The organism is Paenibacillus sp. FSL R5-0914, from assembly GCF_038004525.1.
Taxonomy (GTDB): domain Bacteria; phylum Bacillota; class Bacilli; order Paenibacillales; family Paenibacillaceae; genus Paenibacillus_AQ.
Genome location: NZ_JBBORH010000002.1, coordinates 288,200 through 518,885, shown reverse-complemented (window position 1 = coordinate 518,885; position 230,686 = coordinate 288,200). Strand labels below are relative to the sequence as shown.

Below are 230,686 nucleotides of genomic sequence, written 5' to 3'. Positions count from 1 at the left end.
GTTTGGCATAATGCTGCCAGCGCTTCACGTTCTGCGCCAAGCACTGCAGCCATTGCACCTTGTCCTCCTGGAACAGCTTCTTCCATGAAACGGCCTCTCAAGCGTACAAGTGTTACAGCATCTTCATATGACAACACACCCGCAGCTACTAGTGCACTGTATTCACCAAGGCTATGACCAGCAACATAATCCGGCTTCAAACCTTGTTCACGTAGAGCTTCAAGATAGGCTACGCTTGCTGTAAGAAGCGCTGGTTGCGTGTTTACCGTTTGCTTCAACTCACTGTCCGGCCCTTCAAAAATCAGCTTACTTAGTGGAAATCCGAGAACTTCATCCCCTTTCTCGAACACTGCACGGCTGTTTGGAAGAGCATCATAAACATCCTTGCCCATTCCAACTGCTTGTGCTCCCTGACCGGGAAAGACGAATGCAATTTTACTCATAAGTATGAACTCCTTCCCGTATAACGGTCTTAGCTTATTACCAGATCAACACAGATGCGCCCCAAGTCAAGCCTCCGCCGAATCCAACCATCAGGACGGTGTCGCCTTCTTTCATACGTCCTTCTTCCGCCGCTTCAACAAGCGCAAGTGGAATGGAGGCAGCCGAAGTATTGGCATATTTATCAACATTGATTACACATTTCTCTGGTGGCAAATCAAGACGCTGCATAGCGGATTGAATGATACGAATATTCGCTTGGTGAGGTACGAACAAATCGATATCTTCCTTACCCAGACCAGCTTTAGTAAGCACACGTTCTGTAGCTGAGCCCATTACACGAACAGCAAATTTAAAGACTTCACGGCCATTCATATAAATGAAATGCTTCTTATCTTCAACGGTTTGCTGAGAGGCAGGCAAGCGCGAACCGCCGGCTTCTAGCTTAAGCAAGTTCCCTCCAGAGCCTTCTGCACCCAGATCAAAGGATTGGAAACCACGACCTTCCGGAACCTCACCAATGATAACTGCACCTGCTCCATCACCAAACAAGACACAAGTATTGCGATCTGTATAATCTGTGATGCGGGATAAAGTATCCGCACCTATAATAAGTGCATTGTTGTACATTCCGTTCTGAATAAAGCCAACCGCAGTAGCTAAGCTGTATACAAAACCAGAGCAGGCTGCTGACAAGTCAAAAGCCGCAGCACCTTTAGCACCCAGCTTATCCTGTAAAATACAGGCTGTAGAAGGGAAAGCACTATCAGGTGTTACTGTTGCAATAATAATAAGATCCAAATCTTCGGCTTTCATTCCAGCGGAATCAAGTGCCTTGAGTGCTGCTTCATACGCTAGATCAGAAGTTGCCTCGTGAGGCGCAGCAATATGTCTCTCGCGGATGCCTGTCCGACTGACGATCCACTCATCGTTAGTCTCCACTATTTTTTCCAGATCGCTATTTGTCAATATTTTCTCAGGTACATATTTCCCAGTTCCTATAATTCCAACCGGTCGCAACTGTCTCATGTCGTCACTCACTTCCCGCTAATTTCCTTGGATATACTTGGCACAAGATCGGCTTGTAGAGCAATCCGCGCTTGTCTTACTGCATTCTTAACTGCATTTCCGTCAGAAGATCCGTGGCCCTTAACTACCAATCCGCTAAGACCGAGTAGTGGTGCACCACCGTGCTCTTTGTAATCCATTTTACCCTTTAAAGCTCTAAGCTCCGGCATCAGCATAGCCGCGCCAAGCTTAGTCTTCAGGGAACGACTAAATTGCTCCTTGAGCAAAGAGAACAAAGCACCCGCCGTACCCTCAAGAGACTTTAGCAAAATATTACCGGCAAATCCATCGCAGACAAGCACATCGCAATTCCCTGTCAGTACGTCACGTGCCTCAACATTACCGATAAAATGAATGCCTGGCAAGTTCTCAAGCAGCGGATAAGCTTCTTTCGTCAGTTCGTTACCCTTTCCAGGCTCCGTCCCTACATTCAGAAGTCCCACACGCGGCTTAGCAATACCATGAACCTTGCTCCGGTAAATGCTGCCCATCAGCGCATATTGTACCAGATGTTCAGGCTTCGCATCCATGTTAGCACCAAGATCAAGAGCCAGTACGCCAACATCGTCAAGCGTTGGAATCATAGGCGCCAGTGCAGGACGTTCAATTCCCTGCATCCGGCCAACTACGAGGAGTCCTGTGGTCATTAGCGCACCCGTGTTACCCGACGAAATCATAGCATCTGCTTCACCTTCACGCACCATTCGTCCAGCTACAACCATGGATGAATCTTTTTTACGACGAACTGCCTTAACCGGCTCTTCATCAGAACCAATGACGTCTCCTGCATGACGTATTGTCAGATTAGATGGCTTGTCTTTGAGTAGTGGCTCTAATCTGGCTTCGTCACCAACGAGCACAATCTGCGTATCTTTCCATTCCGCGGCCGCGGACAACGCCCCCTCGACATTACATTCAGGAGCGTTGTCCCCGCCCATGGCATCAATGGCGATCAGCACTATGGTTACCCCCTTCACTGTGTTCATCATTTGCGGACCGATACACTATAAAATGGCCCTGAAACACTAGTTCTTCTCCGACATAGGTGAATACGTCCACCTCTGCTTTGCCACCCCTACCGGCGAGTGACCGCACCTGTGCTTTGGCAATACACTTCTCACCTAGCTGAACTGTGCGTACAAAACGTATATCGGCTGAAGCGGTCAGAGCAATTTCATCGTTGATAACGGCAACCGCAAGCGAGTTCGCTTGAGCAAACACATAGTGACCACGAGCGATCCCATTTCTAGAGAACACATGGTCTTCGCGAATCTCAAATATCGAAATCCCACTCTTGTCCAATTGTAAATCCACAATATCTCCGATGACTTCATCCGCAGGCAAAGAGCGCACCTGATCATAGGAGTGCTCTGCCATTTGCTTCATTCGTTCACGCAGTTCCGGTATCCCCAGCTCCATTCGGTCTAACCGAATCGTCTGAATGCTAACTTTTAGCTGACGAGTCAACTCCCGATCCGTTACAAAAGGATTACCTGCGATTATATGTAGCAGCTGTTGCTGACGTTCTTTCTTGGACATCCGCTCGATTGCGGCTCACCTCCTGGCACGTGCCAAGCATAAACGCTTTCGGCGTCCTTATGGACGATAAGCGTTTAAGCGAGAAATATAAGACATCAAGTATAGGTGCATAACTTATACTTTCTTATATTTTAAAGAAAGCATTCGGCCGCTTGAATGGCCGCTGTTATATTAGGTCAAATAACCTTAAACATTATTAGAACCAGGTACTAATATGTAGTATAAAGCATGCCGCACCAAAAATAAAGCATTGACTTCTGGGCGGCTTATGTTTGGATAAGCACAAACGCCTCAGCGTCCCTAATAGACGGTAAGCGTTTGTGCAAAAAATATAAGGATAATGTATAGCGTAAAACTTATATATTCTTATATTCCAAAAAAAATAGTACTTCACCGATAGTGAAGTACTATTTATTCCGAAACTATTGTTTGATGATTTCTCTTGCTTTGTAAGTTCCGCAAACTTTACATACGTGGTGAGCCAATTTCAACTCTCCGCATTGTTCGCATTTCACCATGCCCGGCACAACCAACTTAAAGTGGGTGCGACGTTTGTCACGGCGTGTTTTAGACGTTCTACGTTGTGGTACTGCCATGTGTTCCACCTCCTTGTGATATTTCTGTCAGCCTGCTCCTCAGAGCAGAATGTGTTTTGTTGTAATGTTTCATTTGAAAAAGTCTTTCAACCCAGCGAGTCGAGGATCGATCACTGTGTTGTCGCAACTGCAGGTGCCTTCGTTCAAGTTCTGTCCGCATTTCTGACAAAGACCAAGACAGTCTGCCTTGCACAATACCGAATCCGGTAAGTGCAGTACGAAATTTTCTTCCACATAAGGAATAAGATCCACAACCTCATCCTTGACGTAAATGAGTTCCTCATCTTCGTCATCATCTGGAAGAACTGGCTGCTTAAGCCACTTGAAAGTCTCAGCAAAAGGAATGTTCAAATCACTTTTGACCTCCGTGAGACAACGTGAACATAACATGTCCACATCTCCACTCAGTTTTCCCACCACGTTCACACAATCGGTTCCCGCGGGCAGCGCTTTAAGGTCCACTGAGAGCGGAGCAACAGCTAGAATATCCTTGCGCCCTTTGACTACCTCGCTGACATCCACAACATCGTGAATATGTAACGGTTCGTCGGCATTCGCTAATTTGCGAAAGTGAATCTGCATAACTTATCACTCCCAAACAAACAAAATTTATTATACCTAGTATTATATACCTTTGTCAACCATTTTCCCTTTATATTGTTTCAGGAATTGGAGAGAATTATGATATAACTATTAGTGTAAATCAAAATGACAGCATATGCGAACTGAGTTTCTAAATATTAATCTTACTAATCTCTACTTATATTTTAAATAATGGTTACATACGGAGGGAAGCAGCAGTGACAACAGTTGGAATAATAGCAGAATACAATCCATTACATAACGGACATGTCCATCACTTCACCGAAGCCAAAAGACTATCTGGCGCTGAGCGCGCCATTGTCGTCATGAGCGGTCCCTTTACTCAGCGCGGCGAGCCGGCGGCGGTAAGCAAGCAAGCCCGGACAGAGATGGCGCTACGAATGGGCGCCGACCTCGTCATTGAGCTGCCGGTGGCCTATGCTGTACAGCCGGCAGAATGGTTCGCCTTCGGAGCAGTTTCACTGCTGGAAGCGACCGGAGTCGTGGACAGCTTGTGCTTCGGCTCCGAAGCCGGCAATTTGGGTTCGCTGCTTCCTCTGGCCAAGTATCTGGCAGAGGAAAGCAGCGAACTTCAGAGCGAGATCCGCCGCCGCATGGCGCTCGGAGCGAGCTTCCCCGCCGCGTACAGCGCAGCGGCGGCGGTGGCCTTTGAAGGGACACTCCATGAAGAGGAGAGTCCCGGCGATGCTGGCGAGCTGCTGCGCCAGCCGAATAACAGCCTTGGCTTGCATTATCTCATCGCCTTGCAGCGGCTGAATAGTAAGATAAAACCGCTAACCGTTCCGCGAACAGCAGCCGGATTCCACGATCCTTTGCAAGTTGGCTCATCGATCGCAAGCGCCACTGCTATTCGCAAGCTGCTGCAAGAAGGCGGCTCTCCAGCAGCATACATGCCGGAATATAGCGTGTCCATATTAGAAAGAGAGCATGAAGCAGGTAGGGGTCCTCTGGAATTGGAGCATTTCCGAGGTCCCCTCCGTCACCTACTCTCTACACGTACCGCTGCCGAGCTACGAACCATCCAAGACATGAATGAAGGCTTGGAGAATAGAATCCTTCGACTTATGCCCGATCTTGAGCAATTCTCTGTCTCGGGTTTGCTTCAAGCCCTTAAGAGCAAGCGTTATACGCACACACGACTGCAACGTCTACTACTACACATTTTGCTAAATCATACAAAGGAAGAAATGACCCCTTCTGTACTAGCGGAGGGGCCCGGATATATTCGAATCCTTGGTTTTAGAGAAAGCGGACGAGCTCTCCTTAAAGAGATGAAACAAAAAGCAACCTTACCCATCGTCATGCGGCCGTCACTGTGCTCCCATCCACAACTTGAACGAGACCTTCAAGCCGCGTCTGCTTTCGCAGGAGCTTTTCGAGAACCTCACAGAACCGATATCTATCGCGATTATTTGGAACCTCCGGTCATGGTTTGACCGGTAGTTCCTCCATATACTTCAGTGCTTCATCCAGTGTCGATACGGGTACCAACTTCATAGATGTGCCGATTTTATCAGCTTTCGTTTTGGCTTCGTCGTAATTCTTAACAGGAACGAAAAAAATCTCCGCCCCTTCTCGATCCGCTGCAACAATCTTATGCTTCACTCCACCGATAGCACCTACCACACCCTCAGCGTCGATCGTACCCGTTCCTGCAACCCTATGACCTTTGGTTAAATCACCAGGCGTAAGCCGGTTGTAAATCTCCATAGTGAACATCAGACCTGCAGAAGGACCGCCAACATTCGTATCCACAAAGCTGACCGCTTTGCCTTGTTCTTTAGGTTTTACCTTTTGAACTGCGGCTATAGTGACTCCAAAACCAGGTCGAACTGCAGTACCTTCTTTATCTTTGATCTCGACAAGTGTCACTTGTTCCTTTACTTCCTTACCGTTTCTTTGTAAAACAACAGCGACCTGATCACCGATTTTTTTTGTTGAAAGTAAAGCTGAAAGTGCTTCCGGATCGGGTATCTTCTGGCCTTCTACACTTATGATTCTGTCACCCGGCTGGAATTGTCCTTTATTACTGGCAACCGGAACTGAAAAAACATACAAATAATCCACAATATCCTCATACGGAATTCCTGCAGCATGATAGGCCGCCTGAACGGAGTAAGATTGCGAGCTGTTCATATAAAAAACCTGCTCCGCAGCATACTCATCTTCAGACTTATCTCCTAACCGTGTTTCTTTCCGCACAACCTCTGAATTGGAGTTAAAAACAGAGGCGACCAGCAACGCCACATTAGCGTAACTAGCAGATACTGTAGTCATCATGAAGGTTCCTTCTTCAGCTGGATCAGCATTTTCCACTTTAATCATAGGGGCAACTTCAGATGCACTACCCGGTTGATATACAATGTACGGGGTGTTCATAAATACAAATACATACACGATAACTACAAACGTAAAGAGGTAAGCTGTGGCACGGAATCCCGGCCGATGCTTCAACTGCTTCACTACTCTTCCCTTCTTTCCCACGGCACATTTAGGATATGAATGTTTGAACTTCATTACCGCTTCGACTAGTGGTTTGGCATGATGGTTGTCTACTCTGCATAAATTGATAACACATCCGCTATGCCTTAAGTTATGAAGAGGTGATTCTAGAAATGAACAATATTAAAATACGCCGGCTAGCTAGTCGCTCCACACCTTTTTTATCTGGGGTGATCGCAATCCTGTTAGCCATTGCCATCATCATCTCACCAGAAAGCTCTTTCGAGGCTTCTCTCCAAGGGTTAAAGCTCTGGTGGACACTCGTATTCCCTGCACTTCTACCCTTCTTGATGCTGTCTGAGATGCTAACCGCTTCGGGCTTCGTGCATGGTTTCGGAGTTCTCCTGGAACCATTGATGAAAAAGGTCTTTCGACTGCCTGGCGCGAGTGGTTGGACTTTGGCGCTTGGAATCACCGCTGGATTCCCCGGCGGGGCTGGAGGTGTAATGCAGCTTCATAAGCAGGGCAGCATTTCGGACAAGGAAGCCGCTCGTCTTGCTTCACTTACGCATTTCGCCAGTCCAGTAACCCTGCTCATTGTGATTGGTGTAGCTTTCCTACATAGTCCTACAGCAGGTTACTTTCTACTTGCTATCCACTGGGTTTCAGGACTTTTGGCCAGTTATACAGACGCTCTTTTAAATGGCCGGCTAGACAATCTGCAGCCTTCTTTAAAAGAAAGCACGAATATCAAACGACCTTCTTTATATAGTCGTGTCCAACTTGCAGCCACTGAAGCCAGATCAAGAGATGGCCGAAGCTTCGGTAGACTTCTTGGGGAGTCAGTAGCTACAGCGGTACAAAATTTGATGGTTGTGGGCGGTTACATGATTATGTTCGCCGTGGTCATCAATATCATTACTACGGTACTTCCTGCATTGCCAGCCGCTCTGCCAGCGAGCTTGCTCGAGATTCATTTAGGAGCCGACGCTATAAGCAAAGGACTCTCGAGCATCGGAGCCGGAGCATCAGGTGTACTAGGCTTGGCCTTACTCTCTGCTGCACTAGGCTGGAGCGGGCTCTGCGCGCAGCTACAGGTGCTGACGTTGCTTAAACAAGCAAATGTCCGATTCCTCCCCTATGCTGTCGTTCGCCTGATGCATGGCGTTTATGCTTTTTTATTAACACTGCTACTATGGAAACCACTTTTAGTAATAAGTGAGGCTACTTTGCCTGCGCTCGCTGATTCACAATCCATACCAAACAGAACCATTAATGTAACTGCCATATTGAGCTCTTTTCCACAGTTGCTTAGTTTGCAATCGCTTCTGCTAATCATCCTCCTGGCATTATCCGCAACGATCTATCTCGTTAGCGCTTTTCGCCATCGGCTCGATTAAATTTAAGCTTCATCGCCTGTTCCACCTCAGGCGTCACGAAGTCAGACACATTCCCACCAAAATGGGCAATTTCTTTTACAACGCTGGAGCTTAAATAGGAATATTTCGGATTAGTCATCATAAAGATCGTTTCCGCATCCGGATCCAGACTATGGTTGATGGATGCGTTTTGCAGTTCATATTCAAAGTCAGTTACGGTACGAATACCACGTACAATGACTTGAGCATCTTTTTGACGAACATAATTGACTAATAGATCCCTAAAGCTGTCGATTTCCACATTGGGAATATCAGCTGTCGCCTGTCTTAAAAGCTCTGTCCGCTCTTCTACAGTAAACAGCGGGTTCTTACTCAAATTATTAAGCACCGTTACGATTAAACGGTCGAATTGCTTGGATGCGCGCCGAATAATATCCATATGTCCCATAGTCACGGGATCAAAGGTGCCTGGATAGATGGCAACACGTTCTTTTCTAATTTGCTGACTCATTCTCTACCTCCTCACCAGTCTCGCTTTCCACAGAAGGATTAGCTTCATACTGATAAATAGAAATTGTCGTTTCTCCGTATACGGCCTGACGCAGCCTATAAAATCCTGGGATATCCTCAGGATAGGCATAACTTGATTCATGCTCCAGAACAATGATTGCGTCCTCTTGCAGCATTCCTTTTTCTACCATAGATAGCATCAGCTCATCTCCGTGCTTCAATCGGTAGGGAGGATCTAGAAAGACTAAATCAAAAACACGTCCCCGCTTCTCCAATGCACTGAGTGCTCTTCCTGCTTCATTTCGGTACACTTGCGCACTCGTTTCAAGATTAGTCGCTTTCAAATTGGCACGAATGGTGTCAATACTTTTGGGATCCATATCTACAAATACGGCGCTTTCCATCCCTCTGCTTAAAGCTTCGATACCCAAACCACCTGTACCTGCGAACAAGTCCAGTACCGCTCCACCTTCAAAATATGGACCGATCATACTGAATACAGCTTCCTTCACCTTATCGGTTGTAGGTCTTGTTCCACTTCCCGGCACACTTTTTAGTGGTCTTCCTTTTGCACTTCCCGATACCACTCTCACCGTCAATCACCCGCTCTATGTCTCTGTTTGTTATACCCAAAAGGGCATAAGTCCACGCCTATCGTAACACATTTGCGCAATGAAATAAAAAATTTGTCTAGATATGAAAAATGGAAAGATCAAGACTATTCCGATAAATAAGTCTTCCTTATGTATAAGACTGGGCTTCCAGGGACATCATGTAATTATCGACACCACAAATGTCGTAGACAACCGCGGAGCAGGCTTACGTTTCCCCATAAGCTCTTCGTCCGGTTTCTCCTCTCCCATGAAAGGGGCCCTAGAGATAGGGCCCCGAATTTATGTTTAAAGACATTAAAAGTTATTATTATATATGTAATAATCAATACAAAATTACTAGTTTCGGACAATGAGAAAGAAGAACTCACACAGTGGCTTGCGAATGCTGCCGCCTTAGGAATACCCAAATTTCTGCAATTTCCTCTTGGCTTAAAGATCACGGTCATAGGGAAATATGGGCTCTCGTGCTCATCCTTTCGGAGATCTGCGACGTGCCATATTTTCAGCAGCGTATTCAACTCCCTCTGATAAAATTAAAGCTCATTCATATTGAATTGGATATGGAAAACGACCTACGGTTATATGAGCGTGGCAAGATAGATGAGGATGAAACATCCGCGCATTTCATTCAACTGTATCATCACTACCTAATTCATCATCGATTTGCTGTTGTCTTTTTTTGTTTATATTCCGTAACACTAGGTGTGTAAGAAAATAAACAATTATAAAAGATACAAAGATTAAAATAATGCTCCAAACATTTCTTTCTCCCGCCAAAACTATAAGCAACGAAACACAAATTCCGCCTGAAATAATGCTGTTTATGAGCAGCTTTTTGTTTGTGTGTCTTTGGGAATCCCAAATATCAACACCAACAGACAAGTGCCGGATCGTTATATATATTCCACTACCAATCAAACAGAAAAACTCGACTGCAAATTGCTCAAACGGAGCATTCATTATGAATTGTTGAATCAGTACTGAAATCAGCAAACAATATACTAATATTTGATAAGCATCACTTTGAATCTTTCTTCTTTGAGATACAACTCGTTCATCATTCATTTTACTTTTTTTCATTATTATCCCTCCCTATAACCAGAATTATAATATATTTATTACATAATGCAATTTATATATTGCATTTAAATGTGAATAAAAAGCAAACTCACACAATAAATTCGCTAAAGAGTATATACATCACAAAAGGACCACCTTTCGGCAGCCCTTTGTTAGACAGTCACGGTAGGGGTTACATGATAGAAATAAAAGCTTCCCACCGTTACGACAATGATTAATAGTACAATAATGGAAGAAATCCCGATCAGCATTTTTTATGTACTTCAATACGAGAGTAGAATCCTAACGACTTTTGCTTAGCATCGCATAAATTGAAATAGTACCATAAAGAAAGTCTGCTTCCAGCACGCATGCCAGAAGCAGACTTTTTTATATCTTTAGAATATGCATGCGCTCGTAATAATAACTAACAAGATGAACAACACTAAGATTGCGCCTGTATTAGTAAAAGCACCACCAACATGACCAAATTCTGCACCCATGAGAAGACCTCCTCCGTATTTTAGAATACATCATAAGATATGTAATCATCTTCTTAGAAGATTGGGCGAACGGTTAAAAAAAAGACCCCACTGGCAACCAGTGAGGTTAAATGCTCTGCAATTAATCAGAAACTAAAATACCGTCAAAGCTTTCTGGACCTACACGTACTGTTCCAAGAAGACTAGAAGAAACAAATGCTGTATAAGTGAGTTGAGGTGTGATTGCAGGTAAGAAGTCTGCTGCCGAGAAGGTTATCACTTGCGGTGCCAGTATACTAAGGCCAAAAGTTGAAGTAGCAGAATACACTTTCGGATCCGTAGGCAAAGTTCCTCTTACAATCGTAACTGTAATACCCACCAATGACAGCGGTAGAGTAACAGATATCGTCCCTTTTAGCAGCACACGCGGGTTCGTAGTCACTCCTGCAGTTATCAAACCAATTTGTCCAAACAACTGTGGCGTGTTAATTGCTGTAATCGGGATAGCTATCGAATTGGCGAGACTGGCATTTTGTGATGTTCTAGCGTCAAGATAGGTTCCCATAGTTACACCTCCTTTTTCTTTTCATACCATAATATATTAGTCATCTTGATAGAATGCGTAGTCATTTTACCAGTGAGAAAGGATTGATTTTAAAAAAATGAATACGACAGAATCATTTATCGTCTGTTTTAGTTCCATCCCTTTTGTTAAAAGCAAGCTCGAATAACCCCGTCGCCGAAAGTCCTGCTAGCCCTCCAGCCCATAGCCGCAGGATCAGATTCATATCAGTGAACGGATAGGCCACTGCTCCAACCAGCAAGCCAATAGCTAATCCAACAACCGGTACAATATTCCGCGGAAGTTGCACGCTATTCTTCACAAGTTGTACAAGCGCCATTACAAAAACAGCCAGCACGGAAGCAAAGGCAAGCACACTGTTGAGAGCATCATTATACATGGTGTTTAATCCTCCTTATTTCATTTTCCACTACCAGGAGCAAGTAAGCCTGCACGGTTCAGCACTGTTATTATGCGATAGAAGTCATAACTGCCACCTGACGGTGTATCCAGCAGCCCTGCAGCACTCGCGGCTTTTACTGCCGCTTCAGCCCATGGGGGTACATTCATCACTGCTCGGCCTTCGATTAAAGTCACACGATCTGAAAGCTTAGTAATCGACTGGCCTTGTTCCTGCATACCTGTTTTTAGCGTATCCTTGCTATCCGTAAGGCTCACAATAAGAGCACGCAATTCCTTTATTTCCATTTCCAGACTAGCCAGCCTTTGTTTATCCTCTGCCGACATTTCGTCATCACCTTCCTTGGCTTCATCATCATATTTATACAGATTGTAGGTATTCATGATTTGGATTAGCTTTGCTGCATAGTTTGGGTCGGTAGCATAACCAGCGGCAGCAATCTCTTGTGCAGCTACCTTGCCACTAGCACCAAGCACCTTGCTGTAAAGATTACGATTCCACGAAACACCATTCACAATCAACGCGGAATGATCCGCAACAGATTCTCCCCAGTTGTTATAGGCCCGAAAAAGAGCTTCTACTTTAACAGCTTTACCATTAACATATTCAGTAGTTTGCACAGTAATACTACCGGCTGGTCCGCTACCTTTAATCCCAAACAAATTGTTGGCCTTAACAGTCAATCCGCTGCTACCAAAGCCCGATTCCAGCGCCGCTTGAGCTATCGTTAGCGATGCCGGAACCTTGCTGATCTGCATGTCCTTCACAGCAAAATTTGCGATCTTCGCAATAAACTCAGTCTCCGTCATTTCATCACTTCCTCTCCTTTTATTAAATGCTGAGCATAATGAAATGCTTGTGCATATCCCTACTAATAGAGCGTCATTGCTAGATTCCATTCAAAATAAACGTCAAAACACGCGCCCAAAGAGCGCGTGTTAGTATTTGATAATACAGATGTGACATAAGTAGCTGAAAAGAATTAAATGAAGCATGCAACTAACATAGGGCTATTGGTCCTGCTCACATGAGCAATTTACTTCTCGTAGATTCATAATATGTAATTATAAGTAAAATTGTCTTGAAGTTTCATTAAAACTAGCGTAACATATAGTATTAATTGACTATATAGGAGGGTCTAATAGACTATGCCTTCATATTACTTTAGAGAACTATGGACACCCTTACGCTGGGTAGGTATTAAATTTTTCCGTGATGACGAAGGTTTTCTTTGGATTAAATGGTGGGCCAAACCCAGAAAAAGACTGCGTTAACCGTTAAGCAAGCAAATATACATAAGAAGTTTCATACAATGTGCATATGTATTTCTTGATAACAATCTAAAGGGGCATCAACCGCTAAACATTAGCAGCTGATGCCCCTTTTCCTAGTTTCCTACCTTAGCCCCAAAAGAGCGCGCTAACAGTACAGCCTGATCTATATCCATACGAACACCTTGCAGATCCAAACTTTTCAAATCAATTCCTTCAACTATAGCATCCCGTAGGTCAGCCCCCTTAAGCTTGCATTGAGACAGCTGTACACGGCTCAGATCAGCCCCTCGAAGATCACTTTTTTGCAAATTACAACCCATGAGATCGGCCTCAGTAAATCGAATCCCACGCAGATCCTGTCTGCTAAGATTGGTATGTCTCAGGTTCGTGTAAGACCAGTCCCCGCCGATAAGTGTGATCCCGTCCAAATAAGCATTTGAGAAATCAGATCCTACCATTTTACAATCTTCAAATTTCGATACGAACAGATTCGCACCCGTGAACTTACAGTTAGTAAAAGCCGAGCCTTTATGATGTGATGCATTGAGCATGGCTCCAGTAAAATCGCAATCTATAAATCGGCAGCCGATGGAAGTCATCTCTTCCATAGAGCTTCCCTTGAAGGAACACTGCTCAAATGTACAGTTATTTAGTTCCCCGTCCTGTAGACTTCCTTGGTCAAAATTGTGTTTTTGGAACGTTTCATTAAGGTATTGGTACATGTTAAGTCTCATCACCTTCATTAGGATTAAATAAATTTATTCTTATTAAAAATAGCACTTTAGTAGATTGTTCTCAACAATCTCTTTCGATATAATTGCAAATAAACGATATGGAGGGAAATTATGGATGTGTCCAGCAGGAAAGAACCATTTCGCTATGTAATGAACCAGCCGCTTGAATGCTGGATTGAAGTTCCAATAAGTAGTAGCGGTCCGGGTGCCGGAAAGCTAACAGAAGCTGTGTTGCTCGATCTTAGCCGATCTGGCTGCAAAGTGCGTACCCCCCTGAATCTTCGATTCACGGCGGGCGATACAAAGCTAGTTATTCATCTTCAATTAAACGAAGAAAAGCTTCAACTCGTGGGCAGCGTCCGCTGGGGCTGGATGTTCGGACTCGGCCAATACCAATATGGAGTTAAACTTAAATTGAACGAGGACGAAGAAGAACAGCTACATAGAGAACTCGATATATGGACAGCCTCTCTAAATGTAGAGGGCCTGTAGAATTCTACATAACAGATGCCCTTCTCATGGAAAGGCGTCTTTTTTTTGCATAAAAACGAAGACAAAGCTAATCGCTCTGCCTCCGTTCTAAAAATCGTTATTTCAGGTGTACCTAGGACTCCACTCTTTTTTTAACGAGCTTAACAATAGCAAATACTAGAATCGCAATAATCACAGCTTCGAACAGGGTAGGAAGTAAGCCAAGAACATACTGAGAGATCTCAATATCATTTAATTTAGCGGCCTCATCCGTCACTTCAAATCGAAAAGCTCTTTCCAAAGTGATATTTTCATGATCGAACATCGATGTTTCTAATGAAGAAATTATATACTGTATTACAAAAAAAACGGCTATCCCAATCCATACTCTTCCTTTCACTCTCACACTCATTGCAACGGTCATGGAGAACATCACGAGCAACATAGAGTAGGCGGAAGCCCAAAAGACTATTAGTACTGTATATGCGGAGATCAGCCAAAATTTTTCCGGTAAAAACAAAGTTGAATACATCATAATATCTACTGCTAAATGAATATAAGCAACTAGAAATAAACCGAGTAACGACCCTAAAAACAGCATTACCGGTGAGAGAACGGTATGCAGGACTGGTACTGGCACAAGCCTCCGATTGAATAATCTCAGGTTCTGACCGAAGGTGCGCAGACTAAAAAAGAGAAGCACTACACCTGCTACGGCATAGGAAGTGATGTTCATCATGAACATATCTTGATCTGATTGAACAGTAAATCCTATCACAAACTGCACAAGAATGGTGATTACAAAAACAGCAAGAAACTTATCCCTATCTCGTCTAAAATCATACTTCACTAGCTTTAGCATTCTGCGTACACCTCTCTGAACAGTTCGTCTATGCTTTTACCTTGGCGCAGCCGGATATCTTCTACCGCCGTATGCATCACAATTTCTCCCTCTTTTATAAAAATCACATCATCAAAGATCCGCTCGATATCCGATACTAAATGAGTAGAAAGGAGAATGGTGCTGTCCTCTTCATAAAACTCTACTAACGCGTTAAGAATTTTAGTTCTAGCTACTGGATCTACACCACCGATTGGCTCATCCAGTAAATACAGGCTAGCTCGACGTGATAAAGCAAGTGTAAGCTGTAGACGCTCATTCATCCCTTTTGACAAATCCTTCACCTTATCTTGAGCACTTAGCTTCATAAACTCCAACATTCGAGAAGCCTTAGTCTGATCAAAATCCGGATAGAAATCACTTTGGAACTTTAGAGCATCCTTAACATTCATCCAGGATTCTGTAAGCGGCTTATCGGGCATAAATGACACTACTGCTTTACTATCTATGCCTACAGCCCCTCCAATAATGGATACACGACCGGAAGTAGGCTGTGTCAGCCCGGCGATGATTTTCATAAGTGTACTTTTACCGCTGCCGTTACTGCCCAGCAGTCCCGTGATTTTACCCGCACTCAGATTAAAGGATACTCCGCGGAGGGCGTGCTTGGATCTATATTTTTTTGTAACGTCATGAACCTCAAGTATATTTTCCAACTTGCTTATCCCCCTATTCTCCATCCTTGTTTCGGATACTCTCTGCTACTGCCGCTAAAATATCTTCACCTTGAAAACCAAGGTCCTGCATGCCACGAATGAAACGATCCAGTACATCCTTTGCCATTTCTTTTTTGATGGTCAAAATAGTACCTTCATTACTAGTGACGTATCTTCCCATTCCACGTCGGGTCTCCACGATTTCTTCACGCTCCAGTTCCTGAAAGGTTCTTTGTACTGTATTCGGATTAATCTGCAGTTCATTGGCAAGCTCTCGTACCGAGAGAATTTTATCTCCTGGTTTTAACTTACCTGTGACGATTTCTCCTTTGATATAATTCATGATCTGAATATAAATCGGCAGGTTGTTATCGAATTCGATTGTCATGATTAAGCAACATCCCTTCGTCTAAAGACGGAGAAGCCTATGAGTAGAAAGACAGCTGTGTATAAAACTAGCATTACTATGGAAAAGGTCAGCGTCATTCCAGGCATAGGTGCTCCTCCACCTTCATAAGCAGCTAAATTTAGGTTGGGGAATAATACATATTTATAAAATTCACGAAAAATAACCAATTTGTCTATCATCAGCATAAACATTGTAGCACCAATTGTAACACCCGTAGATGTTGTCAAAATACCGATCATTAAAGCAAGTGTTGTATATACAACTGTACTAACTGAGTTATACATTAAACTGGTTAACATCTCACGAATACCAGCCTCACCACCACTCAAGCCAAACCATAAAGCTCCTGATGCAAAAACCGCCAACATGCCGACAACTGCCACTGAGAACGCGTAAATCAACACAACAGCATATTTGGACGCAAGTATTGCTGTACGACTTCTCGCACGGATTAGAAGGAATTTGATGGTGCCCTGACTATATTCTTTTGAGACAATACCCGCTGTTCCGATGATTGCGAGAATGGTAATCACTTGCCCAATCCCTTGTGAAAGCAGCATCATTGCTGAAAAGTCATAAGCTGATCCAAACATATCAGGTGAGGCAGAATGAACAATATAACCTAATAGCAGGGATAATAGAATTAATATCAGGTAAGGTACAAAAAACGTACGTTTCTTCGAGAGCTTGAGCCATTCATTAACAACCAAATTATTAAAGCTACGCAATTCGGTTCCCTCCTGTCCATTTCAAGAAATCTTCCTCTAAGCTTTGTTTATTCTCTGCAATCCGGTAAATACCTACCCCTTTATTACTAAAAGTCGACACTAGTTCCGGCACTTTACTGTCATGCAGATTTATTGTCACCTCAGAACGAGCACTATCCATAGACAATAACTCTGCGTATTCTAGCCCTTCCAAGATGTTAATTGCTGATTCTACTGAGCCTACACGAATGGTTAGTTTCACATCTGAAGCTGTCTCCTGCTCCCCACCAATCGCTGTAACGGTCACCAATTTTCCGTTCTGAATCACGATGGCCCGGTGACAAATTTGTTCAATTTCAGTTAGTAAGTGACTGGATATTAGAATAGAAATCCCTTCAACCTCAGCAATCCTACGCATATAATCACGCATTTCTCGTATGCCTGCTGGGTCAAGGCCGTTCGTAGGTTCATCTAGAATCAATAACTTTGGTCGGTTCAGTAATGCCTGAGCAATCCCAAGACGTTGACGCATACCCAGCGAATAGGCCTTCACTTTCTTATTCATCGCTTCCTGAAGTCCTACCAATTCAACAACCTCATCAATTCTGCCAGCCTCAATATTATCTGTCATTCTCTGGTATTGCTTTAGATTATCAAGCCCTGTCATATACGGATAGAACTCTGGATTTTCAATAATCGCTCCAATATGTCCAATAGCTTTATTAAAATCACTCTTAACACTGTGACCTTGAACGATCACATCGCCTTCACTCATCCGTATAAGACCCGTCATCATCCGGATCGTTGTTGTCTTCCCTGCACCATTGGGTCCCAATAGCCCAACAATTTCTCCCTTACGGATATCAAATGTCAGCTTATCCACAATGGATTTCCCTTTAATGATCTTGCTTACCCCATTCATTTGCAGCACGATTGAATCCTGCATGCGTTCATCACTTCCCTGCTTCATGGTAATCCTCCCTGCCATCTTTTTATTATTGATGAGTTTGTTTTAATGTGTCGGTGTTATAGTTGAATAGTACACTAATGCATTGTTTATGTAAAGCCCGAATAATTGAATGACGTAAAATAAGGGCTTTCTATTAGACTATCTGCCAAACCAAAAAATGAAATGAACATAGATTAGATTACAAAGGAGGAATGACAAATGAAAAAAGAAGTTCATGTATCACAGACTTATCCACGCTTAACTGTTTACGATGAAGAAAACTTTAGGGGTAACAGTAGAATCTATACTGGCAACCTAGGCATTCGTAATACGGACAACATCCTCGATGGTATTGAGAGTCTTCGTTTCTTCTCTACCAGCAGCAACGCAACACTGGTACTGTTCACAAGAACTAGGTTTAGAGGGAACTTCCGCGTACTCCGTGGTAACCGCAGCATCCGTGATTTGGACGATTTCATTTCCGGCAATGATGTGGAATCCATTATTTCAACCAATCAGAGATTAACTCTCGAACAGATTCGCAATATCCGCAGCAGCGGCACTTTGCCTGCGGGATATCGCCTGATATAACATTTCCATTCAACAAGAAAGGAGCAATCTGGTGCTAGAGCCCAGGTTACTCCTTTTTCCCAAGTGATCTTCTAAGGTCAAATAGTTATTAGATTTACCTGCTAAGTCAATCCAACAAGGAGAGATGAAATATGGTAACCATAAAAGCAGCGTCCGTAATCTATCCCAGATTAAGAGTATATAGTGAGGAGAACTTTCGTGGGCTCCGCAGAACCTATCGCGGCAACCTAGGCATTGCAGATATTGATGCAGTCCTTACTGGAATAGAAAGCTTACGATTTTTCTCCACGAATCCGAACGCTACGCTTGTGTTGTTCGATCGTTCTCGCTTCCGTGACAATTTCGTAATTCTGCGTGGTAACCGCAGCATTCGCGAACTAGATGACTTTCTCCGTAGAGGAGATGTCGAATCGCTCATTTCAAGCAATCAGCGTCTGACTCCGGCGCAGGTTCGCGCCATACAGCGTACTGGTAGCTTGCCTTCAGGATATCGTTTGATCTAATCACCTGAGGACGCAGTTTAAGCTATAAGCTTAAGGTGCGTCCTCATTTATTTTCCGCTATAATGACTCCATACATATTAATAGAAAGAAGGTATCTTTATGGAACCAATCGTTTCTACCCGATGGCTGCTTGCTCGGTTATACGAACCTGAACTGGTTATAGTCGATTGCCGTTTTTTACTCATCGATCCGGAAGCTGGACGTAAAGCCTATACAGAAGATCATATTCCCGGCGCAATCTATTTTCATCTAGAAGAACAACTCTCCGCTCCAGTAAGCGCACACGGTGGACGCCACCCACTGCCTGAGATCTCGAAGCTAACCACCGTTCTTAGCAAGGTTGGTATTAACAGAGATAGTATTGTCGTTGCTTATGATGATCAAGGTGGTGCCTACGCTTCCCGTCTGTGGTGGATGCTTAAATATTTGGGACATGAACGTGTGTTTGTAATGGATGAAGGCTACTCTGCTTGGAAAAAAGCATCCTTCCCCGTCAGTGATCATCAAGCGGTTAGGATTCCTAGCCAGTATGAAGCAGATGTTCAGAAGAAGATGCTTGCTAGCATGGAAGATGTGCAAAATGTAGTTAACGACGGTCGCGCACTATTGATTGATTCCCGCGAGTCCCGTCGCTATGAAGGGCTGGAAGAACCGATTGATCCGAAGGCAGGTCATATTCCTGGGGCGATCAATAAGTTCTGGAAAGAAGTGCTGGATGAGCAAGGACGCTGGAAATCAACTGAGGTGCTAAAAGAGCATTATGAAGGAATTGATCCTGAGCAAGAAATTATCGTGTACTGTGGTTCAGGTGTAAGTGCCTGCCCGAATGTGCTCGCGCTCGGAAAAGCTGGGTATAGGAATGTGAAATTGTATGCGGGTAGTTGGAGTGATTGGATTTCTTATGAGGAGAATCCGGTGGCGATAGGAGAAGAATAGAATAAAGAACCTGCGGCGCGGATTCTTATGATTCCCTGGAAATCAGAGGCCTGATTTACCCGACTGGAAAAATATCGTATTCGATTTTTCGTGTATATTTGGCTCGTTCATGGTTCGGTGGCACATGTATGCGATTTTTCGCATACATTTGGCTCGTTCAACTTGCCGGCGGCACATTGTGTTCGGTTTTTCGCATACACATGCCTCCTTCAACTTGCCGACGGCACATTGTATTCGATTTTTTCACGTTTCTTTGGCTCGTTCAGCTTGCCGGCGGCACATTGTATTCACTTTTCCGCATACATTTGGCTCGTTTACCTACCGTCGGCACATTGTGTTCGGTTTTTCGCATACATTGGCTCGTTCAGCTTGCCGGTGGCACATTGTATTCGATTTTTCGCATAAATTTGCTCAATTACGTTACCGACGGCACATTGTATTCGATTTTTCGCATATATTTGGTTCGTTCAGCTTGCCGGTGGCACAATGTATTCACTTTTTCGCATACATTTGGCTCATTTATGTTACCTTTGGCACTTAGTGTTCGGTTTTTCGCATACATTTGGCTCATTTACGTAACCGGCGGCACATTGTATTCACTTTTTCGCATACATTTGGCTCGTTTACCTACCGTCGGCACATTGTGTTCGGTTTTTCGCATACATTTGGCTCGTTCAACTTGCCGGCGGCACATTGTATTCGGTTTTTCGCATACACATGCCTCCTTCAACTTGCCGACGGCACATTGTATTCGATTTTTCGCATACATTTGGCTCGTTTACCTACCGTCGGCACATTGTGTTCGGTTTTTCGCATACATTTGGCTCGTTCAGCTTGCCGGTGGCAAATTGTATTCGATTTTCCGCATACATTTGGCTCGTTTACCTACCGTCGGCACATTGTGTTCGGTTTTTCGCATACATTTGGCTCGTTCTACTTGCAGGCGGCACATTGTATTCGGTTTTTCGCATACATTTGACTCGTTCAACTTGCCGGAGGCACATTGTATTCGATTTTTCATTCACATTCTCACGACGGACTTCATCTTCAAACCAAATCTGGACTTTGTAGCGTACCAATATATTCATAGTAAATGATCCGCTGAGATGAACCTCTTGCCACCGGGCGAAATTTTCCTTTATCCACCAGCTGACGGCAGTATTTAATGATCGTCATCGTGTGCAATTCCAGTTCTCTCGCGGCATCAGCCGGGCGAAGGACTCGATGGTGCCGGATGGCTGCCCGCATCAGATCGCGCTCGATTCTGGAATAGGCTCTCTCAACGGTTGTCTTTGCAGACTTTTCTGCTAACAAATAAGAAAAGAGAATGTTCCGCAGCGCGGAGAGAATGAAGGATGGATTTTCTTTTAGCTCATCCAGCGAGATATAGAGCACCGTGCAGTCTTGAGACTGTAGAAAAAGCCCGCGGTTCAAGTCCATCCGGTATTTGCTACGATCCGTTCCATGTGAGCCATAGTCCATGATCTCAAATGCAATACGCGAGGCTCCAATCTCCCACAAAATATCCACAAAATAGGATCTGCCGCGCCAGTCCTTAACTTCATATTCTGGGTGTAATCCGTGAAAATGTCCGGCTAGAGGCCACCACACCCGCTCGACAAACAAGCGGTTTCCGTAACCATGACCGCGTTTAAGTGCATCGAGCCGCTCTCCCTTCCTTTGTTTAAGATGATTACATAACCATTCATTATGCTCCCTCTCGAAACCCATTACCTATCCCCTCGCTCTGCAACGAAATATGTTTTTAATCATACAAAACCCCGCCTCTATTCCAAAAGGAAAGGAGACGGGGCATTCTTTGCCTCGTTTGGTTTTATCTATACATAGTGTGCCACATTATCATTAGAATGCACAATAGGAAATCGGCAGGATCATTCAAAATAAATAAGCCCAGTAAAATCCCCCAAAAATTCTATCACCCTCTATTCCATTTATTTTTATATTTATATCCTCTTTTCTTTTAATATTTTCCCTATTAATACATTTTCATATGGCATATTTTATCTTTTCAATTTTGGGTTTACTTTCCATTTTAATCAACTGCCCGCCCGGGGTAATATCGCTGAAGAAGGCCGGATATACGAATATATAAAGGTATGGATTGGGTTTTGTATGGGGATTACGATCGTTCTTGAGGAAGATTAAAGTTAAAAGCGCGTGCTTGATATCTGGTTAAACGATTATATGAAAGAGAAGCAACTGTCAGCATACCGGAGTATCCGGCCGCACTTCTGCGAAACGGTCCGCTGAGGACTCCCGTTCCATTCTGAGTAGTGCTCACCCTATCTGAGGACGGTTGGTCCGCGTTGGGTTCGACCAGGATTTTCTGTATAATGGTAAACGTTACGTCGGATGTGATGTTAAACGCACGAAATGACAAGTAAACAAAGTCCATCCGGCGTTTGAAACCACGAACCGGAAAGGATGAAGTAAATTGAGTTATACGGAACTGCTGGAACGGAAGAGCGAAATCTTGAAGAAAACGGTCGAGAACTGGGTTTTGAAAGAAAATCGCGACGGACTGAACCTTCAAGAGGCTCATATTTACCAGAATATACTCAAGGAATTTCATCAGAACGAACATGAATTGAATGGGGTACGAGACGAGAAAGCAGTTAAGCGTCAGGACAACTGATCCACGGAAAAAGAAGACACTGTAACAGCTCGCAAACATGCGTCGCAAACGGCTTGATCTCAGAAGACGTACGCGTAAGAATATGAGAGGCTGCCCGGGAAGTTTGGGCAGCTTTTTACGTACAATCATTTCGCTGCCCGCCTCCGAAGCAAACGCTCTAAAATCCAGACGTTCGGATAATCCAGCAACCTGAGGATATCGCTCTATGACGTTAACCTTTTCTGTGCCAAGTATAAATTAGAGTACAGAGCTAGCTCCTGTGCGTCACGACTGCCAGTATGTGCTGGCGGTGCTGGAGGTGGCCCGTATACCTCACACTGGAGTTTCTCAGATGTATTCGATATCAACGTTTTATATTTGTAAATATTTTCATGATAGATGGAAGACCAATACAGAAGTTTGTACTGTTAAGGTAACAGTTCAGCACATAATTTTCTATCCTATTAGGTATTAACGCCTGATGAAACTATCAACCTTCTGGACAATCCTTCCTCTAGTTGTATATAGTGTATAACGAAAGTGGCACTTAGTGAGCAAGGTACCAGGAGGAGAAATACAAAATGGCAAATATATTAGTAGTAGAAGATGAACGAGCGATTAATGATTTAATTACAATGAATCTCAAGCTGGTTGGACATACATATAGCAAGGCATACCGTGGACCGGAGGTTTTCGAAATTCTGGAGCGTGAAAAGACTGATTTGATTCTGCTGGATGTTATGCTTCCGGAATTGGATGGTTTTGAGGTGATGCAGCGGATTGCACATTTGCAGGTTCCAGTGATTTTGATCACCGCCAAGAATTCTTTGGCTGACCGCATTAAAGGCTTCGAGCTGGGCGCGGATGATTATATCATTAAACCCTTTGAAATTCTTGAATTACTGGCAAGAATCAATGTAGTCCTGCGCAGGGGTGAAAAAGGCTCTTCCAGCTTCATTTGCGATAATGTTGAGGTGCGTTACCTGGAACGGCAAGTTTTAGTAGATCAGACACCGGTTGATTTGACCGTTAGAGAATTCGAGCTGCTTGAGGTGTTAATTCGTAACCGGAATATTGCATTGTCGAGGGAAAAGCTGCTGGAATTGGCGTGGGGCTATGATTTTGAGGGCGACACCCGCACCGTGGATGTTCACATCCGGCAGCTACGTAAAAAGCTGGGCTGGGAAGAACGGATCAAAACCATTTTCAAGCTAGGCTACCGCCTGGAAGTTCAGAGCTAATCATGAGATTCTGGCATAAGATTCTGCTGTCGGTACTTGCTCTCTTTATTGCTGCTCTGGATGTAAGTGTCATTATGGTGATGAAAAAAAGCTGGCAGCTAAACATGGACAGTGAAATGCAGAGAGCATCCAGTGAGCAATTGTTAATCGCCAACAATATTTATGAGAACCTTAATTCTATTCAAGCACGTGGAACGGCATTGACCCCTATTCTACTGGCCAGCGTCTCTGAGTCCTATGGAGATTACTACCGTAAGCAGGGAATCTATTTACAGCTATGGGAGAACGACCGAATGATTTACCCTCCCCAAAAAGGACAATTCGGGAAATCTAATTTAGGAAAAGGCGATCAGCCTGTATCCTCAGACGAACGCTCTATTCAGCTCTCCACTCAGCTTCCTGCTCCTTACCAGCATTTGCTGCTTGTCTATCAGCGTGATATCAGTGAGCTCTTCAACAAGCAACAGGAACTGAACCGCTTTTTTGTAATGATTAACTGGATCGTGGGACCCGTTCTGCTGTTACTTCTTTATCTTCTAATCCGGCATCTAAGCAAGCCGCTAAAGCTCCTGTCAGAGACCAGCAAAACGATCGCCGAAGGCGACTATACGAAACGGGTGCAGCTGCGCAGCAAAGATGAATTTGGCGAACTGGCCTTGAACTTCAACCGGATGGCGGAGGCCGTGGAACAGAGGGTTACCGAACTCTCGGACATGGCTGAAGAGAAACAAAGGATGGTGGATAATTTGGCCCACGAGTTGCGCACGCCTTTGACCAGCATGCAGGGGTTCGCCGAGTTTCTGACCACGGCCAATATTGGACAGGAAGAACAGCAAACTGCAGGTGGCTATATTCTTAGTGAAACCCTTCGTCTCAAGAATCTGGCCTTTAAGCTGCTGGATTTGTCTGTCCTCCGGCATCAGCCGTTGGCACTTCAGCAGGTGGATATTTCGGAACTATTTCAAGCTATCCAACAGACGGAGCACCCAAAATTGACAGATGCTAGCATAAGATTTCATGTCCAACATACGATTTCAAATGTCTGGGGAGATCCCGATTTACTAGCTTCATTATTGGTAAATCTGGTTGAGAATGCGATTCATGCCTCCAAGCAAGGCAGCGAAATCCACATGCTGGCCTATGAGCTGGATGGAGAAGCCGTGCTAGAAATCCGTGATACGGGAACCGGAATCACCGCAGAGATGGCTAAACGTGTGTTTGAACCTTTCTATCGGGGAGACCAGGCTCGTTCACGTGAATATGGCGGCGCTGGCCTAGGATTATCCTTATGTCGGCAAATTGCTGAAGCGCATAAGGCCAGACTGTCCTTAAACTCTGTCCTCGGCGAGGGAACTAGCATCAGACTCTTTTTACAACTCTATAACAACTGCCCTCCTACTCTATAACATCTTTGGATTAAGGTTAGGAAGATTCATCATCATCCGATCCCAATGGAGGTTAAGTTAAATGAAGAACAACAAGATTTCCGCTACACTCGCTGTACTCTTGTTCTCTGGTAGTGTGCTGGCGGTGAGCGCAATGATTGTCCCAGGATTTGTGAACACCACCGCCGCCAAGAGCATTTCTGAAGTACAAGACTCGGGCAATCTAACCTTGAACAGCAGCAAGGCACCCGTACTAAAAGTAGAAGCAGAAGCTCCTGTATCTACTGTGAACAGAGATCTAGAGCAGCTGATGACCCAAGAAGAAATGCAGCAAATTTATGATTTTGCGGACAAGCCCAATAACGAAATTATCACCATCGGAAGGGAGATGACCGAGGATGAAATAAACCGGAGGCTGATATTGGAAGACCAGTATGTGTATGACGGCCTTCGTCCCAAGCAGCTGTTCCCGTTAAAATCGGGACAAGCGGAGTTTTATTTTGACTTGGAGAAAAACACGCTCAAGTATCCGAATCGGACATTGACTGACGAGGAACTGTTACAATATATTGACTGGTTCTACCGGGAGGCCTATGCCTTGTCCAAGCGGAATATTGTAACCCCTCCAGAAACAGGGAATTTGAGCCAGACCGACGCCGTTGCCATGGCCGCTTCAAGTGTGCGAAAAATATTCGGAGCTGACGTCTCCAAGCTTGAAGTAAAAGCAAGCCAAGGAGAATCCATGCTATCAAAGAAAAAGACCTGGATGGTAATATTCACCCCTTATAAAACCAACACCTTAAGAGGACAAGGTAAGGAATTTTGGCAATATACCGTAATTATTGATCCCTCCACCCGCACGGTAGTAGATACGACCGCAGCTAATTTTTCACTCACAAGAACCCCAATCAATGCTGAAGCTGCCATCGCTATCCAAAAGGATGCAACCTGGATTAACGAGGCTACAAAAATAGTTACAGACAGACAAGGAGAAACCCGGAGAATCGCCACGGCTTCCCTTACAGACACTGACGTAAATAATAAGCGCGGTATGGTAGCGGTCAAAATGTTGCTCGAAGACGGCAGCAGTTATACTGCAGAGTTACGCTACCCAGATCAGACTCTTCGGTGCCTCATCTATGAAGAAGCAGAAGCTGCTAAATAGGGATACTAAGGATGAACAAAGGGGAAATTGTATTTCAAATCGGTATAACCAGTTCTTGAAAAAGTTAAGGAGGCTACTGAGTAAGAGTAAGAATTGCGCGGCATTTGGATAAGTGGTTTGTGGACTGAACTAGGTGATGAGTAAGATCCCTGTTCAGTCCTTTTTGGTTTTTTCTGCAAACAATCTGCAAACAAAAACTCGAAGATGATAGTTGTAGTGTACCTAGAAGCATACACGCTTTAATAATCTCTATCCTTTGTCCAAATTGCATTTAATAGAATATTTTGGTAGATTGAATCCAGGAACTTGTTAACCGACTGATCAGCGCAAATATTGTTCAAAACTAAGCGTATTTCTACCGAGGGGAGATCAGATTTCTATGAATATAGCCGTCAAATTGATGCAAAAATTCAAAGACCGCGATACCCAGAATAAGCTGAAAGTTTATCAGGACAAAGTGGAGCTCATCAGAAAACGGAATTTGGAAGCATGGGACGATGGGCAGCTTCTAGCGGAATCCCTCCGGCTACAAAAAGAAGCAAAATCAGGTACACCTTTGGATGAGCTGCTTATCGCTGCTTATGCGTTAGTATGCGAGGTAGCGAAGAGAAAGCTTGGATTAAATCCTTACGATGTCCAGATCATGGCTGCCATTGCTCTGCACGAGAGATTCTTGATCGAGCAGCATACAGGTGAAGGAAAAACACTTTCTGCTGTTATGCCTGCATATCTAAATGCACTGACTGGCAAAGGCATTCATGTGCTGACTTTTAACGATTATTTAGCCAAACGGGATGCGGAATGGATGGGCCCGATCTATCGTTTTCTCGGATTAACGGTAAACTCGGTTCAAGCGGGCATGAGCCTGTCCGAGAAACAGGAAGCATACGCCAAGGATATAACCTATGTTACGGCAAAAGAAGCGGGATTCGATTACTTGCGCGACACAATTGCACTAAACGAAGCGGATACCGTGCATCGTCCTTTCCACTACGTCATCGTCGACGAAGCGGATTCGCTGCTTCTCGACGAAGCTCGGGTGCCGCTAGTCATCAGCGGTGATTCTCCCTCTTCCAGGAGCGACGGCTTTCGTTTCGCAGAAGTAGCTCGGCAGCTCAAGCGAGATGAGCATTACGACTTCGACGAGTTCCAGCGGAACGTTTACTTAAATGAAACAGGCGCTGCGCAAGCGGAATCGCTGCTGGGATGCGGCAATTTGTACGATAGCCATAACAGTCACTTGCTGACATCATTAAATTGCGCGTTGCATGCAGAATCGTTATTAAAGAAAGACGTCGATTACATCGTCCGGGACGGAAAAATCGAGCTGATCGAAGAATATACCGGCCGAGTGGCGGAGAACCGGTATTTGCCGGACGGGCTTCAAGCCGCGCTTACGGCAAAAGAAGGGCTGTACTCCATAGCCGGCGGGAAAATTCTCGGGACGATCACCATTCAACACTTCATCAGCCTGTATCCGCAGATTTGCGGAATGACGGCTACCGCTCATGCATCCGCAATGGACTTCGAAGATATTTATGCGCTGCAGGTGCTGCAAATTCCGCCGAACCGGCCAAACATCCGGATCGACCATCTGCACCGGATTTATACCCATAAAGAAGCCAAACTTATGGCACTCGTACAAGAAATCTCATCCGTCCATAGGACGGGACGTCCAATTCTCATTGGTACGTCAAGCGTCGAAGAGTCTGCCATACTGGCAGAGGCACTAGCGGTTGCTGGCGTACCTTGCCATGTTCTAAATGCGAAAAACGATGCGGAAGAGGCAAACATCATCGCCAAAGCGGGAGAAACCGGTGCAGTGACGGTGTCTACAAATATGGCGGGACGCGGGGTCGACATCCGGCTCGGCGGCGTCGACCCCGCGCAAGCGGAGGTAATCGCCAAGCTAGGCGGGTTGTACGTAATTGCCACCCATGTGAACGAAAGCGTGCGGATCGACGATCAGTTGCGCGGGCGTTCCGGACGCCAAGGCGACCCGGGAGCTTCCGTTTTTTATGTAAGCTTGGAGGACGAGTTACTGCTTCGCTTCGGCATCCATAAAGCTGTTCGCGCTCCCAGGCAGGATGAGGCTCTTGAAGAGTCGGGGCTCAGCAGCAAGATCACAAGTATTCAGCGGATTGTTATGGGCCAAAACTTCGATATCCACAAGGAACTGAACTGTTATTCGGATATGGTGGAGGATCAGAGGCGAATTCTATACGCGGAGCGGCTGCGAATTTTGAAAGGCGAGCAGCCGCTGAGCCCAGCGGAGCAGCGGGTACGGCTTTTTTATATCGACGAATTCTGGGCTGACCATCTTGCATACGTTTCTTACCTTCGTGAAGGCATTCACTTAGAGAGCCTTGCCAGCCGCAATCCAATCGATGAATTTCATGCGCAAATCACTGAAGCCTACGAGCAAATTCCTTCTAAAATAAATGTCGCGTCACAAAATATGCTTGAAAAGCTCGGAGGTTCAAATGATCCGGCAGAGTGGGAAAAGTTCGGTCTGAAAAGCCCTGCTTCCACCCGGACTTATATTATTAACGATCAATACCTACAGAGTAAGCGAACCTCATGGACCGGAACGACCGTATTTGCTTATTGGCTTCGCACGGTTGCGAGGCCGATATTCAAACTGTCAAAATATTGATGCAACGATGGGGCGGTTAGCCCCTACTCCTCTAGCTCATCCAGCTTCGCTTCCAATTCAGCCAGCTTGCGATTCGCTTGATCCAATATCTCCTGTTGTTCTGCGGTTTTTGCTCGTTTTATTTCTTTTTTGATGGCCATAATCTGCTGTTCCAAATAGAGAATTTCAGCTTCATTTCCTGCGTTGTTCCACATCTGTGAATAAGTCATTGTCGGTCTCCTTTTTTCTAATTAAGAAAAGCTTTCCATAAAGTTCAATCGAACTTTAGGAGAGCTTCTTTTTTTATCTACACAAGGGTTTCAAGTTCTCACTTCTAGTAAAATTCTACTCTTGTGATGCTTCCTGTATTAAAGGCATCCCAGCTTCAACTAAACGTTTGTTTCGAATGAAGAAAACGGACAGTATTACAGTTAACACCCCTGTTCCAACAAGGAGCCATTCAATCTCAATTACATCCGCGAGCGGACCGAATATCAGCATTCCGATTGGCATCATGGAAGTCGATATCATACCAAAGACTCCGAATATGCGTCCCAAGTAATCCGGATCTACCTTCTCTTGTAGCATTACGGTTGTCGGTGTATTAAAGACGGGCATAGCTACGCCGAAAATAGCCATCATAACCAAGTAGATCCAAAAAACAGGTACAATACCCAAAGCGAACGTACATACACCCATAATTAAGCTAGCAAAAGTCATCGTATATACTTTGTTTCGAAAGCCGCCCCATGAAGCAATAATTGCTCCGCCAGCCATCATACCGATAGAAAAAGCAATTTCAATGGCTGTTAATCGCCAATAATCATCTCCGAAGCTGCGTGTCACTTGTAGCGGTGTTAAAAATGCAGCCGGTGCCATCAATACGAAGAAAAAGGCGAAAAAAACGAAAAAAGTTTTGAGAAAGCTGTGGGTTTTAATATAGCTTAAACCCTGTTTAAAATCGTCCAAATAGCTTGTCGTTTGTTTATCAGTCGCTTTTTTATGCAACGGTATTTTCAAAAAGAAAGATAATGTAAAGATCGCTATCGCCGCTGTGATAACATCGATAAAGAAAATGACCTCAATTGTTGCCAATGAAAGCAATGACGCGCTAACGATAGGTGCAACAAACATCATTAGTGCTTGAAGACTTCCGTTAATCCCATTTACTTTCGTCAGCTTATCCTCTGGTACAATTTGAGGTAATATTGCCCCAACCGCAGGTGATTGAACCCCAGCTCCGAGCGCACGAACTGCAGCAATGGCGAACAACAACCATATCTCATCATAACCAAGCAAAAATGTAATGGCTAAAATCAGTGTAACAAAGGCAATCATGGCATCTGCTATCATAATAAGATATTTCCGGTTGAAACGGTCCGCCCATACACCTGCAAACGGTGATAATAAAAAGGTAGGAATGAATCCACAAATAATAAATAATGTCATCATCATACCTGATTTTGTTGTAAGCGTAACGTACCACATAATAGCATATTGAACTAAAGCAGAACCGAATAACGAAAATGTTTGACTACTTAGAAAGATAATTATATCCCGTTTCCAATGTTTTTTGTTTTGTGCTTCGTTTGGTATCACTATAACTTACTCCCCCATTTTTAAAAAGTATCATTCATTCCCCATTCGCCTATTAAAATTAATTACCAAATCCGGTACTTCTAATTCTATGTACAAAAATTTTATATAAATCACATTTCTAGAATAGCACAGAAATATTCACCCCACCATTCAGCCAGCATCTTAAAATTAGCCTGTGCACACAAAGAGCCGGTATCCCCCTCTTTCGAGAAGCCACCGGCTCTTTTTTACGTCTATTTCATTCTCCGTTTATACACTCGCATAGCGGAAGCCCAGAAAAACGCAAGTATCGCTAAACTCCATAATACCGCCACAAGCGTAGTTTTATCTGCCGTTCCTCCGAGTAAAAGAGAACGAATACTCTCGATAAGCGGTGTCATGGGCTGATATTCTGCGAATACGCGTATAGCCGAAGGCATGCTGTCGGTCGGCGCAAAGGCAGAACTAACGAATAAAAGTAACATCAAAATGTAAGAAAATACTCCTGCTCCTTCAAATGATTTAGCAAGCAAGCCGAAGGTGACGGCAATCCAAGTAAACGCAAGTACGCTAAGCAACAAAATACCAATGGCTAATACCCAGCCGAGCACATCCGCTTTCGGCCGAAATCCCATTCCGAAGGCAACAAGGAAGATGGCAAGCAAGGAAATGACGTTAAAAACTAATGAAGCAACCACATGACCGCCTAGAATAGAGGCTTTTGCGATCGGCATGGAGTGGAAACGCTCGAATATGCCTTTCGTGAGATCGTTATTGATACGAAGAGAAGAATAAGCCACGCCACTAGCAATGCAAAAGAGCAATATTCCGGGCACAATATAATTGATATAGCTTACATCACCGGTGTTCATCGCTCCGCCAAAGATGTAAACAAAGAGCAGCATGATCATGATCGGCATGGCGATGACGGTAATAATCGTGTCGATGCTACGTGTGGAATGGCGAATGACACGCCCACTCATGACGGCGGTATCGCCTAGAAAATGAATGAATTTCATCGGGAGTCCTCCTTTTTGCTAGTGACGATCGCGAGAAAAACATCCTCAAGCGAGGGCAGTTTCTGCGCAAACTCGGCAATTTCTATGTCAGCTTCCGCTGCTTTCGTTAGCAGACGCATCATCTGTCTCGTACTTCCGTCTGTAATGACGGAGAGCGTGAGATTGTTTGAATCTGCAGTCGCGTTAAATTCCTTTAACAGATCTTGTGCTTGATTTAGCGTTGTTTCATTGTCGAATCGAAGCTCGATATGACCCTTAGGCAATCTATTTTTTAGCTCCGCGGGACTGCCGCTTGCCACGATATGACCTTCGTGTAAGATCGCAATTTGATCAGCTAGATGGTCAGCTTCCTCTAAATACTGCGTAGTTAAAAAAACAGTGACACCTGATCTCGCTAAATCCTTGATCATATCCCACATAGCAAGACGCGCTTGCGGGTCAAGTCCGGTGGTCGGCTCATCAAGAAAAATGACCGAAGGGTTACCCAGTAAGCTCATGGCCAAATCCAAGCGCCGACACATCCCTCCGGAATACGTGGAGATTCGGCGATCGGCGGCATCGAGCAAGTCAAAACGACGTAATAACTCCTCGGCTTGTTTGTCAGGATCGGGCAAATGGCGGAGTTTGGCCATCATTCGCAGATTCTCGCGTCCGGTCAGGATATAGTCTGCGGTGACGCTTTGTCCTGTCAGGCTGATTTCCTTACGTACTTGCTCTGGTTGCTTAGTTACATCTTCTCCATTAATCTTTGCACTTCCGTTGTCGGGCTGGAGCAGGGTGGCAAGAATTTTGATCATAGTAGTTTTACCCGCGCCGTTGGACCCTAGAAGAGCAAAAGTTGAACCCTTCTGAACAGTAAAGTCCACCCCCCGCAACACTTCCACGTTTTTATAGGATTTTTTGAGGCCTATTACTTCAATCGCCCAATTGTTCGATATCATCCTAATCCCCCCTATCTTCCAAGTTTTTTGTGAATGGACTCGTTCATTTTGGCTCGCATTTTCCCTGTCCAAGTCTGAGCGGAAACGTCCTCGAGCAGCCCGTCACAGAACGCCATTACGTCATTCCCTACGATCTCCAGAACATCTCGACCTTCAGCAGCTCCCATCTCAAACATGTCAAGCATTTCGGGAAACAGGTTGATGACACTAGAATCGTTAGTTGAGAAGTTCAGCATGTAGCGCGATGCGATATTGTAAACTTCTCGGTAATCGTTCGGAAGCGCTTTTGAACGTTTTACGCACTCTTTATAAGCCTTTTTTTGTTCACGTAAATCTTTAAATTTATCGAGCATGTTCTTATACACGGCTATCCTCCTTCAGTTGGGTAAGTCTTGACGAAACATATCCCCATTTCTCCCAAAACATGGATAGTTCCCGTAATCCCTCTTCATTTAAACTATAAAATTTCCTTGGTGGTCCTATTTCGGACGGTTTTTTCTCGATATCGACGAGTTTATTTTTTTCTAACCGTATCAAGATGGTGTAGACCGTTCCTTCAACAACATCTTCGAAACCGAGCGCATTTAGCGTTTTTACGATTTCATACCCATAGGTTTCTTTCCGGCTGATGATTTCAAGTACACAGCCTTCCAAAACTCCTTTCAGCATTTCTGTTAGGTTATCCATTTAAATCCTCCAATGCTACTCTGTATTGCTTAGTACCACTATATAGTAACACCGAGTAGTGGAATTGTAAATAGGGGGAAAAGCGGATTGCTGAAAATAAATACGACAGTAGTAGGGACTGGATTTGGTATGAGTGGAAAGCATTTGCTTTAAGTCAGTAACAATAAAGAAAGCCCGCGCTGGGCACGGGCTTTCTTTATTGTTACGAGGTTCTTCGACATCGACATAACTATTTATACGGGTCAGCAATTTCTTCCCATTGACCGGTGAAGACATCCACTTTTATCGTCAACTCCCTGCTGCCTTGCCTAACATTACTGAACAAATAACCATCTCCAATAAAGCCGGAAATCCAATCCTCATCTATTGGCTCGAAGCCTTCTGTATCAAAGATTGGCTGAAGTAACTTATACAGCTCCTTCTTGTATTCTGTACCGTTAGATATGTCCCACAGATCAATCGCTTCTCGATTCACAAGGCTTCTCACTGGACTGCCAGAAGTTGTATCATGAACCGTTCCGGTAAGAGGATTAATTTTATAGCTAAGGCCTTCCCCTACGCCATTCGGTGGATCCATAAAATTAATCGTGTATTGATCGCCTTTTTTACCAAAAGTCCAGCCGCTAGCTGTAAGCTTTTTTTCCAGCAAGGACTTAATATCCTGTTCACTGAGCGGAGGAGAAATAAACGAGCCATAGTACATCTGTACACTCTCAATGGTCAATTCCTTGCCGTAAACGACAATAACTTCAAGCGGAAACTCAGAGATGGATGCTGCACCTGCCAAACGAGCTACAATACGGTCCCCATCAAGCTCATACGAAACTACGGCGCCAAATCCAATCTTCTCGCCCCAAGCCCCCTCAGTGTAATCATACACTTTAGTCAAATGCTTTCCGTCTAGTTCAGCGGATACGTAAGTGTGGTTATTCCGGTGTGTAATGGAGGATTTCACCCTCCGATTTAGCGTCTTGACCGGGTCCTCTACCACAAGCTCTTCCAGAGTGACAGGCTGGAGCACATGAATCTCACTCATTGAGAGCCCTGTTCCAGTGCCGGTAGTAATACGAATAAAGATTTCTTTAGTACCATCCCCGTTAAGATCAGCTTCTTCAATGGAAGGAGGCCGCGTTTCATCTTCACCGGCATTCCACAAAAACGTTCTGTTAACCTCACCGCGCACATCTACCGTGACTTCATGCAAAAGTGCATGCTCAGCCGTGGGCTTTGCAGTTACAGTAATTCCGTTCTTCTCCGCTAATAGGGTTCCTTTGGGATCGATTGCAGTTGAATCTTTAGTCTGAGAAGCTGACGGGATAACAACACTCTTCTCCGGGGCTGACGTAGAACTCAGCTTTGCCCCAGTCAAGGTACAGCCACTTAAGACCATAATTACTGTTAACCCCAACACCGTGTTTTGTGCTGTGATTTTTTTATGCCTGGTGATCATGGTTATCCTTCTTTTCATTTCCTTCTTGCTGCTTGAAATGCCGGCTGCACCAGCCACTCGGATTGGATCGGTCAATGTTTCTAATAGTTTAAGAAGAGTCCGTGCGTAGTCTTTGTGGTGCCCCGATGCAAGATGCTTTAAAGCCAGCGCATCACAGGCGACCTCTTGATCCCGTTTCATTTGGCTAACGGCATACCAAAGCAACGGATTGAACCAATGCAGGGCCAGCAGCAGTCCTGTCAGCAGATTCAGCGAAATATCACGACGTTTCACATGCGCCAGCTCATGCAGAAATATATGACGCAGTTCGTTTGCCTCCAGCGTGTGCAACATGGATGTCGGCAGCAGCAGCTTGGGGCGCATAACACCAAGCAGTGTGGGCACGGCAGTCTGCTTCGTCTCAACCAGCTTCACTGGGCGCCTTACCTTCATCTCTCGTTGACACGTTTCGAACAACCACAGGATATCTGCGGAACGGATCTCCGGTTCCCGTCGAACCCGTGCCGTGAATCGCAGCTGCTCACGAACCGACAGACTTATCATTACCACTGCTCCGCTAAGCCAGATCAGAACCAGCAAATGCATCGGCGTCCAGCCTGTATTGGATGTCTCAAATGGATCGTAGATTCCCTGAGTCACCGGTGTCATACTATCTGGTCTCTCGGCTTGCTTTGAAGTTCCTGTTCCTGTTATTTCAGCGACCTTGGTCGAGTCCACCTCTTGAATGTTCATCCCGGACACAGGACCTACATCCGGCTGCGCAGAAGGAATATAGAAAGTCTGAGCTGATTCTGTTTCCAGCGGAAACAAATTAAAAATGCTGAACGCACTTTCCGGTGTCCAAGGGACGGCTAACCTTACGATCAGCGGTATCCACAGAAGATACGTCCAGGTCGGTTTCAATCGATTCTTGAACAAGAAACGGGTTGCCAGGATCAGCAAAGCCAGCACGCTCGCCATAGCGGATAGTGACAATATCTTAACGAACAGATTGTATGCAGCTTCCAGCAAGCGACTCAGTCCTTTCGCTCATCCAAAATTCTCTTCAATTCTTCAATATCTTCTCGGGACAGCTTCTCATTCTGTAAAAAGTTGACTAACATCGGGCGCAGCGTTCCACCGTAGATCCGCTTCAGAAAAGATTGTGTCTCCGATTGGACGCATTCCTCTTCCCGCACCAGTGGGTAATATGAATACACTCTTCCTGTCTGGTTGTAACCGATAGCCCCTTTCTCCGTCAGACGCTTAATCAGCGTCCGCACCGTTTTTGGGTTCCAGTCCCGGTTGCCCTCCAGAGCTTCAACAATCTCTCCTGCCGTGCGCGGGGCTCCAGTCCACAGCACCTTCATTACTTCCCACTCGGCATCCGAAATTTTTGGAATTTCCGTAGACATAATCCTATCCGCCTTTCTTTCCATTGTGTGACTACACTTGTAATCCAATGTAAAAAATATACAAGTAAGTCTCGTTTATGTCAACCTTAAGTAACAATACGAATCACTATTAACAATGAATGCAGATGTGGGGTTAGTGCAGAACACTATATTTGGGGAAATAATTGTGAATATCCTCTTTTTATACTTTAAATTAAGGTTGGCCCCTTCACTGACCCGGAGTATGGACAATGTACAAGAAGAATTATGATTACGTACATTAAAAATATTAATACAACTCTCCAAAGAGGTGGAACGTGTGCCTATTAAAAATGGTAATCAATACATCGAACGAATCGACCGGCAAAATATCAATATTTGGTACAAAGGGACGCGTATCGAAGGACCATTATCCAAACATCCTGCATTTCAAGGCCTCATACAAACACAAGCCGAAATGTACAACATGCAGTGTGACGAACGTTATTTAGCGCAGATGACCTACCCTTCGCCTGATACTGGAGAGCTTGTTGGTCTATCTTTTCTCCCACCCAAAAGTGTTGAAGATTTAGAAAGTCGAAGAAAAATGATTGAACTCTGGTCAAACAGACATCACGGTTTTTTAGGACGCTCCCCAGATTATATGAATACGGCAATCATGTCTCTGTTTACTGCTGCTGATATCCTCGAGGACCTTCATCCGAAATATGCCGAGAACCTCAGGAAATACTATGCCTACTGCCGAGATCATGACATTACTTTATCCCATGCATTCATTCAGCCACAAGCAAGTAAAATATCCGGTCAGGTTGATGCCACAGAGGATTCTATCGCTGCTAAAGTCGTAGAAATCAAGGACGAAGGGATGGTTGTGACCGGTGCTTTTATGATGGCAACACAAGGGGCTACATGCGATGAAATGCTAGTATTCCCTACGCCTTCACCATCCCTTGTAGATGATGATAATCCCTTCGCATTTGCCTTTGCAGTACCTAATGATCTGCCTGGGATGACTTTTTTTTGCCGTGAAAGTTACTCAGCCCCATCTACTTACGACCATCCCTTAAGTTCTAGATATGAAGAAATGGATACGCTTGTTATATTTGACCGCGTACTCATCCCTCATGATCGAATATTTTATTACGGAGATGAGATCTACTGTGCCCGATTGTTCGGTGAGAGTCACTTTCATACCCATATGGGTCACCAAATCATCACCCGCTATATTGCTAAGACTGAGTTCTTTCTCGGTGTGCTAGAATCTTTGGCAGAAGAACAAAATGTTGAGCTCGAGCCCTTCACCATTCTGCCGATTTCAAGAATACTGACGTTTCTAGAAACATTCAAAGCGTTAAGACTCGCTTCTGAAGTAGGAGCATCCCACGATAAATTTGGATTTCTTGTTCCTGATAAAGGCCCCCTTCTAGCTTCAACCATTCACTTTTCAGAGTTTTATCCGAAGATGGTTGAAATGGTTCAAAATCTCAGTTCAAGCGGGCTTATCATGATCATCTCTGAATCGGACTTCAGTTCAAGTGCCGGTTCATACCTCCATCAGTATTTGAAGGGTAATGTCTCGGATGCTTGGTACCGAAATGCCTTATTCCGGGTCGCATGGGAACTGGGAGCGGGTGCATTCGGTGGCCGCCAAACCCAATTTGAGCGGTTATTTTTTGGGAATTCAGAAACAATGGCCTGGCGTATGTACAATAGCTATGATAATCACGAATACTTCCGTCAAATCATTCACGAATTTATTTCACCAGAAGACCCCCTCCCTAATTCAACAACAGATGTAGTTTCTAATTGAGCTTTCTTTTTGTATATTTTTCATGTTGAATTGAACTTTTCAAATTGCTCCCACGGCCAGGTAACACGAAGCATTATAACCCTGGCTGGAGCGTTAAGACTTAGATATTGCACCTAATTATACGAGATAAGTGCAGTTACTCCTTTGTTAATAACCAAAAAAGAAGAGCCAGAGCACTCACAATTGCACCTAACAAACTCACTCCGTTCCAGCCAAAGTAAACATAGATACTGGTAGATGCGATCGACCCAGTGGCGCTGCCAATGGAATAAAAAATCATGTAACCGGCAGTAAGCCGACTGCGTGCCTCAGGTCGCAAAGTAAGGATCATGCTCTGATTGGTGACATGTACGGCTTGTACTGCAAGATCAAGAAGGATAATACCAACGATTAATGCAATAAGCGAATGTTGAACATAACTTATTGGCAACCATGATATGAGCAAAAGAATCAAGGCTACACCTGTGGTCTTCTGACCTAAACCTCGATCGGCGAGGCGACCTGCTCGCGCTGCTGCTAACGCGCCTGCAACACCTGCGAGACCAAACGCTCCAATCGCTGTATGTGAAAGAGAAAACGGTGGGGCGCTGAGAGGTAGTACTAGAGATGTCCATAATATACTGAAAGCGGTAAAAATCATCATGCCTAGTGCAGCACGGATTCTAAGAGTTCGTTCCTGAGCAAACAACGTGAACATTGAACGAATCAACTGTAGGTAAGATAATGATTCTCTTTTGTGCTCATAATGTGGCAACACCCGAAACAATACACACGCCATGATTAGTGTTAATACCGCGGAAACAAGGTAGACTGAACGCCAACCTGCTAAATCCATTAATACGCCAGCGAAAGTTCGCGCCAGTAGAATACCAATTACAATTCCACTTGTCACAACACCAACGACACGCCCACGTTCGGCTGGAGCAGCCAAAGTTGCCGCGAATGCAACGAGCGTCTGTGTCACTACGGCAAGAAACCCAACCGCTGCTATACCTACGAATAACACTATACTGCTGGTGGCAGTACCAACGACAATTAAAGCCAAAACGGATAGGAGCATCTGTCCAGCGATCAGCCAACGCCGATTTAATAGATCGCCCAGAGGCACTAGTAATAACAGTCCAAGTGCATAAAAAATTTGAGTGATTGTAATAACAAGTCCAACGAATGAATGAGAAATACCAAACTCGTTCGAAATAGCGTCCAGTAAAGGTTGCGCATAATATATGTTAGCAACAACTATTCCGCAGGCGACGGAAAATAAAAGTGCCACATTACGAGATATTATTGATACAGGCACTGGTTCCGACGCTCTAAACCCTCCTTGTACTTTTTCAGCTTTTTTGACTGTTTGATCCGCTATAATAGCTTTCGATTCCTCAACAGATCCCCCCAAAAATAACGCCTCCTGATTAACTTTTATCAAATTCATAAATTACATACCGATCAGTACGTAAATACGTTTGACAAATATAACTCTAAAAAAAGATAACTGTCAAGAGATTAACTTATAGAACAAGCAAAAATTAGAATCCAACTATTTATACGTTCATTTCTTATTGACATAATAATATTCAAACCATAAAATAATATCATACCGTTCGATATGAAAAGAGGGAGTTACTATGGCTCGACCACGTGAATTTGATGAGGAAAAAGCATTGGATGCAGCTATGCAAGTATTTTGGGAAAAAGGGTTCGAGGCTACCTCTTTAAGCGACCTGACATCAAGAATGGGTATTCAGCGGCCTAGCATCTACTCTACCTTCGGAGATAAAAAAGGACTATTTGAAGCTGCGTTGCGGAAATATACGAGTTCTCATGCTGCCTATGTTCGTAACAAGCTTCAAAACAATTCTTCTGTTAAAGAGGCATTCCGTGACTTTTTCGAAAATATAGTGGCAAAAGAATATGGACAACATCCGAACTGGGGATGCTTTTGCATTAATTCGATGGTTGAACTTTCACCCCACGATGAGAAATTTGAGCTCCTGACAAGAGAACACCAGATGTATCTCTCGGTAATATTTCAAGAAACGATTGATCGGGGTTTGCGCTCAGGTGAGCTTGATCCCGCTATTAACGCAAAAAGTTTAGCGCAGACACTAGTCATAGCATTAATTGGACTTACTGTGATCATGAAATCCCGTCCTGAAAGATCATTTGTAGATAATTCTGTAAAAGAAATACTTACATTGTTACGATAGAATCAAAAATTAGGTATGCAGCTTTTGTAATTTCGAAACTTTAATATGTTTAATAACTCTTCACTAATCCTGTTTTCCTGTCGATAATTTATAGTAGATGGAAAAGTATGGAGGAGCATATGAACACTAATCGCAGAACTGAACCTTTTCGATATACCCTTAAAGAACCTGTAACCCTTGATCTTCATATTCTTAGTATTAACGGAATCCAGGTTCCTTCTAAGCCTGTAAGAGCTGTACTGTTCAACATCAGTCGAACAGGCTGCCACTTATCGTTACCCCTCAACATCAATCCAGAAAATAACCTAGTACGGATTGGTATGGAAATGAATCTTACGGATGAATCTATTTACTTAGAAGGAATTCTAAAATGGAATAGAGAACAGCAGGACTGTTTCCATTACGGTATTCAATTAGACATTCCTGAAGCAGACATTGAGTGTCTTCCGAGGGTGCTACGCAGGCTCGCTGGAGAAGGTAAAATATTGGTTCGTTGAGATGTTAACAAAAGAATAGTACTCCATTAATAAAAAACAAACCCGCGTGTAGACGCGGGTTTGTTACAGTTTTTGCTGCTGTTATTGAAAATCAAGATAATTCCTAACACTTCTACCTTTGTTCTTGAGGTATATCTCGTTCAGGGGTTACTGGTATAACTTGCTCTTTCTCCAGCACCTCTTTTAAATCATCCTGAATTCTTCGATCCCAATGAGGAACACCGGAGCGATATGCCGCCCTACCTGTTAGGTGGGCGGATAAAGGTGCAGTTATAAATACAAAGACAATTCCTAGTAATAGCTTTGCACTAATATGATTCTGAAAAAATGCAAAATATAGAAATGCCCCAACTAAGACACATAACACACCGAGAGTGGCACTCTTCGCGGCAGCATGTGATCTTAGATAAACATCAGGTAGCCGTATCAAACCAATAGCACTAACGGCGCTAAGCAATGCCCCTATAAGAATTAACAAGGCAAACAGCAACTCACCTGTAGTCTTGATCATTTCCATTTTCTAGCACCACTCCCTTTTCGATATATCTGGCAAAGGCTGTCGTTCCAATAAAGGAAAGAATTCCAATCAATAAAATAATTTCTATAAAAGCCTGCGTTTGGAGAAAGACAGATAACACGGCCACCATTGCTAGCAGATTAATTCCAATCGTATCTAGTGCAGCGACTCGGTCAGGTAAAGAAGGTCCTTTCACCAAACGCCAAGCACATACGCCTATAGCTAAAGCCATGATCGTAATGGATAGCATAAGAATAAAATGAATCATTAGCGGGTCACCTCCAGTATCGCTCGCTCAAAGGTATCACGGATATTTGCTCTGAACTGTGCAGGGTCATCAACATCCATAGCGTGAATATACAATGTCCGATTATCATCCGACACTTCAAGTACCACCGATCCAGGAGTGAGGCAGAGCATCGTGATTAACGTTGCCACTTCCCAATCTGATTTCAGCTCTGTAGTATATTTGAGGATAGCTGGACGTATATTAAGCTCCGGTCTTAGAACGGCTTTTACCACTACATAACTAGAAACGACCAGCTCCCGCAGCAGCAACAGGATTAGCTTAAGGATCGCCCACACTTTTCCAAGATATAATCTGGGCCAAAAGCGTCGCATTCCGAGCAGAATGAGTATACCGAGCAGGAAACCAATGACGAAACGTGGCCCAGTCCAATCATTGTGCAGAAACATCCACAGGAATGCTATCATGAAATTCAATAATAGTTGAAAAGCCATAGTATCTACTCCTTCATGACAGCGTTAATGTATAATGCTGGATCGGCCAGTACGGCTCCGGCTTGGCTGACATATCCGTTTACCGTCTCAGCACCTACACCCATCAGAATTACAATCGCGAACAGAACAGCTGCCGGTGCCATCATAGCTTTATAATGAAGCGGTTTGACTTGTTCTTCCCTTTTCTCGCCACCCCAGAATACCTGCTGGAATACCTTGATCAAGGAATATAACACTATGAAGCTTGATGCAAGTGCAATTAGAGCCAGAGCCACATGATTCTGTCCAAATCCGCTACGCACCATCATCACTTTTCCAGCGAAACCACTAAGTGGTGGAACACCAACCAACGCCAAAGTCAGTACGAAGAACATCCAGCCGGTCCACGGATAGCGTCGAATTAAACCACCCATTTCTTTTAAGCGGTCGGTGCCCGATGCTGAGATAATCATCCCGCCCAGGAAAAATAATAATGCTTTGGCAACCATGTCATGCATTAAATAAAACACTACACCATTTAACGAATCCTGAGTCGCGACAGAAATCCCAAAAGCAATAAATCCAACACTGATGATGATATTATAATTAAAAATCCGCCCCAGATCGTTGTAAGCCAGTGCACCGATTGCACCAAGGATCATCGTCGCTCCCGCCATCCAGGCAATCAGTGAATGGGTGAGTCCCGGTTCTTGAATAAAAATCAATGTAAAGGTACGTGTAATGGCATACAATCCCACTTTCGTTAACAATGCTCCAAACAGTGCTCTAACAGCCACAGGTGGCGCACTATAAGAATCCGGAAGCCAGAAAAAGAGCAACAAACCTGCCTTTATCGAAAATACGATCAGCAGCAGGACCGCAATGACGTTCATTACACCGCCTTGTCCCGCCTCTGCTACACGCATAGATAGATGTGCCATATTCAGTGTTCCTGTCGCGGCATATAAATAAGCAAGCGTTGCTACAAACAAGGAAGAGGAAATCACGTTAACTAATACATATTTTAACGTCTCTCTCAGTTGACCTTTGGAGCCACCAAGTACAATTAAAGCGTACGAGGCAACTAACAGGACCTCAAAGCAGACGAACAAATTAAACAAATCTCCGGTGAGAAAGGAGCCAAATACCCCAGTTAATAGAAAATGGAAAAACGGATAGTAATAAAACCTTTCTCTTTCTTCCCCAATGCTGGCGAAGGAAAAAAATAGACATGCCGCACCAACAATAGCACCGACTAGCACAAGTAAGGCCGCAAACATATCGGCAACAAACACAATGCCATAAGGTGGAAGCCATCCACCCATATATAGGGTCTGGATGCCCTTTGTACTTACCTGGTACACAATGATTCCAGAAACCAAGATATTTAAAAACACACTGACGGCACTGATAATACGTTGCAGATCCACTCGTTCTTTTAGAAAAATCAGTATAACTGCCGTAAAGGCCGGAATCAGCAGAGGCAGCACTAGCAAGTTGTTCATTGTTGTCTCTCCTCCTTGGTTCCTTCCACATCATCCGTGCCCGTCGAACGGTAAGTCCGGTATGCCAAAACAATGAAGAATGCTGTTACTCCAAAACTAATTACAATAGAGGTCAAAATGAGCGCCTGCGGTAACGGATCTACATACGCCTCCGCTTTTTCACCTAGCAAAGGTGGAGCACCTGTCTTGAGACCCGACATTGTCAGTAGCAGTAAATGAACACCATGGGTAATTAAATTAGTACCCAGCAGGATGCGTAGCAAGCTTTTGGAAAGGACTAGATAAACACCTACGGTAAACAATACGCCGATCGCCAAGGCAACAACAAGCTCCATTAGCTATCCCTCCCGATCGTAAGTATGATATTCATAGTGACACCAATAACAGCTAGATAAACACCAAGATCAAAGAACATTGCAGTGGTTAATTCTGTTTTGCCCATAAGCGGCAATTGGAAATACCCAAAATTTTGGCTCAGGAAGGGTACGTCGAATATAAATGAGCCAACCCCGGTAAGAAAAGCAATCGAAATCCCGATCGCAATTAACTTACGATAATTAATAGGCAGCACTTTCTCAACCATATCCATCCCAAAAGTAATAGCAAGTAGCACCAAACCTGCAGAAGCCATCAAAGCCCCAATAAATCCGCCTCCCGGATTATTATGACCGGCAAAAAACAAAAACAACGAAAATATCAGAATGATAACGAATGCTACTTTAGCTACCGCTTGCAGTAACACATCATCACTTCGGGAATAACGAGGCTTATTATAGGGAACAACCCTCTTCAGTTGGTCTGCTGTACCCTCTCCATCCAACTGCAGCTTGATCATGGAATAAATAGCAAGTGAGGCAAGGCCTAGTACTGTTATTTCAAACATGGTATCAAAGCCGCGGAAATCAACGAGCAGAACATTGACAATATTTTTACCGCCACCCAAAGTATAGCTATTCTCCACATAATATTTCGAGATGGATTCGAACGGACTACTGCCTAGAGCAGCAAGTGCAACCAATGTCATCGTTACGCCCATCCCGATGGAAATAGTTAGTTTCAGGAAATGCGCACGAGGTTTGAGCTTCTCTTTTTCCAGCCTAGGCAAATGCCTGAAACATAATAGGAACAATGTAACAGATACCACTTCAACAATCATTTGCGTAAGCGCCAGATCAGGAGCTCTGAACAGAACAAAGAGCAAAGTAACCATATAACCAACCATTCCTGTTAACAAAATGGCTGTTATTCTGGAACGCACAAACGGAATAGCTAAAGCACCTAGAAGCAAAACCATTACAGCAATAACCTCAAACAAAGAAAAAGGAGTATACTCAGTCGTACCAAGTGTAATTCCATCTGAATACCAGACGACACCGCAAATCGTTACGATCAAGAAGGAAAAAATATACATTAAATAATGTCTCATGGAACCAGTCATATAAGAACTAGTCACCCATCTAGACAATTTCTCAACCAGCCGGATTACTCCGTCATAGACTTGATTTAAAGTGTAGCCACTGCCCCATTCTTTATCGACCAGACTTAAGCGGCCATAGATTCGGTATACAGTAATACCAAGAATCACAACACCAAGTGTCATCCATACTTCTGGTGTAAAGCCGTGCCAGAAATGGATATTCACAACAAAAGGTTCCCCGGTCTGCAAGATAGGGTGAATAGCATTCATTGCAGGGATAATAAGTGTATTAGATAATATATTCGGGAAAAAACCGATAAATATAGACAGCACTGCTAGCAGGCACGGGGCAAGCAGAAGTCCAAATGGGGCTTCATGCGGTTTTTTGTCCAGCTTCTCAGGCTGATATTTTCCGAAAAAGGTGTGGAATACCAAAATCATACTGTATGCAAAAGTAAACACGCTGGCAATCCAGGCCAAAACCGGGAAGAGCGTAAACAACGAGGGAATAGAGAATATATCCAAGTTTCGGATATTCAGGACAGCTGTAAAAAACATCTCTTTACTTAAAAATCCTGAAAATGGCGGCAAACCAGCCATGGAGAAACTGCCGATCATCGCTACCGTAAAGGTAACCGGCATAATGGAAATCAGTCCGCCCAGCTTTCGCAGATCGCGGGTACCTGTCTCATGGTCAACTATACCGACCATCATAAACAAAGAGCCTTTAAAGATGGCATGGTTAATAAGGTGAAAGATAGCCGCTGTTGTTGCAGCAGTGTAAAAGACTGAATCTTCCCCTGCATAAAATGCCGCTGCCGATCCCATTCCTAGCAATCCCATAATCAGTCCAAGTTGACTAATCGTTGAATAGGCTAATAGAGCCTTCAGGTCCGTCTGCTTCATCGCCTGGATAGAGCCATAAATCAAGGTGATCAAACCGACGCCTGACACAACCCAGAACCACTCATATTGCCCCGCAAAAATAGGGCTGAAACGGGCGACAAGATACAATCCAGCTTTAACCATCGTTGCTGAGTGAAGATATGCGCTGACGGGTGTCGGTGCCTCCATGGCATCCGGCAGCCAGATATGGAACGGGAACTGAGCTGATTTGGTGAAGGCGCCTAAGAGAATTAGTAGCATCGCCGGAATAAATAAAGCATGCCCGCTAATATCGCCAACCTCACTCCAAATTTCCCTGATACTAAAAGTGCCTGTCATTACATAAAGCATTAAAAAGCCGGCAAACATCGCTAAACCACCAAATACGGTAATCAACATAGATTTGAGAGCACCATACCGCGATTTTTGCCGCCGATGCCAGAAAGCAATCAACAGAAATGACGAGACACTTGTTAATTCCCAAAAACCGTATAACACCATCAAGTTATCCGAGAGCACAACGCCAAGCATCGCTCCCATAAACAACATTAAATAAATATAAAAAGGGGTCAACGCTTCTTTTCGCTTGTCTAGATAATAAATCGAATAGATAATTACAAGACTACCCATTCCAGTGATTAACAAAGCGAACAGTAAACTTAATCCATCCAGATGGAAAACCAAATCAATGCCTAGGGAAGGAATCCATGAAACGGTTTCATATCCCAAATCCCCTCCTTTAATAACAGGAATCCGGGTTAAAAAATATACAAACAAAGCGAGTGAACCGGGGAAAACAAGCCATCCTCTATGAAGGTTGGATGCTCTCTTGGTCAAAAGTGCGATTACTAAGGCCATTAGAAACGGAACAAGTATGATTACATGCAGCAAAGGCAGTCCTCCTTTTCCACTTGAGCTTATCAAGTTGTGAACTTTAGTACTTACTTTTTTACCAAAAGCCAAAGATCATATGATTGGAAGGGCCCTTAATAATAGGCCCTCATCAAGATAAGGGCACGCCGATTATAAAGAATCGGTCAATGTGCCATCACAAATATGCAAATATCTAGTCTTTCCATCCTCTTGCTCAATTCTGAATAAACCGTTCTCAAATTCTGTGTGTAATTCGTGAAAGAACTTTCCTTTAAGCGAATACTCTCCCTTAGGTTCATCACTGAGCTGATACTCATCCCCGATTTTGACCAGGTAGGCGATTACACCTTCCTCATGGGTTTCTTCCAGCCCGGCGCGCATCCGTTGAACGGCGACTACATGCAGATCCATCATTTTCATTTTACCAATGAGTTCATTGATGAAATTGCGTTTGGTAAGCTCCTGCCATCGAGTCTGAGCAGATTGTCCAATGACGATCTGTGTAACCTCATTCTTTTCAGCTACTTCTACAATAATATCAGTTGTTTTTCGGCCTTCACGTTTCCGAATGATAAATTCTGCGCCAGCTTCATCGGCAAGACGTTTCCAAACCGTCATATACATTTCTTTGCTCTGATTATATTCATCATTGTCCGAACTATCGACATTTAATACAAACAATGGGGCCCCTATTATTTCAGATAGTTGCACACCACGCCGGATTAAACGCTCCCCATGCGGACCATAATGAACACAAACCATAATCTTTTCATTGTGTATGACCTTCACCCTCCTGTAACATGGCCAAGAAATACAAAAGGAGCCTACTGGCGTTAGGCCCCTTGCGTAAATCTAAAACCGATAAGTTATACTTAATTATATCTATTCCTATGTTTTTTGTAAAGTTTAATGGTTATCATGGAACATATTTCTACGTAATGCTTGTACTATGCCCATCTTTTGAAGTTATCATACAATGAAAACTCTAAATATCCCTTTACAGGAATATTCACTTAATGGTATATTTTAAAAGCAAACAGGAAATACAAGGAAGTAGGCCTGTTGAGTCGCTCCATCATGGCCCGTCATATGAAATCCGAATCAAATCAATGAATCGAAGTGATGATTGTTTATGAATACTTACGTAATGAGTGCTTTAGCAGAGCCTAATCGTATGCAGATCGTTGAACTATTACGCGAGAAACCCCTAACCGTTGGAGAGATCGCAGAAAGTCTTCAGTTGCGTCAGCCTCAAGCGTCCAAGCATTTGCGTGTTCTCAGTGAAGCAGGCCTTATTGAAGTTCAAGCTGTTGCTAATCGGCGCATTTGCAAACTCCGCCCTGACCCTTTTAAGGAATTAGACACTTGGTTAGAATCCTACCGTCATATGTGGGAGGAACGCTACGATCGACTGGATGATTATTTGCAGAAGCTACAAAGCAAGGAATTAGATAATGAAAAGTAAACGAGGAGGATTTATCCAATGACAAATTCTAACCAAACCAACCAACTAGTATCCAAAATTGAAGGCAGCACTCTAATATTAGAGCGTATTTTTAAAGCTCCACGTGAGCTAGTTTTTAAAGCTTTTTCTGAGGCTGAGCATTTGAAGCATTGGTGGGGGCCAAAAGGTTGGACACTTCCCGTATGCCATGTCGATTTCCGTCCAGGAGGTACTTGGCATTATTGCATGAAGTGCGAGGATAAGAGTCAGGGAGATTTCTACGGTATGGAGTCTTGGGGTAAGGCGATTTATGGGGAAATTTCGATTCCAGAGCAAATTATTTACGCGGACGGGTTCTCAGATGCCGAAGGTAATATTTCAAAAGATCTGCCCGAGACACTAGTCCAACTAGATTTTATCGAGCTGGATGGTCAAACGAAGCTGGTTAACACCGGTAAATACGCTTCTCCAGAAGCGTTACAACAAGTGATTGATATGGGGATGCTACCGGGTATTTCACAAACCTTTGATAATTTGGACGTACATCTTGAGAATATACTGAAGAGTAAATAAAGTAGATATGCTCGAACCGCAAGACTAAATTATGGTTATCTAACCTATATGTAAAAAAATAGGACGATGCAAGGATACTCTATCCTGCTCGTCCTTTTATTCATTTTGCGGGAAATAAGAACCTGAGGCTACTCGGAAAATATTGCAGAAAAAACGTGTCATTATGCGTGCCTAATGGATCTGTCTCAAACATCACCCGCTGATCAGCTCCATCTATCTTCTCTTTTAAAATATCAAAAGCACGTTTACTATTAGGCACCATGTCCTTCTGTGCATTAGTCTTCTGGATACCTTCCTGTTCACCTACATACATATAGACTTTGCATTCCCTATCTAACTTTGAAGTCTCCATATAATGTATAAAATCTTCAAACCACACAGACGCGGATATGAAAATAAAATTATCAAAAACAGACTCCGTCTTGTACATCGCATACAGACTTATTAACCCACCTAGTGATACACCGCCTAATGCCAATTTGCCCGGCTCATGAGAGATGCGAAAGGAACGAATTATATGCGGGACCAGTTTCTTATATACGTAATCCAAATATTCATCACCCTTGCCCCCAAAGGACCAATCCTTAAAAAGAGCAGGCATTTCCCAAGGTGTATATTCATCATTGCGTCGCTGAGAATCAATCCCGATAAAAATAACCGGTTCTGTAATCCCCGCCTCCACATCCCTTTCTATATCAGCAATCGACTCTTTGAACAAGAAATCGCCATCCTGTAAGAAAACCGCCGGGAAGCTTCGCTCAGTAAACAAATGATATGCTTTAGGGAGATACACGATAATTTGTCGCCCCATATGTTCAAAAGTAGTAAGTTCTCCTAACATCATCCTGCATCATATCCCCTTCCTTAACAATTCAACATACGGAACGCTCTGCTCATGATGGTCGGTACTACTGACGCGTGGTTTTCATCTGGCGCTATGTAATGCTCAACCTGCAAATCAGGCAAAGAATACTCACACAATTTTGAAAATAATCCTTTAGCATCATCGACCATAAACGCCTCTTCACTGCCCACTGTGATCAATAGCTTTCTTTTCTCGGATCTTATCGTTTGACCCTTCTTATAAAACGCCTCCGCATACGCCAAGATTTCATGATCATTCCACCAAATCGAGGGGCTAGAGGCCAAATAATACTGGAATAGTTCGGCACGAGTGAACAGCGTCCAGAGGACAAACAACCCGCTTAATGAGTGACCAAACAAAACTTGCTTATGCTGATCGATATTATATTTTTCAGAGACCAGGGGCATTAACTCTAACTCTAAAAAAGATAGGAACTTTTCAGCACCACCATGTGGTCCTATGTCAGCATTTTTCAATCGATCCGGATATACATACTGCTTCGCAGGAGGCGTGAAATCATAAAATCTTCTTTTGGAGACCTCATCATCCGAACCATAATGCCCAATGCCAATCACGATGGCTGGTGCAATCAAAGTTTTCGGCGCATTTCTTGACTGCAATTTCACGACATCCCGGCCCAATTGAAAATATGAATTACCATCGAGAATGTAATAGACGGGAAATCCATTCTCAAGGGCCTCTTCTCTCGGAATTGAGACCTTTATATCATACGTGTAGCCCATATACTGAGATTCTAGCTTCCATGATTCTGTGCGTTCGAGTTCAACTTGTGTTGACATATGTGCTGCTCACTCTCCCCTACACTCTTGACTTGGCTAATAAATATAAGAAATAGGGAATGCCAATAATGGAAACGACTATTCCCACAGGCAACTCTGCTGGCTGAAATAATGTTTTGGCAAAATAATCCGAGATCACCAGCAAAAACATCCCAACCACTGCACTGGATAACATAATATAGCGGTGATTAATTCCTACTAATCTTCTGGCGATGTGAGGAGCCATCAATCCTATAAAACCTATAGAACCGGATACAGATACACAGACACTTACAATCCCCACACTGCATAACAGAAAGATCAGCTTTTCTTTTTCTACGGAGATCCCCAAGCTTTTTGTGCTGGAATCCTCCAATTGAAAATAATTGAGCAAATAGCTTTTTCGATACATCACAAATCCTAAAATCAGCACCCAAGGTGTGATCATTATGATATAAGTCCAATTCGCGCTGTAAATACTTCCGACACTCCATACCGCAGCCATTTCATAATCACTTGCATTCATTTTTAGAGAAAGATACAACGACAACGCCCCAAAACCACTGCTTATCGCGATCCCTGTCAATATCAAACGTTGCATATCAAGTGCACCATTCCGCCAAGAGAAAATAAAGATAACCACAACTGCGGCAAGCCCCCCCACAAAACCAAAGAGAGGCATGGCTAGTATCGAAAACCAGCTTTCTTTAAAAAAAGTAACCCCTGACATCTGAAAGAAAAACATAAATGCAACGATGGCAGCTCCGGCACCGGCATTAATCCCAAGGATACCTGGATCAGCCAGCCCGTTTCGGGTAATGCCTTGAATGACCGTTCCAGCCATCCCCAGACCTATGCCTACTAATGACGCAATAATGATCCGTGGTAGTCGAAATTGAAAAATAACCAGGTCAAATTTAGGATTGGGATCTATTCGCAGCAGCGTTTTTATCACATCCATGACAGACATATCAAAAGCGCCATTCGTTAGATGAAAATACCCCGCCACAAGTGTTAGCAGGATAAAAGCTAGTAGCGTCAATATATAGCGACTAAACTGTATTCTGCCTCTATCCACGTTGCTCTCCCCCTTTAACCCGAATTAAATAAAGGAAGAACGGGATTCCAATAAAGGCTGTCACAACGCCAATTGGCGTCTCAAACGGAAAGTTAATATACCGGCTTAAGACATCACTAAATGCTAAAAAAACAGCCCCAATGACTGCTGAGCAAGGAATGATGAAACGATAGTCGATACCAACGATAAAACGTGTAATATGAGGAATGATTAGACCTACAAAGGCAATCTTACCTACTAAGGCCACTGCTGTCCCGGTCAGACATACAACAGATAAAATACTGATGATTTTCACCCATTTTGTCCGTTGACCCAAGCTAATTGCCGTTTCATCTCCTAGGGAGGCAACCATTACAGATTTAGAAATACTAACTGCCAAGAGCAGACCAACGATTATAAAAGGAATGGACAATATTAGCATATCTGGATTTACAGTATGTATTTTCGAGCTATACCAAACGCTAACATTTTGTGAGACTTGAAAAAACATCGCTACTGCTGAGGCAATACTACTTAAAAATGTACCAATTACAGTACCAATAATAGCTAGTCTGACTGGAGATAAGCCGTTTTTGACCAATGAGCCAAATCCGAAAACCAAACCCGCTCCGATAGCGGAACCCACCATGGATAAAAGAATCATATGCACATTCGATAATCCAGGATAAAACACCATAGCCAACGTAATAACAAATGCCGATCCGTCATTTACTCCCATAATCGATGGTGACGCAAGATAATTCCGTGTAACACCTTGCATTAACGCCCCTGAAACAGCTAGGGCCGCTCCAACTAATAAAGCGGCGATTACACGCGGTAATCTAGATGTCATAATAATGTTGTGGTCCACATTATTTGCATCGAAGTGTGTAATCGCCTGCCATATTGTCAATATTCCAATATCTTTAACACCATATAAGACGGATACAACTATTGCTAATACGATGAATAATGGAGAAGTTGATAGGATCAATATAACTTTCCAATTTTTTGTATTCATCTTATTCATCGCACCTTCGGTTTTACTTTAAGAGATTTTCAATTGCAGCATCCAGGAATCTTACTTTAGACCAAGCTGTACCACCTTGCGCCAACGGATCAATTGCATTTACAAAGACATGATTGTTTTTGACTGCATTTACGCTTTTGAAGATCGGATTCTTAAGTAAATCATCAAGTGCCGTTGCATTATCCGTATTCTCGCTGGTCTCAAACTGTAAGAAAATATAGTCCGGATTAATTTCCGCTAAAGCTTCTAGTGAAAGCTCAGCTTGAGCTTTAGTAGTTGTTATTACTTCGGGAATGGTAGCACCTAAATCTTCGTAAATAACCGGATTCAGGTAAACACCCGCTGGATACACACACATACTACCCTCACGAATACGAATAACTAGAATTGATTTATCTTTCAACTTTTCTCCAACGTCAGCCTTTGCACTAGCAGCTTTTGATTCATAATCGCTAATAATCTTTTCTGCTTCTGAGGTCTTTCCGGATAATTGACCTAGTAAAAGCAGATTATCTTTCCAATTCGTTGAGATATGTGAATAAGGAATCATCGTTTGAATTTTATTAAGCGCACCCGACACATCTTCACCAAACTTGGAAGACCCTAAAATAACATCTGGATCTAGCTGCAAGATCGCCTCATTACTTGGAGCAAATTTATCCCCCACTAAAGATGCACCAGCTAATTCCGTTGACAGATAACCTGGAATGGCATTTGCTATAGCAAGTACGCCTACAGGCTTCACTCCTAGGATTGCAGCATCTTCCATAGATTCAAGACTTGCAGCTACGATATTGTGAATCTCTGCAGGTACTACATAATCCTTGCCTAGATATGTAATGGTTTGTTCAGTGGCTACCGCCTCCTGAGCCGTATTTCCTTTGTTGTTTGCATTTCCCTCTGCTGCTACGGCGGAATTATTTGCACTTTTTGAAGCTGCGTTATCCTTTTCATTGTTACCGCAAGCCGCCAAACTCAAAGCTAAAACCGCTGATACCCCTGCTAATAAAACTTTTTTCTGATTCATTATCTATCTCCCCATCTATATTTTTTTATCATTCCTTAAAATAAAGTAATGATAATGAGAATCGTTATCATATTAAATCATATGAGAATAATTATCAATAGATTTCTTTAAATATATGAAATTTTGTAAATTGTCAGATCATTATAAAGGGAGAAATTTCCGCAGATGACGTAATTGTTAAAAAAGGAAATGGAGCTGGCGGTGCATCCGTGTCACATGTACTGCATCTAATGCAGGTTGGTCTTCAAGAGGCGTACGCTCTGGCAGAGCTTGTCGAGCTAGATGCACTCTCTGTCGTAGTTCGGAATAAGTTTCGTAAACAATTGGGTCTGCCAATGGCCTAGACTCTACCGTCCTATTAAGAACACCGAAGGCGTTTATGCTTGCTATAATAGAATTTTTAAAACTTCTAGATTGCGGAGAAATGTGAAATGAACTCAAGGGATGGGCCTATATTCAACTGTTGGCCATGGGGAGCCCTGTTTTTAATTAAGCACACGCCTCTTTAGGATGACGGACCGAGCGGACCTTAAATCCTTAGAATACATGTTTTAGTCGAGCTTACGGACAACTGTATGCGAAAAACCGAATACAATGTGCCGACGCTAACGTAATAAGCCAAATGTATGCGAAAAACCGAATACAATGTGCCGAAGCTAACGTAAATAAGCCAACTGTATGCGAAAAATCGAATACAATGTGCCGAAGGTAACGTAAATAAGCCAAATGTATGCGAAAAACCGAATACAATGTGTCGAAGGTAACGTAATAAGCCAAATGTATGCGAAAAACCGAATACAATGTGCAGAAGCTAACGTAAATAAGCCAACTGTATGCGAAAAACCGAATACAATGTGTCGAAGGTAACGTAAACGAGCCAAATGTATGCGAAAAACCGAATACAATGTGCCGAAGGTAACGTAAACGAGCCAAATGTATGCAAAAAACCGAATACAATGTGCCGAAGGTAACGTAAACGAGCCAAATGTATGCGAAAAATCGAATATAATGTGCCGGCAGTAACGTAAAGGAGCCAGCGCCGATACACATGCTGAAGAACCCGCACTAAATGCGGGTTCTTCAGCGCTTTAAATATAAGTTCATCTTTTTTCATCAGCGGATATTTCACGGCATATATTTCTCAGCAATGCTGGTGACATATCCGTCTTTTTTAGTAATCACACACGGGGGCACAAAATCAGTATATTGCTTGAAATATTCAATAAACTCCTGCTTGCTTACTTCTTTTAGACCACCCGCATTAGCATCAACTATAGAATATCTCGTATCCTCTGCAACCTCTAATGGATCGGTATACGTATATTTGTTGAGGATATAAAATCCATTGGGCATATCCTCATCTGGATTAATATTCAACCCTTTAAAGCGAGCGGAATCCTCCATTGTTAGCCATTCAATGTTATCAAAATCAAAGGTATGATTCTCCAGGCTAAGATTAAAAACATAGCCCATTAATATACTCTCGGGTGTGATCGCAAAATCATCAGCTGTAGCCTCATTGTCCACCACAAGCTGATCCAGCTTAACATGCTGACCCATTCCAATATCATTGCTTATATAATTCATGGCGACCTGCAAAGGATCAAGTAGTGCTGGCTCCTCACCCTGATCCGCTAATGTCTGCAGACGGGCATAATATTCAGCTATCGTAACATCGGTTTGAGGTGTATTGTAATATTCATTTCCATTCGAATCCTTCCAGCGTTCTACGATCCAAATTCCTGTATCTCCTTGAATAACAGGTTGGGATAACAACAGTTGGCTTGTTTCGCCTGTCGTTAAGGGGAATTTCACTAGAATATGATTCCCGCTATAAGTTTCATGCGGAAGCTGATGGTTTGCTTCAAGAAACACACGCACTGCCATTTCCTGACCGGCTGGTGTGGATAGGCCATTCTCTCCACTCCTGATTACGCCCAAATATTGTGGTGTTGAGTTCATAATGGAAAAAATAAGTATCGGTTTTCCCATGCTTCCTTCTTCGGTGATAAATCCATCAACCACATTTTCCGTCATCGTCAGCTTAGTTGAATCATCCGGTTTCAAGCGATATTCTAAACTCCAAATTTCCAAGGGTGTTGCAAACAGATCGTCGAATGACGCTATTTTTTCAAGCTTAGTAATTTTACTATCAACCATCTTAACATTTGTACTATTCTCATAGCTCGTAATGTTCTGCTCCATAAATTGCTCGGCATAATCCTTTACGGTTAATGGATCATTTTTCGGATTACTTATGAGTCCGACACACAGCGCAGCCACAACTATGATTGCGACTAAAACAACCCAAAAGGCTGGTTTTTTGTAGTTTAAAATATTTTTTATCCGCCCTTTCGTGTTGCTCTCTCCAAAGGCAAGCGGTGAACCGCCCATAAATCGTCTTCCAGTAGATACGGATAAGAGTGAGGTCGAGTATTCCTTTTTGATTCCACTGCCCATCTGTCTTATGACGCTTTCGTCACAGGACTGCTCCGTATCATCATTCATCAAATAAAAAGCAAGCCAAACCACTGGATTAAACCAATGTATACACAGAACAGCGAACGCGAGAGGTTTTATGATGTGGTCGCATCTGTGTATGTGCACTTGCTCGTGTTTGATGATATAAGCTTTTTCATGATCGGAAAGACCGTTTGGAAGGTATATTCTAGGCTTAAGGAAGCCGAATACAAAAGGTGTGGAGATGCCGTTATGTTCATATACATTTTCGAAAAGAGGGGTTGCGGCTCTTAAGTTTCGTGAAAGTCGAACAGTGGCAACAATGCTGTAGATGAGCAGCAGCCCAATCCCGATCAACCATATATATTGGCCTATGTTAATCCACGCGTCTGAAGGATTTGAAGGGATTATACCACTTGGTGCAGCAGGTGTAGAGGGGATAGGTACAGGTGATATATTATTTACAGCTTGCTCGGATGTGTTGATTACATTTTGGATTTGAGGCGTTTGTGTGTATAGCTTATTTAGAGGTGAGTTCTGTACTTCAGATGGGATAAAACTAAATATACTCTCAATCGAGAACGGACACAGGAGTCGGATCAAAACCACTGACCATAAGGCATAGGAGAATATTTTGGGAACTTTTCTTAAGAACAGCCGTGCCACGATGATAAACACAATCACATAACTTCCCGTAATGTTCATGTTTAAAATATGTTCAAACAGCTGATCCACCGTTACTCCTCCTTATGCTCATGGATTAGTCTTAAAACATCATCAATTTCGCTGTCACTTAATTTCCGGCTCTTTGTAAAAGCAGCCAAAAATTTGGGTAACGAACCGCCGAAGGTTTCCTTCACAAACGCCTTGCTCTGCTCCGCATAAAAGTCATCTTTTTTGATAAGAGAACCTACCACACCATTATCATTTTTAAAAATCTCTTTAGCTTCAAGTCTTTTTAACATCGTATACGTGGTTGATTTCTTCCAGTTGAGCTCGGATTCACATAACTTCACCAGATTCCCTGACGAAATCGGTTCATGATCCCATATTAATTCCGCAAATCTACCTTCCATTTCGGTCAGTCTGAGATCCTTCAACCTTGCGCCTCCCGTTGGTCTACAATTCCTAGACCTTCTATTTGAATTAGAGTTTACAACTTGTAGACCATTTTGTCTACAAAAATTTCCAGTACAAAAAAAGAGACTATGTCTTTGCAAACATCGCCTCATTGTTATCTTTATTAAGGATAAAACACAGATAAGTCACGAAACAATAGTCCGCTCTCTTCTAGTCTGTTAAGCTCCTCTTCTACATCAGTTACAATATGGCTTTCTCGCTCATGAGCTGTATTGATTAACCACGGTCGCCCCTGTCTTAAAAAACAAAGATCATCGGGCACTCTAGTCTGCATCCATGAGTACAAGCTCGTAGAATAGGATAGTAGGATATCGACCGCATCCGGTGAACATCTAAAATAATAAACATCTGCATAATGCCCCATAAGCCGAGTCCCCGGCCAATAATCATCTTTGACGATCTCTTTGAGAAAAGGCTGTAACCGTTCCAATAGTTCATATCCTTCTGGCTCTAACTCCATCTGATCCCGTTTGACCAAAATAAATTCATCACACACTTCCATAGCTACCTGTATCAGCATCTTATAGGCCTGACCCGTTGGGTCCTGCAAAATAGTATTTATAATAATGTCCGCCCCTTACTTATTTGTATTATTTAAATACTCCTGATGCATCCTTCCCCAGCCACACATGCTATCCAAAACAGTAATTAGTGATTTGCCATGTTCTGAAATACTATATTCCACCCTCAATGGAAGCTCATGAAAAATCACACGATCGATAAGTTGATCCTCTTCAAGCTCCCGTAGTTGCTTAGTTAATGTCCCTTGAGAGACATCTGGAATAATCCGTCGAAGTTCGCCAAATCGTTTGGTACCATCTATCAATAAAATAAATAAAATGAGCGGCTTCCACTTTCCACCGATCTTATCAAGCGTTGTAAGCACTCCGGCCAATCTCGGCTCCAGTAAATCCATGTGATCATCTCTTTCGAAAGTTATTCTATTTCACAGCTAGTATGAACAATCGTACCTAGTACGAAAAAAGTGCGTACTGTGCAGAATTTCTTTTATACCTAATAATAAAAAACAGAACTTAAAAGTCCATTTAACTATGAACGGAGTAGATAAAAATGTCCAGTATTTCATTAAAAAACCAGCGAATCGTCATTATCGGAGGAAGCTCCGGAATAGGGCTCGCGACTGCCAAACAAGCGGTTGAACAAGGCGCATATGTCATAATCGCTGGGCGTTCACAAGATAAATTAGAAAAAGCTCAACAAATTCTAGGGTCCGAATCTACCGAAACTCATTCGCTTGATAATCAAAATGAAGAAGACTTAAAGTCTTTTTTTGAAAAAATCGGCAACTTCGATCATTTGTTCACTCCCGGCGCCTCTTATGTTAGAGGACCGATTACTTCAAGCTTAGAGATTGCTCATAGCTGCTTTAATGCAAAGTTCTGGCCTCAATATAATGCTGTGAAATGCGCGATCCCATATATAAGTCCAACTGGCTCTATTGTTCTGATGTCTGGCGCATTCGGCCAACGCCCCCTTGCAGACGGTGCCTCCTATGCAGCTTGTAACGGCGCGATTGAGAGTCTAGGAAAAGCATTGGCTGTTGAATTGGCTCCGATTCGAGTAAATGTCATCTCCCCAGGCACCATTCATACCAACTTTAATTGGGTTGGAGCAGAACAAGAGACTAGAGACAAGTCTTACGATGAATATACGAATATGAATATCCTTGGCAGGGTAGGACATGCCGACGAAGCAGCACATACAACCATTTATTTGATGACTAATAACTATACTACGGGAAGCACCCTATTTCCTGATGGGGGTTATATTTTGCGTTAAAAAATAGCTGACTCAATAAGTAGGAAATGCTACTTAGGGGTCAGCTCCTTTTAGTTTAAAGAATTAGGTGAGAAATTTCTTGATTATTAGCCAGGGGATTACCCTCATTTGAATATGAATTTCTATGACTACTTCGTATTAAAGGTTATACGAATTACATCCTCCTGAGTCTCCTTAATTTTATATATACCAATTTTTTCAGCGGAGCTCACTAGCGCTGTGATATACTCAGGAGATGAATTTATTTTTCGAGCAGAGGCCTTCAGGTTAATGGAGAACTCATCCCCGTTCTCGTCAACATCAAGAGATTTCACATAAACTTTAAATACCTTTACATAATGCTCATAGTTAACCAAATGTTCTTCAGTAACATCTTGAAATGAAACATTTACTTTCAAGGATTCCGGTTTCAGAAAGCTCACCTTACCTGCTATATCTACCTGCCCCACTTCAGGATTCAACACTTGATATTCAACTCCGTCAAGGATTGTATAACCCATCCCATTATCCATAGTGGCAATTAAATTAAGACGCACATTAAGAGCTTCCGGTCCGAGTAATGTCAGATAGTCACTTACTTCAAGCTTGATCTTTTGTACAGCCTCTTTCCCGGCGAACATAATCAATGGACTATGTACACGTCTATTCCATGACTTCTCTTCATGTGTACCCAAAGGGTCCATCTGAAAGAATAGGTCCTTACCTGATACAAATCCCTTCGACTTTAATACATTCACAAGCGGATCAATTGGCATTCCTTCGGTTACACCCATGTCGAGCCAAATCTTCAATGCAGGCTTCCCGGACTCTTTCGCCAACTCATCCAATATACGCCCATTACTTACCCAAGTGGCAGGGGATAAAGCCGCTATCGCTGAAAAAGTCTCCGGATGTTGATATCCCATCCATAACGCCTGAATACCACCGAAAGACGATCCCATGATCATTCGGTGATCCCGATCGGGAATGGTCCGATAAGCACCATCGACATAGGGGATAACCGTTTTAATAAAATATTGGGTAAATTCCTCTGCACTCGTTCCATCAGTAGGAATAGACTTCTCCGGAAAAGGGACATACTCCTTTCCACGTTCTGAACCATCACTTGAAGCGATTCCTATCACAATAACCTTCTCCATTGTTCCATCAGCAACGAGCTGATCAATGATCTCCTCCACTCTCCATTCTTTGCCTAAAGAGCTGGTATTTGTATTGAAAACATTCTGCCCGTCATGCATGTACACTACTGAATAACGTTCATCGTCGGTTTCATACCCTGCAGGCAAATAAACAAATATTCTCCGCTCACCTAGTTTATCTATGTGCACAGTACCTTTTGCCACAACCCCAATGTTTGGGCTATCCGATGCCTGAGAAGTATTGCTTATCGTTGGATTGGGAAATGGTGATGTAGCAACTTTTTCATTTACATTTCCGTTATTAGAACATCCCGAAAGCGCTAACAAAATTAATACAGCAAGTCCCCAAAAGCTCCATTTAAATATACCACTTGAATGCATAGAACCCCCCCTGAACTATGGTTCAAATTTCAAAAGTGAACTTCAAACTAGGAATAGTATACTTTTTCCACTTTATATAATGTATGCTCGATAGTTGGGCAGAGATCGGCATCTACTTTATAAAATTTAACTCGAAAGTATAAACTTTTCAGAAAGTTCTTTATATTATTTTTTTGCCTAAAGGCAGGAAGAAACTCTGAATTTCTCTCCACATCACCAAAACCTTGAATCCATTGCTCTACATAAGTCTGACTAAGTATTTTTCTATTTAAAACACTAATTATGGGTCTTACCATTCTCTCATCTTCCCCATCGGAGTAAATTCGATCTGTTATGATCATCTTTTCATAAACCAAATGGAGAATCGTTATGAGGTCATTGTTATCCAGTTCGGAACATTGAGCTAAATCGTCTAAAGCATCTGCTGCATGGGCTATGGCATGAGCCCAGCCCTTTTCTTCATCATACCCGCGGTAATCTCGCTCTTCTTGTACATTGTAAAATACTTTCTCTTTTATCAGATGAATTTGCTCTCTTGAGAGAAATGGTGATTCTCTATGTCTTTCTAAGACGAGTGGTATGACTAGCATTGAGAAAGATCGAGTAAAGACAGCATCTGTATTTGTTTCACCAAGCTTAAAATGCAAATGGTTATGATCCAAAATAACTGGAAGAAGTTGTTCTAGTTCATTTGCAGTTAGAGAATTACCAGGAATCCAGTGTGATAAGATTGTATAAATCAGATCATCACGCAGCTCGGCATCCACAGAACCGATGTTATGTATCATTTCTTGTATCAACTGGAATGTATCGGGAGGTGCTTGGTAGCCATTTTCTTTTATTACTATCAACTTTTCTTTTAAATTCATTTTACACACTCCTACTAGAATTTTTCCGTATACAGCGTAATAACGCGACAATTAACAGAGATATTAGTTTGGAAAATGTCACACTATCCTTTCGGGTTGTCGGCATTTATCATGGTACTATATATAGTATTAAGGGCAAACTTTTATGGTTAAGCGACACCCTTTCTACATTCTAGAATAGCCTATTCAATAACCAACCAAAGGTGGTACGAAAATGAACCAGAAACTAGAAACAACAGATTCTAAGCGTCGTGTTCTCCCCTTTAAAGGGGTCCTCAATTTCCGAGATATGGGCGGATACACCACCGCAGATGGCCGTAGAGTCAAATACGGTTTGTTTTTTCGATCAGCCGAATTAACAGGAATGACCGATCAAGATATAAAGCTCTTTAAATCACTTGGAATTAAGACCATATTTGATTATCGGGGAATAGAAGAAATTCGTTTAAAACCAGATCCAGTCATTCCAGGAGTTAATAACATTTGTGTACCTGCGCTAAAGCAAGAGGTGCCTGGAGACATGAGAGATGTGGTTCGTTCTGGATTCCTTGAACATTTTACGACAGACTTCTTGGTTAATATGTATTTGGATATGGCCTTTAATAACCCTTCCTTTAAGCGACTTATGGCAACCATTATGCTTCCAGATGAATTCAGTATCCTGCATCATTGTGCCGGCGGAAGAGACCGCACTGGCGTAGGATCAGCATTCATCTTCCTAGCACTTGGGGTTCCAAGAGAGACGATTATAGAAGACTATTTGCTCTCCAATCAGACACTTGGTCCTTTGAATGAGCAAATAAAAAAGCAAGCCTCACAGCATCTGTCACCGAAGGAAGTCGATACTGTTATGGCTGCGCTTATATTACGCAGAGAATTCATGGAAGCCATTTTCTCTGCCATTGACGCGCGTTATAAAAGTGTAGAGATTTTCCTCGAACAGGAATTCGGCATGACTGCTGATAAGCGCAAGCAGCTACAAGCCTACTGTTTAGAAGCTTAACAACTTATTGAGCTATGGACTAATTCATTAAGATAGCGATAAAAGTATAAGAAGCGTAGCTCTTTAAGAGCTACGCTTCTTTCCATTTAATACTGACGTTCTTCCTCGTAGGATACAAACAACATTCTACGCTGTACATCCATCAACGACTTAATCACCCAAGTTGCGATCACGGCAACGACGAGTCCCGCTACAACATAAGAAATGTATTGCTGAGATAATGTCCAGTCGATATTAAATAAAGCAAACACACTATTCTCCAAAATGTTCAAATCCATCGTTTGCAGGAAAATCTGATGAAGCACGGGTAGTGTAATCAGACCTAACGCAGCTGCTACCACAGTTATCGTTAGTGAAAAGAAGATAATACTGGATACGAATCGTCCCATAATCAGCATGATGTTACGTGCAAACTTTGCACCATCAAAACCTAACTTCATTCGTTGCAGGAAGCCTGCTCCCTCTTGCTTCATATCTGTTCTACGCTCTTCACTCGGTCTAGGGATATCCAGCAGTGATCTTACTAGGTCTTGCTCAAATTTCACAATGTAATCTAACCCTTTAGCTACTGCGAAAAACAAGGGTATACCGATGAAAACTGGTGTTAAAGCAATCGATAATGCTAATCCTGTCACCATAAACACGAAATATACAATCGTAATCGGCAAAGAGATTATAAAATACAATATACTCCGATAGGTCTTGGGACTTGATCGACGTTTTCCGGGTTTAGATTGTGATTTCGATTCTACGGGAATCTGCATGGAATCTACCGCTCCGATCGGCATTGTATACAACTTATCGTTCATTTCTTATGTCCTTCCTCTCACGTTATCAATTAATCTTATTATACGTGAGAAAGAGAAGGCTCAAAACAGTCTTAGGACCGGAGTCTTACCAGACTAAAGGCTAGGATGGGTTTAGACTGGAAATAGCCACAAGCCCTAGTTTATCCCCCCTTCTCTACCATTCGAAGCAACTCATCTACAACAACTTTCGGCTGATAACTATGAATATAGTGAGAACTGCCCTGTACGATGATTTGCTTGCCAGAGGTGGACCAAGCGGGAAACTCCGCTTGACTGTCCTTCCATGATCGTTCTTCATCCAGCTTGCCAAAATAGTCAGCCGTCAAAACGGTAATGGGGATATGGAGTGGCTTCCCACCAGTCATGACGACTTCGGCATTCTCTCGACTTAGTTCTAACTCATTCACCATGTTCCTGTTTCCAATCTTGAGTAAGGTACCTTTACGATTTAGTGCCTTTAGCCCCTCAGGCAAAAGCTTATCACCATTACTTTGGTCAGATACCCATGCCGCGAATCCATCGAAATGATATAACATCCGCAGAATACCTGTCGTTCGGAGTCCCTTATATATCCAAGGAATAACGGTTAGCTCCGGGCTTTTTTTATAATATTCTGGACTTCCACCATCAATAAACACAATCCCCTTCACTTCCTCCGGGAAGCGCTGTGCGTACCGAATCGTTTCTAGAGCGCCGAGTGAGTGACCGACAAATAAATAAGGTGGCTTCTGTTTGGAGACTTTAAGGAGCTCATGAATTTCGTCTGTAATCGTATCGATATCTCGTGGTCTGTCCGTCGCATCGCTGAAGCCGTAACCGAAGCGATCATACACTGCAATTTTTACGTGCTGCTTTAGTCCTTCATACAAAGGATAAAAATCAGCATACGGATTTACCGATCCCCATCCAGAAGCGAAGACTACTGTAATATTGCCTTCGCCTTCCGTATAAAGGTGCATCTTGTTGCCCTCTACCTCATACAGTTTTCCAACGGGTCTATAAGCTTTTCTGTCTTGTGTTGAACCATACCATTGATACAAGGCTCCAATTCCTATTAGCACCACCAGTAAGAGGAGAATACCTAACACCATTTTACGAAACCGCCTCCACATGTTCTTCACCTCCCCTTCAGCTATTCCACAAAAAAAGTACGTAAGTTCTACGCACTCCATTGTTCAAACTATTCTACAAGCCCAGCTTATTCCCCTTCTCGAGCCGCACGATCTGCTGTTCTCCGCTATCTGCCAGCTCTCTAAACTGGTTAATGGTTTCACGCATTTTAGGAAGAGCTTCCTGCTTATACGTACTGATCGAATCTAAAGCGGATAGCACATCTGTAAATGCCTGTTTTAATGTATCTACTGAAATGCTAGATTCTAGGGATTGCTTATGGATCGCCGCCCCCTGATCTTTCAACATTTTTGAGGTGCCGCTTATTAGCGTGTTGGTTGTTTGATTTAGGAGTTCAATCTTTTTCAAAACAATTCGTTGATTATAGAGTGCACTGGCCACCGTAACGGAGATTTTCAGGGCAGAAACCGTAACATTTCTAGCTCTGTCCACCCCTCTAATTAGCTCTTTATTATTTCGTATAACCACTTCAATCGCCATAATTCCCTGCTGATTTACTACCAGCATCTGTTGCAGATCCATCACACGCTGCCGCAGAGGAAACAACACCTCCTCCGTTATGAACTTTACTCTTTCTTCAGACTCATTACGTAGCTTGGCTGCATCTAGCTGAGCCTCAATCTCCTGATCCATCAGCATTCCTAGCTGAATTTCTTTCTGCAGTTTTTTAGTGAGCTCTCTAAGCGATTGCTGCTCAAACTCTAATGTAGTGTTATCATTTTTCAATACGGTTTTGCCTTTATCTAAAGAAATGATAATATCTGAGATTACAGCATCTGCTTTTTGATACTTCGCAAAATAACTCCGCAATGGGTTAAAGAACTTCCCTAGAAGACCACTTTTGGCAAAATCCACTGCGCTTGGGTCTAAATCTTTCAACTGGAGGTTTAGTTCCGTTAATCCTTTAGCTACTTGCCCGCCTTCATCCCCCGTTTTTGATAAATTCCCTACAGAAACTTGCAAAAGAGAGTTCTTGTCTGAAGACGATCTCATGGTGCTCATCCCGAAGCTGTCTATGGATTGCAGCACTTCTTTTCGCTTATCCAAAGATTCTAAATCCAGCTCCAAAATCGTCGAGACATTGGTTATCGCCATTTCCTTCAGTTGTGTTACTTCCTGTGGCTCAGGTTTAACCTGTTCTTCAATCGCTGATTTCAATTTTTCCGGACTTACCACTTCCATCGTAAAAGACATAGAACCCCTCCTAAAAGTTGTAACTTACATTTGGACATTGAGCAGGTTTCCGATTTTATAGACTACGTCATCTGTATCCGCGTTGATGTTAGCCGCTTCATTAATACTTGAAATGCTCTCCAGTGCTTTAATATTTGCGTTGTAGCCAATGGTGTAAATCGGAATTTTGTAGGTTTCAATTAAGCCCCTGATATCATTCAGTGAATGTCCTTCATTCGTCTCTCCATCACTTAATACAAAGATTAAAGGTTTGATTTCCGGGTTTATCTTCATTTCGTCTTGAAGCATTTTGAGTGCCACCACAATTCCATCAAAAGTCGCTGTCCCCCCATTCGCCTGAAGACTATCTATTGCCCCAACAAACATCGACTGCTGATTCGTGTCATATTTGCCAATTGGAAGATTTATCGTAACGTTATCGGAGTAGGAAACAAAACCAATACTATTATCTTTGCCTAAGTATTTCTGTCCTGTTAATAATGATTGCTTTAAACGATTTAAAGGCTCACCGTTCATGCTACCTGAGACATCAGCTACAAATACTGCCGCAATGGGTTTATTGCCGTTTTTCTTCTCCTTCCACAGCTTTTGAGCCGAGGATAAAAGACTGCCATCCACTGGATTAACCTCCGAATGATAGTCATTCAGTCCATTAAAACCTTTTTCCTCACCCAAACGCTGATACTTATCCTGTTCAACAAACTCCGCGAATTTCTTAATAATGTCCAGCTTCTCTTGTGGAAGATCACCTAATGCGTAAAGAGGGCTGTCATGCCTTACACCAAAAGGAGTAAATACATAACTACCCTTTAGTTCGGGGGCATTTGCGTATATTTGGTACTCTAATACAAAAGCATCCAGCTTCCCCGTTTTAGCCGCATCACGCATTTGTAAAGTAGTCGATGCGATAAAAGGTACATTCGCTTGGAATTTCTCAAAGCCCTGAACCGCTTGCTCTCCAAGCAAATCAGAGCTGTCAAACGTCCCAAGTGCAGTCACAAGAAAATTCAAACCTGTTGAGCTGGCAAAAGGATCTGTGTAACCCATAGATAATTCATTATTCGCTATCGCATCAGTAATCGTCTTAACGTTTAAAGAACCATACTTTTCTACTAACTCATCATATTTCGTTTTATTCGTGACAATACCAGCTACATTACCAATAAGACGATTGGTTATAAGCTGCGTATTCATTCCGTTCGCTTTTACCATCTCACCCCATAACTCATTGGATGGTGTAAACGCATCTGGTATATATTTACCAGACCTTATGTAATCCGTCGCTGTTCCTGAAGCAATATTGCGAATTTTTACTGAAACAGGTAATCCGTTCACTTCTATATTGGAACTATTAAAGTCTGTCGCCACTTCATTAAGCCATCCATCATTACCCGTTCCTGATTTCTCTGTGGATGAAAAGATTTCGACAAAGCTATCCGTTGTATTGGTTACTGATATAGGGAATTTAGAAATATCCGGTAAGGAATCACCAATCGCTACAGGATCAAGGTCGATTTGTCCTTTAACTTGCTCCGCGATATTTACGTTAATTTTTTTATAAAGTTTTTCCAGCCGCTTTCCTGCATCTTCTGACGAAACCTCAGTAGTGGTTTTACCTAAATTAGATGTTAAGGTGATCCCAAAGTACACAAGAGCAAAAACTACAACTGTTATAATCCCAAGGACTAAAAATGTTCTCCCTTTCCTAGCCATTCGCATCTTCCTTTCATTGCTTATAGAATTTCGTCTGTTTGATCAATTCATCGATCTCCTTCATACAAGGCATATCTTCAACATCTTTATAATTCGTACTGTCTAAAAGCGATATTTCGAGAAGTAATTGATCTAACTTCAGCAAAATCTCTTCGTTTGCACCGAGATAACCTGATACATAAGCCAAGTATTCATTGTATAGCGCTGTTTTTTTCTGCACCAATTTATCCGAGAACTGCGCAGGTCTCTGCTGACTGGCAAAAAGGGAGAATTCCGAAGTGTCAAAAACACTTAACTTATTAAGTATCCCTCGGATATTCAGATAGAAAAGCTTCTCTACTTCATAACTGACCGCACCAAACTTCTTGTAGCTTAGCTCCGATTGCTCAAATCTCTGACCCAGGACAACCATTAACGTGTTTTTCTTCTTTTCCATCCGAATGACCTGATCCAAAGCCAGTGTAATGTCCTTCTTCAGCATCTTTACATTTTTGTATTGCGTGAGCGCTGCTATATAATCCTCATGCGTCTTTATCTCTTTTACAGGTGGAACCACCGAAGCTTTAAACAGCAAATTATAACTTCCATAAAGGACAACAAGAAGACTGATCACTACTAATGTCACGCCAAAGGAAGTCTCTAGAACGCTTACTCCCCCAATTTCGACCCCTAATAACCCTGGTGACAAAACGATAATATTCAGTAACACCACGCCAACTATAAGTCCTAATAGCTTTACGGATCTCGCACCGTTCAACATAAACACCTCCCTAACCGATCCGGTAACTTTTTCCATCATTTGCTTTATTTTATCAGAAACTAACTCACCATACTCCTTTTATTTACAAAAAAACTAATTTTCCGCAGATGATCTCTGCCCCTCATTGATTCACTTCTATGTATATGGAAATATTTCTGTGATTACATCCCTAATCACAAAAAAACCTTAACAGGCCCAAGCCCATTAAGGTTAAGTAAACTCATTTATACCCAAGCGTCATTCGAATAGCCTCGTTGCTCCCAGTATCCTGTATGCTCTCCCTCGATCAGTTCAATCCGGTTCAGCCACTTCACTGACTTGTAAGCGAACATTTTGGGGACAATTAGCCGAACCGGTCCACCGAGATCGCTCGGAATCGGTTTCCCATCATGCATCACTGCGACCATAACATCGTCCATATCCGCCTGCTCCAGCGTAAGGGTATCTGTATATACTCCATCCCCTGAGTAGAACTTCACTGTCTTTGCAGTGGACTTCACACCAGCCAGTTGTAGTAGATCCTTCAGCTTGATGCCCTCCCAGGTATTCTTATAGACGGACCAACCTGTCACGCAGTGAAAATCACTCACTTGAACCGTCCGTTGCAATTGAACGAATTGCTCCCAATTCCATGTAAAGCTCTGATCAACAAGACCATCCAACTTAAAGGACCAATTATCGTTCGTGAACTCAGGAATAGGGGTTACAGTATAAACACGGAATTGACCCTGCGACCCACCTCCAAGAGGCGGTGACGATGCCGCCAGTGGCTGCGGTGCTGGCAACAGCTGATTGCGGTCATTCTCGATTAATTTATCGATCGTTTCGCTGCCACCGATGTTTCCAATCGAGCTGCCTAACCATTTTACAAATGAGGGTCCGATCGTAAGGGCAAGCCCTACACCGATCGTCCCTCGAATGAAAGCTCTACGTGTATAGACTGGCTGCGGAGTATTCTGAGATGTTGTAATAGCACTCCCCTCGCTCTTGATGGTCCGACGATTCGGCTCCTTCAACCACTTCACACGAGTCAATGAGTGATAGATAATGTAAGGCAGTCCAATCCAAGTCAGGACATCATGAACGACCAATGCAAGATTAGATACTTGCGGTCCTACCGTACGAAACTGCCATAACAATACACCAGAAACGAACCACCCAAGCAACAGGAACAGCACAACAAGTACATTGAACCGCTGCCAAGGTTTTTCCTTTAGCTGTTTCCAATGTTTACTGGCCAGCAGAAGATAATAGATCACTGGAAGGATAGATGCAATTCCTACCACAATATGCAAGCCTTTAATCCATACCCTGCCTTCACCGAGGAAACCTCGCCAGAAACCGCCTACTAGCACAAGCCCAGTCAAGGCCAATATCACGACGATCCAGCCGTTCCAGGTGTGAAGTGCACGCAGCTTTTTCCCGTATCCCTTACGTAGCCGACCAAGCAAATCACTCATAGCTTAGCCTCCTCCTCATATGAATGATCCCGCATCCGATTAAATTTAGTCCAATAAGGTTAGAAAGGACTTTGATGCAGCAGAGAGTGGAACCCCTCGAAGAGTCGCTATCCCGATGTTACGCTCTGGAAATGGCGGATCTAAAGGGATTTCTACAAGCTCCCCACTTTTTAATTCTTCCCTTACATAATCACGAATAACAAAAGCTAGACCAAAGCCACGCAAAGCGAACTGAACAAGAAGATCTACACTGCCTAGTTCAAACTCTGGTGTTATCGTCACATGATTGGAGGCAAGAAACCCATCTATATATTTTCTAGTGCTGCCTCCTGGCTCCAGAAACAACAATGGGTACTGCTTGATGTTTGAAAGCGGCATCGTATTATCCGCTAAATGACGGAAGCCCTTGCCTCCTACAAGACAATCTTGGAGCCGTGTACTCTTACGAAATTCAATCTGCTTGTCAGATGCCGGTAAGCTTACGATGCCGAAATCAATTTTGCCTTCTTTTAAAAGCGTGAGCGTTTCCGGTGTTGTTCGATTCGTAATATGAATACGTACGTTAGGATATTGTTCATGATATTGCTCGAGATAAGATAACAAGTAATATTTGCAGAGGGTATCACTTGCACCGATATGAATCTCCCCACTATTTAAATTGTTCATTTCAGCAATCGCTCGCTCACCCATCTCGACATTCTGAAAGGCTTGCTCAATGAATCGCAGCAGTACTTTTCCTTCTGTTGTTAGATCCACCCCTCTAGAGGTACGGAAAAATAAGGGGCCGCCCATCTTTTCTTCCAATTGCTTAATCGTGTGACTCACCGCGGGTTGTGTGATATTCAGCCGTTCTGCTGCCGCAGTTAAGCTGCCTGTTTGTGCTACCCAATAAAAAGAGCGATACCATTCCAAGTTGATGTCCATTCCCAAGTCATTACCTCACCTTATAATAGATATTACATATATCAATTTTTCTAATGTTATATCTAGCATTATACTTAGAGCTGTAGCCAATCACAAGCTTGGGAGGTAATCACTTGACCGTAATCGCAATTGTAGGAGCTAACTGGGGAGATGAAGGCAAAGGAAAAATGACAGATGTACTAGCCGCTCAATCATCCTATGTAGTTCGTTTTCAAGGTGGAAGTAATGCTGGGCATACTATCATTAACCAGTATGGAAAATTTTCGCTTCATATGCTGCCTTCTGGTGTATTTTACCCTTCAGTTACAAACATTATTGGACCAGGAACAGCTCTTGATACAGAAGTATTAGTAAAGGAATTACAAGCATTAGCAGATAGAGGGGTTCCACAGCCGAAGTTGTACGTGTCTGAGCGTGCTCAAATCGTACTTTCGATCCATCGTTTGTTTGATGAGCTGGAAGAGGAACGACTTGGGTCACAAGGGTTCGGTTCAACCAAACGAGGAATAGCGCCATTCTACGCGGATAAATATGCGAAGCTCGGGATACAAGTTGCAGATTTGTTTGATCCCGCCCGACTTGAGAAACGTCTCGAACAATTACTTGCTTCAAAAAATGTATTGCTGGAGCATTTATATAAGAAAGCCCCTTTCCAAGTCTCGGAATTAATGACTCAGTTACAAAAGGAAGCTGCGCAATTGGCACCATATGTTGCCAATACAACAGAAATACTACAAGAAGCTTATGCAAAGGGAGAAACGATTCTACTTGAAGGGCAATTAGGCGCTCTGCGCGATCCTGATCACGGTATATATCCTTACTCTACCTCTTCATCGACACTTGCCGGATACGCACCTGTCGGCGCGGGTCTACCTGCGGCTGCCATCACGAATGTTATCGCTGTAACGAAGGCATATTCAAGCTGTGTTGGTGCCGGACCTTTTGTATCTGAATTAGAAGGCCCTGTAGCGGATGAACTTCGCACACGAGGTGGCGATGCTGGGGAATTTGGAGCAACAACGGGTCGTCCTAGACGTATGGGTTGGTTTGATGCAGTAGCTACACGCTATGGTTGCCTGATGCAAGGTGCAACGGAGGTTGTGCTGACCAATCTGGATGTTCTTGGTTATTTAAATGAGATTCCGGTTTGCGTTGCCTATGAACTTGAAAATGGGGAAATCACCGACAAGTTTCCAGCAACAAATAAGTTAAACACAGCAAAACCGATAATAACGTATTTATCTGGCTGGAACTGCGATATTTCCCATATCACAAACTTCGACGAGCTGCCAGAGCAAGCTAAAAGTTACGTAGACTTTATTGAAACGTCTATTGGAATACGTATTTCTACTGTTTCTGTGGGACCTAGACGTGATCAGGTCATTCATCGTACGCTGAAATAATTTCATATCAAGCATAGTGTGAAATTTATACTTTCTTATATTTCAAAATAAGGATGCCTAGTTGTACCTACATGCAAAATGCATATAGCTGCAACTAGGCATCCTTGCGTTACTCTTTTACACCAACACTGCATCCACTTTCGTCTGAGGCGCCTTGTCACAACGCTTACAAACCTTAACGACTGATCCGTCCGTTTTTCTTTTTGGATAAAGCAGTTTGATCCGTGTGCTCTGACAGACCGGACAAGTACCCCGACCCCTGGATGGTAAACTCCACAGTGCATGTCCACGTTTTGACTTTGCCATGAATAAACCCCTCATTTCGGTCAATAAATAGTCAACATTTCATTCTGAAAGTGCTTCTTTCAAAAGATATGCTTCAGAGACAGGCTCTATGACTAAATCAATGATGAGGCGTTCGAATATATGAAAAGGACGCCCGGTGATGAACCTGAAGGCGTCCTTTGATTTAAAATGAAGTTATAGTTCCCTTACATTAATTTGTGTAAATCATAGAGACAACACCATTTGTAAAGGTTACGTAATTATAATTTCTATATTGCCAAGTCTCAACTGTAATTCCACTGCCGGATAGACTTGATTTATCAATTGGAGTGCCCCAGCTTAATTCTACTTGCTGCTTCGTCATCCCTGTCGAAATTGTACCCGCCTTGATTTTGGCCCAAATCGCATTAGACCATTTATAGATTTTGGTAGGATCAGACGTAAAGAAATACTCTTTGTTTGCCAGATCGCGAGTGACCTGATTGTATTCCATATCATAAGAATTCACAATTTTACCTGATGCCAATTGAAAAGAAATCGAAAACTCATTATCGTCGTTCACAAGAATATCAACAATCGTTGCTTTTTGGAATTTATAGTCGGAATCATACTGGTTGAACCAATAAGTCTTTCCGATTAGCTTGGCGAGGTCACCTTGAGATTCTCTTTTGGCTATTTTTAACGTATTTTTTGTGTACGCAAATAACTCAGCTTTACCGAAATTGATGTTCAAAGACTCATAATGAGCACCAAAGTCCAATACTGCTCCCAATGCTGTTTTTAAGAGGGTAGCAGGGAATACTGCTCCTCCATCCACGGTTTGCACTTTACCACTCATTTTCACCTTATTCCCATTCACCATAGCAATATCGCTGCCCAGTTGAAGCTGAATAGGCAAATCCCCTACACGAATACTAAAAGTCTTAGTGGCTGTATTCGTCTGAATAGTTGCACCTAAACTCTTAAAGGTAGTTTGTACAGGCAAATACATCGTGCCATTGATTAATACACCTGTTTCGATGTCCTTATCAGCACTGATAGATAACTTTAACGTTTTGGAATTAGCTCCTGAACGTACGGTTACATTTGTTTCGCCAACGGCTAATGCTTTTATTGAACCATCAGGCAGCTTTTGCAATAAGTAAGGCTTCTCAATAACCATATCTGCTTGAGACAGTGGAACACGTTCGGATGAGCCATCTGGACCTTTTGCAAAAATCTGCACTGGAACCTTGTCACCAACGGTCATCTCCGTATAGTCCATCTTAAAGATTAGATCATCGTTGTTTTGAGTCGTAGTCTCTGCTTGTACACTTGTATCTGCTGCCTTCGCTGTATGAATTGGACCAAACATAGATACTGCCAGCGCTGCAGTGATGCCCCATTTAATCATTTTCATTTCCAAAATCCCCCTCTAGTAAATAAACCAATATTACTTTATCACAATTCCACTATTTTTGTAGATAAAAATGGAAGGTTGTTAAGCTTATATTTTTATAATGTGTAAATATTATGAAAAATAAAGGAAATTACATGGATCTACAAGAAGTTACAGAGTACGTATAACAGAGTCTTTGTAATCGTATTAGGCGGTAGCAACTGAAGAACAATTAAAACTTAAACTAGGAGTGCTATATTCATGGAAATAGTATCGAACCGATTAATTTTAAGAGATTATACAAGCAGTGATTCTTCTTTTTATGAAGAACTAGAACAAAATCCCCTATCCTACAAATATGAGAACACTGCACCTGATGCAAAACAAATTAAAGATGACTTCCTTTCGATCTTGTCTCAAGCAACAAGTGATCCACGGCAATATTATGATCTTGCAATATGTACAAAGCTGGATATGAAGCCCATCGGTAATGTCAGCATAAAGTTAAACTGGGAAGAAATCAGAGAATGGGAAATCGGTTGGGTCCTACTCCCGGACTATTGGAAAATGGGATATGCAACTGAATCCGTGAAGTCCCTGATAGGTTATGCCTTTAGCTCTCTTAATGCACATAGGGTTGTTGCTTATGCCAACGCCGAGAATGTGCAATCTGAGAAAGTAATGATTAGAGCAGGAATGTTAAAAGATGGGGTTCTTAGGGAGACTAGATTCTGTAATCAGCAATGGTGCAACGAGATCGTCTATTCCTCTTTAGAGCAGGAGTGGGCTAATATTTGATGGTTTAAAACTGATTAGGGAAAAACTCCCTATAAAAAGTCGATATCCGCTAATAATGAATGAAATTAGGGAATTCCTCCCTATAAATCAGGCTAATTCTTTTGATTCTCATCAAATCAGACGAATTTAGGGGAGGTTTTCCCTAATTATAAGTCTGGCAACCAATATTCTCAGAATTAGAGGGAGAAATTCCCTAATTGTTCTATTGAAACTTCACTTGGAACTTCACTCGGATCATCATTTGGAACGTCATTTACAGGATAACAAGAAGAGCCGCTCCCAAGTAGTACAAAAACTACTTTTGGAACGGCCTCTTTTCTTTACACTATCAACTCACGTATAACTTCAACCTCATCCCTGCTCATTTCAACGAATCCAAGGGATGTATATAAGTTCGAAGCACGTTCGTTCTCTATTCGATGTCCAATAACGATTTTGTCGCAGTGATATTCCGCTTTTATAGTGCGAATCAAGGCATCCATTCCGGTTCTACCGAATCCTCTATTCTGATATTTCTGATCAATCATAAAAGCCATAATCCAATAACTTCCGTCCTCAGGATCTACGGCATATACTGAGAATCCTACCAATTCTTCATCTGCGTATAAAGCCAGCGGAGTCATTCCGCAATAAGCCGATTCTGCTAACCAATAGACTACTGGTACAGGAAAAACCGTCTTTTGCTCATTGGACACCTCTAATTGCGTACAGGCATACCAGTTATTCTCAGTGATTGTCTTCAGCGCAATATGTGGATGAAAGCCATTCCGAATACGATCACAGATTGCTTCTAATTTAGCTTTAAGCTGTAGTGCCCATTCCGGACAAATAGAAACGTCCAAATTCTCTAAACTTCGAAGCAACCTAGCGAATCCATATAAGTCAGAGAATCTTTGGAATTCTGGCAATAGCTTGATATATTCATCGTCCAGCCGCTTTATTGATCTATATCCATTAATAAAAAGATCGATGTTCTTCTTGCTCTCATCATCATTCTGTTTGGATAGATCTCTTAATGCTGATGTGATATCCATCGCAAACCAGTGATACATAGAGTCATCAAAGTCGATCGCACTATATCGAGACGTCTCTTTCATATAAAAGATATTGTCTGTCTCAAAATCAAAATGGATCAGCCCCGTATGCCCTACGCCAAAAGAGAGCTCACTTAGCCACGCCTCAATTCGTTCATATTCCTTAAGCGCTTTATGCTCCTCGGGGTGTCTTCTTAATACGGATAAAATAAATTGAAGCGAATCGACCCAGCTTTTACGTGCGGGTGTGCTCGGAGCATAAGTCTCAGATAAATTATGCAATCTCGCGAGCGTTTGACCCCAATGTTGGAACTGCAGCTCCGACATCTCTTCAAGTGGAACGTACTCCCCTTGGGCTTGTTCAAAAACAACCCCGTGATATTTACCATTTCCAGTTGAAAGGGTCTCAATCCACTTCCCTTGCTTGGAGCGTACTGGCTCTACGGTCTCATAGCCCTGTTCCAATAAGTACATCATAAAATCTAGTTCAGCCTGAATATTCTCTGCGGTATTATCCTCTTCATGAGTAAACCTTAAATAATAGTGCTTATTATTCCATTGAAACATATAAATAAAATTGCTACTTGCTCTCACAAGCTTCAAAGTTCCAGGCTCATGATTCCAATACTTGATCATCTCTTTGGCGGGTAGATCGTTCTCTGTTCCCCGTACCAAGTTCATTAAATTCATCATTTCCGATAGTGCCTCCCGTAGTCATTGAGAGGTGTTCTTCCCTTACGAATACTGACCTCTCTCGGACTTCATTGTGGTGTTGTTGGTAATCAAACATCATCACTCCTTATAAACGGATTAGGGACCCCAGAAAGATTCGATCTTTACTCTCGTCCCCTTTAACATTATCGGTAAATTATTCTATTTAATCAAGAGATTTAGATAAAGCCTTCATTACTAGATGAAAGGGATGGGACTCCGTACTCCCAGATCTGTAATGCCGCACCGATCATTCCACAGAAATTGCCACGATAGGCTGCTTCAATGCGGACGCCTTCCAGCATTGATGGCATCGTTCTCGTAGCCACTTCTCTTCTTATTCCTTCGAATAATAGCTCGCCTGCTTCAGCCACTCCACCACCAATAACAATAACCTTTGGGTTAAAAATATGAATAAAAGAAGCGAAAGCAGCTCCAAGCGCAGCAATTGTTTCTTCCATTACTTCTGTAGCTAGACGGTCTCCTTCCCTCCATCTCGCGATCACGTCTCGTGATTCTAAGTTATCAAGTGGCTCATTGTTTAAAGTTAGTTTTTCCCGCATTCGACGAGCAATGCTTGTGCCTGACGCATAATGTTCTAAGCAGCCTTTCCCACCACAAACGCATGTCGGCCCTTTGAAATCTACAGACATATGCCCTAACTCTCCAGCCCCACCCCAAGAACCATGAACAAGGCGACCTTCTACAATAATTGCTCCGCCTACACCCGTTCCAAGTGCAAGACAGATAAAATCTTCTACACCTATACAAGAACCTAAATATTTCTCTGTTAATGCCAGTACATTCACGTCATTATCTACGATTACTGGAAGCTGGAACTGAGTCTGAAGCAACGCTTTCAAATCTGTCCCAGCATAGCCAGGAATAAGCTCAGAGGCTGAGCGAATACTCCCCGCCTCCCAATCGATTTGTCCTGCCGTTCCTACACCAATCCCTTTAAACTGCATGCCTGCATGCATCGCTGTAACCTCATTCATTAGCTTTTGAATAGCCTGAATAGCTCGGTCCACGGTCTTCGTTAACCCAGCCTTTGTGCTCAGACTTACAGTATGTACTACGTTCCCCTGTGGTGTAACGAGTCCAGCATTAATTTTCGTTCCCCCGATATCCACTCCGACAGCATATTCCATTAGAGGATCATAATCTTCTAACACGGACTCGCCTCCTTAAGTCTCAGCAATCGCTCACGGCTTTGACATAGCGTGATGTGATTAATTGTGGCCTTGTAATCGCACTTCCTACCACGACATAAGATGCCCCAGCCCTCTTAGCTCTCGCCGCATCTTCCGGAGTCCATATACGTCCCTCCGCAACTACAGGAATATTCACGAACTCGCATAATTGCTGTAGCAAGACAAGATCTGGTCCTTCTTGTTGTGTGCTGTATGGTGTATAGCCCGAAAGTGTTGTACCAATAAAATCTACACCTAATTCTTCCGCTGCCAGTCCTTCCTCCAAAGTCGATATATCTGCCATTACAAGCACACCCATTTGATGGGCATATGCGATTAAAGGCTTAACCGACGCTAAGCGACCTTCCCGATTCGTAACATCTAATGCAACAATATCCGCTTTAGCGGACACGATTGCTTTCACCTCATCCAGAGTTGGCGTAATAAATATGGCTGATCCGGGAATATCCCGTTTAATAAGTCCAATAACCGGTACATTTACTTCTTCTTTAATCGCTAGAATATCTGGAACCCCATTCGTCCGAATTCCAATTGCCCCTGATTGAACCGCCGCTCTTGCCATTTTTGCCATTGTATCTCCACCATGAAGCGGCTCATGCTCAAGTGCCTGACATGACACGATCAGACCTTTCATCGGAAAGATATCGCTCATTTGAGTCATCATAAACCCTATCCCTTCGCTTCAAGAATATACTCTAATATTCTATTGTTGAGAGCTTCCACCCGATCCTGATCCGAAGCCTTGATGGGTAAAAGTGGCATTCTCGGTTGGCCCGTTTCAAATCCACGCAAACTCAGAATTGCTTTGCATGCACCATATAATGATGGAAAGGATAATAATTCTACAATGAGATCATTGATAATGAACTGCCATTTCTGCGCCTCAGCCATATCGCCTTGCCCATAACATTGTTCTACTTTTAAAAATAGCTCGGGCATAACCCCGTAGGTTCCACCAATCCCACCATCTGCCCCAATGCTGCGGCCAGCTAAGTACTGCTCATCTGGTCCATTCAATACAAGAAAATCATTTCCACCTGCTGCCTTAAACTGCTGAAGCTCAAATGTACTTTCTGCTGAAATCTTCACGCCAATCACTTTATCCTGCGCGGCCATCTTCACTAACAAGCTTTTCGATAATTGAAAGCCTGTCGTTTGCGGGATGTGGTAGATAATAAATGGAAGTGAAGTACTATCAATAATCGCCTGCCAATGACTTTCAACACTGTTTGGAGACAAACGATAATAGATAGCTGGAACAGCCGATACCGCATGTGCGCCAACTAATTCAGCATGTACTGCTAGCTCAACACTGTCTCTTGTAGATGGAGCACCTACATGAGCAATGATCGTAAGCTCATCTCCTACTTCCGCTATAACTGCTTCGAGCATTTGTTTACGCTCTTCTACCGATTGCAGCATGCCTTCGCCTGAGCTGCCGCCAACATAAAGTCCTTTCACACCTGTAGAAGCATAATGACGAGCTAATTTGCGTGCCGCTTCTTTATCTATATTCCCCTCGGCATCATAACTGGAGTACAAAGCGATAATAATGCCTTTAAAAGCTTCAAGATCATATGATGTCATAGATAATAGCCTCCATCGTTTAAATCACTATTGTTAATTTACGTTGTTATGAGAATTGTTAACCCTTAACAGCACCCATGGTAATCCCTTGTGTGAATGCCTTTTGAAACATTAGGAAAATCGCAATCATAGGAATAGAAGCTAACGCAGCACCTGCCATAAGCAGTCCATAGTTCGTTGTGAATTCGCCTCGAAGTGTCGCAACCCCAAGTGGTAAGGTCATCATCGAAGTAGATCGTGTCATGATTAGCTGGCTGAAATAATCGTTCCATGAAGTAATAAAGGTGAATATAGCCAGTGCACCAACTGCTGGTTTCAATAACGGTAAAATGATCGTTCCGAACAATCGAATTTCCGAGCTGCCGTCAATTTTTGCCGCTTCAATCAACTCTCCCGGAATCGTCTGCGCGAACTGTTTCATCAAAAAGACTCCAAATGGCCAGCCAATCGCCGGTAAAATAAGCCCTTTATACGTATTGACCCAACCAAAGTCTGCTAACATCGTAAACAGCGGAACGAGAATAACTTGCTTAGGCAATGCCATAGCGGCAACAAACATCGTGAAGATAATTCCTCGTCCTGGAAATGATTTCTTTGCGAGAACATATCCGGCACAGGAGGAGACAATACAGATCGCAGCCATTTCTGCAAAAGCAATAATAAAGCTATTAAACATCCAGCGTTCTACTGGATTCTTAAATAATTCTGTCCAGTTCTGTAACGTCGGCTTTAACGGAAACCACTCCGGTGGGATGGTCGTTGCCACAGTTTGAAGTTTAAAGGCCCCCGACACTACCCAGTAAAAGGGAAATACAAAAAATAATGTAGCCAAAATCAATAGGATTGTAGCGATTATTTTTGGAATCGTTAATTCTTTTTTCCATGCGCTTACTTTCTTAGACTGGATAATAGGTGCTTTCAGTTCTAATGGATTCGTAGAATTCATGATGTCCCCTCCTTAATACTCAACATCGCTGCCAAAGTATTTGAATTGAATGATTGAAATGATCCCAATTACAATTGCGAGTATGACGCCCATTGCAGAGGCATATCCGAAATGACCTAGCATAAAGGCTTGTTCATATACACCATACATAACAGTTGAAGTGCTATATACAGGTCCACCTGAGGTAAGGAGTTGAATCAGTGCAAAACACTGAAAGGTATTAATCGTGGTAATCACGATAATATATAAGTTCGTTGGCATCAGCATCGGCCATAATATTTTCCGGAAAATTTGCCAAGGGGTTGCTCGATCTATCTCTGCGGCTTCAATATAAGAAGTAGGAATGTTACCAATGGAGGCCACATACAAGATGATCGGTTGCCCTACAGAAGTCGTTATTAAGACCACGATAATTGCAAGTAATGCGGTTCTTGTATCCCCAAGCCATGAAACAGGCTCCATTCCAAATAAACCCGTCAAATAATTCAGAATTCCGTAGTTGGGATGGTAAATCCAGCCCCAAACGACTGTAATACTTACGACCGAAGATACGGCTGGCAAGTAGAACACACCTCGGAAAAACGATCTAGCAAACTCTTTTTTCTTATAAATATTCATGGAGACAAACAGTGAAAAGATAATCACGATCGGTACGGTGATCACTACAAGTAATAAAGTATTTCCCATGGACTTCATGAAATTATCATCTTTAAATAATGAAATATAATTATCGAGACCAATAAAACTAAAATCTCTCAGCGAGTAATCAAAGAAACTAATATAAACCCCTTTTATCATTGGGTAGGCTACAAACAGAAGAAAAAATCCAAACGCTGGTAATAAGAAGAGATAACTCATCATCCAGTCACGTATCACATAACCTTTAATTTTGCGTACCGTTGTCCCCACAACCTTCTCCCCATTTCTCTGATGAAAAATAATGATATTTATAGGTGCGTAGCTTTAAAATTTTCATTTTTTTAAAAAGAATAGAGTGCTTCCCGCACTCTATTCTTTTGAACACCATTCACTATTTATTTCATAGCTGCTTTTGCTTTAGTAATAGCTTCGTTCGCCTTTGTAGCAAAACTATCCAAAGCTTCCTTGCCGGTTGCGCCTCCAGTTAAAGCACGTTGTAATTCAGGGAACCAGAACGTACGAATATCTGCATATCCATCAGCAATCGTTGGTGCATCTGTCGTAAATTTACGTGCATATTCAGCGTATTTATACTCTGGATCGTCATAAAGACCAGTAATCGAATTACGAACCGAGAGTCCGCCTGTTTGAATCAAGTTTTTCTTACCCCATACAGGATCATTAGCAATAAAATCAATCAGCTTTTTGGAAGCTGCAATCTTAGCTTCATCCCCATTGTTAAATACAGCCATACCGCCCAGATATGGTTCAAGCTTTGGTTCCGAACCATCTAGTGTAGGGAATGGAAGGAGAATATCTTCGAACTGAACCATTTTTTTGGATACGTTCTGTGCTTTTAGTACAGCGGAATAGTTAAGTGTAAAGGCCAATTTCCCTTGCAGGAACAAATCGTTCACGTCAGCAGCCGCAAGTGAAGCTGCACCAGAGACACTGAGTTTATCTTTCGTAGCTTGGACAATCCAATCTAACGCTTTAGCTGCATTATCAGTATTGATAGCGACTGCTGAGTTATCTTCGTTTAAGAATCGGGATACACCTAAGTTAGCAAGATAAGCGCGAGTGCCTTGGTCTCCAGCTTGGCTCTTCGCGAAGAATCCTGTAGGAATAACGTCCGGTGCCTTTTCTTTTACAGCTTCCAATGCCTTTTTATATTCTTCAAACGTCCAAGTTCTATCTTCCTTATCCAAAGGTAGTAAATCTAGAGCGCCAATCTTTTCAAAAATAGACTTATTAACAGCCATCATAAAAGGCGCTGTGTTGATCGGGTACATAAAGATGTTGTCGCCTACACTTGACTGCTTCCAAAAAGCTTCTGAAATATCATTCTTCACTTCATCAGTCACCATGTCGTTAAGCGGTGCAAGCAAATCCTTTTTACCCCAATCGATAATCCGTCCAGGTGCATCATAGATCACATCCGGTGCGGTATTCGAAGCAATTGCGACATTCAGTTTTTCAGGGCCGCCTTCAAAGGTGATCATCTCAAGGTTTACTTTAATTTCAGGATTCTTCTCATTAAAAGCTGCAATGATTTCCTTCTCATACTTGCCTACTTCACCATCTAAAGCTTGAAAGCTCGGAAAATTCCACCAAGTAATTTCTACTGGTTTAGCAGCAACCTCAGTTGCTGCGGGCTCAGTCTTGTCAGCATTATTACTTGGTGTAACCGCTGAATTCGCTGTGTTCGTATTTCCACATGCAACTAACTGTGTACCTAAAAGTGCGACACCAACAATACTCATTAGCCCTTTTTTCATTGCTCTCATGTGCTACCCCCAATTATTTTTTGTGGAATAAAGTACTGCTCTCATTCCTTGCGCTAATCATAAATCAATTGTAAATTCAGGAGAATCCCACTCCTTTTACTTTTAGGGTTCATTTCTGACATATCCCTTCAATCCACCCCTCTTCAATGTTATAATACATTACATATTCCACCTATTAACAATTGAATTTATATTTTTTCACTTTTTCGCCTTAATGTAACCCTTTTAATCTTACATCTAATGGTATTCTCTTACGAGTGATCCACTATAATTCTAGTCTTCCGGAGGGATTTCATGTATAAATTGATGATTGTAGAGGATGAGCCATTAATACGAACGGGCTTAAAACATTACTTTGCTTGGGAGGAGCTTGGGGTCCACAGCATTATTGAAGCAGAGAATGGCAGAGAAGGAATGACCACCGCGCTACGCGAGAAGCCCGATTTGGTGATCACCGATATCCGGATGCCAGAAATGGATGGGCTTCAAATGATTGAGCAGATTCGCAATCTGCTTCCTGATACATTATTTATCATTTTGACAGGATTCAACGATTTCGAATACGCTCAGAAGGCTATACAACTAGGGAATGTACATGCTTTTTTGCTTAAGCCTTTGGAATACGAAGAAAGCCTTCTAGTAATACAAAACTGTATGAACAAGCTTCATCTAAAACGGCAAGACCGATTAAAACGTTCTAATCTGGAAGGGGCAGAGCTTGTAAAGCTGTTGCTAGAGGAAGAACATTCAGTAATAGATGATGCTATTATCCATGAACTATGTAATTTCAACAGTAACTACTATCTTTATCTCCCCTTTGTTTTGACTGGCATTCCTGTGAGAGAAACGCGCACGCAATCCACCCTATGGATGAGAGAATATGCGGAAAAGTTCATTCATTACGCAGTGGATGAGTATCTCCATGCCTCTACACCACACTCTATTTTTACATATTCATCTAAAACAAAGCTCTATGGTCTTATTGTATTGGGATCTCCGTCTTCTACTGACAACTTCCCTCTTCAAACTCAAGTACAGATACGAATCGATCAATATCTGAAGGCGCTTACGCTAGAACATCATCTAGGCCTCTATGTAGTTATAAGTAAGACGACGGAGAACCCTGCACAAATACATACATTGCTGCACGAGTCCGATCGAATGTTATATCAACGCTTTTATATGAGAGATTGCAGGTTATTCTATGTGCCACAATGGATAGAAAACTCAAATTCTCAGAAACCATCCTTAATTCAACTAGATGAGAATGATAAGAAACGGATGATCTCCTGTATCGAAAGTTCTAACGAAATAGAGACGCTCCAGCTGATGCACCGCCTGGCTCAAGATATTTTGAGTAAAACCGATGTCTCTTCTCCTGATTACTGGCTCGCATTTCTTCAGGAAATCATAAGTGTTATAATCCGCTTCGCCAATAAAAACCACATCCATATCGAAGGCGTGTACAGCGAAAAGCTCTTGAACCTCACCTTTGTGGATGATTTTGATTCACTTGAGACGCTTTTTGACTGGCTTGGCAGGTGGATGATTCATTTGGGGATTGTTTATACCGAAGGATTGACGCACAACCACCAACAGGATGTGATCATATTCGAGCATATTAAATCCTTCATTAAAGAGAATATTGATCAAGAAGTGACTCTGCAGATGGTAGCAGATCGATTCTTCTATAATCCGTCTTATTTAAGTCGCCTGTTCAAGCGGAAACTCGATAAGAACTACATGCGATTTGTAACCGAGATTCGGATGGAATATGCGCAGGAATGCTTAAAAAAACCGGAGATTCTAGTGACCGATGTCTGTACGATGTGTGGTTACAAAAGCTATAAGCATTTCGTGAAAACATTCCGAAGTATCACCAACATGACCCCATCAGACTATAGAAAACAATCAGGCTGGTGACCTAAAATGATGCAGATTGAGCAACCAAAGAGACGCTACCGGATGCGACATGTCAATCGTCAAATTTTCATGCTGATGATCCTGACCATTACCATTCCACTCCTGATCATATCCGCAATCATCTATATCTTTTCAAACCAAGCCGTCAAAAATGAATACCAGAGCAGCTCAAATCTGATCCTTAATAACCTCTCGTTCAACATTGACCAATATCTTCAAAGTATTGATAAAGGTACACTGAACGCACAGGTAGATAGCCAGCTCCAAACCGCACTTGAGCATTGGACGATCCATAAAGACGACGTCGGAAATGACCTGAATATTCAGTATGGAAACACGATTGAGCATTTCATCAGCGGGATTGAGATGACGATTAAAAATGTTGATAGTGTGCAGATTTTTTCGGGATCACGTGTGTTCTACTCTGCCAATTTCAATCGTGCGGATTATGATGTGAAGGATTATACCCAGGAGGATTGGTATTTACAGACCCAGCAGAAAAAAGGCGGAGTGATTCTATTTGGCAGCCATGTCCCCTTCTATCGCACCAATTCCAAACAATCCGTCATTTCTATTGCCCGAGTCATTAATAAAAAAGGAAGCAAGCAGCCCATTGGCGTCATGTTAATCGATATCCGATTGGATTCATTACGTGAAATCTTAAAGCTCTCGGAGAATAGCAAACGAAAATTCATTATTTTAGACGATAAGGGCGGTAGTGTTTACAGCTCAGATATCATGGAGACCTCACCCTTACAACCTATCCCTATAGAACCTCAGGCGCTTAATACTTTCATGAACAATGATACGGGAAGCTTTTATGGTACTTTTGATGATAAAGACTCGTACATTAACTTTGTTACGTCTCCCTATTCTAACTGGAAGGTCATACAGTATATAGATGAAAAAGAGATGACTAAGCAAGCCACTTTTCTCGGAAAAATCATTTTAACATTAGCGCTCTTGTCGCTTGTCACTGCGATCTTATTCATGTATATCCTATCGGAGCGTGTCACTAAGCCTATTATTCTTTTAAGCCGAAAGGTTAAGCTGGTGGGGATGGGGAACTTTGATGTGGATTTGTATAGTAATCGTCAAGATGAGTTTGGTGTTCTATACAATGGAATCCGAAAAATGGTGAAAGACCTGCAAAATTATATCGAGCGATCTTCTATGGCCAAAGCACAGCAAAAAGTAGCTCAATACGGCGCCCTTAAAAGCCAAATCAATCCACATTTCCTTGCGAATGTACTTGAATCTATTCAAATGAAAGCCATCATTAATGGGCAAAGAGAGATTGGCGAAATGGTGGGGATTGTAGGTAGATTGTTTCGGATTCATATTCAGACCGGAAAGATAACCGTAACCCTGCGAGAAGAACTTGAACACGTCCGGCTGTATGTAAAAATTCAACAATTACGTTTTGGGGACAAAATTCAATATATTGAACAGCTAGAACCTAATACCGAAATAATTAAAGTCATGCACTTTTCCCTTCAACCCATCGTTGAGAATGCTATCGTCCATGGACTGGAGTGTCGAAGTGAACAGGGTCTCCTTGAAGTCTCCTCGATGATTTCGGGGGATGACATGCTAATTATCGTTAAAGATAACGGAATTGGTATCGATGAAGAGAAACTTAAACAGTTACGTCTTCGTCTCTCTCAACCATCAGACACCCTAGATGAAGATCATATTGGTATAAAAAATGTTCATGATCGTATTCAATTTCATTTTGGTGAACCCTATGGGATCGAAATCACCAGTCAAGTAGGTGAAGGGACGACCGTGATCATCCGACTGCCAGCATAATCCTAAACATTCTGCTCAGTGATTCCTGCTTCAGGATCGAAGGTAAGCATTTTCGTTGCAATTTTATCGATGAAGAAGCGGTCATGACTGACGGTAACTACGGCTCCAGGGAAGTGAATGAGTGCTTGCTCCATCACCTGAATACTCGTCAAATCTAAATGATTCGTTGGCTCATCCAAAATAATGACAGCCGCGCCAGAGAGAAGGCATTTCGCTAACGCTACTCTGGCCTGCTGTCCACCTGACAGACTGCCGATCGTTTTGCTCAGATCCATTTCCGAGAATTGTAGCATCGATAGAAATTTGTTCACTTTTTTCCGCGGAGCATCGAGTCCCAGCCCATACACATTTACGGCATGACTGACTGTATCCTTAACATCGAGTTCGTCCCACATCTGATTGAAGTACGCATAGCTGACCCCACGTTCCCAAGTCACACCACCCGTTTCAGGCTCTTCTTGCCCAGTCAATACCTTTATGAGTGTCGACTTTCCGCTTCCGTTAGGCCCCACAATAGCTATCCGATCTTCCTTTTGAATATCGAAGCTAATGTTCTGGAATATCGTCCGACCATCATAGCTTTGTCCAATTCCCTTCACTTCACCAAGCTTATCCGGAAACCGTAAATTGCTGTAGATATCGGTGATCAGTACGTTCACTGGATGAGGCTCCACACGCTTTTTCATATCTGTCAGTTTACGTGATAGACGATCCTTCGAGGACTTTTTGTTCCCGCGGGTTTCAATGGCTTCCGACTCCATAAGTAGAAGCTCTTCTTCCCACTCGAATTGACGATCAAGCACCTTTTTGCGCATCTTCTTTTTACGAACATAGTCGGTGTAATTGCCTTCATATTCCTGAAAATGATAATTCTCGATTTCAATCGTCCGCGTGACTACTCTGTCAATAAATTGCCGGTCATGGGAGATGAGAATCATCGCCCCATTAAAACGGTGAAGCCACTGCTCCAACCATACGATCCCTTCGATATCCAAAAAGTTAGTAGGCTCATCGAGCAATACGACATCGGGCATTTCAATTAAGACTTTAGCCAGTGCTGCACGGTTCCTCCAGCCTCCCGATAATTCATCTACTGGTTGATGCCGTGATCTTTCATTGAAGCCCAACTTCGTCAGAACAGTGTTGATTTCTACAGATACATTCCAGCCATCCAAATGATCCATTTGTTCAAAAAGCGCCGCTTGCCGCTCTAAAAGTGTATTCATCTGGTCATCATCCGTCACTTGTCCAAGCTGTTCCCCGATTTGGTTAAGCTCCTGTTCGATAAGCGCTACCTGCTCAAAGCACAATTTTAACTCTTGCTGTACAGACAAGGAGCCGGAAAGCTCCGAGAATTGAGAGAAATAACTGATCTTCACATTGGGATCTAACTCTACTTTCCCTGCTGTTGGCTCCTCTTTTCCCATCATCAGTTTAAAAACAGTAGACTTCCCCGCACCATTTCGTCCGATTAACCCAATCCGCTCACCCTTGCTAACTCGAAAATATATATCTCGAAAAATCAAAGTATTCTCATATTTCTTAGTTACGTTCTCCATACGGATTACGCTCAAATCTATCACCCCTAGTTCATATAGATCAAAATACAGCTCAGAACACTCAAAGAGCTATTATAGCACTATTTTAAAAAGGACTTTATAATCATATTTAATCTTCTAGAAAACAAAAAAAGGTCGCTGTCAGCGGACCTTTTTCTGCATTACGAATCCCATCACATTCTCACTCTCATCACTTGCTGCTTATTTTTTCAAGATATCAATATACTCCTCTTTCTCGCGATCAAGCCCCGCATCAAGTTTCAAACGAATGAATTTGGGTTGATCCAATACGTTGCTGCTAAAGTTACTTATAAATCCATCCTCACTGCCACTTCCGCCAATCGAATTATTTTTCAATTCGCGCTTCCCAACCCGCGATGTCAACTCACTAGGGGTCTTTCCAAATAACTCATTCCTGATCTCCCAATTAGTTTTTAAATCCTCACTTAGCGTATATTTGACTACTATACTTAATGGAGAAAGCTCCACTTGTGCAAGATTCACTTCATGCCCGTCAATCATAAAAGGCTGATTTATAACTACCGTCTCGGTCTTTTGTTCCCAGAATTTTGGATCAATAGCGAAGCTCACCTTTAAACGATCAGAATAGCGCATGTCAGCTAGATCCGTTCCCGTTTTTGGTTTTGCTAGCATTCCTGGATCCACTGAAGCGATCTGAAAATTCGCCACCACCTCTTTTGGAAATGCTTTATCCTTATCTAGTGGATAGATAGTTTTTCCGAGCCATGTATAAATACTATCCACAGCATGTAAACCCATCCCACCTCTACCCCCATTTTTATCCACTACACTTTGTCCCGTCACAGCATCTGTAAGCCATACACTATTCACATTGTAAATTTCCTGACCACCACTTGTAGTCCCTGTATATAGCAGTATAATTTTATTTTCATCAGCGATTACAGCATTTAGAGTGATCTTATATCCGTTTTTCTCAGCGCTCTTATTCACGATTTGCACATAATCGTTTCGAATAGCAGATTCTAACGTAAGGGCATCAACATCAGATTCAGCCAGCTTCTTAAAAGGTTCCAACACACCCCAATTACTTGATTCAATACTTGTAGAGGCTTGCTGTGGCATCAATTGGGTTGGATTGAAGAAGAGTAAACCTGCAATCAAAACAGATGCAGTCAGTACAGCCATAGCGCTTCTAGCGAACATTAGCTTTTTTCCGCGCTTTTTACCTAGTTCGAGTCCTGCTTGAATGGCATAGATTTGTGCGGCTGCACTCTCCATTTTTTGCTCCTGTGGGATCCGTTCAGCATCGATTAACATGGCAAGCTCCTCCTGACTACTCATGGTTCCAATCACCCCGATTCTTAATGATCGTTCTTAACTGCTTGAGTCCTTTATGCTGCCATGTCTTGACCGTTCCTTCAGGTTTATCCAGTATGTTAGCAATCTCATGTAAGGTCATATCGTTGTAGTATTTAAGCAGCAGCACATGGCGATACTTGGGTTTAACCTGTTCGAGTGCCCACAGCATTTCCATCCGATGATGGCCAATGTGCGTAATCCGCTCTCCTATTCTCTCGTCTACAAGCGGCATAGAACGCTTTCTACGTCTTTGTTCATCTATACAGACATAAATCAGGATCCGAATGATCCATGATTTAAACGCTTTTGGATCCTTTAATGTTTTTCTTTTGATCCAGGCCCGGCAAGTCATTTCCTGCATCGCTTCAAGCGCATCATTCCGGTTACGCAAGTAGCTATAGGCAATACTGTATAGTTGTTCTCTATGTACCAATATAGAATCGTAGAAATCCGTCTCGCTCCTAGAATCAAGAATCGTTACCTTCTTCATTTCTGCATTAGTCATCGTCATATCCTTCCTTAGCCCCCTCTCCTAAACCTCTCATAGATTAAGACGGGGAGGGTATAGAAACGGTTTTTATTTATATTAACTTTTTTGGGACTGAGCACTTAAAATTATAACATTCTATAAAAAAAGAACGATAAATGTTATGATTAGTAAAATCGGACATAATCAATAGTACGCACTTAAAAGTACCATAGGTACTAAAAAGTACCTATATATTGGAGGATATCATGACAACTATCAAGAAAAAATACAATATTTCTGTTGAGGCCACACTCGAAGTAATTGGAGGAAAATGGAAATGCGTAATTTTGTGTCATTTAACTCATGGCAAAAAACGAACATCGGAACTAAAACAGTTAATGCCCGGAATTACTCAAAAAATGTTAACCCAGCAACTACGCGAACTTGAGGCCGATGGAATTATCAACCGGATCGTATACAATCAGGTTCCACCCAAAGTGGAATATGAGCTTAGTGAGTATGGTGATAGTTTAAGCGACATTTTGACTTCTCTATGTAATTGGGGAGAACAACATATCATTAAGCAATATGGCGATAAATATGCTGTTTTAGAGGACAACATTTTAAATAAATAAATTTTCCCCCAAGAAAAAAGGACAGTTAAATCAGATCGATTTAACTGTCCCATAACTTAAATTACGCCATCTCCACCTATAGCAGTTGCTGTGAATGATATGGGTCCAAATAGATTTATAGGCAAGTTGCTATCATTCTGAATTACCAATTCATAGTTGTGGATTCCAATATAAGGACCATCAACCCACTGAACATTTAATTGAATATCAGTAGTTGTAGTAAAACGAAAAAAGGAGCTATAAATATCGACTCCAGCACGTCGGATTAAAACAAGAAATTGGCTATTAGCAAGTGCAGTAAGACTAAAACTACCATTTAACTCGACTCTGCTGGAGAAAGAGGCCGGATTAGCCGGACTAATATTTACTTGCGCCGTGGCTAGACCCGCTCCAGCTCCAGGAATCCCTGCAACCGTTGTAACAGTATTAAACGGGTCTAAGGGGATTTTTGCCTGTGAACCATAACTTATATTTGTCGCCATTTATCATCACTCCATTCAATTACAAGGTTATACATTATTATATTGTGAATCAACAATGATAGATTGGACTTAATTGCTGATGATAATATACATTTAAATGATACTTTGCTAGATCATATAAACCTAGATGCTCTGTATCATCATCTAATTTCCAACCATTGACAAACTCACTCATCAGAATTACAATTACCAAAATATCATGAACAACGCTGACGAAGGGTAAGTAGACAATCGAACATGGACTTCAGAGAGCCGGTGGCTGCTGCGAACCGGTGTCCAGCGCTTGATCGAATGGCCTTTAGAGTTGCTCTTCCGAACCATCTTAGCTGATGTTGTAGGGAAAGCCGGGTTTCCCGCCGTTATCAAGGGACCTGTATCGAGATTGTCTCAGACCTTCTCCGTACCGGTAAGAGAAGATCGTAATACTAACGAAACCTGGTTGCGCGATCATTTAAGGTGGTACCACGACAACTTCGTCCTTATTGGATGAGGTTTTTTTGTCATTTAAAGGAGGTGATGGCCATGGATGATGGCTGGTGGTGGCGACTCAATGTTAGTCAGAAGCAACAAAACAGGAGGAATTCAAATGATAAAAAAACGTGTATTAACTGGAGATCGAGTGACTGGAAAGCTGCACCTTGGCCATTACGTGGGCAGTTTACAGAACCGAGTGGCTCTACAGGAGCAATATGATACTTTTGTATTTCTAGCAGATATTCAAGCCCTAACGACTCACTTTGATCGGCCTCAACACCTTGGTCAAAACTTGAATGAAATCACACTGGACTATTTATCGGCGGGTATAAATCCAGATAAAGCAACCCTATTTATTCAATCTATGGTTCCTGAGATCGCTGAGCTGACCGTCCTATTCTCCATGTTTGTTACTGTGAATTCTTTACGGCATAATCCCACGATTAAAGCCGAATCGAAAAATTCCAGCTTAGATGAATTGTATTATGGTTTTCTAGGTTATCCAGTTAGCCAGGCTGCGGATATAACCTTTTGTAAAGCGACGATTATTCCTGTAGGAGAAGACCAGCTTCCCCATCTGGAGTTGACCCGCAAAATCGTACGTAGATTCAACGAACTGTACAGCCCTATCCTTGTAGAGCCCAGAGCGCTTATCAGCGAGACGCCAAGACTAGTAGGAACAGACGGCAACGCTAAAATGAGTAAAAGCCTAGGCAATGCTATCGAGCTGGACTCTACGAAAGAAGAGATCACCTTCAAGATCCGTAAAGCCACAACCGATCCAGCCCGTGTTCATAAAAATGATCCTGGGCATCCAGATATTTGTCCCATTTATGCTTATCATCGTGCAGTTCGTTCACATGGCGCCCCAGAAATTCACGATAGCTGTGAAAGTGGCAGTATAAGCTGTTCTGCTTGTAAGCAGCTTATCTCGACAGCTCTAGACCTGCTAATTGAACCAATGCGTGAGCGTCGCTCCTATTATGCTGCCAGACCCAAGGTTGTTGAGGATATCTTATTATCCGGAACTAAGCGTGCCCGCGATATTGCTCAAGAAACGATGTCCGAAGTACGCGAGGCTATGGGCCTTAATTATTTTTCAAATAAAACTGATCTCTAAGGGCAATAAAAAAACGCCGGACTCTCTATTGAAGAGAGCTCTGGCGTTTTTTTAGAAACAATTATTGACTCTTCATCATCCAGCGTCACATTGGACAGCGGCTCTTAGAGGAAAAAAGAAGAAATTGTCGAATCATTCATTTAAATCATAGTAGAAAGAAGAATGGACATGAATACATTTTATTCACAGCTTGGACGTGTGCTTGAAGAGAGAACTCCGTTCCACCAAGAAGGTTACTATCTTTTATATGATGGAAACAGAGCAAAATTTAGTCCCACTAAACCTATTCATATTGAAATTGTTACAGCTGAAAGCTTTGTAAATACCCTCGTTAAGAACAGTAAAGCAGTCATTTCTTCTTTCGCGAGTGGACCTGACAATAAAGATGTCTATGTTTTTAATCTTCAAGCTGATGAGTTTTATAACATCAACATTTATCTAAATACCCTTGAAGGTTTCCAGCGGGCTTTGGAGAGAAATCCAATGGATCGAGATGAACGTTCAATAAACTGGTTGAAATATAATCAGGGGGATTTTCGGTACCACTTATGGCTTGAAGACGATAAGATCGTGAATTTTTTTACCCAACTAGCAGATCTGACAACTTATCCAGAAGAAGATTTTCTCTTTAACACGGAGGATCAACCTATCATCGCCTTTGAAGCAGGGATTATTAAAATGGGGTATTATCTGCTGACGCTAAGAGCAATGCAGCGTTTGATCACTGAGGGTGAGCTTGAGTCATTAAATACAACTGAAGACTTTATTGCCTTTGCCTCCACAGGGAACAATGACGTAGATTACAGTATTGTGATGCCAAAAACCATCGAACCTGCTTTATTCGCAAAGATTTTCCCATTTGATCATGCAAAAGATTTAAAATTTCGAGAGCTGATGTTGCAGAATCAACATTTCTCAGTCACAGAATATTTAGATTATTGGTCCGACGCAGTTCTTAGTAGCTACAGTGAAACGATTCCATATATTTACGGGAAGTCTGACCTAGAAGTGTTCATACAAATGGAGCATCTTGGAAATGCACTGGCTCAGGAATGCATCCAACGTTTAAATCCCTTAATAGATTTGGAGATCATTGAAATTGAGAATTATTACTTCATTTATTACTATATTGAAGCGCTGCATTTTGCAGGACCGCTAACAAAGCAACAACTTGATGATTGTAAGCAGCTAGCAAACCGAATGAATGAAAGAGGCGAAGATCTGGAAGACGCTTTGCGCGAAATAAACGCTGTAATAAATTTATAAATATTCTCAAAAGAAAAGGCCGTAACCCTCCCCCCAAGGGATCATTACGGCCTTATTTTCACTTACAGCACCCAATTCCCTTTACGGAATACCGGTTCAATTGTACCATCTGCCAATTCTCCGTCAATATCCAGCTCAGCTGAACCAATCATAAAATCGACATGCGTTAAGCTGACATTAGCACCTCGTGCGACAAGCTCTTCATTCGTAAGCTTTGTGCCGCCTTCAATATTGACAGGATAAGCACTTCCCAACGCGAAATGGCAGGAGGCATTCTCATCAATCCCTGTATTGTAGAAAATTCGGTTCAAGCGAGAGATTGGAGAATCATGCTGCACTAAAGCCACTTCTCCTAAATAGGATGCACCTTCATCGGTTGCCAGCAGCGAAGTCAAATGCTCACGTCCGGATTCAGCTTCATATGCTACTACTTTTCCATCTTTAAAAGTGAAGGAAAGGCCTTCTACCAAACGTCCGTTCAGATTCAAAGGAAGTGTGCTTTTAACTGTACCATTCACACCTGTACGATGTGGCATGGAATAGATCTCCTCCGTTGGCATATTAGCCACGAAATACACGCCTTTATCATTCTCTCCGCCGCCTCCACGCCAAAGATGTCCTTCTGGAAGCTCCACATGCAGATCCGTTCCCGGAGCGCGGTAATGCAGGCTTTTATAACGCTTAGCGTTCATTCTATCCTGACTTTCTTTCAATTGACCGATATGCTCTCTCCATGCGGCAACCGGATCCTCGCTACCTACACGATTCATCTGGAAAACGGCTTCCCACATAGCCTCTACTCGCTCTTCCTCTGGAAGATCAGCAAACACCTTGTTCGCCCAAGCACGCGTTGGAGCCTTGACGAGAGACCAGCTAATTTTGCTATTACGAGTATATTTAGAGTAGTTTTTGCGAGCAACAGCTGCCGCCTTAACTGCTCTTGATACTTTGGAAGAATCAATACCATTGAACAGTTCCGGATCTGGTACTTTAATATGTAAGATGGCGCCGTTCTCTTCCGCAAACTTCTCCATCATTTCTGCTTGCCACTGTGGATAGTAATCGAAGGAATCTTCTGGGGCTTTTTCGTAACGAATACGTGTAGTCGCCTCATCGTCCCAATCAACAATTACATATTTAGCACCTGCTTCATAGGCTTTACCTACAATCAAGCGAGTAAGCTCTTCCGTTTCAATAGGTGCATGCACCATTAAAACTTGTCCAGGTTGTAGATTTACCCCTACTTTTACAACCAGGTTCGCATATTTCTCTAACATGACATCAAAATCTTTCATGAATTCTCTTCCTCCATCTCTATGGTTGCTTTACTGTCGCACCAAAGCACCGGAGCTCCATAACAGCAGACGGTCAGCTTCACTTCTTATTTTAACGCAAAATGCTAAGAGTTGCGATTCGATATAATAAAGCGGCCCCCATGAAAGGAACCGCTCACGTAAATCCTTATTTTTTATCCACTTGCAGTAACGTTACCGTCTTTAAAGAATAGGTATGCATTATCTTGTCCTCAGAGATTACGTTAAGCTTGGTCAAACTTGCTATCTTCGCGGGATCTGATTTGGAAAGCATACGCCACACTTCAGGGTCTGATAAGGTTTCATATAACTTGAGATCATCATATTCTTTGCGATTTTGCATCACTAGCTTCACTTTGTAGCTTCCAATCTCAGTCTCGGTGGCCCCCTGCTCACTACAATAGCTAAGAATATCCTGCCGAAGCTCTGCCAATTCTTTTTCAATTTCCTTTTGCTTTTGCTTCAGTCGATAATACTGCTGTACCTTTTTCTCCATCACTTCACGCTCCTCTATAGACATATGTATGCCGGAAGCGCTAAATAAATAAGTTGAGTTCCCTATCATAAAATTTTATAATGAGCCGGGAACGCTAGTTTGCAGCAGACTACTTATTCCTCAAAAAACAATGATTCGGCAGGTGACTTATGTTTCATTCTTACTTTTTCCCAATTTCTTATGCCTTTATGATGTTTCCTATAGCGGCATTGATCTTCACACTCCCTTTTCTAATCGTTCAATACCGTAGACACGGCTACATCCATAAGCTTAGAGCTTTAATCCTATACTTACTGCTGCTTTATCTGATGAACGCTTATTTTCTCGTTTTGCTTCCGATGCCATCCTCAAGACATAATATGGCGCCTTCGGGAAGTATGATGCAGCTCGTCCCTCTTCAATTCATACAAGATATTATAGATGGCTCTAAGATCATACCTGATCAGATTTCAACGTATTGGTCGTTACTGCGTGAGCCTGCTTTTTTACAGGTGATATTTAACATCGCTTTGACCGTGCCGTTTGGATTGTTTCTGGGTTACTATTTTCGAACGCGCTGGGGAATGTGTATTCTCTTGTCTTTCATACTTTCGTTATCTTTTGAGGTCACACAGGTTACAGGCATCTACGGCTTTTTTGATCATCCCTACCGTCTATTTGATGTCGATGATCTTATTACCAACACGCTGGGAGGGATCTTTGGTTTCCGAATTGCTATCTGGATAAACGGGTTACTGCCACAAATAGAACAACTGGATACGAATATCGACCGTTCTGCCAAAAGAGTCTCCTATACCCGCAGAGGGATTGCTTTTTTCATCGATAGTATGGTGTGGATCATCGGGTTTGGTGTACTTTATGGATTCGATATAAAAAGTGCTTTCTGGATTGTAACAGGGATTTACTTCATCCTGATTCCAGCTTTCACTGGTGGGCGGACCTTAGGCAAATGGATTGTACGTATTCGGGTGACGAGCAAAGGTAATCGAGCTTCTTTCTGGGCGCTTATGATCCGATATGGTCTGCTATATTGGATATTACTTGGACTTCACGCGCTTGTTATCGATTCTGATGTGACAGGGCTTCTATCTTCACCATTGAGAACGGTCGCTTACCTCATTGTTCTACTGGTCGATTTAGTTTTCTTTATTCATTTAATCATTAAGGTATTCAAAAAAGATGACCAGCTAATCTATGAGAAATTAAGCCGAACCTCGCATGTTATTTCATGGCCTGAGAAAAGATTGCATACCGATGCCTCCAACAGCAGCTCTTTAGAGGATTAAAAATCTTCATTTTATATAGTATTTATACAATGGAATTTATTATAAAATAGGAAGGCAAGGATTCTCAAAATTTAGGAGATGAATGAATGGAAACTACAAGTAGCTTGCAGTTGTCTAGAAGTCTTCCAGAAGAGCAGGGCATATCATCAGCCGCAATATCCAGCTTTATTGATGCAGTAGAGACGCAAAGCTTAGGTCTGCATAGCTTCATGCTCCTTAGGCATGGGTATGTGGTCTCTGAAGGCTGGTGGTCTCCTTATAAGTCCGATCTTCCACATATGCTATTTTCCCTTAGCAAAAGCTTCACCTCAACGGCAATCGGGATTGCGGTCACAGAAAAGCTAATCACACTCGACAATTCAGTCATCTCCTTCTTCCCTGAAGAGGCTCCTGCGACTATCACTGACAATCTATCCAACATGACAATCAGACATCTATTGATCATGGGTACCGGGCATGTCGTGGATACTATGGACACACTTCATAAAAGTGCAGACGGGAATTGGGTTAAAGCTTTCTTCTCAGTCCCAGTGGAGAAACAACCAGGTACACATTTCCTATATAATACCGGCGCCTCTTACATGCTGTCCGCGATCCTTCAACGAGTTACTGGCCAAACACTGCTAGAATATCTAGAACCGCGTCTGTTCGCTCCGCTCGGTATTCACGGAGCAACTTGGCAGTCTTGTCCACGTGGAATTAACACGGGGGGATTTGGCTTAAGCATTACCACAGAGGATATCGCTAAATTCGGCCAGCTTTACTTACAAAAAGGGATCTGGAATAATCAACGAATCCTGCCTGAACAGTGGATTAATGAGGCAACTTCCAAACACATTTCCAATGGCGAAGGCGATCATGACTGGGCGCTCGGATATGGTTATCAATTCTGGAGATGCCAACACGGAGCCTACCGCGCCGATGGCGCATTCGGACAACTCTGCGTTGTTCTTCCCGATCAGGATGCGGTAATTGCTATTACTGCCGCTTCAAATAGTATTCAAGGTATTTTGAATGCAGTGTGGGAGCATTTATTACCCAATATGAAAGATGTCCCTCTTCTGGAAGAACAAGCATTAGCAGCCAAATTGGCAGACCAATTAAAAAACTTATCGATAGACCCTCCACAATTGCAGCGGTCATCTTTTCAAGAAAATCAATTGAATGGTATAACCTATACACTCGATGACAACCAATTTTCACTAGCTACTATCTCTATCTCTTTCAACAATGATGAAGCTGAAGTTACTTTAATAACTAAACTTGGTGAAAAGAATGTCATTCGATTAGGCCGAGGACAATGGCTCGAAAGCTTTGCACTCATCCTGGAGCCTTTCATGAACCGGATTATGTCCAGCTTTACTTGGACTGCAGAAGATCAACTTAAATTGTCCTTGCTATTTGTTGAAATGCCTTTCTTAATTACACTTGATATTAATATTCTAGAGAACATGCTTATCCTTAAGCAGCGGATTAATGTGAATATGGGACCGCTTGAATTCGATGATATAATCGGAAGAATACAATAGGTATAGTTAATAAAAGAAAGGCCGCTTCGTCCTATGCAGGAACTTAGCGGCCTTATATCACTTTTTTTATTCCGAAAAATCAGCTAGCTTCAACATGACTGGGCAATGATCACTACCCATGATCTGACAATCAATTTGGGCATCAATTACATTAGGTGCAAGTCTAGAAGAAGCTAAGAAATAATCAATTCGCCAGCCCACATTCCGCTCTCTCACCTTCGGCATATAAGACCACCATGAATACACTCCCTCAAGCTCCGGGTGAAGATATCTGAACGTATCTATGAAGCCCGACTCAAGCAGTGTACTCATTTTCCCTCTCTCTTCATCCGTAAAACCGGAGTTCCCACGGTTAGCCTTTGCATTCTTGATATCAATATCTTCATGGGCAACATTTAGGTCTCCACAGACAACAACTGGTTTACGCTTATCCAGTTCTAAGAGATAATTACGGAAACGGTCCTCCCATTCCATTCTATATGCCAATCGAGACAGATCTCGTTTGGCATTAGGCGTATAGACGTTGACCAGATAAAAATGTTCGAACTCTAATGTAATGATCCGGCCTTCTGCTTCTTCATCTTCTTCCATCCCATATCTCGCAGAGATCGGCTTGATTTTAGAGAATATTGCCGTACCGGAATAGCCCTTCTTCACTGCGTAATTCCAATATTGATCGTATTCTTCGCCATGCTCCAGTGTAATTTGCCCTTCCTGAAGCTTTGTTTCTTGAACACAGAAGATATCCGCATCTACTTCTTTGAAATAGTCATTAAACCCTTTTTTGACACATGCCCGAAGGCCATTAACATTCCATGATACCAGCTTTATCATCGGCTTTTCTCCTTGCATTTTGCTTTAGTTATACTATTACTGCGGTTATTATATCACTATAGTGAGCTGACGGGATATGTATAGCAGCAAAAGCCGCACCTCTCTCCATTGCGGAGAATTGGTGCAGCTTTTGGTTAATTCATACGCTAGCTAACTTATAGACCAATTGCTGTAGCTGTGAATGTAATAGGGCCTTTTATTTGAATTACACTTCCAGCATTATTACTATTAGCAAATAGAACACCCAGTGTATAAATTTGAGTTCCCGGCAGTCCACCATCCACAGCAAGCACGTTTACAATCTGAAGGTTGTTACCAGGTTCGAAGAATCGATTGAGCGGGCTACTGTATACTTTTGTAGCACCTCTGTAAATATCTACGCGAATATCATCTGTAAATGAAAAACTATCAACACCGAAACTCGCTTTTAGCTCAACTCTCGAACGATAAGTTGCAGGATTAGCCGGATCAAGAAATACAGAGGTAGTAGTTATTCCTTGACCAACACCAACCGCCAATACTGGACCATCAACAGTTAAAAACGTAGAACCATAATCAATAATTGACGCCATTCTTAACACTTCCTTTCAAGGTTATACAACATTCTATGAAAATGAACTGAACCTTGAATGGATATATCATATGGGAGAATAGTATATTTTTATCATAGATTTATATCCTAATCATTCAACATCCGTGATACAATAACCAAATTGACACTATACAAATATCATTAAATACGTGAGGTAAAGAGACTTATGAATGCACCAACACTATTACGAGGGTTTAACTTTTTGTATTTTGCGTTGCTGGCTATGTTTATTCCTTTTCTGCCAGTCTATTTAGGGGAGCAGGGTCTTAACCCGGCGCAAATTGGATTCATTATTGGTACTGGAGGGTTTGTTACCATTATTGCTCAACCCTTATGGGGGATGATCAGTGACAAAACAAGAACGATCCGCAAAGTGCTGTTAATTCTGTTGTTATGCTCTGCGGTGACGGGATACTTTTTATTCGATTCTAGCAGCTACGTGCGACTTATTCTTTTTGCGATGCTGCTCTATTTCTTCTTAATGCCTATCGATCCGCTAGCTGAAAGCCTGAATTTCCGGATCTCTGAGGCAGCTGGAATTAGTTATGGTTCGATACGTACATACGGTGCTTTAGGGTACGGTGTTATGGCCTTACTCACAGGTTATGTGATGAGTTATTTCGGTTCACAAGGGATGGCCTTGCTGTTCGTCGCGATTAGTCTTACAAGCTTCGTAGTCAGCTGGTTCATGCCAGATGCTCCTGTGACCGGTAAACCGGTCACACTTGACAGCCTGAAGCATTTTCTTAGCAACAAAGAAACACTGCTATTTCTAGTGCTCATCTTTATTAGCTCCGTTCCCGCACGAATGAACGATACCTTCCTTGGAGTTTATATTCGCGAGCTTGGTGGCAGTCCTGAATTAGTTGGTCAATCGTTCTTTATCGCCGCAATGAGTGAAATTATTGTGTTCGCCTTAAGCTTTTGGTGGCTGCGCAAAGGAAAAGAGCTAATCATTATTTCGATTTCTGGAGCCTTTTATTTTCTTCGATTCTTTATTTCGGCCTGGATTTTGGATCCGCATTTATTAGCTTATCTACAGATTCTACAAATCCTTACCTTCCCGGTATTCTACTCTGCAGCTATTCAGTATCTATATAGTATTGTACCTGTGGAATGGCGTGCTACGGGTCAAACTGTGTTGGCGCTACTGTTCTTCGGTGTATCAGGAATTCTCGCCTCTTATGCAGGTGGAGCATTATATGAAGCCTTTGGAGGTAAGGTCCTTTATTTAACAATTTCCGTGATGTCATTTATCGGTATGCTGTTCGGATTGATATTGTACAGAATCTATGGAAGTAAACACGCTAATAAAAAGAATATAGCCACTCATTAATCTTCCAGCATTCAATAGTCTTACACTTCAAATTCATGCACTGTTGTTCGCAGCACTCTAGTTGATAATTCAGCTAGAGATGCTTTTCTATGAACTTCTACCTAAGTCATTCTTTATGCTGCTCCATAAGCTGCTTCAGTTTGATTTCAGTATTTGAATCCGCGGCAGGCGTATAAATACTACAACGTAAATCTGTGCTGCCTTGAACCTGTAGTGAGGTTAAATGAAATAACATTTTCCCTGCTTTGGCATGTCTGAATTCCAATAGCACATCTGGAGCAGAGCTTACACGACTTTGTTCCCACATTTCATTAAACGCTGGATGCAGTCCCTTTAATTCCTCAATAAATTCATCGTACCAACGATCCTCTACATATTGTCCGTAATAAGCTCTGAAGATGGATAGATAACCACTTACGAATTGTTCCCAATTTACAGCTAAACGTCTGAACTCCTTACGAACAAATAACAAACGAATCATGTTTCTCTCCTCGATGGGCAACTTAGAGAAATCTAGAAACACATGTGCTGCAGCCTCATTCCAACCTACAATCCCGCAACGTCGGTCTGAAATAATCGTAGGACAAGTCTTAAGCTCCTGTAAAATTTTCTGTAGAGAAGGACTAATTACTGAGGATTCCTCTTGCAGAAATAGAACGTTCCCTGTTCCAGTCTCTAGTGCTAGTGCAAAAAGATATTTCCGCTCATCATTAGTTAGCTTTAGGGCAGTCGCAATACAGTCCAGAACAGACGAAGATACTTTAATAGCCCTGCCCTGTTCTAGCCACGTATACCAGGTACTGCTTACCCCCGCTAACTGTGCAACCTCTTCCCTGCGAAGTCCAGGCGTTCTCCTACGTGTGCCTTCTGGCAGTCCAACAGAGCTGGGTGAGATCGCAGCACGGCGTGCTTTTAAGAAATCTGATAATGCCTGCAATCTCGTCTGATTAGCCACGCTTCCTCTCCTCTCTGTTACATTCTTTAGTATAGTACAAATTATACTATGATAAACGATAACTTGTAATAGGATAAAATAAGTGGAAAAATACCTATATACACTTCTTGAGGAGGTTCATTATGGAACGCGTAGTTATTACAGGTATGGGCTTAATCTCGCCCCTTGGAAATACAATAGAACAATTCTGGGATCGTCTAGTTTCTGGTGAGTCGGGTATTTCCCCAATCACTTCATTTGATACCTCTAACTTTAAGACAAAGATCGCGGGAGTCGTGCATGATTTCGATGCGGAGGCCAGATTTGGCCGTAAAGAAGCACGCAGAATGGATAGATTTAGTCAGTTCGCCCTGGCAGCCGCTGAAGATGCCTGGACACATTCCGGTCTACAGCTTGATAAGATTGACAAGGAACGTCTCGGGGTTTATGTAGGATCAGGCGTTGGTGGAATTCAAACCTTGATGGAACAAGGGAATGTGCTAAAGGGCCGCGGACCAGATCGGGTCAGCCCCACTTTAATTCCCATGATGATCTCTAATATGGCTGCGGCGATGATCAGCATTAAATTAGGAGCTTTAGGTCCTACAATGTCTCCAGTAACTGCCTGCTCTATTGGAAATACGGCAATCGGTGAAGCCTTCCGGTTGATCCGTTATGGAGGTGCCGACATCGTAATTGCTGGTGGATCAGAAGCAGCCATTACTGAAATCTCTTTAGCCAGTTTCGGCAATGCCACCTCCTTATCCACTCGAAATGAGGAGCCGATTAAGGCGAGTCGGCCTTTTGACGGGGAACGTGACGGATTTGTTATCGGTGAAGGTGGCGGAATAGTTATTCTGGAATCACTTTCTCATGCGCAGCGTAGAAACGCCAAGATTCATGGAGAGGTTATCGGTTATGGTGCCAGCTCTGATGCCTATCATATGGTCGCCACCCATCCAGAAGGAATTGGTGCTTATCAAGCGATGAAGCTGGCACTGAATGAAGCTAATCTCCAGCCCGAAGAGGTGGATGTAATTAGTGCTCATGCCACGAGTACAGTAGTAGGTGACCGCTCCGAGACCCTTGCGATAAAGAAGTTATTCGGTGATCAAGCCTACCAGATTCCCGTAACCGCTAATAAGTCCATGACTGGACACGCCTTAGGGGCGGCCGGTGGCCTAGAAGCCATTGCCCTAATTAAGAGCATTCAAGAAGGTATCATCCCCCCTACCATTAATCAGGAGGTCAAAGATTCCATCTGTGATCTGGATTATGTCCCGAACATTGCGCGAAAATCTGATCTTACTATAGGCATGTCTAATTCCTTTGGTTTCGGTGGGCATAATGCTGTCATTGTGATTCGAAAGTTTGAAGATTGACCACTCATCCATAAAACGGGGTTCCAGCTTAGTCATTTTCAGGACTAATTGGAACCCCGTTTCTACTGCCAATTTCAAAAAAATCTATTATTCCATCTTTGATACGTGGCTCCCCCAGATAGAGATACCTTCCTTGGAAACCGCAGTAAACGTCATAACGTTTCTAGCTGTTGCTTCATTCCACTCTTTCAGGAACACCCCATTATAAGTAGAACCGTCAATGGTAAGCTCAGCAGTATGATCATCAATAAGCTTCCATTTCCCTTTTACTGCTCCTTTAATCTTACCGCTTTTAGTGAATTCAATCAGCTCCGACTGCACGATATCAGCCGTAATGTCTTTGTTATGGTTAACATATTTATATTCGCCTGAAATTTGCTCTTTTGTGTATTTCTCTATGCTCTCTCCGCCATAGCGGTGCGGGGCTACAACCGGCCAACCCTCACTGTTCATAAACATCTGATGAACTCTTACCTCATGCTTTTCTCCACGATTCGGGAACCGTGTATGGAAGATCAGATAATACTTGCCATTCTCTTCATCATAAAACGCTGAGTTATGACCTGGTGATACATATCCTTCTCCACTCACTGGCAGCTCGTCATCTGTATTCAAGAATTCGAAATTCCCCATTAGCTTCACTCCATAAGGAGCATATGCTGGATCATCGAACAATATGGATGGCGATCCTTGTGCATTAATCATATCTTGACCCTCAGAATCTTCGAAAGGTCCATCAGGCGCCTTTGAACGAGCTACACGGATGTTATATCCACCGTCTGCAGCCAAACCACCGTAGGATAGGAACAGATAGTAGTAATCCGTTTCCGGACTGTACAGCATATATGGAGCTTCTATCCGAGCATGGTTCGCACCCAGAAGCTTTTTGCCATAACCTTGATCTGGCAGCGGGAAGCCTGTATTAGCATCTAGTTCCATAATAAAAATACCACCGGAGTAAGAGCCATAGACCATCCACAGCTTCCCTTCTTTATCAAAGAACACATCCGGATCTACTACATTCGGCTTTTGAGTGGCATCATATATTTCTCCATCATCACCCTTGCCCATCATACCTGACTTCAGAATGATTCCTTTATTCTTATAAGGTCCCTCAATATTGTCCGACACAGCTATGCCGAGTGCAGACAACGGGGAATCCCCTTTACAAGCATTGTAATACATATAGTATTTGCCATCCGCCAATTGGATAACATCGGGTGCCCATAAGGTATCCGTCTGTGCCCATTTTAATGCTTCAGCAAACTCCTCTTTGACATTAGGAATGAGAACGTTTCCTTCCACCACCCCAGAGGACAGCTGAGTCCAAGACATCAGATTATTTGATTTAGCAGATGCTAAATGAGAGCCGAACACATAGTATTTGTTATCTGTCATAATGATCGACGGATCATGTACAGATACATTTTTGAAGACAGGCTGCGCAGAGTCAGCTACGTTATTTGTGTTGCTGGAACTAGCTGAATTGGCATTGCACGCGGTTACTGCTAATAATGAAACGCTGATCATTGTAGTCATAATTGCTTTTCTCATCGTTATACCCCCTATGTATGCCTTTTCATTTTGAAACGAAAACGAACAATAGTCAATCCTTTTATTTAATTAAGTTCGTATTAATTCATATTTATTTAAATAATAGTGAACATTCATACACATAAAAAAAACGCCAAGCCATCGAAATGGCCTGACGTTTCCTTTTATATTTTTCGTAAAATAATCTGTTTAATTAGCGCCTTCTTGTACCAAAACTGGCTCTGGATAAGCATTCTTAAGCACACGTTGTCTGTTCTTAACAACTGCCGGCGGTTCCACCTGAGGAGCCATCGGATGCATTAGCCAAGACTTCACCATATGGGTATCCGAAACCTTATACATTGGAGGCTCTTTCTCCATATCGATTTGCATAGCGTAAGTGGAACGTAGTGCGAAAGCATCGCCCTTAGGCGGTTTGATCAAATCTGGAGGAGTACCAGGAATTGCTGTTAGCAAAGATCCTTTGCTCTCTAGACTTGGCATGGAAGCTAGCAAGCCCCAAGTGTATGGGTGTCTTGGATCGTAGAAGATCTCTTCCGCTGTTCCCATTTCAACAATTTGTCCAGCATACATTACAGCTACACGATCTGCCATTCTTGCTACAACCCCGAGATCATGGGTGATAAAAATAATAGCCGTATCAATCTTCTTCTGCAATTCCTTCATCAAATCAAGGATTTGTGCTTGGATGGTTACGTCGAGCGCAGTAGTCGGCTCATCCGCAATCAGAAGCTTAGGGTTCGCAGCAAGTGCCATTGCAATAACAACACGTTGACGCATACCACCACTGAATTCATGTGGATATTGATTGAAGCGACGTTCTGGAGAAGGAATACCTACAAGATTGAGAAGCTCAATCCCACGTTTATTCGCATCAGCCTTAGAGATGTTCTCATGTTTAAGCAGCACTTCAGTAATTTGTCTGCCGACCTTCATCATTGGGTTCAGAGAGGTCATCGGATCTTGGAAGATCATACCGATCTCTTTACCGCGGATCTTCTGCATCTGCTTCTCTGTCTTGCCAATCAAATCTTGTCCATCGAATAGAATCTGTCCGCGTTTATATTCTCCTGGTGGTGTAGGAACTAGCTTCATAACCGCTTGTGAGGTTACACTTTTACCCGAACCTGACTCCCCAACAATCGCTAGAGTTTCACCTTTATCTACATGGAAGCTAACACCACGGATCGCTTGTACCTCTCCGCCGTGTGTTTTGAATGATATCGCTAAGTCTTTTACCTCTAAAAGGCGCTCCATCTTGTCACCCTCTCATTTCCTCGTCAATTATGATAATGATTCTCAGCATGTTGTAAGCAATAAGTATTATTTTATCTAGTTTTAAGGGTTCTAGTCAAGATTTTTCTGAAAAAAATACGGCTAACCTCACACTTTAGTACTAGATCTAATTATTGCGTGCTCAATAGTTGCGATAGCTCCTCTTTAAAATACGCAAATAGAGAATAAGGAAGAACTACTAGGTACTGCTAAATACAATAAATGGTATGGAAGGAATACTGCCATGATTCTAAAGCCCACTATCAAAATATACACGAATAATACAACCAAAGCAAAAGTTACATGGTCATGTACATCAGTAAGCAATGCTATTTGTGCATAAATGATCATGAAACAAACGTAGTATCGACAGCGGCTACAGCAAACTTACGGTATCAATATGTACACTCAGCCGTTCAAATATAAGAATTCTCCCCTACTGTTGCTCAGTCTCCCTATCTTTCATGTTGTAGTTGTGTCAAAAATGTGTTAATTCATGAACCGCTTCCAGCCCTCAAGCAGATTATCATGCGCCCACTCAAGGTGACCTTGGCTATCGTACTTACGCGAATAACACTCGATGAAGTAAATTAAGTCGATATATAAGTCGTAGAGTTTTTTACGGGCATGTTCGTTTGGGCTGTCGAAGCTATACCCGTAACCTCTGCAGAAATGCTCTGAATTCTCAATATAGCGAAAATAATATTCCATAAGTGGATCGCCCCAAAGTGCCCGTTCCCAATCAATCAATGCAACAATGCGGCCCTCTCGCACAAACACATTACCATCCCATAAATCCCAATGTATTAGACGAGGCTCAACGACTGCGTCCATAACATGTAAGTGACTTTTGATCTCTGCCTCAACAGTTTCTAACGGAATGGGCATTTCTACCTTTAAACGACGTGCATCTTCAAGCAGATTCATTATCAAATGCTTAAAAGTTTCCCGCCATGAAGTTCCTTTTACTGGTGTGGACGCACTAAATAATCCGAAACGCTCACCAGAAATTTCATTAATTAAACGGGAATAACGACCTAACTCTTCCTCAATACTTATTCTCTGCTGCGAGCTTAGCGCTTCCTTAATTTCATTATAGGGCTGGCCAACTATTTTCTCCATGAAAAAAAACTCACTTGAAATCATTTCTTTACTGTTATCATAAGCGTATACCTCAGGCACAGGTACTGTCCCTTTTGACTTCATCAGTCGCATCGCCGCAACCTCTACAGACATAATATCATGCTCGTAACTAAGGGTATCTGCTTCAGCTGACGGTGCTATCTTAAGAATCATGTCTCTTCCATTTGATAATAAAAGGTCATATGCTGCGTTAAAATAACCACCTGTCAGTTCAGTACTTCGCTGAATGCTCACATGGCTTCCAAAAGTAGCACCTACCAAATCATTCTGTTGCTCTGTCGTTAATTTTGTTTTAGTAAAGCTCTCCAAGATCTCACCACCATAATGAAATAAGTATCAAAGGATAAACAATCCTTCTCCATTTGATTGAAAATTGTTAAAATTAGAACAAACGAGTCTCATTAGCCTGCTTTTCATGAAAGAGAGGAAACGATTAACATGATTATTAAACCTAGAACACGCGGCTTTATCTGTACTACCGCACATCCGCAAGGTTGCGCTCGTCAAGTAGAGCGGCAAATCGAATATATCCAGACACAACCCGAGATCAAAGGACCACGCAAGGTGCTTGTCATTGGCGCCTCTACAGGATATGGCCTCGCCTCACGGATTACAGCCGCCTTTGGGGCTGGAGCCAGCACAGTAGGCGTCTACCGCCAGAGCAGCAGCAACGGAGCCCGTACAGCCTCTGCTGGATGGTACAATTCAGCAGCCTTTGAGGAACTTGCAGAGAAAGCAGGTCTTCAATCCTACAGCGTAACCGGTGATGCCTTCTCCAAAGAAACTAAGGATAGAACCATACAGCTGATTCGCAGTGAATTGGGACAAGTTGATCTAGTCATCTACAGCGTTGCTTCAGCCCGTCGAACAGATCCTGTGACGGGTGAAGTTTATAACTCCGTAATTAAACCTATAGGAGATACCTACACGAATAAAACCGTAAACTTTCATACGGGTGAAGTTAGTCAAATTTCTATTGAGCCTGCTACAGACAAAGAAATCGATGATACCATTCGAGTGATGGGTGGTGACGATTGGCAGCTTTGGATTGAAGCTCTTCATCAAGCCGGAGCTTTGGCCGATCATGCCACCACCATCGCATTCTCATATATCGGGCCGGAGATTACCCAGTCTGTATATCGTAAGGGAACGATTGGACGCGCAAAAGATCATCTAGAATTAACAGCACACACTCTTAACGATGAACTATCTAGTATAGACGGTCGAGCCTATGTAGCAGTTACGAAAGGACTGGTCACACAGTCTAGCTCAGCAATTCCTGTCGTCCCCCTGTACACTTCTGCGCTATACAAAGTCATGAAAGAGAAAGGACTTCATGAGGGTTGTATTGAGCAAACCTATCGGTTGTTTGCAGAACGTCTTTATGCGATCGAAGGGACTTCTGTGGACGAAGAAGGGCGTATCCGAATCGATGACTGGGAGATGTCCCCGGATGTACAGGATCAAGTAACTCAAATCTGGGATAAACTCACGACAGACAATATCTATGAATTGACAGATCTAGAAAGCTACAAACAGGAGTTTTTCCAGTTATTCGGATTTGAGACTGAGGGTGTAGATTATGAAGCTGAGACTGATCCAGACGTAACGATTACCAATCAGCGGTAAACAATACATTATGTTGCGGACTATCTTCTAGCAGATGTTAGTGGTTGCTCAAGTGCATACAAATCTTCTTCAATGGAAATCATCTTTTGCTCAATCACTTTACGGGCATCTGCCAGTGCCTGATTATAAATATAAGGTGAGAGTTCTTTGAGCATAAAATCAAGAAGATTCTCACTTGCTAATTGGCCAATTTCGCTAGACAGCTCCGTTTCAAAATAATCCTGAATGCTGGATGTAATTTGTAGTTTGTGTTCTCTCTGTATTTTTATCGGCTGCATGATCGTCCTCCAATTTGTATGGTTTAAAATTCAGATTATTAATACAGGAAAAATGACGTGCTTGCGCACGTCATTTCTTATATCTATACCCTTTAATCTAAACCCACCACATTTCTGCTAGTGGCTCCTCAATCAATACTTGTTGAAGATTACTTACAGCTTTGGAGAAGCCTTCTTCCACAGACATCAATCCATCTTCATGCTCAATACTGACCACATAATCATATCCTACCAAACGAAGAGCGCTCATAATATCAGCCCAAGTCTTAAGATCATGTCCAAAGCCAACCGAACGGAACTGCCATGCACGGTCAAGCATTTTGGTATAGGATTGCATATCAGTTAAGCCATGCATATTGACATTGACTGGATCAATAACTGTATCTTTAGCGTGGAAGTGATGGATTGCGCCTTGACGGCCTAAAATATGAATTGCCTGCACCGGATCAATTCCTTGCCACCACATATGGCTCGGATCAAGGTTAGCTCCAATTACTTCACCCGCAGCTTCTCTCAACCGCAGTAGAGTAGCAGGTGTGTGAACGGAGAATCCGCCGTGCAGCTCAAGACCAACCTTCACATCATGCTCTGCGGCAAAGGCTCCCCATTCAGTCCAGTAAGGAATCACTTTATTTTCCCATTGCCAATCCAGAATTTCTTGATAATCATTTGGCCATGGAGCTACCGGCCAGTTCGGATACTTGGCACCCTCATGATCACCTGGACAGCCAGAGAACGTATTAACGACTGGAACTCCTAGCTTCTGCGCCAATTTGACCGAGTTCACAAAGTCCTCATGATCCTTCTGGGCAAGCTCTTTTTGTGGGTGTAGGGGATTTCCGTGACAGCTCAATGCACTGATCGTCAATCCACGGGATTCCACAGCATGTTTGAATTCTTTCAATGCTGTCTCATTCTCGAGAAGCATCTTAGGATCACAATGGCTGTTACCAGGATTCCCTCCTGTACCAATCTCTACCGCCTTTAGTCCTTTGGACGCTACATAATCAAGAGCATCCTCCAGCTTGCGACCCCCAAACAAGACCATAAATACTCCAAGTTTCATTGTAAGTCACCTCTTTTGCAAATAGTTTACTTACCTTCACCATACATATCGAAGTCTTTTACTACTTGATTCTTCTCAGCAGATTCAAAAATAGCTTCAATCAAATTCTGAACACGCATTACTTCGGCATTCTTAACGATCGGCTCAGCTGTTCCCTCAATAACGGCTGCGAAATTGTCATAGAAGCTAGAGCCTAGCTCCGCAGGTTGAGGTAAAGCTTCTGTAATCGTAGCCCCTTCTGAAGGAGGCGCCATAGTTTTAGTTAATCCAACACCAGCACGTATAGGCTTAGGCTCGATCTTTTCACCTTCATTGTTTCTGGTTACTAAACGTCCAGTTAAAGACCAATCTTCGATAATACCCGTTCCTTCAATACCCTTCACATACCATCTAGGCAGCGTAATAAAGTTAGTTGTCCCAACCTCAACGATAGCTTTAATTCCATTCTCAAATTGCAGGATGGCCTCAAAGCCATCATCTACATCATTGCCTAGAATAAAGCTCAGACTGCTGCTCACACTGATGACTTTGCTATCGATCATAAATAAGAGCTGATCTAATAAATGAACGCCCCAATCTAGCAGCATTCCTCCACCTTGTGCCTTGACATGGCGCCAGTCTCCTGGAATACCATTCGCTCCGTGTACGCGAGATTCAAGCTGGAACAAAGAACCGATGGTCTCTTGATCATACATTTTTTTGATGGTTAAGAAATCCTCATCCCAACGTCTGTTCTGATGTACCATGAATACACGTCCTGCTGCATCCGCAGCATCCAGCATATCTTGAAGCTCTTCCTTGGACATAGCGACTGGCTTCTCACAAATAACATGTTTGCCAGCTTGTAGCGCACGTATAGCGATTTCTTTGTGTACATCGTTTGGTGTCGCAATAAGAACAATCTCAACTGCAGGATCTGCTAATACTTCTTCATAACTTTCATATACCTTGTAACCAGCATTGATGGAGTCCGCACGACGTGCTTCAAGCAAGTCGTATGTCCCTACCACTTCTAGGGAGTTAGTCTCCTTAATTAATTTCGCGTGATAACTTCCCATTCCACCAAAGCCAACGATGACTACGGAATGTATCTTTGAGCTCATGACTTCCACTCCTACTTCCCTATTAATTATCTGATGTGCCGTCAAAATACACAGCGCGACCTGTACGTGAAGATTCATAAATAGCTTCCAAGATTTGAGTAACAACGAAGGCCTGCTCAGGTTTAACTACAGGTTCCTTGTCTTCTCTAACCGCCTCAAGCCACAAGCGAGCTTCACGATCAGATTCATTTTCCTGTCCACCATCAAAGAACGCTACTCCACCAGCAGACAAGTCTACTTTGGTCTCATACAGACGTCCACCACGGTCACCGTTTAGGCGCAGACCATCCTTCATATCTGCACCACCTTCTGTACCTGCAAGAAGCGTCTGAGCTTCTCGATACTCAGATACATTTAGTGCCCAGCTAGATTCAAGTACAATTGTAGCACCATTTTCCATGGTAATAAATCCAAAAGCTGAATCTTCTACCTTAAATTGCTCAGGATCCCAAGGACCAAAGGCATTTCCAGCGTTCTTTCGGTTACTCAGCTTATGGAAAGACGAGCCCATAACACTGCGTGGTTTATAATTATCCATCATCCATAAAGTAAGATCAAGTGCATGCGTACCGATATCGATCAGTGGGCCGCCGCCTTGCTTTTCTTCATCCAGGAACACGCCCCAAGTAGGAACCGCACGACGACGAAGGGCAATTGCTTTTGCATAATAGATATCACCTAGTTCGCCGTTTTCGCAGAGTGCTTTAAGGTATTCACTATCCGAACGATAACGGTTCTGGTAAGCGACAGACAACTTCATCCCCGTACGCTTCGCAGCATCCAACATTTCTTGTGCTTGGGCAGTGGTTTTAGCCATTGGTTTCTCGCACATTACATGGTTACCTGCTTCCAATGCAGCAATAGTAATCACGGAGTGACTGTCATTTGGTGTACATACATGAACAATATCAAATCCGCCAGCTTTCAAAAGCTCAGTGTAATCTGTATAAACAGCAGCGCCTTCAGCGCCATAAGTCTGAGCGGCTTTCTGTGCACGCTCTTCTATGATATCGCAGAAAGCTACCATTTCAGCATCCTTCTGACGTGACAAACTTGGCATATGTTTCCCATTTGCGATACCACCGCAACCTACAATAGCAATTCTCAACTTATTAGACATTAACTTTTCCTCCTTGATTTGCGTATGCTTTTACCCATTTCAAACTATCTTCTACACTTTCTAATGGTGAACGACTACAGAAATCCTGCTCTACTACCGCCCACTCCACATTTGCCTGTACAGCTGCATTTAAAATTGCAGTAAGGTTCACTTCACCTTCACCTAGTACAACAGTTTCCGGAGAGCCGTCTTCTTTTTTCTTCAAATCCTTTAGATGGATGATCGGCAGTCGACCTGCGTATTTATTGATATATTCAACTGGATCATAGCCTGCATGATGTACCCAGCAAGTATCCATTTCCACTTGCAACAGGTCAGCCGGCACCTCTTCAAACAATCCATCAAAAGCAGTACGGTCACTATCACCATATTTATCTGTTAACTCGAAATCATGATTGTGATACAGAAGAACTGCTCCGCCCGCTTTGCACTTTTCTCCAATTACCTTCAGATTCGCGGCAACCTCTTCATAGTTACGTTGTTCTTCTGACAAATAAGGAACAATCAAATTTGGATTTCCAATCTCAAGATTGTAAGAGATCTCTGCTTCTGTATCATTCAACAATGCGTCATATGGACGATGTGCGCCGAGCGCAACCAGTCCAAGCTCATTTAGCAATTGTTTAACTTCTGCTGCAGTGCGGCCGAAATAGTGAAAAAACTCTACGCCTTTATATCCAAGGGCTGCTACCTTACGCAGTGTTCCTTCAAAATCCTGTTCCAATTCTTCTCTAAGCGTGTACAATTGCAGACCTATCTTCAGCATTTTCTAATCACTCCAATGGGTTTAGGGTTAGCTTACTAATTCATTTAAACTTCTTTCTGCTGCTCGTCCCCAAAGAGATCAACAGCAGCAATCACTTGAACAATAATGCTGTTGCAGAATTGACTAATCTGATTCCCATTAGTTTCCTTCAACTGCCATCCTTGTTTGCATAGCTAATATCGACTCCGTATAGCATGGATGGTCGATTTCTTTCTTTATTGCTTAGGTACATAGTAATATGAAAGCGTATATAATAAAATGAATAATATGATTAAAACATGAACAATCTGATTATCATTTCTAGACATCAAGGAGGACACATGAATCAATCAACTACCTGTCACGTTTTATCTGCTGGATTTTCCTTTCACCGCAAACCTTTTCATATGTCACATAGCCATGGAAATCAGAACTATTTAATTCGTCTGCAAACAGAGGGCCGAAGCCGAGCAATGATCGACGGTGTGATGACTCCAGTGGAGAGCGGCGATATCATGCTGTTTGCTCCTAATGATCCTTACTATTTAATCATTGATAAGGAAGAGTATCCTGTAGGTAAGCCGCGGATTGAAAGCGGAGATTATCATATTTTTTGTGAAGGAACTTGGATTGTTGAATGGTGGGAACGTGCTCAGAGACCCTCACTCTTAAGTGTGCCACTGAGTGAGAATTTCCTCGGCTTATTTCGTCAGCTGATTCTTGAGCACAGACGTCTTTCCGATTTCTCACCAGCGATATCTGCCTGTTATCTGCAAATCCTGTGTATGGAAATCGACAGACTCATTACAGATCAGCCAGCGATTACGCCTAAAGGCTATCTAGCTTACCGAATGAAGCAATATGTTGAGGAGCATGCTACCTTACCTTTTCTGTTGGAGGATGTTGCCGCACATGTAGATATTTCCGTCTCCCGTGCCGTTCATTTATTTAAGGAGGCCTTCGGGACCAGTATTATCAAATATGTAAATGATGTCCGGCTAGAGATGGCAAGAGAACGAATAACCTTCAGCCCGATGCCGCTGGAGCAAGTAGCAGAAACCTGCGGTTTCGCGAACTATACTTATTTTCACCGTGTATTCCGAAGTCGTTTCGGCATGTCCCCTAGACAGTACCGTGTACACAGCAGAACTCAAGTATAATATAGAGGTGAATTGCATCAACAAGCAAAAACGCCTACAGCGTCCCTAAAGGACGGTAAGCGTTTTTGCGAGAAATATATGGATAATGTATTGTGTGAAACGTAAACTTTCTTATATTTTGAAAATAGGGCTGTCCCTGTAGTAGATAAACTACTACGAGGATAACCCTCGCTTCTATATTCAAACAATAGTCATGTTAATGAGATGATTATTCTTTTTCAGCTGAAATAATCAGGAACATCGGTCTGCGATCCTCGTCCTTCATCCACGGATCATCGCTCATTTCATCAGAAGGCTTAGGCTCCTTAACTGCTTTGATAGCAAACCCGGCTCCAATCAAGTCATTGAAGTAGGTTGAAATTGTACGATGATATTTAATCACATTTTCTGTTAAGAAGGTCGTTTCACGCAATCCCTCAGACTGATAATGATCTACAGGCCAATGAAGACGATTGCCTTGGTCATCCACATACCAATCCTGTTCATTTCGAGAAGTAAAGATGGGATGCTCCACTGAAAATATAAAGCTGCCGCCTGGCTTAAGGTAAGTATGAACCTTGCGACAGATAGCTTCAAAAGACTTTACATAATGCAAGGCCAATGAACTGATGACCACATCAAATTGTTCGCTCGCAAATTCAATATCCTCAATCGGCATCTGGATATAAGAAATAGCTGGATCGTCTGTTTTTTCACGCGCTTCTTGAAGCATTTTTTCAGAGATATCTACGCCAACGACTGAGCTTGCCTGCTGCTCGCGTGCATATAGACAATGCCAGCCAAATCCGCAGCCTAAATCAAGAACACTTTTATTATGTAAGTCTGGGATCAGAGGTTGTAATACATGCCATTCTCCAGCTGCTTCAAGCCCACCAATGGAACGAGGCATTTGTTTATAGGCTGAGAAGAAATTCGTATCGTCGTATTTATTTTGTTTCATCAGTTATATATCTCCTATCCATAATGTCTTCCATCAGTATATTCTTAGCCATGATAACAAAAAATCTTATTTTCAGTATACTCATTGAAATGATCCCCGTACTTAGGGTATTAATTTTCTCTCTTACCTGTAAATTATGATCATGAATCTTGGCCCCATCACTTATTTTTTTTACACCAAAACGGTGACGAAATGGTAACGATCCAAACCGAAATATTCTTGTTTAAATAGTCCTATTGCTGATAGCCCTCCGCCCATAATCGAAACACTAAGCCTAACTCTGTGAAAGGAGAATCAGCTGCAATGATCAGCAATCCTATAGTCAGCCCTGCAAACGAAATGTGGTTTACAGAATCCAACATAGCAAGAATCAATCTCCAGTAATAGATATATTGACCGATTCGAACCCTCGTTTCCAACCCACAAAAAAATCCTCGCCTCGCAACAACAAAAGGAGTACCTGTGGCGTAAGCCGACGGGAATCGGATAATGTTCTTGTCAAATCGGTACAAGTTCTTGTCTTCAGAAATTGACAAGAACTTGTTCTGATAACTAAAATTTTCGGGAAGATTGTTGTATTTGTACAAAGATAATTAGCAGCCATTCGGAAATATACAACTATTAAGATTGTCTTGCTTCTTATGCTTCGCCAAGTTGTTCAGAAGCTACTAAGCGATGCGCTGATACAAGCTGCCCATCTGCATCCTTACCCCAAACCGAAATTTGAACTTGTTGTTCTGCTAAACCGCTCGTTGTAAAGACAAATTCGAAAGCATCAAAGTCAGCATAATAATTTTTTGTTAGAACTTGATTTGGATATATAGAAATTAACTCAAGTACATATAACGTTCTGGTCCCGATTAAGTAATATCCCTGAATCAAGATACTCGAGGTATCGACTAAGTCACGATTATCAATTTTGATAGTCAACTGTTGCGTCGGCCTTACATTACTGACCGGATTATTTTCTATTGGTCCGGTGGATAAAATCATTCTCTTTTTCCTCCATTCTATTATTTGTAGAATATGATTACAACCCGTGGGTTTTACCAACTCTCAGCTACTCTAAATACCACATCAACTGTATTCGAACCTCCCCCGCCAATATTTGCCACAGCTAATGTTACGGTTTGATTCTCAGGAAGCGTGAAGTCCAACAGTTCTGAAGAAGCTAGTATCCTGGTATCGCCTTTCCCGCCTCCTGTAACACCTTGAAACACCACTTCTCCCCCGGTAATCGTTGTGGACGTATTATTTACTAACAGAGCCGTCTCACTATCGGGAATGATCGTTGTAGCTGTGGGATAATTAACAAATGATCCATTTAGCGTTCCTCCCACAAGTACTTGATAGCTAAGATCTACGGATGAAATAATATTAATTTCTTCTAGATCCACCTGCACAGAATTGGTTCTAGCTGATCCCGATGGGAAAACTGCTTTTCTTGTAAATGATAGGACGGGTGTTAGTGTTGATGTGACGTTTGTAATTCTCCTCCTTTCCGAAGTCACTCTAAAGGTAGGATCATATTTTCCGATAATGCTATATTGTCTTCCTCCAACAAAAAGGCTGTAGGCTGCGGCGGTTCCGTTATTATCGATTTGTGCTCTTAATGGGAGATTGGGATCAATAAAACTCGTTTGACCTGTTGAGGAGAACCGATTTACGGTAATCACCTCTTGCGCTAAAGTGGACGGATTAGGGATGACTACTCTAAATTCGATCACTCCATACCCATACCAGGTAAAGACGATTTGAAATATATTGCCTTTAGATAGATTAAGCGTCGCTCCACTTGGACCAGTTCCATCTAATCGGTCTACATTCCATGAACTTTGAGGAATTGTTGTATCCGTTCCTCCTCTGCGTATGACCACGAATACATTTGTACTATTGACTCCAAAAAATGCTCCATTCTGATCGTCGAACAACCCCCATCGTCCAACCTGATTACCTGTTGGTAGCAATGGTATACGAACACCCATTCCAGCTTCCCCTGCAAAGCCCGGCTCGTACCTGCCTCTCAGTACACTTTCTAAAATGGCTGAATCTATTCCGATAGCGGTATTGCTTAAATTATATTCCGTAGCATTATTGGTAACCGTCCCACTCCCGGCAGTTGTAACAGCATCCCTTAGAGAGGATAGACCGTATACAGAAGTTAACTCCACGATTGGAGTTTTTTGTGATACCGTTAGCTCATCGAATTGTGAACTTACATTTGGGCCAATATTCGAGATGATAATATCTGACATCACACTTCCTCCTTTGCAGAAAGGGGGCGAAAATGAATCCCCCATGACTGTTGCTTTTTACCATTCCTCAGTAAGACTGAAGGTTGCCGTAACGGAATTCGTACCGCCGCTTAAATTCGCAACAGCTAAAGTAACAAATTCAGTATCTGGCAATTGAAAATCCAATAATGAAGCGGAAGCTAATATTCTTGCACTTCCCTCAACTCCGGCTGCTAAGCCTTGCAATAGTACTTGACCACCCGAAATTGTTGTTAGCGTGCTGTTAATTAGTAGAGCTGTCTCCGAAGTTGGGATATTAGTCGTCGCAGTTGGAAAGTTTGCAAAGGCTCCATTAATCGTTCCGCCTAATACGATCTGATAGTAAATATCATCTGAAGTGACAAGGTCAATCCCTTCTAGTCTGATACTTACTGAATTAGCCCTACCCGAACCTGGCGGGAAGGTTGCCTTTCTTTGGAAAGACAAAATCGGTGTAAGCGTTCCTGTTGCAGTTATGGTTCTTCTTTCGGAAGTAACTCTGAAAACGGGACTATATTTGCCCAATATGCTATATTGTCTTCCTCCAACAAATAAATTGAGTCCAGATGCCGTGCCATTATTAAAGATTTCTGCACGAAGAGGAAGATTAGGATCGGCCAGACTCGTTTGCCCATTCGGAGAGAATCGATGAACGATAATTACTTCTTGTGCTAAAGTCGTTGGATCAGGGATGACGACTCTAAATTCGACTACACCATACCCATACCAAGTAAACACGATTTGAAATATATTCCCTTTAGATAAAGTAAGTGTCGCACCACTTGGTCCTGTTCCATCTAATTTATCCACGTTCCAAGCTGCTTGAGGAATAACAGTGTCAACGCTTGCTCTTCTGATCGCTACAAATATTCCATTCGCTACGCTCTGGCCAAAGAATAAGCCGTTCTGATCGTCAAAAACGCCCCATCTCACCACTTGGGCTCCTGTCGGAGCAACCGGCAAACGGATACCTATTCCCGCTTCTGCGGCAAAACCTGATTCATACCTTCCTCTCTCCGAGCTTTGAAGGATAGCAATATCAGGTCCGGATGCGGTTGTAGTTAATTGAAACTCCGTATTATTACTTCCTACTGTAGCTCCTCCCAATGTGGAAACAATGTCTCTTAGGTTGGATAATCCATATACCGAAGTCAACTCAATGAGCGGCGTTTTTTCATTTGTTCTTAATTCGCTAAATTGGGAGCTAACATTTGGTCCTATTCCAACGATGGTAGCAGTAGGATCAATCGTACCAGTGGCTCCGGTAACTCCAGTTGATCCAGTAACACCCGTTGCACCTGTTACTCCAGTGTCTCCAGTGGCTCCAGTGGCTCCTGTAACTCCTGTAGCTCCAGTAGCTCCGGTAACTCCTGTAACCCCTGTAACTCCTGTAACTCCTGTATCTCCTGTAACTCCTGTATCTCCTGTAACTCCTGTAACCCCTGTAACCCCTGTAACCCCTGTATCTCCAGTAACTCCTGTGACCCCTGTAGCTCCAGTAACTCCTGTAGCTCCTGTAGCTCCTGTGTCTCCTGTAACTCCAGTGGCTCCTGTATCTCCTGTAGCTCCAGTGTCTCCCGTAACTCCTGTAACTCCAGTGGCTCCTGTAACTCCTGTAACCCCTGTAACTCCTGTAACTCCCGTAACTCCTGTGGAGCCTGTAACTCCAGTGGCTCCTGTAACTCCTGTAGCTCCTGTAACTCCTGTAGCTCCTGTAGCTCCTGTGGAGCCTGTAACTCCAGTCGAGCCTGTAACTCCAGTGGCTCCTGTAGCTCCAGTAACACCGGCCTCACCTGTAACTCCAGTGGCACCGGTTGCTCCAATGACACCATTTGTACCTAACAATTCTGAAGATATGATACGGTGGGGAGTTACAAGTTGCCCATCATCATTTTTTCCCCAAACCGAGATTTCCATTTGATCTTCTGCTACACCGCTCGTTGTAAATACAAATTCAAAAGCATTAAAGTCTGCATAATAATTCTTCGTTATTATTTCATTTGGATTTACATTAATGAGTTCGCTTACGTATAACGTTCGGGTCCCGTCTAGGTAATATCCTTGAATCAAGATATTCGCACTATTCACTAAGTCACGATTATCAATTTTAATAGTCAGTTGATGCGTTGGCCTAACACCACTGACCTGATTATTTTCTATTGGTCCGGTTGATAAAATAGCCATAAATTTTGATTCTCCTTTTTATTTCCGTATTATTAAAGGCGGAAAATCACAATTCCATTCATTATTTAGTATTTAATAGTCGATCTGTATTTGCTCCTCCCCACTAATAAATAGGATTATTAAAATCAAAATAGCTACAACTTAAAAACAAAAAATGTCGATTTCATTTAGATTACTAACTGATCCTCTGAATGACTTCTTTAACACTCCGTAAGTAAAGCCTTACGAAGCAATGAATTTACACTTTCATTCCCCATTCGTTTACTGAACCTGAATAATCGAAACAGAACCATCCGTAAATGTGGTTGTTGCCGATCCATTATAAAGAAAATCGATTGTGATCGCAGTTGAGGTGGCATCAGCTAAGAACGTACCCGATACACTAACATTTGCATCTAGAGTTCCAGTAACTGATCTACCTGAAAATCGACTCTGAAATACGGTATTAAATCTTGGTGTCACCGTTACGTTTCCAACTACAGAACTAGTTGCTCTGAACGTATACGAAACCAAATAAATGTGTCCTGATGCTAGAACAAAGGTTGTACTCGATGGATGCAAAATGTTAGTGCCATTAATGAATGAAGTTGTATAAGAAATTGCTGTCCCATTTACTACTGATACTACGCTGACATTAAATAATCCATTTTGTATTGTGGCATTTGAACCGGTTGCTCCGGTTACGCCAGTTGCCCCTGTTGCTCCAGTTACGCCAGTTGCTCCTGTTGCTCCTGTTGCTCCGGTAACGCCAGTTGTCCCTGTAGCTCCGGTTACACCCGTTACCCCGGTAACGCCAGTTGCACCCGTTACTCCAGTAACTCCGGTTGCTCCGGTTACGCCAGTTGCCCCTGTAGCTCCAGTTACGCCAGTTGCTCCTGTTTCTCCTGTTGCTCCGGTTACGCCAGTTGCTCCTGCAGCTCCGGTTACGCCAGTTGCCCCTGTTGCTCCAGTCGCTCCGGTTACGCCAGTTGCTCCTGTTTCTCCTGTTTCTCCTGTTTCTCCGGTAACGCCAGTTGCTCCTGTAGCTCCAGTTGCCCCTGTTACGCCAGTTGCTCCTGCAGCTCCGGTTACACCAGTTGCCCCTGTTTCTCCTCTTGCTCCGGTTACGCCAGTTGCTCCTGTTGCTCCGGTTGCTCCGGTTACGCCAGTTGCACCGGTAACGCCAGTTGCACCCGTTACTCCAGTAACTCCAGTTTCTCCGGTTGCTCCGGTTACGCCAGTTGCTCCTATTTCTCCTGTTGCTCCGGTAACGCCAGTTGCTCCTGTAGCTCCAGTTACGCCAGTTGCTCCTGCAGCTCCGGTTACACCAGTTGCCCCTGTAGCTCCTGTTTCTCCGGTTACGCCAGTTGCTCCGGTTACACCAGTTGTGCCTGTAGCTCCTGTTTCTCCGGTTACGCCAGTTGCTCCGGTTACACCAGTTGTGCCTGTAGCTCCGGTAACGCCAGTTGCCCCTGTTTCTCCTGTCGCTCCGGTTACGCCAGTTGCTCCTGTTTCTCCTGTTGCTCCGGTAACGCCAGTTGCTCCTGTAGCTCCAGTTGCCCCTGTTACGCCAGTTGCCCCTGTAGCTCCTGTCGCTCCAGTTACACCAGTCGCTCCAGTTGCTCCTGTTTCTCCGGTTACGCCAGTTACGCCAGTTGCCCCTGTTACGCCAGTTGCCCCTGTAGCTCCAGTTGCTCCGGTTACACCAGTTGCTCCTGTAACTCCAGTTGTGCCTGTTTCTCCTGTAACGCCAGTTGCTCCTGTTTCTCCAGTTACACCAGTTGCTCCGGTTACGCCAGTTACGCCAGTTGCCCCTGTTGCCCCTGTAACTCCAGTTGTGCCTGTTTCTCCTGTTGCGCCTGTTGCTCCAGTTGCTCCGGTTGCTCCAGTTGCCCCTGTTACGCCAGTTGCTCCTGTTTCCCCTGTAACTCCAGTTGCGCCTGTAGCTCCGGTAACGCCAGTTGCGCCTGTAGCTCCGGTAACGCCAGTTGCACCCGTTACTCCAGTAACGCCAGTTGCCCCGGTAGCTCCATTTACGCCAGTTGCCCCTGTTGCTCCAGTTACTCCGGTTACACCAGTTGCTCCTGTTTCTCCTGTTGCTCCGATTACACCAGTTGCTCCTGTTTCTCCGGTAACGCCAGTTGCACCCGTTAATCCAGTAACGCCAGTTGCCCCTGTTTCTCCGGTAACGCCAGTTGCTCCTGTTTCTCCGGTTACGCCAGTTGCTCCTGTTTCTCCGGTTACGCCAGTTGCTCCTGTTTCTCCGGTTACGCCAGTTGCTCCAGTAACGCCAGTTGCCCCTGTTTCTCCGGTAACGCCAGTTGCTCCTGTTGCTCCTGTTGCTCCTGTTGCTCCTGTTGCTCCTGATGCTCCTGTTGCTCCTGTTGCTCCTGTTGCTCCTGTTGCTCCTGTTGCTCCAGTTGCTCCTGTTGCTCCTGTTTCTCCGGTAACGCCAGTTGCCCCTGTTTCTCCGGTAACGCCAGTTGCTCCTGTTGCTCCTGTTGCTCCGATTACACCAGTTGCGCCTGTTGCTCCGGTAACGCCAGTTGCTCCTATTTCTCCTGTTGCGCCTGTAACTCCTGTAACGCCAGTTGCCCCTGTAGCTCCGGTTTCACCCGTTGCGCCAGTTGCTCCAGTTACGCCAGTTTCTCCTGTTTCTCCTGTTGCGCCTGTAACTCCAGTTGCTCCAGTTGCCCCTGTAAATCCAACTGCGCCAGTTACTCCGGTTACACCAGTCGCGCCAGTATCTCCAACTGCGCCAGTTACTCCGGTTTCGCCCGTTGCGCCTGTAGCTCCTGTAACGCCAGTTGCCCCTGTAACGCCCGTTGCGCCTGTAGCTCCGGTTTCACCTGTTGCCCCTATATCTCCAGCTGCGCCAGTTACTCCGGTTTCGCCCGTTGCGCCAGTAGCTCCAGTTGCACCTATAGCTCCAGTTGCGCCAGTAGCTCCAGTTGCACCTATAGCTCCAGTTGCACCTGTTTCTCCGGTTTCACCCGTTGCCCCGGTTGTTCCTATGATTCTTTCATTTGCTCCTAACAATTCTGAAGATACGATACGGTGAGGTGTTACGAGTTGTCCCACAGAATTCTTTCCCCAAACTGAAATATCTATCTGCTGTTCTGCTAAACCGCTCGTTGTAAAGACAAATTCAAATACATCCAGGTTCGCAAAATACTCCTTCGATATTGCTTGATTTGGATTCACATTAATTAATTCAAGTACATATAACGTTCTAGTCCCATTTAGGTAATAACCTTGAATCAAAATAATCGCATTTGTGACCATATTTCTATTATCAATATTAATGGTCAACTGTTGTGTTGGCCTTACACCACTGACCGGACTATTCTCAATCGGTCCAGTTGATAAAATAGCCATTTCTTTCACCCCCCTTTTTTACCATTTTTAAGAATAAGAGAGAAAATCCACACTCTTATTACTAATGCCTTTTTAACTCCTATAGACCGACAATTTTAAACTGCTTGGTCTTTCCTTTTCTCTATTCCGCACCTTTTTTTCCCTTATGTAACGTGTTCAAATTTTTTCAAGATGTGAACACCTTTATATTGAAAAAGGATTAGAAAGCAATAATCCGACAGCAACCGGATTGAAAACCGGTTACTTATCTTTAATGTAGCAAGCAGATATTTAGAGGCGATTGTAATCATATCGACGGCTGCTCAGTATGCTTCCTTTCTTACTTCTCCACTCCACGTACCGACTCTTTGTATATGGAAGATTCCAGCGTTTCCACAACCTTTGCAACATCAAGCCCTACTTCGGCAGCCAGAACATTCAAGCGATCTTAGTCGCCAATATTCTCTCCGTCCGTGAATTACTCCTTGCAGCCATCTTCTTATCCTTGCGTTGTTCAACGGCGTAATGGACAACTCGGTGCGTATCGAATGTGTTAGTTAAAATAACTTTGTCAAAACGAAACATTCAATTGCCGTAATCGTGGTTCCGGATAATAGTAGACCAGTCATCTTCTGTATAGAGAAGACGATGAATTGAAATAGTTAAAATCATTCCACAACGTTCAGTCATGATGGAGCGATGATTAATTCAGGAAGGCGCAAAGAGTCGTTGTACCGGTGGACTCCCTCTAATTGGAAGCAGGAGGCAATATGCGAATAAATCTAGAGGAATTTTATTATGCAACAATTTATTCATGAAATCTTTAATACTCTGGGAATCATTTTATCTGTAATCGGTTGGAAGGCTATCAATTCCTTACTCGACTCCGTATTTTCCTTTCTAGCCAGCTGGTTAGATTATTTAACCGCTTCTAAATCAGCTCAAGAAAAAGTGTACCTGTTCTCCATTAGTGAGCGGTCAAGGAGAATACAGCTGAGGCAACAAACCAGAGTTTGCCGCAGAAACCATCGTTCTTTTTTTAAAAGAATAACTTGAAGTCAAAAAACCTTGAAGATTTCTCCGAGGGTTAAATTGCTCACACATTAATAAAGGTTTGTATTTTCGATTTAGTACGTGACGAGTCCGTGGTGCTGCTTTGGCTTAGCGTCGCTTATGGGCACTAAGCACATTAGAGACGGGAAATTACCGCTTCAGAAGTATCTTGAAACCAGATGAACCCTTCCTTCTCGATAGTTGCATCTTTCACCCTGCACATCAGTAATAAAGATAAAGATACTCAGTGTGATCAACTAAGAGCTCTTTATTCTCTTAAACATTAATTTATATACTCCATTATTCTACTGAAACTGATATAAACCTTAGCGTAATTTTTATTTGCATTAGAACAGCACCTGAACCTTATTTTTCTGTTTGTTTTTAGGTTTACAGTTAAAAGAAAATGAACAATTAGACTGAAAAAATAAAGTATTAGACTCGGAAAATAGAGTGTTAGACTGTCATTGCCTCATTAAGCTAACGAGCAGTTTAGTTCAATGATATATTGTATTTATAACCTTTATCGTTTTAAACAGGAGCATAATTAATGGACTACATATGGTTTAATTACGAAATATTTGATTTTACTTTGCTCTGAGAACCTCAGGACATTTGTATGGATAACTCGAAAATGCCCTCGCAGCTGCTTCCACTTTTCCATTTCGCTTTGGATTTGATCGAGACGGTTGTTTACTTCTGTAATTGGCAGACCCGGGTATAGTTGTTAATTTTCAAAGGCATACTGAAGGTCATTTCTTTGCCTTTTTTAACCGTTCATAATACTTTCCAAGTCTCTCAAGACAATAAGGATCACCCGATTGTACGATAGTTTGGCTTGGCTTGGCGGGTGAAGAATTTGAGTATATGGCAATAACAATACGGAGAAGGGAACCCCTTTCTTTGACGTACTTTAAGGCTGCTTTATCATTCATTTTTGCACTCGTAAGATCCAGATTGGTAATAACAGTTCATCTGCATAATTCTATTCACATTTTGTACAAGTCCCTGATCATGATAACTCTGGAACGACCTACTTTCGTAAAGAACATCTGAATTAGACATATATCAAATCGGGAATGGGACTATGTTCTTGTCCTCCTACAGAGTGACGCATTATTTTCAAATCGCCAAATAAAAAGGAGCATCATCTTGGAAGATCCGCTCCTTGTGTTTGTTCTTATTCAATTGCTGTTGTTTGCTCGGCGTTAACCGTACATGCTGTGAAATGGCGCCATAATCTCCATTGGATCTTCGACTTTGAGCTGCGCACCAGATACCTGAGCGCTCTGCCTTTAACAAGGCTTTTTGAGTCTTGGTTCGTGCCATGTGGCACCACTCTCCTATTCATTGATGAACTATTAGACAACTACAGTTTAACATAATACAGACTATGAGCGCAGCCAGAATTCCGTTACAATGAGATCACTGCAAGTTTTCTTACTTATCTAAATAGATTCGGAGGTTTTTAGTGATGAAATACGATGTTTTGTACGAGGGTGCTTTTGCAATGTTAAAGGTATATTTGGACCCCGGCGAAAGTGTTAAAGCTGAGATGGGCGCAATGGTTGCCATGTCTCCTAACGTAGAGTTAAAAGGAACGGCTGATGGAGGCGTAATGCGGGGTCTGGGAAGAATGCTGAGCGGTGAAAAGTTCTTCTTCCAGGAACTCAGAGCTATCCGTGGTCAAAGTGAGGTCCTACTGTCTCCTGGATCATTAGGTGATATCCAAGCTATCGAATTAGATGGATCCTATAAGCTGTTAGTTCAAAAGGACGGATTCTTAGCCGGTACGGAAGGCATTCAAGTAAATACCAAAATGCAAAATTTAACACGCGGACTTTTCTCTGGTGAAGGCTTCTTCATTGTAGAAATCAGCGGCAGAGGAACAGTATTCCTGTCCTCCTTCGGAGCGATCCACGCCATTAATTTAGCACCTGGTGAAGAGATGATTATCGACAATGGACATCTCGTCGCTTGGCCAGATTATATGGACTATAAGGTAGAGAAAGCAGCCTCGGGTTGGTTGAACAGTTTAACCAGTGGTGAAGCGCTTGTCTGCCGATTCCGCGGAGAAGGTGTAATCCTCGTTCAGAGCCGTAACCCTGGGAGCTTCGGAACGTGGATTAAATCCTTCGTACCCACTCGAAGCTAAGAAAAATGACATAGGCTTTCCCATAAGTAGGATTTCCTTTAACTGTTTAAAAGGCAATGTAGCGCTTCTCTGGTTTTTAAGAAGCGCTGCTTTGCCTGCAAATTAAGGAATATCTCCCTATAATTCAGAAATTTCTGCGTATTTGACTACTAATTAGGGAAATCCTCCCTATAATTCAACTGATTTGTTGTGAAATATAGATTTTTCGCGGATTTATAGGGAGGATTTCCCCATTTCCATTCATATCGGCCAATTATCAGTTATTTAGAGGGAGTATTTCCCTAATTACTCTCCGAAAAAGAGGCCGTCCCATGAGTAGCATTTACTACTTCCGAGGCAGCCTCTTCTTTTAATTAGAAAGCGGGATTATGAGACCGCTTTGTTTGCTTTTTCTTTTTTGCAGCCTGTTCGTTTACATGTGTCATAAGTACCCTTGAAATCTAGGCGGTGATCCGTGACGTTAAAGCCGTATTCACGTTCCACTCTTTTCTCCAGCTCCACTAACCAGTCATCCTTAATTTCTTCCAACCTGCCGCACACGCTGCATATCAAATGATGATGCATGTGAGAATGATCATTCCCGCGCAGATCGTAACGAGCGACTCCATCTCCGAAGTTCATCTTTTCTACAATGTGAAGCTCGCATAAGAGCTCAAGTGTACGGTATACCGTTGCCAGCCCTAAATGCGGATAACTGTTCTTGACAAGCATATATACTTCTTCTACGCTGAGATGATCTTTCTCATTGTCGAGCAATATGTTCACTATGGCCTCACGCTGGGGCGTTAATTTATATTTTTGCGCCGCAAAAAGCTGACTGATATTTGAAATTTGATCCATTTGATCTCCTACCTTCCCGGAATGATTTAACATCCGTATCCACTGAGACGCACCCATTTATGCATCAAAATATTAAACGTAAATAGTAATCGTTACGATATAATCATATCAAAAATAATCACGAATGAATAGAGCCTGACATCATTATAACATTTTAGCTCTCTTATCCAAAGTTCTTTCATCCATTCCTGCCTATTTTTCTGCCAAAATCTACTTTTTCGTGAAATATTATAGGTTTGACCGCAACCTTTCCATATTTTTCTGCGTTTAAGAATTTGATAGCGGCCACGAGGCCTATCCATACAACGAGGTGAAATAACCATGAATATGAAAAAAAGAACGTTAGCCGCGATTACAACCGTTACGATTCTCTCCTTCTCTTTGGGTGGCCAAATATTTGCAGCCGGAAATACCTTTAAGGATATTGATAATATAAACGGCAAAGAAAAAATTATTTCTTTAAAAAATCAAGGCTTGATCAAAGGGGTTAGTGAATCCCAATTCTTGCCCAGCTCCAAAGTAACAACAGCACAAGGGATCCAGTTCATTTCGGGTGGACTCCAGCTTAGTCTCGCGGCTATTGATTTCAACAAAGCTCCTGTTGCTAGTGGCTTGTTCACGAAAGTCAAGGATAAAGCTTGGTATGCTGAAGCCTTTATCAATGCGTATTACAATCGTGTCGAGCTTCCTAAGGACATTGATCCAACCAAAACAATGACCAAAGAAGAGTTCACCAATTATCTAGTGCAAGGGGTCGAAGGCATTGGGAATCTGCCGATGATCAATATAGTGCCCGTAGATATCGCTGACGATGCTGCGCTGAATCCTTCTTATCAAGGCAGCATTCAACGTTCGCTTAAATACAAGATTAATAGTTTAGACGCCAATGGGAAGTTTAATCCAAAAAGTGAAATCACTCGCGCCGAAGCTGCGATTATGCTCTATAATGCTTTGGAATTCCTGAAGACCGGTATTAAATCCTAACCTTGAAGCGACGCACCACTAACATTGAATGGTAAACAAGAAAAAGCAGCCCAGGTATAGTCCTGAACTGCTTTTTTGCGTCTTGATCTTCTTCTATACTTCTTCTCCACTAATTCTGTTCAGAAATTGCAGAGCACGAGGATGCTGCGGATGCTCAAGAACTTCTTGCGGAGTCCCTTGCTCTAGAATATGGCCTCCATCCATCAGAATGATCCGGTCAGCCACATCCGCAGCAAATTTCATCTCATGGGTCACGATCACCATAGTCATTCCCTCTGCCGCTAACTGTTTAATAACCTTAAGCACTTCCCCCACCAACTCAGGATCAAGCGCAGAGGTAGGCTCATCGAACAACAGCACCTCTGGATCTACTGCCATGGCACGAGCGATAGCTACCCGTTGCTGCTGGCCACCAGACAGTTGGTGCGGATAAGCATCCGCTTTGTCCGCCAAGCCAACTTTAGTTAACAACTGAAGGGCACGTTCGCGTGCTTCGTCCTTGGATCGTTTCTGGACCGTCACCTGCCCCTCCATCACGTTGCCTAGTGCAGTCATATGCGGAAAAAGATTATAGGACTGAAAGACCATCCCTGTTTTTTGGCGTAATGCCAAAATGGACTTCTGGGGGATTTTCTTGTTATCCGTGAAATTAATTTTAATATCACTGAGCGATAAGCTTCCTTTATCAGGGACTTCAAGCAGATTAAAGCAGCGTAAAAGCGTTGTTTTGCCTGAACCCGATGGGCCAATAATGACCAGTACCTTGCCATGTTCCATTTCGAGATCAATGCCCTTTAATACCTGCAGCTCACCGAAGGATTTATGCAAATTAAGTATTTCAATCATAATTGTCTCCCCCTTTAGCTCGCAGAGTAACGACTCAGTCGTTTCTCCAAGTAATTTTGCAGTGCTGATAACACTGAGCAGAATAGTAAATAGAACAATCCTGCTTCGCAATAGATCAGCAGTGGCTCATAGGAGGTGGAAGCAACCTGCTGTGCTGTTCTGAACATCTCCGTATAGGTAATGGTCGCTGCCAGTGAAGTGTCTTTGACCAAGCTAATAAAGGAATTCGATAACGGCGGTACAGAAACACGGGCAGCTTGTGGCAGTATAACGCGGCGCAGTGCCTGGGTACGAGTCATCCCAACGGAGAAGGCCGCTTCCCACTGACCTTTATGTATAGACAGGATAGCAGCACGTATAATTTCTGATGAATAAGCCCCTACACTAAGCGTAAATCCAATGGTTGCGGCTATGAAAGGGTCGAGCACGATTCCAACTGCCGGCAAACCATAGAAAATAATAAACAGTTGTACCAACAAAGGGGTTCCACGAATGACCCATACATAAAAGCGAGCGATCAGCTTCGGAAGTACCCACGGGGAGAGACGAGCTAGTGCAGTCAATATCGCTAAGATCAGTCCCAGTGCAAATGATATCAATGCCAAAGGAATGGTAAAAGCCACCCCAGCTTTTAGCAGGGGTAGCAGTGAATCTAAGAAAATTTGTATTTTGCGGTCATCCATTTTTAGACATCCTTTTTTGGTTCCAAGCTGGTTAGCTTCTGAAACCTTGTATTATTTTGAAACGTCAGCACCAAAGTATTTCTCAGAAATCTTTAAGTATGTGCCATCGCTCTTCATTTCAACAATTGCATCACTAACTGCTTTTACCAACTCATCGTTGCCTTTTAAGAAAACAGCTGCGCTTTGCGAACCGTCAGGAATCTCATCTACCACTTTAATTTTCACATCAGGCTTTTGCTTTTTCAGGTCCAGATAAGACAAACCATCATTTACAGTCGCATCAATACGGCCTGAGGTCAATAGGTCCATCGCTTGATTGAACCCGTCTGTAGCAACGATTTCAGCACCGTTCTCACGGGCGATATCGGACAGGTTACTGGTTAGAGATTGTCCAGCTTTTTTACCCTTAAGATCTGCAAATGTTTTGATATCCTCATTGTTTTCACTCACTATCAATACCGCTTTAGATACGATATACGGTTCAGAAAAATCATATTTCACTTTACGATCTTCATTAATGGATACTTCGTTAAAAATAACATCAAAACGCTTGGCATCCATCCCAGCAAAAATACCGTCCCACTGTGTCTCAAAAAATTCTGGTTCAACACCGAGGCGCTTCGCTACTTCCTCAGCAATTTCTACGTCAAAGCCGGTCAGTTTCCCCGAAGCGTCATGATAAGTAAAGGGTGCATACGTCCCTTCTGTTCCTATACGCAATTTGCCGCTAGCTTTAACAGCTTCCAGACTGTTTTGCGCAGTGGCTGTATTTCCACCATTCGTTCCAGCTGAAGAATTTTTAGAAGTATCGGTATTCGAATTATTGCCGCAGGCCGCTACAAACACCACGGTTAACGCCAATAGAATAGTTAAACTTAGTTTTTTCATTATTAATTCCCCTCTCTTTACCCGGAATTCATCCGGTAAATTGTATACTACACTGGCTGCTGTTTACCGTCAATGGTTTTTTCCGATTATATACATCGGAATTGTAATATTAGGTAAATCTCTACCCTTATATTACCCATTCTTAGAATAATCCTTCACAAGATCCTCTCTTTACATCTCAGAAAGATATGGTATATTTATTAACAAATTAAATATGGACCTGTTATTTCACTAGGGGAGTCGGCCGACTGAGACGGAGCTTCAAGCTCCGGACCCTTGGAACCTGATCTGGATCATACCAGCGGAGGGAAGTGGAGCAGAATTTTCATCCCATGCATTTTTAGTGTTCCTATGCTGAATGAACTTTTTGACCCATTTATTTCCCACCGGAAATGAATGGGTCTTTATTTGTTTACAATCAATCACAAAACTTAAGCGTAGGCTTCCGAAGCAAATTTTGTACGATGCTTTCCAAGAAGCCAACGCTCACAAAACTTTTTAGGAGGTTCGACCATCACGACAATCCTATCCATTCAAGGCTTAACCTACTCCTTTCCGGAATCAGAACAACCCCCTGTATTCGCAGATCTATCCATGGATATCAGGCAAGGTGAGTTTGTTTCTGTCATTGGGGTTAGCGGATGCGGAAAAAGTACGCTTTTCAAAACTATAGCAGGATTGCTCGAACCCACTCATGGGAAAATAATAATTCATTCGAACTCGTCATCCTCTACTCGCTTAGGTCAGATCGCATACATGCCTCAGCAGGATTTGCTGCTGCCTTGGAGAACCGTGCTCGACAACTGTCTTTTGCCCTGGGAGATTAAACCAAGGTTTAGTAAACAACAGACGATCTCTCACATTCGGGAAATGCTGTCACGCTTCGGTTTGGCCGATGTAGAGAGGGCTTATCCCCATGAGCTATCGGGTGGCATGAAACAGCGAGTCGCATTTCTACGAACGCTTGTAGCTGGCGGCGGGGCCGGTCTTATGCTGCTAGATGAGCCATTTGGAGCGCTCGACGCTATGAGCAAACGTGAGATACACCGTTGGCTGTTGGAGCTTTGGGATGAGCTGGATCAAACAGTGATGCTCATCACCCATGATCTAGAGGAAGCGCTGTTACTAAGCGATCGGATTTATTTATTGTCTGGAGGCATGCATAGCGAATTACAGGAGATCGTCGTTGATTTACCGAGGCCAAGACATTACAAGATGAACTATGAACCCCGGTTTATAGCGTTACGGGAAGAGTTGGAGCGGAGACTGTATGCATCCCATACCTTTTAAAAAATATTTAAACAATTACGGCCCCTTCATTCTACTGCTATTGTTCATTCTTGTGATCTGGGAATCAGCTGTTCGTCTTCACTTGATTCCAGCCTTTATCCTACCTGCACCTTCTTCAATAGGTATCGCATTGATCGAACACAGGCAATTACTCAGACCGCATTTAATGGCGACACTGCAGGAAATATTGGTAGGTTTTGTTCTCTCGGTTATCTGTGGTTCACTGCTGGGCACCGGAATGTTCTTATTTCGCCCCCTTGAAAAGGCCATCTATCCGTTCCTTATTATCAGTCAGACGATCCCGTTAATCGCGCTATCCCCCATTTTTATTATGTGGTTCGGGTATACGCTGTGGAGCAAAGTGGCTGTTGTGTTTCTAACTGCTTTTTTTCCAGTCGTTGTGAGTACATATGACGGACTTCGTACAAGTGGTCCAGCCTACAAAGACTTATTGTTAACATTTGGCGCAAACCGCTGGCAACTGCTTGCTAAAACCCAAATCCCGCTGGCGCTGCCCTCTTTTTTCTCAGGACTAAAGCTATCCATTGTGTACTGCGTGATTGGAGCAACCATCGGCGAATGGCTCGGCGGCAGCAAAGGACTCGGTTACTTTAGCAGAAGGATGGCCGGAAATATGCAAAGTGCCGAAATGTTCGCCGCTGTATTTCTGTTGTCCGCGCTCGGTGTAGTGTTGTTTCTGATGATAGCTCTGCTCGAACCATTATTTTTAAAGAAAAGAGGATCTAAGCAATGAATGATTTTAATTTCCAAAGAAAATGGCTTATTCCCGTATTTCTCATATGTTCACTCCTAATCTTCACCAGCTGCGGAAAAGCATCCAATGTAAGTAGTCCTCCTGCTAATTCATCTAATAACGAAATTAAACAAACGCACAAGCTGACGATTATGCTCGATTGGTATCCCAATGCCGTTCACTCTTTTTTATATGCTGCTGAGCAGAATGGTTATTTCCAAGAGGAAGGTCTGGACGTAGAGATCCAAATGCCCGCAGACAGCAATGACGCACTGAAACTTGTAGCAGCGAATCAAATCGATTTAGCGCTTAGCTATCAACCTCAGGTGCTCATGGCACGCAGTGAGAACATTCCAGTACGTTCGATTGCTGCGATTGTGAGGCATCCGCTTAATCATTTAATGGTACCTCAGGCTGGTGACATTCATAGTCCAAAAGACCTCACAGGTAAACAGATTGGGTATTCTTCCATTCCTCTTTATGAAGCCATGATTCGTACGATGATCCAAAACGATGGGGGTGACCCTAAGGCCAGCAAATTAATAGACGTAGGCTTTGATCTTATTCCGGCGATTGCGACGGGGCAAGTGGATGCTATTATGGGAGGGTTCATTAACCACGAACAATTAATCTTGGAAAAAGAAGGTCATCGCGTGAACTCGTTCAATCCCACGGATTACGGAGTCCCCGATTATTATGAGCTAGTCCTTGTCGCCAGCGATCAAGGAATACAAAATTCTGAATCCTATTTCAAAAAGTTTCTAAATGCAATTACAAAAGGACAACAATTTGTGCAGGATAATCCGGAAAAAGCGTTAAATTTGCTGCTTGCACACGAAGATGAGACCTCTCCACTCGATAAGCAAATTGAAGAGAAGAGCCTGGCGATTCTACTACCGCTAATGAATGCGGGTGATCAAGATTTTGGATATCAAGCGCCCGCGTCTTGGGAGAAGGTACGACAGTGGCTATCGGACAATGATTTACTGTCTACTGACATCAAAGCTGAGGATGCTTTTATTAATCTTTAAACATTAGCTATTCGCTCATAAAACTTGAGGAGGAATAATCATGAGTTATCTATCCAAAGTACGGAAATCCAATCCACTGGTCCACAATATCACCAACATCGTCGTAGCCAATTTCTCAGCCAACGGTCTTTTGGCGCTCGGTGCCTCCCCCTTTATGGCGGATGCTCACGAGGAAGTGGTCGATATCGCAGCATTTTCATCTGCCGTAGTTCTAAATATCGGTACACTGAATGACTACGCCATTCAATCCATGGTGCTCGCGGGACAATCTGCGAATAAGCACGGCGTTCCCTTAGTTCTTGATCCAGTGGGTGCGGGAGCCACTTCTTATCGAACAGCGGTCACTCAAAAGCTAGTGAATGAGATGCAGATTACCGCTCTACGTGGCAATGTAGCTGAAGTTGCCAATGTCATTGGTGAAAGCTGGTCTATTAAAGGGGTAGATGCAGGCGAAGGGGATGGCGACGTAGTCGTCTTGGCTGAGACTGCCGCGCGGAAGTTAGGCTGTGTAGTTATCATCACCGGAAAAGACGATGTCATCACAAATGGAGATAACACCTACATTGCCAGCAACGGTCACCCTATTCTAACGAAAGTAACGGGAACCGGTTGTCTGCTAAGTGCAGTAGTCGGTGCATTTCTAGCGGTAAGTGAAGGAGCATCTCTTGAAGCCGCAGTAGAAGCTCTCTCCTTATATGGAGTGGCTGCTGAAATCGCCGCTGAACTAACGACTGGACAAGGTCCGGGGAGCTTTCAAATCGAGTTTCTAAATCAATTGAGCTTGGTCACAGCTGAAACTTACCAAGATAAATCAATAATCCAGCAACTCAGATAACAACCCTAAGGAGTGAACAATGATGATATCTAAAGCTTTAACTATAGCCGGCTCGGATAGCGGTGGTGGCGCTGGCATCCAAGCAGATCTAAAAACCTTTCAGGAGCTTTCTGTATATGGAATGAGTGCTCTTACGGCTGTGACAGCCCAGAACACCCTCGGAGTTCAAGGTGTTTATCCGTTGACACTGGAAGCTATTATTCAGCAGCTTGATTCCATTGGACTTGATCTGAAGCCGGATGCTGTGAAGACCGGAATGCTTTTTAACAGTGACATCATACGTATCGTAGCAGAGAAGATCCAGCAATACAGCTGGCGTAATCTTGTAGTTGATCCTGTGATGGTTGCTAAAGGGGGCTCCACGCTGCTACAGCAAGAAGCTGTTCAGTCCTTAATCAATCATCTCCTCCCGCTAGCCTTAGTGACGACACCCAATATTCCAGAGGCTGAAATGATTACCAACAGAAGCATCACTACTATAGTCGATCGTAAAGAAGCGGCTAAACTCATTCATGCCATGGGCTCTAACTATGTAGTGCTAAAAGGTGGGCATGATACCTCAACTACGGCTGTTGTGGATCTCCTATATGATGGTCACGAATTCATCTTTATGGAGAGTCAACGAGTTCAGACTAGACACACGCACGGCACAGGCTGCACCTATTCAGCAGCAGTCACTGCCGAGCTTGCTAAGGGCAAAACCGTTCCCGAAGCAACACACATAGCTAAAGCTTTTATACAAGCGGCGATTGAAGACGAGCTGGGCATAGGGGCTGGACATGGACCTACGAATCATTTTGCATATCAGAATAGATTGCGAGGGATGAACCTTGAAGCAAATAGACAGTGATCAACTGCGGGATTTATTAAAAGTCTATTTCATTATGGGCAGTGTGAATTGTCGGATAGCCCCAGCCAAGGTATTAAAAGAAGCGGTCGCGGGAGGCATAACGATGTTCCAATTTCGTGAAAAAGGTACTGGGGCATTAACTGCCCAAGTTAAATTTAATTTAGGAAGACGGCTCCAAAAGATATGTCGTGCTAACGGAGTCCCTTTTATCGTTAATGACGATATTGATCTAGCCATCGCCCTTGATGCGGACGGCATTCATGTAGGACAAGATGATACCCCTGCGCTAGCGATTAGGCAGCTGCTTGGCGAGGATAAGATCGTTGGTGTGTCCGCTCATTCGCTCGCCGAAGCTCGGCAGGCGATAGCGGATGGAGCCGATTATCTGGGCATTGGTCCTGTTTATCCTACCTCTTCCAAGGAGGATGCCCAAGCTGTTCGAGGCACATCAGTTATTGAAGAAATACGAAACAGCGGCATTACGATTCCTTTGGTTGGCATAGGCGGGATCACGGTGCACAATGCAGCACCAGTACTAGCTGCGGGTGCGGACGGTATCTCCGTTATCTCAGCTATTGCGGGCGCTGAAGACATCACCTTGGCAGCCAGAGGATTTGTTCACGAAGTTAATTTAAGCGGGTCATAAGCTCACTCAGCTCTTCTCCGCTCAAATGCCGCCATTGTCCTCGCTCCAAACTATCAAGTGTAATATTCATGATTCTTATACGCTCTAGCTTTAGTACTCTATATCCTAACTCCTTGCACATTCTGCGTATTTGCAGATTAAGGCCTTGAGTTAGGATAATTCTAAACTGACATTCCGCGATCCGAGAGACCTCACAAGGTTTTGTTGTGACGCCAAGAATATCCACACCACTAGACATGGCATGTATGAATTCTGACGTTATTGGCTTGTCTACATGAACTACATATTCTTTTTCATGCCCATTCTCGGAACGCATCATTTTGTTTACGATATCTCCATCGTTGGTTAACAAAATGAGGCCTTCCGAGTGTTTATCTAATCTGCCTATCGCAAAGATCCGTGAGGGATAACCTACAAAATCTATAATATTCCCAGCTACATTTGGCGCAGCTGTACAGGTGATGCCTATCGGTTTATTCAGCGCGAGGTATACCGGCTCCCCTTTACTGCTTGTTATGGGCTCTCCATCAATCCATACGATATCCTCTGGCTCTAAAAGAATATTCCCATCACAGACGATGCCGTTAACAGCGATCCGGCCTGCGGTAATGAGTCGTTTCGTTTCCCTTCTGGAACAGAAGCCTGTTTCGCTTATAAATTTATCGATTCTCACTGATGATCCTACTTTCCTTCTGATACTGTACTTGCATCTATCCATAAAAAAACACCTGATTTTAACGATCAAAATCAGATGTTAACCTACAGGAATAATTGATTTCAAGGGAGCTATTTCGAGCTTCCGCTTTTTTTCACGTTATTGCCCTTGCTTCCACTTGCATCTTTAGCGCCTGGACCCGTGGTTGGAGCACCTTTTGCAGGTTTAACTGGTTTTGCTGTTTTGTTCCAGCGTGTCCAGCCCTTACTCCCCGTACCTCTGCCTGTGCCGCCACCTTTACTTTTTGCACCCATCTTATCACTCCGTCAGTCATTCAGAATTCGTATAGTTTATACACTTCATCTATTTTACCACACTCTCAAACTTTCTGTTTAAGTAATAGCTCAGCTTCGTCTAACGATACTCTGATTAGTATTTAGCATCTTTATTCATTTCATGAATATCAAAGGTATCTTCATGTATTTCAATGGCGATGACAGTACCCTCTTTTTCGAAAAATTGCACATGCCCTAACCGCTTGTCCTCCAGCTCCACCCAGCCAGCATCCTCTAATTTATTAAAGTAGTGGTCAGGTCGATAGAGACCTTGTTCTCCCCCTATATTATCCAATTCGTATTTTACGCCTATTTTTATATTGGGGTTACTTGAAGTTGTTGTCACTTCGATTTCCTTTGCTTTCTTAGGAATAGGAATTTCAGCATTTATAGAAGATATTCCGTACTCTTGCTCCTCTTGAGTTGATGATGTACATCCGCTTGTGAATAGTATTAAAGGTAACCATAAAAAAGCTAATAAATATTTATACAGGTATATCAGCTCCTTCCCTAACTTATTTTACCAAATCAACCCATTAAAAAACACCCCATCAAAGACTAAGCTTTGATGAGGTGTCTATTTCGAATCAGCTTTACAGCTTATCCATTTTATTTAGGCTGAATATAACCTTCTGCTTTCAGAAGCTCAGCGATCAATACAGCACCGCCAGCTGCTCCGCGCAGGGTGTTATGGGAAAGACCTACGAATTTGTAATCATAGATGGCATCTTCGCGAAGTCTGCCCGTCGATACGCCCATACCATTCTCAATATCACGATCCAGTTTGGTCTGTGGACGGTTCTCCTCTTCGAAATAAGTAATGAACTGTTTAGGGGCGCTAGGCAGTTCAAGCTCTTGAGGACGTCCTTTGAAGCTATTCCAGAGTTTCAGAATCTCTTCTTTGGATGGCTTTTTCTCAAAAGAAACAAATACAGCAGCCATATGTCCATCCGCTACAGGCACACGGATACACTGCGAAGTAATCGTCGGCGCTTCACTTTTTACGATGCCTTCCTCTTGTACGCTTCCCCAGATGCGCAATGGCTCTTGCTCGCTCTTCTCTTCTTCGCCACCAATGTAAGGAATCACGTTGTCTAGCATTTCAGGCCAGTCAGCAAAAGTCTTGCCCGCACCCGAAATTGCTTGGTAAGTGGTGACTACAACTTTAGAAGGGTTGAATTCTTTAAGTGCATGAAGCGCAGGCACATAACTTTGAATGGAGCAGTTAGGTTTAACCGCAATGAAACCAGTCTCAGTTCCCAGACGTTTTCTTTGCTGCGCAATAACCTCAAGATGCTCTGGGTTAATCTCAGGAATAACCATAGGCACGTCCGGTGTCCAACGATGCGCTGAGTTATTGGAGATAACTGGAGTACCCGTACGAGCATAAGCTTCTTCGAGCGCTTTAATCTCTTCTTTTTTCATGTCTACTGCGCAAAAGATCAGGTCTACGTCCGCAGCTACTTCTTCTACCTTAGAAGCATCTTGAACCATAATATTCTTCACGTTCTCAGGCATTGGAGTGGATAGCTTCCATCTGCCCTTGGCCGATTCTTCATACGTTTTCCCAGCAGATTTCGCACTGGCAGCAATCGCAGTTACTTCAAACCAAGGATGATTCTCTAGAAGGGCAATAAAACGTTGTCCTACCATACCTGTGCCGCCAACTATGCCGGCTCTTAGCTTTCTTGACATCAGAAAATACACTTCCTTTTGATTAACTGTCCTATTGTGAATAATAGGCCGATAATTAATGATATACGGGTCGAGAACATTTGGCGAGTGTTAACATCAAAATAACATTAAAAAATTTAATATTTTCATTTAAACCAGCCTTTTTCCTTAAATCGAGTGATCGCTTCAATCCGATTTCCCACATCCAGCTTATCGAGGATAACAGAAATGTAGTTCCGTACCGTACCGGTGGTAATGTACAGCTCGCTGGCAATTTCTTTCGTATTTTTGCCATCGGCGATCAGGCCGAGTACTTCCTTCTCCCGCTGAGTCAATGGATTCACTTCACCGCTGTAGGCTTCATCCATCAGCTCCGGTGCATACATGCGTCTGCCTGCAATAACATTCCGGATAGAGAGTGCCAGCTCTTCACTAGGACTGTCCTTCAGCAAATAAGCATGAACACCCGCTTTGAGCGCACGTTCGAAATATCCCGCCCGGGCAAAGGTCGTTAATATCATCGTTTTGCAGCCGCTAGTCTTCAGGGCTTCTGCAGCGTCGAGACCACTCATTGCCGGCATCTCAATATCCATAATACAGATATCCGGTTTAAGCTGCTGAACCATTGCAACAGCTTCTTCCCCATTACTTGCTCGGCCTACGACCTTCATATCCTCTTCTAAATCAAGCAAAGAAGCCAACGCCCCGAGGAGCATTCGTTGATCCTCAGCGATTACAATTTTAATCATTATAGGATGACCTCCTGTTCCTGATGTTTGAATGCATTGGGTACTTTAATCACAATTGTAGTCCCGCTATCTCTCACGATATCCATACAGCCATTCACAAATTCAAGACGCTCTCTCATGCCTTGCAGCCCATGACCTTTAAAATAAAGATCATTTCCAGGTATACCGGTCCCATCATCTTTCACTTTAATGACTAGATCCGTGCGTGAGGGGTTAATCTGAATAGAGCAAGACTTTGCCCCGCTGTGCTTCACAACATTAGTGACAGCTTCCTTTATACACATGCTTAGCACATTTTCAGTTATCAATGAGGTATTGGTTAGCTTCGGATTTCCCTCCAGCTTAAAATCAATCTCAGCAGCTGCAAGAAACTGCTGAATATGAATAAGTTCATCTTCAAGCCGAATGCCACGCATTCGCGTAACCATCTCACGAACCTCTTTCAGCGCACTTCTCGCCGTTTGTCGAACATCATTGATCTCTGCTTTTGCTTGGGTAGGATTAGAGTCGATTAGCTTTCCTGCCAAATCACTCTTCAGACCAATTAATGAAAGCTTCTGACCTAATGTATCATGAAGATCTCGCGAAATCCGTTGACGTTCTTCAATCTTAACGAGTTCGGAGATTCGCTTATTCGCATCCTCCAATTGATCTTGTAACTTGCCCTGATTATTTCGGTTATACGTACTGATTGGAAGTAGAATCACTGCAATCATACTTACTAGCACGAACGGTAGTTGACTAATAAACACTGAATTACGCGAGAGCAGCTCATAATTGATTGTAATGATCGTAGTTAACAGATGAATAGAGTACAGTGTGAAGAACCCTACTCGATTCTGTATATTCCCAATAAAAAAGGCTAAAAAAAGCGCAAAATACATATATCCGAACAAAAGCGTCATTGTTATAGAAACTATAATTTGGACACTCGTCCAGAAATAAACCAGCCACCCCTTAGAAACAAAGGAAAGCACATAACAAACAAAAAATACAGCAATCATCAAGATTCCCCAAACTACTTGGTAGGTAGAGGAGGAGCGAAATATAAAATAAAACGGTAGAATGTAAAAAACGACCCACACATAAGGGCTGAGACCTGTGCTTTTATGAAAAATATGATGCCACTTTTGCATGACCGCTCTCCTTTTTACCATACATTACTCTCCTTATTCTAGCACAAATTCAGTGAAAATCTGTTGAACCACTACGATAAATAGAAAAAGATTAGAGCCACGAATGATTTCTCCGGCTCTAACCTTTCTTTATACTCCTATTTTGTTCGAACCTATAGTTATTATTCTCCTTGGAGTCTAGTCTTATGAACTTGCAGGACTTCTCCCGCTACCTTAGGTTTGCTTAGTCTCGACTTTACCTCTTTAAAGCTGATGAAGCACTTATTCTCCTCATCCCAAAGACGGAAGTGTAGAGCCTTCAAGCTAGTGCTAAGCGTTATGGTCGTCGCCTTTTGCAATGGTGGCGTAGCATTATGTGCTTTTTCTAAATTATAGTTGGGTACCTTTGGACTTAAATGATGGACATGGTGGAACCCGATGTTCCCTGTGATCCATTGCAATAGCTTAGGTAGCTTGTAATATGAGCTTCCCTCTACTGCAGCCATAACATAACTCCACTCCGATTCATTCTCGAAGTAGGAATCCTCGAACTGATGCTGAACATAGAACAACCATATTCCGAGAAAACCGGATACAAAGGCTATTGGCAATTGCACCATGATAAAGGCTTGCCAGCCGATCGCCCAAATAAGCAAACCGTAGAGAGCTGCGATAGATACATTTGTTAAATAGGTATTCATCCGTTCTTTACGTCTAGCGCCTTTAGCATTAAACCGATATTGAATCATAAAAACAGCAATAGGTCCTAAACCGAACATCACGAGTGGGTTACGGTAAATCCGGTAATACAGACGTTTCCAGGATGAAGCTGCTTCATATTCATCGACAGTCATAATCCATATGTCACCAATCCCTCTTTTATCGAGGTTACTGGAGCTGGCGTGATGAATGGAATGACTATGCTTCCACTGCCGATAAGGAACAAGTGTAAGTACACCTGTAATCGTTCCGATAATGTCATTCGCTCTACGATTCTTAAAGAACGAACCATGTGTGCAGTCATGGAAAATAATAAAAGTTCGGATTACAAATCCTGCTGCAGGAATGGCCAACAAAAGGGTGAGCCAGTAGGAAACGGATAAAGAGAAATAAGCTCCGCCCCATAACAGCACAAGTGGCCCTAAAGTATTAATGAGCTGTCTTATGCTCGCGTTGCGGTCGTTTTTTTCGTAAGGGGCTACACTTTTTTTAAGACTGGAGAGCTGTGATGTCTGTTTTGTAGTCATCTTTATCGTTTCCTCCTTGATGTGTCTGGCTAAGGATCTTTTTATCTATCCTAAGTATAGGAGATAAAGTGTCATCCTATAAGTCATAAACATCAAGTAAAGGGTATGATAAATGTCATACTTATGCCCTATTTCCCCCCTTTTGCTATGCAATCCGTGTACTTCTTCGTTAATTAACCTGCCTCGTATGCTCTTCACGATATTCCGTAGGCGTCTGACCGCTAGCTTTTTTAAAGACTTGAGTAAAATATCGTGGATCCTGATAACCAACTAGTGGAGCGATCTGATATACCTTCACATTACTACTTTGCAATATATCCTTCGCCTTCTCCATTCGACAGTGAGTCACATACTCCAAGAACGTATAGCCTGTTATTTGTTTAAATAAAGTACAAAAATGACTGACACTAAGATCGGCAAGCTCCGATACTTCTTCAATACTTAAGTCTTTATAGTAATTACTCTCGATATAACGTTTCGTCTTCTCGATGGAACTGCGTGTGTCTTCCCGATTCACAGGTTTACTACCTTGATCCAATCGCTCCCCAAATTCTTCCTTCAACGCAGACATCATTTCACTCAAGGTAACCAAATGGTGCAGCTTACTTAGTAATCCATGTAGAGACCAATCCGAATTTAGATTCAAATGTTCAAAATGTCTGTATAACACAACAACCATTTCCACAAGAAGACGTTCTGCTATCTCTTTAGGAATAGCTTGAGCCTCAATATATAATGCCAACTCATCAAACAATGATGACATTTGGTTTCTATTCAAGGTACGAATACTCTCTATCAACGAGGTCTCCAGCTCTTTTGGATATTTCACTTCTGTATTGTCTGCGAAGGTTGTTTCCTCATCTATATACACCCCGGCAAGACCATAATAGAAACGTTGATACAAAGCCTTCGCAGCCAATGGATACACCGTACTTAATTGATCAATCCCTTGTGTACAGCGGCTGATTCCTACAGAGCAGCTTAACTTGGAGTATCTTTTGATCCCTGTAATTAAATGTTCACCTAGTTCTCTTCTGCTCGCGCTTAAAGATCCAGGAAAGAGCAATATCCACTCCCCGTTATGAAAAGGAAAGACTGTAAGTACTCCATGTTCCAGAGACCACTCTTCAACAATATTACGGATCGCAAACAGCCACAGCCGCTTTTCTTCCACACTCCACTGCCCAGTAAGCACAGAATAATCATCCAATTGGACAACAGCCATGAAATATCCACTCTCAAGTTCACTGTTCTCCAGCCATTTCAGGTGTTCAAGCGGCCTTGCATTTCCCAAAGTAATTTCAGCAAACATCCGTTCACGGGCTAGCATCGACAGCATCTGAACGGAATGCATCATCTGATCGTTCTCTTTTTGCTCATCCAGCCTCGTTTTCGCTCGGTATAGCATTTCAACCAGTTCGTCATGGTCGATGGGTTTCAGCAAATAATCAAAGGCTCCTTGACGCAAAGCTTCTCTCGCATATTCGAACTCCCCATAACCACTTATAAAGATAAATACCAGCTTAGAATTCTTTGGTAATACTTCCTTCATCAAAGTGATTCCGTCAATCACAGGCATACGGATATCGCTGATTATAATATGCGGTGTAGTTTCTTCTATTAAGCGGAGGGCTAGTTCTCCATTTCGAGCCTCTCCCACAATTTCCATCTGGAGATCATCCCATGGAATAGCTACTTTTAGACTACGAAGAATAATCGGCTCATCATCTACGAGCAGTACTTTATATTTCTCTTCTATCTCATCCATTCCAGCACCTCCATGCTTATTGAACACTTGAGTTTTGGATCAGATTCCAGTATTCCATCGATGATGCCTGCACTAGCTTTAAAGCGTGATCTGCAGACATTTCTTCGTTAATCATTTTTTCGATGACACTTAGGAACATTTTCTTAACTTCAGGTGATAATACGTTATCGTAAGGCACAAAGCTCTTGCGGTTCACTTCCATCATTTCCATCACTTGCGCGAATACCGGACCGGTCTTCTCCGGATCAAAAGCAATACGAATGGATGGAATTCTCAGTCCTTCATATACAATTCGGGTCTGAACTTCCTGCGTGTAAAAAGCCTTCATAAGATCCAAAGCGGCTTCCCGTTTAGCTCCATTTAGTTCGGAGGAAAGACCGATGCCGATGGTATATCCCCCCGCAATCGAAGGCTCCTCTCCTTGCTTCAAGGCAGGAAATGGAATAACGCCTACCTCATTCTGAAAATCAGCTGGAGCCGCACTACCAGAAAATAAATTGATATCCCAGTTCCCGTTTAAATACATCGCAGCCTTGCCGCTTGTAAACAAACCGACTGCATTTTCAGTTGAGAGATCATTAGACTGGGGACTAAAGGCACCTTCTTTTATCCATTGATCCAAATGCTCAAAAGCCTTTAAATAGGACTCATTCTGAAAGCTCGCTTGATCTTCACCTGTGATTAGCTTTTGGAACACTTCGGAGCCAGCATAACGATCCATTAAATAATGTGCAAAGATCCCGGCAGGCCAGCGATCCTCGTTCCCGAGTGCAAACGGAATGTATCCTCCAGCCTTGAGCCTCAGTATGACATCATCGAGTTCTTGAAGCGTTGTAGGCGCCCCTAGACCAAGCTTGTTGAAAATAGTCTTATTGAAATACAGTGGTTCAGCGTTTCCTTCGATGGGCAATCCATAAATATGGTTGTCAAAGGTCCATAGATGCAGATCCTTGAATTGATTGGTTAGACCGTTCTCTCGAACAAAATCAGTCAGATCAACCAGCCGATTGGAGCGCACGTACGGCTCTATTTCAGCTCCACCAAATAAAACAAACATATCTGGTGGCGTGCCAGTAACCATCTCGCTTTTCAGCTTTTGTTCACGGTGTATCGTCTGGTCTAGTCCTTCAAAATTGACTTTCACATTCGGATGCGCAATTTGGTATTTATCCACGATCTCTTCAAAGATAGCCAGCAGTGGCCGATCATGCTCTTTGATCCAGAAGTGACGGAAAGTCAGCGTTATTTTTTCTGGTGAATTATCTTCAATCGGTTCGTGATCTCCTAACGTAATAAATAGAACAGCGCCAGATATCAGCACTAGATATATCCACATCCAGCCCCACTTCAATAACCACTTCATGTCAATCTCCCCCTGTTTCCTCTGTATGATCGATTATGGCAGTATTTTTGGTATTCGGATTCGAATCGTTGAACCAAATCCAGGGGATGAACACACAAGTAAGCCATATGGACTGCCGAATCTGATATTCAGGCGCTCATGAACATTCTTAAGCCCTACACCACTATCACTATATTTCTTCTGGCCGCCTCCCTCGTTATCCCATAGATTCATCATCTTGGCTAAGTCGAAGCCCGGACCGTTATCTTTTACGATAATGATCATATCCGTACCCATTTCATAGGCTGTGATTTCTATGATTCCAGGGTCCTCCATCGGCTCAATTGCATGGTACAATGCATTCTCTACAATGGGCTGAACAATCAGCTTTTGAGTCATAAACGTTCTAAGACTCTCAGGAAGATTTATAATATACGAGAATTTATCCTCGAAACGAAACTTTTGAATATCCAGATAATGGCGAACATGTTCAAACTCCATTTGCAGAGGTATCAGCTCTTGATTCTGACTAATACTGATTCGCAGCAGCTTGCCGAGTGAAATGACCATTTTACTAATATCTTTATTACCTTGCAGCACGGCCATCGAATTAATCGATTCCAGTGAATTATAAATAAAATGAGGATTAATCTGCGCCATCAATGCCTTCATTTCCGCTTCCTTTTTGCGACCCTGCTCCGTCTGCACTTGCACAATCAACTCGTTGATCTGTGTGCTCATCCGGTTAAAGCCATCAATCAGAAAATCACTTTCATCATCCGCACGATAACGTGTAGTGATAGGTGTAAATATCCCCTGCTTCACCCGCTTCATCCCGTTGACCGCGCTGTTAATGCTATAAACGAGCCTTCTAACAAAATATCGGTCAAACAAAATGGCGGATAACAATGAAACCGTACTCAAAATAATCGCAATATTACGAATAGATATAGATTCCGAAGAGATTAGATTCATCGGTGTAATCGCTGCCAAATACCAGTCTTTATTATGTGAAGGAAGGAAGGTTATGAGTGATTTTTCCCCCTGATAGTTGTCGATGTAATAGTTTTGTTCCTTGGCATAATCATTTTCTAAAAAAGGGAACTCCGTGCGCTGCCCAATATGTTCACCGGATTTGTTAAAAACGATATTCCCCAGCTTGTTCACCAGCAGAATATCACCCTTCTTAAGCGTTGCTGCCTCCCAGAAAATCTGATCCAGTAAATCAGGTTTAACATTAACGACCAAATAGCCTATATCTTCAAGAGAATAATAATCTTTGATTACTCTGGCTTGCACAAGTACCGGATGGCCCGATAACGCCGAACCATTCTCACCAGGTCCTGACCATACGGGGCGCCCTTCAGCGTTTTCCATAGTATGAAACCAACTTTGCTTCTTCATCTCCTCAAAGGACATCGGCGCATTGTATTGATAAAGCAACCGATCTTTACTATATAAACTAAATGAAGTAATCATCGGATGATTAATGAGTAAGTTGTTGAGTTCCTGCTTGCGATCATAGGTGAGCACAAAGTTAGACTGCTTGAGCGATTGTTGAATAACCGGTTGTGTGATCGCAGAATTTGAGATCGAGGAGATTTCACTAAGTGCGAATTTGAGCTTTCGATCCGTTTCGAGCAGTGAAACCCAGTAGAAGTTACTTGATTTTTTCTCCATAGCGTTAGAGAAGTTAACGTAAGTAACAATCCCCATCAGAATCACTGGAATAAAGACGAGAAGAATAATAGCGAACAAGATTTTACGGCGGAGCTTCATGGTATTCCCCTTCCCCCTGCTGTCTCTGTCCTCTAGTATTCTTCACGAAACCGCCCATTCCCTTGTAAATGTTAAAAGTAAAATCAGCTCTTAATAGCTCCTGAGGTTAGTCCTGCAATTACCCAACGACTAAATAACAGGAAGACGATCAGCAGTGGCAAGGTCGCCGTAAACGTAGCTGACATGATCATTCCATAATCCAGACCGTCGCGATTGGAGAATAACTGCTGGAGCGCGATTTGTATTGTAAAATGTTCTTGGTTCTTTAACACGACCAAAGGCCAGAAGAAGTCATTCCATACGGTCATAAAATTCAATATGCCTAGTGTTGCCATAGCTGGAGTGATAACTGGAATGGCGATGTTCCAAAAGATCCGGAAATGTCCGCCGCCATCAATCCGTCCTGCTTCGATCAGTTCCGTATGTACAGCTGTAGAGATATACTGCCGCATCCAAAAGATCCCAAAGGCATTAACCATAGCCGGAACAATCAGCGCCTTGAAAGAGTCGATCCAGTGGAGCTTGGCCATAATTACATAAGTAGGTAACACACCAAGCTGCTGGGGTACAAATAGAGTGGCAATTACAAAGTAAAACAGAATATTTTTAAACGGGAATTCATATTTAGCAAAAGCATAACCAGCAAGTGTACAGAAAAATACGACCGATATGGTTACCATAGACGAGACGAATAATGAGTTTCCAAGAGCTTGGAAAAAATCCGTTTTATCCAGAACCCGCTGGAAATTATCAAAAAACTGGTTCCCAACCGTAAGCAAAGGGGGTACATGGAATACTGCGCCCCTATCATTTGTGCCAACTACAAACATCCAGTAAAAAGGAAAGATGGACACGAGTGCACCAAGAATCAGAATGAGATAAAATCCTACTTTGCCGAAAATCCCAAGATCATCCGGATCTTTTTTTAATAGACGCACAGTACTCACGCTTTACCCCCTCCTGTATCTCCACCCATGCGGCTTGAAACCAGCATATTAAGGACAGAAAATATAATCGTAACCACAAACAGCAGGACTGCCGTAGCCGCCGCCGTACCGAAGAATCCATTGCGGAATGCCTCGCTATACAAATAGGTAACCATAGTGATGCCTTCCTGACGTGTAGATCCCGTTCCTGATTGTCCTAAGAATACATAAGGCTCAGTGAACAGCTGCAGGGCGCCTATAGTCGAGAGCAAAGTGACAAATACGATGAACGGTTTCAGTAATGGCAATGTAATGAAGGTTAATTGTTGCCTTCTGTTCGCTCCATCAATACGGGCTGCTTCATATAAATCCGTCGGAATACTTTGAAGTCCTGATAGAAAAATAATGGCATTATACCCTGTCCAGCGCCACATCACCATGGTTGAGATCGCGATTTTGACCCCCCACCAGCCAGAGTTGAAGGCCACACTATCAAGCCCTAAACCACTGAGCATCCAGTTGATCATCCCGTTGTTCCCAAACAGCGTACTAAACACCAGGGTAACCGCAACGATAGACGTAATATTGGGCATGAAAAAGAGAACACGGAACGTTTTCTTGAAACGAGTCATCCCCGAATTCAACAATACGGCAATCAAAAGCGCCAATAGGATCTGTGGAACAGTTCCGAGCAGTCCCATAATTAAGGTGTTGCTAAAAGAAATCCAAAAGGTAGGGTCGCTTGTGACCAATTCATAATTTTTCATTCCTACGAATTTCATAGGATTCAAGGCATCCCATTTAAAGAACGAGAGGTAGATCGTAAAGAAGATCGGATATAGTCCAAATATCGAGAACAGAATAAAAAAAGGAGAAATGAAAGTATAAGCGGTGATGCGGCTCCTTCTTTGTTCAGTTAAAAACGGGCGCTTGCTCTCGGCATGCGGACTCGAAATAACAGGCTCAGCCATGTCACACCTCCAGGTAATCTAACGTATTAAGCAAAAACGTCTTTGACGTCTCTATAAGGACGCTAAGCAAGCGTTCATGCGAGATAAATCCGAATTCATAGAGAATACCGTTCTCCATGAATCCGGACCTTCTAGAAATAGAGTGCTTTTATTAGAAATCTTAACTGCGTTCAGCCAGTGTTTTCGCTTGTTTTACAGCTTCATCCCACTCTTTAGCCGGATCAGCCTTTTTCTCCAGCACATTTTTCAGTGCATTTTTGAAGAAGGTATCGGTTTGGTCATGAAGAGGACCGTAGTATACAGGTTTTACACGATTAGCAGCTTTACCAAATTCAACAGCCGTTTGTTGTCCACCGAAGAATTCATCCTTGAAATCTACGAATGCCGGATCTTCGTACAGGGCAGGTATAGAAGGCATCAATCCTTTAGTTTTGAATGATTCCAGTTGATTATCCTTGTTATCCATCCATGCGATAAAGTCATAAGCTTCTTTAGAATGCTTACCTTCTTTAGGGAGTGTCAAGAACGAACCACCCCAGTTACCAGCACCTTCTGGAAGCTGCGCGATTTTCCATTTGCCAGTGGAGTCTGGAGCATTACTCTTAACATTCCCTGCCATCCAAGCAGGTCCCATAACCACTGCAAATGATCCGTCGTTCATCCCTTGTCCCCATTCAGGAGACCAGAGCATCACATTGCTGATCCAGCCTTCTTGGATACCTTTAACTGTGAAATCATAAGCTTTGCGAACTTGCGGATTAGTGTCTCCGATAAAGCTGCCATCCGCTTTGCTGAAATAGATTTCATCCGCAGATTGGTCACGTAATGCGTTAAATGTAAGATCAGTAAGGTCTACAAACGGTTTGCCTGTCTTTTCCTTGAAAGCTTTGGCTACAGCTGCGAACTTGTCCCAAGTATCAATCGCTGCGCCAAATCCTTCGGAGTCACTTGGCAATCCTGCTTCTTCAGCCAAATCTGTTCTGTAATACACAACCGTTGGACCGATATCTGTAGGAAGACCCAGCTGGAAGCTTCCATCTACGGAAGAGGCTTGTTTCCATTTCCAATCCAGATAGTTCGCTTGAATATCTTTGGCTCCTAGATCATTCAGGTTATAGAATTTATCCTGTGCATTAATAAAACGCTCCATGAAACCGATTTCAAGTTGGAAAATATCTGGTGCGCCCGACCCCGCCGATAAAGCAGTGGTCAAATTATTATGGTGAGCCGTTTGGTCACCGGTATTTTGAACCTTGATCGTAACGTTTGGATGTTCCTTCGTGTACTCTTTCGCTAGATCCTCGTAGTTCACGTTACCGAGTGTCCAGAAAGAAAGTTCGATTTTCTCAGCAGGCTCAGTACCCTCGTCTTTTGTAGGTTCATTTGTGCTTGCTGCGTTGTTACCTGTATTTTTACTTGATGCATTATTCTCGGCGTTGTTGCCTCCGCATGCTGCCAGTGAACCTACAAGCATGATAGCGACTAACGAAAGCGCCAAGTGTTTTACTTTATTCATTCCCCTGTACCCCTTTCAAAGGTTTCTCTTACAAGATTTAGTGTACAGGGTTTATATTCTTTTTTTGAGGAGGCAAACTTCCGATTTATGGTGGAAATATTTACGAACTCAAGATCAGCTTAAATAAATATTTCATACAGACCTATGCCTACTAATAACAATCCACCGATAAGATCAGAATGTTTACCTAGCCAAGTTTTGGACATTCGATTCCCGATTTTCATTCCGGCAGCAACAGTGATAAACGAAAAGGCACCCACTGAGATCGCTGTGAATGTTGCGTTCACGCCGCTGATCCCTGCTCCAAAGCCTGTAGCAATACAATTGATAGCTAGCGCCACACCCAACCACACCGATTCTTGCCATTTTAAAACATGACGATAGCCAGTATCTGTAGAAGTTGTGCTGAGGACGTTGCTCTCTATATCCATGCTTACATTTGAAGTTGGTTTCTTATGCACAGCTTTAATACTCCAGATTCCCATAAACAGAATCAAGCACCCTCCAATGGCATTTCCATTCGCTTCAGAAAAATATTCTGACACATACTCACCTGAGGTTATTGAGATATATGTAGCCAGCATCGACAGAACAGCAATAATCAGATTAGAAAATGGTGTAATTCTTGTGGACCTAGCGCCAAAGGAAACGCCTATTCCTAAGTTATCCAAATTTGAAGCCAACCCAATAATGATGATGGAAAGCCAATGCATATCTAGACCCCCTTAATACATTCATAACTATGTTATGTCTGAGATGGGCGTATAGAATTTTGTCCAAATGTGCTGCTCATAGAATGTTCGTCAGCTTCATTTATATTGGATTTCTCATGCTTCCACAGTTATACTATTTTTATTTCTAACTTCATTAAATGATCAAAAGGAGTTAAATACTTATGCCAATTAACCGCCCGCTGCTAACAGACAGCGATTTCCAAGAAGCCGTTGACCGCAAACTACCTGTTCGTGTATTTCAGGACGATCATTTGGTGAATTCAGGGGCCACTGTTGTCCGCTTCACCGATTCTGATGTAGTTATTCAGTCGAGGGTTAGCGATCTGACTTATTACGCTCGTAAGAGTTGCCAATTTTATGAGGTTAGACCCTAAAAAAAGCCGGAACACACTGACCCTTGGGATCAATGCGTTCCGGCTTTTTTCAGCAGACATATGTAGTAGCTCTTACTTAATATTTTTGTATGTGCCATACACTTTCATTTTTTCATTCAAGACTTCCTGAAAACTCTGCTTCTTCTTATTAGCTCTCTCTTGTTTAGGATTGACCACGGGCTGAGGTCTAAAAAACTGATGATTGTAAGCCATAAGATTATGTACCATCACATTCATTGAATTCCAACCTCCTTAGGTAATCATTTCCTGAAATACGCGGAGCAACCACTACTACTTAAAAGTTACTTACCCAGCAACATATAGACCGAAACAAGTTTATCACATGTTCATATGAAAACAACCTCCAAGCTGTATAAAACAGCTGGAGGTTGTTTAATTTCTGCTCATTTTCTCAACGCTGTGATGGAAATCTAGCGTTCCCAAAACCTTTATTACTATGATCAACTTGACCTCTCATCAGTTCAAGCAAATATTCGGGATCAGAGTTCATATCTAACATTTTCAACGCATTTTTTGGAGCAAACCCTTCACTTACACTGTGAGTGATCATGGCTAACAGTGGATTAAAATAACCTCTTATATTCAGCAGCCCTATAGGCTTCTGATGAATCCCAATCTGCATCCAGCATAGAATTTCAAATAACTCATCAAAGGTTCCGAGACCACCCGGCAGGGCAATAAACGCATCAGCCATACCGCTCATAACGGCCTTTCGTTCATGCATACTAGAGACCTCAATCAGATTCGTTAGCCCAGAATGCCTGATTTCATCTTTAAAAAGATCCACTGGCATGATACCGACGACTTCACCACCATTTGCCAACACTCCGTCTGCCACCTGTCCCATCAGGCCATTTCTTGAACCTCCATAAACCAGCCTACAACCTTGTGCAGCTATATGATAACCCAACTCTCTAGCCATTTCTGTATATTCTGAATTAAGACCTGGATTCGAACCGGCGAACACACATATTGTAAAAGCCATACCTATCACTCCAGACTGGTTATTATGGTTCAATTGAGATAATTCACTTATTGTACATCAGAATATTAAAATAAGTGTTAAATGAAAGTCATCTTTTTGTTTGTATCGTTAATTGGTACAGTTTACTATTCCACTCTGCAGTAACACCTAGTGCCTTAGCCAAAGCTGCCGCTGGAACAAGTGATGCATAACTTACTTTAATGGCTCCCTCTTTAAAGATGATTTTCTTGCCTTCTTTCGAGAGCGTCATATCTCCGTCCCATGAGAGGGTGTAGCCCAGATTTTCCGCCACTTCCCTGATCGGTACTCTTACACTTCCATCCAAGAATATAGCAGACTGTGCGGAGTCGATCTTCTTCCCATCCACGATTACAGTAACAGGCTTCAAGATAGGAGATACAGTAAAAGGACGTGAATCAAGCGCGCTGATTCCAAGTTGACCAAACATATTCGTCCCCCAAGCTACTGCTGTTCCATCCTTCAAAACTGCATATTTACTATTTTCCCCCGTGGCAAAAGAAACCGGATTGCTCAAGCCTTTGATTTGTTTAGGTTTAGTAAAGACCCATTTACTGTCGGTTGATGATTGGGTATTCCAAGTCCACGCGGTGCCATCTTTTTTAACAGCTACAAAGCCACCTAAATCCAGCGTAAGTTTGGAGATCGGCTTTATGACTGTTATCTTTTGCAGACCTTGCAATAAAGTGCCAGCTTCCCATACCCAGTATTCTCCTTTTTTATTGGCAACAAGATTGAACCCATTTTTCGTCTGAACAGATACAATATCCGTAAGACCTGGCATCTTCTTCATCATGATTTCGTTATAATTATTGCTGTCAACCGTTGCCCAGACACTTCCATTCTCAGTTAACGCCAGTATACTCCTCCAGTTCATAGAAACGGACTTCACATGATATAAATCCTTGACTGGGGTCGGCTTCTTCACCGCTTTTGTATTCTCTATTTGCGGGTTAGCGCTCCAAATCCAAAGAGTACCGTTGGTGCGAATTGCGGCCTGATAGTCACTGTTACCGACCCACATTACCTCACTTAAACCCTGAACCTTGGTAGCAGCAGGTAACGCTGTAAAACCTACATCAGTGATTTCTGGAGGATTCCACTGGAGTACGCTTCCATCCTTTCTCAAAGCTAATGTATTGTGTATGCCTGAAGCTATACTGACTACATCGGTCATCCCAGAGATAACCTGAGGAAGTAGCACCTTGTGCTGTTTAGCGCTTACCCCATTGCCTGCTTCTATAGCATTCTTATCCCGGTAATCTCCCCAAGCTTTAACCGTCCCGTCTTCGTTCAGCGCAACATAATAAATTCCACCGATCTCTAACTGCTTCGTACGATCAAGCGCTGCTATGCTATGGGGAGTAATCGTCCACCCTTCAGGACCTGCAGTTCCATTTGCAAATTGTCCAAAAACATTGCTCCCCCAAGACCATACGGTTCCGTCAGTCCCCAGTGCGAAGGAACTCCCTCCCCAAAATCCAGAAGTGGCAACAATCTCCTTAATTCCACTCAGCTTCGCGGATGAGGGATCCGCGCTTATCACTTGTGGGACTGACGTAACAGCCATAATAGAACAAACAGCCAAACTAAACAGCTGTAGCTTCCTTGCTAATAAGTTCATCTTGTTTTTCCCTTCTTATGATATTATTGTAATTATTATTCATCTTACACTAAGACGCTACTAAGCTGCTCAAAGTTGTATAATTTTTAAATCCCGGGATTCAGATTGCTTTGAATTATGTTATAATTACGCTGCCTTGGATCTACTCTTTTCAATCGCAATACCGGAACCAAATGATTATGGAGGGAAGTTATGCTTAAATTTATAGGTGTTTTACTGCTCTTCAGATTAGTGGGCAACCCTTTTCTGGCTATATTCATCCTGCTTCTTATCTTGTATTTCTTGGATCGGCGATATGTGGGCATCTTCCCCAGCATTACAAAGCCCTTCAAAAGAATGCGTCAAATTTCCAAGTTACGTACAACCATTTCTTTAAATCCTAATGATGTTTCATCCAAATTTGATTTAGCGCGGAGTTTGACAGAACGTAAAAAATACAGGGAAGCGAAGGATCTCCTACTGCAAATCGAGGACCGTTATGAGCAATCTGCTGAATATTGGGTAGAACTCGGACATGTGAATCTTAAGCTAGGCGCTTTGGAGGAAGGCGAAGCACAAATGCTTCGTGGTCTGGAGATCAACCGTAAGGCTCGATATGGACAGCCATATCTTTGGTTAGCGGAAACTTTCCGCCATACGAATCATGATAAAGCATTACATTACGTTACTCAGTATCAAGAAATCCAGTCATCTTCTTCTGAGGCGTATTATCTGGCTGGTTCGATGTATAAAGCGCTTGGCAGATCAGAGGATGCGAAACGAGCTTTCGAAGAATCCACCGCTGTTTATCGTTCACTGCCTAAATATAAAAAACGGCAGGAGCGCGGTTGGGCGTTGCGCAGCTTTTTCGCCAAGATGAAATAAACTTGACGACTCCTTAACCCAAAAAACGGAGATCACTTCTGATTATCAGAAATGATCTCCGTTTTTTTATAATAAATTGGGGGGAAACGATGTTATTAGTTCGTCACTAATTTCCAAAGCGATAATGCCGACTCCGGATTCCAGTTGGTATCACCGAAACTTCTAAATGTCACTCGAGCTTCATAAACGTTACCCTTGTATTCAACTTTTGTTCCTACAATGTACAACCCGGTTGCATTCCAAGCTGCTACATCTGGTAATACGGGTTTCACAAGGGTTGTGACTGTATACAAAGAGCTCTTGTCTGAAATATTACCAGCAGCGTCTACAGCTCTCACATGATAATTGTACGTAGTGGAAGCTTTCACCGATAAATCCGTAAAGGAAGTTCCCTTAGTTTGGGTCAATTCAACACCCTCTCGATACACAACATAATGATCAACACCTACATTATCTTGGGCGGCGTTCCACATCAGATTAACACTATTGTGCTTCACTGACATGGTATGCAGCCCCTCAACCATCGAAGGCTTCACAGTATCTGGTGTTTCCACTGGAGGTATAACCACTTCCGGGTTTGGTGTGCTAACAACAATAATATTACTTGAGCCTGACGTGTTTCCTGCACGATCCACTGCAACAATATAATATGTATAAATTTTACCTGCTTCTACAGTAATGTCTTTAAAGCTCGTTGTTGAGGATGTTCCGATTTGTTTCGCTATACCGACGCTATCCCCGCGATAAATCATGTAATGATCTACGCCTACGTTATCTGTTGCAGCATTCCACATAAGATCTACACTGCTCGATTCTACACTCATCGTGTGTAACCCCGTTACTGTTGACGGCTTCTCCGTGTCTGGTTGTACCCCAGGTCCTGATTCACCGTTCTTTAGATTCACATCAATGACTTGGTAGAAGGCATTCGCTGTATCATCAATATCCCACACCGCCAAAATAACATGGTATCCACTGCGGTCAGTTGGGACATTTACTTTGTGCGTCACAGAACGCTCAGGCTGTTTACCGCCATTTTCAAAAGTTCCAATAAGCTCTAAATCGGAACGTTTAATTGGCGTATTAGGATTCCAACCTTTTTTCGTAATATAGTAATGCCATTTTGTTGTTCTATGTTGTGCTGTATGATACCAAGTGATGTCATTGACTCCGCCAACCATATCGTGCTTAATCCAGCGATCACTTGATTGTTGATCCAGAATTCCTCCGAACATGCCACCCGCAGATGCAATCTTCCCGTCCGCAGGACCCGCCAATGGGAAACCCTTTGGTGCCTCTAGACTCTGTGGCTCATATTGAACAGAACCCACATTATTCGCTGCACCAAGCTTCGCACGACTTGCTGGTTCGGATACATAACCGTGTCCTAACGCTTTATCGGTATCGATAAGTCCTACTCCGGCAATAACCCCCGCTGTAATAACAAATGGAGCAACCTTCTTTGCGATACTGCTGTTCTTCATGCTTACTTTCATCATTCATCATCTCGCTTTCTAGTTGTAATTTGGAGACTTTGAAAACGAATCCAGTGTTATTATAATTTTCTAAAAACATAATAACAATAACCTAAAGAACCAGACGTCAATGGATAAAAGACCCATGACAATTGAACGGATTAGTAGTTCTCCCCGCTAATAATGCCCCATCGAAACGATTCATTCTACTCAAATAAAAAGCCAGCCACCGATAAATATATCGGTGGCTGGCTGCAAAAAAACAACTTGTTATGACTTCTGATTCATAAATGGGGTATAGTCCCATTTACATATTTAAATCCTGCTTGTTAACTTCTCCGCTCTGTTTAACCGAAAATGGCCACCAATTTCCTCGGCCGAAGATCCGTACCATTACAGGGACAAAGAACGGCAGGAAGATTAAAGCATACAAGGCCAATCCTACGAGCACCACTGTAGCAATCTGCATCATCGACAATACCCCAGAAGGATACATCGAAGCGAAGGTACCACCCAGAATAACTACAGCTGAAAGGATAACTGTACCCATATTGCGCATAGCGTGTAGAATCGCTTCTTTTACGTCCCATGTTTTATTTTCGTTAAACCGGGCCATTAAGAAAATGCTATAATCCACACCTAGTGCAATCAGCATAACAAAACTAAAGAATGGCGTCGTCCAGGTAATCCCTTCATAGTGCAGAAGATTAACGAAAATAGCCTCTGTAACGCCCAACGCTGAAAAGTAAGTGATCAAAAGTGAAATAATAAGGTAAATCGGCATTACGATTGAACGGAGCAGCAACACTAATATGATGAAAATACCGCTCAGCATCAAGATTACTGTACGCGTATAATCTTCATTGGAAATATTCCGCAAATCGCTTTGACTGCTTGTAACCCCGCTAATAGCTGTTTCAGCATTTTCAAGCTTCGTACCTTTAACTGCACGATCTACTGCTGCTTGAATATCACCCACACTATCTATAGCCTCTGAGCTGTAAGGATTCTCAGTGAATACCACGTCCAATGTCATCACCTTACGGTCATCAGATAAGTACGTGTCAAATACCTGCTTTATACCTTCAGCTTTAAGTGCCTCAGCCGGTACGAAGAATCCGCTCAGCTCTTCATCCTTAGCCGCTTGAATCTGATTCAAGTATTCTTGTGCCGAGCCCAGACCGCTTGTAATTTGCTTCAATCCATCAGCACTATCGCTTAGTCCAGTGGTTAAGGCTCCAATCTGACCTGTCAATTCACCAAAACCATCTGCAAGCTGCTTCTGTCCGCCTTGCAATTGATCAAGACCACTTGTGATAGACGGAATCTTTTCTACGATCTGTCCTTGACCTGCTGCCGCCTGGTCGAGTCCAGATTGCAGTTGACCGATTCCAGCTACAAGCTTAGCTAAACCTTGCGCGAGCGCGGTTTGCCCAGCCGCAGCTTTGGCATAACCGGCATTCGCTTCATTTAAGCCAGTAGCTGCACCTTTAAGCTGTTCTGAAACCTGACCAAGACCGGCTGCTAGTTGCGCTGCACCCGTACCACTTTGTGCTACTGTACCTTTGATCGTCAAATAATTTACATCCTGAACAATTTCCGGATAACTGCTCTCTAGGCCAGCGAAGGAACCGTCCAGTCCTTTTAATGCCTCTGCAACACCTTGTAGCTGCTTCGGAAGCTGCCCGAGTCCTTCATCCAGCTGGGTTAAGCCTCCACCGATTTTTTTATAGCCCTCAAGTAACTTCGCATTTGCATCTGCTAACTGTTTAGCACTTGTTGCTGCCTGCTGAAGACCGGATTTGATCTCTCCTGCACCCGCTGAGCCACTCTTAATCCCGCTCTCAATCTGGGTGAGCCCAGCGCCTAAAGCAACAATTCCGTCTTTGAGATCCGCTGTGCCCTCTGTCAGCTTAGCACTCCCTGCAACAGCTTCTGTAAGTTTAGGAGCATTATCGCTAAGCTGTTTACTAGCTTCAGACAAGCCGGTCTGAATCTTGGTCAGACCTTCGTTACTCTGGTCCAGTCCATCAGAAAGTGTACCGACCTGATTCGGAATCAAGAAATCGCTAATCAGCTCACCTGTAGGACGTGACATGCTGCGAACGGATTTTACGCTATCCACTTTTTCCAGCTCGCGGCTAATTTTCTCCGCAAGTCCCAGATATTCTGAATTGTCCATACGATCATCATTCTTGATAACGATCTTGCCAGGCATCGATTCACCTGGTCCGAAGCTCTCCGAAATAATATTAAAGCCTTTTACGGAAGCATATTCCGAGCCAATTTCCTCCAAGCTGTTAAAGGACAGCTTACCGCTATAGGTAACTAGGAATGGGGATACGATTACTGCAACGATTAGAAGTGCGGCCCACGGTCTTTTTAAAGAAAAAGAACCTGCCCATCCCCAAATACGGCTCTCACTATGCTCCAGCTTGCCACGGGAGGGCCAGAATAGCTTTTTGCCTAGAACAGCCATAAAGAATGGAACAATCGTCACAAGTGCCAATAGCATAACTGCAATACCAACTGCAACAGCTACTGCTGAACGATAAAGAATAAATTTCGATAACCCAATCGCTACAAAACCTACAAACACCGCTAAGCCCGAATAGAACACCGTTCCTCCAGCTTTTCGATAAGTTGCAATGATTGCACTTTTAGTATCTTCTGCGGTCATCAATTCTTCTTTAAAGCGACTGATCAGCAGAATACAATAATCCGTACCGATCCCGAACATGACCGCAACCATAAAGATTTGAGTAAACGTTGATAAAGGAAAATCATAACGATCCACCAAAAAAGCCACGACAGATTGGGATACAATATAGCTGATACCCACGGTCAGCAGCGGTACAAAAGGCGCTACGAACGAACGAAATACGACGAATAGTATAAGTAAGATAAAGACAACTGTAATATACTCCGACTTCTTTAGCCCTGCTTCTGAGCTAGCAATCATATCCTCTGTAATCAGACCTTCACTGGTCAAATAATGATCTGCTTTAACACCTGAGAGCATCTCATCCACTTTATCTGGCAGAGCAGTAACAGCCTCTCCTTCACCTTTTACGGTCAACGCCACCATAATAGTCTTGCCATCTTTGGCAATCAGTGTATCTTTAAGCTCACTTTGTGAAAAAGGATCGGTGATGGAATCTAACTGCAGAGCTTCCTTATTCGCAGCCAGCTTCTCAACGCCTTGTTGAATACTTGCTGTTTCTTCCGCTCCGATTCCCTTCGGGTTATTGAACACAAGGGCTACTTGATGGAGTGATTCGCCTCCCTTGTCACTTGATGCTTCCTTCATGATTTCTGCTGCTCTAGATGAAGGGTATCCCTCTGGAACCGTAACCTGCCCCTTCTCACGGACAAGATCAGAGAAAGACGGGGCCGTCATCACTAGCACCACCGCTACAGCGAGCCAGATTGCGATAACCGCCCATCTTGTTTTTAGAATCGTCTTCATTGGCTCTTCCCTCCATTATCATTCTGAATTAGACTTGCCAGTTTCTCAAACATCATGATGAATGTCTCAATATCCTTCTTTTCAAAATGAAACAAATACGGGGCCACTACTTCATGTACTTGCGACTCAGCTGCTTCAAATACTCTTTTACCATGCTCTGACATCGATAAATACACCTGACGACGATCATTCTCGTCACGAGTGCGCTCAATAATGCCCGCTTGCACCAGTCTGTTGATTATTGCTGTAATGGAGCTTTTACCCACGCAAAAAGTTTCTGCTAGATATGTAGATGTACATTGTTCCTGAGCATTAATCAGACGCAGAATTTGATACTGATCATTCGTTGTATCTGCAGCAATGCTATCTTTAATTCTTGCGGCTACTTGTCTAGTCACCATCATATAAGCATCCATATAACGGTTAATCCAATGCTGAACTTCATCTTCCAAAGCTTCCTACCTCCAAATATAGTTCAACTGTAGAACAGTTTCATTGTCAAACTATAATCCCATTTATTTCAAAAGTCAACTTTACAATTCTAAGGAACAATTTAAGGTGACCCAACAAAAAAACAGGCCGAGAGTTCATCTCGACCTGCCATTGTATGTCTTCTAAAAATTGTTTATTCCTCATCCTCGATCTCTTCTACTTCATAAACACATCTCAGCGTTTCAATGCCTGCTGCATTTTCGCCGAGGCTGTACACCATGAACCCAAGACTACGGTAGAAATCTGCAGCAATCTCATCCTCTGTTTCAGCTACCAGATAACGCGGCTGACGCGTAGTAAGCAGCTCCAGAATCATCCCCCGTGCATAGCCTTTTCCTCTGTTCTCTGGCAATACAGCAATATGCCGAATATCCAAGGAACCATCTTCTGTTTCTTCAAAGCCTACAAGACCAAGCAGTAATTCTTCCTCTTCCCAGCCATATAACTTTAGCCCGGCTTGTTCGCTATACTCAGACGAAGTCTGCTGTAGAGCATTCGGATCATCTATGACCGCATAGGTCAGCAGCTCATTCACCTCAGATGTACCAATGAGGGGTTTAAGATCAATCAACATTCTTCACATTTCTCCTTCTTTGTTCCTTTTACAGCTAATCACTCGAAACAATCCGTAGCCTGTCCACACACCTAGCATGTTTAATAGTAAATCATCAATATCGAAGCTTCCCACATGCAGCAGCATTTGCAAGCACTCCAAAAGCAGAATACAAGGGACAGCATATAGCGAGATTCTAAGCCAAGAAACAGGACGTATCTTTACTATTGGCGAAAGAAAACCAAATGGAATAAAAACTACAACATTTCCTAGCAGATTTACTAGCCGATTGATAAGTGATAAACCGTTATCCAAGTTGAAATAAAGTGACACCGTGCGAAATGGAACCAGATTATACTGAAGAGGACCTCCGGTATGTACCTCTCGTCCAAATCCGATAAACATCCAATAGATAACAGTAGCACTATACAGAGTTAGCACTACCCGTGTCAATCCTTTTAGCGGCCATGAACGGTAAGTTTCTTTATGTCTGCGGTTAATCAATTCTTAGGTTGAGCTTCAATAATTTCGATAGTTCCATCAAGTTTACCTACGATCGCCATCGCTGCAATCCCAATAAATAGGCCGTGATCTACAACACCCGGGATGTTTTGGATGGTCAATGCAAGCTTCGGTGCAGCTTCTATCGCTTCAAATCGGCAGTCCGCAATGTAATTGCCATTATCCGTCTTGTACAACTCTTCTCCGCTGCGACGCAATTCAGGTTGGCAACCCAGTTTGGCAAGCTCTGCCACAGTCCATTCCCACGCGAAAGGAACGATTTCCACCGGCAACGGAAATTTGCCTAGCGTGTTTACAACTTTACCTTCATCGGCAATCACAATCATTCGGGTACTATTACTAGCTACAATCTTCTCACGAAGCAAAGCGCCGCCGCCGCCTTTAATTAGTTGCAGACTGCTGTCTAGCTCGTCCGCTCCGTCAATGGTTAAGTCCAGACTATCAATATCACCAAAAGCTACCAGTGGAATTCCCAGCTCTCGTGCTTGCTCTTCGGAAGCGCGTGAAGTAGCTACTGCGGTAATTTTCAAGCCTTCACTGACGCGTTCACCGAGCTTGCGGATTGCCCAGTAGGCAGTTGATCCCGTACCCAGACCTACCTTCATTCCATCTTCTACATATTCCACTGCTTTTTCAGCTGCTAGTTGTTTAACGTTGATACTCATTTTAATACCCCCATGTTATCCATTATAAAGTTTTATAGTATTTTGCCGTAACAGAGACTATCCGGATCACCTATGTAGGGTCCAAATAAATCAATCGGTTGGTAGCCATGCTTGACGTAAAGCGCAATCGCTTCTGGCTGCTTAATTCCGGTCTCCAATCGGATCTCCTTAAACCCCGCCGCTAATGCTTGTTCTTCAAGGAATAACAGCATATTTGTAGCTATGCCCATTTTACGATAACTAGAATCTACATAAAAGCGCTTCAACTCCATCGTTGCGATCTCTATTCCGATATAATCCAGTGGACGAAGCCCACCACAGCCCACTGGTTTTCCGTTTAAGTAGGCTACTACGAAAGTCATTTCTTTTACTTTGGGATCCTCGAAATCAACAACATAGATCGTCTCATGCGGATAACGCATCTTCAGTTCCTCATCCAGAAACGTAATAAGTTCTCTTAAATCAGCGTTCTCTGGATCAACTACTTCAAAATTCACTTCTGTTACGGGCGACACTCTATTTCCCTCTTTTCTTGTATCCAAATTCGTATTATCCTTCTTGCAGCCAAAAAAATCAATATTCTTCATTCTGTCTTATGTATATTGTAATTTCACTACATCCTCTAAGTTTAGGATCATCTCTTTTTCAGCGTGGTTAGCAGCCCTATGTAAGTAAGCTTTATGCTCAATGAAAGCATCTGAGGGGGCTGCCAATTTAATGTGCTCCAGCACACTGCGTTCGACATCAGCGAGAACTAGATTTCCTCTACCCGCACTTACTCTACATAGATTAATGATTGCTAAAGGCTTATTCACAACTGCCTGCCCGCTGGACTCCACAAAAACTGTGTATTGAACTAAAGGTATTACGTCTGGATCTTCCACACTAGCAGCGCAAGATTGGTCAAAGATAGAATACATTAGTGAAGGATTGCGTGATAAAGTCCCTAATTTTTTCTGATTAGATACCAATTTGCTGTTCTGGTAGGCCAAGAATCCGGCAACTGACAACACGAGCACAAGCAAAATAACTAATATCGAGTACATTTCATCACGTCCCACCCAATACTCCATAATAACAATACCGATTATATATTATCATGGATAACTGCATAGACCAATCCTATATTATCAACACTATAACAAGTGTAAGCGATATTCAATCTATAAAGTTATTTTGAAATATTCAAAATAACAGTTGAAACTTCGTTTGACATGTCTCATAATGAAAATATGAATATTGTTTGTCAATCCATATGGAAATCAAGGGAGGAAACTTAAAATGAAGTTTTTCTTGGACACCGGAAATATTGAAGAGATCAAACGTATTACTCGCCTCGGATTAGTGGATGGCGTAACGACTAACCCGTCGCTCATCGCTAAAGAAGGAAGATTGTTTAAAGATGTTATCAAAGAAATCGTAGCAATCGTTCCAGGTCCAGTAAGTGCAGAAGTAATCGGACTTACAGCAGAAGAAATGCTTAAAGAAGCATACGAAATTGCTGAGTGGGCTCCAAACGTTGTCATTAAACTCCCTATGACTGAAGATGGCTTGGAAGCTTGTTATGAGCTCACAAAAAAAGGTATCAAAACTAACGTAACGCTTGTCTTCTCAGCGGCTCAAGGCTTAATGGCTGCAAAAGCAGGCGCAACTTATATTTCTCCTTTCGTAGGACGTCTGGATGATATCGGTGTTGACGGAATGAAGCTGATCAAGGATCTGAAGACCATCCTAACTAACTACGGTATGACTTCCGAAATTATTGCAGCATCCATCCGTAACATTGCGCATGTTGAGCAAGCCGCTCTTGCTGGTGCTCACATTGCTACCATCCCAGGTTCGCTCCTGCCTACCCTCTGGAAGCATCCGCTGACAGATAACGGTATCGAACGCTTCCTGAAGGATTGGGAATCCGTACCACAAGCATAAGATTGTCTTTCATTCTTTTATCAAAGGGCTATCCCGCAAGCTACGGCAACGCAGCTTAAGGATAGCTCTTTTTTCCATCTAAAGTCCTTGCAGAAGTCTGACGAACACGCTTTGACAAGAGTCGCGCATCTACCTGCTCCGTTTCTTTCACGTCAGATTCTCCCTTGCTCCCCTTGCTTGGCGTTACTGCAAATAAGGTCAGCAATCCACCAATTGCGCCGACTGTAGCCATCAAAGCGAATAATACCCAATGACCACTGCTTAACAGCAGCGATACCACTGGCGGTCCTGCGGCTACCCCTATAAACCTCATACTGCTATAGAGAGCGGTTATCGTGCCGCTATTTTCTTTCTCAATTCCCTCCGTGATCAAAGCATCCATACAAGGAAGCACAATCCCGATTCCAACACAACCTAAGCCCATAAACCCGACTAAGAAATAAATACCTTTATTGAACCCCGCAAAGATCATTGCTGCAGTAAGTAACACCATTCCTCCAAAGCCCAGCCATTTCATTAGCGTTTTGTTCTGACCAATGATCTTTCCTGTTCCATATGAAGACAGACATAACAAGGCTAATGGTATTGCCAGCACAAACCCCTTCATTGCCCCATGCATATTAAATTTAGATTCCAGCATTTCCGATAAATAGAATTGAACGCCAAAGGTTACAAACATACAGATACCGCCTATGGCAAAAATAGCATACAACCATCGTCCCTTTTCACGCAAAATGCTCACAATTCCGGATAAAAATTCTCTTATACCCTGTTTCTCAGGTTGTTCCTTCGCTTCCGGCTTTCGAACCAGAAAAAGAACTAAAGCAAATGAAATTAAACATAGAACAGGAATAGCGATAAAAGGTGCAAACCAAAGCCATATTCCAAGATAAGCTCCAAGGATCGGACTGAGCACTTTACCAAAGGTATTAGAGGTTTCAATAATTCCCAGACTTTTGCTTACATCCTCTTCTTCCTTGAATAAATCACCAACGAAGGGCAGCACAATAGGAAAAGCACCAGCCGCACCTATCCCTTGTAATAAACGTCCGGCCAGAATGACCCAATAGGCGCTAACGCCCTTCATAACCCAAGCCGCCACCACGCACACAGCTCCACCAATAGCAGCAATGATCAGACTCGGAAGAATCACCTTTTTACGTCCATAAGCATCAGACAGGTACCCTGCAATTGGGATCATCACGATAGCCATCAATCCATAAACAGTAATCAGCATACTCACCTGAAAAGAGCTAATGCCTAGTTCTTTAGAAATCTGCGGCAAAATAGGGAGCAGCATGGAGTTACCGAGGGTCATAATTAGTGGAATGGATGCCAGTGCAAGCAGATCCCATTTTCTTTCCTTCATGAACTGACCACCTTTGTCATTGTTTGCGACGACTCTCTATATTGTGGTTTGTTCATCCCTCTTTATTCATACATATAAAAAGACCGTACCCCCGCCAATGCGAAAGGACGATCTTATGATCAGAAGATGGGGCTTTACAGCGAATTTGTAATCATGGTCTTCGCTTTTACAGATGGGAGAAACCGGTTTGGTTCTCCTAGGCTAAAAATATGCAGCAAGTGCATCGCTCGAGTGCAAGCTGTATAAAACAATTTACGCTCACTTTCTCTGCCATATCGTTCAGCTGAACCATCGTAGATGATGACAGCATCAAACTCCACACCTTTAGCTAAGTAAGCAGGTAACACCAATGTTCCCTTCTGGAAATTCGGCGTTTCTTTCGTAACGAGCCTTACTGGCAGCCTACTATGTAGTTCATCATGAACTCTTGCGCTTTCTTCTGCTGTTTTACAAATGACAGCCACATAATGATACCCCTTGGATTGCAAATTCCGGATATCCATTTCAACTGCATTCAGAAGCTCATCCTCGCTAGACACCACACTTAGCTGAGGTTCTTCTCCTCGTCGATTAAACGGCACAATTCTTTCCCCTCCAGGAATCATTGAACGCGTAAATTCTACAATTTCAAAAGTGGAGCGATAGCTTCGGGTTAACGAGATCACTTCTGTATTCTCTTCCCCATAAATGCTTACCAAACTAGACAAATCACCGAGCACCTCACCTTGTGCATAGATCGCCTGATTCAAATCACCCAATACGGTCATTTTCGCCCTTGGAAACAAACGACGCATGAACTCTAATTGGAAAGGTGAGTAGTCTTGTACTTCATCCACAATCACATGACGAATCAGCGTATTGGTACGGAAGCCTTGGCTTAACTCCTTCAAATAAAGGAATGGTGTAGCATCTTCGTAGGCAAGCTCGTTCACTGCGATAGATTTTAGTGTTTGTTCACAGATCTCATCCCAGATTTCCGGCAGAGAATTAACACCATTTAGGCGTTCCATAAGCTCACGATCAGTAAACAGCGTACTGTACAATCCCTTAACATCCACAAAACGACCTCGTTTAGTCCATCCGCGCAGTGGTTTTAAGCGTTGGCTGACTACATACCGGGATAACACTTCTTTTTCAGTATCAAAATCATCAAAACTATCCTGTGTAGCTTTCTTCTTACGTCGTAACATCTGATATGCACGATGGTAATCACTGGAGTCCAATAGCTCAATTTGATCTTCAACCCATGAAGCATTTCTTTCCTCATGGCTAAAATCAGCGATCTTCTTCAGTAACCAGCGTGTCATTAAGTCTACACGGTTCGCAAGCTTAATGGCGGGATCATAGGCATAGAAATGACGTTCCATTTCTTCTTTACTGACTACCGCTCTACCTTGAAACATTAAAGGCTTGAACTGCATGCCCTCATGTTCCAGCATCGTAGCATACCGACGAATCACATCGAGAAAAGGTACGGATGATTTATAAGCGATGCCTTCTCTGCGTATACCCACTTCAGGGCCATCAGGGGCATTCAATAGGTTTTCCGTCTGACTAAAGACATCTTCCAGCTGGAATTCATGTCCTAAACGATGCTCAAGATACATCTGAAAAGTGGTTTGTTGCATATTTTCTTCACCTAGCTCTGGGAGCACAGTTGAAACATAGCTATTAAACAGCGGGTTCGGCGAGAACAACAACATCTGGTCTGCTTGCAGAACTTCACGGTATTTATACAAAAGATAAGCTACCCGCTGCAATGCTGCAGAGGTTTTCCCGCTTCCTGCGGCACCCTGAACGACCAGCATTCGGCTTTTGTCGTTGCGGATAATCGCATTTTGCTCTTTCTGGATGGTAGCTACAATACTCTTCATTCGATCATCGGCACTATGGCTAAGCACTTGCTGCAAAAGCTCGTCGCCGATCGTTACCCCAGTATCAAACATAACTTCAATAACACCGTCAGAAATCACAAACTGACGTTTAAGATTCATTGTACCGGAAACAAGTCCACCAGGTGTCTCATAAGCTGTTGGGCCAGGAGCTCCGTCATAATATAAGCTCGATATAGGCGCCCGCCAGTCATAGATCAAGAAGGTGCCATCATCCTCCATCAAGGATCCAATCCCCAGATAAATCTTTTCCGTTACTCCATTTGGTGCTTCTGTAAAGTCAATACGCCCAAAGTAAGGAGAGACGAGTAGCTTTTTATATTTTTTTAGAGCCTTGCTCGACTGTAAATGATGGCGTTCACGTTCATTCAAGATTTGGGATTGTTGGCGCAGACTTGTTGAAGTTTCCCCTAAATCATCTGGACTACTGAAGTTTACCGTTACCTCTTCCCAGAAGTCTTTCCGCATATCCACCACATCACTGCGATGGAGTCCGAGCTCCTCAGATAATCGCCGGATATGGGCAGACAAAAGCTTAGTCAATCCGTCAACCCGCTGCTGTTCCTCTTTCCATTCAATTTCATGATTCTCCACTACATTTCATCCCCTTTGGAAGGTTGATATTTCAAGTGAGGATACTCTTAATAGATGAATCCTTAAGCTTATATGTTGCACATCACAAGGTTATGTTTAAGCTTCGCGATCCGTTTCTTTTTCCTCAGTCGCTATACGGTTCATCTGATCTGCCACTTTATCAAGCCGTTCTAATTGATATCCGTAATCGTAAATAGCTGCGGCTACAACATACAATCGTAGTTGACCTATTTTCTCCGCATTATACCCCATGATCGTTGAATTCAAAAATCCATCATTCTCGTCTCCCAAGGGTTCCGATTCATTAGTGTTTGGTTTTAGTTTATCTTCAAATTTCAGCAAGATCAGTTGATGATATTTGATTAACTGCTCCAAATGACTGTCAAACAATGCATCTGTCTCTTCACTTCGATCCGCTTGAAAATAATGCCGATCCACAGCCTCAAGAACATCGAAGCCTTTTTGCAAAGAAGATAACAGGTTCTTATAGACAACCATTTGTCTAGTCTGACTGTACTTCGCCCTCTTTAGCTGTTTCTGCTCTTCCTCAAACAAAGCGTACTTATCCGCTAAAGATTTAATAGATGACTCCAGTGCAAGTTTTTCATCACGAAACACACTTTCCTTCATCTCATGAGATACAGCCGTTCTTAGCAGCAAAGAAAGACTGGCAAAGACGTTCTCGATTTGCTTGATGTACTGTTTCCGTGGTTTCGGAGGAACTACTATAATATTGATTAGAAATGCAGAAACAATCCCTGTCAATGTTAATAAGAAACGATTCAGCGCAAACTGCCATTCACCAGAAGCCTCCATCACTGTTATAACGGTGACGAGTGTCAGGCTAATAGTATCCGCTCGGTTAATTTTCATACTGATCATAATGACAAGAATGCAGACCAACCCAACCGCAATTGGACTATTGGATAACAGCATTCCTCCCAGAAGAGCGAGTACCGCGCCCATTGTAGTCGTTGTCAGCTGATCAAGAAAATAACGCCAAGAGCGATAAATAGATGGCTGCATCGCGAAAATTGCTGCAATCGCAGCGCCCACAGAAGATGGAAAATGTAGCAGTTCGGCTAAATACAAGGCAAGCGTGACTGCCATTCCTGTTTTAAATATGCGAGCTCCAAAAGCCAAAAATATCCCCCCTAAAAATTGGCCCACTCTGCAATATGGACATCTACGAATCCCTCATTCCTCTAATTACCCAAGCCTAATGTTGATGAATTTTATGATCATTTAAGCTCTCACTTATGATTCTTTCAGCTTTCAGGGAATACTAATTCAAGTAAGTTCCTATCACATATAACATACGAGGTGAGTGAATGAATAACAACATCAAAAAATTAGTGACCATCACAGCTGTTCTTTTCCTCAGTCTGTCTCCAGCACTTGCTCCTACTCGGAGCGTGTCAGCTGAGAATGTAACCTCCACTGCACCTGATTCTGGGCCTTCGGAAAAAGGTCATAGACCCCCACCAGGGAAAGACGGGAAATTCAGAGCCGGCGGACATTTCATTATTTTCGAAACAGCCAAGCTGCTTGAGATGGATCGTACGGAGCTAATCAATAGCCTTAAAACAGGCAAAACCCTCCCCGAGCTTGCCCTTGAAAAGAAAGGCTGGACAGAAGATCAATATATTCAAAAGCTCAGCGAATCCGCAAGTAAGCGGCTGGATCAAGCCATCAGCGAGGGACGTCTAACAAAAGACGAAGCTCAAAAGCTAAAGGCTGGACTTCCTTCTATGCTGAAGAAAAAAATAAGTAAAATGGGTCATTTCCAAGATCATAAATCTTCGGAACATCATGTGATGAACCCTCAAGCAAAAACGCCTTCGGTGTCCTATTTAGGACGGTAAGCGTTTATGCGAGAAATATAAGGATAATGTATAGCGTGAAACATATATATTCTTATATTTTAAAATATCCCCACAAAAACGGATATCTTCATTTCTTATGAGGATATCCGTTTTTTATAGGCTTCAAATAGACTGATGGATAACATCAGCCACGCGCCACTTGCAGCATAACCACCAATTACGTCGCTAGGATAATGAACTCCCAGGTAAATACGACTCCAGCCAATGCCCACAGTCATGAATACCGCAAATATTATTAACAGGATTCTTTCACTTCTTCGCGGCAAATGACGCCACAGTAAATAGGCAATTACCCCATACAGGGAGAAGGCTGCCATTGAATGTCCACTTGGGAAACTATAACCTAGCTCTTGGACAATACGATTGAAATTTGGACGCTCCCTTTGAAACCATAACTTCATAAGTGTATTCAATAGCTGTGAGCCTAGTCCAACCCATAGGAACAGAATTAGCTCAAGCCGATGTTTCAGCAGAAAATACAGCAGTGCCATCGTGCCGATCGATATGCCAATCGCTACCTTGGAGGAACCAATCAGAGATAGTCCTTTGGCGAATGTGGTCAGTCCAGGTGATTCAGCGGATTGAACAAAATGAATCATATAATTATCAAATGATGATACCTTGTTCATATGAACTAGGATCGCAATAACGACGAAACAAGCAGCAAACCCTATAAAATAACGAAAACCTCTAGACCAGTTCTGATAATAAAGCATAAATACCTCCGTGTCTAATTTTGTGCCTGTCGATCACATTTCCTGAGAAGCTATAACCCGTGCTATAATTATAGAGAAATAAATATACAAAAAGATGGAGTGCTGCCAAAGTGGAGAGTCTAAAATTGCAGGAACGTTTGTTGAATCAGTTTATTTCCACAAAGGTGCCCGTGACGATTTTTACAACAAATGGTGTAAAAATGCAAGGCGTCGTAACCTCGTATGATGCATTCACAATCACTTTACAGGGTCAAGGTGATGGCAGACAGAATGTGCTCTTCAAATCTGCAGTATCCACTATTGTACCTCTTAAGCCCGTCTCACTCAAATAGTTCACACATTCATTAAACTTCTTCATCCTATTTTCAATAATAAAGGGAACACCGGACTACATCTCCGGTGTTCCCTTTATTATTTTCTTAAATTGTCTTATTCACTCTTCAAAACGAGTTTCTTTTATACTGGGAAAATCACAGGCTTCACACACACCGGTTTGGATACCTCGGCAGTATTTCCAGTAAAGACGAGACGACCACTGGTCTCTTCAATAGAGAACACAACCAGGTTATTAGCGTCACGATTTGCAACAATAAGATAAGCCCCATCCGGAGTTAATGAGAAGTGTCGTGGATGCCCTCCACGAGTAGATACATATTCAATTAGTGTAAGCTTGGCAGTAGCGTTATCCACTGCAAACACTGCGATGTTATCCGCTCCACGATTAGAAGCGTAAAGATATCTTCCATCTACTGAAGTGGCAATTTCAGCGCAAGTATTCTCTTCCTTAAAATCCTCAGGCAAAGTTGAAATTGTATCTACCGTGTGAAGAGTCCCTGTAGCACTGTCATATGTAAACGATGTTATCGTGGAATCCACCTCGTTTATAACATAAGCAGACTTTCCATCTGGATGAAAAGTAAAATGACGAGGTCCCGCCCCTGGATGAAGCACAGTATCTCCGTGAACTTCTAGTTTGTTCAAGTCTCTATTGATTCTATAGGACCGAATAATATCAAGCCCAAGATCAGAAACAAACAGATACTGTCCGTCCGGACTGAAAATAGCCGAATGGGGATGCGGGCGATCCTGACGTTCAGGATGGTGACCATGACCGGAATGAATCGCGACATCCGCCAGTTGATTAGCAACTTTTTCTTCATCTAATGTGATCAAGCCTACACTGCCACCATGATAACTACATACAACAATGTATTCATCGCTTAGATCTCTAGAAATATGGCATGTGGTAGTTTGACCATTACCTGAAGCAGGCATTGAGGCTATTCGATACAATTCGCTCAATTTCCCACGCTTAGCATCGATAGCAAAGGTAACGACTTCTCCCTCTTTTCCACCTTCACCATTTGGCTTTTCTCCTATGGCATATAAACGCAGGGCTGAAGCATCTACATTAACAAAGGTGGGGTTAGTTAGACCCTGAACCGAGTCGATTAATTTTAACGTACCTCCTGCTTCGCCATCGAATTCAAATACCTGCACACCGCTATCCGTGGCACTTGCATAGGAACCCGTAAACAGCAATAACTTAGTCTGCTTTTCCATCTTTACATCCTCCTTCAAAGTATTGCTATTATATAATTTACAATTTTTAAACGTTAAAGACAAACCATAAAGTAAAAAGTGTGACAAATAGTTCAAAAATAAGGCTTTCCAATGATTAGGGATTGTGCTATAATGAAAGCGCTAACATTAGTCTTTTATTAAGTATAAAGGGGGAACATGAATGAGTAGCATCCTGCTGGAAGCCAGAAATGTATACGAGGACTTCGAGGTGGAAACAGACATTCTGTTCTTTAAGGTCGGGGACCATGATTTGGTCATTTTTCACGGCAGAAACTACAACATAAAAAAGAGAATGACTGCCGAGCAATTAAAACGATTGTTATCCAATTCTACTTACTATCATGTGTACGGTGGCTGTTATGTCAATCTAAACAAGATCAGTTCTATCGAAGACGACTTCATTTATTTCGGAGAAAAGGGCCTATTCGCTAAAAACGTACGGGTCCCAAGACGGAAACAAGAAAGTATTCGTCATCTATTGAAAGGACTGAAGTAAACATCTTATTCCCATAAGCCGGAAGGGCATGTTACCGATGCCATTTCCGGCTTTTTGCTTTTTATTAATAGAAACTTAAAAAGATCCTATCTTTTTTTATACTTTCTTAAGGTTTAGGATCTGGATTTCTGTTAAAGTTGTAAATAGACAAGCAACACCTATATTGAAGGGAGTCATTACTAATAATGGACAAAAAAGATCTGAATGGAAATGAGAACTTAGAAAACAACGGTACTCCGGAAGAAGAATTGAACACTACCGAGAATACCAATGAAGTAAATGAAGTGGAGGTCGTAGCTGCTGAAGAACCTGTGAATACAACAAAAGAGGAAAGTGTTCCAGTAATGAACAAAGTCGGCAGCAACAATAATACGACGCCACCTGCTCCACCAGTTTCTCCTAAAGGTAACAAGGGCTGGATGATTGCCTCTGTGGTTCTGGCTGCGGCACTCATCATTGTATTGATTAAGCCTCCATTCCAAAAGGACGACAGCAGCACAGCTGTTGCTAGCGTTAACGGAACTAACATTACTAAAGAACAACTTTATGATAAATTGATCGAAGCAGGCGGAGAAAGCACACTGCAAGCTATGATTACTACTGAACTCGTTGATCAAGAAGCTAAAAAAGCTAACGTAACTGTTACTGATGAAGACATTAATGCTGAATTAGAAGACCTAAAAGCACAATTCGGCGGAGAAGCTGCATTTAATGCTGCATTGCAACAAAGCTCAATGACCGTTGATGACTTGAAGAAGCAAATGCCGCTGCAAGTAAAACTGCGTAAGATTCTTGAGCCGCAAGTGACTATAACGGATCAAGAAATCAAAGACTACTATGAAGCAAATAAAGCTACTTTCAATGAAGAAGAACAAGTTCGCGCTTCCCACATTCTCGTTGAGACTAAAGAAGAAGCGGATGCAATTTTGAAGCAATTGAAAGATGGAGCAGATTTCGCTGAACTTGCTAAAGAAAAATCTTCAGACACTGGTTCCAAAGCTAATGGCGGAGATCTAGACTTCTTCAAACGTGGAGATATGGTAGCTGAATTCTCCGATGTAGCCTTTAAGCTTAAAGTTGGGGAAACAAGCGGTGCTGTGAAATCCGATTACGGTTATCACATCATTAAAGTAACCGACCACAAAGACGCTAAAAACTACACCTTGGAAGAAAAGACAGATGAAATCAAAAAGACGCTTGTGTCTCAAAAGGTTTCCACTCTTTCCACTACTTGGTTGTCAGATACAACTGCAAAAGCAAAAATCACAAATTCACTTACGGATGCCAAAAAAGAAGCAACAGCTTCTCCTGAGCCATCTGCAAGCGCAGAAGCAGGAACTGAATCTGCTAAATAATATGACTGCAAAAAGCAGGACAAGCGTTAAGAGACGCTGTCCTGCTTTTTTTGTACCTCTATTTTCGAACTTTTAATTAATGTCCTTTTTTACGGACCTGCTTATCACGATTCTCTCCCCACTCTTTCGCTTGTGCGGTAGCAATAGAAATCGCCCTTCCCTCTTCATATCCATCTTCTAGCAGTGCATTAGCAATATCAGTCGCCTTATTACGAATAGGTGCAGTGAAGTTCTTGAGTGAATCTGGATAATCTTCTTTGTTCCACGGCATATAAAAAAACCTCCTTAACCTGACTATATAATTAATTAGCCTGGTCTAGGAGGTTTTAAACACTCTCTTAAGCTTATTTAAAGACTTTAACGCGATCTTCCACCGGTTGGAATTGTTTCTCACCTGCTGGAGTTACTGTCTTACCAAATGGCAATTGAGCAATCAGTTTCCAGTCTTGCGGGATGCCCCAAGCTTCTTTCACTTCGTCATCAATCAGTGGGTTATAGTGCTGCAGGGATGCACCTAAACCTGCTTCAGAAAGTGCAGTCCATACTACGAATTGCAGAATGCCTGAAGATTGGTTAGACCAAACTGGGAAGTTCTCGGCATACAATGCGAAGTTTTCTTGAAGGTTCTTCACTACCGCTTGATCTTCAAAGAACAATACGGAACCGTAACCTGCTTTGAAAGATGCTAATTTTTGCGCTGTTCCTTCAAATTGTTCTGCTGGAACGATTTTGCGCAAAGTTTCTGTCGTGATATCCCATAATTTATCATGCTGTTCACCTAAAAGAACAACCGCTCTAGAGCTTTGGGAGTTGAATGAGGTTGGGCTATGCAAAACCGCTTGCTCAACGATTTCAATAATTTGAGCATCGGCTACAGTGGATTCTTTACTGATGGCATAGATGGAACGTCTTCCTTTAACTGCTTCAAGAAAATTGTTAGACATAAAATAACTACCTCCATTTATTTAAGTAACTTACTTTTGTACATCTTATCACCTTTTTTCTGAAAACACAACATCTATTCACAACTTATTTTGTCGGATATACAATTAGCCTCGATTAGTAACATCTCCCCTTCACTTTTCCGATATACATTTCGGCTAAAAATAAGCTACAATAGTGCAGCAAAAGTGCAGAAGGAAGGTTATATAAATGAATTTTTCAACAGATAAAGTTCTTATTCTACATAAAAAAATGGTCATATTCTCTTGTGTAGTGCTCTTTTTCCTTAGCTTGGTACTAACTGGCTGTAAAGACACAAAATCGTCTAATTTAAACGCTGTGGAACTTGGTCAAGCTGAACTAAAACCTGTCTCTTTCTGGGTCGCCACAGACACTCACTTTTTGGATAAGGATCTTCAGGATGGTGGACAGGCTTTTCAAACTTATGTCACTGGAGGCGATGGAAAAATGCTGCCCTACAGTGATGAAATGGGTGAAGCTTTGGTCTATGACGCTGAACAGAAAAAACCTGCGTTTATCATCCTCAGTGGCGATTTAACTAATAATGGAGAACGCAGCAGCCATCAAAAATTAACCGAAAATTTAAAACGAATCGAACAACAAGGAACCTCTGTTTATGTCATTCCAGGCAATCACGACTTATTTAATCCTTGGGCTAGATCCTTCAGTGGCGATAAACAGCTCCTTACGGATTCAATTACAGATAAGGATTTCGTCAAAATGTATGCGGATTTCGGCTACAAAGAAGCTGCATCACGTGATAAGGAATCACTAAGCTATATCGTCAAGGCTGCCCCCAACTTATGGATTCTGATGATAGACAGTAGCCAATACCTTAATAATAAAAAATACGGTTTCCCTCAGACCGATGGACGTATTGCTTCCTCTACGCTTTCATGGATCGATGAATCCGTTAAGCTTGCAGCCAAAGAGCACGCTTCAGTGATCACGGTGATGCATCATAATTTATTAAGTCACACTTCTATGTCTGTTTCAGGCTTCAAGCTTAATAACAGCCAGGAAGCTATAAAATCCTTACGGAAGAATGGACTTAATCTAGTTCTCTCAGGACATATTCATATGCAGGACATTCAAGTAGATCCAGCAGACGCGAATCAAGATACAGCATCCTCTGAACAAATGCCAATCTATGATATCGCTACGAGTGCGATGGCCGTCAATCCGCATCAATATGGAGCCATGACCTTCGATCCCGTCTCGCGAACCGTAAATTATAAAACAACGTCTTTGAACGTAGAAGGTTGGGCTGAAGCTAACCAGATTACAGATCACAATCTCTTAAACTTCAAGGCTTATGCCGAAGAAGCCTTTGCTACTAACTCCTATGACAAAGCTATGGATAGTCTTAAGGAAAGTCCTTTAACGGAGTCTGAAAAAGAATCCATGGCGAAGGTAATGTCCAATCTGAATGTACGATACTTCGCAGGAACTGCGGGTACTTTTGCTAAGGATATTAAAGCGTTGCCTGGCTACAAGCTTTGGGAGGAACAGCAGGACGGTTTCTTAGGAGGCTATGTCCAAAGTATGGCTGAAGAAAAAGCGTTAAGTAATGTCGACCTAGAGGTGGTTTTAACGAAGCAATAAAAAGATGCCTTATTTCATATAAAAAACCCAGCTCCACCCGCAATACTGCGAAGTTAGAAGCTGGGTTTGTTTGTGTTATTTAGCCAATGAGGATCGAACTAACTATTTACGTGTAATAGTAATCCAACCATCTTCATCTACATACACAGTAGCATGAAGTGCTTCAGCAAGCAGACGCAGCGATACATAGGCATCACCATATTCGTCAACAAATACAGGCTCTGCAAGCTTCACTTTTTCACCGTTAATCACTGCTTCGGAAGAACCGATTTTGAATACCAGTTTATCACCGTACACACCATCAGTTACGATAATAGCACGATTGACTGTATCCCATTCCACAATAGCATCTAAATCTTCTGCAAAATACCGAAGAGGAATGTACGTCGTATTATTGTCAACGATCGGATAATAATATTCGTCGTCTGGTTCGATGACAATCGTTCTCTTGGTGATACCAAGATCGTCTTTCAATATACGATAAACGTTAGAATTTGGATCAAAATTGTTCAAAGTCTCTCCAGGAGTCAGGTCACCGGAAGAAACATCAAGTGCTCCTTCAGTACTGATTGGATCTGCCGTTACAGCTCCACCAATGTTCCAAATCTGACTGGAAGCCTTAAGAGAGAAGCTCTTTAATGGCATATCTTCAGTACCTGGAAGCGCCACTTTCAGATCAACATTCTGTTTACGAACATGTAGTCCACTGTCTACAAAAATGTCGACAGCAAGCTTCGTATCCTTACTCAGAACCGTCTTAAGCTCAGGGGTAGCTTTGTAAAGACTGTCTAGTTGATTGTCATAAACCAGCAGTAACGCATCCACAGCCAATTTTGCTGCATCATGCAGTACAGTTACAACAGCTTCTTTATCACCCAGAGGAATTACTCCAATACCTGGAATTTCATAATCACCGGAGGCTTTTTCGTCCATAGCTTTGATCACAGGATATAGATAGTCATATAGACCACCAACCAATTCTGTAAAGCCTTCCGTATCTTTAGAGATCGATTTCAGGAATCCTTTTAACAATGCCGGAAGCTCATCACCCGTCACTTCGGTATGTAACTTCGTCATATTCACCTGCTGGCCATACACAGCCTCACTAACGGGTGTTACGCTAATTGCGCTTGGATTAGGAAGATTCTTCACCACAAACTTCGTTAGCAGCTTACTAAGATCTTCAGCTTTAGTCAGATCCAATCCAACTTCAGCAAAGACCTCATCATAGCCTTGAACCGGGAAGTAAAACGGTTGTTTTGCTCCTTCAACCGTAAAGACTAAAGTTTTTTTGTCCATAAACAATGAGAATGGAATATTCAATTGTTTATAGCCGATCGTTCCATTGGCAGATACATTACCATTCTCTTGTAACTTTGCATTGCTAATACTCAGGGAAAAAGAATTTATGAGATCGACCATTTCCTTATCTTCTGCGCTAATTCCTTCTGAAGGTTCAGCGTTCATAGAAAAAGTCATACTGGATTCTGATGATTTAACATCGACATCCCCGATCAATGCCTTATTAACATCGAAACCTCCAACCGATTGACAACCGGCCAGAACAAGCAGCAGTGCGACAAAAGGAATAAACCATTTTGCCCTAGCTTTCATTCTCCTCATAGCAAGTCTCCTTTTTTTAAGATTTTTTGAAATCAATCCATTATCTCAGCAAAGGCAACATTTGTAAATCAAAGTATTACTTATTGTAAAAATACTATAGATTCAACAAAGTTCGCCATTCGATAGAAACCCATTCATTGTATATTACGCCTTTAAATAACGCTAAAATCAGTAGATGCGCAGGATAAAAAGACCACCACACCCAGCGTGGTACCCGGTGACGCTCTAAATATCCCCAAAGTGCAGGCGCCAAAGCAATCAACAGCGTTGGTAAAATACTAAGCATTTGCACAACCCAATAATTATAAAACATGTAGAACAGATTAAGTGCCAAATGTGCTACAACAAGCCAATATGACTTCGTATAACGGAATATCAATACTAGCAGCAGGCCGTACGCATTATAATCTATCGGGAAATAATCCATTAACGCGATAGCTGCAATGACGACTGGTATTCCAAGCCATGGAGTAGGCAGTTTATCTAAAATAACCAATACGGTTGCGGATAACAAAAGCGTAAACACCACGTTCCATCCACCAGGATTAATCGCTAAATTGTATGGGATCTGAGCAATAATAGCGATAATGAGCAGTCGGAACAAGTATTTCGGTCTGGATGATGTATGGATATGCCCCTGCACAAGCCCGTAACAGTAGATTGGAAAGGCTATTCTTCCTACATATCTCCAAGCAATATCCTCTGGAAAAAAGATATAGCCAATATGGTCGATTAGCATCGTCAGCATGGCGAGAATCTGCATATCAAACCTCCTTAAAATAAGTTGATATCATACATTCGCCAATGAGTACTTCTTCTCCTTCGCCTGTACACAAATGATGACTGCAATAAAAGAGAACTGAATTTCTGGTTTCTTGCCTCTTGACTTTATGGGGTGCAATTGAGTACTATGAACGAGCAACATCATATGGCAATGATCAAAGACATGATTTCCTATACGAACTGTCCAGAGAGAGAGGTCTAGGCTGAAAGCTTCTCCAGTACACGATTGTGAAGTTACCCCTTTGTAGCCGTGGCGCTGAATCCGCAGATCTAAATTTTGCGGTAGTATGTGGCACCGACTTATCCACGTTATAGGATACCAATGAGGTCCTATCCTTGTGATAGGTCGAATTAGGGTGGAACCACGAGCTGAACGCACTCGTCCCTTTCTGGGAGAGATGCGTTTTTTTGCGTTCACCACTAACAATTTTTGAGAAATGGAGGCTAACAATCATGGAGATCAAGGTAACACTGCAAAACGGAACAATTAGAGAGGTACTGCAAGGAACGACGATTAAAGAAGCAGCAGGTGCCATAAGTACCAGTCTGAAAAAAAATGCTGTAGCTGGAATAATCGATGGAAGATCCGTTGATCTAAACCAAGCGATCGAACATGATTGCCAGCTCGAAATTGTTACGCTGGATAGCAAAGAAGGCCTGAAAATTTATAGACACAGTACAGCACATATCATGGCGCAGGCCATAAAACGTATATATGGAGATAAGGGTGTCCAGCTCGGCATAGGTCCAGTAATCGAAGATGGCTTCTATTACGACATTGATATTGAGACACCTCTATCCACGGATGATCTTGTAGCAATCGAACAAGAGATGGCGAGAATTATTCAAGAGAATCACCCGATTGTCCGCCGTGTCGTTCCCCGCGCTGAAGCAATCAAGCTTTTTGAAGCGATGAATGAGCCCTTAAAGCTGGAGCTTATCCGTGATCTGCCGGAAGACACAGTATTGTCTATTTATGATCAAGGGGAATTCTCGGATCTCTGTCGAGGCCCACATCTCCCCTCAACTGGCTTGGTCAAGGCTTTTAAGCTGTTGAATGTAGCAGGTGCCTACTGGCGTGGAGATTCGAATAATAAAATGCTGCAACGTATTTACGGAACTGCTTTTCCTAAGAAAGCTCAACTTGAAGAACACTTACTCTTTCTTGAAGAAGCTAAAAAACGTGATCACCGTAAGCTCGGCAAGGAACTGGAATTGTTTATGTTCTCTGAAGAAGCTCCAGGTATGCCCTTTTATCTTCCCAAGGGGATGACTATCCGTACAGAGCTTGAGAATTTCGCACGTGAATTACAAAGACAGAGAGATTACGATGAAGTTCGTACACCACTGATGATGAACAATCGGCTTTGGGAGCAATCCGGACACTGGGATCACTACAAAGACAATATGTATTTCACCAATGTAGACGAAACAAAATTCGCACTCAAACCGATGAACTGCCCAGGTCATATGATGATCTACAAAAATAATCTACATTCTTACCGAGAGTTACCTATCCGAATTGCCGAATTTGGTCAAGTACATCGCCATGAGTTCTCTGGGGCACTTAACGGGATGATGCGTGTTCGTACGTTCTGTCAGGATGATGCCCATCTCTTCGTATTACCAGAGCAGATTGAGGATGAAATAAGCCGGGTAATCTCACTGATTGACCATATTTATCAAGTGTTTGGCTTTGAGTACAAGATTGAATTATCTACTCGCCCGGCAGATTATATGGGATCAGAAGAACTATGGGATCTAGCTGAACAATCATTACAAAGTGTATTAGACAATCTCGGGATCGAGTATCGTGTGAATGAAGGTGATGGCGCATTCTACGGACCAAAGATTGATTTCCATATCTTAGATGCGCTAAAACGAAGCTGGCAATGTGGAACCATCCAACTAGATTGGCAAATGCCAGAGAAATTCGATCTTACTTACATCGGGGAAGATAACCTTAAGCACCGCCCGGTCGTAATCCATCGTGCTGTTTATGGGTCGATTGATCGTTTTATGGGGATTATTACGGAGCATTATGCTGGCGCATTCCCGCTATGGCTAGCACCCGTTCAAGCGAAGTTATTGCCCGTCTCTGAGAACTACGTTGATTATGCATTTCAGGTGAAACAATCCTTAGAACAAGCTGGCATTCGTGTAGAGGTTGATATCCGAAATGAGAAGCTAGGTTACAAAATTCGTGAAGCCCAACTTGAAAAATCACCCTACATGCTCGTTCTCGGTGAGAATGAGAAAAACTCTGGCAGTGTTTCTGTAAGAAAACGTGGTGAGGGTGATCTTGGTTCAAAGAGTATCCAAGAGATTATTGAGCAGATTAGTGAAGAAATAGTTAGTAAAAAATAAAGTTCTGCTTCAAATTAAACGTTAAAGGGCTGTCTATCGTAGAAATCTACGAACAAGACAGCCCTTTCTTTGATCACATATTAATATTCACAGGAACACTATTTCACGTACAGCCGACTGCTTTCTTCCCAATACTCGCCTGGTTTGAGACTGAATAAGCCTATCTCATCCGCTGGCAGATCTACCATTGGCGCATTAACTAAGTTGATTTGCGGCTCTGGGCAGAAGAACTGCTCAGAAGCACCATTATTCCAGATCATCCACTGCTTGTATGAAGTCCCTACATCATATACTAAAGTGACTCCAGCTTTGCTGTCGGTAAGCTCCATCCGGTTACGTCCATTCTGAGCTACAGCTGTGTAGTGGTTGTCCATCGAAGCGAAATAAGGATTCACACCTTCATCACGAAGCTGAGCTTCACCTGGCTCCAGCTCTTGGAATTTACCAGTCGGCAGCATACGGTCATTTAATTCCCAGCGATTACCGATGGTCGCTTTTACAAGGTAGTCTTGTGGTGTGCTACCTGGTGCGAATGGTGCATTAATCGCGGTATGGAATGCCAACAAGCAAGGCATCTCTTCATCACCATCATTATGGACTTGTACCTGTTGAGATAAGCCACCTTCACCAAGGGTATAACGTAGTTTCATTGTGTATTTAAACGGCAAGTATTGATAAGAAGGATGGTTCTCATCCACTTTGATGAATACGGTTACGAAGCTTTCGGTCTTACCGCTACCGAACTCTTCTACTTCCCAAGCTGCCGTATGTAAAAATCCATGTAAATGGTTGCCTGTTGCGACTTCATTTACCGGGAGTTGATAAGTTTGACCATTCCAAGGAAATTTGCCATCTTCATATCGATTCGGAGGAAATAATACAGGAATACCATGGATGCCTGGACTTGCTTTGAAGGCTTCCATTTCCTCAGCTCCCGGTTCATGCAAGAAACGGTAACCGTTTTCGGTATCACGGAAACAGATCAAGTTGCCACCGATGCCTGGTAGGATAGCTGCCTCATAACGGCCAGCTTTCAACCAGATGGCTGCTTCTCCTTCATATTGTCCTTCATAGGCTGTGATAGACATAATAATGTGTTCTCCCTTCCAGTGTCTGATAATTGTCTCTACTTGATAGATTACCACATCTGGTCATGACGTGACATGCCCTTTTTTACAGCTGTTCCACTTCAACGCTCATGACATGATCAATTTTCTTCACATCATAATAGATCTCTGTTGCGTAATCTTTATCCGGCGCTGAGATCACCATATCGATCATTTGTCTTCCATCTTCCAAATCCTTAATCTTCATTCTGCGGATCGCCCGGGATGGACTTCTAGTACTTCTTTGGGTACTAACCTGGGGTCTCTCAATTTTTTGGATCACTTCAGTAAGTACAAAATTAGCTTCCATGATTATTCTCACCGAAACTTCATGCTTGTTAAGCACTTCAGGACCAATCGAACGAATTAAATGAGGAACTAAATTCACCGCAAACATTAGAAGAATAACCGCATATGCTGCTTCAATATAGAATCCTGCTCCCACAGCTATACCAATCCCCGAAGCTGTCCAGATGAGTGCTGCCGAGGTTAAACCTGATATCGCATCACCGCCTCTACGCAGGATAACACCAGCCCCCAAGAACCCTATCCCACTGACAATTTGAGCAGCGAGGCGCATCGGATCCATATTTGGATGCTCAGGACCTGCAAACTTATCAAAGGCATGAATAGACACTACAGTTACAAGACAAGAGGCAATACTAATGACCATACTGGTCCGAATCCCCAGCGGTTTCTGCTTGATCTGTCGGTCAATCCCGATGAACAGCCCGAACAGCATGGCCACTAGCAGCTTAATTAATGATTCAATATGAAAATCCATAGTTCATTCTCCTTTCTCCACAGATACTCCATTATAACGGAAAACGGAGATTATGATTAGCTTTATTTTACAGCAAAAAAACGGAACTCCTATCCTCCATGTATATGCGCAGACAGCTTATATAATCCGCATAACGAAGAGGATAGAATCCGTTTTGGTGAAAGATTATCTAACCATGGAGCAACGATTCTGCACCGTCACAATAAATCTCAGTTCCTGTAATATGATCGGAATCCTCGGAGGCCAGAAAAAGTGCCAGCTTTGCAACTTGATCAGGACGCCCAGGACCTTCCTCTAGCGGTTGATCCCCTTCCGGAAATTCGACAGGGATCTTTACCTCTTTGAGATCCTCGGATGGAAAAGTGTTGTCATCTATATTGGTCTTAATAGCCCCAGGACAGATTGCATTTACGCGAATTTGAAATTGAGCCAGTTCTAATGCTGCCATTTTCATAAAAGCAACCTGACCTGCCTTTGTCGTACTGTAAGCAGAAAAACCGATGTTAGAAAATACACGATTTCCGTTAATGGAGCTGTTAATCAGGATGCTGCCACCGCTTTCTTTTAGATGAGGTATCGCATATTTAACAGTCGCGAAGGTTCCACGAAGGTTGATGTGAATCGTCTGGTCCCAAGACTCAATATCCATCGTTTCAATGGGCGTCATGGCTCCATTAATCCCTGCGTTTGCAAAAACAACATCAAGACGACCCCATTTCGCGGCCGCCTTGTTTATGGCAGCTTCCACTTGTGGGGGTTCAGCAACATCGCATTCAATTACGAGAGCTTCTCCGCCTTCTTTCTCCACTTGTTTTCTAACCTTTTCTGCGTTCTCAACAGTTCTATCCAGCAACACAACTTTGGCTCCGTTACGAGCGAACTCAAGCACAGTTGCTCTTCCAATGCCGGAACCACCTCCTGTTACAATCGCTACCTTACCTTCCAGCTTCTTATCTGCCATGTTTAAGTATCCTCCTTCTTGTCATGCAAGCCTTCCAGTTAAGTTCTTTCCTTAACCTTAACCTCGCATACAGAAGTTGAATCGATAGATCTTTAATACCCCAAAGGATTATTTTTATTCACCCTGCCGAAGATGGATAATGAGATCATTTAAACCGGCTTCACGGATGCCCTCTACAATAAGATCAGCAAGCAGACGTGCTCCTAAAATCTGAAAATGTGTATTGTCTTGTACGCCAACTGGATGCAAGATATATTCTCCCGGATAGGACCACATGAACAGATCCTTCGTTCCTTCCACACCATAGGCTTCAAAAAGCTTACGACTCTTCTCCGCCAAATCGATTAGGGGGATCTGCTCAGTCTCAGCCAACTCTTTCATTGCCGTTAAATACTCTCCATGACTGTCTACTATAGCTTCTGCAGGATCAAATCTCCGCCTATGTACAGCGGTCACCAGTACCGGGTAGGCTCCTGCTTTCCTAGCAACTGTAATCATCCGCAGCAAATATTCTTTATATGTAGTGAAAGGTTCGGTGTGTCTATGTTCATCCCCTTTTGAATCGTTATGACCAAACTGTATGAACATATAATCTCTGGGACGAAGCACAGTAGAAATATTGTCCAAATGCCCTTCCTCAATAAAGCTCTTGGAGCTACGTCCTGAAATGGCTCGATTATCCACTACAAGACCTGTTTTGAAGCAGCGAGGCAGCAACTGGCCCCAACCAGCATAGGGATAACCAGCTTCTCCTTGATCGGTCACCGTAGAATCACCAGCCAAATATAAGACGAGCGCTTCGTTGTCAGGCTCAATGTCGAGAGCATTTATTCGAGGCGCAATACCTGAGAAGGAGAGCTTTAGCTGACCACCCATGATTCGCATCGCAAATGATTCTCGTATATACTGACCTGCCGGGACGTTCAATGTATCTAATACGTACTTACCATCACCTGCTCGAATTATTGTACTCGTATCTGCTAAGGAGTCACCAAGTAACAAAGAAATCCGGTAAATCCCATCAGGAATATCTAACAGGAAGACTGCCTTCTGCGGAATGCAGAAATCACTTCTTAATGTATCTTCTCCTCCCCTGGAACGCCCGAATACTGTCGAGTCTGAAGTAAAACCAAATCGCTCATCCGGAGAGTATCGTGAGTCCGGCCGAATTTTGGTGTAGCCGGACGCTGTATCTTTAATCCCAAAGTCAAAATGATAGCTATCCAAATTCAGCCGCACCTTTCTTCATTAGATATTTTATCCTTTCAAACCACTGGTGCTGATTCCTTCCACAATCTGCTTTTGAAAGATAAAGAAAATAATCATGACGGGTGCCAAGCTAAGAACGGACATGGCGAACATGGGTCCCCAGTTGGACACGGACTCACTGTCGAGGAACATTTTCAGCCCCATAGAAACTGTATATTTAGATGGAGAGTTCAGGTACAACACTGGCCCAAGCAGGTCTTCCCAGCGCCAATAGAAGGAAAAGATCGCTGCAGTAGCCATAGATGGACGGATGAGTGGGAGAATGATTCTGAAGTACAGACCAAATTTCCCGCACCCATCAATCGTAGCCGCTTCGTCAAGTTCAACAGGTATTGTCCGAATAAACTGCAGCATTAGGAAAATAAAGAACGGAACACCGAAGAACTGTGGAACCACGATCGGCTTGATACTATCGAGCCATTCCAATTTCGCATAGATGATATATTGCGGGACTAGCACTACATCTGAAGGAAGCATAAGCGTCATCATCATGATACCGAACCATAAGCCATGCCCTACAAACTTATTACGTGCAAATCCGAAGGCTACCAGTGAAGAAGAAACCACCGCTCCTAGAGTGGCTACAACGACAATAATTAATGAATTCTTTATGAAGACACCAAAGGAATATCCGGCAATCCCTTCCCAGCCTTTAGCATAATTCCCCCATACCCATGGATCGGGAAGAAGCTGCTGAGCGGTAACGAATACAAGCCGGCTCTCTTTAAAAGAGCTCATGATCATCCACAAAATCGGATACAGCATAATGATAGCGAGGCCACCGATAAGAATGTGATACAGCGGCCATTTCAGTTTCATTTTCGCCATGGATTATTTTCCTCCTTCCGATTCGTAGAAGACCCACGATTTGGATGTCTTGAACAAAATTCCGGTCATGATGCCGACTAGCAACAACATCACCCACGCCATAGCTGAAGCGTAACCCATGTTATTAAACATAAAGGCCTGACGGAATAGATATAGAGAATACAACATCGTACCGTCCATTGGTCCGCCTTCACCTTTAGAGATAATATAAGCTGGAACAAAGGTCATAAATGCACTGATCGTCTGCATGACTAGATTGAACAGAATAACTGAGCTTAGGAGGGGTATTGTAATCTTAAAGAACTTTCTGAAAAAGCCTGCTCCATCTACACTAGCTGCCTCGTACATTTCACCAGGAATATTCTTTAGACCTGCCAGAAAGATCAACATGGATGAACCAAATTGCCACACGGATAAAGTGATCAACATAATAAGCGCAGCGCTCGGATTACCAAACCAACTTACTGGACCAAGGCCTAAAAAACCGAGCATGCCATTAATAATTCCAGTATCACTAAAAATATTACGCCACATGATGGATACCGCCACACTGCCACCTATAATAGAAGGTAAATAATAAGTTGTACGATAGGCTCCGATCATGCGCGATTTAGTATTTAGAATCATAGCCACAAATAATGCAAAGGTGAGACGTAAAGGCACACCAATAAATACGTAAAGCAGCGTCACCTTTAGTGAATGTAAATATTTCGGGTCATTCGAGAACATTTTGATGTAATTATCAAATCCGATCCATTTAGGTGGAGCGAACAAATTGTATTTGGTAAAAGAAAGATAAAGAGAAATGATCATCGGGATCAACGTGAAGCAAAGGAAGCCAATGACGAATGGACTGATAAAGGCATATCCTGTAAGGTTGCTTCGTAAACTCCGGCCTGTTAGCTTCTTTTTCTTAAAAGCCAGCGGATTCGAAGGAAGGGGATTCGTGGATGCCAAGGGTCTCCAACTCCTTTTTATGTGAATAATAAGGGAAACGGACTGCCGCCTAACCAAATGGCATGCCGTTTCCCATGTTAGACGCAGTATAGTTATCTGTTACCTTCTATTACCGGCTGGAGAGAATAGCGTTCGCTTCTTTTCGGAACTGTGCGGCGGCGGCGGCTGGGTCAATCTTGCCGAAGTTCATTTGTTCAGCAAGGTCTGTAAGGAGTGCTACTACCTCTGGCGATCCAACTGGCGGACTCATTGGAGAAGTAGTAGGCTCCATGTCAGCTACGAATTTAAATACTTGCTTACCGGAATCCGTTAATTGTGAAGCTACAGATTCTTTGATTTTGCTTGAAATTGGCACACCACGTTCGCCTTTGATTAAATTGTTGGCTTCGGGATCATTAATCCAGAAATCAACGAACTTCGCTGCTTCTTCCTTCACTTTTGAGTTAGAAGTAACCGACCAATACATACTTGGCTGCATGTAGAGTCCTTTTTCCATATCCGGACCAGGCATTTGTGCCAGTGCCATAGGGCGATTTACAGCGATTTGCAAAGCAACATATTGGTTCGACCATTGCCATACGCCGATGCCTGTTCCTTTAACAATATCAGACTCTTCGATAACGCCTTTGTTTTGGCTCAGTTTGTCTTGGGATGGAACCGCTCCATCTTTAATTAAACCAGACAACATTCCGAAAAAGTCAGTGAACAAGGCATCATCCTCATATCCAAGCGCTGAACCATCATTGTTATAAAGTGCCAGCCCTTTTGTACGCAGATAATAGTTGAAGAATACGTCAGCTGCCATAGAACCGTCGATATACAGTCCAGCTGATTTAGCTTTCGCAGCAATTTCTTTGTATTGATCCCAAGTCCAGTTCTCAGGAATGGAATCCACCCCTGCCTTCTTTAGCAATTCTGGGTCATATTGAAAACCAAGTACGTTAACGCCTAATGGAATTCCGAATTGCTTCTCATTGATTACCCCAGTACTAAGGACGTTCTCATTCACATCGCCGACTTGTATCTGAGAGTTCAAATAAGGCTTCAAATCTTCGAGCTGTCCGTTAGACCCATATTGATTAATATAAGAAATATCCATTTGAACGATATCAGGAAGTCGATTCGCTGCTGCTTGAGGGGCAAGCTTCTTCCAATAATCATCGAATGAAGCATATTCAGGTTCAATCGTTACATTCGGGTATTTGGCTTCATACATATCAATCACTTGTTGTGTATAAGAATGCCGTGTATCTCCACCCCACCAAGCTATACGCAGAGTTACGGGTTCTGCTGAAGTTGTAGCTGCGGGTTTCGTTTCTGAAGGCGTGTTTGTAGCGGAATCCGTAGCGGCAGCACTATTATTGTTATTACCTCCACCACAACCAGCTAACATCGATGACAACAACAATGGTACGGCTAGTAAAGCGAATCTCTTTTTCAAATTCATGTCCCCTTTTCCTATAATAGTATAAAGGCTCTGATCCCTTTAGGTAGCGCTTTCATGTATAAATCTTCTCAAATATTCAGTAATTGTTGAATACAAAAAACCGTCTTGTTTGTTCAATAATCAGTTCCCTTGAGAGGGTTTCATAAATTCTGTGGGTGTCTGCCCAGTTACTTTTTTGAACACTTGACTAAAATACTGTGCATTCCCACCGAAGCCGAACATTTCAGCGAGCTCAAATACTCTTACATCACCACTATGCATAATGTGTTCTGATGCTTTAGTAATCCGGTAATTGGTAACGTAATTAGAGAATTTCTCCCCCGTGATTTTCTTGAATATTTTCCCGAGATAATCAGGATTCATATATAACATCTCAGCAGCGACTGAGCTAAGTGACAGTTCCGCATTCTTATAATCATCCGCAATAATTTTGAACATTTTATCTACGATTAAGGATTGGCGACAGCGAAAATGACGATCATACATCGCTGTCAAACGAGCAGCAGCATCTTTTACATAGGCTTTAAGACCACTTAAAGTCCTGATCTCAGCCAGTTCCACCATACTTGAAGTAAAGGTATTTCTTTCATCAGGGACGGCTAGACGTATCATCGCAGAATACAATTGTAAAACATAAGATCGCGTTACATTAATATCCACACGCTGTTCAGCTAGCAGATTAAATAACCGCTCTAATTCAAATTCTACTGCACTTTGTTCGCCCGCCTTAATCAGCAGACAGATTTGCTCTTCATCTAGTTCAATGTCATTTCTTCCGCTTAGTTCATCACTAGGAATATCACTTCCTGTGATCAAACCTCCCTCTTCCATATAAAAACAGTGGTTAAGGCATTGCAGAGTCTGACGATACAATCTCCGTGAATGTATCATGAAGTCCGCATCACTAATCGCAATGGTTACATCCACTTTATAAAATTTGTAGAACATTTTCCTTACATCAGAAATTCGTTCAAGCAGTGTACTATTCAGCGCAGCCTCTCCTTCGACTTCCATTAGTGTCAGAATAAATCCGCCTATCCTTGTACTAAGCAGCGTTTCTTGCAGCATATCCTGTGCAATATTTTGCAAAGCAAATAGTTGCTCATATTCATAAGAACCTTCCAGTCTGAACAAGATCAAACGCACCACTTTGTCATTTAATTCGATGCCTAGCAGCTCCTGATAATACTCTAAATCTTGACTCCCGTACGTTTTGTTAGAGATCCATTCCTTCAAAAATTGTTCCTTTACATGCGGTAGAACTTTAGTAAAACGTTGCTTCATATCATTTACAAATTCCATCCGGCCCTTAAGTTCATCGAGCTCTGCTACCAGTTCAACTAACGCATCATGAATTTGATTCTCGTTGCACGGCTTAAGCAGATAATGTTTCACTCCATGCTGCATAGCGATACAGGCGTAGTCAAAATCCTTATACCCCGTCAACATAACGAACTTTACCTCAGGAAACCGTTCACTGCATTTCTGCACCAAGCCTAGTCCATCCAATCCGGGCATGGAAATATCAGTAATCACTATTTCAGGGCGAAGCTCCTCTATTTTCTCTAAGGCTTCTATCCCGTTTCGCGCAGTACCCACAAGTTCCGTTCCTGCCTGTGCCCAGTCCACTACCTGAGATATGCCTTCTAGTATCAACCGTTCATCATCAACCAGCAGTAACTTATACATTCTCTTGCACTCCTTTTAAATAAGGTATACGTACATGTATTGTCGTTCCTTGACCTGGCTCACTTTCAATCACTGTACCCCATTCTGGGCCAAATACGATTTGAATACGCTCTGCGATGTTCGCTAACCCAATGCCTTCGCCACGTGTCTTAACTCTTCCCTGCTGTAAATCTTTGATGAACTCGGCACTCATCCCCGGCCCATTATCACTAACAAGAATATCAAGGCCCTGTTCTTCCTCACTTACGGTTATAGAAATCGTGCAAGGCTCGATATTAGGCTCCAATGCATATCGGATCGCATTCTCGATCAACGGCTGAAGCGTCAGCTTCGGAATTAAAGCGTCATGCAAATGCTCTGGAAAATCCATGCGGAAATCAAGTCTCTCGTCAAATCGTGTCTTCTGGATAATGACATAATTGCGCACAATGGTGAGCTCTTTTTCAATCGTAATCAACGGGTCTTTAAGACCAATCGAACTGCGAAACAAATAGCCAAGCGCTTCTACCATTTCAGAGATTTTAGCTTGCTTGTTCATCTTCGCTAACCAATTGATCGATTCAAGTGTATTGTACAAAAAATGCGGATTGATCTGTGCCTGCAGTGCTTTAAGCTCGGTCTCTCTAATAATGAGCTGCTTCGCATAATTCTCATCGATAAGTTCTCTGATTCTGCGGATCATCATTTTAAAGGTTCTGTTAAGCTGACTTACCTCGTCCTGCGCAGTTTGTGAAACGACACCTAGCGACTGTTCCTCCAGATTATCCAGATCTCCCTTTTCGATTTGTTTCATTTTTTTGGTCAGCTTTGAAATCGGGCGTACAATACTTCGGGCTAATCGATAGCCTAAGAGCAATCCAATTAGTAATATGAGCGCGAATATGATGACGACCAATTTTTTTACAAAAGTAATATGTTTGAACATCTCATTGAAGGGGGTCGCATTGATATACATCCATTCCATATAAGATGATTTAGTCTTCGTTATAAAATATGTTCCTTCTTCATACTTAGCCGTACGATAAAGTTCGGAACGTTCCGTTTCCGCTTTAAGCTCATTTGGCAGCAACATTGGAGTTTGGGGATAAACCGCTAGCCCTGAAGCCGCATCTGCAACAATCAACTGATCGCCATCCGAAGTGTTACTAGTGCTATCTGCAATAATACGATCAATCCGAATTCGAATGACTAACGTTCCTAAATCGTCCAGCGTAAAGGTTGATCCGGTGTAAGATTTAATCTGCCGAACAGCCAGGAGTGAATTCTTATTCCCTTGGGGATACCACACAATACTACCGCTAGCTTCCTTAGCCAGAGGCTTTAATTGATCCTGGAGATCCTGTGATACACCTTCCCGATTACCCGCAGTCATAGCGCCGCCATTCGTATCCAACAACATCATGGAATAAACGTATTTCTCTGCTCCTGCAAAGGCAACTAACCTGTTAATGATTTTATTATGTAGGACCTGCCGCTCATATGGTTGAGGATCATCCTGCAACTGGCGAAGACATTCCTGAATTTGCTCATCAGAGACCACTGTAAAAGAAAGTTGTTCCAGCTCTCTCAAAGTACTCTCTATACTGATAGATGACATTCCCAGCACTTCAGATGCCTTTTCATAGATTTGCTTGTCATAAATTCGATAAACATACTGCAGGACGGTTAAAGAGAACAGAAAGGACAGCAGCAGCAAAAATGAAATGATCAATATCATTTTATTAAAAATTCCTGAACTCCTGTAAGCGCTAACATTCTTCCAAAACATAAGCATCCTCCAATTCACTCCAAACCCTTATTATGGGAAGTAATATTTATCATCACTATATCCTATCATAAATGATATTGAAGCATTTGGGAAAACTTACAACAAAAAGGACTTAAAGCGAAATCCAGAGTCAGAATTCACTTTAAGCCCCTATCCTGAGCCTAAGATACTCCTATAAAAGACTAACCAAGCATCATTCGATCATCCGCCAGTTTATGACCACTGATGGTCTCAAATTCTCCCAGCAGGCGTTCTACCGTAAGATCCTTTTTCCTTGTTTCATCAATATCAAGGATAATACGGCCTTTATCCATCATGATAAGACGATTGCCAAGACGTATAGCCTGCTCCATGTTATGGGTAACCATAAGCGTAGTCAGCTTCATCTCACGGACGATAGACTCTGTCAGTTTAGTAATCAGCTCCGCTCGTGAAGGATCAAGTGCCGCTGTATGTTCGTCTAATAACAAGATTTGCGGCTGGGTAAAGGTTGCCATTAGCAAACTCAGTGCTTGTCTCTCCCCACCAGATAATAACCCTACCTTTGCTCGCAGACGATTCTCCAATCCAATCCCGAGACGACTTAACTCCTCACGAAACATCGTCCGTCTCGCTGCATTTACACCAAACGATAGTCCTCTACTCTTCCCTCTTTTGTAAGCCATCGCTAAATTTTCTTCAATCGTCATCCGTGGAGCCGTACCTGCCATCGGGTCCTGAAAAACCCGTCCGATCCAGCGACTGCGCTGATATTCTGCTAAATGGCTGATCGAATTCCCTTCAATACTTGCTGAACCAAGATCCGGCTTCATCACACCAGAAATAATGTTCATTAGCGTTGATTTACCAGCACCGTTGCTTCCAATAATGGTAACAAAGTCACCGGGAAGAAGCTCCAAATCAATGCCAAGTAGCGCGATCTTCTCATCCGGTGTTCCAGGATTAAACAGCTTAGATACGTTATCCAGTTTAAGCATCGATGGTGCCTCCTCTCTTGCTGCTAAACGCTTGTTCAGCTAATTCAAGCGAACGTTTACGCGCCATATTCTTCTGCTTCAAGAAACGCTGAATCGATGGGAATACAAGTGCGAAAATAACGATAATCGCCGTAATCAGCTTAAGATCCGAAGGTCTCAACCATGGTACATACAAGGCTAGTGCAACTACGATTCGGTAAACAATAGATCCCAGAACAACTGCCAACGTCGCACGGAATACATTTCCAGCACCGAAAATGGCTTCACCAATGATTACCGAAGCTAATCCGATAACAATCATCCCTATTCCCATTGAGGAATCCGCAAAAGTGGAATACTGAGTGATCAATGCACCTGAAAGTGCCACCATTCCGTTGGATAAACTGACTCCGAGAATTGTCGTATTATCTGTGTTTACACCCAGACTACGGATCATTCTTGCATTATCTCCGGTAGCCCTTAAAGCAAGCCCAAGATCAGTACGCAAGAATAAATCCATTAGAATTTTCACGAATAAAACAATAAAAGGAAGAACAAGAAGTGGATTGATGGACGAGAACAACGTGGTATCACCCATTAGTGACCAGTTAGGTTTACCGCCAAAAATTCTCAGATTGATGGAATAAAGTGCGATCATCATTAGAATCCCGGATAACAATCCATTAATCTTGCCCTTCGTATGTAGTAGACCCGTACACATTCCTGCCAGCATCCCACCTGCAATAGCAGCAAGCGTGGCTAACCAGGGTGCATAACCATTGGTAATCATAACGGCAGCAATAGCGCCGCCAGTAGTAAAGCTTCCATCTACAGTCAAATCAGGAAAATCCAAAATGCGAAAAGTAATATACACCCCTAAAGCCATAAATGCATAGAGCAACCCCATTTCCACAGCCCCGAGCATTGAATCATACATAGAAGTCTTCTCCTTTCAAGCATCAAGGGGCGCCCTCATGGAATCGCCCCTATAGAATGTCTTATTGAATAATATTGTTAGCTTGATCGGTAACTTCTTTTTTCATCGCATCCGTCACTTCTATACCTTGTGCGGCAGCGGCTTTAAGGTTAAGGATAAGATCGAGCTTTTCTTGCATCGTTACTTTCATATCTGCTGGCTTTTTACCATTCTTCAGAATGTCCACTGCCATTTGTCCAACTTGGTAACCATGGTCGAAATATTTGAAGCCAACGGTTGCAAATGCGCCTTTTTCAACGGTATCCCGGTCGCTGGAGAAGAACGGAATTTTCTTATCATTAGCTGTTTGAATAATCGTATCAACAGCACTCACTACTGTGTTATCCAAAGTAATGTAGAATGCATCTACACGACCAGCGAGTGATTCAGCAGCTTGCTTCACTTCAGAAGTATTTGTGATGGCTGCCTTCACAAGCTCAATGCCATGTTTATCCAGCTCTTTCTTAGCAATATCCGCCATAATTACAGCATTTGGTTCACCCTCATTGATAACAATGCCCAGCTTCTTCACATTAGGAAATTGAGTAGCAATGAATTGCATTAATCTATTAATAGCTTCAGGATTCGTATCTGATACACCAGAAACATTTCCACCTGGGTGCTCCAGATCAGTTACGATCTTTGCATCGAGTGGATCAGTCACTGCTGCGAACAGTATCGGAGTGTCCTTACTTGATTTACTAAGCGCTTGAACAACCGATTGAGCAGAAGGTGTCGCAATAGCCAATACCAAATCATTAGTGTCAGCAGCAATCTTCTGAGCAATGGTCAAGTTATTCGCAGGGTCAGCTTGAGCATTCTCAAGGTCAACCTTCAGGTTCTCTCCTTCAACAAGCCCGGCATCCTTCAAAGCAGCAAGAATACCTTCGCGTGTAGCATCAAGTGATGGATGTTCAACGTATTGCGAAATTGCGATTTTGTACGTTTTGGAATCAGCGGTTCCGGCATTCGTTGGCGCATTACCAGTGTTTGTTGCGTTTCCTGAATTTACAGCGGCATTATTGTTGCCACAGCCAGCAGCTACTAGCATGAAGCATAAGCTTAAACCTGCAAAAATGTTTCTCTTTTTCATTAAAGTACCCCATTTCATTAGATTATTAACGCGTGCATCAAAGTGAGCGACTCAGCATTATCACTTTTATCGATAAAAGCATTAAAGCATAAGCTTACACGTACCTCACAATAATGATGGAAATCTATTAAACCTATATTATATGGAGGTTGTTTATCCGTCAATCACTTATCCTACTTCCATAGATTACAAATTTTATAGCGCATAACTCACCAATATAGGAAGGACTTGGTTATGTCTTACAGTGATTGCCTTCGGCCTCATTACATAAAAAAAAGCCCCCTGCACAAACTTAAACTACAGTTTGAACATGGAGCGTGTCATATGCCTAATAACCACAAAAAATTACTATCCACTGCTACTGTATTGCTCGCTGCCGTTTTATCAAGTACCGCATGCGGTTACTCTTCACAATCACAAAAACCCAAGGTAAACGCCGTAACTCCCGATGGCATGCAAGCCTCAAGTTATTATGAAAAGTCCGCCATCACCGATGCTCAAGGAAAGTACTGGATTCCACTCAAACCTGCGATTACTTCACTTGGCTATCGAATGAAAGATGATGCTACTCATGGTGGATACACCAAAATTGGCTACAGTGATGTTATGTATATGCTGCGCCCTGGCTCTACTCAAGTCTTCTCCCTAGGTGAGAAAATCACATTACCGCAGGCACCTAGACGACAAGAAGGTCAAATCTATATCACACCGCTAGCTCTATCCAAATTTCTTCAAACGGAGGTGGGTTGGAATCCTCAGTCTGGTGAAATCAACATAGCCACACCGACCGACCATGAAGCTATTATAAAAACACCATCTACTAAGTCATTAAATGAAGCTAAACCATTTCACATTCAAAGTATTTCTGAAGCAGACAAGAAGGAATTAGTTACTTATGCCAAAAAATTCTTAGGTGTGCCTTATGAATTCGGTACCGGGCCTTATGAAGAGACTAAGAAATTTGATTGCTCTTCTTTTACAAGGCATGTATTCAAACAATTCAGTGTAAACTTACCGCGTTTAGCCAAGGATCAAGATAATATAGGTTCTCGCGTGCAACGCAGTGCACTAGATGTCGGCGATCTTATATTCTTCACTGTCCCAGGTCGGTTTGAAAGTGACGCTATACCCGGGCATGTCGGTATTTACATTGGGGATGGAAAGTTCATTCACACCTGGGGTGATCCCGGGGTTCAGATCAGTGAGCTTGACTCAGGGTATTGGAGCAACGTAATCCTGCATATGCAGCGCATTCTGTAACCCACATTCACTGGCTAAAGGCACCTATTAAGAAAGCCTGAATCCTCCACTATGGAAGGGTTCAGGCTTCTTTGTTGCAGCATAAATTGGTATTCTTAATCCCAGTTCTTGCCCTTGCCACTTAAACGTACAAACAGCTTTACAAACTCTACAATCACTATAATCGCCAGTGCTGCAGCAATTACAATTCCCCACTGTAACCCGCTTAAATGTGAGACACCAAACCAGTCATTCAGTCCTGGGATGATGATCACCAGCACCAGCATAAGTGTAGAGATCAGTGATGCCCACAGCATATACCGGTTGCTGAACCAGCCAATCTGGAACAACGATTTCGTATTGGATCTGACGTTAAATGCATGAGAAATTTGCAGCAATCCTAATGTGGCGAATGCCATCGTAACCGCAATTCCCTCATTGTAATGGGTATGTGCCCACTGGTATACAAACAACGTAAGCGCCGCCTCTAATATCCCCTGGTAGATGATCCCGATTCCCACGCCACCAGCAAAGATACTGCTGCTGGCTTTGCGTGGTTTCTTCGACATCAAATCATCCCCCGCCTTCTCAAGCCCAAGAGCTAATGCCGGTAGGGTATCGGTAACAAGATTAATCCACAGAATATGAATTGGCTCGAGTATACGCCAGCCGATCATGGTTGCAATGAATAGCGTAAGCACTTCCCCAAGATTGGCTGAGAGTAGGAACTGGATGGCCTTACGGATATTGCTGTAAACCTTCCGTCCTTCTTCAACAGCAACAACTATGGTCGTAAAGTTATCATCAGCTAGCACCATATCTGAGACGCCCTTAGCTACATCCGTTCCTGTGATCCCCATCCCGACGCCGATATCTGATGATTTAAGCGCAGGAGCATCATTCACACCGTCACCAGTCATGGCAACAATCTTCCCTTTTTTCCTCCATGCCTTAACGATCCGAACTTTATGTTCAGGAGATACACGTGCATAAACCGAATAATTAGTGACTTTCTCAGCAAATTCCTCTTCACTGAATTTATCCAGCTCACTGCCGGTCAATACGCCCGTCTCATCTTCGATAATACCTAATCTTTTAGCAATGGCCGCTGCGGTATCTCGATGATCTCCTGTAATCATTACAGGTCTAATCCCTGCTTTACGGCAGATAGCTACCGCATCCCGTACTTCCTCTCGTGGAGGATCAATCATACCGACTAAACCGATAAATACAAGTTCTTTCTCCGTAGCTTCCGGGGAGAGGTTAGTCGGTAGCTGCTGTTCATCTCTGAAAGCAAATGCCAGCACCCTCAGTGCATCATTCGCAAGCATTGTATTACTTTCCATGATATGTCGTGAATGTTCATCATTAAAAGGAACGATCTCTCCATCCACGAAGATATGGCTGCATTTGGACAAAAGCACATCTGGTGCACCTTTCGTTAATACACGATAACGTCCGTTCTCAACTTCATGAATCGTCGTCATCAGCTTGCGATCGGAGTCAAATGGCAGTTCATTTTTACGTGGGAATTTCTTTTCTAAATCCCTTTTGTCAGTACCTATACTGAGCGCATAGTCCACTAACGCTGTTTCCGTAGGATCCCCGATAATCGCTTTACCACTCTTTGTTTGCGGGTCCTTAGCTCCTTCATTCCCTCCAGGTACTTCAGAGGAATTTCCTTCGTCAATGTTGGAATCATTACAAAGCGTCATAGCCTGAAGCAATAGTTCACCACCCGGTGTCCCTTCAACACCTTCAGCAGCTTCTTTCGTAGTTCCATTGACATGCACTTTTTCGACAGTCATCTTGTTTAGAGTCAAAGTACCTGTCTTGTCAGAGCAAATAATTTCGGTGCTTCCGAGCGTCTCTACAGCGGGGAGTTTGCGAATGATCGCTTTACGTTTAGCCATCCGCTGCACTCCGAGTGCCAAGATAATCGTCACAATTGCTGGCAGTCCTTCAGGAATCGCTGCTACTGCAAGTGAGATCGAGGTGAGAAGCATATCCAGCAGCTCTCTACCCTCAAATATACCGACGGCAAAAATGACTACACAGACACCAAGAATAATAAAGGTGAAATATTTTCCTAGTTCATCCAGTTTCTTTTGCAGCGGTGTTACATCATTCTCTTCCTCCGAGATAAACCCAGCAATCCTGCCGACTTCAGTCTGCATTCCTGTAGCTGTGACGACACCAACCGCTCTACCGTAAGTTACATTGCTGCTCATATATGCCATATTGGTGCGATCCCCGATAACAATATCGCTTCCTTCAAGCACACCTACCTTCTTTTCTGAAGGTAATGATTCTCCGGTTAATGCGGCTTCCTCTGTTTTCAAAGAAGCAGCTTCTAACAGTCTAATATCCGCCGGAACTACATTTCCAGCTTCCAGCAATACGATATCCCCTGGTACGAGATCTTCACTTTTAATCTCTGAGACCTGACCTCCACGTCGCACTCTGGCATGCGGAGAGGACATACTTTTCAGGGCATCTAGCGCCTGCTCTGCCTTATTTTCCTGAATAACGCCAAGTACCGCATTCAGGATGACTACCAACAAAATAATGACTGTATCTGTCCATTCTCCCAAAACCCCAGACAATACTGCCGCCACTAGCAAAATAAAGATCATTACATTTTTAAATTGTTCAATAAATTTTCCTAGCAGAGATTTGGTTTTTGCTTCTTGAAGTACGTTCTTCCCATACTGCTCCAGAAGTTTAGCGGCTTCACCGGAAGACAAACCATCTTTCCTTGTTTCCAGCCTTTTGAGCACTTCTTCCTCACTTAGTGTATGAAAAGGTACCTGCCCCTGCGATTTTGGATCATTTGAGTTCAAGACAATAGCCTCCTTCCGGGATTGAGATTCTGGTAAAACCTCTCATATGAGTCTTACCCAAAAAAGGCATGGTGATTCTAGAACGTTATGTACAATTTTAGAAATTAAGCTGTTCCGTCTGCTTGACTCGATCAAAGCTCTTGAATCTAGTCCCTTGATAAAGGAGTTCTCCTCGATCCCCTTCTACAATCAGACCAAAATCCTGATCTCGAACCTGCAATTCCAAGCGTCCACCATCCTCAAACTCAAACGTCACATAATAACTAGTATGTGCGCTCGATTCACCCGAACCCCCCCATACCTCAGTCCGTTTCGTCACAGCTTTAGAGCTAGCTTTTATCAAGGGGCTTGCGTTGTTGGCTATCCAGCTTCTCACTGATTTATAAATTATAAAAACGAAAACACCTAGAATAAACAAAGCAAATAATTTAAAAAATAGAGGCATCTCATGAATGAAACTTCCGAAAAAGCTTCGTTTATCAAAACCGTTAAAATCCTGCCATTCGCTCAAATTTATTCCTCCTGACTGATACAAGATAATAAAAGTCTTCTTTTCTACGAAATACGTCATTTTTCCCGTTCGGTTTCTTGTTTTCATCGTTTTCAAATGAATTTTTTTCACAAAACAATTTGGAAACAAATGAAAAGGTATGGTATGCTTTTTATACTACATACAGTTGGGAGGTGTTATTTCGGTGCAATATATAGCGCGCTTGTCACTACTTTGGTTTCTTCGTATAGTCCTAATTCTAGGAATGATGTTTTCTTTTCCACCGGTTTGGTCTGGCGGATTATTCACTACGGAGCAAGAATCAACGACAACCGAAATTGAACGCTACGAGCGAAAGTTTATAGCTCCCGTAAGGACGGTACCCCAAATAACTCCTCAAATAGGAGCCATCAAAATAATTGAACAGTGGGGAACTAAATCTGTTGCGGTAGCCGCGATACTCCCTGTGCTTTCTTTTGTATTCCGTCCTGTGATCTATAAATTCTTGCTTCGACTGCGACTGTACCTGTTAAAATTCACTTCTCACTTTCTAATATCACGCAATGCGAATTTCATCTCTACCTTAAATGATTGTTACTGAAGGTCATTTAGAACTTCCATTGATAAAAATTCGAAGAAAACGAAATAATTATAAGACACCTAAATGCAGGGTAGACTTTCGTGGATTATAGAGAATCGGATTTACCGGGAATCGGTAAAATTTGTTATGCAAACTTACTTCTAGCATAGGAATCAAAATGGATCTATAAACTATTGGATACAGTATATAAATTAAAGAAGTGACATGCTGCTAAAATTATCCCAAAAAGCTGTCGCTTCCTACGAAAATGAATAAAGTTGTTTCCCCTGCTAAAGGAGGAAAAACATTGCAGACTAAGACAACACAACATAAACAATTACGTAAAAATTCAGTATTACGAGTTCTAACCGTTATTGCAGGAGCACTACTTGCCGCAGTAGGATTAGAGTTATTTCTCATACCACATGGGCTTGTAGTTGGTGGAATCACAGGTTTATCGGCATTATTCGCTCATACCACTGAAATGCGGTTGGGATTGTTTCTTTTTCTATTCAATCTACCTTTTATATTCATGTCTCGAAAGCAAGTGAATCTTCGCTTTGCTCTGTATACCGTTCTAGGATTAGCTTGCTTGACCATCGCTTCTCTTGCTCTACACCGTTTTCCTGCAGTGATTAGTGATCCTTTACCTGCTGCTATGGCAGGTGGCATCTGTTTAGGACTCGGTATCGGTATATCTGTCCGATTTGGTGGTGTGAACAAACATGCAAGTGATCAAGGATATTCACTTCTGAGTGGTGGACCGCCAAAGTCAACCGAAGTCGTCATCATGATTCTGAACTGTGCTATTTTGCTTATAGCAGGCACACTATTTGGCTGGGAGCAAGCCATGTACTCCATTATTGCTTACTTATTGGCCTTCGAAGGTGTGAGATTCTCACTCCGAGGGTTATCCGATTCACGCGCTGCATGGATTACCAGCAATTGTTGCATGGATATCCAGGAAGCTCTCGAAAACTCATTAAATCGAGAAGTTGGGCTTGCTGAAGGCTCCGGGCAAAATGGAGAGCTGAGCACATTGTTTTGTCTCATCAACAAAATGGAAGAACATCAATTGCGGACCATCGTCCTTAATTGTGATCCTGACAGCCAAATTGTGCTCAAATCAGCTGCCAGTGATCAAAGATTGAGTAACCTGCCATCCTAACTAATAGGGCAGAATGATGAGCATGGTGAGTAGGATGATTACGTCTTCTTTGTTTGAAGGTACACTTTATTATTCCACGTAAGATAAATAGCGTTTCTCCCGTGTATGGGGGAGCGCTACTTTTGCGTTATCAACCGAGGTTCTTTCGCTGGAATTGCGAAATCCTGCAAAAATACATCTTTTTGCACAGATTTCCGCTCTATTAAGTCCAAATACTGCAAATGTACAGGAATATCCTCATTTATAGCTCAAAAGCTTCTTCTGACGCAAGAATTCCTGCTGATTTGCAGGAATCAATACTTTAACCCTCCTCGTATCATCTAAAGATGTACTATTGCAGGATTTTCGCCGGAAAATTATTGGTTAGTCTACATTCGTCAGTCGGCGTTCATTAATCAACGTTAATGAGCCAGTGTTTGTTTGTCTGCTTTTCCCTAGAATTCATCCTTGGTTCACACAAAAAAAAGCTGTCTCAAAAGCAGCATTCACTACTTTTGAGACAGCCTCTACTCCTTTAGCTAGCTGAGAATTAGACCTAAGATCTAGCCTATACTCGCTAGCAAACTTTCCTAACGGAACATTCCCCACAAACGGATCAAGTGGAAGGTGTTGTTTGGATCAATTTTCTGAGCGATAATAAATTTCACAATTTGGTCTTCCTGCGTCGAGGTCAGTTTCTCGTTCAGTACACCTGACGCATTCCGTACCAACCTGCGAACAACTGCCGTGTCCTGTAGCTCTTGTTTCGAGACGCCGTTAATCATATTTTTAATACGATCTTTGACAGTCGCGTTTTTCATCTTCAGCTTGATGCGTTCCACGAGCTGAGGGCTAATTCCGAATTGTTGATAACCCAAGTGTAGCACCTCCCGTCATATCCAATCTTTCACAGTATATGAGGCTTAGGAGCTAGATGTGCCTACTTAGTCAATTAATTCCCCTTGGAAAATTTGCTCGCCTTGTAAATAATGCCGAAGAGGTGCATATTCAGGAGATGTCCAGAACTTCTCATCCTTAAGCAGCTCTGCCACATCATCACGCGCCTGCTCCAGCACTTCAAAGTCAGCCGTCATATCCGCCAAGCGAAACTCCGGTAATCCACTCTGCTTGGTTCCAAAAAAATCACCTGGACCACGCAGCTCCAAATCTCTCCGCGAAATCTCAAATCCATCATCGGTGTCCGTCATAGCAGTCATTCGTTCACACCCGATTTCAGATTTCGGATCAGCCACTAGTACACAATAAGAGGCATGCTGACCTCTACCAACCCGTCCACGAAGCTGGTGCAGCTGTGATAATCCGAACCGGTCTGCATCCATAATAATCATCAACGTGGCATTAGGAACGTCTACACCCACCTCTACAACCGTTGTGGATACTAAGAGTTGCAGTTCATTGTTGTAAAATGCTCGCATCACTTCATCTTTTTCAGCTGGAGACATCTTTCCATGCAAAAGCCCAACTTTATAGTTAGGAAAAGCTTGGCTCATCTGAATATGTAAATCTATAGCATTCTGTACATCCAGTTTCTCCGATTCTTCAATGAGCGGACAGATCAGATAAGCCTGACGTCCCAGCTCTATTTCACGCTTAATCAGATTCAGGACACGATCCATGAGATCATGCTTGACCCAATAACTAGTTATTGGCACTCGGCCTTTCGGTCTTTCCGACAGCGTGGATACATCCATATCTCCAAAAACAGAGATCGCAAGCGTACGTGGAATAGGTGTTGCAGTCATCGTAAGTACATCCGGATTATATCCTTTACGCCGCAATACACCTCGCTGGTTTACACCAAACCGATGCTGCTCGTCCGTAACTACAAGACCCAGATCACGGAAAAATACATCCTCCTGAATCAATGCATGCGTTCCTACAACAATATCGAGCATCCCCATTTGTAGTGAAGCTAACAATTCTTTACGTTTCCGTCCAGTTACGCTCCCTGTTAACAGACCAACCGTAATTCCAAACGGCTCAAACATCTTCGTAAGTGAACGCATATGCTGCTCTGCTAAAATTTCAGTGGGCACCATAAGCGCACCCTGAAAACCAGATCGCACGGTGGCAAAAAGCGCGACGGCAGCTAGTACCGTTTTGCCGGAACCCACATCACCTTGAAGCAGTCGATTCATGCAATATGGTGATCGCAGATCATGTAAGATCTCCAGCTCCACTCGTTTCTGAGCATCTGTAAGCTCAAAAGGTAAGCTGCGAACAAACTGGCGCACGGTTGCGTTATCTACAGTATGGACTACACCATCCATCCTACCGCGATTAAGTACCCGGAATGCCTGCATCTTCAACTGGAACAGAAACAACTCCTCATACACCATCCTGCGGCGTCCCTGCTGCCCTTCACGCGTATCCTCTGGCCTATGAATGGTAGCAATCGCCCGTTTACGGGGCATAAAATCATATTGCCGCATAATAGAATGTGGTAGTATCTCAGGAATTAGATCTCCATACTGCTGAAGCGCCTGATTAATACTTTTCCTGATCCACGACTGCGTGATCTTACCACCGACGGAATATACCGGCTGTAGGGTCCCTGTCTTCCCTTCCCCACGATCGGGGAATTCAAAATCCGTCACTGTAATTTGATTTCGCTTCTGATCCCATTTACCTGTGAGTACAATTTCTCTTCCCACAGTAAGTTGCTCACGCACGTAATGACGATTAAACCATGTAGCTGTGAACATCCAAGGCTCCGCAACCATTTTACAACTAAGTCGTGACTTGCCTCCAAAACGTTGCAGTACAGGGATACCGATCACTTTAGCCTCTGTAGTCACTTTATCCCCATGTTTGGTTTCACTCAGCGAGCGCGGGCGATAATCCTCATAACGGAACGGATAATACTCTAACAAATCCTTTACTGTAAAGACGCCAAAGGCGTGAAGCTCGCTTTGCTTTTGAGCACTCACGCCAGTTATGTTTTTTACTTCAATTTGATTTAATGACAGTGTCATATTCATCCCTCATTTTGCAGGCCAAATGAATACAGCTAACGTACCGTTTCCGACATGGCTGCCCACGACAGGGCCGACGTACGTCAGCACTTTCTCTTCTAGTGTAAAATGTCCTGACAGCTCTTTCAGGAACTCTTCACCGGAAGCCGGTTCAGCCGTATGACCCACGGCCACATTGATTTTGTCTACACCTTGAATATCCTTCTTAAATAATTCAATCATACGGGCAATAGCCTTCTTACGGCCTCTAACTTTCTCTACCGCATATATTATTCCTTCTGCATCAATAGACAGGATCGGCTTAATATTAAGAAGCGTTCCCAGAATGGCCGAGGCCTTTCCGATTCTCCCGCCTTTTTGTAAATATTCAAGTGTATCTACCAAGAAGTAAAGCTTACGAGATTGGCGCAGACTTTCTACAGCTTCAAGAATCGCTTCGGGACTCTTATCTTCAGCAGCCAATCTGGCGGCTTCCACCACCATAAATCCAAAACCGTAAGAAGCGGAGAGAGAATCTACTACAGTGATCCCTTCTCCCTCTTCCTCCAACATCGATTTAGCCAATAGTGCTGATTGGTACGTACCGCTTAGTCCAGAAGAAATATGAAACGAAAGGATAGGACTTCCCGGGTAACGTTCCAAAATATCTCGATACACATTCATGTATTCAACCGGTGAGGGTTGAGAAGTAGTCGGCAACTGTGACGAGCGGGGAAGTCGCTCATAGAACTGCTCCGGCGTCATATCCAGATTGTCCCGGAAAGCCTCTTCGCCGAACATCAAGGTCAAAGGGACGACCTCAATGCCATACGCTTCCGCCATTGCTGGCGGGATATCAGATGTGCTGTCGGTGACGATAATGGTACGATTCATGGATTATCTCCCCCATACTATAATTTTGCCAACTACGTAATTAGCAAGTTGCTCCTGAATTGTTATAGAACCCTCAGCATCTACCTATGGCTCTACGGAGAAAAGATAATAATAAAGGGGTTGGCCACCCTCATGAATCTCTACTTCCACATTCGGGTAAGTCTCTTCCAGCCACTCGCTTAAGGAATCTGTGACCTCAGAATCAGTTTCTGCTCCAATAAGGATCGTAACGATTTCATCGCCATTCTCAAGCATGTTGGACAGCAACGCCTGACTTGCAGCTAACAGATCATCTGCGGCAGCGACAATTTTGGAGTTCGAAATTCCGATAAATTGCCCGGATTTAATCTCCAGATCATCAAAGCTTGTATCACGGACAGCATTTGTTACTTGTCCCGACTTGACCTGTGAGATTGCTTCTAGCATGTTCCCAGAATTAGTCTCCACAGAATCCTCTTCTTGGAACGCGAAGGCTGCAGCGATTCCTTGAGGAATGCTTTTGCTTGGAATAACCGTAATCTCACGTTCGCCTTCCAAGAGCTCCTTAGCTTGCTGAGCGGCAAGAACAATATTAGAGTTATTCGGCAGAATGTAAACATGCTTCGCAGAGATGGAAGAAATCGCGTTCACGAAATCCTCTGTGCTAGGGTTCATAGTCTGACCTCCAGCTAGGACTACGTCCACACCGAGGCTTTTGAAAATATCTGCAATCCCAGCGCCTGATGATACTGCGATGAAGCCGTAAGGTGCCAAATCATCTGCTGGTGGTTCGGCTGGAGCTGATTGTACCCGGCTCTGTTCATCCGGCATATCGGCGAAAACATCTGGCATAGGTGCAATATCCATCCCTGCAGTTAACAAGTCACGGTGTTGCTCACGCATATTGAGAATATGAATCTGCGTAATTTCCCCATAGAGAAGTGCCAGATTCAAAACTTCACCTGGAGCCTTGGAATGCACATGCACTTTAATGGTTTCATCATCCGAAATTACAATAATGGAATCACCATTTACTGACAACGCTTTCCTAAAGGTTTCCTCATCAAAATCCGTTCTCACGTTACCACCTAACTGGCGATTAATGAAGAACTCCATATCATATAGAAATTCTATGTCCTCTGTAGAAAGCTGTGATTGTGCAGAAGACTGTACAGAAGACAGTTCGCTTTCAGGTTTCTTTAACACCGGTACCGGTGTTGGCACGACTGGTGCCTGAGGTTGTCCTTTTACAGGTTCAGACACACCGGAGCTTCCGCTCGTCAGATGCTGGTGAAACCCTTCATAAATATAGACCAGTCCTTGACCGCCAGAGTCTACGACACCGACTTGCTTCAAGACAGGCAATTGTTCCGGTGTATAGGCTAAGGCTTCCTTTGCTTTGGCCAATACCTCTGTCATGAGCTCTGTAACATCTGTAGTTCGGCGAGCATAGTAGACAGCATGTCTTGCAGCCTCTTTAGCCACTGTAAGAATAGTTCCTTCTACAGGCTTTACAACTGCTTTATAGGCTGCGTCAACTCCGCTTTGCAATGCAGCAGCAAATTGCTGTGTGTTTAGCTCATCATGTTGAGCTGCAGATCTGCTAAAGCCTCTGAACAATTGAGATAAAATAACTCCGGAGTTCCCCCGTGCGCCCATTAACAAGCCCTTAGAGAGTACACCTGCACATTGACCGACAGACGTTGTATTATTTTTCTTCAATTCATTCGAACCTGCGGTCATCGTCAAATTCATGTTAGTTCCGGTATCTCCGTCTGGAACCGGAAAAACATTTAGGGAATTGACGTGTTCTGCATGCTGTTGCAGCTTATCCGCTCCAGCCAATACCATAGCGGTAAAATCTGTTCCGTTTATAGAACGCTTACTCAATTGAGAATTCCCCTTCCTAACTTCATGCCTAATCATTCTATGATTAACAGGACATAATGCACTAATTTACATTGTACTATAAGTATTAAAAGAAATAAATGTTTTTGAATCGGTTGACGTAGCAAAATTTGCTGTGATATTATAGATAAGTATTGTTTTATGCAGGTGTTAGGAATAAGGAGGTGTAATCTATGTCCCGCAAATGTGCAGTAACAGGCAAGAAACCGAGCAGCGGCAACCACGTGTCTCACGCCAATAACCGCAACCGTCGTTCTTGGGGAGTTAACGTTCAGAAGGTCCGTATCCTCGTGAACGGTAAACCAAAACGCGTGTACGTCAGCACCCGTGCTTTGAAAGCCGGTAAAGTTGAACGCGTTTAGTCTTTTGCAATTTTAAAGACCGAGCGATCACTCATATGAAGCAAAAAGCACCCTTTACATTTGTAAGGTGCTTTTTTTCATGTTTTCTTTTCTGTTCCAAGCCCAAGATCAACTCTTCTGAAATGTGTTCAAAATCGCTTTAACAAAACCTCCCAAAAACCTTGGCAGCTTAAACGTGTAAAATTTCATGGTTTACCCTCCCATCAATTCATGCCGTACGCAGGAGACTTTCTTCTTGTTCTAACGGTAACGTACTGCAGTCCTCCCTGCCAAAACAAAAAAGGCTACATGAGATTTCTGCTCATGTAACCATATTTATGCGTCGAGGACTTGGCCTATACCTTTAGTCGTAATAGCCTATTTTTTTAACGAAGTGCCGCTTCCGCTGCTTCTCGAATCTCAAGGATCGCTGCAGCACGATCACTCCGGCCAAAAACTGCATTTCCTGCAACCAAAACATCCGCTCCTGCACTGACAACCAATGGCGCTGTAGCTTCCGAAACACCACCATCGACTTCAATAAGTAGATCTGGATTGACTTCATTCGCCCATTCTCTAATTTGAGTAATTTTGCGCAACGTGTTAGGAATGAATGCTTGACCTCCAAAGCCAGGATTGACAGTCATCACGAGAATCATATCCACATCCTCAAGCACCTCACGCACCGCTGATGCCGGTGTGCCAGGATTAATAGCTACTCCTGCCTTAAGACCCAATTCCTTGATCTGATGCACCACACGGTGTAAATGAACGCAAGCCTCTGCGTGGACAGTAATCACACTAGCGCCTGCGGCAGCAAAATCAGAAATATAACGTTCTGGAGACTCAATCATTAAGTGAACGTCTAGTGGAAGCTTGGTATGTAACGAGACCGCTTTTACGATTGGTGGACCAAGCGTTATATTCGGCACAAAATGCCCGTCCATTACATCCACATGGATCCAATCCCCGCCACTGACCTCAGCTTCTGCAACCTCTGAACCTAAACTTGCGAAATCGGCAGACAATATAGATGGTGCAATTCGTATCATGACTTAGTACCTCCGCTTTTTATCTTTCATTTCATTAAAAAATAATTTGTAATGTTCATACCGGCTATCAGCGATATTCCCAGCTTTCCATGCCTCGATAACTCGGCAGCCTGGTTCATGCTGATGACTACAACCACGGAATTTACAATCCCCAGCATAGTTAGCAAATTCACGGAAACAAGTAGAGAGCTCTTCAACCCCAAGCTCAAGAAAATCAAGCTGACTAAAACCAGGGGTATCCGCTACAAAGCCGCCCCCGCCAATATCCATCAATTCTACATGGCGGGTAGTATGACGACCACGGCCCAGACGTAAGCTGATCTCACCTGTCTCCAGTTTAAGTCCTGGCACAATACGATTCAATAAGGTCGACTTTCCTACCCCAGATTGTCCGGCAAATACACTAATACCACCAGTAAGCCGCTCTCTTAGTTCATCACTGCCAGCTCCTGTAATTGAGCTTGTAACCATCACTTCATAACCAATATCCTCATAGAGCTCTTTAACATACTTAGTGGCTTCACCATTATCATTAGCCAAATCCTGTTTGGTCAGAACGATTAAGGGTTCCAGTCCCGAGTGCTCAATATGAACTAGGAACTTGTCCAATAGATTCAGGTTCATATCAGGCTCACGCACAGAAAATAATAGAACGGCAAGGCTTACATTCGCTACAGGTGGACGAATTAACTCAGATTCTCTAGGGAGAAGCTCATCCACCATCCCTTCACCATGCTCAGTCAGCATATAGATCACGCGGTCACCTACAAGAGGAGCGATCCCCTTTTTCTTAAGTATGCCTCGGCCTCTGCATTGAACTGAAACTTCCTCTGTTGCAATTAATCCTTCACGAAGCGGTTTTACGTAATAATATCCGCTTAACGCCTTTACTATTATTCCTTCAGGCATACATAGTGAGCCTTCCTCTCCTGATTTTGCGAAAATGACCCAAGTTTGAAAATCCCCGGGTCACTTCGCTGCCACAACTATTCAAGCACTTCTGCCCTGATTAGTTATCGCTTTTATCTTTAGATTTGTCTTTGTTTTTATTATTATGCTTGTCATCATTTTTATTACTGTTCTTGTTGTTACCACTATTGGTCGATTCATTATTCACCGAATTGTTAGTAAGGAATCCCGTCTGATTGACTGATCCAGTATTAGTAGACCCTTCGTTGTCTGAACTTGGAGGCAGGATCTCAGGCTCAATGGTTGGTTCAGCAGTAGGTGTAGGATCTATCGGTGTCTGAGTCGGCTGCGGAGTCGGAACCGTCGGTGGTTCAGGTTCTTGCACCGTGCCATTCTTGGCATCAATATATGGAATCACATAAGTGTCTAAAAGCACACCATCTCGGGTAACAATAACAGAGCCATCTTTATTCGGAGCAAGCACTAGATTAACGGACAGCACTTGGCTCTTTCCAATGGTACGCGTTCCCCAATCTTGTTTTTCACCATTATTGCGCGCATCAACGAATTCAATTCGAATCTTGCTCTTCTTTCCATCCTGTGCAGGAGCTACTGGTACATTAAAGGTATAATTCAGGGCTTCAGGTGGATAACCTGTACTTAAGTAAATCGTAATCGCTGTTCCAGGTGGAACAGAGGTACCTTTCTCATAAGCCCAAGTTTTCGTTACCTTACCTTCATCAACTGTGAAGCTGGATTCTTCCTTTACATCTCCGAGGACCAGTTTGGATTCTTCCAAAAGCGCCTTAGCTTCACTCTCCGTCTTACCGATGAGGTCTGGCATCGTGACACTTTCTTCTCCTTTGCTAACGTAGAGGGTGATTGAAACCGTCTCTGGATCAAACTCGCTGTCAATGGCTGGGTCTGATTTTACAACCTTACCCACCTCCATATTTTCATCGAAGAGAGGTTCATTCTTAATTTGATTCTGGGGTACACCCTTTGCTATTAGCGCTTTAACCGCTTCGTCAAAGCTTAAATTTGTAACATCTGGCATCTTAGTTAATGGTTTCGCCGTATTCACAGTTAGTATTAGGGAGGCTCCCTTTTTCACTTTGGCGTCCTTTTCCCTACTTTGCTTCATGACCACATTCTCTTCGAAATTCGGACTGTAGTCATACAGTATAGGATCAGCAACCTCAAGCCCCAAATCCTCAAGTTCAGTCTTCGCTTGTTCCAGCTGTTTACCGACCACGTAAGGAACCGATACCTCAGGAACAACTAATTGGGATTTAACGTACCACACGAGACTGGCCATAGCCAGCAGTAACACTAAAGTTAAGCCAATCCATAATGCAGGTTTAGTCCATTGTTTTTTACCTTTTTTCACAGGTACCGGATCGTCATCATCATCTTCATCATTATCCATCCGGTCGTGGCGATGATTACGATTTCCATTGCTTCTTTGGATCGGTTTAATCGCTGGTATGACCCGCGTTCGATCCTCGTCTTCCTCATCGTTAAAAAGAACTTTTGCTTCACTACGGCGTTCCGGCAACAAGCAGGTTTCTAAATCCTGCAGCATTTGCTTTGCAGACTGATAACGCTCTTCCGGATTTTTACGCATCGATCTTAGAATTACATTCTCAACGCTTTGCGGAATAAGTGGATTTATGAGCCTTGGCTCTTCAAACTCTTCTTGCAGATGCTTTAGAGCTACGCTAATCGGACTCTCCCCTAAGAATGGAAGACTTCCGGTAAGCATTTGATAGAGTACAATCCCTAATGAATACAGGTCGGATTTCTCTCCTGTTGATACACCTTTAGCATGCTCTGGTGAGAAATAATGAACGGAACCTACTACAGAGCCTGTCTGAGTAATGGTAGTAGATGTTACCGCGCGAGCAATACCGAAATCTGTTACCTTCACCCGGCCATTGCGCCCGATCAATATATTATGTGGTTTAATATCCCGATGAATAATTTGATTCTGATGAGCGTGATCAAGTGCATCACAGATTTGTGAAGCGATCCTTACGGACTCGTCAACCTGTAATGGCGCTCGTTCTTTTATAATTTCATTAAGATTCTTGCCCTCAATATATTCCATGACAATATAATGAATTTCGTCTTCTTGTCCTACATCGTAAATACTAACCACATTCGGATGAGACAAAGATGCAGCTGATTGCGCCTCACGCCTAAAACGGCGGATAAATTCCTCGTCATGAACAAATTGATTACGCAATACTTTAATGGCGACGTTTCGGTTTAAAAGAATGTCATGTGCTCTATAGACGAGCGCCATTCCACCTCCGCCGATCCGTTCGATGACTTGGTAACGGCCGCCCAGTTCGTGACCGATCATCAATCCCACTCCTTTGTTTCGGGCACAGCGGCCTCTCCATGATGTTCTAACAAAGCGACGCTAATATTATCGCCGCCGCCAGCAAGCAGTGCCAACTGAAGTAAGCGGTCCGCTCTTTCCTCTAACGGTATCTCATGTATTCCCGCTACCTTGCCCAAATGCTCATTGTTAACAAAATTACTTAAACCATCACTGCAGAGAAGCAAAAGTTCCCCAGGTAGCAGGGTAACAGGGGCTAAATCAACCAGCACCTCAGCATCTGTTCCAAGTGCTCTCGTCAGCACATTCCGTCTCGGATGATTATCTAATTCCTCCACACTGATCTGACCGTTCTTGAACAGCTCATTGACTAGCGTGTGATCTTCGGTTAATTGAACTGCTGCACTGTCCTTTATTAAATAGGCTCTGCTGTCTCCGATATGGCCAATATATCCGTTTGAACCATTCATCAGGGCAGCAACGACAGTAGTACCCATATTGTGGTACTTCTCGTCGCTGGAAGCCTCCTTGAAGACAGTGCTGTTAGCTTCCAAAATAGCAGCTGATAACGCATCACGCAGTGCTTCGTCCTGAAGCTCAGGCAAGAGCCCGTCTAGGGTATTCCTCATCGTCTCCAATGCAAGCCTGCTCGCGGTTTCACCAGCCTGATGTCCACCCATCCCATCGGCAATTATGCCGAGTGTATAACCGTGGCGCGTCGCGCCGATCCAGACCGAATCCTCATTGACAGAGCGCACTCGGCCAATATCGCTGGCATGAACTGTTCTGATCAAATATCCTCACCCCAACTCCATATGTTTGGCACGCAGCTGTCCGCATGCGGCCGCGATATCATGGCCTTGCTCACGGCGAATGGTAACATTCACGCCGTTGTCAGCCAAAATACGTTGAAACTCAAAGATATCATTGCGTGAAGTACGTACATATTTCCGCTCTGGCACGTGGTTTACTGGAATCAAATTGACGTGGCATAGCATGTTCTTAAGCACACCTGCTAATTCCTCAGCATGCTCCGGCTGATCATTCACCCCGCCGATCAATGCATACTCAAAGCTGACCCGTCGCCCCGTCTTAGCTTGATAATAACGTAAAGATTCAATCACATCATCAAACGGAAAGCGGCGGTTAACTGGCATTAGCTTCGAACGCAGTTTGTCGTTAGGTGCATGAATCGAAATCGCCAAATTTATTTGTGTATCTTCTTCTGCAAATTTATAAATGCTCGGCACAATCCCGCTAGTGGAAACAGTAATATGCCGTTGTCCGATATTTAGACCTTTCTCATGAATCATAAGACGCAAGAATCTCATTGTTGCATCATAGTTCTCAAACGGCTCACCAGTACCCATGATAACAATACTGCTGACACGTTCACCCCGCTCATCCAAGATCTGTTGAGAGCGTACAACCTGAGCTACAATTTCACCCGCTGTCAAATCACGTTTCAATCCACCAAGCGTAGAGGCGCAGAAAGTACAGCCGATTCGGCAGCCTACTTGAGTTGTTACACAAACGCTATTTCCATAATTATGTTTCATGATAACTGTCTCGATCGCATGATCATCATGCAATCCAAACAGGAATTTTACTGTTCCATCTTTCGATTCCATTTTAGTAATCTCAGTGAGCGCTGCAATGGAGAATTGCTCGTTCAGCTTCTGACGAAGTCCTTTAGACAAATTGCTCATGGATTCGAAGTCACTTACACGTTTTACATACAACCAATCAAAAATCTGTCCACCACGAAAAGCAGGCTCACCGTTATCTTTCGCCCACTGCTGTAACTCTTCTAAAGAAAAATCATATATTAAAGGTTTCATTATTATTAGCACCTGTTCTTTCATAAGGATATGCGTATTATTTCTCATTCTTCCTATTTTAACACAAATTTCAGAGACGGTAAAAGAAATAGCCCGCCGTACGTTAGCCCGGCGGGCGGAAGATACAACGATTGTCAGTAAATTTGCTATATTACAAGACTCTTTGAAGCTTGGAGATATAGAACCCATCACTGCCATAATGATGTGGCAATAACTGAATCCCCTCACCTACAGCCAGCGCAGTACCTTCCAATCTCCCCCACAGCGGGGAAGCAAATGTTATAGAAGTGAAATCAGGATTTTGCTCCAAAAAGGCAGCTACAACCTCACTATTTTCCGTTTGCTCAGTCGTACAGGTACTATAAACCAGAACACCACCCGGTTTCAACAGTTTAGAAACCGACTGTAGCAGCTGACCCTGCAGTGATGCTACACTTACAACATCCTCAGGCTGCTTACGCCATTTGAGATCTGGCTTACGGCGGATTACACCAAGCCCAGAGCAAGGCGCGTCCAAAAGAATTCTATCGAAGGAATGATGCTCTAAGGTATGCTCAAGCTCCAGTGCATCTGCACTGCCTGTTACTACGCTTTCGAGACCTAACCGTGCAGCTTGATCCGAGATAAGCTTAGCTTTATGTGGATGCAGATCGTTAGCGAAAATAGATCCTTCATCTTTCATCAGCTCACCCATGTGGGCCGTTTTGCCCCCAGGCGCGGCGCAGCAATCAAGCACTCTCATTCCAGGCTCAGGTGCAACAGCTTCAGCTACAAGCATGGAGCTTTCATCCTGAACAGATAGATATCCATCCCGGTACCAGGATGAAAGAGCCAGATTACCGCCGCCTTTTACAACAATACCATAAGGACTTACTTCAGAAGCAGAAGCTTGCAGACCTTGTTCAATCATCTGACTCAACAGGGCTTCACGGCTAATCATCGTAGTATTTACGCGTACACTGACAGCGGGTGGCTCATTGTTAGCAGCACAAATAGCTTCCGCAGTGTCAACACCATACTCCGTAATCCAGCGCTTCACTAACCATATAGGATGGGAATACTGAATAGATATCCGTTTCGCAGGACCCAATCCATCAGGTATTACCGGCAGATTTCCAGCGCGCAGCACATTACGAAGCACGCCATTAACCATACCCGAAATTCCTTGATGGCCCTTTTTCTTAGCTATATTAACAGCCTCATTTACAGCTGCATGAGATGGTATGCGATCCAGGTACATAATTTGATATAAGCTTAGACGCAGTAAATTACGCACCCAGGGCTGCAATTTAGCGATCCCTTTGCTAACAAATTCCTCGAGCACATAATCAAGTGTATTCATCCGAGAGATGGTACCATAGACAAGCTCTGTAACTAGTCCAGCATCTTCTCTGCTAAGTGCAGACTTCTGCAGACTGCTGTTCAGCAATAAGTTGCTGTAAGCCCCTTGTTGTTCGACCTTAACCAGGATATCGAGAGCGATATCGCGGGCAGAAGCTGTAGCAGCATTACCTTTATTTCCGCTACCGCCCTTTTTACCACTCACTGCTTTATGATCGTTACTATTTTTATTACCAGAGTTATGACTTACTCCTGATCGGCCCGCACCGTTACCGCCCGCGCTCAACCTAGCACCATCCCTGGTTTCATGACACCGCCACGGCTAAAATCCGCAGCGCTCATCGCTTTCTTACCAGCAGGTTGAACCGTAGTTAGCAGCAGACTTCCGTCTCCTGTCTTAACCTCGACACCATGTTCAGTGACCGAAAGTACCGTTCCTGGCGCACTATCAGTTGATTTCTGCTCAGCAGGAATTTTTGAAGCCCATACTTTGAAGGTCTCTCCATTCCAAAGCGTAAACGCACCGGAAAAAGGTACTAATCCACGAATTCGATTATAGTTATCACGTGAGCCAGCGTTCCAATCCAAACGCTCATCCTCACGATTTAGGTTAGGAGCAAAGGTCGCTTGACTGTCGTCTTGCGGAGTCGCTTGAACAAGGCCGTTTACTAATCGCGGCATTTCAGACTTCAAGAGATCACGTCCAGCAAGGCTAAGCTTCTCGAACATCGTGCCGGAAGTATCCTCATCCTCGATAGCCACCTCGACGCGCGAGATCATATCTCCAGTGTCAAGTCCTTCAGCCATATACATCAAGGTAACGCCGGTAACCTTCTCACCGTTAATGATACTACGTTGAATCGGTGCGCCACCCCGGTATTTAGGAAGTAGTGAACCATGAACATTCACACAACCATTACGCGGCAAATCCAATACAGCTTTAGGCAAAATTTGACCATAAGCAGCTGTAACAATCAGGTCAGGCTCATATGCAGCTAACTCTGCGACAGCCTCAGGTTTGCGCATCCGTTCAGGCTGGAGCACAGGTAAACCGAGAGATAATGCGGCTTCTTTAACTGGTGAAGGAGCCAAGATCTTTTTACGTCCTTGCGGTCGATCTGGTTGGGTGACGACTGCTACAACTTCATAGCCTTCATCCATCAGCATTTGCAAGCTTGGTACCGCAAAGGCTGGGGTTCCCATGAATACAATCTTCATATCCTCACTCCTCAGTCTCATTGCGTTCAGCTGTCATCTCGTATACTTTTTCAGCGATATCGGTAAACAGTACTCCGTTTAGATGGTCAATCTCATGTTGAAAAGCCCGAGCAAGTAAACCACTGCCGGTAATGGTAATTTCTTTTCCCTCACGGTTAAGACCACGTACGGTTACTGTCTCTGCACGGCGTACATCACCATTTAATCCGGGAATACTAAGACATCCTTCAGGTCCTAGCTGCTCCCCTTCTGTACCGATGATTTCCGGATTAATCATTTTGATCAGCCCGTGCTCTTCATCTGCATCCACCACAATTAGGCGCTTCAAAATGCCAACTTGTGGAGCTGCCAGCCCTACACCTTCAGCGTCATACATCGTATCAGCCATATCATCTAACAATTTTTTAACATTAGGTGTAACTACAGTTACTTCTTTTGCTATTTTGTGCAACACTTCATCCGGTTCCTTAACGATCATACGTATCGCCATTAAAAACACCTTCCCGTTCTGTACATCTCTATATTTAGAGTTTATTGATCTAGCTCTTTTTTTACATTGTAACATGATAACGATTTACATCAACATTTGCGGATCAACATCAATGCTGATCTGAAGCCCTGTATCCCGTACAGAATCCTCCAACTCCTCAGCCACTTGTCGAACAAGCCCTATCACATCGATGGCGCCGCGCCATTTTATCATACATTGGAATCTATATCTACCCTTTAAGCGAGGGATTGGAGAAGCTACGGGACCTAACAGATCTAGTACATCCGTGGTTAGCTTATCTAGACTCCCATACCATCTTAGATTTCTGGCCTTCCCCTGCAGATTCATAGCGTAATTCTCTGCCATCCGGAGTAGTAGCGGTAACTGCTCATGGGATAATGTAACGAGTATCAGTCTGCAATAAGGCGGATAATGTAGCCCTCTGCGATGCTTCAGCTCTTCCCTTACAAAAGAGAGATAGTCATGCCCGCTAGCATGAATAATAGAATAATGCTCTGGTGTATAGGACTGAACAACGACCTCACCCGGAAGCTGATGCCGACCTGCTCTTCCAGCAACTTGTGTAAGCAATTGGAAGGTCTTCTCCGCTGCACGAAAATCGGGCAGGTTCAACGCTGAATCTGCTGTAATTACGCCAACAAGAGTTACGTCAGGAAAATCCAAACCTTTTGCTACCATCTGAGTGCCTAGCAGAACATCCGCTTTTTTGTCTCTGAATTGATTCAGCAGCTTCTCATGCGAACCTTTTTCTGTCGTTGTATCCACGTCCATACGAATCACCCGTATCCCAGGAAACAACTTACCAAGCTCTTCTTCCACCCGCTGCGTCCCCGTTCCGAAGAACCGGATATGCTCACTTCCACACTCTGGACAAAGCTTAGGTGCCGGTTCAGCATGACCACAATAATGACAACGCAAATTGTCACTACGACTATGGTACGTTAATGAAATATCACACTCGGGGCAGCCTGCTACATATCCGCAACTCCGGCACATAACAAACGTCGAGAAACCTCTACGGTTAAGCAATAACACGGTCTGTTCTCCACGTTCCAATCTTTCAGCCAATGCAGCATGAAGCTTTCGACTGAACATTGAGCGATTACCTTCTTTAAGCTCCTCCCGCATATCCACGACATTTACCTTCGGTAGTTCGTTACCAAGCGCGCGGGTAGGCATCTCTAGAAGGACTGGTGAAAAATGAATATCACTCTGCGCTCTAGCAGCATGATAGCTTTCTAACGAAGGCGTGGCGGAGCCTAAAATCACGGCTGCCCCACACTGTTCGGCTCTGCGAATCGCTGCATCACGGGCATGATATTTCGGATTTTCCTCCTGCTTATATGAGGTTTCATGCTCTTCATCCATAATAATCAAACCTAGGTTAGAGAACGGGGCAAACACCGCTGAACGGGCGCCAACGGCAACCGTAGCCTTTCCTTCACGGATTTTGCGCCACTCATCGTAACGTTCGCCAACAGATAATCGGCTGTGCATTACCGCGACACCACTTCCGAAGCGCCCTTTAAAGCGCTCCACCATCTGCGGCGTTAATGCGATTTCCGGGACGAGCACTACGGCCTGTCTACCTTGATCCAGACAACGTTTGATACATTGCAAATAGATTTCTGTCTTACCGCTCCCCGTAACGCCATGTAACAGAAAAACTTCATGGAGCTGTTCTTCTAGCGTTCGTGAAATACGTGTGTATACAATCTCTTGTTCTGCTGTAAGTGGCAGAGGCGTAGTAGGCTTAAAATCACGTCCTTGATAAGGGTCGCGATAGACTTCGATTTCACTGATTTCGATAAAGCCTTTTTCCTCTAAACCCTTCACGGTGCTTGCCGTCACTTGAAGTGCAGACAAGACTTCCTTAAGCGCCATTGGGAGTGTAGCTTCCCTTTCAATCAGAAAGCTAAGTACTTCCTTCTGTCGCGCGGACTTTTTGGGGAATTTATTCAACGCCTCACGAGCAGCGGTGATCCCTATCGCAAGATCTACTGCTTTCAGCTTCTTCTTGCCCATTTTATCTTTAATCGATTGGCTCTCTACAAGAACTCCACGTCTTAGCATGAACTTCACCGTCTCCGCAGCCTCCGGAAATGCACGGGTGAGCTGCTTCATGGAAACTTCGCCATTACGTCCGATAAACTCAGTAATTAGTCGTTCCTCATTCCCTGTATCTGCAAACATAGGGAATAATTCATCATCAGAAAATGCTGCTTCTTCTTCCACATCTCCTAGCGAAATCAGTCGTTCTGCCTTCCCTTTTAGAGCAGTGGGCAGCATCGCTTGCAGGGCTGAAATTCGTCTGCATGCATATCTTTTACTCATCCAGTCCGCTAGCTCAACTAATTCAGGAGATAAAGGTGGAAGCAAATCCAGCACCTCTTGAATAGCCTTAAGACCAGGATTCACTACTGTTTCACCTGACTCCAGAGAAACGACAAAGCCTTGCACCGTGCGGTGTCCAAACGGTACTGCTACTCGGCTGCCCACTTCAATCCATAACTTTAGTGATTCTGGAATACTATAATCAAATGGCCGGTCAGTGCTGCGTACAGGCACATCCACAATGACCTTGGCAATATCCATTATAATGAAGCTCCAGTAATCCGCTCTGCCACGAGCGTCAGCAAGCGGCGAGCGACCTCATCCTTAGACAATTGTGGCAATTCGAGCACCAATCCATCTACATCATAAATCGATACAATATTCGTATCCGATCCGAATCCGGCTCCTGCAGCCGCTACATTGTTTGCAACAATGAGATCGCAGTTTTTGCGGACCAGCTTGTCCTTTGCATAAAATTCTGTGTTTCCCGTCTCCGCAGCAAAGCCGATCAAGAACTGCTTGTCTTTGTTCTTACCTAGCGTTTCCAGAATATCCGTTGTTTTTATAAGCTCAAGAGTCAGTGTATCTCCACTTTTTTTAATTTTGGATGGCTCACTTTGCTTAGGCCGGTAATCCGATACAGCAGCCGCCTTGATCATGATATCGCAGCTATCCCACTGCGCAGTAACCGCATCGTACATCTCTTGTGCAGATTGAACACGAATGACATTCATATCCGGGTCCTGCGGAGGCGCTTCATCTGTTCGCGCAGCAATCAAGGTAACCTCAGCACCCATTGCACGTGCAGCACGTGCCAATGCAAAACCCATCTTACCGGAGGAATCATTGGAGATATAGCGTACCGGATCAATCCGTTCTACTGTACCACCAGCTGTGATGACGATCTTTTTACCCTTGAGTGGACTAGACTTCACACTTTCTTGCAACGCAAAAAAATCCTCAACATTACTTACAATAGTCTCTGGTTCCTCTAAACGTCCTTTACCCACGTAACCACATGCCAGCAGACCTTCTCCAGGCTCAATAAACTGAATACCTCGTTTAGCGAGGGTATCCAAATTGCTAAGTACAGCGGGATGCTGATACATATGAACATTCATAGCCGGTGCCACCATTATAGGTGCAGTAGTAGCGAGTAACGTTGTGGATAACATATCATCCGCAATTCCGTGCGCCATTTTAGCAATAATATTTGCAGTTGCTGGTGCTACTATCACAAGGTCCGCCGAATCAGCCAAATCAATATGCGAGATGGAGGATGGGTCCCGTTCCTGGAATGTATCGCTATATACTCGTTGCTTCGACAGTGACTGTAGAGTTAATTCTGTAATGAACTGCTTTGCCGAAGCTGTCATAATGACATGAACCTCGGCTCCTTTTTGGACAAGCTTACTGGTCAGGGCTGCTGCTTTGTAAGCGGCAATTCCCCCTGTAATCCCAAGTAAAATAGTCTTCCCCTTCAAGCTCTTCAACATGATCTCCCCCCTGTTCCCTTCTCTTACAACGAATGATCTATTTCTTAAACTTCTTATATTTTGAGAAAAAAATAACAACCTTCCGGTTGTCAGAAACAGCCCGGTCTTGGGCTATCAGCATTCATTAAAGACCCATAATTGCTCCATAACCCAAGAAGAAACGGCATCGCCTAATAACAAATAGGCGGTATCCGTTTCTACAAAAGGTCATATCTAAATAAACTTGAGACTACTCTTCACCACGGGTAAGCGTAATGCGATCTTCGTAAATTTCCTCAAGAGCAACACCGACAAATTTATGCGATCTAGGGTTCTTCACATCTGTCTTGCCACCCTCACGCAATTGTCTAGCACGACGTGCTGCGGCTACAACGAGCGAATACTTACTGTCAACCTTGGTCATCATTTCATCAATTGATGGATATAGCACTGGGACACCTCTTCATAGTTTACTGGTAATACCTTCAGCCTTGCAGCATTCATTATCTAACTTTACAATGTTCGGCGATAATAATGCTTTCTATTCTCTTACAGGCCAGATCAATCTCATCATTTACAACAGCATAATCATAATGCTGCATTAGATTAATCTCATCCTCCGCTACAGTCATGCGGTGATCGATCACATCTGGATGTTCCGTACCCCGTCCGCGTATGCGGTCCTTCAGCTCATCCATAGAAGGTGGAAGAAGGAACACAAAAATACCTTCAGGAAATTTTTCTTTAACTTTGAGAGCTCCCTGAACCTCAATTTCGAGAATAATATCTTTGCCGTTATTGAGAGTTCTCTCTACAAAATCACGTGGAGTACCGTAAAAATTACCTACGTACTCCGCATATTCAAGCAGTTGATCGGCTTCTATCATAGCCGAAAACTCCTCTTTGCTTTTGAAAAAATAATTCACGCCGTCTTCCTCACCCGCACGCGGACTGCGAGTAGTAGCTGAAACTGAGTAGACAAGTTCGGGCATCTTCGGTCGTAGCGCAGTACATACAGTACCTTTACCCACGCCGGAAGGTCCGGATAATATGATGAGCAATCCTTTTGACATAATACACTCCATTTAGTTGTTATTCGTCGTTGTCGTCATCTTTACTGGATAAGCGATGCGCTACAGTCTCCGGCTGTACAGCCGACAGAATGACATGATCACTATCTGTAATGATTACGGCACGAGTCCGTCGGCCATAGGTGGCGTCGATCAACATATGTCGATCTCGAGCCTCCTGGATAATACGTTTGATTGGTGCAGATTCCGGACTGACGATGGAAATAATGCGATTGGCGGACACAATATTCCCAAAGCCAATGTTGATAAGTTTGATTGCCATGTTCCGGTAGTTCCCCCCATAAAGTTCTATGCTATTGCCTGTTCCCGGTTACTCTATGTTTGCCGCTTGTTCACGAATCTTCTCCAGCTCAGCTTTCATGTCTAGCACAAGACCCACGAGTGTTAAATGATTACATTTCGATCCGATTGTATTCGTCTCCCGGTTCATCTCCTGAATGAGAAAATCCAGCTTGCGTCCTACCGGTCCTTTCCCCTTCAGGAGGGTTCTGCATTGTTCGAAATGACTATACAACCGGGTCAACTCTTCATCAATATTACAGCGATCTGCAAAAATAGCGATTTCCATCCCGAATTTATGCTCATCAAAAGCGAACGTCCCATCATTTAACTCATTTAATCGATGACGAAGCTTGTCACGATATTCAATGATTACAACAGGTGCAAGTTCGACCATTTCAGCATGCATGGATTCGAGATGATTGAGACGCTGTTCAATATCAGCGGCTAGAAAACTGCCTTCACGGGCGCGCATCTCTAGCAGAGACTGCAAACTCTGCTCAAGTCCCGTCTCCAACATTTCAGAGTAGTCTTCTAAGGCCGCGGACACGGCACCCGCAGCCTCATCTTTGCTTTCCATAATACCGGGTATAGAAAGTATATCACGTAGAGTCAACTCACCGGACAAACCATACTCGTTCTTAAGCTGATCTGCTGCCTTAAGATAAGTCATGACAGTAGAGCGATTCAGAACCGGTCCGGAAGACGACTCATCGTGCTCTCTATTGATGGTAACATCTATCCTTCCCCGTTTGACGTGCTGCTGAACCTTTCTTCTCAGCACATCCTCATAACCCGTCCAATCCCGGGGCATCCGCAGTACAACTTCGCAGTACCGGTGATTCACCGATTTCACTTCGAACATAATCTTGTAGCCGCCGAATTGCAGGGACGATTGACCGTATCCGGTCATGCTAAATGACAACGGAATCACATCCATTACACTATTGTAATTGATTATTACTAGCGAAACAAGGGGGACAATTTACGTCCTGATTTCTCCCATACATACTCGATCAACTGTGTACTCATATCATAGAACATAAACGGTGTCATCAAATAGATCCCATTGAAATGGGCAGTTGCAACATCTAACAACTCTTTAGCGATGGCGACCCCTTCAGCTCTTCCTGCTTCTCCTTCAAGTCCCTTCATGCGATTCCGGACATCATCCGTAAGCTGGATTCCCGGAACCTCGTTATGCAGGAACTCTGCATTACGCCCACTAGCCAGTGGCATCACACCAATAAACACAGGAATATCCAGATGTGCAGTTGCCTCAGCGATCTTTACGATAAGCTGCTGATCATAGACAGGCTGAGTCATAATATAATCAGCACCAGAGGCAATTTTCTTCTCCAGTCGCTGTACGGCCTTATCTAAATGTTTCACATTCGGGTTAAAGGCAGCACCAATAACAAAATTTGCTTTCTGCTTCAAAGGTTTACCTGAAAAGGAAATGCCATCATTCAACTGCTTAATCATACGAATAATCTCAAAAGAGGTTAAGTCGTAAACCGAACTTGAGCCGGGAAGATCTCCGAATTTCGCTGGATCTCCAGTCACCGCTAACACATGATCAATTCCTAGCGCATCAAAACCCATCAAATGCGATTGGGTACCAATCAGATTGCGATCGCGACAAGCAATATGCACTAGTGGACGGAGTCCAGTTTTAGCATGCACCAAATGGCCCAAAGCCATATTACTCATCCGTGTAACAGCCAGTGAGTTATCGGCGAGTGTCAGCGCATCCGCACCTGCTCTTCTCAACGCTTCTGCACCCTTCATGAACTTGCCGATATCCAAATCACGAGGTGGATCAAGCTCAACGATAACCGTATGACGTTCCTTGACTAGATCAAGCAGGTTCGGCTCACGACCATCTCTTCCCTCATCTTCGCCAAAATGCTCCTGCAAAGATACACGCTCCACAGTCGGAAGCGTCGGTTCTGGAAGTGGCTGAGGTACGTAATCTTTCAATGCGGAAGAAATTTCAACAATATGCTGCGGAGTAGTACCACAGCAACCCCCAATAATTCTGCAACCCATTTCTGCAAAAGTAACTGCCATTTGTCCGAAATATTCCGGTGAGGCTCCATACCGATATTCTCCATCTACATAATCCGCAACGCCCGCATTCGGATAGACCGAGGTAGGCAGAATAAGATTGCCTTGTACCGCTTTTAGTGCTCTCTTAATCCCGTTTGGGCCAGTATTACAGTTAAATCCGATGATATCCGCTCCATCACCTTCTAAGATCCGGAAAGCCTCTGGTAAAGTCAATCCATCTAATGTACGTGCCGATTCATCCACAGCAAATTGGCAAATGACTGGGAGAGTACTATGTTTACGTACTGTTCTTAGCGCAAGATGCAGTTCCTCGACATCGTAAAAGGTTTCTAGCATAATACCGTCTACTTCTTCTTCTAATAATGCTGTAATCTGCTGTGTAAAATACTTCTTCAACTCTGTCGATGAGAGATTTGCACGCTTACCGGCGCGAATAGAGCCTACAGCACCTAATACATAGCCTGTATCTCCAGCAGCTTTACGAGCGATTCTTACTCCGGCGCGATTAATTTCTTCAACCTTGGACTCCAAACCATATTTGGACAGCCTGTCAAAATTCGCTGAGAAGGTGTTGCTTTCTAGCAGCACTGCTCCTGCATCGATATAGCTGCGATGGACATCTTCGATAACCCCCGGAGAGGTCAAATTTAATTCTTCGTAGGAAATGCCGACAGGGAAACCCTTCTGATATAAATAGGTACCCATCGCTCCGTCTCCGACCAATACTTTGTTTCCCCATGCGGAACGTAAATCCGGCTTCACTGCAAGATCCTCCCCTGTCACATTAGGTTCTACTTTAGTTTCATACTAATGTAACATAAATCGCTATGGATGATAAGCTTTCATAAGAAAAGAAATCAACCCCCCAGTGGTATGAATGATCAAGTATTAAAAGCCTCATACTAACGTTAAAAACAATAAAAGGGGTATTTAAGTGAAGAAAAAAACAAGAAAGTTTCTGATCCGAAAATACACGGTAATTCTACTCTTATGCATTCTCTGCTTATTATTTCTGTATTTGGGAGATTGGATGTACGGATATGGTCTGGGCAATATCGGTTATATTCTAAATTACTTGCTATATACCCCCTCTGAGAAAGTCGCTGCTTGTATTTTATTGCTATGCCTGATTATTCCCGATATCCTAGCCTGGAAGACGGGGCATCAACCAGAACGAGGAGGGGAACTGTGACTTCTTATCGCTGTAATAATAATTAGGAGCAATGGAATCAACACCATAAAGAAGGGAAAGACCGTGTATAGCAGTTTCCCTCCCTCTTCAATATGTTCTGTGAAGCTTCGGGCATTCAGCATCGAACTGAACAGGATTATTAGAGCTACCGGATACACCATTCTTCGGTAAGGAATCTTGAACAATTCTGAAATCCCAATAAGTGCTGCTGCAAAAAAAACAGACAATTTGAAAAAAACACCGATTATTAGCACCATGACAATTAGAATATCCACACGTTGAATAAAATCGGAGATAGAGATCTTACTGATCGTAGGCATTAAGGGGAACGGAGAACGCCTGACAATATCTGTACCAAGCACCGATATATTTAAGGCCATAGTCATACTTAACAGTATACCTGATACAAATATGCCCGCTGCGATTACCCAAGGACCTTTTTTAACGTTATTCAGATAGGGCATAAGCATAGTAAAACAGATCATTTCACCAAAAGGGAAAATGTAGTTTTGATGTAAAACAGAAGAAACAATTGGCTTAATTCCATTCTCAAAAACAGGGAGCAAACGGTTCAAATTAATGGAGCCCGAGAACATTAACATGCTCGAACAAAATAAACCGATTAATATCACAATCACCGCAAACACCAACGAAGTTCGGGACAGCACTTCTACTCCTTTATGCAATACATAAGCACTAGATAATACCATTAACATCGCTACAATGAATAACGGCGTCCTGTGCATAGTAGCCATAACTAGCATAGAGCTACCATCTCGCAGATCACGACCAGCCAAATTAAGAAATATCACGATATAAGCTATGGATATCAACGAACCCACATATTTACCAAATAGTTGCCGGATATATGCCGTAAGGGGCAGATTCGGAAACTTTCTATAAAGATAGGCATATCCTGCAAAAACAATTAATCCTATCAAATTCCCCAGCAATATGGAAATCCAAGCATCCTTATCAGACTCCATTCCAAGATTCACTACCAGCGCCGTCCCTAGTTCAAACAACACTGTCAGGGTGAAAAATTGAAGTAGTCCTATTTTTATATTTCCCATAGCTGCCCTCCTAAATTATCATTTCTTTTTGGACTGAAAGGAATCACTCCGCATGTCGGTATGCCGAATAACTATATCCACATTAAACTTGATCTCACAGGTTGCAAATATGCTATCCCAATGATCTTTTACTTGCTTCCACCCCCGCGGATTCTCTCGTTCTACAACTTCACCAAATCCAAGATAATCGCTTTTTAACGAACGAGCTGCTGAGACAGCTGCATGTAACTTATCATTGATACTCTGTTCTAGAAGTTCCGAAAGATTATTTAAGACCTTGGGATCTGTCAAATCCAAAGCATTAGGCGATTCTTTTAAACCTGCCTGCTCAGTGATATTTATTGTGATTACCGGATGCTCCGCGTCCTTCGCATCAGCATGAATATGTACCTGAGATAAATACACGATGAACGCTACATATTCATCCTCACCAATCGAAACCACTACTGGAATTTGTGTAATTTTATTCTTTAGCAGGGCAGTGCCTATAGCTTCATCACCTCGTAGCCAGCCTTTCAGCTTGTCCTCTTTAAATGCAGCGAAGTCTGTAACTCTAAGAATGGCCTCAGGATCTATATTTTTCAAACTGTCGTTATTATCTTTTTTGTCCAATTCGCCTGTTACCATTACCCCATTGACGATAGGCCCACCACCTGGAATTTGAATACCACGAATTATATCGTCTACTTCCATCCGGTAATTATATCCATACTGTTTAGAGGTCGTCTGCAGCTTCTCCACTAGATCATTGGCAGGAATCTTGCCAAACGTAGTCATGGTCGTCATACTATCTACCGCCGGCTGTCCCTTTGATATAAAAATAAAACTGCTTAGCCTAGTTTCACTCTCTCTTTCTAGGACATCCATCATATCTTTGATACCTTCGCGAGCAAACTTCTCCGAAATAACGATCACTCGGATATGTCCTAAGGACAAGAAACGCGCAGTCTGACGCGAGGCATTAGCCAACGCTTCAAACATTGTACGTCCACTGCCTTTATATACTACGACTGGCGAAGTACCTCTGGCGTTCTCGCCAGAGATTTCGTCAGCAATTATAATCTGAAAAGATAATACATATTTTTCCTCATCTGTAGGACCTCTATCAATAGCCACTCCAGAAACGATTGCCCTTCTATTTAACTCCACACTGTCCCAGCAGCCTGTAAGACTGAGAAATATCAATAAACATAGCAGGACAACCCCAATAAAAATAGTGCGATTACTCTTCATCCTGCGCTCCTTTTTTTGGATGCTCTGCCCCAGTAGATTTTTCAAGGATTTTAGGAGAAACATTCTGTTCATGTCCTGTTGAGATCTTCTTTCCTTCCGAAATGCCTTCTTGCCTCTTTGTTGTAGAAACTCGCTCCGTTCTCAAAGCCCATAAGGGCAGTCTTAAGAACGCATCTTTTTGACCATGTGAGGATATAGGCACTATAGGGGATAGATAAGGGACACCGAATGAACGCAGACTATTCATATGTGCAAGCAAAACAATTAAGCCTAAAGTAATCCCATAAAAACCAAACATACCGGCCAGCATTAAAAATCCGAAACGGATAATTCTACCTGCTATCGCCATGTTATAAGCAGGTATAGCAAAGCTCGCAATCCCTGTCAGCGCTACTACAATAACCATAACCGGTGTGATGATTCCTGCTTCTACTACTGCCTGTCCCAAAATAAGAGCACCAACAACGGATACTGTCTGTCCAACTGCACGCGGCATTCTTACTCCAGCTTCTCTAATGATCTCGAACGCTCCTTCCATCAGGATTGCCTCCACAAAAGCAGGAAAAGGTACATTTTCACGTTGTGATAATAGATTGATTAACAGGGTTGTAGGAATCATCTCATAATGGTAAGTGGTTAACGCTATATAAACGGAAGGTCCAAGAATTAGTACAATAAAACTGATATATCGAACAAGACGCATGAGAATTGTAATATCGAACCTTTGAGCATAATCCGAGGCAGACTGAAAAAACAGTGTAAATACCGCAGGCAAAATCAATACAAACGGGGTGCCATCTATAATGATCACAACCCTACCCTCTAATAGGTTCGTCGCTGCAACGTCAGGCCGTTCACTATTATTAATGGTTGGAAAAGGTGTGAAGGTTTTATCCTGAATTAGTTCTTCAATATAACCGGATTCCATGATGGCATCGACATTAATCTGTTGTAGCCGATTTCTCACCTCTTCTACCAACTTCTCGTCTGCATTGTCTTTAATGTACATGAGGGCCACATCTGTGTGAGTTACCTTTCCGATCTTAAAATGTTCTAGTCTTAGCTTAGAAGATTTAATTCTTCTCCGAATCAAGGAAATGTTCGTAGCTACAGATTCAACAAAACTATCCTTTGGGCCTCGCACGACTAGCTGGGTGGATGGTTCGCTGACGGAGCGAGCTTCTCCTCCTTCGGTCTCACACACAATTGCACTGTCATAACCTTCAATCAGAATGACCGTTTTGCCAGAAAGGATCGCCAGTAGAACCTCATTCCACTCCTCTTGCAGCTGTGCTTGACCTATTTCCAAAGCACGGTTCAATACGAATTCCTTAAGATCATTTGTTGCAGAGATGTTCTCTTTGAGCATTTCGTCTGTAATTCCGAGTAACGAACCGATTACGAATTCATCGACCGTTTCCTTGTTGACTAGACCGTTAAGATGAATCGCTGCTGCTTGAACGGGGCTCTCACCTCCGATCTTTACCTGACGAATTTTGAGATCAGGACTATGACCCAACTCATTATCTATTTGGTCGAGCGTTTGGTCCAAATCATCGGTAAGCCTCGGAATTCGAGTATCTTCATGAACTGAGGCTCCTTGTTGTTCCTTAGCGGATTTGTTTCTTCTATTTATCCCGTTTATGTTCAACAAGGTCCCCCCTTTTTTCAATCTTAGGGGTATTATTCTCGGTTATCCCTTCCATTATTCGGCTACATAAAGTCGCAAGGATGTGGAAACACAAAAAGGCAGCCCAAGAGATTCTCTTGGGCTGCCTTCTTAAGTATTTTTCTAAATGGCTACACTACCTGTGAATGCAACCTCAGCAGGACCTGTCATATACACATGGTTATCCTCTTCATTCCATTCAATGAACAGATCGCCACCCTTTAGACTAATCCAAGCTGCTCGGTCCGTCAGACCATTTAGCACAGAAGATACTAAAGTTGCGCAAGCTCCAGTCCCACAAGCAAGTGTTGGTCCAGCTCCGCGTTCCCATACCCGCATATCTACTCTGCCTCGATCCAGAACCGTCGCGAACTCGACGTTTACCTTTCTCGGGAACAATGGATGTACCTCTAGCTTAGGTCCCCATGTCGCAAGATCGAAAGATACGGCATCTTCTACATAAATAACGCAATGAGGATTACCCATAGATACTGCAGTAAACTTAAATTCGGTTCCGTCCGATTCAATCGGCTCTGAGAGCACGGGTTCTGTATCAATAGCTACCGGAATTTGAAGGCCGGACAACACAGGTTCACCCATATCAACCGTTACAGTTTCCACTACACCGTCTTTTACATTCAAGGTAACCTTTTGTTCTCCGGCAACAATCGTTTCAATAACAATCTGCTCGGAGTTTACCAGGCCATGATCGTAGACATATTTAGATACACAGCGAATGGCATTTCCACACTGCTCCGCTTCCGAGCCATCAGAATTCATAATGCGCATCATAAAATCGCCACGTTCAGACGGTAGGATAAATACTAGTCCGTCAGCACCAATTCCGAAGTACCGATTGCATAGCGTTACAGCAAGATCCGCTGCATTACTTGGTAGCTCTTGCTCGCCGAAAACTACGATGAAGTCATTGCCTAGGCCGTGCATTTTTGTAAATTCCATTGAAAGTCCACTCCTAAAGGTTATGTTAAGTTAGATACGAGCTATTAACTGCAACAAGTATACCTTTAGGAATGGAGCGTTACTATTAACTTTATGCCGAAATTTTTGTACTTTTTATCATCGAATTACTGCCGCTACGACCTCGATTTCGTTTACCGCCCCAAACACTGCCAGCCCCCATCAAGAAGGTCGGAATTCCCGCTGTTACGAATACTAGACACCATTCACGGAAATTAAGCGGCACTGTTTTGAAGACGGGCTGGAGAAATGGAATATACATAACAGCCAGCATCAAAATCACGGATGACAATACAGCAAGAACTAGGTACTTATTCTGGAACGGATTTCGATGGAACACCGAACGAGAACTGCGGCAATCGAAGACATGAATCAACTGAGCCATAACGAGTGTTGCAAAAGCTACAGATTGTGCTCGAATCAGCTGCGCTGGATTCTCTGGTGCTACACGTAAGGTTAGCCAAAATGCTCCTAACGTACATAAACCGATTAAAAATCCACGGCTTATGATCTTCCACCCTAAACGACGGGCAAAAATATTTTCCTTTGCACCACGCGGCTTATGCTCCATTAAGTCCTTCTCAGGCTGGTCAACACCAAGCGCCATCGCTGGCAGTCCGTCTGTCACCAAGTTGACCCATAAAATTTGAATAGGCACTAATGGCAGAGGCAGACCGAGCATCATGGCAAAGAACATGGTCAAGATTTCCCCTACATTTGATGCGAGCAGGTATCGAATGAATTTACGAATGTTCTCATAGATGTTTCTACCCTCTTCAATGGCAGCAACAATGGTTGAGAAGTTGTCATCCCCTAGCACTAATGAAGATGCTTCCTTGGTCACATCTGTTCCGGTGATCCCCATAGATATTCCTATATCTGCCGCTTTAATGGCTGGAGCATCATTGACTCCGTCTCCGGTCATAGCCACAACATGACCACGGCGCTGCAAAGACTTCACGATACGAAGCTTATGCTCTGGAGAAACGCGGGCGAATACGTACACATTATCCGATACTTTATCCAGCTCATCATCATCCATCCGAGTCAGTTGAGCCCCTGTTAATACTGTGCCCCCACGTTGCAGAATTCCTAATTGGTGAGCAATGGCCTCTGCAGTCGTTCCGTGGTCCCCAGTAATCATCACAGTCTTAATTCCTGCTCGGCGTGTGACGCTAATGGCATCGCGAACTTCACGCCGCGGTGGATCAATCATTCCAGCCAATCCGATAAAGACAAGTTGGCACTCCGCATCCTTTTCACTATCCACATGTTCACTTGGACGCATATCACGATAAGCCATACCTAGGACACGAAGTGCACCTGAAGCCATTTGCTCATTGGCATCAAGTACTTTCTGCCGCAATGTTGGCGTTAAAGGCACGACACCGCCCTCCCAGAGCATATACGAACAGCGATTAAGCAGCACATCAGGCGCGCCTTTCGTACATACCATCCGTCCTCCGGGATGACCAATAATAACTGACATTAACTTCCGCTCGGAATCAAAAGGAAATTCCTTCTCACGGGAGTAGGTTACGGCTAGCGTTTGGGCGGTCAAACCCATCTTCCCTGAAAGCGCTACTAGAGCTCCTTCCGTTGGATCTCCTTTGAGTTCCCAGATCGATGAGCTG

Annotated in this window: 219 protein-coding genes, 1 riboswitch and 1 other annotated feature (2 of these 221 cut by a window edge); of the genes, 54 read left to right on the top strand and 165 right to left on the bottom strand. The window is 43.1% G+C overall.

Features of this window, described 5'->3' with window-relative positions:
* From fabD to MKX60_RS18445, 6 genes are all read right to left on the bottom strand, one after another.
* Nucleotides 1–443: the 5' end (the start) of an ACP S-malonyltransferase gene (gene fabD / locus MKX60_RS18470; RefSeq protein WP_341060627.1), read on the bottom strand. 481 nt of this gene lie to the left of the window's left edge; the window shows 443 of its 924 coding nt (coding positions 1–443); the start codon lies at nucleotides 441–443; the stop codon falls past the left edge of the window.
* Between the two features lie 37 nt (nucleotides 444–480).
* Entirely contained in the window at nucleotides 481–1,470 is a 990-nt protein-coding gene (locus MKX60_RS18465; protein ID WP_139328492.1) for a beta-ketoacyl-ACP synthase III, read from the bottom strand.
* An 8-nt stretch (nucleotides 1,471–1,478) separates the two neighbouring features.
* The gene (gene plsX / locus MKX60_RS18460) at nucleotides 1,479–2,468 is read right to left on the bottom strand and encodes a phosphate acyltransferase PlsX (protein WP_042187701.1); all 990 of its coding nucleotides are present in this window, start codon (nucleotides 2,466–2,468) and stop codon (nucleotides 1,479–1,481) included.
* Nucleotides 2,452–3,048 carry a transcription factor FapR gene (gene fapR, locus MKX60_RS18455; protein WP_042127208.1) on the bottom strand — a complete coding sequence of 199 codons (597 nt, stop codon included), beginning with the start codon at nucleotides 3,046–3,048 and terminating at the stop codon, nucleotides 2,452–2,454. The genes plsX and fapR overlap by 17 nt, the downstream gene beginning before the upstream one ends.
* Nucleotides 3,049–3,470: 422 nt before the next feature.
* On the bottom strand, nucleotides 3,471–3,644 hold the full coding sequence (rpmF, locus tag MKX60_RS18450) for a 50S ribosomal protein L32 (protein ID WP_019911234.1): 174 nt from the start codon (nucleotides 3,642–3,644) through the stop codon (nucleotides 3,471–3,473).
* Nucleotides 3,645–3,713: 69 nt separating this feature from the next.
* Complete coding sequence (locus tag MKX60_RS18445; protein WP_042187699.1) at nucleotides 3,714–4,226, bottom strand: YceD family protein; 513 nt, start codon at nucleotides 4,224–4,226, stop codon at nucleotides 3,714–3,716.
* A gap of 218 nt (nucleotides 4,227–4,444) precedes the next feature.
* Between MKX60_RS18445 and MKX60_RS18440 the strand changes: the two genes are divergently transcribed.
* Nucleotides 4,445–5,683, top strand: a complete 1,239-nt coding sequence (locus MKX60_RS18440) for a nucleotidyltransferase (protein ID WP_341060625.1) — start codon at nucleotides 4,445–4,447, stop codon at nucleotides 5,681–5,683.
* On the opposite strand, the gene MKX60_RS18435 is transcribed toward MKX60_RS18440, so the two are convergent.
* Complete coding sequence (locus MKX60_RS18435) at nucleotides 5,673–6,710, bottom strand: SepM family pheromone-processing serine protease (RefSeq protein WP_341060624.1); 1,038 nt, start codon at nucleotides 6,708–6,710, stop codon at nucleotides 5,673–5,675. The two genes, MKX60_RS18440 and MKX60_RS18435, sit on opposite strands and share 11 nt — an antisense overlap.
* Nucleotides 6,711–6,862: 152 nt before the next feature.
* Between MKX60_RS18435 and MKX60_RS18430 the strand changes: the two genes are divergently transcribed.
* Entirely contained in the window at nucleotides 6,863–8,089 is a 1,227-nt protein-coding gene (locus MKX60_RS18430) for a nucleoside recognition domain-containing protein (RefSeq protein WP_341060622.1), read from the top strand.
* Here the strand turns inward: MKX60_RS18430 and coaD are convergent.
* From coaD to MKX60_RS18390, 8 genes are all read right to left on the bottom strand, one after another.
* Entirely contained in the window at nucleotides 8,061–8,579 is a 519-nt protein-coding gene (coaD, locus tag MKX60_RS18425) for a pantetheine-phosphate adenylyltransferase (RefSeq protein ID WP_076282781.1), read from the bottom strand. The genes MKX60_RS18430 and coaD overlap by 29 nt on opposite strands.
* Nucleotides 8,563–9,171 (bottom strand): 16S rRNA (guanine(966)-N(2))-methyltransferase RsmD, encoded by a 609-nt coding sequence (rsmD, locus tag MKX60_RS18420; protein WP_076298875.1) that lies wholly within the window; start codon nucleotides 9,169–9,171, stop codon nucleotides 8,563–8,565. The genes coaD and rsmD overlap by 17 nt, the downstream gene beginning before the upstream one ends.
* A gap of 645 nt (nucleotides 9,172–9,816) precedes the next feature.
* Complete coding sequence (locus MKX60_RS18415) at nucleotides 9,817–10,272, bottom strand: DUF6773 family protein (RefSeq protein WP_076298874.1); 456 nt, start codon at nucleotides 10,270–10,272, stop codon at nucleotides 9,817–9,819.
* 377 nt (nucleotides 10,273–10,649) lie between these two features.
* Entirely contained in the window at nucleotides 10,650–10,754 is a 105-nt protein-coding gene (locus MKX60_RS18410; protein ID WP_081382793.1) for a sporulation protein YjcZ, read from the bottom strand.
* Between the two features lie 121 nt (nucleotides 10,755–10,875).
* Nucleotides 10,876–11,298 (bottom strand): hypothetical protein, encoded by a 423-nt coding sequence (locus MKX60_RS18405; RefSeq protein ID WP_076282783.1) that lies wholly within the window; start codon nucleotides 11,296–11,298, stop codon nucleotides 10,876–10,878.
* A 112-nt stretch (nucleotides 11,299–11,410) separates the two neighbouring features.
* Nucleotides 11,411–11,695, bottom strand: coding sequence for a holin (locus MKX60_RS18400; protein WP_076282784.1), 285 nt, complete (start codon nucleotides 11,693–11,695; stop codon nucleotides 11,411–11,413).
* A gap of 20 nt (nucleotides 11,696–11,715) precedes the next feature.
* A complete protein-coding gene (locus MKX60_RS18395; protein WP_341060620.1) occupies nucleotides 11,716–12,525 on the bottom strand; it encodes a glycoside hydrolase family 73 protein in 810 nt (269 codons plus the stop codon).
* A 578-nt stretch (nucleotides 12,526–13,103) separates the two neighbouring features.
* The gene (locus MKX60_RS18390; RefSeq protein WP_076298872.1) at nucleotides 13,104–13,712 is read right to left on the bottom strand and encodes a pentapeptide repeat-containing protein; all 609 of its coding nucleotides are present in this window, start codon (nucleotides 13,710–13,712) and stop codon (nucleotides 13,104–13,106) included.
* A 123-nt stretch (nucleotides 13,713–13,835) separates the two neighbouring features.
* On the opposite strand from MKX60_RS18390, the gene MKX60_RS18385 reads away from it, so the two are divergent.
* Complete coding sequence (locus tag MKX60_RS18385; RefSeq protein WP_042187677.1) at nucleotides 13,836–14,216, top strand: PilZ domain-containing protein; 381 nt, start codon at nucleotides 13,836–13,838, stop codon at nucleotides 14,214–14,216.
* Between the two features lie 112 nt (nucleotides 14,217–14,328).
* On the opposite strand, the gene MKX60_RS18380 is transcribed toward MKX60_RS18385, so the two are convergent.
* The 5 genes from MKX60_RS18380 to MKX60_RS18360 are packed head-to-tail and all read right to left on the bottom strand — an operon-like array spanning nucleotide 14,329 to nucleotide 17,838.
* Nucleotides 14,329–15,057: a hypothetical protein gene (locus tag MKX60_RS18380; protein ID WP_076282786.1), complete on the bottom strand. Its 729-nt coding sequence runs from the start codon at nucleotides 15,055–15,057 to the stop codon at nucleotides 14,329–14,331.
* The gene (locus tag MKX60_RS18375) at nucleotides 15,051–15,752 is read right to left on the bottom strand and encodes an ABC transporter ATP-binding protein (RefSeq protein ID WP_179085701.1); all 702 of its coding nucleotides are present in this window, start codon (nucleotides 15,750–15,752) and stop codon (nucleotides 15,051–15,053) included. The genes MKX60_RS18380 and MKX60_RS18375 overlap by 7 nt, the downstream gene beginning before the upstream one ends.
* A gap of 13 nt (nucleotides 15,753–15,765) precedes the next feature.
* On the bottom strand, nucleotides 15,766–16,140 hold the full coding sequence (locus tag MKX60_RS18370) for a GntR family transcriptional regulator (RefSeq protein WP_042187671.1): 375 nt from the start codon (nucleotides 16,138–16,140) through the stop codon (nucleotides 15,766–15,768).
* Nucleotides 16,141–16,142: 2 nt separating this feature from the next.
* The gene (locus MKX60_RS18365; protein WP_076282788.1) at nucleotides 16,143–16,889 is read right to left on the bottom strand and encodes an ABC transporter permease; all 747 of its coding nucleotides are present in this window, start codon (nucleotides 16,887–16,889) and stop codon (nucleotides 16,143–16,145) included.
* Nucleotides 16,882–17,838, bottom strand: a complete 957-nt coding sequence (locus MKX60_RS18360) for an ABC transporter ATP-binding protein (protein WP_256721552.1) — start codon at nucleotides 17,836–17,838, stop codon at nucleotides 16,882–16,884. The genes MKX60_RS18365 and MKX60_RS18360 overlap by 8 nt, the downstream gene beginning before the upstream one ends.
* A gap of 198 nt (nucleotides 17,839–18,036) precedes the next feature.
* Here MKX60_RS18360 and MKX60_RS18355 point away from each other — a divergent pair, with 198 nt between their 5' ends.
* The 3 genes from MKX60_RS18355 to MKX60_RS18345 all read left to right on the top strand — a co-directional run bounded on the left by MKX60_RS18355 (nucleotide 18,037) and on the right by MKX60_RS18345 (nucleotide 19,847).
* Nucleotides 18,037–18,408, top strand: coding sequence for a hypothetical protein (locus tag MKX60_RS18355; RefSeq protein ID WP_076282789.1), 372 nt, complete (start codon nucleotides 18,037–18,039; stop codon nucleotides 18,406–18,408).
* A gap of 131 nt (nucleotides 18,409–18,539) precedes the next feature.
* Entirely contained in the window at nucleotides 18,540–18,911 is a 372-nt protein-coding gene (locus MKX60_RS18350; RefSeq protein ID WP_076282790.1) for a hypothetical protein, read from the top strand.
* Between the two features lie 99 nt (nucleotides 18,912–19,010).
* On the top strand, nucleotides 19,011–19,847 hold the full coding sequence (locus tag MKX60_RS18345) for a sulfurtransferase (protein WP_341060618.1): 837 nt from the start codon (nucleotides 19,011–19,013) through the stop codon (nucleotides 19,845–19,847).
* Nucleotides 19,848–20,894: 1,047 nt separating this feature from the next.
* Here the strand turns inward: MKX60_RS18345 and MKX60_RS18340 are convergent.
* Entirely contained in the window at nucleotides 20,895–21,578 is a 684-nt protein-coding gene (locus tag MKX60_RS18340) for a hypothetical protein (RefSeq protein ID WP_339270858.1), read from the bottom strand.
* 724 nt (nucleotides 21,579–22,302) lie between these two features.
* On the opposite strand from MKX60_RS18340, the gene MKX60_RS18335 reads away from it, so the two are divergent.
* From MKX60_RS18335 to MKX60_RS18315, 5 genes are all read left to right on the top strand, one after another.
* On the top strand, nucleotides 22,303–22,503 hold the full coding sequence (locus MKX60_RS18335) for a hypothetical protein (RefSeq protein WP_341060617.1): 201 nt from the start codon (nucleotides 22,303–22,305) through the stop codon (nucleotides 22,501–22,503).
* Nucleotides 22,504–23,063: 560 nt separating this feature from the next.
* Nucleotides 23,064–23,723, top strand: coding sequence for a response regulator transcription factor (locus tag MKX60_RS18330; RefSeq protein WP_076282794.1), 660 nt, complete (start codon nucleotides 23,064–23,066; stop codon nucleotides 23,721–23,723).
* Nucleotides 23,724–23,725: 2 nt separating this feature from the next.
* Complete coding sequence (locus MKX60_RS18325) at nucleotides 23,726–25,129, top strand: sensor histidine kinase (protein ID WP_341060616.1); 1,404 nt, start codon at nucleotides 23,726–23,728, stop codon at nucleotides 25,127–25,129.
* Between the two features lie 61 nt (nucleotides 25,130–25,190).
* The gene (locus tag MKX60_RS18320) at nucleotides 25,191–26,273 is read left to right on the top strand and encodes a hypothetical protein (protein WP_341060615.1); all 1,083 of its coding nucleotides are present in this window, start codon (nucleotides 25,191–25,193) and stop codon (nucleotides 26,271–26,273) included.
* Nucleotides 26,274–26,652: 379 nt separating this feature from the next.
* Nucleotides 26,653–28,929 (top strand): preprotein translocase subunit SecA, encoded by a 2,277-nt coding sequence (locus MKX60_RS18315; protein ID WP_341060614.1) that lies wholly within the window; start codon nucleotides 26,653–26,655, stop codon nucleotides 28,927–28,929.
* A 23-nt stretch (nucleotides 28,930–28,952) separates the two neighbouring features.
* Here the strand turns inward: MKX60_RS18315 and MKX60_RS18310 are convergent, their stop codons facing one another.
* The 8 genes from MKX60_RS18310 to MKX60_RS18275 all read right to left on the bottom strand — a co-directional run bounded on the left by MKX60_RS18310 (nucleotide 28,953) and on the right by MKX60_RS18275 (nucleotide 35,977).
* A complete protein-coding gene (locus MKX60_RS18310) occupies nucleotides 28,953–29,138 on the bottom strand; it encodes a hypothetical protein (protein ID WP_042187647.1) in 186 nt (61 codons plus the stop codon).
* Nucleotides 29,139–29,253: 115 nt separating this feature from the next.
* A complete protein-coding gene (locus tag MKX60_RS18305; protein ID WP_340969113.1) occupies nucleotides 29,254–30,507 on the bottom strand; it encodes an MFS transporter in 1,254 nt (417 codons plus the stop codon).
* 233 nt (nucleotides 30,508–30,740) lie between these two features.
* Nucleotides 30,741–31,505 carry an ABC transporter permease gene (locus MKX60_RS18300; protein ID WP_042187644.1) on the bottom strand — a complete coding sequence of 255 codons (765 nt, stop codon included), beginning with the start codon at nucleotides 31,503–31,505 and terminating at the stop codon, nucleotides 30,741–30,743.
* Complete coding sequence (locus MKX60_RS18295; protein ID WP_341060613.1) at nucleotides 31,502–32,446, bottom strand: ATP-binding cassette domain-containing protein; 945 nt, start codon at nucleotides 32,444–32,446, stop codon at nucleotides 31,502–31,504. The genes MKX60_RS18300 and MKX60_RS18295 overlap by 4 nt, the downstream gene beginning before the upstream one ends.
* An 11-nt stretch (nucleotides 32,447–32,457) precedes the next feature.
* Nucleotides 32,458–32,811 carry a DUF1048 domain-containing protein gene (locus MKX60_RS18290; RefSeq protein WP_081382854.1) on the bottom strand — a complete coding sequence of 118 codons (354 nt, stop codon included), beginning with the start codon at nucleotides 32,809–32,811 and terminating at the stop codon, nucleotides 32,458–32,460.
* Entirely contained in the window at nucleotides 32,804–33,133 is a 330-nt protein-coding gene (locus tag MKX60_RS18285; protein ID WP_076299375.1) for a PadR family transcriptional regulator, read from the bottom strand. Before MKX60_RS18285 ends, MKX60_RS18290 begins: the two co-directional genes overlap by 8 nt.
* Before the next feature lie 229 nt (nucleotides 33,134–33,362).
* A complete protein-coding gene (locus MKX60_RS18280; protein ID WP_341060612.1) occupies nucleotides 33,363–35,594 on the bottom strand; it encodes a M56 family metallopeptidase in 2,232 nt (743 codons plus the stop codon).
* Nucleotides 35,595–35,599: 5 nt separating this feature from the next.
* Nucleotides 35,600–35,977 carry a BlaI/MecI/CopY family transcriptional regulator gene (locus MKX60_RS18275; protein WP_076282800.1) on the bottom strand — a complete coding sequence of 126 codons (378 nt, stop codon included), beginning with the start codon at nucleotides 35,975–35,977 and terminating at the stop codon, nucleotides 35,600–35,602.
* 298 nt (nucleotides 35,978–36,275) lie between these two features.
* Here MKX60_RS18275 and MKX60_RS18270 point away from each other — a divergent pair, with 298 nt between their 5' ends.
* Entirely contained in the window at nucleotides 36,276–37,766 is a 1,491-nt protein-coding gene (locus MKX60_RS18270; protein WP_341060611.1) for a 4-hydroxyphenylacetate 3-hydroxylase family protein, read from the top strand.
* A 136-nt stretch (nucleotides 37,767–37,902) separates the two neighbouring features.
* Here MKX60_RS18270 and MKX60_RS18265 read toward each other — a convergent pair whose 3' ends face one another.
* Nucleotides 37,903–39,066, bottom strand: coding sequence for an MFS transporter (locus MKX60_RS18265; protein ID WP_341061131.1), 1,164 nt, complete (start codon nucleotides 39,064–39,066; stop codon nucleotides 37,903–37,905).
* 325 nt (nucleotides 39,067–39,391) lie between these two features.
* Here MKX60_RS18265 and MKX60_RS18260 point away from each other — a divergent pair, with 325 nt between their 5' ends.
* Together MKX60_RS18260 and MKX60_RS18255 are read left to right on the top strand one after the other, a co-directional pair.
* Nucleotides 39,392–39,973, top strand: coding sequence for a TetR/AcrR family transcriptional regulator (locus MKX60_RS18260; RefSeq protein WP_076299379.1), 582 nt, complete (start codon nucleotides 39,392–39,394; stop codon nucleotides 39,971–39,973).
* A 119-nt stretch (nucleotides 39,974–40,092) separates the two neighbouring features.
* A complete protein-coding gene (locus MKX60_RS18255) occupies nucleotides 40,093–40,470 on the top strand; it encodes a PilZ domain-containing protein (protein WP_042187629.1) in 378 nt (125 codons plus the stop codon).
* Between the two features lie 112 nt (nucleotides 40,471–40,582).
* Here MKX60_RS18255 and mnhG read toward each other — a convergent pair whose 3' ends face one another.
* From mnhG to MKX60_RS18220, 7 genes are all read right to left on the bottom strand, one after another.
* Complete coding sequence (gene mnhG / locus MKX60_RS18250; RefSeq protein WP_076282804.1) at nucleotides 40,583–40,987, bottom strand: monovalent cation/H(+) antiporter subunit G; 405 nt, start codon at nucleotides 40,985–40,987, stop codon at nucleotides 40,583–40,585.
* Nucleotides 40,962–41,255, bottom strand: coding sequence for a Na(+)/H(+) antiporter subunit F1 (locus MKX60_RS18245; RefSeq protein WP_042187626.1), 294 nt, complete (start codon nucleotides 41,253–41,255; stop codon nucleotides 40,962–40,964). Before MKX60_RS18245 ends, mnhG begins: the two co-directional genes overlap by 26 nt.
* Entirely contained in the window at nucleotides 41,255–41,728 is a 474-nt protein-coding gene (locus MKX60_RS18240; RefSeq protein ID WP_076282805.1) for a Na+/H+ antiporter subunit E, read from the bottom strand. Before MKX60_RS18240 ends, MKX60_RS18245 begins: the two co-directional genes overlap by 1 nt.
* 5 nt (nucleotides 41,729–41,733) lie before the next feature.
* A complete protein-coding gene (locus tag MKX60_RS18235; protein ID WP_076282806.1) occupies nucleotides 41,734–43,212 on the bottom strand; it encodes a Na+/H+ antiporter subunit D in 1,479 nt (492 codons plus the stop codon).
* Nucleotides 43,209–43,547, bottom strand: coding sequence for a Na(+)/H(+) antiporter subunit C (locus MKX60_RS18230; RefSeq protein ID WP_076282807.1), 339 nt, complete (start codon nucleotides 43,545–43,547; stop codon nucleotides 43,209–43,211). Before MKX60_RS18230 ends, MKX60_RS18235 begins: the two co-directional genes overlap by 4 nt.
* A complete protein-coding gene (locus MKX60_RS18225) occupies nucleotides 43,547–46,411 on the bottom strand; it encodes a Na+/H+ antiporter subunit A (protein WP_076299497.1) in 2,865 nt (954 codons plus the stop codon). The genes MKX60_RS18230 and MKX60_RS18225 overlap by 1 nt, the downstream gene beginning before the upstream one ends.
* A 126-nt stretch (nucleotides 46,412–46,537) precedes the next feature.
* Nucleotides 46,538–47,176, bottom strand: coding sequence for a universal stress protein (locus MKX60_RS18220; protein ID WP_256716289.1), 639 nt, complete (start codon nucleotides 47,174–47,176; stop codon nucleotides 46,538–46,540).
* Between the two features lie 343 nt (nucleotides 47,177–47,519).
* On the opposite strand from MKX60_RS18220, the gene MKX60_RS18215 reads away from it, so the two are divergent.
* Both MKX60_RS18215 and MKX60_RS18210 read left to right on the top strand, forming a co-directional pair.
* Nucleotides 47,520–47,852, top strand: coding sequence for an ArsR/SmtB family transcription factor (locus MKX60_RS18215; RefSeq protein WP_341060610.1), 333 nt, complete (start codon nucleotides 47,520–47,522; stop codon nucleotides 47,850–47,852).
* 18 nt (nucleotides 47,853–47,870) lie between these two features.
* Nucleotides 47,871–48,404, top strand: a complete 534-nt coding sequence (locus MKX60_RS18210; protein ID WP_341060609.1) for an SRPBCC domain-containing protein — start codon at nucleotides 47,871–47,873, stop codon at nucleotides 48,402–48,404.
* Nucleotides 48,405–48,504: 100 nt separating this feature from the next.
* On the opposite strand, the gene MKX60_RS18205 is transcribed toward MKX60_RS18210, so the two are convergent.
* Genes MKX60_RS18205 through MKX60_RS18185 form a run of 5 tightly spaced genes read right to left on the bottom strand, consistent with a single transcriptional unit; the run spans nucleotide 48,505 to nucleotide 53,162 of the window.
* On the bottom strand, nucleotides 48,505–49,248 hold the full coding sequence (locus MKX60_RS18205; protein WP_341060608.1) for an alpha/beta hydrolase: 744 nt from the start codon (nucleotides 49,246–49,248) through the stop codon (nucleotides 48,505–48,507).
* Between the two features lie 20 nt (nucleotides 49,249–49,268).
* Nucleotides 49,269–50,069 (bottom strand): alpha/beta hydrolase, encoded by an 801-nt coding sequence (locus MKX60_RS18200; RefSeq protein ID WP_341060607.1) that lies wholly within the window; start codon nucleotides 50,067–50,069, stop codon nucleotides 49,269–49,271.
* A 19-nt stretch (nucleotides 50,070–50,088) separates the two neighbouring features.
* Nucleotides 50,089–51,126, bottom strand: coding sequence for a FecCD family ABC transporter permease (locus MKX60_RS18195; protein WP_231573437.1), 1,038 nt, complete (start codon nucleotides 51,124–51,126; stop codon nucleotides 50,089–50,091).
* Complete coding sequence (locus MKX60_RS18190; RefSeq protein ID WP_445670763.1) at nucleotides 51,119–52,126, bottom strand: FecCD family ABC transporter permease; 1,008 nt, start codon at nucleotides 52,124–52,126, stop codon at nucleotides 51,119–51,121. Before MKX60_RS18190 ends, MKX60_RS18195 begins: the two co-directional genes overlap by 8 nt.
* A 22-nt stretch (nucleotides 52,127–52,148) precedes the next feature.
* Nucleotides 52,149–53,162: an ABC transporter substrate-binding protein gene (locus tag MKX60_RS18185; protein WP_341060605.1), complete on the bottom strand. Its 1,014-nt coding sequence runs from the start codon at nucleotides 53,160–53,162 to the stop codon at nucleotides 52,149–52,151.
* Nucleotides 53,163–53,371: 209 nt separating this feature from the next.
* On the opposite strand from MKX60_RS18185, the gene MKX60_RS18180 reads away from it, so the two are divergent.
* Nucleotides 53,372–53,506: a hypothetical protein gene (locus tag MKX60_RS18180; protein ID WP_256721554.1), complete on the top strand. Its 135-nt coding sequence runs from the start codon at nucleotides 53,372–53,374 to the stop codon at nucleotides 53,504–53,506.
* Between the two features lie 781 nt (nucleotides 53,507–54,287).
* Here MKX60_RS18180 and MKX60_RS18175 read toward each other — a convergent pair.
* The 4 genes from MKX60_RS18175 to MKX60_RS18160 form a co-directional block, all read right to left on the bottom strand.
* Nucleotides 54,288–56,357 carry a M56 family metallopeptidase gene (locus MKX60_RS18175; protein WP_341060603.1) on the bottom strand — a complete coding sequence of 690 codons (2,070 nt, stop codon included), beginning with the start codon at nucleotides 56,355–56,357 and terminating at the stop codon, nucleotides 54,288–54,290.
* A gap of 2 nt (nucleotides 56,358–56,359) precedes the next feature.
* Nucleotides 56,360–56,722: a BlaI/MecI/CopY family transcriptional regulator gene (locus tag MKX60_RS18170; RefSeq protein WP_341060601.1), complete on the bottom strand. Its 363-nt coding sequence runs from the start codon at nucleotides 56,720–56,722 to the stop codon at nucleotides 56,360–56,362.
* A 143-nt stretch (nucleotides 56,723–56,865) separates the two neighbouring features.
* Entirely contained in the window at nucleotides 56,866–57,282 is a 417-nt protein-coding gene (locus MKX60_RS18165; RefSeq protein WP_341060600.1) for a hypothetical protein, read from the bottom strand.
* Between the two features lie 57 nt (nucleotides 57,283–57,339).
* Nucleotides 57,340–57,678 carry a winged helix-turn-helix transcriptional regulator gene (locus MKX60_RS18160; RefSeq protein ID WP_042187604.1) on the bottom strand — a complete coding sequence of 113 codons (339 nt, stop codon included), beginning with the start codon at nucleotides 57,676–57,678 and terminating at the stop codon, nucleotides 57,340–57,342.
* Nucleotides 57,679–57,833: 155 nt separating this feature from the next.
* On the opposite strand from MKX60_RS18160, the gene MKX60_RS18155 reads away from it, so the two are divergent.
* Complete coding sequence (locus tag MKX60_RS18155; RefSeq protein ID WP_341060599.1) at nucleotides 57,834–58,562, top strand: SDR family oxidoreductase; 729 nt, start codon at nucleotides 57,834–57,836, stop codon at nucleotides 58,560–58,562.
* 128 nt (nucleotides 58,563–58,690) lie between these two features.
* On the opposite strand, the gene MKX60_RS18150 is transcribed toward MKX60_RS18155, so the two are convergent.
* Both MKX60_RS18150 and MKX60_RS18145 read right to left on the bottom strand, forming a co-directional pair.
* Entirely contained in the window at nucleotides 58,691–60,082 is a 1,392-nt protein-coding gene (locus tag MKX60_RS18150; RefSeq protein ID WP_076299392.1) for an alpha/beta hydrolase, read from the bottom strand.
* A 47-nt stretch (nucleotides 60,083–60,129) separates the two neighbouring features.
* Entirely contained in the window at nucleotides 60,130–60,951 is an 822-nt protein-coding gene (locus MKX60_RS18145; RefSeq protein ID WP_076299393.1) for a DUF2785 domain-containing protein, read from the bottom strand.
* 214 nt (nucleotides 60,952–61,165) lie between these two features.
* Here MKX60_RS18145 and MKX60_RS18140 point away from each other — a divergent pair, with 214 nt between their 5' ends.
* Nucleotides 61,166–61,954 (top strand): tyrosine-protein phosphatase, encoded by a 789-nt coding sequence (locus MKX60_RS18140; RefSeq protein ID WP_076282822.1) that lies wholly within the window; start codon nucleotides 61,166–61,168, stop codon nucleotides 61,952–61,954.
* An 86-nt stretch (nucleotides 61,955–62,040) separates the two neighbouring features.
* Here the strand turns inward: MKX60_RS18140 and MKX60_RS18135 are convergent, their stop codons facing one another.
* From MKX60_RS18135 to MKX60_RS18105, 7 genes are all read right to left on the bottom strand, one after another.
* On the bottom strand, nucleotides 62,041–62,763 hold the full coding sequence (locus MKX60_RS18135; RefSeq protein WP_076299394.1) for a sensor domain-containing protein: 723 nt from the start codon (nucleotides 62,761–62,763) through the stop codon (nucleotides 62,041–62,043).
* Nucleotides 62,764–62,903: 140 nt separating this feature from the next.
* Nucleotides 62,904–63,875, bottom strand: a complete 972-nt coding sequence (locus tag MKX60_RS18130) for an alpha/beta fold hydrolase (RefSeq protein WP_341060598.1) — start codon at nucleotides 63,873–63,875, stop codon at nucleotides 62,904–62,906.
* Between the two features lie 73 nt (nucleotides 63,876–63,948).
* Nucleotides 63,949–65,088 (bottom strand): toxic anion resistance protein, encoded by a 1,140-nt coding sequence (locus MKX60_RS18125; protein ID WP_076282825.1) that lies wholly within the window; start codon nucleotides 65,086–65,088, stop codon nucleotides 63,949–63,951.
* 24 nt (nucleotides 65,089–65,112) lie between these two features.
* Nucleotides 65,113–66,801 (bottom strand): vWA domain-containing protein, encoded by a 1,689-nt coding sequence (locus MKX60_RS18120; protein ID WP_076282826.1) that lies wholly within the window; start codon nucleotides 66,799–66,801, stop codon nucleotides 65,113–65,115.
* Between the two features lie 13 nt (nucleotides 66,802–66,814).
* A complete protein-coding gene (locus MKX60_RS18115) occupies nucleotides 66,815–67,561 on the bottom strand; it encodes a hypothetical protein (protein ID WP_341060597.1) in 747 nt (248 codons plus the stop codon).
* 224 nt (nucleotides 67,562–67,785) lie between these two features.
* On the bottom strand, nucleotides 67,786–69,021 hold the full coding sequence (locus tag MKX60_RS18110; protein WP_340969085.1) for a molybdopterin-dependent oxidoreductase: 1,236 nt from the start codon (nucleotides 69,019–69,021) through the stop codon (nucleotides 67,786–67,788).
* Between the two features lie 45 nt (nucleotides 69,022–69,066).
* Nucleotides 69,067–69,945, bottom strand: a complete 879-nt coding sequence (locus MKX60_RS18105) for a LysR family transcriptional regulator (RefSeq protein WP_341060596.1) — start codon at nucleotides 69,943–69,945, stop codon at nucleotides 69,067–69,069.
* 113 nt (nucleotides 69,946–70,058) lie between these two features.
* On the opposite strand from MKX60_RS18105, the gene MKX60_RS18100 reads away from it, so the two are divergent.
* Nucleotides 70,059–71,348, top strand: coding sequence for an adenylosuccinate synthase (locus tag MKX60_RS18100; RefSeq protein WP_341060595.1), 1,290 nt, complete (start codon nucleotides 70,059–70,061; stop codon nucleotides 71,346–71,348).
* Nucleotides 71,349–71,465: 117 nt separating this feature from the next.
* Here the strand turns inward: MKX60_RS18100 and MKX60_RS18095 are convergent, their stop codons facing one another.
* Both MKX60_RS18095 and MKX60_RS18090 read right to left on the bottom strand, forming a co-directional pair.
* Nucleotides 71,466–71,654 (bottom strand): hypothetical protein, encoded by a 189-nt coding sequence (locus tag MKX60_RS18095; protein WP_076121390.1) that lies wholly within the window; start codon nucleotides 71,652–71,654, stop codon nucleotides 71,466–71,468.
* A gap of 190 nt (nucleotides 71,655–71,844) precedes the next feature.
* On the bottom strand, nucleotides 71,845–73,032 hold the full coding sequence (locus MKX60_RS18090; protein WP_341060594.1) for a stalk domain-containing protein: 1,188 nt from the start codon (nucleotides 73,030–73,032) through the stop codon (nucleotides 71,845–71,847).
* Between the two features lie 240 nt (nucleotides 73,033–73,272).
* Here MKX60_RS18090 and MKX60_RS18085 point away from each other — a divergent pair, with 240 nt between their 5' ends.
* Nucleotides 73,273–73,809: a GNAT family N-acetyltransferase gene (locus MKX60_RS18085; protein ID WP_341060593.1), complete on the top strand. Its 537-nt coding sequence runs from the start codon at nucleotides 73,273–73,275 to the stop codon at nucleotides 73,807–73,809.
* A gap of 320 nt (nucleotides 73,810–74,129) precedes the next feature.
* Here MKX60_RS18085 and MKX60_RS18080 read toward each other — a convergent pair whose 3' ends face one another.
* From MKX60_RS18080 to MKX60_RS18050, 7 genes are all read right to left on the bottom strand, one after another.
* Nucleotides 74,130–75,536: a GNAT family N-acetyltransferase gene (locus tag MKX60_RS18080; protein ID WP_256721555.1), complete on the bottom strand. Its 1,407-nt coding sequence runs from the start codon at nucleotides 75,534–75,536 to the stop codon at nucleotides 74,130–74,132.
* A gap of 197 nt (nucleotides 75,537–75,733) precedes the next feature.
* Nucleotides 75,734–76,729 carry an ROK family protein gene (locus MKX60_RS18075; protein WP_341060592.1) on the bottom strand — a complete coding sequence of 332 codons (996 nt, stop codon included), beginning with the start codon at nucleotides 76,727–76,729 and terminating at the stop codon, nucleotides 75,734–75,736.
* Between the two features lie 19 nt (nucleotides 76,730–76,748).
* Nucleotides 76,749–77,432: an N-acetylmannosamine-6-phosphate 2-epimerase gene (locus tag MKX60_RS18070; RefSeq protein WP_341060591.1), complete on the bottom strand. Its 684-nt coding sequence runs from the start codon at nucleotides 77,430–77,432 to the stop codon at nucleotides 76,749–76,751.
* 5 nt (nucleotides 77,433–77,437) lie between these two features.
* A complete protein-coding gene (locus MKX60_RS18065) occupies nucleotides 77,438–78,355 on the bottom strand; it encodes a dihydrodipicolinate synthase family protein (RefSeq protein WP_076282831.1) in 918 nt (305 codons plus the stop codon).
* Between the two features lie 58 nt (nucleotides 78,356–78,413).
* Nucleotides 78,414–79,301 (bottom strand): carbohydrate ABC transporter permease, encoded by an 888-nt coding sequence (locus MKX60_RS18060; RefSeq protein ID WP_081392949.1) that lies wholly within the window; start codon nucleotides 79,299–79,301, stop codon nucleotides 78,414–78,416.
* 12 nt (nucleotides 79,302–79,313) lie between these two features.
* Nucleotides 79,314–80,210: a carbohydrate ABC transporter permease gene (locus MKX60_RS18055; RefSeq protein WP_427468745.1), complete on the bottom strand. Its 897-nt coding sequence runs from the start codon at nucleotides 80,208–80,210 to the stop codon at nucleotides 79,314–79,316.
* Between the two features lie 125 nt (nucleotides 80,211–80,335).
* On the bottom strand, nucleotides 80,336–81,727 hold the full coding sequence (locus tag MKX60_RS18050) for an ABC transporter substrate-binding protein (RefSeq protein ID WP_341060590.1): 1,392 nt from the start codon (nucleotides 81,725–81,727) through the stop codon (nucleotides 80,336–80,338).
* 294 nt (nucleotides 81,728–82,021) lie between these two features.
* Between MKX60_RS18050 and MKX60_RS18045 the strand changes: the two genes are divergently transcribed.
* A complete protein-coding gene (locus MKX60_RS18045) occupies nucleotides 82,022–83,650 on the top strand; it encodes a response regulator (protein WP_076282833.1) in 1,629 nt (542 codons plus the stop codon).
* Between the two features lie 6 nt (nucleotides 83,651–83,656).
* Complete coding sequence (locus MKX60_RS18040) at nucleotides 83,657–85,462, top strand: cache domain-containing sensor histidine kinase (RefSeq protein ID WP_081392950.1); 1,806 nt, start codon at nucleotides 83,657–83,659, stop codon at nucleotides 85,460–85,462.
* A 2-nt stretch (nucleotides 85,463–85,464) separates the two neighbouring features.
* Here MKX60_RS18040 and MKX60_RS18035 read toward each other — a convergent pair whose 3' ends face one another.
* The 3 genes from MKX60_RS18035 to MKX60_RS18025 form a co-directional block, all read right to left on the bottom strand.
* Nucleotides 85,465–87,036 carry an ABC-F family ATP-binding cassette domain-containing protein gene (locus MKX60_RS18035; RefSeq protein WP_341060589.1) on the bottom strand — a complete coding sequence of 524 codons (1,572 nt, stop codon included), beginning with the start codon at nucleotides 87,034–87,036 and terminating at the stop codon, nucleotides 85,465–85,467.
* A gap of 186 nt (nucleotides 87,037–87,222) precedes the next feature.
* Nucleotides 87,223–88,344 carry a DUF4179 domain-containing protein gene (locus MKX60_RS18030; protein WP_341060588.1) on the bottom strand — a complete coding sequence of 374 codons (1,122 nt, stop codon included), beginning with the start codon at nucleotides 88,342–88,344 and terminating at the stop codon, nucleotides 87,223–87,225.
* Entirely contained in the window at nucleotides 88,337–88,873 is a 537-nt protein-coding gene (locus MKX60_RS18025; protein WP_076282837.1) for a sigma-70 family RNA polymerase sigma factor, read from the bottom strand. The genes MKX60_RS18030 and MKX60_RS18025 overlap by 8 nt, the downstream gene beginning before the upstream one ends.
* A gap of 224 nt (nucleotides 88,874–89,097) precedes the next feature.
* On the opposite strand from MKX60_RS18025, the gene MKX60_RS18020 reads away from it, so the two are divergent.
* Nucleotides 89,098–89,466 (top strand): winged helix-turn-helix transcriptional regulator, encoded by a 369-nt coding sequence (locus MKX60_RS18020; RefSeq protein ID WP_042187569.1) that lies wholly within the window; start codon nucleotides 89,098–89,100, stop codon nucleotides 89,464–89,466.
* 56 nt (nucleotides 89,467–89,522) lie between these two features.
* Here MKX60_RS18020 and MKX60_RS18015 read toward each other — a convergent pair whose 3' ends face one another.
* A complete protein-coding gene (locus MKX60_RS18015) occupies nucleotides 89,523–89,948 on the bottom strand; it encodes a hypothetical protein (RefSeq protein WP_076282838.1) in 426 nt (141 codons plus the stop codon).
* 200 nt (nucleotides 89,949–90,148) lie between these two features.
* Nucleotides 90,149–90,432, top strand: a binding site (T-box leader).
* 102 nt (nucleotides 90,433–90,534) lie between these two features.
* Between MKX60_RS18015 and trpS the strand changes: the two genes are divergently transcribed.
* Together trpS and MKX60_RS18005 are read left to right on the top strand one after the other, a co-directional pair.
* Complete coding sequence (trpS, locus tag MKX60_RS18010) at nucleotides 90,535–91,542, top strand: tryptophan--tRNA ligase (protein ID WP_076283361.1); 1,008 nt, start codon at nucleotides 90,535–90,537, stop codon at nucleotides 91,540–91,542.
* 168 nt (nucleotides 91,543–91,710) lie between these two features.
* Nucleotides 91,711–92,808 (top strand): DUF4303 domain-containing protein, encoded by a 1,098-nt coding sequence (locus MKX60_RS18005; protein WP_076282839.1) that lies wholly within the window; start codon nucleotides 91,711–91,713, stop codon nucleotides 92,806–92,808.
* A 62-nt stretch (nucleotides 92,809–92,870) separates the two neighbouring features.
* Here MKX60_RS18005 and MKX60_RS18000 read toward each other — a convergent pair whose 3' ends face one another.
* On the bottom strand, nucleotides 92,871–94,103 hold the full coding sequence (locus tag MKX60_RS18000; protein ID WP_076282840.1) for an aminopeptidase: 1,233 nt from the start codon (nucleotides 94,101–94,103) through the stop codon (nucleotides 92,871–92,873).
* Between the two features lie 166 nt (nucleotides 94,104–94,269).
* Nucleotides 94,270–94,617, bottom strand: coding sequence for a hypothetical protein (locus MKX60_RS17995; RefSeq protein ID WP_076282841.1), 348 nt, complete (start codon nucleotides 94,615–94,617; stop codon nucleotides 94,270–94,272).
* A gap of 149 nt (nucleotides 94,618–94,766) precedes the next feature.
* On the opposite strand from MKX60_RS17995, the gene MKX60_RS17990 reads away from it, so the two are divergent.
* Both MKX60_RS17990 and MKX60_RS17985 read left to right on the top strand, forming a co-directional pair.
* Complete coding sequence (locus tag MKX60_RS17990; RefSeq protein WP_076282842.1) at nucleotides 94,767–95,903, top strand: VanZ family protein; 1,137 nt, start codon at nucleotides 94,767–94,769, stop codon at nucleotides 95,901–95,903.
* Nucleotides 95,904–95,989: 86 nt separating this feature from the next.
* Complete coding sequence (locus MKX60_RS17985) at nucleotides 95,990–97,432, top strand: serine hydrolase domain-containing protein (protein ID WP_076282843.1); 1,443 nt, start codon at nucleotides 95,990–95,992, stop codon at nucleotides 97,430–97,432.
* A gap of 66 nt (nucleotides 97,433–97,498) precedes the next feature.
* Here MKX60_RS17985 and MKX60_RS17980 read toward each other — a convergent pair whose 3' ends face one another.
* Entirely contained in the window at nucleotides 97,499–98,263 is a 765-nt protein-coding gene (locus MKX60_RS17980; RefSeq protein WP_076283362.1) for an exodeoxyribonuclease III, read from the bottom strand.
* Between the two features lie 158 nt (nucleotides 98,264–98,421).
* On the bottom strand, nucleotides 98,422–98,838 hold the full coding sequence (locus MKX60_RS17975) for a hypothetical protein (protein ID WP_076282844.1): 417 nt from the start codon (nucleotides 98,836–98,838) through the stop codon (nucleotides 98,422–98,424).
* A 186-nt stretch (nucleotides 98,839–99,024) separates the two neighbouring features.
* Here MKX60_RS17975 and MKX60_RS17970 point away from each other — a divergent pair, with 186 nt between their 5' ends.
* Nucleotides 99,025–100,194, top strand: coding sequence for an MFS transporter (locus MKX60_RS17970; RefSeq protein WP_042187555.1), 1,170 nt, complete (start codon nucleotides 99,025–99,027; stop codon nucleotides 100,192–100,194).
* Nucleotides 100,195–100,300: 106 nt separating this feature from the next.
* Here MKX60_RS17970 and MKX60_RS17965 read toward each other — a convergent pair whose 3' ends face one another.
* Nucleotides 100,301–101,149, bottom strand: coding sequence for a helix-turn-helix transcriptional regulator (locus MKX60_RS17965; RefSeq protein ID WP_076282845.1), 849 nt, complete (start codon nucleotides 101,147–101,149; stop codon nucleotides 100,301–100,303).
* Nucleotides 101,150–101,271: 122 nt separating this feature from the next.
* On the opposite strand from MKX60_RS17965, the gene fabF reads away from it, so the two are divergent.
* A complete protein-coding gene (gene fabF, locus MKX60_RS17960; protein ID WP_042187551.1) occupies nucleotides 101,272–102,510 on the top strand; it encodes a beta-ketoacyl-ACP synthase II in 1,239 nt (412 codons plus the stop codon).
* Between the two features lie 87 nt (nucleotides 102,511–102,597).
* Here the strand turns inward: fabF and MKX60_RS17955 are convergent, their stop codons facing one another.
* The 3 genes from MKX60_RS17955 to MKX60_RS17945 form a co-directional block, all read right to left on the bottom strand.
* Complete coding sequence (locus MKX60_RS17955) at nucleotides 102,598–104,064, bottom strand: glycoside hydrolase family 43 protein (protein WP_076282846.1); 1,467 nt, start codon at nucleotides 104,062–104,064, stop codon at nucleotides 102,598–102,600.
* A 189-nt stretch (nucleotides 104,065–104,253) separates the two neighbouring features.
* Nucleotides 104,254–105,321: an ABC transporter ATP-binding protein gene (locus MKX60_RS17950; RefSeq protein WP_076282847.1), complete on the bottom strand. Its 1,068-nt coding sequence runs from the start codon at nucleotides 105,319–105,321 to the stop codon at nucleotides 104,254–104,256.
* Nucleotides 105,322–105,828: 507 nt separating this feature from the next.
* Entirely contained in the window at nucleotides 105,829–106,791 is a 963-nt protein-coding gene (locus MKX60_RS17945; RefSeq protein WP_341060585.1) for a phosphotransferase family protein, read from the bottom strand.
* Between the two features lie 129 nt (nucleotides 106,792–106,920).
* On the opposite strand from MKX60_RS17945, the gene fabV reads away from it, so the two are divergent.
* The gene (gene fabV, locus MKX60_RS17940) at nucleotides 106,921–108,111 is read left to right on the top strand and encodes an enoyl-ACP reductase FabV (protein WP_341054236.1); all 1,191 of its coding nucleotides are present in this window, start codon (nucleotides 106,921–106,923) and stop codon (nucleotides 108,109–108,111) included.
* A 20-nt stretch (nucleotides 108,112–108,131) separates the two neighbouring features.
* Here fabV and MKX60_RS17935 read toward each other — a convergent pair whose 3' ends face one another.
* The 5 genes from MKX60_RS17935 to MKX60_RS17915 all read right to left on the bottom strand — a co-directional run bounded on the left by MKX60_RS17935 (nucleotide 108,132) and on the right by MKX60_RS17915 (nucleotide 112,444).
* Nucleotides 108,132–108,389: a DUF2164 domain-containing protein gene (locus tag MKX60_RS17935; RefSeq protein WP_341060583.1), complete on the bottom strand. Its 258-nt coding sequence runs from the start codon at nucleotides 108,387–108,389 to the stop codon at nucleotides 108,132–108,134.
* A gap of 97 nt (nucleotides 108,390–108,486) precedes the next feature.
* Nucleotides 108,487–109,455, bottom strand: a complete 969-nt coding sequence (locus tag MKX60_RS17930; protein WP_042187542.1) for a sugar phosphate isomerase/epimerase family protein — start codon at nucleotides 109,453–109,455, stop codon at nucleotides 108,487–108,489.
* 26 nt (nucleotides 109,456–109,481) lie between these two features.
* The gene (locus MKX60_RS17925; RefSeq protein WP_042187540.1) at nucleotides 109,482–110,558 is read right to left on the bottom strand and encodes a Gfo/Idh/MocA family protein; all 1,077 of its coding nucleotides are present in this window, start codon (nucleotides 110,556–110,558) and stop codon (nucleotides 109,482–109,484) included.
* Nucleotides 110,559–110,580: 22 nt separating this feature from the next.
* A complete protein-coding gene (locus MKX60_RS17920) occupies nucleotides 110,581–111,678 on the bottom strand; it encodes a Gfo/Idh/MocA family protein (protein WP_341060581.1) in 1,098 nt (365 codons plus the stop codon).
* Nucleotides 111,671–112,444: a sugar phosphate isomerase/epimerase family protein gene (locus tag MKX60_RS17915; RefSeq protein WP_076282852.1), complete on the bottom strand. Its 774-nt coding sequence runs from the start codon at nucleotides 112,442–112,444 to the stop codon at nucleotides 111,671–111,673. The genes MKX60_RS17920 and MKX60_RS17915 overlap by 8 nt, the downstream gene beginning before the upstream one ends.
* Before the next feature lie 320 nt (nucleotides 112,445–112,764).
* Here MKX60_RS17915 and MKX60_RS17910 point away from each other — a divergent pair, with 320 nt between their 5' ends.
* On the top strand, nucleotides 112,765–113,583 hold the full coding sequence (locus MKX60_RS17910) for an AraC family transcriptional regulator (protein WP_042187534.1): 819 nt from the start codon (nucleotides 112,765–112,767) through the stop codon (nucleotides 113,581–113,583).
* A 208-nt stretch (nucleotides 113,584–113,791) separates the two neighbouring features.
* Here MKX60_RS17910 and MKX60_RS17905 read toward each other — a convergent pair whose 3' ends face one another.
* From MKX60_RS17905 to MKX60_RS17875, 7 genes are all read right to left on the bottom strand, one after another.
* Entirely contained in the window at nucleotides 113,792–114,523 is a 732-nt protein-coding gene (locus MKX60_RS17905) for a class I SAM-dependent methyltransferase (RefSeq protein WP_076282853.1), read from the bottom strand.
* A 233-nt stretch (nucleotides 114,524–114,756) separates the two neighbouring features.
* Nucleotides 114,757–114,942 carry a hypothetical protein gene (locus tag MKX60_RS17900; protein WP_341060580.1) on the bottom strand — a complete coding sequence of 62 codons (186 nt, stop codon included), beginning with the start codon at nucleotides 114,940–114,942 and terminating at the stop codon, nucleotides 114,757–114,759.
* A 220-nt stretch (nucleotides 114,943–115,162) separates the two neighbouring features.
* Nucleotides 115,163–115,516 carry a hypothetical protein gene (locus MKX60_RS17895; RefSeq protein ID WP_341060579.1) on the bottom strand — a complete coding sequence of 118 codons (354 nt, stop codon included), beginning with the start codon at nucleotides 115,514–115,516 and terminating at the stop codon, nucleotides 115,163–115,165.
* A gap of 53 nt (nucleotides 115,517–115,569) precedes the next feature.
* Nucleotides 115,570–116,778 carry a hypothetical protein gene (locus MKX60_RS17890; RefSeq protein WP_341060578.1) on the bottom strand — a complete coding sequence of 403 codons (1,209 nt, stop codon included), beginning with the start codon at nucleotides 116,776–116,778 and terminating at the stop codon, nucleotides 115,570–115,572.
* Nucleotides 116,779–116,835: 57 nt separating this feature from the next.
* Entirely contained in the window at nucleotides 116,836–118,980 is a 2,145-nt protein-coding gene (locus tag MKX60_RS17885) for a collagen-like protein (protein ID WP_341060577.1), read from the bottom strand.
* A gap of 261 nt (nucleotides 118,981–119,241) precedes the next feature.
* Nucleotides 119,242–122,337: a beta strand repeat-containing protein gene (locus MKX60_RS17880; protein WP_341060576.1), complete on the bottom strand. Its 3,096-nt coding sequence runs from the start codon at nucleotides 122,335–122,337 to the stop codon at nucleotides 119,242–119,244.
* A gap of 2,154 nt (nucleotides 122,338–124,491) precedes the next feature.
* Complete coding sequence (locus MKX60_RS17875) at nucleotides 124,492–124,698, bottom strand: hypothetical protein (protein WP_341060574.1); 207 nt, start codon at nucleotides 124,696–124,698, stop codon at nucleotides 124,492–124,494.
* A gap of 145 nt (nucleotides 124,699–124,843) precedes the next feature.
* Between MKX60_RS17875 and MKX60_RS17870 the strand changes: the two genes are divergently transcribed.
* Entirely contained in the window at nucleotides 124,844–125,524 is a 681-nt protein-coding gene (locus tag MKX60_RS17870; RefSeq protein WP_042187527.1) for a TIGR00266 family protein, read from the top strand.
* Between the two features lie 366 nt (nucleotides 125,525–125,890).
* On the opposite strand, the gene MKX60_RS17865 is transcribed toward MKX60_RS17870, so the two are convergent.
* Nucleotides 125,891–126,364 (bottom strand): Fur family transcriptional regulator, encoded by a 474-nt coding sequence (locus MKX60_RS17865; protein WP_042187525.1) that lies wholly within the window; start codon nucleotides 126,362–126,364, stop codon nucleotides 125,891–125,893.
* A 321-nt stretch (nucleotides 126,365–126,685) separates the two neighbouring features.
* Here MKX60_RS17865 and MKX60_RS17860 point away from each other — a divergent pair, with 321 nt between their 5' ends.
* Entirely contained in the window at nucleotides 126,686–127,348 is a 663-nt protein-coding gene (locus MKX60_RS17860) for an S-layer homology domain-containing protein (RefSeq protein ID WP_076282857.1), read from the top strand.
* A 93-nt stretch (nucleotides 127,349–127,441) separates the two neighbouring features.
* Here the strand turns inward: MKX60_RS17860 and MKX60_RS17855 are convergent, their stop codons facing one another.
* Genes MKX60_RS17855 through MKX60_RS17845 form a run of 3 tightly spaced genes read right to left on the bottom strand, consistent with a single transcriptional unit; the run spans nucleotide 127,442 to nucleotide 129,765 of the window.
* Entirely contained in the window at nucleotides 127,442–128,194 is a 753-nt protein-coding gene (locus MKX60_RS17855; protein WP_076282858.1) for an amino acid ABC transporter ATP-binding protein, read from the bottom strand.
* Between the two features lie 14 nt (nucleotides 128,195–128,208).
* Entirely contained in the window at nucleotides 128,209–128,877 is a 669-nt protein-coding gene (locus tag MKX60_RS17850) for an amino acid ABC transporter permease (protein WP_042187519.1), read from the bottom strand.
* A 51-nt stretch (nucleotides 128,878–128,928) separates the two neighbouring features.
* A complete protein-coding gene (locus MKX60_RS17845) occupies nucleotides 128,929–129,765 on the bottom strand; it encodes an amino acid ABC transporter substrate-binding protein (protein WP_076282859.1) in 837 nt (278 codons plus the stop codon).
* Between the two features lie 223 nt (nucleotides 129,766–129,988).
* A riboswitch (TPP riboswitch) is annotated at nucleotides 129,989–130,092 on the top strand.
* 267 nt (nucleotides 130,093–130,359) lie between these two features.
* On the opposite strand from MKX60_RS17845, the gene MKX60_RS17840 reads away from it, so the two are divergent.
* The 6 genes from MKX60_RS17840 to thiE are packed head-to-tail and all read left to right on the top strand — an operon-like array spanning nucleotide 130,360 to nucleotide 135,171.
* Complete coding sequence (locus tag MKX60_RS17840) at nucleotides 130,360–131,055, top strand: ABC transporter ATP-binding protein (protein WP_341060573.1); 696 nt, start codon at nucleotides 130,360–130,362, stop codon at nucleotides 131,053–131,055.
* Nucleotides 131,036–131,809, top strand: coding sequence for an ABC transporter permease (locus MKX60_RS17835; RefSeq protein ID WP_341060572.1), 774 nt, complete (start codon nucleotides 131,036–131,038; stop codon nucleotides 131,807–131,809). Before MKX60_RS17840 ends, MKX60_RS17835 begins: the two co-directional genes overlap by 20 nt.
* On the top strand, nucleotides 131,806–132,840 hold the full coding sequence (locus MKX60_RS17830; RefSeq protein WP_341060571.1) for an ABC transporter substrate-binding protein: 1,035 nt from the start codon (nucleotides 131,806–131,808) through the stop codon (nucleotides 132,838–132,840). Before MKX60_RS17835 ends, MKX60_RS17830 begins: the two co-directional genes overlap by 4 nt.
* Before the next feature lie 40 nt (nucleotides 132,841–132,880).
* Complete coding sequence (gene thiM, locus MKX60_RS17825) at nucleotides 132,881–133,675, top strand: hydroxyethylthiazole kinase (RefSeq protein WP_076282862.1); 795 nt, start codon at nucleotides 132,881–132,883, stop codon at nucleotides 133,673–133,675.
* A gap of 22 nt (nucleotides 133,676–133,697) precedes the next feature.
* On the top strand, nucleotides 133,698–134,525 hold the full coding sequence (gene thiD / locus MKX60_RS17820) for a bifunctional hydroxymethylpyrimidine kinase/phosphomethylpyrimidine kinase (RefSeq protein WP_076282863.1): 828 nt from the start codon (nucleotides 133,698–133,700) through the stop codon (nucleotides 134,523–134,525).
* Entirely contained in the window at nucleotides 134,515–135,171 is a 657-nt protein-coding gene (gene thiE / locus MKX60_RS17815; RefSeq protein ID WP_143764012.1) for a thiamine phosphate synthase, read from the top strand. Before thiD ends, thiE begins: the two co-directional genes overlap by 11 nt.
* On the opposite strand, the gene MKX60_RS17810 is transcribed toward thiE, so the two are convergent.
* The 14 genes from MKX60_RS17810 to MKX60_RS17745 all read right to left on the bottom strand — a co-directional run bounded on the left by MKX60_RS17810 (nucleotide 135,152) and on the right by MKX60_RS17745 (nucleotide 149,961).
* Nucleotides 135,152–135,844 (bottom strand): pseudouridine synthase, encoded by a 693-nt coding sequence (locus MKX60_RS17810; protein WP_341060570.1) that lies wholly within the window; start codon nucleotides 135,842–135,844, stop codon nucleotides 135,152–135,154. The genes thiE and MKX60_RS17810 overlap by 20 nt on opposite strands.
* A gap of 113 nt (nucleotides 135,845–135,957) precedes the next feature.
* On the bottom strand, nucleotides 135,958–136,140 hold the full coding sequence (locus MKX60_RS17805) for a DUF3934 family protein (RefSeq protein WP_042187505.1): 183 nt from the start codon (nucleotides 136,138–136,140) through the stop codon (nucleotides 135,958–135,960).
* 115 nt (nucleotides 136,141–136,255) lie between these two features.
* A complete protein-coding gene (locus MKX60_RS17800; RefSeq protein WP_179086692.1) occupies nucleotides 136,256–136,456 on the bottom strand; it encodes a hypothetical protein in 201 nt (66 codons plus the stop codon).
* 314 nt (nucleotides 136,457–136,770) lie between these two features.
* Nucleotides 136,771–137,856 carry an aspartate-semialdehyde dehydrogenase gene (gene asd, locus MKX60_RS17795; protein ID WP_076282867.1) on the bottom strand — a complete coding sequence of 362 codons (1,086 nt, stop codon included), beginning with the start codon at nucleotides 137,854–137,856 and terminating at the stop codon, nucleotides 136,771–136,773.
* Nucleotides 137,857–137,981: 125 nt separating this feature from the next.
* Nucleotides 137,982–138,584, bottom strand: a complete 603-nt coding sequence (locus MKX60_RS17790) for a response regulator transcription factor (protein WP_341060569.1) — start codon at nucleotides 138,582–138,584, stop codon at nucleotides 137,982–137,984.
* Nucleotides 138,584–139,720 (bottom strand): sensor histidine kinase, encoded by a 1,137-nt coding sequence (locus MKX60_RS17785; protein WP_341061130.1) that lies wholly within the window; start codon nucleotides 139,718–139,720, stop codon nucleotides 138,584–138,586. Before MKX60_RS17785 ends, MKX60_RS17790 begins: the two co-directional genes overlap by 1 nt.
* A 161-nt stretch (nucleotides 139,721–139,881) precedes the next feature.
* Nucleotides 139,882–140,946 carry a fatty acid desaturase gene (locus MKX60_RS17780; RefSeq protein WP_042187494.1) on the bottom strand — a complete coding sequence of 355 codons (1,065 nt, stop codon included), beginning with the start codon at nucleotides 140,944–140,946 and terminating at the stop codon, nucleotides 139,882–139,884.
* A gap of 169 nt (nucleotides 140,947–141,115) precedes the next feature.
* Nucleotides 141,116–142,714, bottom strand: a complete 1,599-nt coding sequence (locus MKX60_RS17775; RefSeq protein WP_339270726.1) for a response regulator — start codon at nucleotides 142,712–142,714, stop codon at nucleotides 141,116–141,118.
* A 16-nt stretch (nucleotides 142,715–142,730) separates the two neighbouring features.
* A complete protein-coding gene (locus MKX60_RS17770) occupies nucleotides 142,731–144,077 on the bottom strand; it encodes an ABC transporter substrate-binding protein (RefSeq protein ID WP_076282869.1) in 1,347 nt (448 codons plus the stop codon).
* 33 nt (nucleotides 144,078–144,110) lie between these two features.
* On the bottom strand, nucleotides 144,111–145,835 hold the full coding sequence (locus tag MKX60_RS17765; RefSeq protein ID WP_341060568.1) for a cache domain-containing sensor histidine kinase: 1,725 nt from the start codon (nucleotides 145,833–145,835) through the stop codon (nucleotides 144,111–144,113).
* Nucleotides 145,836–145,918: 83 nt separating this feature from the next.
* Nucleotides 145,919–146,782, bottom strand: coding sequence for a carbohydrate ABC transporter permease (locus MKX60_RS17760; RefSeq protein ID WP_094868591.1), 864 nt, complete (start codon nucleotides 146,780–146,782; stop codon nucleotides 145,919–145,921).
* Nucleotides 146,779–147,732 carry a carbohydrate ABC transporter permease gene (locus MKX60_RS17755; RefSeq protein WP_042187483.1) on the bottom strand — a complete coding sequence of 318 codons (954 nt, stop codon included), beginning with the start codon at nucleotides 147,730–147,732 and terminating at the stop codon, nucleotides 146,779–146,781. The genes MKX60_RS17760 and MKX60_RS17755 overlap by 4 nt, the downstream gene beginning before the upstream one ends.
* Nucleotides 147,733–147,892: 160 nt before the next feature.
* Nucleotides 147,893–149,248, bottom strand: a complete 1,356-nt coding sequence (locus MKX60_RS17750) for an ABC transporter substrate-binding protein (protein WP_076282873.1) — start codon at nucleotides 149,246–149,248, stop codon at nucleotides 147,893–147,895.
* A gap of 119 nt (nucleotides 149,249–149,367) precedes the next feature.
* Nucleotides 149,368–149,961: a manganese efflux pump gene (locus tag MKX60_RS17745; RefSeq protein ID WP_076282874.1), complete on the bottom strand. Its 594-nt coding sequence runs from the start codon at nucleotides 149,959–149,961 to the stop codon at nucleotides 149,368–149,370.
* A 182-nt stretch (nucleotides 149,962–150,143) separates the two neighbouring features.
* On the opposite strand from MKX60_RS17745, the gene MKX60_RS17740 reads away from it, so the two are divergent.
* Nucleotides 150,144–150,356, top strand: coding sequence for a hypothetical protein (locus MKX60_RS17740; protein ID WP_042187476.1), 213 nt, complete (start codon nucleotides 150,144–150,146; stop codon nucleotides 150,354–150,356).
* A gap of 72 nt (nucleotides 150,357–150,428) precedes the next feature.
* Here MKX60_RS17740 and MKX60_RS17735 read toward each other — a convergent pair whose 3' ends face one another.
* The 3 genes from MKX60_RS17735 to MKX60_RS17725 form a co-directional block, all read right to left on the bottom strand.
* Entirely contained in the window at nucleotides 150,429–150,593 is a 165-nt protein-coding gene (locus MKX60_RS17735) for a hypothetical protein (protein WP_179085705.1), read from the bottom strand.
* A 175-nt stretch (nucleotides 150,594–150,768) separates the two neighbouring features.
* On the bottom strand, nucleotides 150,769–151,362 hold the full coding sequence (locus MKX60_RS17730; protein ID WP_076282875.1) for an LOG family protein: 594 nt from the start codon (nucleotides 151,360–151,362) through the stop codon (nucleotides 150,769–150,771).
* An 88-nt stretch (nucleotides 151,363–151,450) separates the two neighbouring features.
* Nucleotides 151,451–153,004, bottom strand: coding sequence for a stalk domain-containing protein (locus MKX60_RS17725; protein WP_341060567.1), 1,554 nt, complete (start codon nucleotides 153,002–153,004; stop codon nucleotides 151,451–151,453).
* A gap of 192 nt (nucleotides 153,005–153,196) precedes the next feature.
* Here MKX60_RS17725 and MKX60_RS17720 point away from each other — a divergent pair, with 192 nt between their 5' ends.
* A complete protein-coding gene (locus MKX60_RS17720; RefSeq protein ID WP_042187471.1) occupies nucleotides 153,197–153,868 on the top strand; it encodes a tetratricopeptide repeat protein in 672 nt (223 codons plus the stop codon).
* Between the two features lie 95 nt (nucleotides 153,869–153,963).
* Here MKX60_RS17720 and MKX60_RS17715 read toward each other — a convergent pair whose 3' ends face one another.
* The 8 genes from MKX60_RS17715 to MKX60_RS17680 all read right to left on the bottom strand — a co-directional run bounded on the left by MKX60_RS17715 (nucleotide 153,964) and on the right by MKX60_RS17680 (nucleotide 162,090).
* Nucleotides 153,964–155,367 (bottom strand): lytic polysaccharide monooxygenase, encoded by a 1,404-nt coding sequence (locus MKX60_RS17715; RefSeq protein WP_341060566.1) that lies wholly within the window; start codon nucleotides 155,365–155,367, stop codon nucleotides 153,964–153,966.
* A gap of 283 nt (nucleotides 155,368–155,650) precedes the next feature.
* On the bottom strand, nucleotides 155,651–158,812 hold the full coding sequence (locus tag MKX60_RS17710; protein ID WP_341060565.1) for an MMPL family transporter: 3,162 nt from the start codon (nucleotides 158,810–158,812) through the stop codon (nucleotides 155,651–155,653).
* A complete protein-coding gene (locus tag MKX60_RS17705) occupies nucleotides 158,809–159,264 on the bottom strand; it encodes a MarR family winged helix-turn-helix transcriptional regulator (protein WP_076282879.1) in 456 nt (151 codons plus the stop codon). Before MKX60_RS17705 ends, MKX60_RS17710 begins: the two co-directional genes overlap by 4 nt.
* Nucleotides 159,265–159,437: 173 nt before the next feature.
* On the bottom strand, nucleotides 159,438–159,878 hold the full coding sequence (locus MKX60_RS17700; protein ID WP_341054190.1) for a GNAT family N-acetyltransferase: 441 nt from the start codon (nucleotides 159,876–159,878) through the stop codon (nucleotides 159,438–159,440).
* A gap of 3 nt (nucleotides 159,879–159,881) precedes the next feature.
* Nucleotides 159,882–160,361, bottom strand: a complete 480-nt coding sequence (locus tag MKX60_RS17695) for a VanZ family protein (protein WP_341054186.1) — start codon at nucleotides 160,359–160,361, stop codon at nucleotides 159,882–159,884.
* Nucleotides 160,358–161,038, bottom strand: coding sequence for a ribose-5-phosphate isomerase RpiA (gene rpiA / locus MKX60_RS17690; RefSeq protein ID WP_143764014.1), 681 nt, complete (start codon nucleotides 161,036–161,038; stop codon nucleotides 160,358–160,360). Before rpiA ends, MKX60_RS17695 begins: the two co-directional genes overlap by 4 nt.
* Before the next feature lie 38 nt (nucleotides 161,039–161,076).
* Nucleotides 161,077–161,559 carry a GNAT family N-acetyltransferase gene (locus MKX60_RS17685; protein WP_076283366.1) on the bottom strand — a complete coding sequence of 161 codons (483 nt, stop codon included), beginning with the start codon at nucleotides 161,557–161,559 and terminating at the stop codon, nucleotides 161,077–161,079.
* Nucleotides 161,560–161,637: 78 nt separating this feature from the next.
* Complete coding sequence (locus MKX60_RS17680; protein ID WP_143759423.1) at nucleotides 161,638–162,090, bottom strand: hypothetical protein; 453 nt, start codon at nucleotides 162,088–162,090, stop codon at nucleotides 161,638–161,640.
* 235 nt (nucleotides 162,091–162,325) lie between these two features.
* On the opposite strand from MKX60_RS17680, the gene fsa reads away from it, so the two are divergent.
* Nucleotides 162,326–162,973, top strand: a complete 648-nt coding sequence (fsa, locus tag MKX60_RS17675) for a fructose-6-phosphate aldolase (protein WP_042126959.1) — start codon at nucleotides 162,326–162,328, stop codon at nucleotides 162,971–162,973.
* Between the two features lie 55 nt (nucleotides 162,974–163,028).
* Here fsa and MKX60_RS17670 read toward each other — a convergent pair whose 3' ends face one another.
* The 3 genes from MKX60_RS17670 to MKX60_RS17660 form a co-directional block, all read right to left on the bottom strand.
* The gene (locus MKX60_RS17670) at nucleotides 163,029–164,342 is read right to left on the bottom strand and encodes an MFS transporter (RefSeq protein ID WP_341060564.1); all 1,314 of its coding nucleotides are present in this window, start codon (nucleotides 164,340–164,342) and stop codon (nucleotides 163,029–163,031) included.
* Nucleotides 164,343–164,476: 134 nt separating this feature from the next.
* A complete protein-coding gene (helD, locus tag MKX60_RS17665) occupies nucleotides 164,477–166,828 on the bottom strand; it encodes an RNA polymerase recycling motor HelD (RefSeq protein WP_341060562.1) in 2,352 nt (783 codons plus the stop codon).
* 96 nt (nucleotides 166,829–166,924) lie between these two features.
* Nucleotides 166,925–167,971, bottom strand: a complete 1,047-nt coding sequence (locus MKX60_RS17660) for an FUSC family protein (RefSeq protein ID WP_076299441.1) — start codon at nucleotides 167,969–167,971, stop codon at nucleotides 166,925–166,927.
* Nucleotides 167,972–168,159: 188 nt separating this feature from the next.
* On the opposite strand from MKX60_RS17660, the gene MKX60_RS17655 reads away from it, so the two are divergent.
* A complete protein-coding gene (locus MKX60_RS17655; RefSeq protein WP_076282886.1) occupies nucleotides 168,160–168,693 on the top strand; it encodes a hypothetical protein in 534 nt (177 codons plus the stop codon).
* A gap of 95 nt (nucleotides 168,694–168,788) precedes the next feature.
* Here MKX60_RS17655 and MKX60_RS17650 read toward each other — a convergent pair whose 3' ends face one another.
* Nucleotides 168,789–169,430 carry a phosphatase PAP2 family protein gene (locus MKX60_RS17650; RefSeq protein ID WP_076299442.1) on the bottom strand — a complete coding sequence of 214 codons (642 nt, stop codon included), beginning with the start codon at nucleotides 169,428–169,430 and terminating at the stop codon, nucleotides 168,789–168,791.
* A 110-nt stretch (nucleotides 169,431–169,540) separates the two neighbouring features.
* Between MKX60_RS17650 and hfq the strand changes: the two genes are divergently transcribed.
* Nucleotides 169,541–169,762 (top strand): RNA chaperone Hfq, encoded by a 222-nt coding sequence (hfq, locus tag MKX60_RS17645; RefSeq protein WP_042126951.1) that lies wholly within the window; start codon nucleotides 169,541–169,543, stop codon nucleotides 169,760–169,762.
* Between the two features lie 124 nt (nucleotides 169,763–169,886).
* Here the strand turns inward: hfq and MKX60_RS17640 are convergent, their stop codons facing one another.
* Entirely contained in the window at nucleotides 169,887–170,993 is a 1,107-nt protein-coding gene (locus tag MKX60_RS17640; protein ID WP_341060560.1) for a lactonase family protein, read from the bottom strand.
* Between the two features lie 181 nt (nucleotides 170,994–171,174).
* Here MKX60_RS17640 and MKX60_RS17635 point away from each other — a divergent pair, with 181 nt between their 5' ends.
* Together MKX60_RS17635 and MKX60_RS17630 are read left to right on the top strand one after the other, a co-directional pair.
* Nucleotides 171,175–171,510: a LytTR family transcriptional regulator DNA-binding domain-containing protein gene (locus MKX60_RS17635; RefSeq protein WP_341060559.1), complete on the top strand. Its 336-nt coding sequence runs from the start codon at nucleotides 171,175–171,177 to the stop codon at nucleotides 171,508–171,510.
* 185 nt (nucleotides 171,511–171,695) lie between these two features.
* Nucleotides 171,696–172,865 (top strand): peptidylprolyl isomerase, encoded by a 1,170-nt coding sequence (locus MKX60_RS17630; RefSeq protein WP_341060558.1) that lies wholly within the window; start codon nucleotides 171,696–171,698, stop codon nucleotides 172,863–172,865.
* A 76-nt stretch (nucleotides 172,866–172,941) separates the two neighbouring features.
* On the opposite strand, the gene MKX60_RS17625 is transcribed toward MKX60_RS17630, so the two are convergent.
* The gene (locus tag MKX60_RS17625) at nucleotides 172,942–173,136 is read right to left on the bottom strand and encodes a DUF2188 domain-containing protein (protein WP_341060557.1); all 195 of its coding nucleotides are present in this window, start codon (nucleotides 173,134–173,136) and stop codon (nucleotides 172,942–172,944) included.
* Between the two features lie 73 nt (nucleotides 173,137–173,209).
* Nucleotides 173,210–173,809, bottom strand: coding sequence for a nitroreductase family protein (locus tag MKX60_RS17620; RefSeq protein ID WP_042187439.1), 600 nt, complete (start codon nucleotides 173,807–173,809; stop codon nucleotides 173,210–173,212).
* Between the two features lie 208 nt (nucleotides 173,810–174,017).
* Here MKX60_RS17620 and MKX60_RS17615 point away from each other — a divergent pair, with 208 nt between their 5' ends.
* The gene (locus tag MKX60_RS17615; RefSeq protein ID WP_341060556.1) at nucleotides 174,018–175,433 is read left to right on the top strand and encodes a metallophosphoesterase; all 1,416 of its coding nucleotides are present in this window, start codon (nucleotides 174,018–174,020) and stop codon (nucleotides 175,431–175,433) included.
* 102 nt (nucleotides 175,434–175,535) lie between these two features.
* On the opposite strand, the gene MKX60_RS17610 is transcribed toward MKX60_RS17615, so the two are convergent.
* Complete coding sequence (locus MKX60_RS17610; protein WP_339247488.1) at nucleotides 175,536–177,056, bottom strand: copper amine oxidase N-terminal domain-containing protein; 1,521 nt, start codon at nucleotides 177,054–177,056, stop codon at nucleotides 175,536–175,538.
* A 94-nt stretch (nucleotides 177,057–177,150) separates the two neighbouring features.
* On the bottom strand, nucleotides 177,151–177,819 hold the full coding sequence (locus MKX60_RS17605) for a TraX family protein (RefSeq protein ID WP_076282892.1): 669 nt from the start codon (nucleotides 177,817–177,819) through the stop codon (nucleotides 177,151–177,153).
* A 473-nt stretch (nucleotides 177,820–178,292) separates the two neighbouring features.
* On the opposite strand from MKX60_RS17605, the gene thrS reads away from it, so the two are divergent.
* A complete protein-coding gene (thrS, locus tag MKX60_RS17600) occupies nucleotides 178,293–180,206 on the top strand; it encodes a threonine--tRNA ligase (RefSeq protein WP_076299445.1) in 1,914 nt (637 codons plus the stop codon).
* 98 nt (nucleotides 180,207–180,304) lie between these two features.
* Here thrS and MKX60_RS17595 read toward each other — a convergent pair whose 3' ends face one another.
* The 12 genes from MKX60_RS17595 to MKX60_RS17540 form a co-directional block, all read right to left on the bottom strand.
* Nucleotides 180,305–181,294, bottom strand: coding sequence for an aldose 1-epimerase (locus tag MKX60_RS17595; protein WP_341060555.1), 990 nt, complete (start codon nucleotides 181,292–181,294; stop codon nucleotides 180,305–180,307).
* A gap of 85 nt (nucleotides 181,295–181,379) precedes the next feature.
* Entirely contained in the window at nucleotides 181,380–182,096 is a 717-nt protein-coding gene (locus MKX60_RS17590; RefSeq protein WP_042126933.1) for an MgtC/SapB family protein, read from the bottom strand.
* Nucleotides 182,097–182,265: 169 nt separating this feature from the next.
* Nucleotides 182,266–183,057 carry an SDR family oxidoreductase gene (locus MKX60_RS17585; protein ID WP_042187431.1) on the bottom strand — a complete coding sequence of 264 codons (792 nt, stop codon included), beginning with the start codon at nucleotides 183,055–183,057 and terminating at the stop codon, nucleotides 182,266–182,268.
* Nucleotides 183,058–183,171: 114 nt separating this feature from the next.
* Complete coding sequence (locus tag MKX60_RS17580; protein ID WP_341060554.1) at nucleotides 183,172–184,284, bottom strand: rhamnogalacturonan acetylesterase; 1,113 nt, start codon at nucleotides 184,282–184,284, stop codon at nucleotides 183,172–183,174.
* A gap of 30 nt (nucleotides 184,285–184,314) precedes the next feature.
* Complete coding sequence (locus MKX60_RS17575) at nucleotides 184,315–185,154, bottom strand: carbohydrate ABC transporter permease (RefSeq protein WP_042126927.1); 840 nt, start codon at nucleotides 185,152–185,154, stop codon at nucleotides 184,315–184,317.
* Between the two features lie 3 nt (nucleotides 185,155–185,157).
* Nucleotides 185,158–186,078: a carbohydrate ABC transporter permease gene (locus MKX60_RS17570; protein WP_341061129.1), complete on the bottom strand. Its 921-nt coding sequence runs from the start codon at nucleotides 186,076–186,078 to the stop codon at nucleotides 185,158–185,160.
* A gap of 142 nt (nucleotides 186,079–186,220) precedes the next feature.
* Nucleotides 186,221–187,558 carry an extracellular solute-binding protein gene (locus MKX60_RS17565; protein ID WP_149644202.1) on the bottom strand — a complete coding sequence of 446 codons (1,338 nt, stop codon included), beginning with the start codon at nucleotides 187,556–187,558 and terminating at the stop codon, nucleotides 186,221–186,223.
* Nucleotides 187,559–187,678: 120 nt separating this feature from the next.
* Nucleotides 187,679–189,247, bottom strand: a complete 1,569-nt coding sequence (locus MKX60_RS17560) for a response regulator transcription factor (protein WP_076282897.1) — start codon at nucleotides 189,245–189,247, stop codon at nucleotides 187,679–187,681.
* Nucleotides 189,240–191,015, bottom strand: a complete 1,776-nt coding sequence (locus MKX60_RS17555) for a sensor histidine kinase (RefSeq protein ID WP_081382864.1) — start codon at nucleotides 191,013–191,015, stop codon at nucleotides 189,240–189,242. Before MKX60_RS17555 ends, MKX60_RS17560 begins: the two co-directional genes overlap by 8 nt.
* A 182-nt stretch (nucleotides 191,016–191,197) precedes the next feature.
* A complete protein-coding gene (locus tag MKX60_RS17550; RefSeq protein WP_076282899.1) occupies nucleotides 191,198–191,992 on the bottom strand; it encodes an ABC transporter ATP-binding protein in 795 nt (264 codons plus the stop codon).
* Complete coding sequence (locus MKX60_RS17545; protein ID WP_076282900.1) at nucleotides 191,985–192,908, bottom strand: ABC transporter permease; 924 nt, start codon at nucleotides 192,906–192,908, stop codon at nucleotides 191,985–191,987. Before MKX60_RS17545 ends, MKX60_RS17550 begins: the two co-directional genes overlap by 8 nt.
* 61 nt (nucleotides 192,909–192,969) lie before the next feature.
* Complete coding sequence (locus MKX60_RS17540) at nucleotides 192,970–194,040, bottom strand: ABC transporter substrate-binding protein (RefSeq protein WP_076282901.1); 1,071 nt, start codon at nucleotides 194,038–194,040, stop codon at nucleotides 192,970–192,972.
* Between the two features lie 324 nt (nucleotides 194,041–194,364).
* On the opposite strand from MKX60_RS17540, the gene MKX60_RS17535 reads away from it, so the two are divergent.
* Nucleotides 194,365–195,300 carry a C40 family peptidase gene (locus tag MKX60_RS17535; RefSeq protein ID WP_076299451.1) on the top strand — a complete coding sequence of 312 codons (936 nt, stop codon included), beginning with the start codon at nucleotides 194,365–194,367 and terminating at the stop codon, nucleotides 195,298–195,300.
* Nucleotides 195,301–195,395: 95 nt separating this feature from the next.
* Here MKX60_RS17535 and MKX60_RS17530 read toward each other — a convergent pair whose 3' ends face one another.
* Nucleotides 195,396–198,122 carry a calcium-translocating P-type ATPase, SERCA-type gene (locus tag MKX60_RS17530; RefSeq protein WP_341060553.1) on the bottom strand — a complete coding sequence of 909 codons (2,727 nt, stop codon included), beginning with the start codon at nucleotides 198,120–198,122 and terminating at the stop codon, nucleotides 195,396–195,398.
* 97 nt (nucleotides 198,123–198,219) lie between these two features.
* Nucleotides 198,220–198,633 (bottom strand): DUF2500 domain-containing protein, encoded by a 414-nt coding sequence (locus tag MKX60_RS17525; RefSeq protein ID WP_231573434.1) that lies wholly within the window; start codon nucleotides 198,631–198,633, stop codon nucleotides 198,220–198,222.
* A 184-nt stretch (nucleotides 198,634–198,817) separates the two neighbouring features.
* Between MKX60_RS17525 and MKX60_RS17520 the strand changes: the two genes are divergently transcribed.
* Entirely contained in the window at nucleotides 198,818–199,213 is a 396-nt protein-coding gene (locus MKX60_RS17520; RefSeq protein ID WP_076282905.1) for a hypothetical protein, read from the top strand.
* A 286-nt stretch (nucleotides 199,214–199,499) separates the two neighbouring features.
* Nucleotides 199,500–200,360, top strand: a complete 861-nt coding sequence (locus MKX60_RS17515; protein WP_179085706.1) for a YitT family protein — start codon at nucleotides 199,500–199,502, stop codon at nucleotides 200,358–200,360.
* Between the two features lie 569 nt (nucleotides 200,361–200,929).
* Here MKX60_RS17515 and MKX60_RS17510 read toward each other — a convergent pair.
* The 4 genes from MKX60_RS17510 to MKX60_RS17495 all read right to left on the bottom strand — a co-directional run bounded on the left by MKX60_RS17510 (nucleotide 200,930) and on the right by MKX60_RS17495 (nucleotide 206,077).
* Nucleotides 200,930–201,217, bottom strand: a complete 288-nt coding sequence (locus MKX60_RS17510) for a stage VI sporulation protein F (RefSeq protein ID WP_042187408.1) — start codon at nucleotides 201,215–201,217, stop codon at nucleotides 200,930–200,932.
* Nucleotides 201,218–201,283: 66 nt separating this feature from the next.
* A complete protein-coding gene (gene recG / locus MKX60_RS17505; RefSeq protein ID WP_341060552.1) occupies nucleotides 201,284–203,335 on the bottom strand; it encodes an ATP-dependent DNA helicase RecG in 2,052 nt (683 codons plus the stop codon).
* A 9-nt stretch (nucleotides 203,336–203,344) separates the two neighbouring features.
* On the bottom strand, nucleotides 203,345–204,208 hold the full coding sequence (locus MKX60_RS17500; RefSeq protein WP_341060551.1) for a DegV family protein: 864 nt from the start codon (nucleotides 204,206–204,208) through the stop codon (nucleotides 203,345–203,347).
* An 84-nt stretch (nucleotides 204,209–204,292) separates the two neighbouring features.
* Complete coding sequence (locus tag MKX60_RS17495; protein WP_042187402.1) at nucleotides 204,293–206,077, bottom strand: DAK2 domain-containing protein; 1,785 nt, start codon at nucleotides 206,075–206,077, stop codon at nucleotides 204,293–204,295.
* Nucleotides 206,078–206,268: 191 nt separating this feature from the next.
* On the opposite strand from MKX60_RS17495, the gene rpmB reads away from it, so the two are divergent.
* Complete coding sequence (gene rpmB, locus MKX60_RS17490; protein WP_036686205.1) at nucleotides 206,269–206,457, top strand: 50S ribosomal protein L28; 189 nt, start codon at nucleotides 206,269–206,271, stop codon at nucleotides 206,455–206,457.
* Between the two features lie 108 nt (nucleotides 206,458–206,565).
* On the opposite strand, the gene spoVM is transcribed toward rpmB, so the two are convergent.
* From spoVM to MKX60_RS17410, 16 genes are all read right to left on the bottom strand, one after another.
* Nucleotides 206,566–206,646 carry a stage V sporulation protein SpoVM gene (gene spoVM, locus MKX60_RS17485; protein WP_020431362.1) on the bottom strand — a complete coding sequence of 27 codons (81 nt, stop codon included), beginning with the start codon at nucleotides 206,644–206,646 and terminating at the stop codon, nucleotides 206,566–206,568.
* Between the two features lie 176 nt (nucleotides 206,647–206,822).
* Complete coding sequence (gene rpe / locus MKX60_RS17480) at nucleotides 206,823–207,488, bottom strand: ribulose-phosphate 3-epimerase (protein ID WP_076282910.1); 666 nt, start codon at nucleotides 207,486–207,488, stop codon at nucleotides 206,823–206,825.
* A gap of 3 nt (nucleotides 207,489–207,491) precedes the next feature.
* Entirely contained in the window at nucleotides 207,492–208,397 is a 906-nt protein-coding gene (gene rsgA, locus MKX60_RS17475) for a ribosome small subunit-dependent GTPase A (RefSeq protein ID WP_042187397.1), read from the bottom strand.
* 100 nt (nucleotides 208,398–208,497) lie between these two features.
* The gene (gene pknB, locus MKX60_RS17470; protein ID WP_076282911.1) at nucleotides 208,498–210,765 is read right to left on the bottom strand and encodes a Stk1 family PASTA domain-containing Ser/Thr kinase; all 2,268 of its coding nucleotides are present in this window, start codon (nucleotides 210,763–210,765) and stop codon (nucleotides 208,498–208,500) included.
* Complete coding sequence (locus MKX60_RS17465; RefSeq protein WP_076282912.1) at nucleotides 210,765–211,538, bottom strand: Stp1/IreP family PP2C-type Ser/Thr phosphatase; 774 nt, start codon at nucleotides 211,536–211,538, stop codon at nucleotides 210,765–210,767. Before MKX60_RS17465 ends, pknB begins: the two co-directional genes overlap by 1 nt.
* 6 nt (nucleotides 211,539–211,544) lie before the next feature.
* Nucleotides 211,545–212,585, bottom strand: coding sequence for a 23S rRNA (adenine(2503)-C(2))-methyltransferase RlmN (gene rlmN / locus MKX60_RS17460; RefSeq protein ID WP_042187390.1), 1,041 nt, complete (start codon nucleotides 212,583–212,585; stop codon nucleotides 211,545–211,547).
* A gap of 151 nt (nucleotides 212,586–212,736) precedes the next feature.
* Entirely contained in the window at nucleotides 212,737–214,131 is a 1,395-nt protein-coding gene (rsmB, locus tag MKX60_RS17455; protein WP_341061128.1) for a 16S rRNA (cytosine(967)-C(5))-methyltransferase RsmB, read from the bottom strand.
* Nucleotides 214,132–214,208: 77 nt separating this feature from the next.
* Nucleotides 214,209–215,144: a methionyl-tRNA formyltransferase gene (fmt, locus tag MKX60_RS17450; RefSeq protein ID WP_341060550.1), complete on the bottom strand. Its 936-nt coding sequence runs from the start codon at nucleotides 215,142–215,144 to the stop codon at nucleotides 214,209–214,211.
* Nucleotides 215,145–215,148: 4 nt separating this feature from the next.
* The gene (def, locus tag MKX60_RS17445) at nucleotides 215,149–215,634 is read right to left on the bottom strand and encodes a peptide deformylase (RefSeq protein WP_042126884.1); all 486 of its coding nucleotides are present in this window, start codon (nucleotides 215,632–215,634) and stop codon (nucleotides 215,149–215,151) included.
* Between the two features lie 84 nt (nucleotides 215,635–215,718).
* Nucleotides 215,719–218,250, bottom strand: a complete 2,532-nt coding sequence (gene priA, locus MKX60_RS17440; protein ID WP_076299453.1) for a primosomal protein N' — start codon at nucleotides 218,248–218,250, stop codon at nucleotides 215,719–215,721.
* Entirely contained in the window at nucleotides 218,250–219,485 is a 1,236-nt protein-coding gene (gene coaBC / locus MKX60_RS17435; RefSeq protein WP_076282915.1) for a bifunctional phosphopantothenoylcysteine decarboxylase/phosphopantothenate--cysteine ligase CoaBC, read from the bottom strand. The genes priA and coaBC overlap by 1 nt, the downstream gene beginning before the upstream one ends.
* A 229-nt stretch (nucleotides 219,486–219,714) precedes the next feature.
* On the bottom strand, nucleotides 219,715–219,915 hold the full coding sequence (gene rpoZ, locus MKX60_RS17430) for a DNA-directed RNA polymerase subunit omega (RefSeq protein WP_036686188.1): 201 nt from the start codon (nucleotides 219,913–219,915) through the stop codon (nucleotides 219,715–219,717).
* A gap of 52 nt (nucleotides 219,916–219,967) precedes the next feature.
* Nucleotides 219,968–220,537, bottom strand: coding sequence for a guanylate kinase (gmk, locus tag MKX60_RS17425; RefSeq protein WP_076299454.1), 570 nt, complete (start codon nucleotides 220,535–220,537; stop codon nucleotides 219,968–219,970).
* 19 nt (nucleotides 220,538–220,556) lie between these two features.
* A complete protein-coding gene (gene remA / locus MKX60_RS17420; RefSeq protein WP_006209218.1) occupies nucleotides 220,557–220,817 on the bottom strand; it encodes an extracellular matrix/biofilm regulator RemA in 261 nt (86 codons plus the stop codon).
* Nucleotides 220,818–220,865: 48 nt separating this feature from the next.
* The gene (locus tag MKX60_RS17415; protein ID WP_042187381.1) at nucleotides 220,866–221,759 is read right to left on the bottom strand and encodes a YicC/YloC family endoribonuclease; all 894 of its coding nucleotides are present in this window, start codon (nucleotides 221,757–221,759) and stop codon (nucleotides 220,866–220,868) included.
* A gap of 38 nt (nucleotides 221,760–221,797) precedes the next feature.
* Complete coding sequence (locus tag MKX60_RS17410; RefSeq protein WP_341060549.1) at nucleotides 221,798–223,669, bottom strand: bifunctional homocysteine S-methyltransferase/methylenetetrahydrofolate reductase; 1,872 nt, start codon at nucleotides 223,667–223,669, stop codon at nucleotides 221,798–221,800.
* Between the two features lie 172 nt (nucleotides 223,670–223,841).
* On the opposite strand from MKX60_RS17410, the gene MKX60_RS17405 reads away from it, so the two are divergent.
* Nucleotides 223,842–224,099, top strand: coding sequence for a hypothetical protein (locus MKX60_RS17405; protein WP_143759425.1), 258 nt, complete (start codon nucleotides 223,842–223,844; stop codon nucleotides 224,097–224,099).
* On the opposite strand, the gene MKX60_RS17400 is transcribed toward MKX60_RS17405, so the two are convergent.
* The 5 genes from MKX60_RS17400 to MKX60_RS17380 form a co-directional block, all read right to left on the bottom strand.
* Complete coding sequence (locus MKX60_RS17400; protein WP_076299456.1) at nucleotides 224,072–225,172, bottom strand: GerAB/ArcD/ProY family transporter; 1,101 nt, start codon at nucleotides 225,170–225,172, stop codon at nucleotides 224,072–224,074. The two genes, MKX60_RS17405 and MKX60_RS17400, sit on opposite strands and share 28 nt — an antisense overlap.
* An 18-nt stretch (nucleotides 225,173–225,190) precedes the next feature.
* The gene (locus tag MKX60_RS17395) at nucleotides 225,191–226,405 is read right to left on the bottom strand and encodes a Ger(x)C family spore germination protein (protein ID WP_076282920.1); all 1,215 of its coding nucleotides are present in this window, start codon (nucleotides 226,403–226,405) and stop codon (nucleotides 225,191–225,193) included.
* Nucleotides 226,395–228,056, bottom strand: coding sequence for a spore germination protein (locus MKX60_RS17390; protein WP_341060548.1), 1,662 nt, complete (start codon nucleotides 228,054–228,056; stop codon nucleotides 226,395–226,397). Before MKX60_RS17390 ends, MKX60_RS17395 begins: the two co-directional genes overlap by 11 nt.
* A gap of 141 nt (nucleotides 228,057–228,197) precedes the next feature.
* On the bottom strand, nucleotides 228,198–229,034 hold the full coding sequence (gene dapF / locus MKX60_RS17385) for a diaminopimelate epimerase (protein ID WP_341060547.1): 837 nt from the start codon (nucleotides 229,032–229,034) through the stop codon (nucleotides 228,198–228,200).
* 91 nt (nucleotides 229,035–229,125) lie between these two features.
* Nucleotides 229,126–230,686, bottom strand: partial view of a calcium-translocating P-type ATPase, SERCA-type gene (locus MKX60_RS17380; RefSeq protein WP_341060546.1) — the 3' portion only. It continues 1,259 nt past the right edge of the window; 1,561 of the gene's 2,820 nt are visible here — the last part of the coding sequence; the start codon falls outside the window, past its right edge; it ends in the stop codon at nucleotides 229,126–229,128.

Excerpts from the sequence above, each read along its gene's own strand:
- MKX60_RS18090 (WP_341060594.1), bottom strand. The coding sequence starts at position 73,032 with ATGAAAATGATTAAATGGGGCATCACTGCAGCGCTGGCAGTATCTATG.
- MKX60_RS17910 (WP_042187534.1), top strand. The coding sequence starts at position 112,765 with ATGAATCAATCAACTACCTGTCACGTTTTATCTGCTGGATTTTCCTTT.
- MKX60_RS17555 (WP_081382864.1), bottom strand. The coding sequence starts at position 191,015 with ATGTTTTGGAAGAATGTTAGCGCTTACAGGAGTTCAGGAATTTTTAAT.
- MKX60_RS17720 (WP_042187471.1), top strand. The coding sequence starts at position 153,197 with ATGCTTAAATTTATAGGTGTTTTACTGCTCTTCAGATTAGTGGGCAAC.
- MKX60_RS17745 (WP_076282874.1), bottom strand. The coding sequence starts at position 149,961 with ATGCATTGGCTTTCCATCATCATTATTGGGTTGGCTTCAAATTTGGAT.
- coaBC (WP_076282915.1), bottom strand. The coding sequence starts at position 219,485 with ATGTTGAAGAGCTTGAAGGGGAAGACTATTTTACTTGGGATTACAGGG.
- MKX60_RS18135 (WP_076299394.1), bottom strand. The coding sequence starts at position 62,763 with ATGAACGATAAGTTGTATACAATGCCGATCGGAGCGGTAGATTCCATG.
- MKX60_RS18415 (WP_076298874.1), bottom strand. The coding sequence starts at position 10,272 with ATGAAAAAAAGTAAAATGAATGATGAACGAGTTGTATCTCAAAGAAGA.
- MKX60_RS18325 (WP_341060616.1), top strand. The coding sequence starts at position 23,726 with ATGAGATTCTGGCATAAGATTCTGCTGTCGGTACTTGCTCTCTTTATT.
- MKX60_RS18465 (WP_139328492.1), bottom strand. The coding sequence starts at position 1,470 with ATGAGACAGTTGCGACCGGTTGGAATTATAGGAACTGGGAAATATGTA.
- trpS (WP_076283361.1), top strand. The coding sequence starts at position 90,535 with ATGATAAAAAAACGTGTATTAACTGGAGATCGAGTGACTGGAAAGCTG.
- MKX60_RS17830 (WP_341060571.1), top strand. The coding sequence starts at position 131,806 with ATGAATGATTTTAATTTCCAAAGAAAATGGCTTATTCCCGTATTTCTC.
- MKX60_RS17765 (WP_341060568.1), bottom strand. The coding sequence starts at position 145,835 with ATGAAGCTCCGCCGTAAAATCTTGTTCGCTATTATTCTTCTCGTCTTT.
- MKX60_RS17880 (WP_341060576.1), bottom strand. The coding sequence starts at position 122,337 with ATGGCTATTTTATCAACTGGACCGATTGAGAATAGTCCGGTCAGTGGT.
- MKX60_RS18080 (WP_256721555.1), bottom strand. The coding sequence starts at position 75,536 with ATGATGAATTTAATGAACTTGGTACGGGGAACAGAGAACGATCTACCC.
- MKX60_RS17680 (WP_143759423.1), bottom strand. The coding sequence starts at position 162,090 with ATGTACTCGATATTAGTTATTTTGCTTGTGCTCGTGTTGTCAGTTGCC.
- def (WP_042126884.1), bottom strand. The coding sequence starts at position 215,634 with ATGGCGATACGTATGATCGTTAAGGAACCGGATGAAGTGTTGCACAAA.
- MKX60_RS18015 (WP_076282838.1), bottom strand. The coding sequence starts at position 89,948 with ATGGCGACAAATATAAGTTATGGTTCACAGGCAAAAATCCCCTTAGAC.
- MKX60_RS17620 (WP_042187439.1), bottom strand. The coding sequence starts at position 173,809 with ATGTCTAACAATTTTCTTGAAGCAGTTAAAGGAAGACGTTCCATCTAT.
- MKX60_RS18025 (WP_076282837.1), bottom strand. The coding sequence starts at position 88,873 with ATGACGATGACTAATGCAGAAATGAAGAAGGTAACGATTCTTGATTCT.
- MKX60_RS18040 (WP_081392950.1), top strand. The coding sequence starts at position 83,657 with ATGATGCAGATTGAGCAACCAAAGAGACGCTACCGGATGCGACATGTC.
- MKX60_RS18060 (WP_081392949.1), bottom strand. The coding sequence starts at position 79,301 with ATGAATTCTACGAATCCATTAGAACTGAAAGCACCTATTATCCAGTCT.
- MKX60_RS17740 (WP_042187476.1), top strand. The coding sequence starts at position 150,144 with ATGCCAATTAACCGCCCGCTGCTAACAGACAGCGATTTCCAAGAAGCC.
- MKX60_RS17975 (WP_076282844.1), bottom strand. The coding sequence starts at position 98,838 with ATGGCGTCAATTATTGATTATGGTTCTACGTTTTTAACTGTTGATGGT.
- MKX60_RS18430 (WP_341060622.1), top strand. The coding sequence starts at position 6,863 with ATGAACAATATTAAAATACGCCGGCTAGCTAGTCGCTCCACACCTTTT.
- MKX60_RS17540 (WP_076282901.1), bottom strand. The coding sequence starts at position 194,040 with ATGAAAAAGAGAAACATTTTTGCAGGTTTAAGCTTATGCTTCATGCTA.
- MKX60_RS17655 (WP_076282886.1), top strand. The coding sequence starts at position 168,160 with ATGAATAACAACATCAAAAAATTAGTGACCATCACAGCTGTTCTTTTC.
- MKX60_RS18095 (WP_076121390.1), bottom strand. The coding sequence starts at position 71,654 with ATGGCAAAGTCAAAACGTGGACATGCACTGTGGAGTTTACCATCCAGG.
- thrS (WP_076299445.1), top strand. The coding sequence starts at position 178,293 with ATGGAGATCAAGGTAACACTGCAAAACGGAACAATTAGAGAGGTACTG.
- MKX60_RS17730 (WP_076282875.1), bottom strand. The coding sequence starts at position 151,362 with ATGGCTTTTACAATATGTGTGTTCGCCGGTTCGAATCCAGGTCTTAAT.
- MKX60_RS17395 (WP_076282920.1), bottom strand. The coding sequence starts at position 226,405 with ATGAAGAGTAATCGCACTATTTTTATTGGGGTTGTCCTGCTATGTTTA.
- MKX60_RS17635 (WP_341060559.1), top strand. The coding sequence starts at position 171,175 with ATGAGTAGCATCCTGCTGGAAGCCAGAAATGTATACGAGGACTTCGAG.
- spoVM (WP_020431362.1), bottom strand. The coding sequence starts at position 206,646 with ATGAAATTTTACACGTTTAAGCTGCCAAGGTTTTTGGGAGGTTTTGTT.
- MKX60_RS18350 (WP_076282790.1), top strand. The coding sequence starts at position 18,540 with ATGGTAACCATAAAAGCAGCGTCCGTAATCTATCCCAGATTAAGAGTA.
- MKX60_RS17855 (WP_076282858.1), bottom strand. The coding sequence starts at position 128,194 with ATGATTGAAATACTTAATTTGCATAAATCCTTCGGTGAGCTGCAGGTA.
- MKX60_RS18005 (WP_076282839.1), top strand. The coding sequence starts at position 91,711 with ATGAATACATTTTATTCACAGCTTGGACGTGTGCTTGAAGAGAGAACT.
- MKX60_RS18400 (WP_076282784.1), bottom strand. The coding sequence starts at position 11,695 with ATGTATAATGATGCTCTCAACAGTGTGCTTGCCTTTGCTTCCGTGCTG.
- MKX60_RS17805 (WP_042187505.1), bottom strand. The coding sequence starts at position 136,140 with ATGGGTGCAAAAAGTAAAGGTGGCGGCACAGGCAGAGGTACGGGGAGT.
- MKX60_RS18050 (WP_341060590.1), bottom strand. The coding sequence starts at position 81,727 with ATGAGAGCAATGAAAAAAGGGCTAATGAGTATTGTTGGTGTCGCACTT.
- MKX60_RS17905 (WP_076282853.1), bottom strand. The coding sequence starts at position 114,523 with ATGAAACAAAATAAATACGACGATACGAATTTCTTCTCAGCCTATAAA.
- MKX60_RS17500 (WP_341060551.1), bottom strand. The coding sequence starts at position 204,208 with ATGAATCGTACCATTATCGTCACCGACAGCACATCTGATATCCCGCCA.
- MKX60_RS18260 (WP_076299379.1), top strand. The coding sequence starts at position 39,392 with ATGGCTCGACCACGTGAATTTGATGAGGAAAAAGCATTGGATGCAGCT.
- MKX60_RS18185 (WP_341060605.1), bottom strand. The coding sequence starts at position 53,162 with ATGAATCAGAAAAAAGTTTTATTAGCAGGGGTATCAGCGGTTTTAGCT.
- MKX60_RS18065 (WP_076282831.1), bottom strand. The coding sequence starts at position 78,355 with ATGACATCATATGATCTTGAAGCTTTTAAAGGCATTATTATCGCTTTG.
- MKX60_RS18330 (WP_076282794.1), top strand. The coding sequence starts at position 23,064 with ATGGCAAATATATTAGTAGTAGAAGATGAACGAGCGATTAATGATTTA.
- MKX60_RS18140 (WP_076282822.1), top strand. The coding sequence starts at position 61,166 with ATGAACCAGAAACTAGAAACAACAGATTCTAAGCGTCGTGTTCTCCCC.
- MKX60_RS17630 (WP_341060558.1), top strand. The coding sequence starts at position 171,696 with ATGGACAAAAAAGATCTGAATGGAAATGAGAACTTAGAAAACAACGGT.
- MKX60_RS17925 (WP_042187540.1), bottom strand. The coding sequence starts at position 110,558 with ATGAGCTCAAAGATACATTCCGTAGTCATCGTTGGCTTTGGTGGAATG.
- MKX60_RS17790 (WP_341060569.1), bottom strand. The coding sequence starts at position 138,584 with ATGATTAAAATTGTAATCGCTGAGGATCAACGAATGCTCCTCGGGGCG.
- MKX60_RS18230 (WP_076282807.1), bottom strand. The coding sequence starts at position 43,547 with ATGGAGCTTGTTGTTGCCTTGGCGATCGGCGTATTGTTTACCGTAGGT.
- MKX60_RS18000 (WP_076282840.1), bottom strand. The coding sequence starts at position 94,103 with ATGAAAGATTTTGATGTCATGTTAGAGAAATATGCGAACCTGGTTGTA.
- MKX60_RS17950 (WP_076282847.1), bottom strand. The coding sequence starts at position 105,321 with ATGGAGCGCCTTTTAGAGGTAAAAGACTTAGCGATATCATTCAAAACA.
- MKX60_RS18300 (WP_042187644.1), bottom strand. The coding sequence starts at position 31,505 with ATGAAATTCATTCATTTTCTAGGCGATACCGCCGTCATGAGTGGGCGT.
- MKX60_RS17615 (WP_341060556.1), top strand. The coding sequence starts at position 174,018 with ATGAATTTTTCAACAGATAAAGTTCTTATTCTACATAAAAAAATGGTC.
- MKX60_RS18205 (WP_341060608.1), bottom strand. The coding sequence starts at position 49,248 with ATGATGTTAGGAGAACTTACTACTTTTGAACATATGGGGCGACAAATT.
- asd (WP_076282867.1), bottom strand. The coding sequence starts at position 137,856 with ATGTCAAGAAAGCTAAGAGCCGGCATAGTTGGCGGCACAGGTATGGTA.
- MKX60_RS17930 (WP_042187542.1), bottom strand. The coding sequence starts at position 109,455 with ATGAAACTTGGAGTATTTATGGTCTTGTTTGGGGGTCGCAAGCTGGAG.
- MKX60_RS18120 (WP_076282826.1), bottom strand. The coding sequence starts at position 66,801 with ATGGCTAGGAAAGGGAGAACATTTTTAGTCCTTGGGATTATAACAGTT.
- MKX60_RS18410 (WP_081382793.1), bottom strand. The coding sequence starts at position 10,754 with ATGGGTGCAGAATTTGGTCATGTTGGTGGTGCTTTTACTAATACAGGC.
- MKX60_RS18255 (WP_042187629.1), top strand. The coding sequence starts at position 40,093 with ATGAACACTAATCGCAGAACTGAACCTTTTCGATATACCCTTAAAGAA.
- MKX60_RS17955 (WP_076282846.1), bottom strand. The coding sequence starts at position 104,064 with ATGAGAAAAGCAATTATGACTACAATGATCAGCGTTTCATTATTAGCA.
- MKX60_RS17545 (WP_076282900.1), bottom strand. The coding sequence starts at position 192,908 with ATGTATGATTCAATGCTCGGGGCTGTGGAAATGGGGTTGCTCTATGCA.
- rpmF (WP_019911234.1), bottom strand. The coding sequence starts at position 3,644 with ATGGCAGTACCACAACGTAGAACGTCTAAAACACGCCGTGACAAACGT.
- MKX60_RS17995 (WP_076282841.1), bottom strand. The coding sequence starts at position 94,617 with ATGGAGAAAAAGGTACAGCAGTATTATCGACTGAAGCAAAAGCAAAAG.
- MKX60_RS18355 (WP_076282789.1), top strand. The coding sequence starts at position 18,037 with ATGAAAAAAGAAGTTCATGTATCACAGACTTATCCACGCTTAACTGTT.
- MKX60_RS17565 (WP_149644202.1), bottom strand. The coding sequence starts at position 187,558 with ATGAATTTGAAAAAGAGATTCGCTTTACTAGCCGTACCATTGTTGTTG.
- MKX60_RS18085 (WP_341060593.1), top strand. The coding sequence starts at position 73,273 with ATGGAAATAGTATCGAACCGATTAATTTTAAGAGATTATACAAGCAGT.
- MKX60_RS17835 (WP_341060572.1), top strand. The coding sequence starts at position 131,036 with ATGCATCCCATACCTTTTAAAAAATATTTAAACAATTACGGCCCCTTC.
- MKX60_RS18240 (WP_076282805.1), bottom strand. The coding sequence starts at position 41,728 with ATGGCTTTTCAACTATTATTGAATTTCATGATAGCATTCCTGTGGATG.
- fmt (WP_341060550.1), bottom strand. The coding sequence starts at position 215,144 with ATGAAGATTGTATTCATGGGAACCCCAGCCTTTGCGGTACCAAGCTTG.
- MKX60_RS18125 (WP_076282825.1), bottom strand. The coding sequence starts at position 65,088 with ATGTCTTTTACGATGGAAGTGGTAAGTCCGGAAAAATTGAAATCAGCG.
- MKX60_RS17735 (WP_179085705.1), bottom strand. The coding sequence starts at position 150,593 with ATGAATGTGATGGTACATAATCTTATGGCTTACAATCATCAGTTTTTT.
- MKX60_RS18210 (WP_341060609.1), top strand. The coding sequence starts at position 47,871 with ATGACAAATTCTAACCAAACCAACCAACTAGTATCCAAAATTGAAGGC.
- MKX60_RS18105 (WP_341060596.1), bottom strand. The coding sequence starts at position 69,945 with ATGGACATCAACTTGGAATGGTATCGCTCTTTTTATTGGGTAGCACAA.
- MKX60_RS17985 (WP_076282843.1), top strand. The coding sequence starts at position 95,990 with ATGGAAACTACAAGTAGCTTGCAGTTGTCTAGAAGTCTTCCAGAAGAG.
- MKX60_RS18145 (WP_076299393.1), bottom strand. The coding sequence starts at position 60,951 with ATGAATTTAAAAGAAAAGTTGATAGTAATAAAAGAAAATGGCTACCAA.
- MKX60_RS17560 (WP_076282897.1), bottom strand. The coding sequence starts at position 189,247 with ATGTATAAGTTACTGCTGGTTGATGATGAACGGTTGATACTAGAAGGC.
- MKX60_RS18310 (WP_042187647.1), bottom strand. The coding sequence starts at position 29,138 with ATGACTTATTCACAGATGTGGAACAACGCAGGAAATGAAGCTGAAATT.
- MKX60_RS18200 (WP_341060607.1), bottom strand. The coding sequence starts at position 50,069 with ATGTCAACACAAGTTGAACTCGAACGCACAGAATCATGGAAGCTAGAA.
- MKX60_RS18445 (WP_042187699.1), bottom strand. The coding sequence starts at position 4,226 with ATGCAGATTCACTTTCGCAAATTAGCGAATGCCGACGAACCGTTACAT.
- MKX60_RS18285 (WP_076299375.1), bottom strand. The coding sequence starts at position 33,133 with ATGGATAACCTAACAGAAATGCTGAAAGGAGTTTTGGAAGGCTGTGTA.
- MKX60_RS17970 (WP_042187555.1), top strand. The coding sequence starts at position 99,025 with ATGAATGCACCAACACTATTACGAGGGTTTAACTTTTTGTATTTTGCG.
- MKX60_RS17700 (WP_341054190.1), bottom strand. The coding sequence starts at position 159,878 with ATGTTGATTGATCTTAAACCCCTCATTGGTACATCTGAGGTGAATGAG.
- MKX60_RS17710 (WP_341060565.1), bottom strand. The coding sequence starts at position 158,812 with ATGAAGACGATTCTAAAAACAAGATGGGCGGTTATCGCAATCTGGCTC.
- MKX60_RS17770 (WP_076282869.1), bottom strand. The coding sequence starts at position 144,077 with ATGAAGTGGTTATTGAAGTGGGGCTGGATGTGGATATATCTAGTGCTG.
- MKX60_RS17585 (WP_042187431.1), bottom strand. The coding sequence starts at position 183,057 with ATGGCAGATAAGAAGCTGGAAGGTAAGGTAGCGATTGTAACAGGAGGT.
- MKX60_RS17535 (WP_076299451.1), top strand. The coding sequence starts at position 194,365 with ATGCCTAATAACCACAAAAAATTACTATCCACTGCTACTGTATTGCTC.
- MKX60_RS18360 (WP_256721552.1), bottom strand. The coding sequence starts at position 17,838 with ATGAAGCAGGGAAGTGATGAACGCATGCAGGATTCAATCGTGCTGCAA.
- MKX60_RS18020 (WP_042187569.1), top strand. The coding sequence starts at position 89,098 with ATGACAACTATCAAGAAAAAATACAATATTTCTGTTGAGGCCACACTC.
- MKX60_RS18030 (WP_341060588.1), bottom strand. The coding sequence starts at position 88,344 with ATGAGTAGTCAGGAGGAGCTTGCCATGTTAATCGATGCTGAACGGATC.
- MKX60_RS17865 (WP_042187525.1), bottom strand. The coding sequence starts at position 126,364 with ATGGATCAAATTTCAAATATCAGTCAGCTTTTTGCGGCGCAAAAATAT.
- MKX60_RS17920 (WP_341060581.1), bottom strand. The coding sequence starts at position 111,678 with ATGTCTAATAAGTTGAGAATTGCTATTGTAGGTTGCGGTGGTATCGCA.
- MKX60_RS17860 (WP_076282857.1), top strand. The coding sequence starts at position 126,686 with ATGAATATGAAAAAAAGAACGTTAGCCGCGATTACAACCGTTACGATT.
- MKX60_RS18295 (WP_341060613.1), bottom strand. The coding sequence starts at position 32,446 with ATGATATCGAACAATTGGGCGATTGAAGTAATAGGCCTCAAAAAATCC.
- fabV (WP_341054236.1), top strand. The coding sequence starts at position 106,921 with ATGATTATTAAACCTAGAACACGCGGCTTTATCTGTACTACCGCACAT.
- MKX60_RS17775 (WP_339270726.1), bottom strand. The coding sequence starts at position 142,714 with ATGGATGAGATAGAAGAGAAATATAAAGTACTGCTCGTAGATGATGAG.
- MKX60_RS17575 (WP_042126927.1), bottom strand. The coding sequence starts at position 185,154 with ATGGCGAAAATGAAACTGAAATGGCCGCTGTATCACATTCTTATCGGT.
- MKX60_RS17605 (WP_076282892.1), bottom strand. The coding sequence starts at position 177,819 with ATGCAGATTCTCGCCATGCTGACGATGCTAATCGACCATATTGGCTAT.
- MKX60_RS18395 (WP_341060620.1), bottom strand. The coding sequence starts at position 12,525 with ATGACGGAGACTGAGTTTATTGCGAAGATCGCAAATTTTGCTGTGAAG.
- MKX60_RS18235 (WP_076282806.1), bottom strand. The coding sequence starts at position 43,212 with ATGAACAACTTGCTAGTGCTGCCTCTGCTGATTCCGGCCTTTACGGCA.
- MKX60_RS17670 (WP_341060564.1), bottom strand. The coding sequence starts at position 164,342 with ATGAAGGAAAGAAAATGGGATCTGCTTGCACTGGCATCCATTCCACTA.
- MKX60_RS17780 (WP_042187494.1), bottom strand. The coding sequence starts at position 140,946 with ATGACTACAAAACAGACATCACAGCTCTCCAGTCTTAAAAAAAGTGTA.
- MKX60_RS17785 (WP_341061130.1), bottom strand. The coding sequence starts at position 139,720 with ATGCAAAAGTGGCATCATATTTTTCATAAAAGCACAGGTCTCAGCCCT.
- MKX60_RS18390 (WP_076298872.1), bottom strand. The coding sequence starts at position 13,712 with ATGTACCAATACCTTAATGAAACGTTCCAAAAACACAATTTTGACCAA.
- MKX60_RS18110 (WP_340969085.1), bottom strand. The coding sequence starts at position 69,021 with ATGAGTGATTTGCTTGGTCGGCTACGTAAGGGATACGGGAAAAAGCTG.
- MKX60_RS18215 (WP_341060610.1), top strand. The coding sequence starts at position 47,520 with ATGAATACTTACGTAATGAGTGCTTTAGCAGAGCCTAATCGTATGCAG.
- rlmN (WP_042187390.1), bottom strand. The coding sequence starts at position 212,585 with ATGAAACCTTTAATATATGATTTTTCTTTAGAAGAGTTACAGCAGTGG.
- MKX60_RS17895 (WP_341060579.1), bottom strand. The coding sequence starts at position 115,516 with ATGATTTTATCCACCGGACCAATAGAAAATAATCCGGTCAGTAATGTA.
- mnhG (WP_076282804.1), bottom strand. The coding sequence starts at position 40,987 with ATGGAAATGATCAAGACTACAGGTGAGTTGCTGTTTGCCTTGTTAATT.
- MKX60_RS18130 (WP_341060598.1), bottom strand. The coding sequence starts at position 63,875 with ATGTGGAGGCGGTTTCGTAAAATGGTGTTAGGTATTCTCCTCTTACTG.
- MKX60_RS18155 (WP_341060599.1), top strand. The coding sequence starts at position 57,834 with ATGTCCAGTATTTCATTAAAAAACCAGCGAATCGTCATTATCGGAGGA.
- MKX60_RS18405 (WP_076282783.1), bottom strand. The coding sequence starts at position 11,298 with ATGGGAACCTATCTTGACGCTAGAACATCACAAAATGCCAGTCTCGCC.
- MKX60_RS18165 (WP_341060600.1), bottom strand. The coding sequence starts at position 57,282 with ATGCTGATACAGGTAGCTATGGAAGTGTGTGATGAATTTATTTTGGTC.
- MKX60_RS17935 (WP_341060583.1), bottom strand. The coding sequence starts at position 108,389 with ATGCAGCCGATAAAAATACAGAGAGAACACAAACTACAAATTACATCC.
- MKX60_RS17650 (WP_076299442.1), bottom strand. The coding sequence starts at position 169,430 with ATGCTTTATTATCAGAACTGGTCTAGAGGTTTTCGTTATTTTATAGGG.
- MKX60_RS18275 (WP_076282800.1), bottom strand. The coding sequence starts at position 35,977 with ATGTCTACGGAAATTCCAAAAATTTCGGATGCCGAGTGGGAAGTAATG.
- MKX60_RS17725 (WP_341060567.1), bottom strand. The coding sequence starts at position 153,004 with ATGAACTTATTAGCAAGGAAGCTACAGCTGTTTAGTTTGGCTGTTTGT.
- MKX60_RS18150 (WP_076299392.1), bottom strand. The coding sequence starts at position 60,082 with ATGCATTCAAGTGGTATATTTAAATGGAGCTTTTGGGGACTTGCTGTA.
- MKX60_RS17595 (WP_341060555.1), bottom strand. The coding sequence starts at position 181,294 with ATGTCTATCACAGCCTATGAAGGACAATATGAAGGAGAAGCAGCCATC.
- MKX60_RS17875 (WP_341060574.1), bottom strand. The coding sequence starts at position 124,698 with ATGGCACGAACCAAGACTCAAAAAGCCTTGTTAAAGGCAGAGCGCTCA.
- MKX60_RS17885 (WP_341060577.1), bottom strand. The coding sequence starts at position 118,980 with ATGGCTATTTTATCAACCGGACCAATAGAAAATAATCAGGTCAGTGGT.
- MKX60_RS18070 (WP_341060591.1), bottom strand. The coding sequence starts at position 77,432 with ATGATGACTCAAATGAGCGATATCTTTCCGATGAAAGGTCTGATCGTG.
- thiM (WP_076282862.1), top strand. The coding sequence starts at position 132,881 with ATGAGTTATCTATCCAAAGTACGGAAATCCAATCCACTGGTCCACAAT.
- MKX60_RS18370 (WP_042187671.1), bottom strand. The coding sequence starts at position 16,140 with ATGACAATCGAATTCGATAACAACCTGCCGATTTATATTCAGATCATG.
- MKX60_RS18345 (WP_341060618.1), top strand. The coding sequence starts at position 19,011 with ATGGAACCAATCGTTTCTACCCGATGGCTGCTTGCTCGGTTATACGAA.
- MKX60_RS17915 (WP_076282852.1), bottom strand. The coding sequence starts at position 112,444 with ATGCTGAAGATAGGTCTGCAATTGTACACGCTTAGAGAAGAATTGGAA.
- MKX60_RS17625 (WP_341060557.1), bottom strand. The coding sequence starts at position 173,136 with ATGCCGTGGAACAAAGAAGATTATCCAGATTCACTCAAGAACTTCACT.
- MKX60_RS17890 (WP_341060578.1), bottom strand. The coding sequence starts at position 116,778 with ATGTCAGATATTATCATCTCGAATATTGGCCCAAATGTAAGTTCACAA.
- MKX60_RS17850 (WP_042187519.1), bottom strand. The coding sequence starts at position 128,877 with ATGGATGACCGCAAAATACAAATTTTCTTAGATTCACTGCTACCCCTG.
- fapR (WP_042127208.1), bottom strand. The coding sequence starts at position 3,048 with ATGTCCAAGAAAGAACGTCAGCAACAGCTGCTACATATAATCGCAGGT.
- MKX60_RS18115 (WP_341060597.1), bottom strand. The coding sequence starts at position 67,561 with ATGTTGAACGGTGCGAGATCCGTAAAGCTATTAGGACTTATAGTTGGC.
- MKX60_RS17715 (WP_341060566.1), bottom strand. The coding sequence starts at position 155,367 with ATGATGAAAGTAAGCATGAAGAACAGCAGTATCGCAAAGAAGGTTGCT.
- MKX60_RS17610 (WP_339247488.1), bottom strand. The coding sequence starts at position 177,056 with ATGAGGAGAATGAAAGCTAGGGCAAAATGGTTTATTCCTTTTGTCGCA.
- MKX60_RS18380 (WP_076282786.1), bottom strand. The coding sequence starts at position 15,057 with ATGCTAAAGCTAGTGAAGTATGATTTTAGACGAGATAGGGATAAGTTT.
- MKX60_RS17750 (WP_076282873.1), bottom strand. The coding sequence starts at position 149,248 with ATGAATAAAGTAAAACACTTGGCGCTTTCGTTAGTCGCTATCATGCTT.
- MKX60_RS18385 (WP_042187677.1), top strand. The coding sequence starts at position 13,836 with ATGGATGTGTCCAGCAGGAAAGAACCATTTCGCTATGTAATGAACCAG.
- MKX60_RS17400 (WP_076299456.1), bottom strand. The coding sequence starts at position 225,172 with ATGGGAAATATAAAAATAGGACTACTTCAATTTTTCACCCTGACAGTG.
- MKX60_RS18190 (WP_445670763.1), bottom strand. The coding sequence starts at position 52,126 with ATGAATACAAAAAATTGGAAAGTTATATTGATCCTATCAACTTCTCCA.
- fsa (WP_042126959.1), top strand. The coding sequence starts at position 162,326 with ATGAAGTTTTTCTTGGACACCGGAAATATTGAAGAGATCAAACGTATT.
- MKX60_RS17990 (WP_076282842.1), top strand. The coding sequence starts at position 94,767 with ATGTTTCATTCTTACTTTTTCCCAATTTCTTATGCCTTTATGATGTTT.
- rsgA (WP_042187397.1), bottom strand. The coding sequence starts at position 208,397 with ATGCCTGAAGGAATAATAGTAAAGGCGTTAAGCGGATATTATTACGTA.
- gmk (WP_076299454.1), bottom strand. The coding sequence starts at position 220,537 with ATGTCAAAAGGATTGCTCATCATATTATCCGGACCTTCCGGCGTGGGT.
- fabF (WP_042187551.1), top strand. The coding sequence starts at position 101,272 with ATGGAACGCGTAGTTATTACAGGTATGGGCTTAATCTCGCCCCTTGGA.
- MKX60_RS17590 (WP_042126933.1), bottom strand. The coding sequence starts at position 182,096 with ATGGATTTTCATATTGAATCATTAATTAAGCTGCTAGTGGCCATGCTG.
- rpmB (WP_036686205.1), top strand. The coding sequence starts at position 206,269 with ATGTCCCGCAAATGTGCAGTAACAGGCAAGAAACCGAGCAGCGGCAAC.
- MKX60_RS17845 (WP_076282859.1), bottom strand. The coding sequence starts at position 129,765 with ATGAAAAAACTAAGTTTAACTATTCTATTGGCGTTAACCGTGGTGTTT.
- pknB (WP_076282911.1), bottom strand. The coding sequence starts at position 210,765 with ATGATCGGTCACGAACTGGGCGGCCGTTACCAAGTCATCGAACGGATC.
- MKX60_RS18315 (WP_341060614.1), top strand. The coding sequence starts at position 26,653 with ATGAATATAGCCGTCAAATTGATGCAAAAATTCAAAGACCGCGATACC.
- MKX60_RS17840 (WP_341060573.1), top strand. The coding sequence starts at position 130,360 with ATGGATATCAGGCAAGGTGAGTTTGTTTCTGTCATTGGGGTTAGCGGA.
- dapF (WP_341060547.1), bottom strand. The coding sequence starts at position 229,034 with ATGGAATTTACAAAAATGCACGGCCTAGGCAATGACTTCATCGTAGTT.
- MKX60_RS18320 (WP_341060615.1), top strand. The coding sequence starts at position 25,191 with ATGAAGAACAACAAGATTTCCGCTACACTCGCTGTACTCTTGTTCTCT.
- MKX60_RS18340 (WP_339270858.1), bottom strand. The coding sequence starts at position 21,578 with ATGGGTTTCGAGAGGGAGCATAATGAATGGTTATGTAATCATCTTAAA.
- thiD (WP_076282863.1), top strand. The coding sequence starts at position 133,698 with ATGATATCTAAAGCTTTAACTATAGCCGGCTCGGATAGCGGTGGTGGC.
- MKX60_RS18045 (WP_076282833.1), top strand. The coding sequence starts at position 82,022 with ATGTATAAATTGATGATTGTAGAGGATGAGCCATTAATACGAACGGGC.
- MKX60_RS17870 (WP_042187527.1), top strand. The coding sequence starts at position 124,844 with ATGAAATACGATGTTTTGTACGAGGGTGCTTTTGCAATGTTAAAGGTA.
- MKX60_RS17550 (WP_076282899.1), bottom strand. The coding sequence starts at position 191,992 with ATGCTTAAACTGGATAACGTATCTAAGCTGTTTAATCCTGGAACACCG.
- MKX60_RS17755 (WP_042187483.1), bottom strand. The coding sequence starts at position 147,732 with ATGGCTGAGCCTGTTATTTCGAGTCCGCATGCCGAGAGCAAGCGCCCG.
- remA (WP_006209218.1), bottom strand. The coding sequence starts at position 220,817 with ATGGCAATCAAACTTATCAACATTGGCTTTGGGAATATTGTGTCCGCC.
- priA (WP_076299453.1), bottom strand. The coding sequence starts at position 218,250 with ATGGATATTGCCAAGGTCATTGTGGATGTGCCTGTACGCAGCACTGAC.
- recG (WP_341060552.1), bottom strand. The coding sequence starts at position 203,335 with ATGACACTGTCATTAAATCAAATTGAAGTAAAAAACATAACTGGCGTG.
- MKX60_RS17640 (WP_341060560.1), bottom strand. The coding sequence starts at position 170,993 with ATGGAAAAGCAGACTAAGTTATTGCTGTTTACGGGTTCCTATGCAAGT.
- MKX60_RS18160 (WP_042187604.1), bottom strand. The coding sequence starts at position 57,678 with ATGGATTTACTGGAGCCGAGATTGGCCGGAGTGCTTACAACGCTTGAT.
- rpe (WP_076282910.1), bottom strand. The coding sequence starts at position 207,488 with ATGATACGAATTGCACCATCTATATTGTCTGCCGATTTCGCAAGTTTA.
- MKX60_RS18245 (WP_042187626.1), bottom strand. The coding sequence starts at position 41,255 with ATGATTCATTTTATTCTTATGCTATCCATTACGATCATGGCTTTAGCT.
- coaD (WP_076282781.1), bottom strand. The coding sequence starts at position 8,579 with ATGAGTCAGCAAATTAGAAAAGAACGTGTTGCCATCTATCCAGGCACC.